Source organism: Methylobacterium sp. HMF5984 (genome assembly GCF_045033435.1).
Classification (GTDB): domain Bacteria; phylum Pseudomonadota; class Alphaproteobacteria; order Rhizobiales; family Beijerinckiaceae; genus Methylobacterium.
Genome location: NZ_JBJFLN010000001.1, coordinates 2,091,404 through 2,309,428 on the forward strand (window position 1 = coordinate 2,091,404; position 218,025 = coordinate 2,309,428).

231 protein-coding genes, 1 tRNA gene and 2 pseudogenes (2 of these 234 only partly in view) are annotated in these 218,025 nt (G+C 71.2%); 129 read left to right on the forward strand and 105 right to left on the reverse strand.

Annotation, left to right across the window (positions count from 1 at the left end; all coding sequences use genetic code 11):
* On the reverse strand, positions 1-250 hold the 5' portion of the coding sequence (recQ, locus tag ACFZ8E_RS09980) for a DNA helicase RecQ (RefSeq protein WP_147859671.1). 1,601 nt of this gene lie to the left of the window's left edge; only the first 250 of its 1,851 coding nucleotides appear in the window; the start codon lies at positions 248-250; its stop codon lies beyond the left edge, outside the window.
* A gap of 78 nt (positions 251-328) precedes the next feature.
* Here recQ and ACFZ8E_RS09985 point away from each other — a divergent pair, with 78 nt between their 5' ends.
* The gene (locus ACFZ8E_RS09985) at positions 329-565 is read left to right on the forward strand and encodes a type II toxin-antitoxin system VapB family antitoxin (RefSeq protein WP_147729277.1); all 237 of its coding nucleotides are present in this window, start codon (positions 329-331) and stop codon (positions 563-565) included.
* Positions 565-969: a type II toxin-antitoxin system VapC family toxin gene (locus ACFZ8E_RS09990; protein WP_147729276.1), complete on the forward strand. Its 405-nt coding sequence runs from the start codon at positions 565-567 to the stop codon at positions 967-969. Before ACFZ8E_RS09985 ends, ACFZ8E_RS09990 begins: the two co-directional genes overlap by 1 nt.
* A 3-nt stretch (positions 970-972) precedes the next feature.
* Here ACFZ8E_RS09990 and ACFZ8E_RS09995 read toward each other — a convergent pair whose 3' ends face one another.
* The 6 genes and pseudogenes from ACFZ8E_RS09995 to rpsT all read right to left on the reverse strand — a co-directional run bounded on the left by ACFZ8E_RS09995 (position 973) and on the right by rpsT (position 6,779).
* Positions 973-1,278 carry a LysE family translocator gene (locus ACFZ8E_RS09995; protein ID WP_279603504.1) on the reverse strand — a complete coding sequence of 102 codons (306 nt, stop codon included), beginning with the start codon at positions 1,276-1,278 and terminating at the stop codon, positions 973-975.
* A gap of 88 nt (positions 1,279-1,366) precedes the next feature.
* Positions 1,367-1,585, reverse strand: a pseudogene (locus ACFZ8E_RS10000) (LysE family translocator); the annotation flags it as partial.
* 20 nt (positions 1,586-1,605) lie between these two features.
* The gene (recF, locus tag ACFZ8E_RS10005) at positions 1,606-2,718 is read right to left on the reverse strand and encodes a DNA replication/repair protein RecF (RefSeq protein WP_243934661.1); all 1,113 of its coding nucleotides are present in this window, start codon (positions 2,716-2,718) and stop codon (positions 1,606-1,608) included.
* Between the two features lie 74 nt (positions 2,719-2,792).
* A complete protein-coding gene (dnaN, locus tag ACFZ8E_RS10010) occupies positions 2,793-3,911 on the reverse strand; it encodes a DNA polymerase III subunit beta (RefSeq protein WP_147844487.1) in 1,119 nt (372 codons plus the stop codon).
* A gap of 201 nt (positions 3,912-4,112) precedes the next feature.
* Positions 4,113-5,600 (reverse strand): chromosomal replication initiator protein DnaA, encoded by a 1,488-nt coding sequence (dnaA, locus tag ACFZ8E_RS10015; protein WP_147862941.1) that lies wholly within the window; start codon positions 5,598-5,600, stop codon positions 4,113-4,115.
* 906 nt (positions 5,601-6,506) lie between these two features.
* Complete coding sequence (rpsT, locus tag ACFZ8E_RS10020; protein WP_147728871.1) at positions 6,507-6,779, reverse strand: 30S ribosomal protein S20; 273 nt, start codon at positions 6,777-6,779, stop codon at positions 6,507-6,509.
* Between the two features lie 292 nt (positions 6,780-7,071).
* Here rpsT and speB point away from each other — a divergent pair, with 292 nt between their 5' ends.
* Positions 7,072-8,040 carry an agmatinase gene (speB, locus tag ACFZ8E_RS10025; protein WP_405044364.1) on the forward strand — a complete coding sequence of 323 codons (969 nt, stop codon included), beginning with the start codon at positions 7,072-7,074 and terminating at the stop codon, positions 8,038-8,040.
* On the opposite strand, the gene ACFZ8E_RS10030 is transcribed toward speB, so the two are convergent.
* The 3 genes from ACFZ8E_RS10030 to ACFZ8E_RS10040 form a co-directional block, all read right to left on the reverse strand.
* Complete coding sequence (locus tag ACFZ8E_RS10030) at positions 8,019-9,059, reverse strand: aldose epimerase family protein (protein ID WP_405042710.1); 1,041 nt, start codon at positions 9,057-9,059, stop codon at positions 8,019-8,021. The two genes, speB and ACFZ8E_RS10030, sit on opposite strands and share 22 nt — an antisense overlap.
* A 51-nt stretch (positions 9,060-9,110) precedes the next feature.
* A complete protein-coding gene (locus ACFZ8E_RS10035) occupies positions 9,111-10,880 on the reverse strand; it encodes an ABC transporter ATP-binding protein (protein WP_243945870.1) in 1,770 nt (589 codons plus the stop codon).
* Positions 10,881-10,987: 107 nt separating this feature from the next.
* The gene (locus ACFZ8E_RS10040; RefSeq protein WP_243934581.1) at positions 10,988-11,518 is read right to left on the reverse strand and encodes a Spy/CpxP family protein refolding chaperone; all 531 of its coding nucleotides are present in this window, start codon (positions 11,516-11,518) and stop codon (positions 10,988-10,990) included.
* Between the two features lie 196 nt (positions 11,519-11,714).
* Between ACFZ8E_RS10040 and ACFZ8E_RS10045 the strand changes: the two genes are divergently transcribed.
* Positions 11,715-12,659 (forward strand): metal ABC transporter substrate-binding protein, encoded by a 945-nt coding sequence (locus ACFZ8E_RS10045; RefSeq protein WP_405042711.1) that lies wholly within the window; start codon positions 11,715-11,717, stop codon positions 12,657-12,659.
* A 3-nt stretch (positions 12,660-12,662) separates the two neighbouring features.
* Here ACFZ8E_RS10045 and ACFZ8E_RS10050 read toward each other — a convergent pair whose 3' ends face one another.
* A complete protein-coding gene (locus tag ACFZ8E_RS10050) occupies positions 12,663-12,890 on the reverse strand; it encodes a hypothetical protein (RefSeq protein ID WP_147726402.1) in 228 nt (75 codons plus the stop codon).
* A gap of 296 nt (positions 12,891-13,186) precedes the next feature.
* Entirely contained in the window at positions 13,187-13,450 is a 264-nt protein-coding gene (locus ACFZ8E_RS10055) for an amino acid transporter protein (RefSeq protein ID WP_147726410.1), read from the reverse strand.
* 168 nt (positions 13,451-13,618) lie between these two features.
* Between ACFZ8E_RS10055 and ACFZ8E_RS10060 the strand changes: the two genes are divergently transcribed.
* The gene (locus tag ACFZ8E_RS10060) at positions 13,619-15,364 is read left to right on the forward strand and encodes a heparinase II/III family protein (protein WP_243945866.1); all 1,746 of its coding nucleotides are present in this window, start codon (positions 13,619-13,621) and stop codon (positions 15,362-15,364) included.
* Between the two features lie 72 nt (positions 15,365-15,436).
* On the forward strand, positions 15,437-17,035 hold the full coding sequence (gene purH / locus ACFZ8E_RS10065) for a bifunctional phosphoribosylaminoimidazolecarboxamide formyltransferase/IMP cyclohydrolase (protein WP_243937394.1): 1,599 nt from the start codon (positions 15,437-15,439) through the stop codon (positions 17,033-17,035).
* 96 nt (positions 17,036-17,131) lie between these two features.
* Here purH and ACFZ8E_RS10070 read toward each other — a convergent pair whose 3' ends face one another.
* The 5 genes from ACFZ8E_RS10070 to ACFZ8E_RS10090 all read right to left on the reverse strand — a co-directional run bounded on the left by ACFZ8E_RS10070 (position 17,132) and on the right by ACFZ8E_RS10090 (position 26,372).
* Entirely contained in the window at positions 17,132-18,838 is a 1,707-nt protein-coding gene (locus ACFZ8E_RS10070) for an MFS transporter (RefSeq protein WP_243937396.1), read from the reverse strand.
* A 290-nt stretch (positions 18,839-19,128) separates the two neighbouring features.
* Positions 19,129-20,808, reverse strand: a complete 1,680-nt coding sequence (locus ACFZ8E_RS10075; RefSeq protein WP_243937398.1) for a cation acetate symporter — start codon at positions 20,806-20,808, stop codon at positions 19,129-19,131.
* Complete coding sequence (locus ACFZ8E_RS10080) at positions 20,805-21,179, reverse strand: DUF485 domain-containing protein (RefSeq protein WP_405042712.1); 375 nt, start codon at positions 21,177-21,179, stop codon at positions 20,805-20,807. Before ACFZ8E_RS10080 ends, ACFZ8E_RS10075 begins: the two co-directional genes overlap by 4 nt.
* A gap of 145 nt (positions 21,180-21,324) precedes the next feature.
* The gene (acs, locus tag ACFZ8E_RS10085) at positions 21,325-23,274 is read right to left on the reverse strand and encodes an acetate--CoA ligase (protein ID WP_405042713.1); all 1,950 of its coding nucleotides are present in this window, start codon (positions 23,272-23,274) and stop codon (positions 21,325-21,327) included.
* 335 nt (positions 23,275-23,609) lie between these two features.
* On the reverse strand, positions 23,610-26,372 hold the full coding sequence (locus tag ACFZ8E_RS10090; protein ID WP_405042714.1) for a PAS domain-containing protein: 2,763 nt from the start codon (positions 26,370-26,372) through the stop codon (positions 23,610-23,612).
* A gap of 227 nt (positions 26,373-26,599) precedes the next feature.
* On the opposite strand from ACFZ8E_RS10090, the gene ACFZ8E_RS10095 reads away from it, so the two are divergent.
* Together ACFZ8E_RS10095 and ACFZ8E_RS10100 are read left to right on the forward strand one after the other, a co-directional pair.
* Entirely contained in the window at positions 26,600-27,088 is a 489-nt protein-coding gene (locus ACFZ8E_RS10095) for a phasin (RefSeq protein WP_405042715.1), read from the forward strand.
* A gap of 163 nt (positions 27,089-27,251) precedes the next feature.
* Positions 27,252-27,584, forward strand: coding sequence for a hypothetical protein (locus tag ACFZ8E_RS10100; RefSeq protein WP_405042716.1), 333 nt, complete (start codon positions 27,252-27,254; stop codon positions 27,582-27,584).
* 213 nt (positions 27,585-27,797) lie between these two features.
* Here the strand turns inward: ACFZ8E_RS10100 and ACFZ8E_RS10105 are convergent, their stop codons facing one another.
* The 5 genes from ACFZ8E_RS10105 to ACFZ8E_RS10125 all read right to left on the reverse strand — a co-directional run bounded on the left by ACFZ8E_RS10105 (position 27,798) and on the right by ACFZ8E_RS10125 (position 32,517).
* Complete coding sequence (locus tag ACFZ8E_RS10105; RefSeq protein ID WP_405042717.1) at positions 27,798-28,469, reverse strand: L,D-transpeptidase; 672 nt, start codon at positions 28,467-28,469, stop codon at positions 27,798-27,800.
* A 139-nt stretch (positions 28,470-28,608) separates the two neighbouring features.
* Positions 28,609-29,427 carry a transglutaminase family protein gene (locus ACFZ8E_RS10110; protein ID WP_147726835.1) on the reverse strand — a complete coding sequence of 273 codons (819 nt, stop codon included), beginning with the start codon at positions 29,425-29,427 and terminating at the stop codon, positions 28,609-28,611.
* A 68-nt stretch (positions 29,428-29,495) separates the two neighbouring features.
* Positions 29,496-30,395, reverse strand: coding sequence for a transglutaminase family protein (locus ACFZ8E_RS10115; protein WP_147726837.1), 900 nt, complete (start codon positions 30,393-30,395; stop codon positions 29,496-29,498).
* A 161-nt stretch (positions 30,396-30,556) separates the two neighbouring features.
* The gene (locus tag ACFZ8E_RS10120; RefSeq protein WP_405044365.1) at positions 30,557-31,090 is read right to left on the reverse strand and encodes a response regulator; all 534 of its coding nucleotides are present in this window, start codon (positions 31,088-31,090) and stop codon (positions 30,557-30,559) included.
* A 230-nt stretch (positions 31,091-31,320) separates the two neighbouring features.
* Entirely contained in the window at positions 31,321-32,517 is a 1,197-nt protein-coding gene (locus tag ACFZ8E_RS10125) for a transglycosylase SLT domain-containing protein (RefSeq protein ID WP_405042718.1), read from the reverse strand.
* Between the two features lie 279 nt (positions 32,518-32,796).
* Between ACFZ8E_RS10125 and alaS the strand changes: the two genes are divergently transcribed.
* Positions 32,797-35,475 (forward strand): alanine--tRNA ligase, encoded by a 2,679-nt coding sequence (gene alaS, locus ACFZ8E_RS10130; protein WP_405042719.1) that lies wholly within the window; start codon positions 32,797-32,799, stop codon positions 35,473-35,475.
* A 4-nt stretch (positions 35,476-35,479) separates the two neighbouring features.
* Here the strand turns inward: alaS and ACFZ8E_RS10135 are convergent, their stop codons facing one another.
* The 3 genes from ACFZ8E_RS10135 to aroQ form a co-directional block, all read right to left on the reverse strand.
* Positions 35,480-35,911 (reverse strand): DUF2147 domain-containing protein, encoded by a 432-nt coding sequence (locus ACFZ8E_RS10135; RefSeq protein WP_147726843.1) that lies wholly within the window; start codon positions 35,909-35,911, stop codon positions 35,480-35,482.
* Between the two features lie 88 nt (positions 35,912-35,999).
* Positions 36,000-36,554, reverse strand: a complete 555-nt coding sequence (locus ACFZ8E_RS10140; protein WP_243945848.1) for a hypothetical protein — start codon at positions 36,552-36,554, stop codon at positions 36,000-36,002.
* Between the two features lie 140 nt (positions 36,555-36,694).
* On the reverse strand, positions 36,695-37,150 hold the full coding sequence (gene aroQ, locus ACFZ8E_RS10145) for a type II 3-dehydroquinate dehydratase (RefSeq protein ID WP_147726847.1): 456 nt from the start codon (positions 37,148-37,150) through the stop codon (positions 36,695-36,697).
* A 177-nt stretch (positions 37,151-37,327) separates the two neighbouring features.
* On the opposite strand from aroQ, the gene ACFZ8E_RS10150 reads away from it, so the two are divergent.
* Positions 37,328-38,173 carry a 3-keto-5-aminohexanoate cleavage protein gene (locus ACFZ8E_RS10150; protein WP_147859419.1) on the forward strand — a complete coding sequence of 282 codons (846 nt, stop codon included), beginning with the start codon at positions 37,328-37,330 and terminating at the stop codon, positions 38,171-38,173.
* 1 nt (position 38,174) lies between these two features.
* A complete protein-coding gene (gene pcaD, locus ACFZ8E_RS10155; protein ID WP_243945846.1) occupies positions 38,175-38,948 on the forward strand; it encodes a 3-oxoadipate enol-lactonase in 774 nt (257 codons plus the stop codon).
* A gap of 39 nt (positions 38,949-38,987) precedes the next feature.
* Here the strand turns inward: pcaD and ACFZ8E_RS10160 are convergent, their stop codons facing one another.
* Positions 38,988-39,206 carry a hypothetical protein gene (locus ACFZ8E_RS10160; protein ID WP_405042720.1) on the reverse strand — a complete coding sequence of 73 codons (219 nt, stop codon included), beginning with the start codon at positions 39,204-39,206 and terminating at the stop codon, positions 38,988-38,990.
* Positions 39,207-39,577: 371 nt separating this feature from the next.
* Positions 39,578-39,653 (reverse strand) — tRNA-Ala (locus tag ACFZ8E_RS10165).
* A 342-nt stretch (positions 39,654-39,995) separates the two neighbouring features.
* On the opposite strand from ACFZ8E_RS10165, the gene aroA reads away from it, so the two are divergent.
* Together aroA and cmk are read left to right on the forward strand one after the other, a co-directional pair.
* Entirely contained in the window at positions 39,996-41,345 is a 1,350-nt protein-coding gene (aroA, locus tag ACFZ8E_RS10170; protein ID WP_405042721.1) for a 3-phosphoshikimate 1-carboxyvinyltransferase, read from the forward strand.
* A 5-nt stretch (positions 41,346-41,350) separates the two neighbouring features.
* On the forward strand, positions 41,351-41,998 hold the full coding sequence (gene cmk, locus ACFZ8E_RS10175; RefSeq protein ID WP_405042722.1) for a (d)CMP kinase: 648 nt from the start codon (positions 41,351-41,353) through the stop codon (positions 41,996-41,998).
* A 40-nt stretch (positions 41,999-42,038) separates the two neighbouring features.
* Here cmk and moaD read toward each other — a convergent pair whose 3' ends face one another.
* The 4 genes from moaD to ACFZ8E_RS10195 form a co-directional block, all read right to left on the reverse strand.
* Entirely contained in the window at positions 42,039-42,290 is a 252-nt protein-coding gene (gene moaD, locus ACFZ8E_RS10180) for a molybdopterin converting factor subunit 1 (protein ID WP_147844134.1), read from the reverse strand.
* A gap of 84 nt (positions 42,291-42,374) precedes the next feature.
* Positions 42,375-42,974 (reverse strand): CDP-diacylglycerol--glycerol-3-phosphate 3-phosphatidyltransferase, encoded by a 600-nt coding sequence (pgsA, locus tag ACFZ8E_RS10185; protein ID WP_147844136.1) that lies wholly within the window; start codon positions 42,972-42,974, stop codon positions 42,375-42,377.
* Between the two features lie 72 nt (positions 42,975-43,046).
* Entirely contained in the window at positions 43,047-45,116 is a 2,070-nt protein-coding gene (uvrC, locus tag ACFZ8E_RS10190; protein ID WP_147728239.1) for an excinuclease ABC subunit UvrC, read from the reverse strand.
* 75 nt (positions 45,117-45,191) lie between these two features.
* Positions 45,192-45,920, reverse strand: coding sequence for a chemotaxis protein (locus ACFZ8E_RS10195; protein ID WP_147844133.1), 729 nt, complete (start codon positions 45,918-45,920; stop codon positions 45,192-45,194).
* Positions 45,921-46,166: 246 nt separating this feature from the next.
* On the opposite strand from ACFZ8E_RS10195, the gene ACFZ8E_RS10200 reads away from it, so the two are divergent.
* Positions 46,167-46,928: a L,D-transpeptidase gene (locus ACFZ8E_RS10200; RefSeq protein WP_405042723.1), complete on the forward strand. Its 762-nt coding sequence runs from the start codon at positions 46,167-46,169 to the stop codon at positions 46,926-46,928.
* A 121-nt stretch (positions 46,929-47,049) separates the two neighbouring features.
* Here ACFZ8E_RS10200 and ACFZ8E_RS10205 read toward each other — a convergent pair whose 3' ends face one another.
* The 5 genes from ACFZ8E_RS10205 to lgt all read right to left on the reverse strand — a co-directional run bounded on the left by ACFZ8E_RS10205 (position 47,050) and on the right by lgt (position 52,029).
* Positions 47,050-47,796 (reverse strand): DUF2076 domain-containing protein, encoded by a 747-nt coding sequence (locus ACFZ8E_RS10205; protein ID WP_147728242.1) that lies wholly within the window; start codon positions 47,794-47,796, stop codon positions 47,050-47,052.
* Positions 47,797-48,010: 214 nt separating this feature from the next.
* A complete protein-coding gene (locus tag ACFZ8E_RS10210; protein ID WP_405042724.1) occupies positions 48,011-48,910 on the reverse strand; it encodes an outer membrane protein in 900 nt (299 codons plus the stop codon).
* Between the two features lie 270 nt (positions 48,911-49,180).
* A complete protein-coding gene (gene pgeF, locus ACFZ8E_RS10215; protein WP_405044366.1) occupies positions 49,181-49,951 on the reverse strand; it encodes a peptidoglycan editing factor PgeF in 771 nt (256 codons plus the stop codon).
* A 112-nt stretch (positions 49,952-50,063) separates the two neighbouring features.
* Positions 50,064-51,137 (reverse strand): class I SAM-dependent methyltransferase, encoded by a 1,074-nt coding sequence (locus ACFZ8E_RS10220; protein WP_405042725.1) that lies wholly within the window; start codon positions 51,135-51,137, stop codon positions 50,064-50,066.
* A 4-nt stretch (positions 51,138-51,141) separates the two neighbouring features.
* Positions 51,142-52,029, reverse strand: coding sequence for a prolipoprotein diacylglyceryl transferase (gene lgt / locus ACFZ8E_RS10225; RefSeq protein ID WP_244028036.1), 888 nt, complete (start codon positions 52,027-52,029; stop codon positions 51,142-51,144).
* Between the two features lie 172 nt (positions 52,030-52,201).
* Between lgt and ACFZ8E_RS10230 the strand changes: the two genes are divergently transcribed.
* Both ACFZ8E_RS10230 and ACFZ8E_RS10235 read left to right on the forward strand, forming a co-directional pair.
* Positions 52,202-52,435: a type II toxin-antitoxin system Phd/YefM family antitoxin gene (locus tag ACFZ8E_RS10230; RefSeq protein WP_405042726.1), complete on the forward strand. Its 234-nt coding sequence runs from the start codon at positions 52,202-52,204 to the stop codon at positions 52,433-52,435.
* The gene (locus tag ACFZ8E_RS10235) at positions 52,432-52,818 is read left to right on the forward strand and encodes a type II toxin-antitoxin system VapC family toxin (RefSeq protein ID WP_405042727.1); all 387 of its coding nucleotides are present in this window, start codon (positions 52,432-52,434) and stop codon (positions 52,816-52,818) included. Before ACFZ8E_RS10230 ends, ACFZ8E_RS10235 begins: the two co-directional genes overlap by 4 nt.
* A 21-nt stretch (positions 52,819-52,839) precedes the next feature.
* Here the strand turns inward: ACFZ8E_RS10235 and ACFZ8E_RS10240 are convergent, their stop codons facing one another.
* From ACFZ8E_RS10240 to ACFZ8E_RS10260, 5 genes are all read right to left on the reverse strand, one after another.
* Positions 52,840-53,835, reverse strand: a complete 996-nt coding sequence (locus tag ACFZ8E_RS10240) for a catalase family peroxidase (protein WP_243988329.1) — start codon at positions 53,833-53,835, stop codon at positions 52,840-52,842.
* Between the two features lie 123 nt (positions 53,836-53,958).
* On the reverse strand, positions 53,959-54,885 hold the full coding sequence (locus ACFZ8E_RS10245) for a VOC family protein (protein WP_405042728.1): 927 nt from the start codon (positions 54,883-54,885) through the stop codon (positions 53,959-53,961).
* A complete protein-coding gene (locus tag ACFZ8E_RS10250) occupies positions 54,882-55,784 on the reverse strand; it encodes an SMP-30/gluconolactonase/LRE family protein (protein WP_243948670.1) in 903 nt (300 codons plus the stop codon). The genes ACFZ8E_RS10245 and ACFZ8E_RS10250 overlap by 4 nt, the downstream gene beginning before the upstream one ends.
* A gap of 10 nt (positions 55,785-55,794) precedes the next feature.
* On the reverse strand, positions 55,795-56,256 hold the full coding sequence (locus ACFZ8E_RS10255) for a cupin domain-containing protein (RefSeq protein WP_243948672.1): 462 nt from the start codon (positions 56,254-56,256) through the stop codon (positions 55,795-55,797).
* A 26-nt stretch (positions 56,257-56,282) separates the two neighbouring features.
* Positions 56,283-56,759 carry a DoxX family protein gene (locus tag ACFZ8E_RS10260; RefSeq protein WP_243948673.1) on the reverse strand — a complete coding sequence of 159 codons (477 nt, stop codon included), beginning with the start codon at positions 56,757-56,759 and terminating at the stop codon, positions 56,283-56,285.
* 243 nt (positions 56,760-57,002) lie between these two features.
* Between ACFZ8E_RS10260 and ACFZ8E_RS10265 the strand changes: the two genes are divergently transcribed.
* Entirely contained in the window at positions 57,003-58,571 is a 1,569-nt protein-coding gene (locus ACFZ8E_RS10265; protein WP_243948675.1) for a GMC oxidoreductase, read from the forward strand.
* Between the two features lie 47 nt (positions 58,572-58,618).
* Here the strand turns inward: ACFZ8E_RS10265 and ACFZ8E_RS10270 are convergent, their stop codons facing one another.
* Both ACFZ8E_RS10270 and crtD read right to left on the reverse strand, forming a co-directional pair.
* On the reverse strand, positions 58,619-59,476 hold the full coding sequence (locus tag ACFZ8E_RS10270; RefSeq protein ID WP_405044367.1) for a carotenoid 1,2-hydratase: 858 nt from the start codon (positions 59,474-59,476) through the stop codon (positions 58,619-58,621).
* Positions 59,473-61,011 (reverse strand): 1-hydroxycarotenoid 3,4-desaturase CrtD, encoded by a 1,539-nt coding sequence (gene crtD / locus ACFZ8E_RS10275; protein WP_405044368.1) that lies wholly within the window; start codon positions 61,009-61,011, stop codon positions 59,473-59,475. The genes ACFZ8E_RS10270 and crtD overlap by 4 nt, the downstream gene beginning before the upstream one ends.
* Before the next feature lie 106 nt (positions 61,012-61,117).
* Between crtD and ACFZ8E_RS10280 the strand changes: the two genes are divergently transcribed.
* From ACFZ8E_RS10280 to ACFZ8E_RS10360, 17 genes are all read left to right on the forward strand, one after another.
* Positions 61,118-61,987, forward strand: coding sequence for a polyprenyl synthetase family protein (locus ACFZ8E_RS10280; protein ID WP_147859741.1), 870 nt, complete (start codon positions 61,118-61,120; stop codon positions 61,985-61,987).
* Positions 61,988-61,997: 10 nt separating this feature from the next.
* Entirely contained in the window at positions 61,998-63,212 is a 1,215-nt protein-coding gene (locus ACFZ8E_RS10285; protein WP_405042729.1) for a methyltransferase, read from the forward strand.
* A gap of 86 nt (positions 63,213-63,298) precedes the next feature.
* Positions 63,299-64,234, forward strand: a complete 936-nt coding sequence (gene bchC / locus ACFZ8E_RS10290) for a chlorophyll synthesis pathway protein BchC (RefSeq protein ID WP_405044369.1) — start codon at positions 63,299-63,301, stop codon at positions 64,232-64,234.
* Positions 64,231-65,217, forward strand: coding sequence for a chlorophyllide a reductase iron protein subunit X (locus ACFZ8E_RS10295; protein WP_405042730.1), 987 nt, complete (start codon positions 64,231-64,233; stop codon positions 65,215-65,217). Before bchC ends, ACFZ8E_RS10295 begins: the two co-directional genes overlap by 4 nt.
* Positions 65,218-65,222: 5 nt before the next feature.
* Positions 65,223-66,815 (forward strand): chlorophyllide a reductase subunit Y, encoded by a 1,593-nt coding sequence (gene bchY / locus ACFZ8E_RS10300; protein WP_405042731.1) that lies wholly within the window; start codon positions 65,223-65,225, stop codon positions 66,813-66,815.
* A complete protein-coding gene (gene bchZ, locus ACFZ8E_RS10305) occupies positions 66,815-68,281 on the forward strand; it encodes a chlorophyllide a reductase subunit Z (protein ID WP_405042732.1) in 1,467 nt (488 codons plus the stop codon). The genes bchY and bchZ overlap by 1 nt, the downstream gene beginning before the upstream one ends.
* Before the next feature lie 125 nt (positions 68,282-68,406).
* Entirely contained in the window at positions 68,407-68,622 is a 216-nt protein-coding gene (locus ACFZ8E_RS10310) for a hypothetical protein (protein WP_147730004.1), read from the forward strand.
* A 164-nt stretch (positions 68,623-68,786) separates the two neighbouring features.
* On the forward strand, positions 68,787-69,020 hold the full coding sequence (gene pufB, locus ACFZ8E_RS10315) for a light-harvesting antenna LH1, beta subunit (protein WP_147730005.1): 234 nt from the start codon (positions 68,787-68,789) through the stop codon (positions 69,018-69,020).
* Between the two features lie 11 nt (positions 69,021-69,031).
* Entirely contained in the window at positions 69,032-69,214 is a 183-nt protein-coding gene (gene pufA / locus ACFZ8E_RS10320; protein WP_243948681.1) for a light-harvesting antenna LH1, alpha subunit, read from the forward strand.
* 172 nt (positions 69,215-69,386) lie between these two features.
* On the forward strand, positions 69,387-70,211 hold the full coding sequence (gene pufL / locus ACFZ8E_RS10325; protein ID WP_405042733.1) for a photosynthetic reaction center subunit L: 825 nt from the start codon (positions 69,387-69,389) through the stop codon (positions 70,209-70,211).
* 99 nt (positions 70,212-70,310) lie between these two features.
* Positions 70,311-71,291 carry a photosynthetic reaction center subunit M gene (gene pufM / locus ACFZ8E_RS10330; RefSeq protein WP_147729316.1) on the forward strand — a complete coding sequence of 327 codons (981 nt, stop codon included), beginning with the start codon at positions 70,311-70,313 and terminating at the stop codon, positions 71,289-71,291.
* Complete coding sequence (gene pufC, locus ACFZ8E_RS10335) at positions 71,288-72,406, forward strand: photosynthetic reaction center cytochrome PufC (protein ID WP_243938562.1); 1,119 nt, start codon at positions 71,288-71,290, stop codon at positions 72,404-72,406. The genes pufM and pufC overlap by 4 nt, the downstream gene beginning before the upstream one ends.
* Positions 72,407-72,660: 254 nt before the next feature.
* Positions 72,661-74,415: a type I secretion system permease/ATPase gene (locus ACFZ8E_RS10340; protein WP_405042734.1), complete on the forward strand. Its 1,755-nt coding sequence runs from the start codon at positions 72,661-72,663 to the stop codon at positions 74,413-74,415.
* Between the two features lie 2 nt (positions 74,416-74,417).
* Positions 74,418-75,779, forward strand: coding sequence for an HlyD family type I secretion periplasmic adaptor subunit (locus ACFZ8E_RS10345; protein WP_147844513.1), 1,362 nt, complete (start codon positions 74,418-74,420; stop codon positions 75,777-75,779).
* A 183-nt stretch (positions 75,780-75,962) separates the two neighbouring features.
* A complete protein-coding gene (gene ykgO, locus ACFZ8E_RS10350; RefSeq protein WP_003601867.1) occupies positions 75,963-76,088 on the forward strand; it encodes a type B 50S ribosomal protein L36 in 126 nt (41 codons plus the stop codon).
* A gap of 110 nt (positions 76,089-76,198) precedes the next feature.
* A complete protein-coding gene (locus ACFZ8E_RS10355) occupies positions 76,199-76,813 on the forward strand; it encodes a tetratricopeptide repeat protein (protein ID WP_243950502.1) in 615 nt (204 codons plus the stop codon).
* Positions 76,814-76,818: 5 nt separating this feature from the next.
* Positions 76,819-77,826: an alpha/beta fold hydrolase gene (locus tag ACFZ8E_RS10360; RefSeq protein WP_243950504.1), complete on the forward strand. Its 1,008-nt coding sequence runs from the start codon at positions 76,819-76,821 to the stop codon at positions 77,824-77,826.
* A gap of 114 nt (positions 77,827-77,940) precedes the next feature.
* On the opposite strand, the gene ACFZ8E_RS10365 is transcribed toward ACFZ8E_RS10360, so the two are convergent.
* The 4 genes from ACFZ8E_RS10365 to ACFZ8E_RS10380 form a co-directional block, all read right to left on the reverse strand.
* Entirely contained in the window at positions 77,941-78,054 is a 114-nt protein-coding gene (locus ACFZ8E_RS10365; RefSeq protein WP_210246734.1) for a DUF1737 domain-containing protein, read from the reverse strand.
* Between the two features lie 78 nt (positions 78,055-78,132).
* The gene (gene pyk, locus ACFZ8E_RS10370; protein ID WP_405042735.1) at positions 78,133-79,569 is read right to left on the reverse strand and encodes a pyruvate kinase; all 1,437 of its coding nucleotides are present in this window, start codon (positions 79,567-79,569) and stop codon (positions 78,133-78,135) included.
* 122 nt (positions 79,570-79,691) lie between these two features.
* Positions 79,692-80,120, reverse strand: a complete 429-nt coding sequence (locus tag ACFZ8E_RS10375) for a DUF1036 domain-containing protein (protein WP_243950505.1) — start codon at positions 80,118-80,120, stop codon at positions 79,692-79,694.
* Positions 80,121-80,138: 18 nt separating this feature from the next.
* Positions 80,139-81,446 (reverse strand): glycerate kinase, encoded by a 1,308-nt coding sequence (locus ACFZ8E_RS10380; protein ID WP_147842562.1) that lies wholly within the window; start codon positions 81,444-81,446, stop codon positions 80,139-80,141.
* A gap of 211 nt (positions 81,447-81,657) precedes the next feature.
* Here ACFZ8E_RS10380 and ACFZ8E_RS10385 point away from each other — a divergent pair, with 211 nt between their 5' ends.
* The 3 genes from ACFZ8E_RS10385 (at position 81,658) to ACFZ8E_RS10395 (ending at position 83,212) form a co-directional block, all read left to right on the forward strand.
* The gene (locus tag ACFZ8E_RS10385; RefSeq protein WP_243950507.1) at positions 81,658-82,425 is read left to right on the forward strand and encodes an N-formylglutamate amidohydrolase; all 768 of its coding nucleotides are present in this window, start codon (positions 81,658-81,660) and stop codon (positions 82,423-82,425) included.
* A 73-nt stretch (positions 82,426-82,498) separates the two neighbouring features.
* Positions 82,499-82,807: a DUF1244 domain-containing protein gene (locus ACFZ8E_RS10390; RefSeq protein WP_147727301.1), complete on the forward strand. Its 309-nt coding sequence runs from the start codon at positions 82,499-82,501 to the stop codon at positions 82,805-82,807.
* 126 nt (positions 82,808-82,933) lie between these two features.
* Complete coding sequence (locus ACFZ8E_RS10395) at positions 82,934-83,212, forward strand: DUF2312 domain-containing protein (RefSeq protein WP_147727302.1); 279 nt, start codon at positions 82,934-82,936, stop codon at positions 83,210-83,212.
* A 58-nt stretch (positions 83,213-83,270) separates the two neighbouring features.
* Here the strand turns inward: ACFZ8E_RS10395 and ACFZ8E_RS10400 are convergent, their stop codons facing one another.
* The 5 genes from ACFZ8E_RS10400 to ACFZ8E_RS10420 form a co-directional block, all read right to left on the reverse strand.
* Positions 83,271-84,563, reverse strand: a complete 1,293-nt coding sequence (locus tag ACFZ8E_RS10400) for an O-acetylhomoserine aminocarboxypropyltransferase/cysteine synthase family protein (protein ID WP_147727303.1) — start codon at positions 84,561-84,563, stop codon at positions 83,271-83,273.
* Between the two features lie 89 nt (positions 84,564-84,652).
* Complete coding sequence (locus ACFZ8E_RS10405; protein WP_147727304.1) at positions 84,653-85,039, reverse strand: response regulator; 387 nt, start codon at positions 85,037-85,039, stop codon at positions 84,653-84,655.
* Positions 85,040-85,114: 75 nt separating this feature from the next.
* Positions 85,115-85,441 carry a YnfA family protein gene (locus ACFZ8E_RS10410; protein WP_147842565.1) on the reverse strand — a complete coding sequence of 109 codons (327 nt, stop codon included), beginning with the start codon at positions 85,439-85,441 and terminating at the stop codon, positions 85,115-85,117.
* A gap of 83 nt (positions 85,442-85,524) precedes the next feature.
* Complete coding sequence (locus tag ACFZ8E_RS10415) at positions 85,525-86,826, reverse strand: sensor histidine kinase (RefSeq protein ID WP_147727306.1); 1,302 nt, start codon at positions 86,824-86,826, stop codon at positions 85,525-85,527.
* Positions 86,827-87,106: 280 nt separating this feature from the next.
* Positions 87,107-88,738 (reverse strand): ABC1 kinase family protein, encoded by a 1,632-nt coding sequence (locus ACFZ8E_RS10420; RefSeq protein ID WP_405042736.1) that lies wholly within the window; start codon positions 88,736-88,738, stop codon positions 87,107-87,109.
* Between the two features lie 290 nt (positions 88,739-89,028).
* On the opposite strand from ACFZ8E_RS10420, the gene ACFZ8E_RS10425 reads away from it, so the two are divergent.
* A complete protein-coding gene (locus ACFZ8E_RS10425; RefSeq protein ID WP_147842567.1) occupies positions 89,029-90,312 on the forward strand; it encodes an O-acetylhomoserine aminocarboxypropyltransferase in 1,284 nt (427 codons plus the stop codon).
* A 332-nt stretch (positions 90,313-90,644) separates the two neighbouring features.
* Entirely contained in the window at positions 90,645-91,559 is a 915-nt protein-coding gene (locus tag ACFZ8E_RS10430; RefSeq protein ID WP_147728870.1) for a manganese catalase family protein, read from the forward strand.
* Positions 91,560-91,658: 99 nt separating this feature from the next.
* On the opposite strand, the gene ACFZ8E_RS10435 is transcribed toward ACFZ8E_RS10430, so the two are convergent.
* The 3 genes from ACFZ8E_RS10435 to ACFZ8E_RS10445 are packed head-to-tail and all read right to left on the reverse strand — an operon-like array spanning position 91,659 to position 94,689.
* Positions 91,659-92,462: an ABC transporter ATP-binding protein gene (locus ACFZ8E_RS10435; RefSeq protein ID WP_243933699.1), complete on the reverse strand. Its 804-nt coding sequence runs from the start codon at positions 92,460-92,462 to the stop codon at positions 91,659-91,661.
* A gap of 11 nt (positions 92,463-92,473) precedes the next feature.
* The gene (ntrB, locus tag ACFZ8E_RS10440) at positions 92,474-93,355 is read right to left on the reverse strand and encodes a nitrate ABC transporter permease (RefSeq protein WP_405042737.1); all 882 of its coding nucleotides are present in this window, start codon (positions 93,353-93,355) and stop codon (positions 92,474-92,476) included.
* Positions 93,355-94,689: a CmpA/NrtA family ABC transporter substrate-binding protein gene (locus tag ACFZ8E_RS10445; RefSeq protein WP_243933701.1), complete on the reverse strand. Its 1,335-nt coding sequence runs from the start codon at positions 94,687-94,689 to the stop codon at positions 93,355-93,357. Before ACFZ8E_RS10445 ends, ntrB begins: the two co-directional genes overlap by 1 nt.
* A 414-nt stretch (positions 94,690-95,103) precedes the next feature.
* Between ACFZ8E_RS10445 and ACFZ8E_RS10450 the strand changes: the two genes are divergently transcribed.
* Positions 95,104-96,384, forward strand: a complete 1,281-nt coding sequence (locus ACFZ8E_RS10450; protein WP_147842571.1) for an MFS transporter — start codon at positions 95,104-95,106, stop codon at positions 96,382-96,384.
* Between the two features lie 36 nt (positions 96,385-96,420).
* Here the strand turns inward: ACFZ8E_RS10450 and ACFZ8E_RS10455 are convergent, their stop codons facing one another.
* Positions 96,421-97,695, reverse strand: a complete 1,275-nt coding sequence (locus tag ACFZ8E_RS10455; protein ID WP_313899110.1) for a flagellar biosynthetic protein FliO — start codon at positions 97,693-97,695, stop codon at positions 96,421-96,423.
* A gap of 218 nt (positions 97,696-97,913) precedes the next feature.
* Here ACFZ8E_RS10455 and flgB point away from each other — a divergent pair, with 218 nt between their 5' ends.
* The 8 genes from flgB (at position 97,914) to recA (ending at position 105,619) form a co-directional block, all read left to right on the forward strand.
* On the forward strand, positions 97,914-98,318 hold the full coding sequence (gene flgB / locus ACFZ8E_RS10460) for a flagellar basal body rod protein FlgB (protein ID WP_147728154.1): 405 nt from the start codon (positions 97,914-97,916) through the stop codon (positions 98,316-98,318).
* Positions 98,319-98,353: 35 nt separating this feature from the next.
* On the forward strand, positions 98,354-98,761 hold the full coding sequence (flgC, locus tag ACFZ8E_RS10465; protein WP_147728153.1) for a flagellar basal body rod protein FlgC: 408 nt from the start codon (positions 98,354-98,356) through the stop codon (positions 98,759-98,761).
* Between the two features lie 19 nt (positions 98,762-98,780).
* Complete coding sequence (gene fliE, locus ACFZ8E_RS10470; RefSeq protein WP_147728152.1) at positions 98,781-99,095, forward strand: flagellar hook-basal body complex protein FliE; 315 nt, start codon at positions 98,781-98,783, stop codon at positions 99,093-99,095.
* Between the two features lie 284 nt (positions 99,096-99,379).
* Positions 99,380-99,646, forward strand: a complete 267-nt coding sequence (fliQ, locus tag ACFZ8E_RS10475; RefSeq protein ID WP_147728151.1) for a flagellar biosynthesis protein FliQ — start codon at positions 99,380-99,382, stop codon at positions 99,644-99,646.
* A 33-nt stretch (positions 99,647-99,679) separates the two neighbouring features.
* Positions 99,680-100,444, forward strand: coding sequence for a flagellar biosynthetic protein FliR (fliR, locus tag ACFZ8E_RS10480; protein WP_405042738.1), 765 nt, complete (start codon positions 99,680-99,682; stop codon positions 100,442-100,444).
* A gap of 53 nt (positions 100,445-100,497) precedes the next feature.
* Positions 100,498-101,565 carry a flagellar biosynthesis protein FlhB gene (gene flhB / locus ACFZ8E_RS10485; protein ID WP_405042739.1) on the forward strand — a complete coding sequence of 356 codons (1,068 nt, stop codon included), beginning with the start codon at positions 100,498-100,500 and terminating at the stop codon, positions 101,563-101,565.
* A gap of 126 nt (positions 101,566-101,691) precedes the next feature.
* The gene (gene cckA / locus ACFZ8E_RS10490) at positions 101,692-104,388 is read left to right on the forward strand and encodes a cell cycle histidine kinase CckA (protein ID WP_405042740.1); all 2,697 of its coding nucleotides are present in this window, start codon (positions 101,692-101,694) and stop codon (positions 104,386-104,388) included.
* Positions 104,389-104,524: 136 nt separating this feature from the next.
* Positions 104,525-105,619, forward strand: a complete 1,095-nt coding sequence (gene recA, locus ACFZ8E_RS10495) for a recombinase RecA (protein ID WP_405042741.1) — start codon at positions 104,525-104,527, stop codon at positions 105,617-105,619.
* 137 nt (positions 105,620-105,756) lie between these two features.
* On the opposite strand, the gene ACFZ8E_RS10500 is transcribed toward recA, so the two are convergent.
* Entirely contained in the window at positions 105,757-106,158 is a 402-nt protein-coding gene (locus ACFZ8E_RS10500) for a hypothetical protein (protein WP_147843170.1), read from the reverse strand.
* 820 nt (positions 106,159-106,978) lie between these two features.
* On the opposite strand from ACFZ8E_RS10500, the gene rpsL reads away from it, so the two are divergent.
* The 34 genes from rpsL (at position 106,979) to rplQ (ending at position 129,343) form a co-directional block, all read left to right on the forward strand.
* The gene (gene rpsL / locus ACFZ8E_RS10505) at positions 106,979-107,350 is read left to right on the forward strand and encodes a 30S ribosomal protein S12 (RefSeq protein ID WP_066927123.1); all 372 of its coding nucleotides are present in this window, start codon (positions 106,979-106,981) and stop codon (positions 107,348-107,350) included.
* Positions 107,351-107,490: 140 nt separating this feature from the next.
* Positions 107,491-107,961 carry a 30S ribosomal protein S7 gene (gene rpsG / locus ACFZ8E_RS10510; RefSeq protein WP_147728202.1) on the forward strand — a complete coding sequence of 157 codons (471 nt, stop codon included), beginning with the start codon at positions 107,491-107,493 and terminating at the stop codon, positions 107,959-107,961.
* A 31-nt stretch (positions 107,962-107,992) separates the two neighbouring features.
* Positions 107,993-110,068 (forward strand): elongation factor G, encoded by a 2,076-nt coding sequence (gene fusA, locus ACFZ8E_RS10515; RefSeq protein WP_147728201.1) that lies wholly within the window; start codon positions 107,993-107,995, stop codon positions 110,066-110,068.
* A gap of 79 nt (positions 110,069-110,147) precedes the next feature.
* Positions 110,148-111,338, forward strand: coding sequence for an elongation factor Tu (tuf, locus tag ACFZ8E_RS10520; RefSeq protein ID WP_147729937.1), 1,191 nt, complete (start codon positions 110,148-110,150; stop codon positions 111,336-111,338).
* A gap of 127 nt (positions 111,339-111,465) precedes the next feature.
* Entirely contained in the window at positions 111,466-111,774 is a 309-nt protein-coding gene (gene rpsJ, locus ACFZ8E_RS10525) for a 30S ribosomal protein S10 (RefSeq protein WP_018044230.1), read from the forward strand.
* 50 nt (positions 111,775-111,824) lie between these two features.
* Positions 111,825-112,559, forward strand: a complete 735-nt coding sequence (rplC, locus tag ACFZ8E_RS10530) for a 50S ribosomal protein L3 (protein ID WP_147725867.1) — start codon at positions 111,825-111,827, stop codon at positions 112,557-112,559.
* The gene (gene rplD / locus ACFZ8E_RS10535) at positions 112,559-113,179 is read left to right on the forward strand and encodes a 50S ribosomal protein L4 (protein ID WP_405042742.1); all 621 of its coding nucleotides are present in this window, start codon (positions 112,559-112,561) and stop codon (positions 113,177-113,179) included. Before rplC ends, rplD begins: the two co-directional genes overlap by 1 nt.
* The gene (locus ACFZ8E_RS10540; protein ID WP_147725865.1) at positions 113,176-113,472 is read left to right on the forward strand and encodes a 50S ribosomal protein L23; all 297 of its coding nucleotides are present in this window, start codon (positions 113,176-113,178) and stop codon (positions 113,470-113,472) included. Before rplD ends, ACFZ8E_RS10540 begins: the two co-directional genes overlap by 4 nt.
* Positions 113,473-113,498: 26 nt before the next feature.
* The gene (gene rplB, locus ACFZ8E_RS10545; protein ID WP_147842717.1) at positions 113,499-114,335 is read left to right on the forward strand and encodes a 50S ribosomal protein L2; all 837 of its coding nucleotides are present in this window, start codon (positions 113,499-113,501) and stop codon (positions 114,333-114,335) included.
* Between the two features lie 5 nt (positions 114,336-114,340).
* On the forward strand, positions 114,341-114,619 hold the full coding sequence (rpsS, locus tag ACFZ8E_RS10550; protein ID WP_147725863.1) for a 30S ribosomal protein S19: 279 nt from the start codon (positions 114,341-114,343) through the stop codon (positions 114,617-114,619).
* Between the two features lies 1 nt (position 114,620).
* On the forward strand, positions 114,621-115,007 hold the full coding sequence (gene rplV / locus ACFZ8E_RS10555) for a 50S ribosomal protein L22 (protein ID WP_147725862.1): 387 nt from the start codon (positions 114,621-114,623) through the stop codon (positions 115,005-115,007).
* 10 nt (positions 115,008-115,017) lie between these two features.
* Positions 115,018-115,758 (forward strand): 30S ribosomal protein S3, encoded by a 741-nt coding sequence (gene rpsC, locus ACFZ8E_RS10560; RefSeq protein WP_147725861.1) that lies wholly within the window; start codon positions 115,018-115,020, stop codon positions 115,756-115,758.
* 47 nt (positions 115,759-115,805) lie between these two features.
* Entirely contained in the window at positions 115,806-116,219 is a 414-nt protein-coding gene (rplP, locus tag ACFZ8E_RS10565) for a 50S ribosomal protein L16 (protein ID WP_147725860.1), read from the forward strand.
* A 13-nt stretch (positions 116,220-116,232) separates the two neighbouring features.
* Entirely contained in the window at positions 116,233-116,448 is a 216-nt protein-coding gene (gene rpmC, locus ACFZ8E_RS10570; RefSeq protein ID WP_147725859.1) for a 50S ribosomal protein L29, read from the forward strand.
* A gap of 11 nt (positions 116,449-116,459) precedes the next feature.
* A complete protein-coding gene (gene rpsQ, locus ACFZ8E_RS10575) occupies positions 116,460-116,723 on the forward strand; it encodes a 30S ribosomal protein S17 (RefSeq protein WP_147725858.1) in 264 nt (87 codons plus the stop codon).
* 261 nt (positions 116,724-116,984) lie between these two features.
* Positions 116,985-118,388: an ATP-binding protein gene (locus ACFZ8E_RS10580; RefSeq protein WP_243949406.1), complete on the forward strand. Its 1,404-nt coding sequence runs from the start codon at positions 116,985-116,987 to the stop codon at positions 118,386-118,388.
* 268 nt (positions 118,389-118,656) lie between these two features.
* The gene (gene rplN, locus ACFZ8E_RS10585; RefSeq protein ID WP_147725857.1) at positions 118,657-119,025 is read left to right on the forward strand and encodes a 50S ribosomal protein L14; all 369 of its coding nucleotides are present in this window, start codon (positions 118,657-118,659) and stop codon (positions 119,023-119,025) included.
* On the forward strand, positions 119,025-119,339 hold the full coding sequence (gene rplX, locus ACFZ8E_RS10590; protein ID WP_147842714.1) for a 50S ribosomal protein L24: 315 nt from the start codon (positions 119,025-119,027) through the stop codon (positions 119,337-119,339). Before rplN ends, rplX begins: the two co-directional genes overlap by 1 nt.
* Positions 119,332-119,898 (forward strand): 50S ribosomal protein L5, encoded by a 567-nt coding sequence (gene rplE / locus ACFZ8E_RS10595; RefSeq protein WP_405042743.1) that lies wholly within the window; start codon positions 119,332-119,334, stop codon positions 119,896-119,898. The genes rplX and rplE overlap by 8 nt, the downstream gene beginning before the upstream one ends.
* Before the next feature lie 43 nt (positions 119,899-119,941).
* Entirely contained in the window at positions 119,942-120,247 is a 306-nt protein-coding gene (gene rpsN / locus ACFZ8E_RS10600; RefSeq protein ID WP_147725854.1) for a 30S ribosomal protein S14, read from the forward strand.
* 10 nt (positions 120,248-120,257) lie between these two features.
* Positions 120,258-120,653, forward strand: a complete 396-nt coding sequence (gene rpsH, locus ACFZ8E_RS10605) for a 30S ribosomal protein S8 (RefSeq protein ID WP_147725853.1) — start codon at positions 120,258-120,260, stop codon at positions 120,651-120,653.
* Between the two features lie 23 nt (positions 120,654-120,676).
* Positions 120,677-121,210, forward strand: coding sequence for a 50S ribosomal protein L6 (gene rplF, locus ACFZ8E_RS10610; protein ID WP_147725852.1), 534 nt, complete (start codon positions 120,677-120,679; stop codon positions 121,208-121,210).
* 12 nt (positions 121,211-121,222) lie between these two features.
* On the forward strand, positions 121,223-121,585 hold the full coding sequence (rplR, locus tag ACFZ8E_RS10615; RefSeq protein WP_147842713.1) for a 50S ribosomal protein L18: 363 nt from the start codon (positions 121,223-121,225) through the stop codon (positions 121,583-121,585).
* Positions 121,586-121,681: 96 nt separating this feature from the next.
* Positions 121,682-122,269 (forward strand): 30S ribosomal protein S5, encoded by a 588-nt coding sequence (rpsE, locus tag ACFZ8E_RS10620; RefSeq protein WP_147725850.1) that lies wholly within the window; start codon positions 121,682-121,684, stop codon positions 122,267-122,269.
* Between the two features lie 12 nt (positions 122,270-122,281).
* Positions 122,282-122,473, forward strand: a complete 192-nt coding sequence (gene rpmD, locus ACFZ8E_RS10625) for a 50S ribosomal protein L30 (protein ID WP_147725849.1) — start codon at positions 122,282-122,284, stop codon at positions 122,471-122,473.
* A 10-nt stretch (positions 122,474-122,483) separates the two neighbouring features.
* Entirely contained in the window at positions 122,484-123,008 is a 525-nt protein-coding gene (gene rplO, locus ACFZ8E_RS10630) for a 50S ribosomal protein L15 (protein ID WP_405042744.1), read from the forward strand.
* Positions 123,009-123,145: 137 nt separating this feature from the next.
* The gene (gene secY / locus ACFZ8E_RS10635) at positions 123,146-124,489 is read left to right on the forward strand and encodes a preprotein translocase subunit SecY (protein WP_147725847.1); all 1,344 of its coding nucleotides are present in this window, start codon (positions 123,146-123,148) and stop codon (positions 124,487-124,489) included.
* A 179-nt stretch (positions 124,490-124,668) separates the two neighbouring features.
* Positions 124,669-125,271: an adenylate kinase gene (locus tag ACFZ8E_RS10640; RefSeq protein WP_405042745.1), complete on the forward strand. Its 603-nt coding sequence runs from the start codon at positions 124,669-124,671 to the stop codon at positions 125,269-125,271.
* 26 nt (positions 125,272-125,297) lie between these two features.
* Entirely contained in the window at positions 125,298-125,528 is a 231-nt protein-coding gene (locus tag ACFZ8E_RS10645) for a hypothetical protein (RefSeq protein ID WP_405042746.1), read from the forward strand.
* A 304-nt stretch (positions 125,529-125,832) separates the two neighbouring features.
* Positions 125,833-126,201 carry a 30S ribosomal protein S13 gene (rpsM, locus tag ACFZ8E_RS10650; RefSeq protein ID WP_147725844.1) on the forward strand — a complete coding sequence of 123 codons (369 nt, stop codon included), beginning with the start codon at positions 125,833-125,835 and terminating at the stop codon, positions 126,199-126,201.
* 172 nt (positions 126,202-126,373) lie between these two features.
* Positions 126,374-126,763 (forward strand): 30S ribosomal protein S11, encoded by a 390-nt coding sequence (rpsK, locus tag ACFZ8E_RS10655; protein ID WP_147725843.1) that lies wholly within the window; start codon positions 126,374-126,376, stop codon positions 126,761-126,763.
* 17 nt (positions 126,764-126,780) lie between these two features.
* A complete protein-coding gene (locus ACFZ8E_RS10660; protein ID WP_405042747.1) occupies positions 126,781-127,653 on the forward strand; it encodes an MBL fold metallo-hydrolase in 873 nt (290 codons plus the stop codon).
* A 104-nt stretch (positions 127,654-127,757) separates the two neighbouring features.
* Positions 127,758-128,777: a DNA-directed RNA polymerase subunit alpha gene (locus tag ACFZ8E_RS10665; protein ID WP_147725841.1), complete on the forward strand. Its 1,020-nt coding sequence runs from the start codon at positions 127,758-127,760 to the stop codon at positions 128,775-128,777.
* Between the two features lie 149 nt (positions 128,778-128,926).
* Positions 128,927-129,343: a 50S ribosomal protein L17 gene (gene rplQ, locus ACFZ8E_RS10670; protein ID WP_147725840.1), complete on the forward strand. Its 417-nt coding sequence runs from the start codon at positions 128,927-128,929 to the stop codon at positions 129,341-129,343.
* A 193-nt stretch (positions 129,344-129,536) separates the two neighbouring features.
* Here the strand turns inward: rplQ and ACFZ8E_RS10675 are convergent, their stop codons facing one another.
* The 8 genes from ACFZ8E_RS10675 to ACFZ8E_RS10710 are packed head-to-tail and all read right to left on the reverse strand — an operon-like array spanning position 129,537 to position 140,837.
* Complete coding sequence (locus ACFZ8E_RS10675; RefSeq protein ID WP_243949412.1) at positions 129,537-131,402, reverse strand: response regulator; 1,866 nt, start codon at positions 131,400-131,402, stop codon at positions 129,537-129,539.
* The gene (locus ACFZ8E_RS10680; protein ID WP_243949413.1) at positions 131,399-133,132 is read right to left on the reverse strand and encodes a response regulator; all 1,734 of its coding nucleotides are present in this window, start codon (positions 133,130-133,132) and stop codon (positions 131,399-131,401) included. The genes ACFZ8E_RS10675 and ACFZ8E_RS10680 overlap by 4 nt, the downstream gene beginning before the upstream one ends.
* Positions 133,129-134,205, reverse strand: coding sequence for a chemotaxis-specific protein-glutamate methyltransferase CheB (cheB, locus tag ACFZ8E_RS10685; protein WP_313898887.1), 1,077 nt, complete (start codon positions 134,203-134,205; stop codon positions 133,129-133,131). Before cheB ends, ACFZ8E_RS10680 begins: the two co-directional genes overlap by 4 nt.
* Positions 134,202-136,559 carry a response regulator gene (locus ACFZ8E_RS10690; RefSeq protein ID WP_243949414.1) on the reverse strand — a complete coding sequence of 786 codons (2,358 nt, stop codon included), beginning with the start codon at positions 136,557-136,559 and terminating at the stop codon, positions 134,202-134,204. The genes cheB and ACFZ8E_RS10690 overlap by 4 nt, the downstream gene beginning before the upstream one ends.
* A 16-nt stretch (positions 136,560-136,575) precedes the next feature.
* A complete protein-coding gene (locus tag ACFZ8E_RS10695; protein WP_405042748.1) occupies positions 136,576-138,249 on the reverse strand; it encodes a methyl-accepting chemotaxis protein in 1,674 nt (557 codons plus the stop codon).
* A gap of 53 nt (positions 138,250-138,302) precedes the next feature.
* Entirely contained in the window at positions 138,303-138,830 is a 528-nt protein-coding gene (locus tag ACFZ8E_RS10700) for a chemotaxis protein CheW (protein WP_243988116.1), read from the reverse strand.
* A gap of 17 nt (positions 138,831-138,847) precedes the next feature.
* Positions 138,848-140,317 carry a CheR family methyltransferase gene (locus tag ACFZ8E_RS10705; protein WP_405042749.1) on the reverse strand — a complete coding sequence of 490 codons (1,470 nt, stop codon included), beginning with the start codon at positions 140,315-140,317 and terminating at the stop codon, positions 138,848-138,850.
* Positions 140,318-140,336: 19 nt separating this feature from the next.
* Positions 140,337-140,837 (reverse strand): chemotaxis protein CheW, encoded by a 501-nt coding sequence (locus ACFZ8E_RS10710; protein ID WP_405042750.1) that lies wholly within the window; start codon positions 140,835-140,837, stop codon positions 140,337-140,339.
* A 429-nt stretch (positions 140,838-141,266) separates the two neighbouring features.
* On the opposite strand from ACFZ8E_RS10710, the gene ACFZ8E_RS10715 reads away from it, so the two are divergent.
* The 8 genes from ACFZ8E_RS10715 to ACFZ8E_RS10750 all read left to right on the forward strand — a co-directional run bounded on the left by ACFZ8E_RS10715 (position 141,267) and on the right by ACFZ8E_RS10750 (position 147,692).
* Positions 141,267-143,042 carry an acetolactate synthase 3 large subunit gene (locus tag ACFZ8E_RS10715; RefSeq protein WP_147843875.1) on the forward strand — a complete coding sequence of 592 codons (1,776 nt, stop codon included), beginning with the start codon at positions 141,267-141,269 and terminating at the stop codon, positions 143,040-143,042.
* A 135-nt stretch (positions 143,043-143,177) separates the two neighbouring features.
* The gene (gene ilvN, locus ACFZ8E_RS10720) at positions 143,178-143,720 is read left to right on the forward strand and encodes an acetolactate synthase small subunit (protein WP_147727992.1); all 543 of its coding nucleotides are present in this window, start codon (positions 143,178-143,180) and stop codon (positions 143,718-143,720) included.
* Positions 143,721-143,772: 52 nt separating this feature from the next.
* Positions 143,773-144,057: a MazF family transcriptional regulator gene (locus ACFZ8E_RS10725; protein WP_147727991.1), complete on the forward strand. Its 285-nt coding sequence runs from the start codon at positions 143,773-143,775 to the stop codon at positions 144,055-144,057.
* A complete protein-coding gene (locus ACFZ8E_RS10730) occupies positions 144,038-144,424 on the forward strand; it encodes a type II toxin-antitoxin system PemK/MazF family toxin (RefSeq protein WP_405042751.1) in 387 nt (128 codons plus the stop codon). The genes ACFZ8E_RS10725 and ACFZ8E_RS10730 overlap by 20 nt, the downstream gene beginning before the upstream one ends.
* Complete coding sequence (locus ACFZ8E_RS10735; protein ID WP_405042752.1) at positions 144,421-145,059, forward strand: glutathione S-transferase family protein; 639 nt, start codon at positions 144,421-144,423, stop codon at positions 145,057-145,059. Before ACFZ8E_RS10730 ends, ACFZ8E_RS10735 begins: the two co-directional genes overlap by 4 nt.
* An 85-nt stretch (positions 145,060-145,144) precedes the next feature.
* The gene (locus ACFZ8E_RS10740) at positions 145,145-145,780 is read left to right on the forward strand and encodes a TetR/AcrR family transcriptional regulator C-terminal domain-containing protein (protein WP_405042753.1); all 636 of its coding nucleotides are present in this window, start codon (positions 145,145-145,147) and stop codon (positions 145,778-145,780) included.
* Between the two features lie 32 nt (positions 145,781-145,812).
* Positions 145,813-146,832 (forward strand): ketol-acid reductoisomerase, encoded by a 1,020-nt coding sequence (ilvC, locus tag ACFZ8E_RS10745; RefSeq protein WP_147727987.1) that lies wholly within the window; start codon positions 145,813-145,815, stop codon positions 146,830-146,832.
* Between the two features lie 206 nt (positions 146,833-147,038).
* A complete protein-coding gene (locus tag ACFZ8E_RS10750) occupies positions 147,039-147,692 on the forward strand; it encodes a pyridoxamine 5'-phosphate oxidase family protein (RefSeq protein WP_405042754.1) in 654 nt (217 codons plus the stop codon).
* Positions 147,693-147,695: 3 nt separating this feature from the next.
* Here the strand turns inward: ACFZ8E_RS10750 and ACFZ8E_RS10755 are convergent, their stop codons facing one another.
* The 4 genes from ACFZ8E_RS10755 to ACFZ8E_RS10770 all read right to left on the reverse strand — a co-directional run bounded on the left by ACFZ8E_RS10755 (position 147,696) and on the right by ACFZ8E_RS10770 (position 151,197).
* Positions 147,696-148,397 (reverse strand): haloacid dehalogenase type II, encoded by a 702-nt coding sequence (locus ACFZ8E_RS10755; protein WP_244031460.1) that lies wholly within the window; start codon positions 148,395-148,397, stop codon positions 147,696-147,698.
* A complete protein-coding gene (trpS, locus tag ACFZ8E_RS10760) occupies positions 148,397-149,461 on the reverse strand; it encodes a tryptophan--tRNA ligase (RefSeq protein ID WP_405042755.1) in 1,065 nt (354 codons plus the stop codon). Before trpS ends, ACFZ8E_RS10755 begins: the two co-directional genes overlap by 1 nt.
* Positions 149,462-149,558: 97 nt before the next feature.
* On the reverse strand, positions 149,559-150,329 hold the full coding sequence (gene nth, locus ACFZ8E_RS10765) for an endonuclease III domain-containing protein (protein WP_405042756.1): 771 nt from the start codon (positions 150,327-150,329) through the stop codon (positions 149,559-149,561).
* Positions 150,330-150,405: 76 nt separating this feature from the next.
* Complete coding sequence (locus ACFZ8E_RS10770; protein ID WP_405042757.1) at positions 150,406-151,197, reverse strand: GyrI-like domain-containing protein; 792 nt, start codon at positions 151,195-151,197, stop codon at positions 150,406-150,408.
* A gap of 290 nt (positions 151,198-151,487) precedes the next feature.
* Between ACFZ8E_RS10770 and dapF the strand changes: the two genes are divergently transcribed.
* Positions 151,488-152,378 (forward strand): diaminopimelate epimerase, encoded by an 891-nt coding sequence (gene dapF / locus ACFZ8E_RS10775; protein WP_147860055.1) that lies wholly within the window; start codon positions 151,488-151,490, stop codon positions 152,376-152,378.
* Positions 152,378-153,616, forward strand: a complete 1,239-nt coding sequence (gene mtaB, locus ACFZ8E_RS10780) for a tRNA (N(6)-L-threonylcarbamoyladenosine(37)-C(2))-methylthiotransferase MtaB (RefSeq protein WP_147862866.1) — start codon at positions 152,378-152,380, stop codon at positions 153,614-153,616. The genes dapF and mtaB overlap by 1 nt, the downstream gene beginning before the upstream one ends.
* A 31-nt stretch (positions 153,617-153,647) precedes the next feature.
* On the opposite strand, the gene ACFZ8E_RS10785 is transcribed toward mtaB, so the two are convergent.
* Positions 153,648-154,346 carry an RluA family pseudouridine synthase gene (locus ACFZ8E_RS10785; RefSeq protein ID WP_147844766.1) on the reverse strand — a complete coding sequence of 233 codons (699 nt, stop codon included), beginning with the start codon at positions 154,344-154,346 and terminating at the stop codon, positions 153,648-153,650.
* A gap of 42 nt (positions 154,347-154,388) precedes the next feature.
* On the opposite strand from ACFZ8E_RS10785, the gene ftsY reads away from it, so the two are divergent.
* The gene (gene ftsY / locus ACFZ8E_RS10790; protein ID WP_405042758.1) at positions 154,389-155,771 is read left to right on the forward strand and encodes a signal recognition particle-docking protein FtsY; all 1,383 of its coding nucleotides are present in this window, start codon (positions 154,389-154,391) and stop codon (positions 155,769-155,771) included.
* A 107-nt stretch (positions 155,772-155,878) separates the two neighbouring features.
* Positions 155,879-156,487, forward strand: a complete 609-nt coding sequence (locus ACFZ8E_RS10795) for a septation protein A (protein WP_147842500.1) — start codon at positions 155,879-155,881, stop codon at positions 156,485-156,487.
* A gap of 72 nt (positions 156,488-156,559) precedes the next feature.
* Here the strand turns inward: ACFZ8E_RS10795 and ACFZ8E_RS10800 are convergent, their stop codons facing one another.
* The 9 genes from ACFZ8E_RS10800 to ACFZ8E_RS10840 form a co-directional block, all read right to left on the reverse strand.
* Positions 156,560-157,153: a DsbE family thiol:disulfide interchange protein gene (locus ACFZ8E_RS10800; protein ID WP_147728613.1), complete on the reverse strand. Its 594-nt coding sequence runs from the start codon at positions 157,151-157,153 to the stop codon at positions 156,560-156,562.
* On the reverse strand, positions 157,150-157,302 hold the full coding sequence (gene ccmD / locus ACFZ8E_RS10805; RefSeq protein WP_147728614.1) for a heme exporter protein CcmD: 153 nt from the start codon (positions 157,300-157,302) through the stop codon (positions 157,150-157,152). The genes ACFZ8E_RS10800 and ccmD overlap by 4 nt, the downstream gene beginning before the upstream one ends.
* Before the next feature lie 24 nt (positions 157,303-157,326).
* The gene (locus ACFZ8E_RS10810; protein WP_243947607.1) at positions 157,327-157,803 is read right to left on the reverse strand and encodes a VOC family protein; all 477 of its coding nucleotides are present in this window, start codon (positions 157,801-157,803) and stop codon (positions 157,327-157,329) included.
* A 55-nt stretch (positions 157,804-157,858) separates the two neighbouring features.
* Entirely contained in the window at positions 157,859-158,659 is an 801-nt protein-coding gene (locus tag ACFZ8E_RS10815; RefSeq protein ID WP_243937409.1) for a heme ABC transporter permease, read from the reverse strand.
* A gap of 210 nt (positions 158,660-158,869) precedes the next feature.
* Positions 158,870-159,217: a DUF4189 domain-containing protein gene (locus ACFZ8E_RS10820; RefSeq protein WP_243947616.1), complete on the reverse strand. Its 348-nt coding sequence runs from the start codon at positions 159,215-159,217 to the stop codon at positions 158,870-158,872.
* 131 nt (positions 159,218-159,348) lie between these two features.
* Positions 159,349-160,017 (reverse strand): heme exporter protein CcmB, encoded by a 669-nt coding sequence (gene ccmB / locus ACFZ8E_RS10825; protein ID WP_243947618.1) that lies wholly within the window; start codon positions 160,015-160,017, stop codon positions 159,349-159,351.
* On the reverse strand, positions 160,014-160,661 hold the full coding sequence (ccmA, locus tag ACFZ8E_RS10830; RefSeq protein ID WP_147842504.1) for a heme ABC exporter ATP-binding protein CcmA: 648 nt from the start codon (positions 160,659-160,661) through the stop codon (positions 160,014-160,016). Before ccmA ends, ccmB begins: the two co-directional genes overlap by 4 nt.
* A 35-nt stretch (positions 160,662-160,696) precedes the next feature.
* On the reverse strand, positions 160,697-160,966 hold the full coding sequence (locus ACFZ8E_RS10835; protein WP_147727319.1) for a type II toxin-antitoxin system RelE/ParE family toxin: 270 nt from the start codon (positions 160,964-160,966) through the stop codon (positions 160,697-160,699).
* The gene (locus ACFZ8E_RS10840) at positions 160,950-161,174 is read right to left on the reverse strand and encodes a TraY domain-containing protein (protein WP_147842505.1); all 225 of its coding nucleotides are present in this window, start codon (positions 161,172-161,174) and stop codon (positions 160,950-160,952) included. The genes ACFZ8E_RS10835 and ACFZ8E_RS10840 overlap by 17 nt, the downstream gene beginning before the upstream one ends.
* A 211-nt stretch (positions 161,175-161,385) precedes the next feature.
* On the opposite strand from ACFZ8E_RS10840, the gene ACFZ8E_RS10845 reads away from it, so the two are divergent.
* Positions 161,386-161,592 (forward strand): hypothetical protein, encoded by a 207-nt coding sequence (locus tag ACFZ8E_RS10845; RefSeq protein ID WP_147727329.1) that lies wholly within the window; start codon positions 161,386-161,388, stop codon positions 161,590-161,592.
* Positions 161,593-161,859: 267 nt separating this feature from the next.
* Positions 161,860-164,571, forward strand: a complete 2,712-nt coding sequence (gene acnA / locus ACFZ8E_RS10850; protein WP_405042759.1) for an aconitate hydratase AcnA — start codon at positions 161,860-161,862, stop codon at positions 164,569-164,571.
* A 106-nt stretch (positions 164,572-164,677) separates the two neighbouring features.
* Here acnA and ACFZ8E_RS10855 read toward each other — a convergent pair whose 3' ends face one another.
* Complete coding sequence (locus ACFZ8E_RS10855) at positions 164,678-165,280, reverse strand: glutathione S-transferase family protein (protein ID WP_244031813.1); 603 nt, start codon at positions 165,278-165,280, stop codon at positions 164,678-164,680.
* A 73-nt stretch (positions 165,281-165,353) separates the two neighbouring features.
* Here ACFZ8E_RS10855 and ACFZ8E_RS10860 point away from each other — a divergent pair, with 73 nt between their 5' ends.
* Complete coding sequence (locus ACFZ8E_RS10860) at positions 165,354-166,040, forward strand: YafY family protein (protein ID WP_243937424.1); 687 nt, start codon at positions 165,354-165,356, stop codon at positions 166,038-166,040.
* Positions 166,041-166,178: 138 nt separating this feature from the next.
* Positions 166,179-166,862, forward strand: a complete 684-nt coding sequence (locus ACFZ8E_RS10865) for a metal ABC transporter permease (RefSeq protein ID WP_405042760.1) — start codon at positions 166,179-166,181, stop codon at positions 166,860-166,862.
* Between the two features lie 95 nt (positions 166,863-166,957).
* Here the strand turns inward: ACFZ8E_RS10865 and ACFZ8E_RS10870 are convergent, their stop codons facing one another.
* On the reverse strand, positions 166,958-168,061 hold the full coding sequence (locus ACFZ8E_RS10870) for an AI-2E family transporter (protein ID WP_243934893.1): 1,104 nt from the start codon (positions 168,059-168,061) through the stop codon (positions 166,958-166,960).
* 241 nt (positions 168,062-168,302) lie between these two features.
* Here ACFZ8E_RS10870 and ACFZ8E_RS10875 point away from each other — a divergent pair, with 241 nt between their 5' ends.
* From ACFZ8E_RS10875 to ACFZ8E_RS10885, 3 genes are all read left to right on the forward strand, one after another.
* Positions 168,303-168,611 (forward strand): acyl carrier protein, encoded by a 309-nt coding sequence (locus ACFZ8E_RS10875; protein WP_147727326.1) that lies wholly within the window; start codon positions 168,303-168,305, stop codon positions 168,609-168,611.
* A gap of 94 nt (positions 168,612-168,705) precedes the next feature.
* Positions 168,706-169,197, forward strand: coding sequence for a 3-hydroxyacyl-ACP dehydratase FabZ family protein (locus tag ACFZ8E_RS10880; RefSeq protein WP_147727327.1), 492 nt, complete (start codon positions 168,706-168,708; stop codon positions 169,195-169,197).
* Positions 169,194-170,321 carry a beta-ketoacyl-ACP synthase gene (locus tag ACFZ8E_RS10885; protein ID WP_243937427.1) on the forward strand — a complete coding sequence of 376 codons (1,128 nt, stop codon included), beginning with the start codon at positions 169,194-169,196 and terminating at the stop codon, positions 170,319-170,321. Before ACFZ8E_RS10880 ends, ACFZ8E_RS10885 begins: the two co-directional genes overlap by 4 nt.
* 265 nt (positions 170,322-170,586) lie before the next feature.
* Here the strand turns inward: ACFZ8E_RS10885 and ACFZ8E_RS10890 are convergent, their stop codons facing one another.
* Entirely contained in the window at positions 170,587-171,807 is a 1,221-nt protein-coding gene (locus ACFZ8E_RS10890) for an ABC transporter substrate-binding protein (RefSeq protein ID WP_147728415.1), read from the reverse strand.
* 111 nt (positions 171,808-171,918) lie between these two features.
* Positions 171,919-172,851, reverse strand: coding sequence for an alpha/beta fold hydrolase (locus tag ACFZ8E_RS10895; protein ID WP_147728414.1), 933 nt, complete (start codon positions 172,849-172,851; stop codon positions 171,919-171,921).
* Positions 172,852-173,026: 175 nt separating this feature from the next.
* Between ACFZ8E_RS10895 and ACFZ8E_RS10900 the strand changes: the two genes are divergently transcribed.
* From ACFZ8E_RS10900 to ACFZ8E_RS10910, 3 genes are all read left to right on the forward strand, one after another.
* On the forward strand, positions 173,027-175,132 hold the full coding sequence (locus ACFZ8E_RS10900) for a putative bifunctional diguanylate cyclase/phosphodiesterase (RefSeq protein WP_405042761.1): 2,106 nt from the start codon (positions 173,027-173,029) through the stop codon (positions 175,130-175,132).
* Positions 175,133-175,239: 107 nt separating this feature from the next.
* Entirely contained in the window at positions 175,240-175,680 is a 441-nt protein-coding gene (locus ACFZ8E_RS10905) for a TadE/TadG family type IV pilus assembly protein (RefSeq protein ID WP_405042762.1), read from the forward strand.
* Positions 175,677-177,323 (forward strand): TadG family pilus assembly protein, encoded by a 1,647-nt coding sequence (locus tag ACFZ8E_RS10910; RefSeq protein ID WP_405042763.1) that lies wholly within the window; start codon positions 175,677-175,679, stop codon positions 177,321-177,323. Before ACFZ8E_RS10905 ends, ACFZ8E_RS10910 begins: the two co-directional genes overlap by 4 nt.
* Before the next feature lie 117 nt (positions 177,324-177,440).
* On the opposite strand, the gene ACFZ8E_RS10915 is transcribed toward ACFZ8E_RS10910, so the two are convergent.
* Positions 177,441-178,043 carry a PAS domain-containing protein gene (locus ACFZ8E_RS10915; RefSeq protein ID WP_147729382.1) on the reverse strand — a complete coding sequence of 201 codons (603 nt, stop codon included), beginning with the start codon at positions 178,041-178,043 and terminating at the stop codon, positions 177,441-177,443.
* A gap of 270 nt (positions 178,044-178,313) precedes the next feature.
* Positions 178,314-178,544 carry a hypothetical protein gene (locus ACFZ8E_RS10920; RefSeq protein WP_187275569.1) on the reverse strand — a complete coding sequence of 77 codons (231 nt, stop codon included), beginning with the start codon at positions 178,542-178,544 and terminating at the stop codon, positions 178,314-178,316.
* 93 nt (positions 178,545-178,637) lie between these two features.
* On the opposite strand from ACFZ8E_RS10920, the gene ACFZ8E_RS10925 reads away from it, so the two are divergent.
* Positions 178,638-178,862 (forward strand): hypothetical protein, encoded by a 225-nt coding sequence (locus ACFZ8E_RS10925; protein ID WP_405042764.1) that lies wholly within the window; start codon positions 178,638-178,640, stop codon positions 178,860-178,862.
* Here ACFZ8E_RS10925 and ureG read toward each other — a convergent pair.
* From ureG to ACFZ8E_RS10955, 6 genes are read right to left on the reverse strand one after another with little or no spacing between them, the layout of a single operon-like run.
* Positions 178,859-179,488 carry an urease accessory protein UreG gene (ureG, locus tag ACFZ8E_RS10930; protein ID WP_405042765.1) on the reverse strand — a complete coding sequence of 210 codons (630 nt, stop codon included), beginning with the start codon at positions 179,486-179,488 and terminating at the stop codon, positions 178,859-178,861. The two genes, ACFZ8E_RS10925 and ureG, sit on opposite strands and share 4 nt — an antisense overlap.
* Before the next feature lie 22 nt (positions 179,489-179,510).
* Positions 179,511-180,185, reverse strand: coding sequence for an urease accessory protein UreF (locus ACFZ8E_RS10935; protein ID WP_405042766.1), 675 nt, complete (start codon positions 180,183-180,185; stop codon positions 179,511-179,513).
* Positions 180,178-180,711 (reverse strand): urease accessory protein UreE, encoded by a 534-nt coding sequence (locus ACFZ8E_RS10940; protein ID WP_405042767.1) that lies wholly within the window; start codon positions 180,709-180,711, stop codon positions 180,178-180,180. Before ACFZ8E_RS10940 ends, ACFZ8E_RS10935 begins: the two co-directional genes overlap by 8 nt.
* Before the next feature lie 4 nt (positions 180,712-180,715).
* Positions 180,716-181,201, reverse strand: coding sequence for a DUF29 domain-containing protein (locus ACFZ8E_RS10945; RefSeq protein WP_147843752.1), 486 nt, complete (start codon positions 181,199-181,201; stop codon positions 180,716-180,718).
* Positions 181,202-181,232: 31 nt separating this feature from the next.
* Positions 181,233-182,960 carry an urease subunit alpha gene (gene ureC, locus ACFZ8E_RS10950; protein ID WP_405042768.1) on the reverse strand — a complete coding sequence of 576 codons (1,728 nt, stop codon included), beginning with the start codon at positions 182,958-182,960 and terminating at the stop codon, positions 181,233-181,235.
* 1 nt (position 182,961) lies between these two features.
* Positions 182,962-183,582 carry an urease subunit gamma gene (locus ACFZ8E_RS10955; RefSeq protein ID WP_147729308.1) on the reverse strand — a complete coding sequence of 207 codons (621 nt, stop codon included), beginning with the start codon at positions 183,580-183,582 and terminating at the stop codon, positions 182,962-182,964.
* A gap of 188 nt (positions 183,583-183,770) precedes the next feature.
* Between ACFZ8E_RS10955 and ACFZ8E_RS10960 the strand changes: the two genes are divergently transcribed.
* From ACFZ8E_RS10960 to ACFZ8E_RS10975, 4 genes are read left to right on the forward strand one after another with little or no spacing between them, the layout of a single operon-like run.
* Positions 183,771-184,922 (forward strand): acyl-CoA dehydrogenase family protein, encoded by a 1,152-nt coding sequence (locus ACFZ8E_RS10960; RefSeq protein WP_147858763.1) that lies wholly within the window; start codon positions 183,771-183,773, stop codon positions 184,920-184,922.
* Positions 184,923-184,978: 56 nt separating this feature from the next.
* A complete protein-coding gene (locus ACFZ8E_RS10965; RefSeq protein WP_147729492.1) occupies positions 184,979-185,713 on the forward strand; it encodes a PIG-L deacetylase family protein in 735 nt (244 codons plus the stop codon).
* A complete protein-coding gene (locus tag ACFZ8E_RS10970) occupies positions 185,710-186,321 on the forward strand; it encodes an SAM-dependent methyltransferase (protein WP_147844414.1) in 612 nt (203 codons plus the stop codon). The genes ACFZ8E_RS10965 and ACFZ8E_RS10970 overlap by 4 nt, the downstream gene beginning before the upstream one ends.
* Complete coding sequence (locus ACFZ8E_RS10975) at positions 186,318-187,166, forward strand: glycosyltransferase family 2 protein (RefSeq protein WP_405042769.1); 849 nt, start codon at positions 186,318-186,320, stop codon at positions 187,164-187,166. Before ACFZ8E_RS10970 ends, ACFZ8E_RS10975 begins: the two co-directional genes overlap by 4 nt.
* An 8-nt stretch (positions 187,167-187,174) precedes the next feature.
* Here the strand turns inward: ACFZ8E_RS10975 and ACFZ8E_RS10980 are convergent, their stop codons facing one another.
* From ACFZ8E_RS10980 to ACFZ8E_RS10990, 3 genes are read right to left on the reverse strand one after another with little or no spacing between them, the layout of a single operon-like run.
* Positions 187,175-188,245, reverse strand: a complete 1,071-nt coding sequence (locus ACFZ8E_RS10980; protein WP_405042770.1) for a glycosyltransferase — start codon at positions 188,243-188,245, stop codon at positions 187,175-187,177.
* Positions 188,242-189,327: a glycosyltransferase gene (locus ACFZ8E_RS10985; RefSeq protein ID WP_405042771.1), complete on the reverse strand. Its 1,086-nt coding sequence runs from the start codon at positions 189,325-189,327 to the stop codon at positions 188,242-188,244. Before ACFZ8E_RS10985 ends, ACFZ8E_RS10980 begins: the two co-directional genes overlap by 4 nt.
* Positions 189,328-189,329: 2 nt before the next feature.
* On the reverse strand, positions 189,330-190,433 hold the full coding sequence (locus ACFZ8E_RS10990) for a glycosyltransferase family 4 protein (protein ID WP_405042772.1): 1,104 nt from the start codon (positions 190,431-190,433) through the stop codon (positions 189,330-189,332).
* Positions 190,434-190,720: 287 nt separating this feature from the next.
* On the opposite strand from ACFZ8E_RS10990, the gene ACFZ8E_RS10995 reads away from it, so the two are divergent.
* The gene (locus ACFZ8E_RS10995) at positions 190,721-191,434 is read left to right on the forward strand and encodes a cytochrome b/b6 domain-containing protein (RefSeq protein ID WP_405042773.1); all 714 of its coding nucleotides are present in this window, start codon (positions 190,721-190,723) and stop codon (positions 191,432-191,434) included.
* The gene (locus tag ACFZ8E_RS11000) at positions 191,431-192,177 is read left to right on the forward strand and encodes a molybdopterin-dependent oxidoreductase (RefSeq protein WP_405042774.1); all 747 of its coding nucleotides are present in this window, start codon (positions 191,431-191,433) and stop codon (positions 192,175-192,177) included. The genes ACFZ8E_RS10995 and ACFZ8E_RS11000 overlap by 4 nt, the downstream gene beginning before the upstream one ends.
* A gap of 10 nt (positions 192,178-192,187) precedes the next feature.
* On the opposite strand, the gene ACFZ8E_RS11005 is transcribed toward ACFZ8E_RS11000, so the two are convergent.
* On the reverse strand, positions 192,188-193,534 hold the full coding sequence (locus ACFZ8E_RS11005; RefSeq protein WP_405042775.1) for a PQQ-dependent sugar dehydrogenase: 1,347 nt from the start codon (positions 193,532-193,534) through the stop codon (positions 192,188-192,190).
* Positions 193,535-193,764: 230 nt separating this feature from the next.
* Between ACFZ8E_RS11005 and ACFZ8E_RS11010 the strand changes: the two genes are divergently transcribed.
* From ACFZ8E_RS11010 to ACFZ8E_RS11020, 3 genes are all read left to right on the forward strand, one after another.
* A complete protein-coding gene (locus tag ACFZ8E_RS11010; RefSeq protein ID WP_405042776.1) occupies positions 193,765-194,739 on the forward strand; it encodes a threo-3-hydroxy-L-aspartate ammonia-lyase in 975 nt (324 codons plus the stop codon).
* 5 nt (positions 194,740-194,744) lie between these two features.
* Entirely contained in the window at positions 194,745-195,488 is a 744-nt protein-coding gene (locus tag ACFZ8E_RS11015; RefSeq protein ID WP_405042777.1) for a trypsin-like serine peptidase, read from the forward strand.
* Positions 195,489-195,620: 132 nt separating this feature from the next.
* Positions 195,621-196,289 carry a cell wall hydrolase gene (locus tag ACFZ8E_RS11020; RefSeq protein WP_405042778.1) on the forward strand — a complete coding sequence of 223 codons (669 nt, stop codon included), beginning with the start codon at positions 195,621-195,623 and terminating at the stop codon, positions 196,287-196,289.
* Between the two features lie 19 nt (positions 196,290-196,308).
* Here the strand turns inward: ACFZ8E_RS11020 and ACFZ8E_RS11025 are convergent, their stop codons facing one another.
* Complete coding sequence (locus tag ACFZ8E_RS11025) at positions 196,309-196,518, reverse strand: hypothetical protein (RefSeq protein ID WP_405042779.1); 210 nt, start codon at positions 196,516-196,518, stop codon at positions 196,309-196,311.
* Positions 196,519-196,665: 147 nt separating this feature from the next.
* Positions 196,666-197,175, reverse strand: a complete 510-nt coding sequence (locus ACFZ8E_RS11030) for a PRC-barrel domain-containing protein (RefSeq protein WP_405042780.1) — start codon at positions 197,173-197,175, stop codon at positions 196,666-196,668.
* 246 nt (positions 197,176-197,421) lie between these two features.
* Here ACFZ8E_RS11030 and lipA point away from each other — a divergent pair, with 246 nt between their 5' ends.
* Together lipA and ACFZ8E_RS11040 are read left to right on the forward strand one after the other, a co-directional pair.
* Positions 197,422-198,417, forward strand: coding sequence for a lipoyl synthase (gene lipA / locus ACFZ8E_RS11035; RefSeq protein WP_147843150.1), 996 nt, complete (start codon positions 197,422-197,424; stop codon positions 198,415-198,417).
* Positions 198,418-198,423: 6 nt separating this feature from the next.
* Positions 198,424-198,882, forward strand: a complete 459-nt coding sequence (locus ACFZ8E_RS11040; RefSeq protein ID WP_405042781.1) for a type II toxin-antitoxin system RatA family toxin — start codon at positions 198,424-198,426, stop codon at positions 198,880-198,882.
* 115 nt (positions 198,883-198,997) lie between these two features.
* On the opposite strand, the gene ACFZ8E_RS11045 is transcribed toward ACFZ8E_RS11040, so the two are convergent.
* The 3 genes from ACFZ8E_RS11045 to ACFZ8E_RS11055 form a co-directional block, all read right to left on the reverse strand.
* Positions 198,998-200,203: an FAD-dependent oxidoreductase gene (locus tag ACFZ8E_RS11045; protein ID WP_405042782.1), complete on the reverse strand. Its 1,206-nt coding sequence runs from the start codon at positions 200,201-200,203 to the stop codon at positions 198,998-199,000.
* Between the two features lie 69 nt (positions 200,204-200,272).
* The gene (locus ACFZ8E_RS11050) at positions 200,273-200,764 is read right to left on the reverse strand and encodes a CinA family protein (RefSeq protein ID WP_405042783.1); all 492 of its coding nucleotides are present in this window, start codon (positions 200,762-200,764) and stop codon (positions 200,273-200,275) included.
* A gap of 68 nt (positions 200,765-200,832) precedes the next feature.
* On the reverse strand, positions 200,833-202,140 hold the full coding sequence (locus tag ACFZ8E_RS11055; protein ID WP_244031954.1) for a bifunctional 2-C-methyl-D-erythritol 4-phosphate cytidylyltransferase/2-C-methyl-D-erythritol 2,4-cyclodiphosphate synthase: 1,308 nt from the start codon (positions 202,138-202,140) through the stop codon (positions 200,833-200,835).
* A gap of 177 nt (positions 202,141-202,317) precedes the next feature.
* Between ACFZ8E_RS11055 and dusB the strand changes: the two genes are divergently transcribed.
* Genes dusB through ntrC form a run of 3 tightly spaced genes read left to right on the forward strand, consistent with a single transcriptional unit; the run spans position 202,318 to position 205,975 of the window.
* A complete protein-coding gene (dusB, locus tag ACFZ8E_RS11060; protein ID WP_405042784.1) occupies positions 202,318-203,322 on the forward strand; it encodes a tRNA dihydrouridine synthase DusB in 1,005 nt (334 codons plus the stop codon).
* Positions 203,323-203,348: 26 nt separating this feature from the next.
* On the forward strand, positions 203,349-204,506 hold the full coding sequence (locus ACFZ8E_RS11065; RefSeq protein WP_243947781.1) for a nitrogen regulation protein NR(II): 1,158 nt from the start codon (positions 203,349-203,351) through the stop codon (positions 204,504-204,506).
* Between the two features lie 5 nt (positions 204,507-204,511).
* Positions 204,512-205,975 (forward strand): nitrogen regulation protein NR(I), encoded by a 1,464-nt coding sequence (gene ntrC / locus ACFZ8E_RS11070; protein WP_147728390.1) that lies wholly within the window; start codon positions 204,512-204,514, stop codon positions 205,973-205,975.
* A gap of 26 nt (positions 205,976-206,001) precedes the next feature.
* Here ntrC and ACFZ8E_RS11075 read toward each other — a convergent pair whose 3' ends face one another.
* A complete protein-coding gene (locus ACFZ8E_RS11075; RefSeq protein WP_405042785.1) occupies positions 206,002-206,796 on the reverse strand; it encodes a flagellar hook basal-body protein in 795 nt (264 codons plus the stop codon).
* Between the two features lie 266 nt (positions 206,797-207,062).
* Here ACFZ8E_RS11075 and ACFZ8E_RS11080 point away from each other — a divergent pair.
* From ACFZ8E_RS11080 to ACFZ8E_RS11095, 4 genes and pseudogenes are all read left to right on the forward strand, one after another.
* A pseudogene (locus ACFZ8E_RS11080) lies at positions 207,063-207,521 on the forward strand (alpha-hydroxy-acid oxidizing protein); the annotation flags it as partial.
* Between the two features lie 213 nt (positions 207,522-207,734).
* Positions 207,735-209,492, forward strand: a complete 1,758-nt coding sequence (locus tag ACFZ8E_RS11085) for an ArnT family glycosyltransferase (RefSeq protein ID WP_405044370.1) — start codon at positions 207,735-207,737, stop codon at positions 209,490-209,492.
* Positions 209,489-210,220: a glycosyltransferase family 2 protein gene (locus ACFZ8E_RS11090; RefSeq protein ID WP_147858776.1), complete on the forward strand. Its 732-nt coding sequence runs from the start codon at positions 209,489-209,491 to the stop codon at positions 210,218-210,220. Before ACFZ8E_RS11085 ends, ACFZ8E_RS11090 begins: the two co-directional genes overlap by 4 nt.
* 5 nt (positions 210,221-210,225) lie before the next feature.
* Positions 210,226-210,561, forward strand: coding sequence for a lipid-A-disaccharide synthase N-terminal domain-containing protein (locus ACFZ8E_RS11095; RefSeq protein WP_147727719.1), 336 nt, complete (start codon positions 210,226-210,228; stop codon positions 210,559-210,561).
* Positions 210,562-210,646: 85 nt separating this feature from the next.
* Here ACFZ8E_RS11095 and ACFZ8E_RS11100 read toward each other — a convergent pair whose 3' ends face one another.
* Positions 210,647-210,781, reverse strand: coding sequence for a hypothetical protein (locus ACFZ8E_RS11100; protein WP_279593313.1), 135 nt, complete (start codon positions 210,779-210,781; stop codon positions 210,647-210,649).
* Between the two features lie 222 nt (positions 210,782-211,003).
* Between ACFZ8E_RS11100 and ACFZ8E_RS11105 the strand changes: the two genes are divergently transcribed.
* Positions 211,004-211,618, forward strand: coding sequence for a pyridoxamine 5'-phosphate oxidase family protein (locus tag ACFZ8E_RS11105; RefSeq protein ID WP_147727720.1), 615 nt, complete (start codon positions 211,004-211,006; stop codon positions 211,616-211,618).
* 7 nt (positions 211,619-211,625) lie between these two features.
* On the opposite strand, the gene metC is transcribed toward ACFZ8E_RS11105, so the two are convergent.
* Positions 211,626-212,813 (reverse strand): cystathionine beta-lyase, encoded by a 1,188-nt coding sequence (metC, locus tag ACFZ8E_RS11110; RefSeq protein ID WP_147727721.1) that lies wholly within the window; start codon positions 212,811-212,813, stop codon positions 211,626-211,628.
* An 86-nt stretch (positions 212,814-212,899) separates the two neighbouring features.
* Positions 212,900-213,073, reverse strand: a complete 174-nt coding sequence (locus ACFZ8E_RS11115) for an Rmf/CrpP family protein (RefSeq protein WP_187273697.1) — start codon at positions 213,071-213,073, stop codon at positions 212,900-212,902.
* A gap of 85 nt (positions 213,074-213,158) precedes the next feature.
* On the opposite strand from ACFZ8E_RS11115, the gene ACFZ8E_RS11120 reads away from it, so the two are divergent.
* The 5 genes from ACFZ8E_RS11120 to ACFZ8E_RS11140 all read left to right on the forward strand — a co-directional run bounded on the left by ACFZ8E_RS11120 (position 213,159) and on the right by ACFZ8E_RS11140 (position 217,455).
* Positions 213,159-213,431, forward strand: coding sequence for a hypothetical protein (locus ACFZ8E_RS11120; RefSeq protein WP_147727722.1), 273 nt, complete (start codon positions 213,159-213,161; stop codon positions 213,429-213,431).
* Between the two features lie 121 nt (positions 213,432-213,552).
* A complete protein-coding gene (rarD, locus tag ACFZ8E_RS11125) occupies positions 213,553-214,446 on the forward strand; it encodes an EamA family transporter RarD (protein ID WP_405042786.1) in 894 nt (297 codons plus the stop codon).
* A gap of 50 nt (positions 214,447-214,496) precedes the next feature.
* Complete coding sequence (locus ACFZ8E_RS11130; RefSeq protein WP_244031979.1) at positions 214,497-216,863, forward strand: response regulator; 2,367 nt, start codon at positions 214,497-214,499, stop codon at positions 216,861-216,863.
* 93 nt (positions 216,864-216,956) lie between these two features.
* Positions 216,957-217,163, forward strand: a complete 207-nt coding sequence (locus ACFZ8E_RS11135) for a hypothetical protein (protein ID WP_147727724.1) — start codon at positions 216,957-216,959, stop codon at positions 217,161-217,163.
* A gap of 13 nt (positions 217,164-217,176) precedes the next feature.
* Positions 217,177-217,455, forward strand: a complete 279-nt coding sequence (locus tag ACFZ8E_RS11140; RefSeq protein WP_243934846.1) for a hypothetical protein — start codon at positions 217,177-217,179, stop codon at positions 217,453-217,455.
* Positions 217,456-217,465: 10 nt separating this feature from the next.
* On the opposite strand, the gene ACFZ8E_RS11145 is transcribed toward ACFZ8E_RS11140, so the two are convergent.
* Positions 217,466-218,025, reverse strand: the 3' portion of a protein-coding gene (locus ACFZ8E_RS11145; protein WP_405044371.1) for a P1 family peptidase. It continues 442 nt past the right edge of the window; only the last 560 of its 1,002 coding nucleotides appear in the window; the start codon falls outside the window, past its right edge; the stop codon is at positions 217,466-217,468.

Sequence of the window (218,025 nt, forward strand, 5' to 3'; positions counted from 1 at the left end):
CGAAGCCGCGCATCTGCTGCACCTGGTCGTGCATCAGCGCGATCAGCGGCGAGACCACGACGGTGAGCGAATCCTCGACCAGCGCCGGCAGCTGGTAGGTCATCGACTTGCCCGAGCCCGTCGGCATCACCGCGAACACGTCCGCGCCCGAGAGCACCGCCTCGATCACCTCGTCCTGGCCGGGTCGGAAATCGTCGTAGCCGAAGGTGGTCTTGAGGGCGCGCCGCGCATCGTCGAGTCGTGAGGTCATGCCTGTCCCAGGTGAAACCACGGCTTGCCGCCGGGGTGCGTATACACTAACAGCAGATTGTCTACACGGAGGCGCGCGATGCCGCTGAACATCCGAAGCGAGGAGGTGAACCGCCTCGCCGACAAACTGGCGGCCCTCGCCCGGGTCAGCAAGACCGAGGCGGTGAAGATCGCGCTGGCCAACGAACTGGAGCGGCGGGATCGCGCCCTACCGCTGGCCGAACGGTTGCGGCCCCTGCTCGATGAGATCGCCGCCGTACCGCGAACGGGTCTGGAGGCCGACAAGGCCTTCTACGACGGCCTGAACGACGAGTGATGTTCGTCGATGCCTCCGCCATGGTCGCGATCATGAGCGCAGAGCCGCCAGCGGCGGCGTTGATCCGGTGCCTCGACCAAGCCGAAGCACCGATCACCTCGGCGCTTGCCGTCTTCGAGACCGTCATGGCCCTCTCGCGAAAGTTGAGTCAGGACGTCGCGAACTCCGAATCGCAGATCGAACGGTTCCTCCTGGCCGCCGGCATCCGATTGGTGCCGATCGCCGCGGCGGAAAGCCACGAAGCCCTCGCCGCGCATGCACGCTACGGCAAGGGCCGCGGGCATCCGGCACAGCTCAATCTGGGCGACTGCTTCGCCTATGCCTGCGCCCAGGTCCACGACGTTCCCCTGCTCTTCGTCGGCGACGACTTTCCGCAGACCGACATTCGCTCGGCGATGGCTTGAGGGTCAGCGCGCGACGATGGCGACGGCGGCGCCGGCCATGACCGTTCCGGCCCCACGATTGATCGCGCGACGGGCGCGAGACGACGTGAAGACCCGGCGCGCGCGGGCCGCGGCGAGCACATAGGTTGCCAGCACCGCACTCAGCACGACGACGATCGTCGCCGCGATCTCCGCGATGCCCAGCGGCGTGAGATGATCGAGGTCGACGACAGTCGGCAGCAGGGCCAGGAAGAACAGGATCACCTTCGGGTTGCCCAAAGTGAGGGTCAGTCCGCCGAGAAACAGGCGAACGGCGCCGTGTCCGGCCATGGGCGCGGCTTCGACCGCGTCGGTGCGGGCGGTCTAGGCTCCCCAGGGCGAGATACGCGAGATAGATCGCGCCGGCGTATTTCAGGACGACGAATCCGATCGCGAAGGTCTGCGCCACCATGGCAAGGCCCGCCACCGTCAGCGAGAACCCGACGAGATCGCCCGCGACGAACCCCGCCGCGAAGCCGATGATCCCCGGCGTCCCCCGCGCCAGCACCCGCGCCACGAGCGCGGCGATGCCCGGGCCGGGCGAGGCGACGGCGATGGCATAGACGGCGGCGAAGAAGGCGAGGCTGGACAGCGGCATCGTGGTCACGACGGTCGAGATCAGGGCCGCGCGATGCGCCCGTCGGCGATGCCGATCACGTCGGCCCGCCCGCCGAGCTCGGCGAACATCGCCGCGTCGGCCCCGGTCATGAACACCTGCCCCGGCAACGCGTCGAGGGCCGCGAACAGGCCGGCGCGGCGGCGGGGGTCGAGGTGGGCGGCGACCTCGTCGAGGAGGATCAGCGGCGCGATCCCGCTCATCGCCCGCACCAGCTTGGCATGGGCGAGCACGAGGCCGATCAGCAGCGCCTTCTGCTCGCCGGTCGAGGCGGTGGCGGCCGGCACGTCCTTCGGGCCGTGGCGGACCACGAGGTCGCTGGTCTGGGGGCCCGACAGCGTGCGCCCGGCGGCGCGGTCGCGCGGGCGGCCCCGGGCGAGGGCGAGGCGGAAGCGGTCCTCCGCCTCGAGCGCCGGCCAGACCGCGACGAGGTCGTCGAGGTCGCCCTCCAGGCGCAGGGCCGCCCAGGGAAACGGCTGCGCGTCGTCGCGGGTCTCGTGGATCAGGCGATCCAGCCGCTCGGTGGTCTCGCGGCGGGCGAGCGCGACGGCGACGCCGAGCTCGGCGACCTCGCGCTCGATCGCGTCAAGCCAGCGGCCGTCGTTCGGGCGCTCCTCCAGTAGGCGGTTGCGCGAGCGCAGCGCCCGCTCCATCGCCGAGACGCGGGCGCCGTGGCCGGAATCGACCGCGAGCACGAGCCGGTCGAGGAAGCGGCGGCGGTCGCCGCCCGGCCCGCGGAACAGCCCGTCGAGGTCCGGCGTCAGCCAGACCACGCGCAGGAACTCCGAGAAGGCGACCGGGGAGGGCGCGCCGGCCCCGTCGATCCGGCAGAGCCGGCTGACGCGCCCGTCGAAGCCCGGCGGCTCGCATCCGGTCCCGAGGCGGTGCTCCGCCCCGTCGCGCGCCAGCGTCACCGAGACGGCGAACCCGCCGGGGCCGTCCTTGCGCGCCATCGCCGAGAACTCGGCCCGCCGCAGTCCGCGGCCGGGCGCGAACAGCGAGATCGCCTCCAGGATGTTGGTCTTGCCCGCCCCGTTCTCGCCGACGAGCGCGACGAAGCGGTCCGACAGCGGCAGGTCGAGATCGGCGTGGTTGCGGAAGTCGCGGGCGGTCAGGCGGGTGAGGCGCTGCGCATCCGCATCATCCGTCTCGTTCGATGGCCCACCCGAGTGCGAAACCGGTGCCTCGCTCACACCCGCATCGGCATCAGCACGTACAGCGCCGAGGCGCCCTCGCGATCCTGGATCAGGGTCGGGGAGCCCGGGTCGGCGAGCTTGAACAGGGCGGTGTCGCCCTCGAGCTGGCCGGTGATGTCGAGGAGGTAGCGGGCGTTGAAGCCGATATCGAGGCCGGCGGCCTCGTAGTCGACGTCGAGCTCCTCCGTCGCGCTGCCCGAATCCGGGTTGTTGACCGAGAGCGAGAGGCGGCCCTCCTGCAGGCCGAGCTTCACCGCGCGGCCGCGCTCGGACGAGATCGTCGAGACCCGGTCCACCGCCCGCGCGAAGGATTCGCGCTCGACGGTGAGGCGCTTGTCGTTTCCGGCCGGGATGACGCGCTGGTAGTCGGGGAAGGTGCCGTCGATCAGCTTGGAGATCAGCGTCACGCCGGAGGCGAAGCGCAGGCGGATCTTGGCGGGCGAGAGGTCGATGGCGACGCTGTCGCCGCCGTCGTCGACGAGCTTCTGGATCTCGGCGACCGCCTTGCGCGGCACGATGATGCCCGGCATGCCGGCGCTGCCCTCCGGCGCGTCGATCTCGACGCGGGCGAGCCGGTGACCGTCGGTGGCGACCGCGCGCAGCTTCAGCCCCTCCGCCTCGATGGTGTGGAGATAGATGCCGTTGAGGTAGTAGCGCGTCTCCTCGGTCGAGATCGCGAACTGGGTCTTCTCGATCAGGCGCTTGAGGTCGGCGGCCGCGATGCCGAAGCTGTGCGGCAGCTCGCCCGCGGCGAGGTCCGGGAAGTCGCCTTCCGGCAGGGCGCCGAGCGCGAAGCGCGAGCGGCCGGAGCGGATCGTCATCTGGCCGGACTCGCCGCCGGTCTCGAGCGAGACCTGCGCGCCCTCGGGGAGCTTGCGTACGATGTCGTAGATCACGTGGGCCGGCACGGTGGTGGCACCCGGATCCGAGACGTCGGCCGGCACGGTCTCGGTCACCTCGATGTCGAGGTCGGTCGCCCGCAGCTGGAGGCCGCCGTCGGTGGCACGCAGCAGCACGTTCGACAGGATCGGGATCGTGTTGCGCCGCTCCACGACGCGGTGCACGTGGCCGAGCGACCGTAGGAGGGCCGCACGCTCGACAGTGACTCTCATCGCAGTACTCTGAATGCTCGAAGGACCGTGCTCGAACGCCGCCGCGGCCGGCGGGTTCGGAGTTTGGCCGTTCAGCTTGGCGAAGCGGCGCCGCGAAGGCAAGGGCGCGATTCGTCCCTCGCACAGGGCGATCGGGGGCGGGACGGGCCGACGACCCGCCCCGCGCGTCCCGCCCCGCGAGAGGGGAGGGACGGAGCAGGATCAATCCTGCAGCATGCGCTTCAGGAGCTCGACCTCGTCGCCGAGCACCGCGTCCTCGCCGATCAGCTTCTCGATCTTGCGCACGGCGTGGAGCACCGTGGTGTGGTCGCGGCCCCCGAAGCGGCGGCCGATCTCGGGCAGCGAGCGCAGGGTCAGCACCTTCGACAGGTACATCGCGATCTGGCGCGGCTTCACCACCGCGGCGGTGCGGCGCTCGCTGAGGATGTCGGAGCGCGAGACGTTGTAGCGCGAGGCGACGAGCTTCTGGATGTCCTCGATCTTGATCCGCTTCGGCTCGCGGTTCTTCACGAGGTCGCGGATCGCGGTCTCGGCCGTCTCCATGGTCACGGCGGTGCCGGTGAGCGTGGCATGGGCCAGCAGGCGGTTCACGGCGCCCTCGAGGTCGCGGCCGTTGGCCGTGATCGCGCGGGCCACGTAGGTCGCCACCGCCGGCGAGACCTCGAAGCTCGGATGCGCCACCCGCACGGCGGCGAGCCGCGCGGAAAGGATCGAGGCGCGCAGCTGCTCGTCCAGCATCCCGATCTCGACCACGAGGCCGCCGGCCAGGCGCGAGCGGACGCGCTCGTCGAGCGCCTCGAGCTCCGTCGGCGGCCGGTCGGAGGCGACGACGACCTGGCGGCCGGCATCGATCAGCGCGTTGATGGTGTGGCCGAACTCGGCCTGGATCGACTTGCCCTGGATGAACTGCACGTCGTCGAGGATCAGCAGGTCGATGCCGCGCAGGCGCTCCTTGAAGGCGAGCGCGTTCTGGGTCTTCAGGGCGTTGACGAAGCCGTACATGAAGCGGTCGGCCGTGAGGTAGATCACCCGGCGGCCGGCCTCGCGGGCGGCGTGGCCGATGCCGTGCAGCAGGTGGGTCTTTCCCAGGCCGACGCCGGCATGGAAGTAGAGCGGGTTGTAGAGCGCACCCTCGCCGTCGTGGCGGGCGACGCGGTCGGCGGCGGCATGCGCCAGGGAGTTCGAGCGGCCGAGCAGGAAGTTCGCGAAGGTGAGCCGCGCGTCGAGGGGCGCGCCGTTGAGCTCGCCGGCGATCTCGGCGCGCATGTCGGGCGCCGGGGTCGTCGGCATCGGGGCGGGCGTGCCGGCGGCGTGGAGGCGGGCGAGCGGGCCGCTGGTCGGGCCGGGCTTCGGGGCGCCGGGCGCCACCGGGCGGACGGGGGCGGTGGTGCCGCGCACGCCGACCTCGATGCGGCCGACCTCCTCGACCTCGGCCTTGAAGGTGTTCAGCACCCGGTCGAGGTAGTGCGACTCGATCCAGCTCTTCAGGAACCGGGTCGGCACGGTGAGGCGGGCGGTGCCGCCGACGACGCAATCCAGCTCCAGGCGGGCGAACCAGCTCGCGAACACGTCCTCGCCGAGCTCGGCCCGCAGGCGGCGCTTCACCCGTCCCCAGGCTGCCGCGGCCTCCGTGGACCCGTTTCCTCCGCCGCTTCCGCCGCCGCCCGACACGCTCTCGTCGACATGCATCACTGACACTCTCCTCGCACCGAGGACGGGAGACCCGCCGACGGGGCGTACGCACGCACACTGGAACACCCCGTGAACACGGGCGGGGCGCAAAAATCGGAGGGAGTCAACCCGTCCGACGACGCTGCTGGTCGATTTGAAGAGCCTATCAACAATTGCCTACGGTAGTTTTAACAGTGGGACTTGCGGGGAAAGCCTTGACCGCCACTTCGGCGAGTCGAGCGGAGTCGAAGCGACACACGATACGGCTTTGATTCGACGCATGATTCGGCTTGGTGGCGGAGATGCTGTGGGTTTGCTGGGGCGTGGTGAGGTTTTGTTAAGCTACACCCGCCCCGAAGACTCCGCAACGAAATGGATTTTTGAAAATGGGTTAACGCTTCGTCACGCGCCAAGCGCGGACAAGGCGCGAACATCGACCGTGCCCTCAGGCGCTTCCGGAGCGCGTCTCGACGGCGGTGTCGCGGGCAACGATCGGTCCGCACACCCGGCCTGGCGCCCGGATCTCCGCGTTGCTCGACCCCGCGACGGCGACTGAACGGCGGCGTCGTGCCGGCGCGGCGCCGGGGCCCTCTCCCGTTCGGCAGGGGGACAGGGTCAAGGGGACAGGGTGAGGGGACAGTCCGGGCAGGTCGCACCCCGACCCACTTCCGGACGGGGGAGGGGGCCGCGCGGGCCTTCGAAGGCTCACCGGCTACCATCGTACGCAAGATGGGTTGATGCGGCAGCCCGATTCGGGGGAGGGCGATCGCGGAGGATGCGCGCCTCACGTCGAGCGCGGTCGCCGTCCCGACGAATGAGAGCATGGCCGCGATGGCTCGGGCACACGAAAAAGCCCGGCGCGAAGGCCGGGCTTTTTCGTGTCGGGACCTGATGGCGCGTCGGCGGTGCCGACGGCGACCGGGCTCAGGCGGCGGCGGCCAGGGCCTTCACGCGGGCGGCGAGGCGCGAAACCTTACGCGAGGCGTTGTTCTTGTGAACGATGCCGCTCTGGGCGGCCCGCATGATCTCCGGCTCGGCGGCGCGGAGCGCGCTGAGGGCGTCGGACTGCACGCCAGCGGCGATGGCCTCCTCGACCTTGCGGACGAAGGTACGCATCCGGGAGCGGCGCGAGCGGTTGATCGCCGTGCGCTTGGCGATCTTGCGGGTCATTTTCTTGGCCGACACGGTGTTGGCCATGGGCATCCTCGTATCAAAGGGCGGGGACCTTCGAGCTCGGGGAGCCTCGGATCGGTCTGCGCTGGGTGTGGCGAATGGCGAAGCCGACGACGCGCGCAACCGCACGGGCCCTCGGCAGAGCCGGCTCTATAGCCACGGGACGCCGCGTCGTCAACGCGGATCGGCGCATCCGGCTTGATCGCGCCGGGCTGGCCCGGGATGATACCGGTCGATCCGGGGAGGGACCAGCGTGGTGCACAGGGTGAGCGAGGCGGATGCGGCTCGCATCGCGGCGTTCCGTCCGGCCTCCGGCATGGAGACGCCGCGCTTTGCCGGCGTGGCGAGCTTCATGCGGCTGCCCTGCCGCGATCCGCGAAGCGCCGATGGCGTCGAGATCGGCCTCGTCGGCATCCCGTTCGACGGGGCGACCACGAACCGGCCGGGCACCCGCCTCGGCCCGCGCGGCGTGCGCGAGGCCTCGACCGGCACGCGGGCGATCAACCATGCCAGCGGGCTCGCGCCCTACGCGCTGGCGGCCTGCGCCGACCTCGGCGACGTGCCGGTGAACCCGATCGACGCCGGCGAGACCTGCCGGCGGATCGAGGCGTTCATGGGCGGCCTCAGAGCGGCCGGCATCGTGCCGCTCGGCGTCGGCGGCGACCACCTGATCAGCTATCCGATCCTCCGGGCGCTCGGGCGCGACCGGCCGCTCGGCCTCGTGCACATCGACGCCCACAGCGACACCGACGACGCGCAGTACGGCGGCACCCGGCTCACCCACGGAACCCCGTTCCGCCGCGCGGTGGAGGACGGCGTGCTCGATCCGCGGCGCTGCGTGCAAATCGGCATCCGCGGCAGCATGGATGCGGCGGACGAGCGCGACTGGGCCTGCGCCCGGGGCATCCGCGTCATCACCATGGAGGAGGCCGCCGGCCGCGGCATGCCGGAGGTCGCGGCCGAGGCCCGCGCCATCGCCGGCCGCGGCCCGACCTATCTCAGCTTCGACATAGACAGCCTCGACCCGGCCTATGCGCCCGGCACCGGCACGCCGGAGATCGGCGGGCTGACCACCCGCGAGGCGCTGGCCCTGCTGCGCAGCCTGCGCGGCCTCGACCTCGTCGGCGCCGACCTCGTGGAGGTGGCGCCGCCCCTCGACCCGTTGGGGCTCACCGCGCTCACCGGCGGCCAGCTCGCCTTCGAGATCCTGTGCCTGCTCGCCGACGCGGTCGCCGCACGCCGGGCGGCGCGGGCGGACGCCGATCAGGCGAGCGAGAACCGGTAGGTCGTCGTCGACGCGAAACGCTCGCCGGGCCGGAGCACCGCCGACGGGAAGCCGGGGTGGTTCGGGGCGTCGGGGAAGGCCTGCGTCTCGAAGCAGACCGCGTCGCCCGAGCGGTAGATCCGGCCGCTCGGGCCGATCAGCGTCCCGTCGAGGTTGTTGCCGGTGTAGAGCTGCAGGCCCGGCAGCGTCGTCGCCACGTCGAGGCGGCGCCCGCTCCCCGGCGCGATGCAGGTCGCCGCCGGCCGCAGCCGTCCGTCCGCATCGCGGAGGACGAAGCAGTGGTCGTAGCCCTTGGCGATCGCGAGCTGCGGATCGCCCTCGCGGATGCGCCGGCCGAGCGCCATGCCGGTGCGGAAGTCGAACGCCGTGCCGGCCACCGGCCGCAACGTGCCGGTGGGCACCTGCGTCGCGTCGGTCTCCAGCACCGCGTCGGCCGGGATCGTGACGACGTGACCCATGACGTCGCCGGCGCCTTCGCCCGCCAGGTTGAAGTAGCCGTGGTTCGTCAGGTTGAGTACGGTCGGGCGATCGGTATGCGCGCGGTAGTCGATCCGCAGCGTCCCGTCCTCGGGCAGGCCGTAGGTCACCGCGACGTCGAGGTTGCCCGGAAATCCCTCCTCGCCGTCGGGCGAGCGGCGCGCGAGCGTCAGGTGCGCGTCATCGACCGATTCGACGCGCCACATCCGCCGGTCGAAGCCGCGCGGCCCGCCATGCATCGCGTTCGGCGGCTCGTTGATCGGCAGGGCGTAGGCGTGGCCGTCGACCGTGAAGCGCCCCTTGGCGATGCGGTTGGCGAAGCGCCCGATCAGGCCGCCGAAATGCGGGCTCTTGGTCTCGTAGCCCACCACCGTATCGAGGCCGAGCACGACGCTGCCGACGCGCCCCCCGCGATCCGGCGTCTCGATCGCGGTGACGATCCCGCCGTAATCGAGCACCTGCACGCGCAGCGGCCCGCGCACCAGGGTGAAGCGCGTCACCGTCTCCCCGTCCGCCGTCCGTCCGAAGGTCTCGCCCGTCATCGCCCGTTCCCGTCCCGTGACGCGGGGATTACGCGCGAGACCCGATTCGGCTCACGACACCGGCGCCGGTGCCGGGTCGTCCGAGAGCTGCATCCGGTGCAGGCGGGCATAGGCGCCGCCCTGGGCGATCAGGGCTTCGTGCCGCCCGGTCTCGACGACGCGGCCGGCCTCCATCACCACGATCAGGTCGGCCTCGCGCACGGTCGAGAGCCGGTGGGCGATGACCAGGGTGGTGCGGCCCTTCATCAGCCGGGTCAGCGCGTCCTGCACCAGGCGCTCGGATTCCGAGTCGAGGGCCGAGGTCGCCTCGTCGAGGAGCAGGATCGGCGCGTCCTTGAGGAAGGCGCGGGCGAGCGAGATGCGCTGGCGCTCGCCGCCCGAGAGCCGCCCGCCGGCGGGCCCGACGCGGAAGTCGTAGCCCTCGGGCAGCCGCGCGACGAAGCCGTGGGCGGCGGCGGCCTCCGCGGCGGCGACGATTTCGGGCATCGTGGCGCCGGGCCGGCCGAAGCCGATATTGGCGGCGATGGTGTCGTCGAACAGCACCACCTCCTGCGACACCACCGCGACGGCCGCGCGCAGCGACGCCAGCGTCACCCCGCGCACGTCCTGCCCGTCGATGGCCACCGTTCCGGCGGTGGCGTCGTAGAGGCGGGGCACGAGGTTCAGCAGCGAGGACTTGCCCGAGCCCGAGCGGCCGACCAGCGCCGTGGTCGAGCCGGCCGGCACGACGAGGTCGATGCCCTCCAGCGCCGGCGCGTCCGGCCGGTAGCGGAAGTGCAGGTTCCGGTAGGCGATCTCGCCCGGTCCCCGCCTCAGCGCGACGGCGGCGGGCGCCTCCCGGATCGTCGGCGCCTCGTCCATCAGCGCGAAGTAGCGGGTCAGCGCGGCGGCCGCCTCCTGCAGGATCGCGTTGAGGGTGCCGAGCGCGCGGGCCGGCTGGGCGGCGAGCAGGAGCGCGGCGACGTAGCCGGTGAAGTCGCCCACCGTGCGCTCGCCCGCCATCACCCGCTGGCCGACCAGCATCAGCACCGCCGCCACGGCGAACCCGCCGCCGACCTCGAGCAGCGGGTCGAGGCGCCCGCGGGCGTTGGCGGCCTTCATCTTCAGTCGCCGGACCGAGTCGAGCGCGTCGGCCGCGCGGCCCTTGAGGTAGCCCTCCATCGCGTAGGTTTTTGCGATGCGCACCCCCTGGAGGCTCTCGGAAATCAGGCTGGCGGTGGCACCCATCTGCTCCTGGGTGGTGGTGGAGACGCGCCTGAGCTTCTTGCCGATCCGCCCGATCGGCCTGGCGACGAAGGGCACGGTGACCGCGGCCACCAGCGTCAGCACCGGATCCATCCAGATCAGCGCCGCGACGAGGCCGACGAGCATGGCGACGTCGCGCAGCAGCACGGTCGAGATCCGGGTCAGCGCCTCCTTGATGAAGGCGAAGTCGGTGGTGAAGCGCTGGGTGAAGGCGGCCGGGCTCTCGCGCCCGAGCTGCGCCAGGTCGGCGTCGATCAGGTGCCCGTAGAGCGCGGCCTGCATGTCGGCCTCGACCCGGGTCACGACACGGTTGGTCAGCACCGTCTGGCCGAACAGCGCGAAACCGCGCACCGAGGTGACGACGATGACGATCAGCGGGCCGTAGGCCAGCGCGCCGGCATCCTTGCGGTCGAAGGCGTCGAAAGCGCCCTTGATCAGCGCCGGGTACAGGCCGGTCGAGGCGCCGACCAGGGCGATGAGCACCAGCACCACGGCCAGCGTGCCCCGGTGCGGCGACAGCCACTCGCGCCAGAGCCGGCGGAGCAGGGGGATCGTGTCGCCCTTCAGGCGCGCCATCGCGGGTTCCGAGATCGTCCGGACGAAGGGCGCCGGCCCACCGTCGCCCGAGGCGGCGGTGGCGCGGGTGTGCCGCCCCGGCCGCCGCGGATCAAGCGCCGCCTGCGTCAGCGCCCGTCGCGGGGGCCTTGCTCGCCCTCGCCGCCGTCCTCGCCACGGCCGCCGTGGCGGTGCCGATGGCCGCCCATCGGCCCGGCCAGGATCATCGCCCGGCGCTTCTGGTCGGGGTCGAGGGTGGCGTAGAGCGGCCCCGAGGCGTCGGCGAGCTTGCCCAAAGCCGCGCCGCGGGCGGTGGCGGCATCCGCCATGGCGCGCAACGCCGCCGGCGCGTCCTCGTCCATGCGCTTGCGATCGCGCATCGCGGCCATGCGCTCGCGGCGCTGGCGGGCGAGGTCGCGCATCGCCGTCTCGACCGGCGGCCACAGCTTCTCCTGGTCGGCGTTGAGGCGCAGGCCTGCATGGAGCGCCGCGATGCGGGCGTCGGCGAAGGCCGCGCGGTCCTCGGGGGAGAGCCGGCTCCAATGGCCGCCCCAGCGGCGGGGCGGGCCGTCCTCGCCGTCGCGCGCCGCGACCGCGCCGGCCAGGGCAAGGCCGGCGAGGCCGGCGACGAGGGCACCCTTGATCACACGTCCGACCATCTCGGTCTCCCTTCCTTCCGCGGCGAGCCCGGATCGGGTGCCGCCGGATCCGCAGCGCGGCCGAGCCGACCGGCCGTCCCGCTGCCGCACCGATCACACCGCATCCGTGTTTCGGCGGTATGTCGCCGCGCGCGGCTTGGCGATGTAACACTATTACACTATCAGCACGCCGGACGGCTGCGAGGAGTGCTCGACGATGGCGACCCGGACCACGACGCGACTCGGCCTCCTCCGAGCGACGGCCCTGGCGCTGTGCCTGCACGCCGCATCACTTCCGGCCTTCGCGGCGGACCGCGTGCGGGCGGTGGCGACCTTCTCGATCCTCGGCGACCTCGTGCGGCAGGTCGGCGGCGACGTCGTCGCGGTGACCACCCTCGTCGGGCCCGATGCGGATGCCCACGGCTACAGCCCGGCGCCCGGTGATTCGCGGACGCTGGCCGCCGCCGACATCGTGTTCGTCAACGGCCTGGGCTTCGAGGGCTGGCTCGACCGGCTGGTCCGCGCCTCCGGCTCGAAGGCGCCCGTCGTCGTCGCCTCGGCCGGGGTCGCGACGATACCCGGCCGGCACGACCATCACCACGGCGGCGCGGGCGGCCACGACCCGGCGTCGAGCCCCGACCCGCATGCCTGGCAGAGCATCCCGAACGCCAAGGTCTACGTCGCCAACATCCGCGATGGCCTGGCGAGGGTCGATCCGGGCCATGCCGCCGACTACGCCCGCAACGCCGAGGCCTATCTCGCCCGGCTCGACGCGGTCGACGCCGAGATCCGCGCGACGCTCGCCAGGATTCCCCCCGAGCACCGCAAGGTCATCACCACGCACGACGCCTTCGGCTACTTCAGCGCCGCCTACGGCCTGACCTTCCTGGCGCCACAGGGGGTCTCGACCGACAGCGAGGCGAGCCCGCAGGACGTCGCCCGGATCATCCGGCAGGTCCGCCAGGACAAGGTGCCGGCGGTGTTCATCGAGACCATCGCCGACCCGCGCCTGATGCAGCAGGTCTCGCGCGAGAGCGGCGCGCGGATCGGCGACAAGGTCTATTCCGACGCGCTGTCCGGGTCGGCCGGCCCGGCATCGACCTATCTCGACATGATGCGGAGCAACCTACGCGCGTTCGGCGCGGCGCTGGGGCCGTCGTGACGCTCAGAGCAGGCCGAGCTGACCGCCGCCGTCACCGGAGTTGCGGCGCTTCGGGCCGCGCCCGACCAGCACGCCGGCGCCCGACACCATCGCCTTGAAGGCGGCGACGTCGGCATAGGCCTGGACCTGGGTCCGGAACCGGACGGGCGAGCACACCACCGGTCCGTTGCGGTCGTCGACCAGCGTCCACAGCCAAAGGCCGCTCGGATCCTCGGTGATATCGAACCGCATCGACGCTGCCCCCCGGCAGGTGCTGGATGCCGTCTTCGATACATCGGAAAAAAGCTCGGCGGGTAAACGGCTTAGGGCGTTCAAGACTTTGCCGGCAACGAACCGTCGAATCGGCCCGATCGTCCCCGCTTTCATCGGTTTCCACAGGGACGGCGGCCGGCGCCAAGCCGCGTCGTCCCGCGACCCGTCTCGTCGTGCAGTCTAGTCGTGCGCTCGCCGCGTCAGCCAAAACGCCCAGAGGCCGAGCATCAATCCGCAAATCGGAAAGGCGAACATCAACAGAACGTGCGGATCGCTCATCGGAGGGTCCTGAGAATTCTGCGTCCGAGCCAATGTAGGGCCGCACTCGTCATCGCGCAAAGGAGAAGGTTGGCGCCCAGGAGCGCAGCTCCGAAGTCGATGCCGGCGAGCCGCCCGGAGAAGACAGGTGCAAGGCCGCCCACGGCCAGGATCGCGATGGCGACGCCGTTCACGTAGGTCGCGGTGAGCTTGGCGCTCTCGTTGGCGACGAGCTTGGCACGATCGCCCGCGTCTTGCGGAGCCTTGGATTCAGAGACCATCAGGCAGCATGGCGGGCGACCCGGCACGGGGAAACGGTCGGCCGGCGCCGCGGCACCCGTCACCTCCAGCAATGACAGATCGTAAACCGATGGTTAAGACGCCCGCTCTAGCTTGATCGTGAGAGTGACCGGCGCCGATCTCCGCGCACCGGCCTTCAGGGGAACCGCGTGCGTTGGGGGGCTGATCGCTGGCGCTTGTATCGGCTGGTCGGACGCGAGGTCGCCCGGACCGCACGCGCCGCCTCGGCCCGCTTCACCGCGCCGCCGGACATCCTCGCCCGCGTCCGCGTCACCGGCCTCGTGATCGCGCCGCACGACCTGCGCACCTCCGACGCCACCTTCGCCGACGACATCTATGCCGGGCTCTTCGTCTTCGCCGGGCGCTCGCTTGCGGTGAGCGGCGGCTCGCCGTTCGACTACACGCCGCCCTCGCCGGAATGGGCCGACGTGCTCTACGGCTTCGGCTGGCTCAGGCACCTGCGCGCCGCCGATACGGCGCTTGCCCGCGCCAACGCCCGCGCCTTCGTGGCCGATTTCGTGGCCGGGCGCGGCGACCCGACGCTGGCGCGCCAGACGCCGGTGGCCGCCCGCCGGCTGATCTCGTTCCTGAGCCAGTCGCCGCTGGTGCTGGAAGGAGCCGACCACGCCTTCTACCAGACCTTCCTCAGGGCGCTGGCCCGCGGGGCGCAGCAGCTCGAGCGCGACCTGCGGCGCGGGGTGCCGCCGCAATGGCGGCTGAACGCGGCCGTCGCGCTCTGCTTCGCCGGGCTGTGCTGCGAGGGCATCCAGCCGATCCTGCGGCGCGCCACCCGCGTGCTGTCGCGCGAGCTCGACCGCCAGATCATGCCGGATGGCGGCCACCGCTCGCGCGATCCGCGCTTCGCGATGGAGCTGCTCCTCGACCTGCTGCCCCTGCGCCAGAGCTATCTCAGCCGTAGCGTCGAGCCGCCCGAGGCCCTGCTGCGCGCCATCGACCGGATGCTGCCGCTGCTGCGCCTGCTGCGCCACGCCGACGCCTCGCTGAGCCATTTCAACGGCATGGGCGCGACGGCCGCCGATCACCTCGCGACGCTGCTGATCTACGACGGCGCCCTGGCGCAGCCGATGATGCACGCGCCGAATTCCGGCTACGAGCGGCTGGAAGGCGGCCGCATCGTCGTCATCGCCGACGTCGGCGCCCCGCCGCCGCTGCCGTACTCGCTCAATGCCGGGGCCGGCTGCCTGTCGTTCGAGATGTCGAGCGGGCCGCAGCGGATCGTGATCAATTGCGGCCTGCCCGCGAGCGGCCCGGAGCTGCGCCGGCTCGCCCGCACCACGGCCGCCCACTCCACCGCCTGCGTCGCCGACGCATCGTCCTGCCGCTTCCTCGGGTCCGGCGGGTGGTGGGGCGAACGCGTCGCGGCGCGGTGGCTCGAACGCCGCGTCGGCCCCGTGGTCCTGCGCGGGCCGGCGGCGGTGAAGGCCGAGCGCAGCGACGAGGGCGCCTCCACCGTGCTCGCCGCCCGGCACGACGGCTACGCCCGCGACCACGGCATCGTCCACGAGCGACGCTGGCAGCTCGCCGGCGCCGAGGGGCGGCTCGACGGGCAGGACGCGTTCCTGCGCGCGTCCGCGAGGAAGGGCCGGCCGCGGACGCAGGACGTGGCGATCCGCTTCCACCTGCACCCGGCGATCGCGGTGCGCCTTCAGGAGGACGGGCTCGAGCTGTCCTCGCCGCTCGGCGAGGTCTGGACCTTCCACGCCACCGGCGCCGAGATCCGACTGGAGGAGAGCGTCTACTTCGCCGGCCTCACCGGCGCGCGCCGCACCGACCAGATCGTGCTGCACGTGGCCGTCCACGACGACGTGCGCGTCGACTGGACGTTCCAGCGCCTCGCCTCGGCACCCGGACGCACGCCGAGCGCGGCGGCCTGACCGGCCTTCTGGCCCGGCGGCGGCCATTCGTGCTACCGCGCCCGGAACACCCTCGAAACGACAAGACCCACGATGTCGCATGATCAGGTGCGGGTTGCCCGCGCGCTCCTTTCCGTCTCCGACAAGGCGGGGCTCGTCGACTTCGCCCGCGCCCTGAGCGCGCGCGGCATCGCCCTGGTCTCCACCGGCGGAACCCACAAGGCGCTGACCGAGGCCGGGCTGCCGGTCACCGAGGTCGCCGAGCTCACCGGCTTCCCCGAGATGATGGACGGCCGGGTGAAGACGCTTCATCCGGCGGTGCATGGCGGGTTGCTCGCCATCCGCGACAACCCCGAGCACCAGGCCGCGCTCGCCGCCCACGGCATCGGCGCGATCGACCTGCTGGTGGTCAACCTCTACCCGTTCGAGGCGACGATCGCGGCCGGACGCGACTACGACGACTGCGTCGAGAACATCGACATCGGCGGGCCGGCGATGATCCGCGCGGCGGCCAAGAACCATGGCGACGTCGCGGTGGTGACGGACGTCTCCGACTACGGCGCGGTTCTGGAGGCGCTGGCGCAGGGCGGCGGCACGCTCACCCGGCCCTTCTGCCGGCAGCTCGCCCAGAAGGCCTATGCCCGCACCGCGGCCTACGATGCGGCGATCGCCAACTGGATGTCCGCCCACGTGGAAGCCGCCGGCACGGCACCGTTCCGCAGCTTCGGCGGCCAGCTCGCGCAGGGCCTGCGCTACGGCGAGAACCCGCACCAGGCGGCCGCCTTCTACCGCGCGCCGGGGATCGCGCGGGCCGGGATCGCCACCGCACGGCAGGTGCAGGGCAAGGACCTGTCCTACAACAACCTCAACGACACCGACGCGGCCTACGAGTGCGTCGCCGAGTTCGATCCGGCCCGCGCGGCGGCGGTGGCGATCATCAAGCACGCCAATCCCTGCGGCGTCGCCGAGGGCGCGAGCCTGACCGAGGCCTATGCCCGTGCGCTCGCCTGCGACCCGACCTCGGCCTTCGGCGGCATCGTCGCCCTCAACCGGCTCCTCGACGCGGATGCCGCCCGCGAGATCGTCAAGATCTTCACCGAGGTCATCATCGCTCCCGAGGCGTCGGAGGAGGCGATCGCGATCGTCGCCGCCAAGAAGAACCTGCGCCTGCTGCTCGCCGGCGGCCTGCCGGATCCGCGAGCCGCGGGCGAGACCGTGCGCACGCTCGCCGGAGGCCTGCTGGTGCAGGGCCGCGACGCCATGGTCGTCGACGACATGGCGCTGAATGTGGTCACGCGGCGCGCGCCGACGGAAGCCGAGCTCGCCGACCTGCGCTTCGCCTACCGGGTCGCCAAGCACGTGAAGTCGAACGCCATCGTCTACGCCAAGGGCGGCGCCACCGTCGGCATCGGCGCCGGGCAGATGTCGCGGGTCGACTCCTCGCGCATCGCCGCCTGGAAGGCCGCCGAGGGTGCCCAGCGCCTCGGCCTCCCGGACAGCCTCGCGGTCGGCGCGGTGGTGGCCTCCGACGCGTTCTTCCCCTTCGCCGACGGCCTGATGGCGGCGGCCGAGGCCGGCGCCACCGCCGTGATCCAGCCCGGCGGCTCGATGCGGGACGACGACGTGATCCGCGCCGCCGACGCGGCCGGGCTGGCGATGGTGTTCACGGGGGTGCGCCACTTCCGGCACTGAGCGGCGTCGCAGCCCCCTCGAATGAGGGAAGGCCCCGCCGACCGGCAGGGCCTTCTCGTTGTCGTGCCGATCCGTGCGCGGCGACGATCTCGTCGCTCAGCGGCGCGGGGCCGGGGCGTCCGCGTCGGCGTAGATGTCGCGGTCCTTGGTCTCGGGCACCAGGAACAGGCCGATGATCACCGTCGCGACGGCGATGACGATCGGGTACCAGAGGCCGTAATAGATATCGCCGGTCTGGGCGACCATCGCAAAGGCGGTGGCCGGGAGCAGGCCGCCGAACCAGCCGTTGCCGATGTGGTAGGGCAGGGACATCGAGGTGTAGCGGATCTGGGTCGGGAACAGCTCGACCAGCATCGCCGCGATCGGCCCGTAGACCATCGTCACGAACAGGACGAGGACGAACAGCAGCCCGATCACGCTCGCCACCTGCGGCCGGAAGATGTCGAACGGATTCGACATCTTCACGATGCCGGCGTCGTTCGCCTTCGGGTAGCCCGCCGCCTGCAGGGCCGCGGTGGCGGCCTTGTTGAAGTCCGCGGCCGGGCTGCCGGCGGGGAACGGCACGGCGGTGTCGTTGACCTTGACCACGGTCGGCTGGCCGGCGGGGCCGGCTTCGGTGGCGTACTTCACCGACGACTTCGAGAGGAAGTCGCGGGCGAGGTCGCACGGCGCCGAGAACACGCGGGTGCCCACCGGGTTGAACAGGTTCCCGCACTCCTTCGGGTCGGCCACCACCGTGACCTTCACCTGGTCGATCGCCCGCTCAAGCGCCGGGTTCGCCACCGAGGTGAGCCCGTGGAACAGCGGAAAGAAGCTCGCGGCGGCGATCGCGCAGCCGGCCAGGATGATCGGCTTGCGGCCGATCTTGTCCGAGAGCCATCCGAAGAACACGAAGAAGCCGGTCCCGAGCAGGAGCGACCAGGCGATCAGCAGGTTCGCGGTGTAGCCGTCCACCTTCAGGATCGATTGCAGGAAGAACAGCGCGTAGAACTGGCCCGTGTACCAGACCACGCCCTGGCCCGCGACGAGGCCGAACAGGGCGATGAGCGCGATTCTGGCGTTCTTCCACTGGCCGAAGGCCTCCGTCAGCGGCGCCTTGGAGGTGGTGCCTTCCTCCTTCATCTTCTTGAAGGCCGGCGACTCGGAGAGCTGCAGGCGGATCCAGACCGAGATGCCGAGCAGCAGCACCGAGACCAGGAACGGGATGCGCCAGCCCCAAGCCTTGAACGCCTCCTCGCCGGTGAACGAGCGGGTCGCCAGGATCACCAGCAGCGACAGGAACAGGCCGAGCGTCGCGGTGGTCTGGATCCAGCTCGTGTAGAAGCCGCGCCGTCCGTTCGGGGCGTGTTCGGCGACGTAGGTCGCGGCACCGCCGTACTCGCCGCCGAGCGCGAGGCCCTGCGCGAGGCGCAGCACGATCAGGATGATCGGCGCCGCGATGCCGATGGTCTCGGCGTTGGGCAGGATGCCGACGATGAAGGTCGACAGGCCCATGATCAGGATGGTGACGAGGAAGGTGTACTTGCGGCCGACGAGGTCGCCGACGCGGCCGAACACCAGGGCGCCGAACGGGCGGACGATGAAGCCGGCGGCGAAGGCGAGCAACGCGAAGATGTCGCGCGTGGCCGGCGGGTAGGCCGAGAAGAACTGCGCCCCGATGATCGCGGCGAGCGAGCCGTAGAGGTAGAAGTCGTACCACTCGAACACGGTGCCGAGGGACGACGCGAAGATCACGCGCTTCTCGGCCGAGGTCATCGGCCGTGCCGCGTCTCCCGGCCGTGGGACTGCGGTTGCAGCAACCATCTTGAAATTCCTCCCGATCCGTCGTGTCCCGGTGCTCCTTTCGCGGAACCGGGCTTGGGACGACGCGCTCGCGTCGTCCGGCCGTTCGGCAAGAACCGAACACGCGATTGTTACCCGAGGCCTCGATTCTGCCAACAGGTCGGACGGGCGGAACGGAAGGAATGCAGACGTTGTAACAGGTTTGGTTCGGCTCGTGCGCGAAGCAGGCCTGTCGCGGAGCCGTGCCGCGACGAAGAAGGGGCGCGGCGGATGCCGCGCCCCCTCGAAAGGCGTCGCCGGTGTGGCGGGCGTCAGTGCGCGTGGGCGCCCTCCGCACCGATGCCGGTCTCCGAGCGCACGAACTGCGCTTCGAAGGCGGCGCGCTCGCGCTCGGCCCGCCGCGACTTGTCGAGCGTCGAGACGATCCAGATCGTCGCGAACGCCAGCGGCATCGAGAACAGCGCCGGGTTGTCGTAGGGGAAGATCGCCGCCGCATGGCCGAGCGTCGCGACCCACACGGCCTTCGAGAGCACCACCATCGTCACCGCCGAGATCAGCCCGACGAGGCCGCCGAGCAACGCGCCCCAGGTCGTGGTGCCGCGCCACAGGATCGACATGGCCAGGACCGGGAAGTTGCAGCTCGCCGCCACCGAGAAGGCGAGGCCGACCATGAACGCCACGTTCTGGTTCTCGAACACGTAGCCGAGGTAGATCGCCACGATGCCGATCACCACCGCCGCGATCTTCGAGAGGTTAACCTCGTGCTTCTCGGTGGTGCGCCCGCGGGCGATCACCTGGGCGTAGAGGTCGTGGCTGACGGCGGACGCACCGGCCAGCGTCAACCCGGCGACGACCGCGAGGATGGTCGCGAACGCCACCGCCGAGATGAAGCCGAGGAAGTACGGCCCGCCGACCGCGTTGGCGAGGTTGACGGCGACCATGTTGGTCCCGCCGAGCATGTCCTTCAGCTTGTCGAACGCGCCGGCCGGCCCGAGCTTGAAGTAGGACGGATCCGACATCAGCAGGGCGATGCCGCCGAAGCCGATGATGAAGGTGAGGATGTAGAAGTAGCCGATCAGGCCGGTGGCGTAGAACACCGACTTGCGGGCGGCCTGGGCGTCCGAGACGGTGAAGAAGCGCATCAGGATGTGCGGCAGGCCAGCGGTGCCGAACATCAGGCCGACGCCGAGCGAGATCGCCTCGACCGGGTTCGACACGAGGCCGCCGGGCGCCATGATCGCGTCGCCCTTCGGATGCGTGGCGACGGCCGAGGCGAACAGCGCCTCCGGGTTGAAGCCGTACTTGAGCAGCACGGCCCCGGCCATGAAGGTGGCGCCGCCGAGCAGCAGGCAGGCCTTGATCACCTGCACCCAGGTGGTGGCCTTCATGCCGCCGAAGGCGACGTAGACGATCATCAGCACGCCGACGATCACCACCGCGTAGAGGTAGGGCAGGCCGAACAGCAGCTGAATCAGCTTCCCCGCGCCGACCATCTGGGCGATCAGGTAGAACGCCACCACGACCAGCGTTCCGGTCGCGGAGATGATGCGGATCGAGGTCTGGTCGAGGCGGAAGCTCGCCACGTCGGCGAAGGTGAACTTGCCGAGGTTGCGCAGGCGCTCGGCGATCAGGAACAGCACGATCGGCCAGCCGACGAGGAAGCCGGTGGAGTAGATCAGCCCGTCGAAGCCCGAGGTGTAGACGAGGCCGGAGATCCCGAGGAACGAGGCCGCCGACATGTAGTCGCCGGCGATCGCCAGCGAGTTCGTGCCGGCCGAGATGCCGCCGCCGGCGGCGTAGAAGTCGGCCGCGGACTTGGTGCCCTTGGCCGCCTTGTAGGTGATGCCCAGCGTGAACAGCACGAAGAACAGGAACATGCCGATGGCCGGCCAGTTCGTCGCTTGCTGCTGCACGGCGCCCATGTCGGGGCCGGCCGCGAGCGCGGGGCCGGACAGCAGGGCGGCTCCCAGGAATGACAGGGTGCGGATCATCGTCCGAGGCTCCGCTTGAGTTCGGCGGCCAGGGCGTCGTAGCGGGTGTTGGCGCGCATGACGTAGAGGCCGGTGAGGAGGAAGGCGAAGAGGATCACGACGACCCCCATGAGAAGGCCGACCGACGCGGTGCCGCTGCCGAGCTTCACCGCGAGCAGGCTCTTGTCGAAGGCGATCAGGCCGATGAAGCCGAAATAGACGAGCAGCATCAGGCCGGTGAGGATCCAGCCGAAGCTCGTGCGCTCTTGGACGAGCTGGCGGAAGATCGGGCTCTTCGCGACTTCGTCGTAGGCGGGTCCGGACGCGGTGCTGCCGGGCCGCGGCCCCGCTGGGGCGGGGCGGCCGTCGAGGCCGCTTGTGGTGATGGACATGTGTGCTCCCTCCGATGAAGGGGTACCCGCGATCGGGCCCGCCTTCCGGTCGACGTGACTGCATTTTTTGCATGTTGGAGGCGGACGCCCTGGGGCATCCGCCTCGGTGAGCGGGTCGAGGCCCGCCCGTCGTCGCAGACCGGCCCTAGACGGCGCGGTTCTGTCGATTCTCGATCAGGTCGTCGACCACCGCGGGCTCGGCGAGCGTCGAGGTGTCGCCGAGCGAGGAGAAGTCGTCCTCGGCGATCTTGCGCAGAATGCGGCGCATGATCTTGCCCGAGCGGGTCTTGGGCAGGCCGGGAGCGAACTGGATCAGGTCCGGCGAGGCGATCGGCCCGATGTCCTTGCGGACCCAGGTCACGAGCTCCTTGCGCAGCGCGTCGTCGCCCTCCTCGCCCTCGTTGAGGGTGACGTAGGCGTAGATGCCCTGGCCCTTGAGGTTGTGCGGGTAGCCGACGACCGCCGCCTCGGCGACCTTCGCATGGGCGACCAGCGAGGACTCGACCTCGGCGGTGCCCATGCGGTGACCCGAGACGTTGATCACGTCGTCGACCCGGCCGGTGATCCAGTAATAGCCGTCCGCGTCGCGGCGGGCGCCGTCGCCGGTGAAGTACTTGCCCGGATAGGTCGAGAAGTAGGTCTGCTCGAAGCGCTCGTGGTCGCCGTAGACGGTGCGCATCTGGCCGGGCCAGGATTCGGTGATGCAGAGGTTGCCCTCGCACGGCCCGTCCAGGACCTTGCCCTCGGCATCGACCATCGCCGGCTGCACGCCGAAGAACGGGCGCGTGGCCGAGCCGGGCTTCAGCCGGGTCGCGCCGGGCAGCGGGGTGATCAGGATGCCGCCGGTCTCGGTCTGCCACCAGGTGTCGACGATGGCGCAGCGCGAGTCGCCGACGACCTTGTAGTACCAGTCCCAGGCCTCCGGGTTGATCGGCTCGCCGACCGACCCGAGCACGCGCAGGCTGGCCCGCGAGGTCTTCTTCACCGGCCCTTCGCCGCCGCCCATCAGCGAGCGGATCGCGGTCGGGGCGGTGTAGAAGATGTTGACCTTGTGCTTGTCGACCACGTCCCAGAACCGGGAATTCGACGGGTAGGTCGGAATGCCCTCGAACATCAGCGTCGTCGCGCCGTTGGCGAGCGGCCCGTAGACGATGTAGCTGTGGCCGGTGACCCAGCCGACGTCGGCGGTGCACCAGTACACCTCGCCCTCGCGGTAGTCGAAGACGTACTGGTGCGTCATCGACGCGTAGACGAGGTAGCCGCCGGTGGTGTGGACCACGCCCTTGGGCTGGCCGGTCGAGCCCGAGGTGTAGAGGATGAAGAGCGGGTGCTCGGCCTCCACGGCCTCGGCCGGGCACTCGTCGGTCACCTGCTCGGCGGCCTCGTGGTAGTACACGTCGCGGCCCGGCTCCATCGCCACGTCGCTGCCGGTGCGGCGCACCACGACGACGTGGTCGACGACGTCCTTGCCGAGGCGCGCGATCGCCGCGTCGACGTTCGCCTTCAGCGGCACCTTGCGCCCGCCGCGCAGGCCCTCGTCCGCGGTGATCACGATCTTCGAGGCGCAGCCCTCGATGCGCGAGGCCAGCGAATCGGGCGAGAAGCCGCCGAAGACGATGGAGTGCACGGCGCCGAGGCGCGCGCAGGCCAGCATGGCGTAGGCGGCCTCGGGGATCATCGGCATGTAGATCGTGACGCGATCACCCTTCTCGACCCCGCGGTTGCGCAGCACGTTCGCCATCCGGCAGACCTGCGCATGCAGCTCGCGGTAGGTGACGTGCTTCGACTCGTTCGGGTCGTCGCCTTCCCAGATGATCGCGGTCTGGTCGCCGCGGGTCTCGAGGTGCCGATCGACGCAATTGTAGGCGACGTTGGTCTTGCCGTCCTCGAACCACTTGATCGAGACCTGGCCCGGCTCGAAGCTGGCGTTCTTGACCTTGGAGAACGGCGTCATCCAGTCGATGCGCTTGCCGTGCTCGCCCCAGAACGCGTTCGGGTCGGCAACCGAGGCGGCGTACATCTCGCGATACTTGGCGTCGTCCACATGGGCGCCCTCGCGCCATGTGTCCCGAACCTCGACGACCTTCCCGTCCATCTCGCGTCTCCCTGATTGGTGCCCGATCGTATCGCAGTTGTCCGCGCAGCCGGGGCTTCCAAAGATTATCGTCGTCGTCGTCGTAACACCAATCGCCGCCCCCCGCCCGACCCGCATCCGGCCGGAGGCGACACAATTCCTGCTAGGGGCGCCCGGAGAGCGCTGTCAAGCCGGTTTTCCTGCCCCAAGGTCGGGGCCCGTTCGAGCCCGACCCTAAGTCCCGCCGTCGTCCCTCGGTGGGATGGTCTGCACGGCCCCGCTTGAAGAGTCTAACGGTGACGACGAATTTCGAACCGGTCCTCTGACAAAGGCCGGGGATTGTCTCGGCGTGCCACTCACCCCGTCCGGAATTCCGTTCCTGGGAGAAGAATCTCCACCAGGGTGCCGTCGTTGCCCCGGGTCGAGATGCGCAGCGAACCGTGATTGGCCTCGACCAGGGCCTTGGTCAGAGGCAATCCGAGCCCGGCGACGTGCGACTCGCTGCCGTTGCGGGAGTCGTGCCCGTCCTCGGGCTCGGCGGAGCGTGCGCCCGGGCCGGTGCCGCGCACCTTCAGCGCGATGCCGCCGCGCTCGCCCGGCGTCGTCGAGACGATCACCTGGCCGCCGGCCGCCGTCGCGCGGATCGCCTCGCCGATCACCGTCAGCGCCGCCTGCCGCAGGGAAGGCTCGTCCGCCTCCAGGGGTGCGAGATCCGGCGAGAAGCTGGTGCGCAGGACGATGCGGCCGCGCGCCGCCTCGGGCTGCAGCAGCTCGACGCAGCCGGAGACCAGCTCGTTCAGGGGCAGCGGCCGGACGGACAGCGCGAGGCCGCCGGATTCGATGGTGGCGATGTCGATCAGGTCGGAGACGAGGCCGCGCACGTGGTCGCCCGCCGCTCGGATCGCGCGCAGCGTCGTGCGGTAGCGTTCGTCGACCGGCCCGTGCGGCTCCGCGAGGATGCCGTCGGCGAGGCCGACGATCCCCTCGACCGGCGTGCGGATCTCGCGATCGAGGCGGTCGAGGAAGGCCGCGCGATCGAAGTCCGGCCGCGCCCGCGCGGCATCGTCGGGCGCAGGCCGCAGCAGGGCGACGCGGGCCCCGTCCCGGCCGGACACGCGCAGCGTCAGCGGACGGCCACCGGCGGCGGCGATGCGCGTCTCGGTGCCGAGCCCGGCGATGCCGGCACGCACCGCGTCGCGCTGCGCGGCCTCGAACAGGGTGTCGAAGCCGGTGCCGACCACCTCGCGGGGATCGCATCCGAACAGGCCGGCGGCGGCCCGGTTCATCGCGACGATGCGGGAGGCCGGGTCTAGGGTGACGACGCCGTCGTCGAGGGCGTCGAGGGTCGCACGCGCGTCCGCGGCGTGGCCGTCGCGAAACGACTGGGCGAGGCGTTCGGCCGCCCGCTCGCGGGCCGGATCGGCCTCGTCGACCACGCGCAGGATCATGCAGGTCGCCGGCTCTCCTCTCCAGGTCGTCGGCCCGCGCTCGATGGCGACCGGACGGCTGCCGCCCTGCGCGGTCTCGACGATGCGCGGGCCGGCGGAGGCGCCGGCACCGGCGGCGCGGTCGGCCGGGGCAAGCCCGGGGAACAGGCGATGGAGGCCCGCGGCCTGAAGGCTCGCGAGGTCGGCGTATCCGGTGAGATCGAGGAGGCGGCGGTTGGCCGCCAGCACCGCGTCGCCGCGGTGGATCAGCATCGAAAGGGGGAGGTCGTCCAGGGGCGGAGCGACGCCGTCCGGCTGCACCGGCGTCTCGGGCTCCGCGACTCTGGGCGTCGGGAACGGCATCACCGCTCCGCTCGCGCCGCGCGCGTCCGCGGCGTCGGCCGGGTCCCGGATCTCGTCGTCGCCGGCGTAGCGGGCACCGAGCGCGCGGGCGATCTCGCGGAAGGCCGCGTGCTCGGTCACCGACAGGGCGGCGTCGGCGCCCTCCTGCACCGCGACCGGGCTTTCGCTGGGCGGGCTCTGCTCGACGGGCGCCGGCTCGGAGTCCGGCAGGACCGCGATCGGCGCAGGGGCGGCGTTGATATCGGGCACCGGCGCCGGGCCGCGGGCACCGGACCAGGGATCGCGCGCGAATGGATCGCCGGCCCAATGGCTGCCGAAGCGGGCGGCGGTGATCGTCGCCGGCGGCCACGCGGCCTTGCGGATGTCGGGCAGCGTGCGATCGGCTCCTTCGGAGCCCGGGCCGCCCGCCTCCGCGTCGGGCGGGGAGACGGCGTCGGGCAGCTGGGGATCGGGAACGGGGACGACCTGATCCGGACCGGCTTGCGCCGCATCGGTCGGGGGTTCCAAGGCTGCCGACGGTGCAATCACCGCGCGCACCACGCCGTACCCGCCCAATCCTGAGAACGTGTCGCCGCTGCGGCCGAGGCAGGCGCCGGACAGGTCGAGGGCGAGCGCACCGATCGGGCCGGCGTCCAGCACGGCCGGCAGCGCCCGAAACGTGCGCCGGGATCCGACCGCGGCGAGGAACGCGTCTGCATCGCGCAAGCGGCCGGCCCCGGCGAGGTCGGCCCAGCTGTGCCCGACGAGGCGCGGCGCGAGCGGCCCGAACGATGCCCCGGAGATCGTCGCGAGGCGGTCCGCGGCATCGCTCCGCCAGACGAAGCGATCGCCGGCCATGGGCACGACCGCGTCGCCCGGATCGAGCGCGATCGGCGCCGCGGCCGCGACCGGAGCGGCCGGCATGACGTGATCGTCCGGCCGATCCGTGGTCGCGGGCGGAACCGGGCGCGGGCGGAAGGCGGGGAGGGGACCGACCGCGATCAGGAGCAGGGCGGGGGCGCCGTCGATCGTGCCGCCGGCGATCAGGCAGGCGGTCGGCGGCGCGATCCGCCGCGGATCGAGGCGCAGGCGCACCAGCCGCGGCCGCGCGGTGCCGCCGACGGCACGGATGTGGCCGGCGAGGGCCGGGTTCAGCGTCCCGGCTTCGTCCGAGACCGCGTCGCGGAACGGGACGGCCGCGGCGGAGGCGTGCAGGATCGCCGTCGCGGCCCCGTCGAGGACGAGGTAGGCCCGCGCCGAATCAGCCAGCGTCGCGGCGAGGACGGGATCGCCCGCCCAGGCCTCCAGAGCGGCCGTGAGGCCTGCACGCGTGCTGTCGCCAACGTTCAACGAAGTGTCCCCATCGGCCGCGTCCCGGCCCGTTCGGTTACGGAAATATGATTGTACCGTGCTTATTGTAGGCGGAGCGCCGAAGGGTGCTGGACCTTTCTCGCGCCCGTCACACGTTTACCTCGCATCAACGTTAATGCTGCCTCGCCGGGTGGCGTACGATGATACCTGTGTTATTGTGCAGCGCACAATGATGCATCAACCGGCAACGTGAGAGGAGACGAGCGATGAGCACCCCCCCGACCTACGAAGTCCCGACCGAGATGCGCGATTTCGCCGAAAAGAGCGTCGACCAAGCCCGCAAGGCCTTCGACAGCTTCATCGGCGCCGCACGCCGCACCGCGGAGACCGTGACCGGGTCCACCGAGGCGACCCGGACCAGCGTCAAGGACGTGTCCGCCCGCGGCTTCGAGTATGCCGAGCAGAACGTCAACGCCGCCTTCGACCTCGCCCAGAAGCTCGTCCGCTCGAAGGACGTGCAGGAGGCGATGCAGCATCAGGCCGAGTTCGTGCGCAGCCAGTTCGCCGCGATCCAGGCGCAAGCCAAGGATTTCGGCGGTCTCGCCCAGAGCGCGATGCAGCAGGGTGCCGAGCGCGCGAAGTCCGTGATGCAGGAAGGTGCCGACAACGCCCGCAAGGCGATGGAGCAGGGCACGGATGCCGCCAAGCAGGCGGCGCACGATGCACAGGACGCCACCAACAAGGCGACGCACTGAGCCCTTCAAACCATGCCCGCCCCTCCGGGGGACGGGGCACCGGCAATCGCTCACCGGCCCGCCTCCGATCGTCGGGGGCGGGCCGTCTCGTTTTCGCCGGGTTTCCGCGAGCATGCCTGCATCGGCCCGAACAGGGTTCCGACGTTCCGCCGATAGGGATGCCATGCGACAGATCACACGCCTCGGCCTCGCCGCCCTGCTCACGACCTTGGCCGTGCAGGCCGCCGACGCCCAGTATTACGACGCGCCGCCCCGCGGGTACGACGAGCGCCCGGCCTACGACGAGCGCCCGGCCTACCCCCGGCGGCGCGAGCGGCCGGCCCCGGCCCGCCCGGTGGGCCTGAACTGCGATGCGGTCCAGCAGGGCCTGACCGGCCCGCAACCCTATTCCTGCCCGCTTCCGGGCCCGCGGCCACTGGGCGCGCGCTGCTTCTGCGACATGCCGATCGCCTCGTTCAGCCAGCCGCAGACGGCGGTCGGCCGCGTCGTGCCCTGACGCGCGACCGCCTTCGCACCGCGAGGCGGAGGCCTCGAATGCGCGCCCGACGCCTTCCGCGTCTCCGTATCGGCGGCTGCGCCGGATCGCCGGCGCAGGGCTCGGCCCCGTTGAGCCGAGCGAAGCGGCGCCGAGGTGTTCAGACGAGACGGGCCGCGCCACCCTCTCGGATGACGCGGCCCTCATGATTTCGCAGACAGGTGCGCTGTCGGATCAGTTCAGGACCACGACCTTGGCGCCGACCTTCACGCGCTCGTAGAGGTCGGTGACGTCGTCGTTGGTCATCCGGATGCAACCCGAGGACACGGCCTGGCCGATCGTGTCCGGCTCGTTCGAGCCGTGGATGCGGTATTCGGTGTTGCCGATGTACATGGCGCGGGCGCCGAGCGGGTTCTCGATGCCACCGGCCATGTAGCGCGGCAGGTCGGGGCGGCGGGCGATCATCGCGGCCGGGGGCGTCCACGACGGCCACTCCTTCTTGGCGGTCACGGTCTTGGTGCCCGACCAGGTGAAGCCGGGACGGCCGACGCCGACGCCGTAGCGGATCGCCTCGCCGTTGGGCATCACGAAGTACAGGCGACGCTCGGCGGTCGAGACGACGACGGTGCCCGGAGCATAGTTGCCGTTGAACGCCACGATCTCGCGCTGGATCGGCTGGACCTGCGCCTGCGGCGCGGCCTGCACGCCCTGGCCGTAGCCCGGCTCGTAGACGGGACGCTGGCCGTAATAGTCACGGCTCTGCGTACCCTGGTAACCGTAGGACTGATCTTCCTCGTACCCGGCATCGGTGCCGAAGGGATCGTAGGTCGAGGCGGCCATGGCCGGCACGCTGGCAACAATCGAGAGTCCGACGAGGGCGGCGAGAGCGGTGGCTGAGGTCTTCATGATGTGGCCTACCTGTGCAGTAACCTTTGCTATTACAAGCGTGAGCATAGGCAGAGGGTTCCACGGGCCGGCGAAGATTTCAGGGGCGTGGGAATACGTAAGCCGCGAAGACGTCGTCGCGCCGATCGAGGGCGCGCGATCACGCCACCTCGTCGGTGTGCACGTCGAAGCGGGCGAGGGGCGCGTAGCCGAAGTTGGTGGTGATCGCGACGTCGGTGGCGTCGCGCCCGCGCGCCATCACGATCCGCCCGATGCGCGGCGTGTTGTGGCGGGCGTCGAAGGTGTACCAGCACCCGCCCTGCGGCCCTTCGAGGTAGACCTCGAACCAGGCGGAGAAGTCCATCGGCGCCGGATCCTTCGGAACGCCGATGTCGCCGAGATAGCCGGTGCAGTAACGCGCCGGGATGTTCATGCAGCGGCAGAAGGTGACGGCTAGGTGCGCGAAGTCGCGGCACACGCCCTCGCGCTGCATGAAGCCGTCATGAGCGCTGCGGGTGGCGTCGGCGCGCATGTAGTCGAAGCGGATGCGCTCGTGGGTGTAGTCGACGATCGCCTGGACGCGCGCCCAACCTTCCGGCGTGCTGCCGAACAACGACCACGCGGTCTGCGAAAGCTTGTCGGTGTCGCAGTAGCGCGAGCCCAGCAGGTAGACGAGGACCTCGTCGGGCAGGTCCTGCACCGGGATCTGCCGCGCATCCGGCACGAACGCGTCGGGCTGCCCGGAATCCTGCACCGTGAAGTCGGCCGAGATCGTCAGCAGCCCGGGCGGCGCGACGATGCGATGGCAGATGTTGCCGAAGCCGTCCTCGTACTGGTGGCAGGGGATCGGCGGATCGAAGGCGATCGCCTGCGGCGACAGCAGGTCCGGCAGCCGCGACGGGTGGACGCTGAGCATCAGGATCATCGGCATCGGCTGCGCCGAATCGAAGGCGATATCGAAACCGGTCCTGATCTTCATCGCGCCACCTGCCAACCTTCCTCAACGAAGCATACGTTCATGATGCCCGCACCGGCGTGTCGGTACCCCTATTGCGCGGGGGCGAGCTCCAGCGCCGGCTTCTCGGTCACGGCGACGTCGACGCGCATGCCGAGGTCGTCGCTCGCCAGACCGAAATACGACCCGTGCAACGGCACCGCCTGCCGCGGGTCGCGGGCGATGGCGACGCGGATCAGGTCGCGATTGCCGACGATGCCGTTGGTCGGGTCGAACTCGATCCAGCCGGCCCCCGGAAGATAGACGCCGACCCAGGCATGGGTCGAGCCGCCGCCGACGTGGCGGTCGCGGTCGTTGCGCGGATTGTAGAGGTAGCCGGAGACGAAGCGCGCCGCCATGCCGAGGGAGCGGACGCCCTCCATCATCAGCACCGCGAAGTCGCGGCACGATCCGCGCTTCAGGCGGAGCGTCGTCACCGGGTCCTGCACGCCCTTCTCGCTGCGGGCGAGGTAGGTGAAGTTGCGGCGGATGCCGCGGGTCATGTCGGCGAGCAGGTCCTGCGTCGGGATGCGGCCGTCGGCCGGGATGAAGCTGCGCGCCCAGGCGTCGACCACGTGGTGCGTGTCGGGCCATTGCCGCTCGATCGAGCGCGACAGGTCGGGCATGTCCTCGACGCCGTAGCCGAACGGGTAGTGGGTCGCGTGCGGCGCCAGCGGGAAGACCGGGGCGTGCTCGGGCGTATGGTCGAGGGTGATGCCGCAGGTGAAGCGCAGGGTGTCGCTGCGCGTGTCGAAGCTCGCGATCGCGACGCAGTTGCCGAACACGTCGAACATCCAGCGCACGCTGGCCGGCAGCGGGTCGATGTCGAGGGTCGCCTCGATCAGGCGCTGATCGTAGCTGTCCCGCGGGCGGAACATGATCCGGTGCTCGCCGAAGGAGACCGGGCGGCGGTAGCGGTACACGGTGAGGTGCCGGACGGATAGGATCGGCAAGGACGTAACACTCCGCGGATGCGCCGGTGCGACGTCCGTGCTGCAAATTTCACGCCCACATGCCCGCTTCGGTCCGGGACGGCGATCGAAGCGGCCGATGCCGCGTTCCATGCGGAGCTTCACGGTGCCGTCGACGCGAAGGGTCGCGCTCAGGGCCGGCGTCAGAGGATCGGCGGTGCCGGCTCGCCGACGGCCCGTTCCGCCTCCAGCAGCACGTCGAAGGCGCGCCACGGCTTCTGAATGAACACCGCCTCAGGCGGGATCTCGGGGCGGCCGACGCAGTGGCCCGACGTGATGACGAGCCGCGCCCGCGGCCACAGCGTCGCGACCGCATGGGCAAGCTGGAGGCCGTCCATCTCGCCGGCCAGACGCACGTCGGCGAAGACCAGGGCGACGTCGCCGCCCCGTGCCTGCAGCACCGCGAGCGCCGCTTCGGCGCTGTCGCAGCCGACGACCGAAAGCTCGGTCTCCTCGAGCAGCGCCTCGGCGAGGCCGCGAACCTGGGGATTGTCCTCGACGACGAGGGCGATCCGCTCGGCCCGCGGGGCAGGGGGCGCCGCAGGCTTCGCGACGTCGCCGTCGGATTCGGATTGCCGGACCTTGCGCACGAGCGCAGCCAGATGCTCCGGCACGCCCTCGGCGACGAGGCTGTCGTAGAACGACGCCAGCGTCTCCCCGATCCGGTCGAGGGGTATGTCGGGGCTCAGCGTGTCGATGGGCCGGTGTCGGAGCGGTTTGGTCAAGAACTTCCCCCGAAGTCTTCGCGTCGCGGGCCGCGGATGCGGAGTCGCTTGAAGAAAGAAGTCGGGAAAGCGCAGTCAGTTGCGCCGGCTTCACGATTCAGGCGGCCGTTTGATCCTTGCGGACGGCCGATCCCCGAGGCGCCCGATACCTGGAGCGCCCGAGATACCCGGGGCGGCCGATCCTAGCGGGCGGCCGCGTCGGCGTCGGCGTAGGCCATCACGCCCGACACGGCGCGGACGTCGCGGTAGCGCGCGCCGCGGGCGCTCATCATCGCCTCGAACTTCTCGTGGACCTGCGCGACCGACAGGCTCGCGGCCTTGCGGCGGCGGTTGCGCTCGGAAGCGAAGAAGATCGAGCGGTTGGCCCGCGCCGGGCCCGGCAGCAGCTTGGCCGCGGCGGCGCCGGGCTTGTCGACGACCTGGGCGAGGAACGATTCGGCATCGTCCGGCCCGAGGAAGTGGGCGAGGTAGACCTCGCCCAGAGACAGCTCGCGCCCGATCCGCAGGGCGATGCGGGCGGCGTCGCGCTTCAGCATCTCGCCCGCCAGAAGCGCCGAGAGGTAGGGATCGCGGCGCAGCTCGAGGATCCGAGTGCGCTCGGCGGCGTCCGTCACCGTCGGCCGGTCGTTTGAATCGGCGACGATCAGCGCCGCCTCCTTCTCCATCCCGTACTTGGCGCCGAAGTCGCGCACGCAGCCGAGCCAGGTCCGCTCGATGAACTGGTAAAGGCCGGTGGCCGAGGAGGTCTTGGCCTGCACGGCGGTGATGAAGCTCGACTCCTTGTCGGCCACCGCCATCAGCAGCACCGGGTCGGTCTGCACGGCCTGGGCGGCGCGGACGATGGTCTGGACGATGTGGCGGCGGATCTTCATCGGCCCGAACTCGAGCACGTCGTTCGGGTCGCCGCCGGCGCTCTCCGAGAGCAGGAAGTCGTAGGAGACCCGGTCGACCGCGTTGGACCCGAGCTCGGTGTCGAGATCGTGGACCGCGGCGAAGGCCGAGGAGGCGCGCAGCACCACCGGCGGCTCGGCGACGACGGGCGGCAGCGCGCTCACCTGGATGCGGGGGCGCGGCATCGGGATCTCGGTGGCGGCCTGGGCCGAGGACACCGCATTCTCGAGGCCGATCTTGCCGAGCTCGACGCCCGAGCCGATCAGCAGCGCGCTCAGCGCGCCGGCGAACAGCGACATCGACAGGACGGAGCGGGCGAGCGCCGGACGGCTGCCGTGGCCGCGGCCGACCGGGGCGGAAAGGGTGATGCAGTCGGTGGCGCCCGCCCCGATGCGGCCCGTGGACGCCGATTTGGACGCGCCCTTGCCGACGGCGGCGGAGCCGGACGCGATGGCCTTGCGAGACGTTCCGACGGTGCGGCCCTGCATGTGCGTCCCAAAATCCCGGTTTCGCGCCGATGGCGGCGCCACCCCCCGATCTGGCTTGACAGATGTGGCGACAACACGGCCGAGGCTGGACCATTCCGGTCCTGCCGGCGGTTTCCGGGGGCCGGCCGGCCATCACCCGTACCTCCGGCGATGGTGAGGCGCGATGTGAGCCCGTGACTTGGCGCCCGTCCCTCCGTATGAGGGCGCATCCGCGACGAACGGCCCGGGACGGCCGGGCGTCGCCGCGCGAAAAAGCCCGGCCCAGCACAGAGTTATCCGATGAGCGGCGTCAACGAGATCCGGTCGGCCTTCCTCGACTACTTCGCGGGTGCGGGGCACACGATCGTGCCGTCGTCCTCGCTGGTGCCGAAGAACGACCCGACGCTGATGTTCACCAACGCCGGCATGGTGCAGTTCAAGAACGTCTTCACCGGCGTCGAGAAGCGGCCCTACGTGCGGGCGACGACGGCGCAGAAATGCGTCCGCGCCGGCGGCAAGCACAACGACCTCGACAACGTCGGCTACACCGCGCGCCACCACACCTTCTTCGAGATGCTCGGCAACTTCTCCTTCGGCGACTACTTCAAGCCGCAGGCGATCGAGCTGGCCTGGACCCTGATCACCAAGGAGTTCGGCCTCAAGCCGGACCGGCTCCTCGTCACGGTCTATGCCGACGACGACGAGGCGGCGACGCTCTGGAAGAAGATCGCCGGCTTTTCCGACGACAAGATCATCCGCATCGGCACCTCGGACAACTTCTGGCAGATGGGCGACACCGGCCCCTGCGGGCCGTGCTCGGAGATCTTCATCGACCAGGGCCCGGGGCTCGCCGGCGGCCCGCCCGGCTCGCCCGACGAGGACGGCGACCGCTTCCTCGAGTTCTGGAACCTCGTGTTCATGCAGTACGAGCAGGTCGAGCCGGGCAACCGGCTGGTCCTGCCGCGGCCGTCGATCGACACCGGCATGGGCCTGGAGCGCATGGCCGCGATCCTCCAGGGCGTGACCTCGAACTACGAGACCGACCTGTTCCGGTCGCTGATCGATGCCGTGTCGCACGCGGTCGGCCGCCCGCCCGAGCCCGCGAACGTCGCCTCTTACCGGGTGATCGCCGACCACCTGCGCGCCGGTTCCTTCCTGATCGCCGACGGCGTGCTGCCGGGCAACGAGGGCCGCGGCTACGTGCTGCGCCGCATCCTGCGCCGCGCCATGCGCCACCTCGAGCTGCTCGGCTCGCGCGAGCCGGCGATGTTCCGCCTCGTGCCGACGCTGGTGCGGGAGATGGGCCAGGCCTACCCCGAGCTGGTGCGGGCCGAGAGCCTGATCTCCGAGACCCTGCGCCTCGAGGAGACACGCTTCCGCCGCACCCTGGAGCGCGGCCTCGCGATCCTCGACGCCGAGACCCGCGACCTCGCCGCCGGCCAGAACCTCGCCGGCGAGACCGCCTTCACCCTCTACGACACCTACGGCTTCCCCCTCGACCTGACGCAGGACGCCCTGAAGGCCCGGGGCATCGGCGTCGACACGGAGGCGTTCGGACTCGCGATGCAGCGCCAGAAGCAGGCGGCGCGCGCGGCGTGGTCGGGCTCGGGCGAGGCCGCCACCGAGACGGTGTGGTTCTCGGTGCGCGACCGGACCGGCGCCACCGAGTTCCTGGGCTACGAGGCCGAGAGCGCCGAGGGCGTCGTGACGGCGCTGCTGCGCGACGGCGCCGAGGTCCAGGCCCTGCAGGCCGGTGAGAGCGGGCTGCTCATCGCCAACCAGACGCCGTTCTACGCCGAATCCGGCGGACAGGTCGGCGACACCGGCACGCTCGCCGCGCCGGGGCTGAAGGCTCGCGTGACCAACACCGAGAAGAAGCTCGGCGACCTGTTCGTCCATCACGTCACCGTGGAGGCGGGCACCCTGAGCCTCGGCCAGGCCGTCGAGCTGAAGGTCGACCACGCCCGCCGGGCCGCGATCCGCGCCAACCATTCCGCCACCCATCTGCTGCACGAGGCCCTGCGGCAGGTGCTCGGCGACCACGTCGCGCAGAAGGGCTCGCTGGTCTCCCCCGAGCGCCTGCGCTTCGACATCAGCCACCCGAAGCCGATCGAGGCGGCCGAGCTCTCCCGCGTCGAGGACATCGCCAACGCGGTGCTGCTGCAGAACGTGCCGGTGGTGACCAAGCTGATGGCGGTGGACGAGGCAATCGAGTCCGGGGCGCGCGCGCTGTTCGGCGAGAAGTACGGCGACGAGGTCCGCGTCGTCTCCATGGGCCGGCCGGTGGACGATGCCGGCACGGAGATCGAGGGCGGCCGCCTGCCGAACTTCTCGATCGAGCTCTGCGGCGGCACGCACGCCGCGCGCACCGGCGACATCGGCACCATCACGATCCTCGCCGAGAGCGCGGTCGGCGCCGGGGTGCGCCGCATCGAGGCGATGACCGCCGACGCCGCCCGCCGCCACCGCGGCGAGGAGAGCCGCACCCTCGGGGCGCTGGCCTCCCAGCTCAAGGCGCCGGTGGCGGAGGTGTCCGACCGGCTCTCCGGGCTGCTGGAGGATCGCCGCCGGCTGGAGCGCGAGGTCTCGGACCTGCGCAAGAAGCTGGCGATGGGCGGCAGCGCCGGAGGCGGCGACGAGGCGACCGAGGTGGCCGGCGTCAAGCTGATGGCGCGGGCGATCGAGGGCGTCGAGATGCGCGACCTCAAGAGCCTGGCCGATGCCGGCAAGCAGAAGCTCGGCTCCGGCATCGTCGCCATCGTCGGCGTCGGCGCCGACGGCAAGGCCGGCCTCGTGGTCGGCGTCACCCCGGACCTCACCGAGCGCTACGACGCCGTCGCCCTGGTGCGGGCCGGCGCAGGCCATCTCGGCGGCAAGGGCGGCGGCGGCCGCCGCGACATGGCCCAGGCCGGCGGCCCGGAGGGCGCCGGCGCGAAGGCCGCCCTCGACGCGATCACCGCGGCGGTGGCGGCGGGCTGACGGCTCAGCCCACCCGCTTCCAGGTCTGGCGCTTGCAGAAGACGCTCATCACGCAGCCCGAGACCTCGATCGCGTTCGGGCCGGTCATCTTGAGCGAGCCGGAATAGGTCTTCCCGTCCTTCGGGTTGTAGAGGGTGCCGGAATAGCCGTCGCCCGACGGGCTCGTGGCGTTGACGATCTGGACGCCGACGACGCTGCGGGTGCGCAGGGCCGGGTCCGGGTTGTTGGCGTCGAGGCCCTTGCCCGCGGTGCTGACGATGGTGCCGCAGAAGCCGGCGCCGCACCGCGTCAGCCGCACCTTCGAGTCGCCGGTCTCTGTCAGCCAGATCCCGGCCGGGTCGGCGGCCTTTTGCGCCTGCGCGCCGCTACCGACGAGGCAGGACGCGACGAGGCAGGCGGCGAAGAGGGTGGGAGCGAACACAGTTGCCGGTCTCATGCGGATCCTCCGAGCGTGCCGCCCGTCCGGGCGATCGGCCCGGCAATAGCCGTGCGCACCGAAGTCCCGCAAGACGCAGCGGCGGCCGCTAAGGTCCGCGCCCGAGCACGGCCCCGAGATAGGTCTCGGCGACCTCGCAGAACGGCAGGCCGGCCCCGGTCGCGAGCACCGCGTCGACCTCGAACAGCGGGTCGTCCGGACTCGGGGCGGGGGCGCCGGGATCGCGGAGCGGGCGGAGCGCGACGTTGCGGCGGGTCGGCGCGAGCGGGCGCACCACCCGGCCGAACGGCGCGTCGGTCTCGTCCAGGGCCGCGTTCATGGCGGGCGTCAGCCGGCCCGGCACGTACCAGTTGTCGGCCTCGGACAGGACGTGGACGCCGCAGGCGAGCCGGACGCGCCGGTAGCGGACCGGCTCGTCCGGCGCGAGGCCGAGACGCTTGCGTTGCGCCGCGTCGAGGGGCTTCTCGGCCCCCGGGACCCGGCGGGCGACGAGGTGCGGCTCGGCCGACAGGCCGCGCTCGGCGCACCACGCCTCCAGCACCGCGGTCGCGCTGTGGCCGGACAGGATGCGGGCCTGGAGGGCCTCGATCAGTCCCGTCGTCGCCTCGGGCGGCGGAACCGGTTCGGCCGAGACGGGACGCATCGAACCGAACATCGCCATCGCAAGCAGGAGGAGCGCCCGGACCGACGGAGGCGGGCTCGCGCTACGCCATAGGCATCGGCGGCCGAACCGTCCATGCGCCGCGTGCGCGCTGCCCGCCCGGCCCACCGCCCCGTCCCGCATCAGCGCACCGCTTCAGCTTGGCCGATCAACGTCGCGACGCGGCGCAGCGCCAGGCCGTAACCCTCGGTGCCGAGCCCGGCGATCACGCCGTCGGCGCGCAGCGAGACGTAGGAGTGGTGCCGGAAGGCCTCGCGCTTGTGCACGTTCGAGATGTGAACCTCGATCACCGGGCCGTCGAAGGCGTTGAGCGCGTCGAGCAGCGCCACCGAGGTATGGGTGAAGGCGGCCGGGTTGATGACGATGCCGGCGGCCTCGTCCCGCGCCGCGTGGATCCAGTCGATCAACGCGCCCTCGTGATTCGACTGCCGGAACTGCAGCGCGAGCCCGAGCTCGCCGGCGAGCGCCCGGCAGGCGGCCTCGACGTCGGCCAGGGTCTCGTGGCCGTAGATCTCCGGCTGGCGCCGGCCGAGGAGGTTCAGGTTCGGGCCGTTCAGCACGGTGACGAGACGGCTCATGACATCCTCCTTCGCGCGGCCCGCGCACGGACGCTCGACCCATGAACCGCCGCGGCCGCGGCATCAAGCGGGCCGACAGAGCGGCGGCGCTGTCTCCGCCCCGGGCTTTGCGCGCGGGCGCGGCGGTCTACATCCCGCGAGAATCGCGCGAGGACGCGGCCGAGCCACGGAGGGACCATGAGCCAGATCGAGACCAGCGCGCCCGTGGTGATCGCGGTGGCGATCACCGGCTCGGTGCCGCGCAAGGCGGACAACCCGGCGCTTCCCGTGACGGTGGCCGAGCAGATCGAGTCGACGCACCAGGCCTTCGAGGCGGGGGCGACGCTGGCCCACATCCACGTGCGCAACGACGACGAGACCCCGTCCTCCGATCCCGACCGCTTCGCCGCCGTGCAGGAGGGCCTGCGCAAGCATTGCCCCGGCCTCGTGGTGCAGTTCTCCACCGGCGGGCGCGGGCGCGACCCGGCGAGCCGGGGTCTCTCGCTGCAGCACCGGCCGGACATGGCCTCGCTCTCGACCGGTTCGGTCAACTTCCCGACCATCGTCTACGAGAATCCGGCCGCCCTCGTCACCGACCTCGCCACGCAGATGACGCGCTTCGGCGTGCGGCCGGAGATCGAGATCTTCGACCTGTCGCACCTCCACGGCGCCCGCCGCCTCGTCGAGGCCGGCCTGATCGACGCGCGGCCGCACGTGCAGTTCGTGATGGGCGTCCAGAACGCGATGCCGGCCGACGAGCACCTGCTCGACATCCTGCTGGCCGAGACCCGGCGCATCCTGCCCGGGGCGACCTGGACGGCAGCCGGGATCGGCCGCAACCAGGCGGTGGTGATGGAGTGGGCGCTGGCGCGCGGCGCCGATGCGGTGCGCACCGGGCTCGAGGACAACATCCGCATCGCCAAGGACCGGCTCGCCGCGAGCAACGCCGAGCTCGTCGGGCTCGCCGCCGAGGCGGTGCGCCGCCACGGCCGCCGGCCGGCGACACCGGCCGAGGCCCGCGCCGCCCTCGGGCTGGCGGCTTGAAATGGCTCACCAGCCTCTGAACCACATCCTCACCGGCCCGGAGGACGCACCGGTGGTGGCGTTCTCCAACTCGCTCGGGACGACGCTCGCCATGTGGGACGCGGTGGTGCCGCACCTGGCCGACCGTTACCGCATCCTGCGCTACGACACCCGCGGCCATGGCGGCTCGGCGACGCGGGACGCGCCGGCCGAGATCGACGATCTCGCCGGCGACCTGCTCGCGCTGCTCGACGGGCTCGGCATCGACCGCATCCACGCCGTCGGCCTGTCGCTCGGCGGCATGACGATGCAGGCGCTGGCGAGCGCCGCGCCCGACCGCGTGGCGAGCCTGACCCTGATGGCGACGGCCGCCCACATGCCGAGCGAAGCGAGCTGGAACGCGCGCGCCGCGACGGTGCGCGAGGCGGGACCGCAGGCGATCGTCGCAGCGACCCTCGGCCGCTGGTTCACGCCGGGCTTCTCCGAACGGCATCCGGAGGTGGTCGCGCCGATCCGCACGGCGTTCACGGCCTGCGATGCGGCCGGCTACGCGGTCTGCTGCGGCGCGATCGGGCGCATGGACCTGCGCCCACGCCTCTCGGCGATCACCGCCCCGACGCTGGTCGTCGCCGGCCGCGAGGATCCCGCGACGCCGCCCGCGATGGCCGAGGAGATCTGCCGGGGCATCCCCCAGGCGGAACTGGTGACGCTGCCGCACGCCGCCCACCTCCTCGCCGTCGAGCGGCCGGACGCGGCCGGCGCCTACCTCGCGCAGTTCCTCGACCGGCACCGGTAGGCGCCAGCCGAAAGCGGCGTCGCGGTGCGAGCTGCGGCGTCAGCGGACGATGGTGGCGGGCCGCGCCATCGCAGGTCTCCGGCCGATCCGGTTCGGCGGGCGCCGATCGCGCGCCGCGGCGAGGCCGATCGCGGCCGCCATGCCCGCGGTGCTCCCGCCGAGGGGGATCGCCAGCAGCGCCATGAGGAGGCCGAACTTGGCCAGGAGCAGGATCGACAGTCCCGCGCCGAAGACCGCCGCCACCACGATCGCAACCATCACAGCCTCACACAACCAGTGATTGAAGATGTAAGGTCGCGATCGGCGGTTCGGTTCCGGCCTCCCTCGCGCGACGACCGTCGACGCGAGCCGTGAGGGTCGATGCGATCGGTCGACAATAAGCGCGCACGTCATCCGCGCGTGATGCAGTCACCAGCGTCGGCGAACCCGACGGCAGCCCGTAACGACAGATTCTTCTGAAAACCGCGCCGTTCGACGGCAGATAGAAACCGTACCTGGTCTCGGTCGCAGACGTGGCGGCGGCCTGCCTATCGTACGAGATAACGGTACAAGATCGTACGGGGCAGCGATGGAAGATCGTCCATGCCGACCCCCTCTCGGACAACCGCATCCGCGTCTGAGAGGGAGAGTGGTGGAGCCTAACGGGATCGAACCGATGACCTCTTCCATGCCATGGAAGCGCTCTCCCAGCTGAGCTAAGGCCCCACTCTCGTCCACCGCGGCTCTGGAGGTCCGCGCTGGTGTCTCGCTGGCCCGGCGATGCCGTCCGGCGAGGGCGGTTCTATAGGCGGGCCTCGGATCGGACTCAACCCCCTTTTTTCGGAAAAGCGATCGGCGATCGTTCGCCGGCGACATTCGATGCATCCAGGGCGGCGGCGGACCGTCGGATCGGCGCCGCAGCTCGGATGACGGATCGCGGCGCGCGTGATAACCGACCGCCCCATGTTCCCGCGCGGCGCCACGCGTCGCACCGGCTTTTCGGCGCCTCAGCGCCTCCTCCGGCGATCCCGCGGCCCCGGCCCGGATCCCTCGCGAAGTTGACCGCCCGTGTCGCACGATTCCGAGCCGACCCCGCTTTCCGCCGCGCCCGGCGCGCCCCTGCGCGGACGGCTGCGGCCGCCGGGCGACAAGTCGATCTCGCACCGCGCGATGATCCTCGGCCTGCTCTCCATCGGCGAGACGCGGGTGGAGGGCCTGCTGGAGGGCGACGACGTGCTGCGCACCGCGGCCGCGGCCCGCGCGCTCGGCGCCTCCATGGAGCGCCTGGGGGAGGGACGCTGGGTGGTGCGCGGCGTCGGCATCGGCGGCCTGTCCGATCCGGCCGAGACCCTCGACTTCGGCAATGCCGGCACCGGCTCGCGGCTGATGATGGGCGTCGTCGGCGGCCAGCCGGTCACGGCGACCTTCGACGGCGACGCTTCCCTGCGCAGCCGGCCGATGCGCCGCATCCTCGATCCGCTCCGGCTGATGGGCACCCAGGTGCTCGCGGAGGCCGAGGGCGGCCGCGTGCCGCTGACGCTGCGCGGCCCGCGCGAGGCGATCCCGATCCGCTACGAGACGCCGGCCGCCTCGGCGCAGATCAAGTCCGCGGTGCTCCTCGCCGGCCTCAACGCCCCGGGCACCACCACGGTGATCGAGGCCGCGGCCACCCGCGACCACACCGAGCGGATGCTGCGCCTGTTCGGCGCCGAGGTCTCCGTCACCCCGCACGGGCCGGACGGCCACGGCCGCGCGGTCGCGCTCACCGGCCAGCCGACGCTGCGCGGCACCGAGGTGGTGGTGCCGGCCGACCCGTCGTCGGCCGCCTTCCCGCTGGTGGCGGCGCTGATCGTGCCCGGCTCCGAGATCACGATCGAGGGCGTGATGATGAACCCGCTGCGCACCGGGCTGATCACGACGCTCATCGAGATGGGCGCCGACATCGAGCGCCTGCGCGAGCGCGAGGAGGGCGGCGAGACCGTCGCCGATCTGCGCGTGCGCGCGAGCCGCCTCAAGGGCGTCGACGTGCCGGCCGAGCGGGCGCCGGCGATGATCGACGAGTACCCGGTGCTCGCGGTCGCCGCCGCCTTCGCCCAGGGCACCACGCGGATGAACGGCCTGCACGAGTTGCGGGTCAAGGAATCGGATCGCCTCGCCGCGGTCGCCGCCGGGCTCAAGGCCAACGGCGTCGCCCACCTGATCGAGGGCGACGACCTCCTCGTCCACGGCGACGGCGCCGCGCCGCCCGGGGGCGGCACGGTCGCGACCCATCTCGACCACCGCATCGCCATGGCGTTCCTCGTGATGGGGCTGGCCACCGCCGAGCCGGTCACCGTCGACGACGGCGCGATGATCGCCACGAGCTTCCCGAGCTTCCTGCCGACGATGCAGGCGCTCGGCGCCGGGATCGGGGAATAGGCCCGATGCCCGACAACCCGACAGCCATGGTCATCGCCATCGACGGCCCGGCCGCCTCCGGCAAGGGCACGCTCGCCCAGCGCCTCGCCCGGCACTACGGCCTGCCCCACCTCGACACCGGCCTGCTCTATCGCGGCGTCGCGCTGACCCTGCTCGACGCCGGCGCTTCCCTCGACGACGAGGCCGCCGCGGCGCGGGCGGCCGAGGGCCTGATCGCCGACCGCCTCGCCGACCCGCGCCTGCGCGACCGGGCGATGGGGGAGGCGGCCTCGCGCATCTCGGCGGTGCCGGCGGTGCGCGCGGCCCTGCTCGCGTGGCAGCAGCGCTTCGCCGGCACCAGCGCCGGCGCGGTGCTCGACGGGCGCGACATCGGCACGGTGGTGTGCCCGGACGCGCGCGTGAAGCTGTTCATCACCGCCGACGCCACCGAGCGCGCCCGCCGCCGCCACCGCGAGCTCGAGAGCCGCGGCGAGACGACGACGCTGGCCGCCATCCTCGCCGACATCGAGGCGCGGGACGCCCGGGACGCGGCGCGGAGCACGGCGCCGCTCAGGGCGGCCGACGACGCGGTACGGCTCGACACCACCCATCTCGACGCCGACGAGGCCTTCGCCGCCGCCCGCGCGGTGGTCGACCGCGCCCGCGCGCAGTGACGATGACCGGGGCGGTGGTGGCGCTCGGCCAGCGTCGGTCCTAGCCGCCGGTCATCGGTGGGAAGAACGCGATCTCCCGCGCGCCCGCGATCGGTGCGTCGGGCTTGGCGTGGACCTTGTCGATCGCGGCGCGGACCACGCCGTCCTGCTCGAAGGCGTGGGCGTATTCCTCGCCCCGCCCCTTGAGCCAGCCGATCAGGTCGCCCACCGTCGCGACCTCGGCCGGCGGCGTCACAGTCTCCTCGGGGCGTCCGACGCGCTCGCGCACCCAGGCGAAATAGACGAGCTTCATGGTTCGGTTTCCTCGGGTCGCACCCGATGCACGAGGTCGCTTCTCCCTCTGCCGCAGCGGGCGAGGAAGCCTGGCGGGATCACCCTATCGCGGATCGTCGATCACGTGCTTGATGCCGGCGCGCATGTAGTCCCAGCCGGTCCACAGCGTCAGGGCGGCGGCGAGCCAGAGCAGGACGAGGCCGATCCGCTCGGTGCCGGGCAGGATCGTCTCGCCGGCCGGCCCCGCGACGAGGAAGCCCAGCGCCACGAGCTGCACCGTGGTCTTCCACTTGGCGACCTTGCTCACCGGCACGCCGACCTTCAGCTCGGCGAGGTACTCGCGCAGGCCCGAGACCAGCACCTCGCGGCACAGGATCACGATCGCCGCCCAGACGGAGGCGCCGACGATGGTGCGGTCGGCCACCAGCATCAGCAGGCAGGCGGCGACCAGCAGCTTGTCGGCGATCGGATCGAGCATCCGGCCGAGCGCCGAGCTCTGCGCGTAGGTGCGGGCGACGTAGCCGTCGAGGTAGTCGGTGATCGCGGCGAGCACGAACACCGCCAGCGCCGTGAAGCGCATGGTGATCGCGTCGGGCCAGAACAGCAGCGCGACCATCACCGGGACGGCGACGAGGCGGCCGTAGGTCAGGCAGTTCGCGAGCGTCCAGGCCTGCGACCGGCGTCGGGGGAGGACGGCGTTCATCGGGCCGGTGAAATCATGCGCCTGCCTGAGCGTCAACCGTTCCGATGCGTCGCCGATGCCGTCGCTCATGCGTCAGCCGCCCGCATGGAAGAAGTCGTAGACGGCGCGCGCGGTGGCGGCGTTCACGCCGGGCGTCTTGGCGAGGTCCTCGTAGGCCGCCCGCTCGATCGCCTTCACGGTGCCGAACTGGTGCAGGAGCGCGCGCTTGCGGCTCGGGCCGATGCCGGCGATCTCGTCGAGCGGGTTGCGCACCAGCTCGCGCTTGCGCTTGGCCCGGTGGGTGCCGATGGCGAAGCGGTGCGCCTCGTCGCGCAGGCGCTGCACGAAGTAGAGCGTGGGATCGCGCGGCGGCAGCTTGAACGCCGGCCGGCCGGGGATGAAGAAGGTCTCGCGGCCGGCGTCCCGGTCGCGCCCCTTGGCGATGCCGACCAGCGCCACGTCGGCGACGCCGATCTCCTCCAGCGCCTTGCGCGCGGCGTCGAGCTGGCCCTTGCCGCCGTCGATGAGCACGAGGTCGGGCCAGGCGGGGAACGCGTCGGCATCCTCGGGCGCCTCGGCCACCGGCTCCGCCGGACCGCCCTCGGTCGCGGCGAAGGCGGCTTCGGCGACGGTGCGCGGCGCCTCCTTCACCAGGCGCTTGAAGCGGCGCTGCAGCACCTCGCGCATCATCCCGTAATCGTCGCCGGGCGTCAGTTCCTCCGACTTGATGTTGAAGGTGCGGTAGTGCGTCTTCATGAAGCCGGACGGGCCGGCGACGACCATGCCGCCGACCGCGTTGGTGCCCATGATGTGGGAGTTGTCGTAGACCTCGATCCGTCGCGGCGTCTTCTCGAGGGCGAAGGCCTGGCCCAGCGCCACCAGCAGCTTGCCCTGCGACGCGGTGTCGGCGAGCCGGCGGCCGAGCGCCTCCTTGGCGTTGCGCTGGGCGTAGTCGACGAGCGCCTTGCGCTCGCCGCGCTGGGGCTGGTGCAGCTCGACCCGGTAGGCGACCTGGCTGGAGAGCGCGGCGGCGACCAGCTCCGCATCCTCGACCGCGTGGCTCGTCAGCACCAGCCGGGGCGCCGGCATCGTGTCGTAGAACTGGCCGATGAACGAGCCCAGCACCTCGTCCGGGGTCATCGAGCGGTCGGCCTTGGGGAAGTAGGCGCGGTTGCCCCAGTTCTGGAAGTTGCGGAAGAAGAACACCTCGATGCAGAACTGCCCGGCCTGCTCGTCGAGGGCGAACACGTCGGCCTCCTCGACCCCTTGCGTGTTGACGCCCTGCACGCCCTGGATCGCCGAGAGCGCGCTGATCCGATCGCGGAAGCGGGCCGCACGCTCGAACTCCATCGCGTCGGAGGCCGCCTGCATCTCGGTGCGCATCCGGTCCTTCACCGCGTTGGACTTCCCGGCGAGGAAGTTCTTGGCCGAGTCGGCCATGCCGGCATAATCCTCCAGCGCGATCTCGCCGGTGCAGGGGCCGGAGCAGCGCTTGATCTGGAACAGCAGGCAGGGCCGGGTGCGGTTCTCGTAGTAGCTGTCGGTGCAGGTGCGCAGCAGGAAGGCCCGCTGCAGGGCGTTCACGGTGCGGTTCACCGCCCAGACGCTGGCGAAGGGGCCGTAATAGCTGCCCTTGCGGCGGCGGGCGCCACGATGCTTGACGATCTGCGGTGCCGGGCCGTCGGCGGTGACGAGGATGTAGGGGAACGACTTGTCGTCCCGCATCAGCACGTTGAAGCGCGGCTTCAGCTGCTTGATCAGGTTCGCCTCGAGCAGCAGCGCCTCGGTCTCGGTGGCGGTGGTGACGAACTCCATCGCCGCCGTCTGCGAGATCATCCGCGCGATGCGGTTGGAATGCGCCTGCCCGCGGGCGTAGGAGCCGACCCGGGCCTTCAGGTTCTTCGCCTTGCCGACGTAGAGCACGTCGCCCTTGGCATCGAACATCCGGTAGACGCCGGGCCCGGAGGGCAGCGTCGTCCAGAACCGGCGGATCACCTCCGTGCCGGCCTCGACGGCGCCGGGCTCGAAATCGAAGTCGATCTCGGGCGCCTCGTCGGCCTGCGCCGGCTCGGCCTCGTCCCGCTCCTCGTCGAAAGCCTCGTCGTCGAAGGCCTCCTGGGGCAGATCCTCGGTGGCGCGACCTGACGGGACTCTCCGGCTCATCGCCGTGATCTAAGCCCGCGAAACTGGCGAGGGAAGGGGCGCGATGCGCAAAGGCGTACCGGCGGACCTCGGCCCTCAGCCGAACAGCGCGTCGATGTCCGACTGGTCGACGTGGCCCGGATCCTCGTCGAGCTTCGGGCCGTTCAGGAGCGAGCGCTCGTCGTCCGGATCGACGACGGCGGCGGGGCCGGCGGAGAACACGTCGCGGAACCCGTCGAGGCCGCTCCAGGCGGCGATCATGCGGTCGAGGTGGGATTCGACGAAGCTCAGGACGTTGACGATCTTGCTGATGCGCTGGCCGGTCAGGTCCTGGAAATTGCAGGCCTCGTAGGCGACGATGACGCGGTCGAGGATGACGTCGACCTTGTCCTGGCCGCCCTTGCCGAGGTTGCCGGCCCGCAGGATGTTGGCGCTCGCCTCGATCTCCTCCAGCGCGGTGAGCAGCGTCGACGTCGCGCGCTCGGTCGACCCGACCACGGCGCCCAGCTCGTCGGCGGCGCGGCGCATGCCCTTGCCGTTGGACTCGGAATGATACAGAGCCGCGATCTCGTCGCGGGTGTTGGTGATCGCCGCCTTCATCACGTCGAGCTCGGAGCGCATCGCCAAGGCTTCGGACAGCTCGCGGCGGCACGCCTCGATGGTCTCGCCGGCGCTCGACTGGGTGATGCGGCGCAGGTCCTGGATCGCCGAGAGGATCTCGTCGAGGCGCGCCCCGCCCTCCACGGGCCCGGCACTGGACATCGTCGTCCCCGCCGCGGGCGGGAGGCCGAGGCTGTCCTCGATGCGGTAGCGCTTGTGAGTCATCGGTTCGAACCGGCCGTCTTGGAAACCCGGATCCGATCTAGGACCAGGAACGGTTGCAGTTTGCTGAAGATCGAAAGCATTCGGTCGGATTTACAGTCGATTCACGTTGCTTCGTGACGACCGGGGCAGCGAAGCCCGTCCGCGACCGATTCACCACGTTCCTTCATCGAATGTCGCGCGTCCCGGTCCGACCCTCTCAACCATGACGGCCGGCATCGAGCCCGGCCGTGGTGCGGGAGTGCGGCGATGCGGACGAGTTGGTGCGTGGGGGCGGCGCTTGCCGCATCCGTCTGGTCGGGGGCGGTCCAGGCGCAGGCGCGCTATGCCGAGCCCGACGGATACGGCGGCGGCCTGATCGAATACCTCGTCACCGGCGGCGTCGCTCCGCGCGGCGGTGCCCGCCCCGTTGCGGCGGCCCGGCCGGGTTACGCAGGCGCGTCGGCACAATCCGGCGATCCGATCGAACCCTATGGCGTCGCATCGCGAGCCTACGCGGCGCTGCCTCAGGGCCTGCCCGCCCAGGCCGACCCACCTGCCGAGAGCGACCGCATCGCCCGCGCGCCGGATCCGCGCTACGCCCGGCAGGAGGTCGCGTTCTCCGGTCCCCAGCGCCCGGGCACGATCGTGATCGATACGCCGTCGAAGTATCTCTACCTCGTCCAACCCGGCGGCCGGGCGATGCGCTACGGCATCGGCGTCGGGCGGCCGGGCTTCGCCTGGTCGGGCCTCAAGACCGTCAGCCGCAAGGCCGAGTGGCCGGGCTGGACGCCGCCGCCGGAGATGCTGGCGCGCCGGCCGGACCTGCCGCGCCACATGGAAGGCGGCCCCGGCAATCCGCTCGGTGCGCGGGCGCTCTATCTCGGCTCGTCGCTCTATCGCATCCACGGCACCAACGAGCCGCACACGATCGGCCAGAACGTGTCGTCCGGCTGCATCCGGATGATGAACGACGACGTGGTCGACCTTTACGAACGCGTACCGGTGGGGACACGCGTCGAAGTGATGTGACCGCGGGATCGAACGCAGGAAGGCTCGGATCGCCGAGAGGAGCGACCCGAGCCTTCGACGTCGTCGGACGCATGTCATCCAGCTCAATCCAAGCAGGCCGCGCCCGGATCGGGCCGCGCGATCAGGCCCAGTCGCTGTCGTCGCCGCCACCCAGATCGCCGGCGAAGTCGTCGTTGCCGCCGTCGAAGGCGGTGTCGCTCCCGCCGCCGAGCGGCGCACCGAAATCCTGGGTGCCGCCGGCGTCCGAGCCGAAGTAGTTGTTCTCGACCGTCGTGCCGCCGCCGAGGCCGGCCGCCGCCGCGCTGCCGAGGCTCGAATGGCCGCCGGCGAAGGCGTTCGAGAGGGCGCTGCCGAGCAGCATGCCGCCGGCCGCGCCGGCCGCCATCGGCAAGGCCGTGGCCATGAAGCCGCCGCCGCGAGCCGGCGCCTGCTGCTGGCCGCCCCACGGGCCGCCCTGCTGCGGACCGCCCTGCGGATACCCCTGTTGCGGGTAGCCCTGCTGCGGATACCCTTGCTGCGGATAACCCTGCGGCGCGCCGCCCTGGTTGCCCCAGGCGCCGCCCGCCCGCTGCTGCGGCTGCGGATCCTGGCGCTGCGAACCGCCGCCGAAGATGCTCGACAGGAACCCGCCGCCACCCGAGGATTGCGGCTGCGCCTGTTGCTGGCGGGCCTGCTCGAGCTGCTGGTTGAGGCTCTTGATCGCCTCTTCCTGCACGTAGATCAGCTGCGCCATCGCGTAGGGCGCATAGGGCTGGGCCCTGAGCTTGTCGGCAATGAAGCGCTCGGCATCCGCGTCGCGGGGCTGGCTGGACGCCTGCTCGAGCCGCTGGAAGATGCCGGAGATGACGTCGCGTTCTTCGCTGTTCATGGAGTCGTCCTCCTCGAATCGAACCCGCGGCATCGTGCGCCGCATGGACCGGTTCCAAGATGGGGAGCACGCCCGAGGTTTGTCAGGGGCGGCGAAGAAATCTTCGCCGTAGGACGATGCGATCGTGCGACGAAAAAAGCCCGGCCTTTCGGCCGGGCTTCTCGGGTCGGGTCGAACCGCGGCTCTGGGCGAGCCGCGGCGGATCCGGCAGGTCCTAGTACGAGCCGAACTTGTAGTTCAGGCCGGCGCGCACGACAGCGAACTCGGTGCTGTTGTTGCGGTTCAGGCCGCTCTGCACGACGGTCACGCCCGGCGAGGTCAGGGTCACGGTGCCGGTCGAGTTGGAGGCGAAGGCGCCGTTGTTGCGGCCGCCCTGGTCGAGGTTCACGTACAGGCCTTCCACCTTCAGCGTCACGGCCGAAGAGCGGAAGAAGTTCAGGAACGAGTCGGTCGGCAGGGCGTACTCGACGCCGGCGCCGGCGGCCCAGCCGGTCTGGAAGTCGTTGCGGGACACGCCCGAACCGAAGTCACGGCCACCGCCGCTGCCGTAGGCGAAGCCGCCGGTGCCGTACACGAGGGTGCGGTCGAAGGCGTAGCCGAGGCGACCGCGCACGGTGCCGAAGTAGTCGAGGCTGGAGAGGCCCGACGGGTTGTAGATCAGGTTGCCGGGCAGGATGCCGCCGCCGACGACGCCGGGGGTGGCCGAGAAGCGGTTGCGGTTCTGGCCGAAGTCGACGTACTGCGCGTCGGCCTCGATGCCGATCACGACGCCCGAGCCCGGGGTGAACTGGTAGTTGTAGCCGACCTGGCCACCGCCGGTGAAGCCGTCGTTGCCGCGGCTGCCGCCGAAGGCGAGCACGCCGCCGGTGTTGCCGCCGGCCGGGCCGGCGAAGATCGCGTTGCCGGGCGAGACGCCGACGACGGTGGCGCCGCGGCGATCGCTGGCATCGAAGCCGTAGCCGGCGTTGATACCGAAGTAGGCGCCCGTCCAGGTGAACACCGGAACCGGGGTGAACACCGGCGGCGGGGCGCGACGCGGAAGGTCGGCGGCGAAGGCGGAGCCGGCGAGCGCGATGCCGGCGAGGGCGGTGACGCCCCGAAGCATGGATTTCATGGTCTGGTCCTCATTCCATCTGGTGCCGCCGGCCTTTTGGCCCGTCCGGCACCGATTGCCCGTCTTTAAGTCAATGGCTCCAAGGATGCTGTTGCATCGCGGTAACGCCGACCGTCCTGAAGACGGCCCCTTTGTGGCGCCCCGCCGTTGTTGCCTTGGTACCTGTCCCGATAAACACACGCGAATGGTCAAGGTTCACTTGCGGCCACGCTTTTTTCGCGTCCCGCCTCTGGACAGATTGTCGCATGCGGTTCCTTCGATGGAACCCGCCTACGGCGTCAGCGCGATCGCCGAGATCAGCCGGCCGTAATCCGCCTCGGCGCGGTGCGTGGTCCGGCGGTAGCTGTAGAAGCGATCCGGGTCGGAATAGGTGCACAGGCCGAGGATGGCGGCTTCTCCGATCTCCGCCTGCTCCAGGCGGGAGAGCACGAAGCCCGGCAGGTCGAACTGCGCATGGTCGGGCCGCGTGCCGGCCGCGAAGAACCGATCCGATCCCGGCGCCTCGTCCCGGAAGCGCGTCATGAAATCCGTGCCCACCTCGTAGGCGCCCTGCGCGATCGTCGGGCCGAGCACCGCGACGATCGCCGAGCGGCGGGCGCCGAGCCCTTCCATCGCGGCGACCGTGGCCTCGACCACGCCGGTCAGCGCACCCTTCCATCCCGCGTGGGCGGCGCCGACGACGCCGTTCTCGGGATCGGCGAACAGGATCGGGCCGCAATCGGCGGTGGCGATCCCGAGGGCGAGGCCCGGAACCCGCGTCACCATGGCGTCGGCCTTCGGGCGCTCCGACGAGACGAACGGCGCCTCGACCACGACGGCCTGCGCGGAATGCACCTGGTAGAGGCTGACCAGCCGATCCGCCGGCAGCCCGAGCTGCGCGCACATCCGCGCACGGTTCTCGGCGACGGCCTCGGGCCTGTCCTGCGAGCCGAGCCCGCCGTTGAGGGAGGCGTAGAGCCCGTCGGAAACGCCGCCCTGCCGGGTGAAGAAGGCGTGGCGGATGCCCGAATGCGAGCTGAGTTCCGGCGCTTCGACGAACATGGCGGCTCCTGGCATGGCGGCTCCTGGCGAGACTTCGCGCCCGCGATGCGGGATCACGTCCGCCCGTCGATAACCGAAGGCGCCGGCGGTGACGATGGCACCCGCGCCGCCCTCAGCCGTGCGCGAATCCCGGCGGCGGCGGAAGGGTCGGCTGGGTGATCGCCATCGCCTTGAACAGGCTTCCCATCCCGCCGGGGGCCGGATCGGTGAGCCGGAGCGACGCGGCCGCGATCGCCTCGGCCTGGGCAGGCGTCGCGCGCGCCTTCAGCCGGGCCGCGCGGGCGGGAAGACCCAGCGCATCGAGGAAGGCGCGCTGATCGACGGGGCCGTGGATCGCCGCCCCCGCCTCGGCGGCCGCGCGCGCCAGGGCCGGAAAGTCGACATGCACGGTGAGGTCGGCCTCGCCCGGCGCGTCGAGCGGCCCGACGAAGCGATGCCCGGCGATCGCCTGGAGGGTGTCGCCGAAGCCCGGCCGGACATGGCCGTAATCGACGACGAGCAAGGCTCCGCCCTGGTCGCGGACGCGTTGCGCCAGGGTTCGCGCCAGCTCGAGGGCGGGGGCGGGCAGGGTCATCAGCGCCCCCTCGGCCGCCGCGGCGGTGATCGCGACCGTCGGGTCGGGCGCGAGGCCGAAGGCGAGGGCGCCGTCCGCCAGGCCGACCAGGCGCTCGCACCAGCCGCGCGCCGTCCGCACGAACTGGCGCACGGGGAGGCAATCGAAGAATTCGTTGGCGACGACGATCGCCGGGCCGGGCGGCACCGAGGCGACGTCCGCGTGCCAGGTCGGCGTCGCCGCCCCGAGCGTCGCCTCCTGCGCCGCCCGCAGCACCGGGCTGGTCTCGACGAGGTGGAGGTCGATCGCCGCCGTCGGCGCCACGGTGCGCAGCGCCCGCAGCGCGTCGGCCATCAGCGTGCCGCGGCCGGGGCCGAGCTCCACCAGGCGCAGCGGGGCCGGCGCCGCCATCGCGGCCCAGACCGAGGCGATCCACACCCCGACGAGCTCGCCGAACATCTGGCTGATCTCGGGCGCGGTGGTGAAGTCGCCCCGCGGGCCGAGCGGGTCGCGGGTGCGGTAGTAGCCGTGCACCGGATGGCCGAGGCAGAGCGCCATGTAGCGGTCGATCCCGATCGGCCCGGTCTCGCGGATCAGGGCGGCGATCTCGGCGCCGAGGGGCGTGGGGCTCACGTCCTCACCGCGCCGTCTCCGTCTGCAGCGCGGCGGCCTCGACGGGATGGCGCGGCCGCGTGACGCCGCGGGCGGCGAGCACGATGAAGACCAGCCCGACCACGGCCATCGGCACGCAGAGCAGCATGCCCATGGTCACGCCGCCGCCGAGCGGCCCGAGATGGTCGCCGAACAGGTAGCCGAGCTGGCGGTCGGGCTCGCGGAACAGCTCGCAGACGGTCCGCGCGACGGCATAGCCGAGCACGAAGATGCCGCCGAGGAGGCCCGGCTTGCGGAAACCGAAGCGGTTCACCGCGAGCGCCATGACGATGAACAGCAGCAGCCCCTCGGTCGCGGCCTCGTAGAGCTGGCTCGGATGGCGGGGCAGCGGGCCGCCGGTGGGGAAGACGACGGCATAGGCGAAGTCGGGCGCGACCCGGCCCCACAGCTCGCCGTTCACGAAGTTGGCGATGCGGCCGAAGAACAGCCCGATCGGCACGACCACGGCGGCCAGATCGAGGAGCGTGTAGCCGCCGAGCTTTCGCGAGCGCGCGAACAGCAGCATCGCCAGGATCGCCCCGAGGAAGCCGCCGTGGAACGACATCCCACCGTTGCGGATCGCCAGGATCTCGATCGGGTCGTCGAGATACATCGGCAGATTGTAGAACAGCACGTAGCCGATGCGCCCGCCGAGGACGACGCCCAGCGCCACCCAGACGATCATGTCGTCGATGTCGGCGGTGGTCGGGCGCCGCACCACGCCCCAGTAGCGGTCGGCCATCACCAGGCGGCGGGCGTAGAACCAGCCGCCGATCAGCCCGGCAATGTAGGCCAGCGCGTACCACTTGATGGTGATCGGCCCGATCGCGACGGCGACCGGATCGATGGCCGGGAAGGGCAGGGCGAAGAGCATCGGGACCTCCCGTGGAAACGCCGGCATTGGACGTGGGCCCCGGGAGGCGTCAAGCCTGGGCATCGGTCCTTGCTCAGGCCTCGGGCCCGATGGCGAGGAGGCACTGCCTGCCTCCCTAGCGAACCTAGTCGACTTAGCTAAGATCGTGCCGTCTTATAGTTGGGAATGTGCGATGCAGATAACCGTCCATGCGGCCAAGACTCAGCTGTCCAAGCTGATCGAAGCAGCTCTGCGTGGCGAGGAGGTCATCATCGCCCGTGGAAGCGAGCCCGTCGTCCGATTGGTCGCCATCCCGAAGACCACGTTCAAGATCGGTCTTCTGGAAGGTCGCGTGACAGGTCCGGGTCCCGACTTCCTCGAACCGATGGACGCCGACACGCTCGACCTGTGGGAGGGTGGGCGTTGAGCGGAAGCCTTCTCCTGGACACGCATGCCTGGGCTTGGTCGCTCACCAACGATCGTCGCCTCTCCCTTGCGGCGCGGCAAAGCATATCTGCGGCCGCGACGGTTTATGTGAGCCCGATCACCTTCTTTGAAATCGGTCAGAAGGTGCGCCTCGGCAAATGGCCTGACATGGCCCCCTTCGCCGACAGCCTCGCCGACCTCCTCCTCCAGCAAGGCGGCAGAACTTCTGCGCTGACGGGTGAGATCTGCCTCATGGCCGGCACGATGGATTGGTCGCGTTGCGACCCGTTCGACCGTCTGCCGGCGGCAACGGCGCCGATCCGCGCGATGCCGCTGATCTCGGCCGATGCCGTCTTCGACGGGCGCGTCACCCGCATCTGGTGAGACGGGCGACGCGCCCGGCCGTCACTGCGAGCGCCGCCCGAACGAGACCGCGTAGGCCTGGACCCGCGCGTCGATCAGGGGATCGTCCGAGACCTCGATCCCGTCGGTGAGGGCGTTCGGCAGGAACAGCAGCGCCTTCTCGGCGCTCGCGCTGTCGGCGACGGGCTTGGTCAGCGTCAGGGTGCCCATCTCGACCAGGCGGCGCTCCTCCGGCCACGGCTGGGTCGCGTCGTCGGTCCGGTCGCCGGGCTCCGCGAGCTGGGCCAGCACCTTGTAGGAGACCGGCGCCTTGCCGAGCCGCGTGCGGATCTCGCTCATCAGGTGGTCCGGCGCCTGCTTGGCGGCCTCCTCGGACCCGAGCAGCTCCTCGCCCTCGACCGGCACGATGCGGTAGCGGAAGGCCTGCCGCTTGCCGTTCGCGTCGACGAGGATGAAGGCGTTGACGCCGTTGTAGGTCTGGCGCGCCAGGCTCGTCGGGGTCCGGGCGGTGGCGCCGGCCTTGCCCGCGGCCGGATGGCTCGCCACGAAGGTCTCGGCCGGCGTCGGCTTTCCGGCATCCTTCCCGCTCTTCGCGATCGCGACGAGCAGGTCGCGGAACTCCTCGCCGGTGGCGACGGGGAAGTACTTCAGGCTGTTGGTGACGACGTCCATCTCGCTGCCGTCGGCGAGCTTGAACTTGAGCGAGAGCCCGTGCGGGTTGGCGTTGGCCGCGCCGTCTGCGATCGTCGGGAGGCCGGTGGCGTCCGAGAAGCGGGCGGTGACCGGCACGGCGGCACCGGAGAAGACAGAGGCCTTGCTGAGCTTGGCCGCCTCGGCGCTCGGCGTGAAGCGTCCTTCCACGACGGTCCCCTTGGCGTGGTTCGCCCGCATGCCCGGATGCTGCCCCCAGAGCGTGTTCATCGCGTCGACGGTCTGCTCGGCGGTGGTGCCGTCCTCGGCCGAGACCGGCGTGCCGGCCAGACCGGCGAGCATGAGGCCGCCCGCCAGGGCGCGTCGGAGGAGTGGAATACGGGTCATGCAGGTCTCCGGATCGGGGCGGCCCTCCGGCACCCGAGGCGGCGACCGGCGGCGATGGATGGCTATTGCCACGATCTGGAGTTGCACAAAAGGATCGAGCCGCGCGCCGCGATGCAGGGTCGGCTATCGGCGCGCGCCGCCGTCTGGACCGACGAGCCGCAGCCCATGCCCGTCGGGTCCCTCGGCGTAGGCGGTGCTGCCGTCGGCCGAAAGCCGCACCGGGTGGCCGGCCTGCCGGATCGCCGCGACGGCTTTGACGACGTCGGCGGTCTCAAGGACGAGCCGCGTCGTCGCCCGGTTGCGCGGACCGAAGGGCGCCGGGGTCGGTTTCTCCGTCGCGGGCTGGCGGTAGTGCAGCAGCTCCAGATGCGGCGTCGCAGGGCCGCCGGGTTCCAGGGCGAGGACGTCGACGACGGGGTCGGGGACGCCGTCGAGGCGCGCCTGCGCCTCGCCCGCGTTCAGACCTCGCTGCGCCACCCGGAAGCCGAGCAGCGCCGCGTGGAAGGCGAGCGCGGCCTCGAGGCTCGTGACGGTGATCGCCGAGTGGTCGATGCCGAGGAACAGGCCGGGCGCGGCCTGCCAGCGCTCGGCGGCGGGGCCGCCGGGGAAGGCGATCAGCTCCAACGGGTGCCCGTCGGGATCGCGGAACTTGTAGGCCGTGACGCCGCCCGACGTCTTGGGCAGGTCCTGCGGGCCGCCGACGCTGACGGCGGTCGGCGACAGGCGCGAGAGCTGCCCGAACGCGGCCTCCATCGCGCGGACGGGGATCGCGAGATGCTGGAAGACCGGATCGGTGGCACGGGGCGCGTCCGGGTACGGCGCGCCCGGCGGATCGAAGGCCAGGAACGCCACGATCTGCCGGCCGAGCCGCATCGTCAGGCGCGAGCCTACCGCCCCGGGGGATCCGTAGGCGTCGCCGATCGCAGCCGGCAGCGGCTCGATCGGGCCGACCCGCGAGAACCCGAGGCCGTCGCGATAAAACGCCTCCGTCCGCGTCAGGTCCGCGACGGTGCGCTCGAACCCGGCGATCGATCGGACCAGGGCGCTCACAGGAGCCGCGCCCCACGCCGGTTGGTGTAGATCGCGTAGAGGGTGTGCGAGGCGCAGAGAAAGAGCCGGCTGCCGTTGCGGCCGCCGAAGGCGAGGTTCGAGACCGTCGCGGGCACCAGGATCTTGCCGACGCGCTCGCCGTGCGGATCGATGCAATGCACGCCGTCCCCGGCGCTCGACCAGAGATAGCCTTCGTCGTCGAGGCGGAAGCCGTCGGCGAAGCCCGGCTCGACGGTGTGGAAGACGTCGCCGCCCGAGAGCGATCCATTCTCGGCGACGTCGAAGACGCGGATGAACTTCTTCGGCGCCTCGGCGAATTGCAGCCCGCTCTCGGCGACGTAGAGCTTCGTCTCGTCCGGCGAGAAGGCGAGCCCGTTCGGCCCGTCGAAGTCGCCGGCCACGACCGCGAGCGAGCCGTCGCGCGGGTCGAAGCGGTAGACGTTGGCGGGCAGCTCGGAGGCCTGCTTGCCGCCCTCGTAGTCGGTCTGGATGCCGTAGGGCGGGTCGCTGAACCAGATCGTGCCGTCCGACTTGCAGACGACGTCGTTCGGGGAATTCAGGCGTCGGCCCTGGTAGCGCTCGACCAGCGCGGTGATCGTGCCGTCGAGCTCGGTCCGGGTGATCCGGCGGTCGCGGTGCGAGCAGGAGAGCAGGCGCCCCTGCCGGTCGCGGGCGTGCCCGTTCTCGAAGCCGGTGCCCGAGCGGTACACCGAGACGCCGCCGGACTCGCTCCAGCGCATCACGCGGTCGTTCGGCAGGTCCGAGAACAGGAGCTCGTCGCGGTCGCCGAACCAGACCGGGCCCTCGCACCATCGGAAGCCCTCGGCGAGCATCTCCAGCGGCGCGTTCGGCAGCACGAACGCCTCGAACCGCGGCTGCGTGATCTCGAAGCCATCCATTGGCGAGGGCCTACTCGAAGCGTCCGGGCTGGTTCACGGTCGGCGTCACGTCGAGGCCGGTGACGATCATCGTGCACGGCTCGTCGCCGACCGTGCCGGAGAGATGCCCCTTCCGTCCGTCGCGCTCCTTGGTGTTCTGGTCCTCGCCCATCATCAGATCGCCCGGTCCCATCTCGACGCGGGTGCCGTCCATGGTCTCGACGAACCAGCGGCCCGACAGGATGGCGATCCATTGCGGCCGCGGGTTCTCGTGCCATTGCCCGACCCAGCCGACCGGCAGCACCGTGAAGGTGACGCCGGCCTGCGACGGCGCCTGCTTGTCGTTCCATTGCGGCGCGGTCTGCGGGTCGATGCCCTCGAACTTGAACGCCGACAGCGCGAACCGTTCCTGCCGGCTCACGCCCTCGGCGTCGGTGTAGACGTGCCAGTACGGCATCCTGGGCGGCGGCCCGCCGTCGTGCTGATCGGCCATGTCGGGTTCCTTGCGAGAGAGGGTCGTCAACGGTTGTCGGGGGCGGACAGGGCCGGGGCGGCCTGCGGGCCGCTCGAGAGCGGGTGCCGAACGACCTCGGAGGCCGGGGCGTAGGCGCCGCCGATCACCACCAGCAGAAGCCCGCCGACGAGGCCGAAGTTCTTGAAGAAGTCCCAGAAATGGGCACGGCCCTCGCCGTTCTTCGACCAGAAGTCCGGGAACCGCCAGAACGGGTGGTACATCAGCGCGGTGACGGCGCAGAAGCCGGCGAGGAGGAAGGCCGCCGCGCGATCGAAGATGCCGGTCACGATCAGAACCGGCGTCACCGCCTCGACGAGGATGCCGAGCACGAGCAGCAGGGCCGGGAAAGGCAGCGGGCCGGAGCGCGCCTGCCCCATGGCCTCGTCCCAGTGCGCGACCTTGTCGTAGGCGCTCAGCGGAAACATGAAGACGAGGCAGAGCTTGGCCGCGAGCGGCACGGCGACGAGATCGAGCCACGTCATCGGGGGCCTGGGGTGACGGGCATCGCGAGATCCGGGGCGAGACGGGGGGAGGGGCGGCGTTCGTGCTCGAGGGCCCAACGCCGCTCACCCGCCGCAGTTGCCGGGCCGGGCGGCGGAAGCGGGTGCGTTTGCTGCATCGCAGCGCGCACGATGCCGTGACCGGCCAGCCTGGAACGCCTCCAGGCTTGTGCCGTTGGCCGGCGAACCCGTTTTCTCCAGCGTATTGCAGTGCGAGGCCGACCGATGCGAGAGGACCATTACGACGTCATCGTGATCGGTTCGGGCCCCGGCGGCGGCTCGCTGACGTCGCGGCTGGCGAAGACCGGCAAGCGCATCCTGCTGCTGGAGCGCGGCGACTACCTCCCGCGCTCGCAGGACAACTGGAATTCGAAGACCGTCTTCGTCGACGGCGCCTACCAGGCGAAGGAGACCTGGTACGGCGGCGACGGCCGCACGTTCAGCCCGGCGTTGCACTACTATGTCGGCGGCAACTCGAAGGTCTACGGCTCGGCGCTGCTGCGGATGCGCGAGCGCGATTTCGGCGAGGTCCGTCACGTGGACGGCCTCTCGCCGGCCTGGCCGGTCTCCTATGCCGAGTTCGAGCCGTATTACGGGCAGGCGGAGGCGCTGTTCGCCGTGCACGGGCAACGCGGCGAGGATCCGAACGAGCCGTGGGCGAGCGGCCCCTACGACCATCCCCCGGTCAGCCACGAGCCGCGCATCCAGAAGCTGTCGGACGACTGGGCAAAGGTCGGCCTCAACCCGTTCCACCTGCCGCTCGGCATCAAGCTCGACGAGCGCAACGGCAAGCCGACGCCGACCAGCATCTGCATCCGCTGCGACGCCTTCGACGGGTTCCCGTGCCTGCTCAACGGCAAGGCCGACGCGCAGGTGATGACCGTCGACCCGACGCTGGCCCGGCACGACAACGTCACGCTGCTTGTCAACGCCTACGTCTCGACGCTCGAGACCGACCCGTCGGGCCGCACCGTGACGGCGGTGAACGTCACCCGCGAGGGCCGGGCGGAACGCTACTCCGCCGACATCGTCGTCGTCGCGTGCGGCGCGCTGTCCTCGGCGCTGCTGCTCCTGCGCTCGGCCAACGCGGCCCACCCGAACGGGCTGGCCAACGGCTCCGACCAGGTCGGGCGCAACTACATGCGCCACACCATGTCGGTGCTGATGGCCCTGTCGAAGGAGGTCAACGACACCGTCTTCCAGAAGACGCTTGCGGTCTCGGACTTCTACTTCGAGTCAAAGGACTGGGAATTTCCCATGGGCCTGATCCAGATGTGCGCCAAGACGCATCCGGAGCAGATCCGCGGCGAGGAGTTTCCGAAATGGACCGGCTTCCTGCCGAATGCCCCGTTCGAGATGGTGGCGCGCCACTCGATGGACTTCTGGCTGCAGAGCGAGGACCTTCCGCATCCCGACAACCGGGTAATGCTCGGCCATGACGGCCGCGTGATCCTCGACGTGCGCGAGACCAACCGCGAGGCGCACGACCGCCTGCGCGGCAAGCTCGAGGACCTGCTCCGTCCGGGCGGGCTCTACACCTACCTGTTCGAGCGCTCGCTCTATCTCGGCAAGAACATCCCCCTGAGCGGGACCGCGCATCAGGCCGGCACGCTGCGCTTCGGCACCGATCCGAAGGCGTCCGTACTCGACCTGACCTGCAAGGCGCACGAGCTCGACAACCTCTACGTCACCGATGCGAGCTTCTTCCCCTCGATCGGCGCCGTGAACCCGACGCTGACGATCGTCGCCAACGCGTTGCGCGTCGCCGACCACATCGCCGAACGGCTGGGCTGACGGGCTCGATCGCGACCCGCTTCGGACGAGCGCGTGACACCTGGTCGTCACGCCCGCCGCGGCATCCGGAACGGCAGCATCAGCCGCACCAGCGGATTGCGGAAGCGGTCGAGCGACAGGCTCTCGTGGACCGGGCGCACCGTCTCGCCGGCGAGCCGGGCCGAGAGCAGCGAGCGGGAGTAGAATGGCGTGTCCTCGAAGGCCCGCACCACCTCCGCCCGCCCGTCGTCGCTGCGGGTCGCGCGCGGCACGCGCCAGATCCGCGTCGGCGGCAAGGCCGCGGCGAGGGGCGGGCGGAGATCGCGGCGGGCGCCGGTGCGGTCGAAGCGGAGCGAGAGGTTCTGGCCCGAGCCGTCGCGGCGGCACACGTCGTAGAGGATCGCCGCGCCGTCGCCGAGGTCCGCCCGGCACCAGGTCCAGCTCGTGAAGGCTTCGGCCAGCGGCTCGTCGCCGTGATTGGTGTCGAAGTAGGCGGTGCCGGACCAGCGCACGGACGGCGCGTCGAGCGCGACCTCGACGGGCGAGGACGGCGCCATCGGCCACCAGCGATGCGCGCCCCGCGCGTCCAGGGTGAAGGGCCCGGGCGTGATCCCGCCGGGATAAAGCTTCACCGTGCCGCGGACCCGCGACGGGACCGGCGCCGTGGTCTCGTCGAGGGTGATGGTGAGCGAGGTGCCGTCCCAGGCCATGCCGCTCGGCCCGATCCGGATCTGCGTCGCATCGCGCGACAGGGCGCGGCTGCCGCGCTCGGTCATGCAGAAGCGGTTTTCGCGCGCGCCGTAGAGGACGACGTTGACGGCGCAGTGCTCGAACGGGTTCCGCGTGGCGTCCCAGGCGTAGTAGGGCGAGAACACGCTGCCGATGAAGGCGATGATGGTCAGCCCCTGGGTGCCGTCCGCGCTCAGGGCGTCGACGTACCACCAGACATAGCCGTCGCGGCCGACCGGCGTGTCGAAGCGGGGCGCGCCGCCCGCCGATCCGCCAGCAGCGTGTCCGCCGCGATCCGCCCCGATTGCGCCGCCATCGGCACCCCCGGCCCCGGATGGACGCTGCCGCCCGCCAGGTACAGGCCCGGCAGCCGGGTCCGCGCGCCCATCCGCTTGAAGGTCGCGCTCCAGCCGTGCGAGGCCCGGCCGTAGAGCGCCCCCCCGGTCGCCGGGAACAGGGTGCCGAACCGGGCCGGCGTGGTGACCGCCGTCTCGGCGGCGGAGATCGTCAGGCCGCACGCCGTCAGCCGTGCCCGCATCGTCGTTTCGCATGCGTCGATCTCCGTATCGGTGAAGGGGCGCTCGCCCCGGGCCGGCGCGTTGACGAGGCAGAGCAGGCGCTCGGGCCCGTCCGGCATCGCGTCGCCGGCCCGATCCTGCGCGCAGACGTAGGTCGTGGGGTCGGGCGGCAGCCGCCCGCGGCGGATCGCGTCGAACTCGGCCCGGTAGTCGCGTCCGAAGAACACGGTGTGGTGCGCCAGCGGAAAGCCCGCGGTGCGGGCGTTTAGGCAGAAGGTGATCGCCGAGAGCGAGCGCTCGGCCGGCGCCACCGGATCGGCGGCGGCGACCACCGCGGGCCCGAGCAACCCGGCGGCGAGCGCCGAGACGTCGCCGTTCATCACCACCGCGTCGGCCGCGATCCGCTCGCCGTCGGCGAGGACCACGCCTGAGACCGCACCGCCCGAGACCAGGATGCGCGCGACGTGCGCGCCGGTGCGGATCGTCGCGCCGCGCTCGCGCGCCAGCGCGGCGACCGCCGCGGCGAGCCGGCTCAAGCCGCCCTCGATCGACCACACGCCCGCCTGCTCGACATGGGCGACGAGCATCAGCGTCGCCGGCGCCTGATACGGCGAGGAGCCGCAATAGGTGGCGTAGCGTGCAAACAGCTGCCGCAGGCGCGGGTCGCGGAAGTAGTCGCCAAGCGCCCCCCACAGGGTGGCGAAGGGCTGGATCCGCCACAGGTCGCCCAGCCCCGACAGGCCGGCGCGACGGGCGAGGTCGACGGGTCCGGGCCGGGCGCCGCGGATGAACGGCGCGTCGAGGGTGCGGAACACCTGCTCGGCCCGCGCGCAGAAGCGCCGGTAGCCCTCGGCCTCGCGCGCGCCGGCGAAGGCGGCGATCGCGTCGGCGGAGGCGTCGACGTCGGCGAGCAGGTCGAGCCGCTCGGACGCGCTCCAGGCGTGGCGGGCGAGAATGCAGGCGGGGCTCAGCGCGACCCACTCACCCAGATCCGCACCGGCCTCGGCGAAGATCTCGTCGAGGATCCAGCGCATGGTGAACACGGTCGGGCCGGCCTCGATCCGGGTGCCGCCGACCGGCACGCTGCGCATCTTGCCGCCGGGCACGCCGGCGGTCTCGAGCAGCGTCACCGCGCATCCGGCCACGGCGAGCCGGAGGGCGGCGACGAGCCCGCCGATGCCGCCCCCGATCACCACGACCCGCTGGATCACCATCGTTCCCCCGTGCCGCACGACGATCCGGCATTGATCTCACCCGCGACAAGTGTCAATCATAGATGACAATTCAAAAAGTCAAAGAAAATTGACACTGGAGGTCACGGTGGACGCAGGCCAGCGCATCGAACGGACCCTGGACAACGCGGTCGCCTACGCCGAGGCGCCGGGCGCCCCACCGCGGCTCGCCGAGGCGATCCGCTACGCCGTGTTCCCGGGCGGCCATCGCATTCGGCCCCGGCTCTGCCTGGCGGTGGCCGCCGCCTGCGGCGACGACGATCCGGCCGCCGCCGAGTCCGCCGCCGCCGCGATCGAGCTGCTGCACTGCGCCTCCCTCGTCCACGACGACCTGCCCTGCTTCGACGACGCCGAGACCCGCCGGCAGAAGCCCACCGTGCACGTCGCCTTCGGCGAGCCGCTGGCGGTGCTCACCGGCGACGCGCTGATCGTGCTCGCGTTCGAGACGTTGGCCCGGGGCGCGGCCAGGAACCCGCATCGGCTCGCGGCGCTCGTCGGGCTGGTCGCCCGCGCGGTCGGCTCGCCGGCCGGCATCGTCGCCGGCCAGGCCTGGGAGTCGGAGGAGCAGGTCGCGCTGTCGAACTACCAGCAGGCCAAGACCGGTGCGCTGTTCGCCGCCGCGACGGTGGCGGGTGCGGCGGCGGCGGGCGCGTCGCCGCTGCCGTGGCGGCTCCTCGGGGAATGCCTCGGCGAGGCCTATCAGGTCGCCGACGACCTGCGCGACGTCGCCTGCCGCCAGGAGGAGATCGGCAAGCCCGCCGGCCGCGACGCCACCCTCGGCCGGCCGAACGCCGCCCTGCTCCTCGGCATGGGCGGCGCCCTCGAGCGGCTGAAGCGCCTCTCGGCGGAGGCGATCGAGGTGATCCCGACCTGCCCGGGCGCCGACGCGCTGCGCGCCGAGATCGCCGCGCAGACCCGGCTCTTCCTGCCCGCGAGCCTCGCCCACGAATTCGCCTGAGGCGAGGGGCATGGCGGCGGAGACCAGCGTGGGCATCGTCTCCGGCGGGGAGAAGAACGACCTCCGCGCCGTCCCGCTCGCCTCGGCGGGGGGAGGGTGGCTCGCGTTTCGAAACCTTCGCGAGCGCTGGCGCGCCTTCCGCATCGCCCGCGTCGCGAGCCCCGCATTCCAGCGTTGGGCCGCCGGGTTTCCGCTGACGCGCCGCATCGCGCGGACGAACACCCGGGCGCTGTTCGACCTCTGCGCCGGGTTCACCTACTCCCAGGTGCTGCTCGCCTGCGTCCGGCTCGACCTGTTCCACACGCTGCAGCCCGGCCCGCTCGCGACGGCCGTGCTGGCCGAGCGCCTCCGTCTCGCACCGGAGCGGGCCGAGCGCCTGCTGAAGGCCGCCGCCTCCCTCGACCTGATCGGCCGCCTGCCCGACGCGCGCTGGGCGCTGGCCGACCTCGGCGCGGCGCTGATCGGCAACCCGTCGGTGGCAGCAATGATCGAGCATCACGCCATGCTCTACGCCGATCTCGCCGACCCGGTCGCGCTGCTGCGCGGCGAAGGACCCCCGACGCAACTCTCGGGTTACTGGCCCTACGCCAAGGCCGCCGAGCCGGACGCCGCGGAGGCCGGGGCGGTCGCCGGCTACAGCCGCCTGATGGCGGCCTCGCAGGCGCTGATCGCCGAGGACGTGCTCGACGCCTATCCGCTCGGATCGCACGCCTGCCTGATGGATGTCGGTGGCGGGGAGGGCGCCTTCGTCACCGCCGCCGCGGCCCGCCACCCCGGCCTGCACCTGATGCTGTTCGACCTGCCGGCGGTCGCCGCCCGGGCCGAGGCGCGCCTCGGTGCGGCGGGCCTGACGGTCGCCTGCCGCGGCGGAAGCTTCTTCTCCGATCCGCTGCCGCGCGGCGCCGACGCGATCTCGCTGGTGCGGATCGTCCACGATCACGATGACGCCCGCGCCGCGGTGCTGCTGCGTGCGGCGCACGACGCGCTGCCCCCCGGCGGCACGCTGCTCGTCGCCGAGCCGATGGCCGGGACGCGGGGGGCCGAGCCGATCGGCGACGCCTATTTCGGCTTCTACCTGCTCGCCATGGGCAGCGGCCGCGCCCGCACCGTCGAGGAGCTGACCGCGATGCTTCGCGATGCCGGATTCGACGCGATCCGCAGCGTGAAGACCCGTCGTCCCCTGCTGACGCGCCTCGTCGTCGCCCGCAAGCGCGGCGAAGTGTAAATTTGGCTTGACGCTTTCCGTTGTCATTCTAGGATGACTGATGGCCGACTGGGAGAGTCGGGCCGGGGATGGAAGAGGCACCGCACATGGACGCGCTCGCCGTCGTTCTCGAGAAACCGGAGGTGCTGGCGCTCAACCGCCTGCCGCTGACTCCGGCCGCAGAGGGCGACGCGGTGGTCGCCGTCACCTGGAGCGGGATCTCCACCGGCACCGAGCGCCTGCTCTGGACCGGGCGGATGCCGAGCTTCCCCGGCATGGGATACCCGCTGGTGCCGGGCTACGAGTCGGTCGGCACCGTCGAATCGGCGCCCGCGGGCTCGGACCTGAGCGTCGGCCAGGCGGTGTTCGTGCCGGGCGCGCGCTGCTTCGGCACGGTGCGCGGCCTGTTCGGCGGCGCCGCCTCGCACCTGATCGTGCCGGCGGAGAAGCTGGTGCCGGTCGACCCCGCCCTGGGCGAGAAGGCGATCCTGCTGGCGCTCGCCGCCACCGCCTACCACGCGATGGCGAGCAACGCCCCCGGCGAGCGCTCGCTGATCGTCGGCCACGGGGTGCTCGGGCGCCTGCTGGCCCGGCTCACCGCCCTGTCCGGCGCGATGCCGACGGTGTGGGAGACCAATCCGGTCCGGGCGCGGGGCGAATTCGGCTATCCCGTCATCCACCCCGATCAGGACGAGCGCCGCGACTACGCGACGATCACCGACGTCAGCGGCGATGCGAGCCTCCTCGACACGCTGATCGGGCTGCTGTGCTCCGGCGGCGAGATCGTGCTCGCCGGCTTCTACGAGGCGCCGCTCGCCTTCGCCTTCCCGCCGGCCTTCCTGCGCGAGGCCCGGATCCGGGTCGCGGCCGAGTTCCGGCCGCACGACCTCGCGGCGGTGAGCGCGCTCGTCGCACGCGGCGCTCTTTCCCTCGACGGCCTGATCACCCACCGGCGCCCGGCGTCGGAGGCGGAGCAGGCCTATCGCACGGCCTTCGGCGAGCCCGAGTGCCTGAAGATGATCCTCGACTGGAGGAACGCATGAACATGCACCTGACCAACGCCGCGCTCCGCGCCGAAGCGGCCATCGAGCCGGATCCGGTGGCGACCGCGCCGGCGAAGAAGGAAACGCAGATCATCGCGATCTACGGCAAGGGCGGCATCGGCAAGTCGTTCACCCTGGCCAACCTCAGCTACATGATGGCCCAGCAGGGCAAGAAGGTGCTTCTCATCGGCTGCGACCCGAAGAGCGACACCACCTCGCTGCTGTTCGGCGGCAAGGCCTGCCCGACCATCATCGAGACCTCGACCCGGAAGAAGCTCGCCGGCGAGCCGGTGGCGATCGGCGACGTCTGCTTCAAGCGCGACGGCGTCTACGCGATGGAGCTCGGCGGCCCCGAGGTCGGGCGCGGCTGCGGCGGCCGCGGCATCATCCACGGCTTCGAGCTTTTGGAGAAGCTCGGCTTCCACGAATGGGGCTTCGACTACGTCCTGCTCGACTTCCTCGGCGACGTGGTCTGCGGCGGCTTCGGCCTGCCGATCGCCCGCGACATGTGCCAGAAGGTCATCGTCGTCGGCTCGAACGACCTGCAGTCGCTCTACGTCGCCAACAACGTCTGCTCCGCGGTCGAATACTTCCGCAAGCTCGGCGGCAACGTCGGCGTCGGCGGCCTGGTGATCAACAAGGACGATCACACCGGCGAGGCCCAGGCCTTCGCCGCCGCCGTCGGCATCCCGGTGCTGGCCTCAATCCCGGCCGACGACGACATCCGCAGGAAGAGCGCGAACTACGAGATCATCGGCCGGCCCGACGGGCGCTGGGGCTCGCTGTTCGCCGATCTCGCCCGGAACGTCGCCGAGGCGAAGCCCAATCACCCGGCGCCGCTTTCGCAGGACGGCCTCCTCGGCCTGTTCTCCAGCGAGACCACCGGCCGCGACGTGGTGCTGGTGCCGGCGACCTTCGAGGACATGTGCGGCGTCGCCCACGTCGCCAAGCCGTCCCTCGAAGTCGTCTACGACGAGGTCTGAGGCGCATGGCCGTCACCCTCGACATCGCCGCGCTCCGCGCCCGCCGGGAAGTCCCGGCCTCGACGCTCGCCGCCGCGCAGGCGCCGGCCGTGAACCTCGCGGCGACGAAGGGCGACGGCCTGGGCTGCCATGCCGGCAAGGACGTGATGCGGGCCGCCGCCGCCGAGGCCGGCATGAGCGAGACCCTGGACCGGCTGGCCAAGGATTACCCCGTCGGGCCGCACGACCAGCCGCAGAGCATGTGCCCGGCCTTCGGCTCGCTCCGGGTCGGCCTGCGGATGCGGCGCACCGCGACGATCCTGTCCGGCTCCGCCTGCTGCGTCTACGGGCTGACCTTCACCTCGCACTTCTACGGGGCCAAGCGCTCGGTCGGCTACGTGCCGTTCAACTCGGAGACGCTGGTCACCGGCAAGCTGTTCGAGGACATCCGCGAGGCGGTGTTCCTCACGGCCAAGCCCGCCGATTACGACGCCGTCGTGGTGATCAACCTCTGCGTGCCGACGGCCTCGGGCGTGCCGCTGCGCCTGCTGCCGAAGGAGATCGACGGCGTCCGCATCATCGGCATCGACGTGCCGGGCTTCGGGGTGCCGACCCATGCCGAGGCCAAGGACGTGCTCGCCGGCGCGATGCTGCGGTTCGCGCGCACGGAAGCCGAGCAGGGCCCGGTCCAGGCGCCGCGCGCCGGCCGCTCCGAGCGCCCGACGGTGACGCTGCTCGGCGAGATGTTCCCCGCCGATCCCGTGGTGATCGGCGCGATGCTGGAGCCGCTCGGCCTCGCCGCCGGCCCCGTGGTCCCGACCCGCGAATGGCGCGAGCTCTACGCGGCGCTCGACGCCGCGGCGGTGGCGGCGATCCACCCGTTCTACACCGCGAGCATCCGCGAGTTCGAGGCGGCCGGCCGGCCGATCGTCGGCTCGGCGCCGGTCGGCGTCGACGGCACCGCGGACTGGCTCGACCGGATCGGCGAGGCCTGCGCCGTCCCGCGCGGCCTGGTCGAGGCCGCCAAGAACCGCCTGCTGCCGCCGATCCGCGGCGTGCTCGCCGCCGCCCCGATCCAGGGCCGCATCACCCTCTCCGGCTACGAGGGCTCGGAGCTGCTGGTCGGGCGCCTGCTGATCGAAAGCGGCGCCGACCTGCGCTACGTCGGCACCGCCTGCCCGAGGACGCCCTGGGCGGAGGCCGACCGCGACTGGCTCGAGGCCCGCGGCGTCCAGGTGAAGTTCCGGGCCTCGCTCGAGGACGACCTCGCCGCGATGCGCGAATACCGGCCCGACCTCGCCGTCGGCACCACGCCGGTGGTGCAGAAGGCCAAGGAGGCCGGCACGCCGGCCCTGTACTTCACCAACCTGATCTCGGCACGGCCGCTGATGGGCGTCGCCGGCGCCGGCTCGCTCGCCAAGGTGATCAACGCCGCGCTCGGCAACAAGGGCCGCTTCGACGCGATGCGCGGCTTCTTCGAGGGCGTCGGCACCGGCCACGCCGCCGGCGTCTGGGAGGCGGTGCCGCAGCTGCGCAAGAGCGTGGCGCGGGCGCCCGCGCCGAAGAAGCACGACCAAGGTCTCCTGCTGGACAACACGCCTATCGGGGAGATGGCCTGATGCTCGTCCTCGATCACGACCGCGCCGGCGGGTACTGGGGTGCCGTCTACGTCTTCACGGCGATCAAGGGCCTGCAGGTCATCATCGACGGCCCCGTCGGCTGCGAGAACCTGCCGGTCACCTCGGTGCTGCACTACACCGACGCGCTGCCGCCGCACGAGCTTCCGATCGTCGTCACGGGCCTCGGCGAGGAGGAGCTCGGCCGCCACGGCACCGAGGGCGCGATGAAGCGGGCGCATGCGGTGCTCGATCCCGGCCAGCCCAGCGTCGTCGTCACCGGCTCGATCGCCGAGATGATCGGCGGCGGGGTCACGCCGGAGGGCACCAACATCCAGCGCTTCCTGCCGCGCACCATCGACGAGGACCAGTGGCAGACCGCCGACCGGGCGATGCGCTGGCTCTGGCAGGAATACGGCGCCAAGCGCTTCGCCAAGAAGGGCATCCCGCCGCGTCCCGCGCGCAAGGAGGGCGAGCGCCCGCGGGTCAACCTCATCGGGCCGGCCTACGGCACCTTCAACATGCCCTCCGACCTCGCCGAGATCCGGCGCCTGGTCGAGGGGATCGGCGCCGAGATCAACCTGGTCTTCCCGCTGGGCTCGCATCTCGCCGACGTGCCCAAGCTCGTCAATGCCGACGCCAACGTCTGCCTCTACCGCGAGTTCGGGCGCCTGCTCTGCGAGGACCTGGAGCGGTCCTACCTGCAGGCGCCGATCGGCGTGCTCTCGACCACCAAGTTCCTGCGCTCGCTCGGCGAGATCCTCGGCCTCGATCCCGAGCCGTTCATCGAGCGCGAGAAGCACACCACGATCAAGTCGGTCTGGGACCTGTGGCGCTCGGTGACGCAGGACTTTTTCGGCACCGCGAGCTTCGGCATCGTCGCGACCGACACCTACGCGCGCGGCGTGCGCCACTTCCTCGAGGAGGAGATGGGGCTGCCCTGCACCTTCGCCTTCGCGCGAAAGCCCGGCGCCAAGCCCGACAACGCGGCCGTGCGCGCGGCCATCGCGAACAATCCGCCGCTGGTGCTGTTCGGCTCGTTCAACGAGCGGATGTACGCGGCCGAGAGCGGCTGCCGGGCGGTGTTCGTGCCGGCCTCGTTCCCCGGCGCGATCATCCGGCGGCACACCGGCACGCCGTTCATGGGCTATTCCGGCGCGACCTACCTCGTGCAGGAAGTCTGCAACGCGCTGTTCGACATGCTCTTCCACATCCTGCCGCTCGCCCGCGACATGGATGCGGTCGAGGCGACGCCGGCGCGGATGCATCGCGAATTGCCGTGGAACGAGGCCGCGCGGGCGCTCCTCGACGCGCATGTCGAGCGCCAGCCGGTCCTGGTCCGGATCTCGATGGCCAAGCGCCTGCGCGATGCCGCCGAGCGCGGCGCCCGCCGCGACGGCGCCGGCGAGGTCGCACCCGGGCACGTCGAGACCGCCCACGACGCCCTGAAGCTCGGGGTCGCCGCATGAGCGCGTCCGCGAGCCTGCTGAGCCCTGCCGCCCACACCCCTTCGCCCCGGCTCCGGCCGGACGAATCCGCCCGCACCCCGCCGAGCCCGCGCCCTGCGCCGGCCCCAGCGCCCAGGAGGACATCCATGGCCCGATCGATCGATGCGACGTCCCGGCTCCACCAGGAGGAGGTCCAGTTCAAGGTCATCCTCGGCGCGACCTACCCGTTCTTCCTCGCCGCCGCGATCGCCCAGCGCGTGATGCCCGCGCGCGAGCCGGGCCGCCCGGCCCAGCGCCGCTCGGTCTTCGGCGAGGCCAAGGCCATGGCGGTCTCGGCCATCCCCTACGCCTTCATGGGCTGACGCCTTCGAGCCGCGCCGGATCGCGCTTCGCGCCGGCCGAGCCCTTCGAGACGCTTCCGTCCGGGCAGAACGGGTGGAAGTCCGGTCGTGGCACCCAACGCCGCCACGGCGCTCACCCCCGCGCGACCCTGCCGCGCGGTCAGCCAAACGGAGGTACTTCAACCATGGCCAATCCCGGAACGCTCGAACGACCGAGCAGCCTCTCGGGGCTGACGGAACCCGAAGCCAAGGAGTTCCACGCGATCTTCCTGACGAGCTTCATCATCTTCACCGCGATCGCCGTGGTCGCGCACATCCTGGTCTGGATGTGGCGCCCGTGGCTGCCCGGGCCGAAGGGCTACGCCATGCTCGAAGGCGGGGCCCAAGCCGTCCACGGCCTCGTCTCGATGATCTCGTAAGGGAGGACACCATGCACAAGGTCTGGCTCCTGTTCGATCCCCGCCGCACGCTGGTGGCGCTGTTCACCTTCCTCTTCGTCCTCGCGCTGCTGATCCACTTCATCCTGCTCAGCACCAGCCGGTTCAACTGGCTGGAGGGCGCCAAGGACTCGAAGGCGGCCTCCCTCCGGATCGTCGCGCCGACCCCGGCGTGACCCGGCCCCGCGGCGTGCCGGCCGGGTTCCCGCCCGGCCGGCATGCCGCGCGAGACGCCGCGCACCGAAGGCAGCGGACCGGAGCCCCGATCCTCCCGCCCGCTGCGCCCGACACCCGAGCGCTGCCGCACGAGCGCCCGACGGCCGCAGACCCATCCGGAGGCTATTCGCCATGGCGATGCTGAGTTTCGAGAAGAAGTATCGCGTCCGCGGCGGCACCCTCGTCGGCGGCGACCTGTTCGATTTCTGGGTCGGGCCGTTCTACGTCGGCTTCTTCGGGGTCACGACGCTGTTCTTCAGCGCGCTCGGCACGGCGCTGATCATCTACGGTGCGGCGCTCGGGCCGACCTGGAACATCTGGCAGATCAACATCGCGCCGCCCGACATCAAGTACGGGCTGGCGCTCGCCCCCCTGAAGGAGGGCGGCCTCTGGCAGATCATCACGTTCTGCGCCATCGGCGCGTTCTCGTCCTGGGCGCTGCGCGAGGTCGAGATCTGCCGCAAGCTCGGCATCGGCTACCACGTGCCCTTCGCCTTCGCGGTCGCGATCTTCGCCTACGTCGTCCTGGTCGTGGTCCGCCCGTTCCTGATGGGCGCCTGGGGCTACGGCTTCCCGTACGGCATCCTCAGCCACCTCGATTGGGTGTCGAACACCGGCTACCAGTACCTGCACTTCCACTACAATCCGGCGCACATGCTCGCCGTGACCTTCTTCTTCACCACGACGCTCGCTCTGGCGATGCACGGCGGCCTGATCCTCTCGGCGACGAACCCGGCCAACGGCGAGACCGTGAAGAGCCCCGAGCACGAGGACACCTTCTTCCGCGACACGATCGGCTACTCGATCGGCACGCTCGGCATCCACCGCCTCGGCCTGTTCCTGGCCCTGTCGGCGGGATTCTGGAGCGCGGTCTGCATCGTGATCAGCGGCCCGTTCTGGACGCAGGGCTGGCCGGAATGGTGGGGCTGGTGGCTGAACCTGCCGGTCTGGCGCTGAGCCGCGAAGTCGCCCGGCCGCGATCGTCGCGCGGCCCGGGGGCGGGACGGATACGGCCACCACGTCGCTTGAAGAACGCTCCCGGAAAGGGCCCAGGCAATGGCGTACTACCAGAACATCCTCACCCAGGTGCAGATCCGGCCGATCGAGGCGGAGCACGGCGTCCCGGTCGCCGTTGATTCGCGCTGGGGCAAGCCGTTCCACAGCTACCTGATGGGGCTGATCGGCAACGCGCAGGTCGGGCCGATCTACATCGGCTACCTCGGGGCGCTGTCCTTCGCCTGCGGGCTGATCGCCTTCGAGATCATCGGCCTCAACATGTGGGCGTCGGTGAACTGGGACCCGATCCAGTTCGTGCGGCAGCTGCCCTGGCTCGCCCTCGAGCCGCCGCGCCCGCAATACGGCCTCCGGATCCTGCCGCCGCTCAACGAGGGAGGCTGGTGGCTGATCGCCGGCTTCTTCCTCACCGCCTCGATCCTGCTGTGGTGGCTCCGGCTCTACCGCCGCGCCGCGGCGCTCGGCCTGGGCAAGCACGTGCCGTGGGCGTTCGCCTCGGCGATCTGGCTCTACCTCGTGCTCGGCTTCATCCGCCCGATCATGATGGGCTCGTGGAGCGAGGCGGTGCCGTTCGGCATCTTCCCGCACCTCGATTGGACCGCCGCGTTCTCGCTGCGCTACGGCAACCTGTTCTACAACCCGTTCCACATGCTCTCGATCGTCTTCCTGTACGGGTCGACGCTGCTGTTCGCGATGCACGGGGGCACCATCCTGGCCTGCTCGCGCTACGGCGCCGAGCGCGAGATCGACCAGATCGTCGACCGCGGCACCGCCACCGAGCGCGCCGCCCTGTTCTGGCGCTGGACCATGGGCTTCAACGCCACGATGGAATCGGTCCACCGCTGGGCCTGGTGGTTCGCGGTGCTGACGACGCTGACCGGCGGCATCGGCATCCTGCTGACCGGCACCGTCGTCGACAACTGGTACCTCTGGGCGGTCAAGCACGGGGTCGCGCCGTCCTATCCCCAGGTCTACGGCCCGATCGTCGATCCCTCCAGCGTCGCCCCCTCGGTGCACCCATGAGAACCCTGCTCGCCGTCGCCGGCGCGGTCGCCGCGCTGTTCCTCACGATCGCCATGCTCGGCACCGCCGGCTGGACCCGCCCGCCGATGGCGCAGCAGCAGACCGGGTTCCGCGGCACTGCGATGGACGTCATCGAGACCCGGGCGAACAAGGCCGCCAAGATCGAGGCCAACCAGGCGCCCGCGCCGGCCGACCCGGCCGAGCCCGGGGGCGACAAGGCCTCGGCAGTCTACCAGAACGTCAAGGTCCTCGGCGATCTCTCGGCCGACAACTTCAACCGCCTGATGGCCTCGATGACCGAGTGGGTCGCCCCGGAGCAGGGCTGCACCTACTGCCACAACACCGAGAACATGGCCGACGACAGCCTGTACCAGAAGCGCGTCGCCAGGCGGATGCTGCAGATGGTCCAGCACATCAACTCGACCTGGAAGGAGAACCACGTCCACGAGGCCGGCGTCACCTGCTACACCTGCCACCGCGGCCAGCCGGTGCCGAAGAACATCTGGTTTGAGAATCCCGGCCCGAACGCGGGGCACGGCGTCATCCCGCGCAACAACGGGCAGAACGTCGCCAGCCCGCAGGTCGGCCTGACCTCGCTGCCCTACGGCGTCTACGCGGCGTTCTACGCGCACAAGAACACGCCCGAGGACGCGATCCGCGTCAACGCCACCTCGGCCCTGCCGGAGACCAAGGGCAAGCCGATCCAGGACGCGGAGAAGACCTTCGCGATCATGATCAGCATGGCGCAGTCGCTCGGCGTGAACTGCACCTTCTGCCACAACACCCGCTCGGTGGCGGATTGGAGCACGAGCACGCCCAACCGCGTCGCCGCCTGGCACGGCATCCGCATGGTCCGCGACCTGAACGAGGACTACATGCTGCCGCTCTCCGAGACGCTGCCGCCGAACCGCCACGGCCCGCTCGGCGACGTGCCGAAGATGAACTGCGCCACCTGCCACAACGGCGCCAACAAGCCGCTCAACGGCGCCCACGTGGTCGAGGCTTATCCCGAGCTCGCCGGGCCCGTCGCCTCGGCGGACATGCCGGCCGGCGTGCCGGCCCAGCCCGCGGCGACGCCGGATCCGGCGATGCCGGCGCCCGCGCCGAAACCCTGACGACCCCGGCCGGGCGAGCCCCGGTCGAACGTCCCGATCCCGAAACGGCCGCCGGACCCCCGTCCGGCGGCCGTTCTCGTTGCGGGAGGCGACGGGAGGCGCGGCGCGACCTTTGCACATCGGACGCGCATCTCGGTGAATACCGCCACTTTTCAGAAATCGCGCGCGCGTATACAGACAGGAAACACCATTCGCGTATTATATACGTACGGTTGCAAGCACACAGTGAACGAATGCATGCCGGGGGCAGGAACATGATGCGTGCGCGGGATCCCGGAGAGCTCGGCTCGGCCCTGGCGTCCTGCCGGACGGCGTTCGCCGGCGTCGCGGTGATGAGCGGCGTGGTGAACGTGCTGTACCTCACCGGCTCGTTCTTCATGCTGGAGGTCTACGACCGGGTGATCCCGAGCCGTTCGGTGCCGACGCTGATCGGGCTGATGGCGCTGGCGCTGACGCTGTACGCGTTCCAGGGGGCGCTCGAGGCGATCCGCTCGCGCATCCTCGCCCGCGTCGGGGCGGCGCTCGACGAGGCGCTGTCGGGCCGCGTGTTCGACCTCGTGGTGCGTGCGCCGCTCAAGGGGGCCGCCCCCGGCGACGGGCTGCTGCCGCTGCGCGACCTCGACCAGATCCGCGCGTTCCTGTCGGGCACCGGCCCGTCGGCGTTCTTCGACCTGCCGTGGCTGCCGATCTACCTGGCCGTCTGCTTCCTGTTCCACCCGCTGATCGGCGTCGCCGCGCTCTGCGGCGCCCTCTTCCTCGCGGCGGTGACGTGGCTGACCGACCGCGCCACCCGCAGGCCGGCCCAGGCCGCCACCGGGCACGGCCTGCGCCGCAACGGCCTGGCGGAGGCCGGGCGCCGCAACGCCGAGGTGCTCGCCGCGCTCGGCATGCAGGGCCGCTTCCAGGCGCGCTGGGCCGGGGCCAACCGCGACTACATGAACGCCCAGCAGCGCAACGCCGACGTGGCCGGGGGCCTCGGCGCCGTGTCGAAGGTGTTCCGCATGGCGCTGCAATCGGGCGTGCTGGCGCTCGGCGCCTGGCTGGTGATCCAGGGCCAGGCCACCGCCGGCATCATCATCGCGAGCTCGATCCTGGTGTCGCGGGCGCTGGCCCCGGCGGAACTCGCCATCGCCAACTGGAAGGGCTTCGTCCAGGCGCGCCAGAGCTGGGCCCGGCTCTCGGACCTGCTCGCGCGCATCCCGGCCGGGCAGCCGCGCCACGGCCTGCCGGCGCCGTCGCGGACGCTGACGGTGGAGGCGGTCACGATCGCCCCGCCCGGCTCGCAGCGCCCGGTGGTCGGCGAGGTCAGCTTCGCGCTGAAGGCCGGGCAGGGCCTCGGGGTGATCGGCCCCTCGGCCTCCGGCAAGTCGAGCCTGATCCGCGCGCTGATCGGCGTGTGGCCGCCCCTGCGCGGCAAGGTGCGCCTCGACGGGGCGGCCCTCGACCAGTGGGAACCGGCCGACCTCGGCCCCCATCTCGGCTACCTGCCGCAGGAGGCGGAGCTGTTCGCGGGCACCATCGGCGAGAACATCGCCCGCTTCGACCCGGCGGCCTCGGCCGAGGCGGTGATCGCGGCGGCGCAGGCGGCCGGCATCCACGAGATGGTGCTGCGGCTGACCGACGGCTACGACACCCGGATCGGCGAGGGCGGGGCGGGCCTGTCCTCCGGCCAGCGCCAGCGCATCGGCCTGGCGCGGGCGCTCTACGGCGACCCGTTCCTGGTGATCCTCGACGAGCCCAACGCCAACCTCGACGCCGAGGGCGAGAACGCGCTGACCCGGGCGATCCTCGGCGTGCGGGCGCGGGGCGGCATCTGCATCGTCGTGGCGCACCGCCCCTCGGCCCTGGCCGCGCTCGACCTCGTGCTGATGATGGCCGACGGCCGCGCCCAGGCCTTCGGCCCGAAGGACGAGGTGTTCAAGCGCGTGCTGCGCGCCGCCCCCGAACCGGCCCCGGCGGGGCTGCCCGCGCAAGGGCCCGCGAAGCCGACCCTGCAGGAAAGCGCCTGACCATGGCCGACCCCGTGATCCTCGCAGGCCCGATCGCCGCCGTCCCGGCCGCCCCCCTGCCGCCGCGCCCCCGCGCCCGGGCCTCGATCCGGCGCCACCTCGCGCTGAGCCTGGGGCTCGGCACCGTGCTGGTGGTCGGCGTCGGCGGCTGGGCCACCTTCACCGAGATCGCCGGCGCGGTGATCGCGCCGGGCCAGCTCGTGGTCGAGTCCGACGTCAAGAAGGTGCAGCACCCCACCGGCGGGGTGGTCGGGGAGCTGCGCGTGCGCGAGGGCGACCGGGTCAAGGCCGGCGACGTGCTGATCCGCCTCGACGAGACGCAGACCCGGGCCAACCTCGACATCGTGCTGCGGGCGCTGGACGAGCTCGACGCGCGCCATGCCCGCGACGAGGCCGAGCGCGACGACGCCCCGACGATCGCCTTCCCCGCCGAGCTGCTGGGCCGCCGGGACGCCGACCCCTCGGTCGCCCGCCTCGTCGACGGCGAGACCCGCCTGTTCGCCGCCCGCCGCGCCGGCCGCGCCGGGCAGAAGGCGCAGCTCTCCGAGCGCATCGAGCAGCTGCGCCAGGAGATCGGCGGCCTGACCCAGCAGGCCAACGCCAAGGAGCGCGAGATCGCGCTGATCCTCACCGAGCTGACGGGGGTGCGCGAGCTCTACGCCAAGAACCTGGTGCCGCTCTCGCGCGTCACGGCGCTCGAGCGCGAGACCGCCCGGCTCCAGGGCGAGCGCGGCCAGCTCGTCGCGCAGACCGCCTCGGCCAAGGGCAAGATCACCGAGACCGAGCTGCAGATCCTGCAGGTCGACGGCGACATGCGCACCGAGGTCGGCAAGGACCTCGCCGAGATCCGCGGCAAGCGCTCGGAGCTGCGCGAGAAGCGGGTCGCGGCCGAGGACCAGCTCAAGCGCATCGACCTGCGCAGCCCGCAGGACGGCACCGTCCACCAGATGACGGTCCACACCGTGGGCGGGCTGGTGACGCCGTCCGAGCCGGCGATGCTGATCGTGCCCACGGCCGACCAGCTCGCCGTCGAGGTCAAGATCCCGCCCCAGGACATCGACAGCGTGCGCCGCGAGCAGCGTGCGGTGCTGCGGTTCTCCGCCTTCAACAGCCGCACCACGCCCGAGATCGACGGCACGGTGAGCCGCGTCTCGGCCGACGTCTCGACCGATCCCAAGACCGGACAGAGCTACTACACCGCCCGCATCCGCGTGCCCGAGACCCAGCGCGAGCGCCTGGGCGAGGTCCAGCTCGTGCCCGGCATGCCGGTCGAGGCCTTCCTCCAGATCGGCGAGCGCTCCGTGATGAGCTACCTGATGAAGCCGCTCGCCGACCAGGTCGCCAAAGCCTGGCGCGAGAAGTAGGCACGCGGGCACGGCCCTGCGCGATGCTTCGCTGCGGTGCCTTGCCTCGTGCGGCCGAATCCTGATATGGGGCCCGCTCTTTCCGCGATGCGTCCGCCGCCATCGCCGTGCGCCCGCGAGGGCGTGCGATCCCGACACCCTTTCGATGGACGGCCGGTCCGACCCGCGCCGCGTGCAAGACCGATGAAGATTCGCAACTCCCTCAAGTCGCTCCGTGGCCGCCACCGCGACAACCAGCTCGTGCGCCGCAAGGGCCGGGTTTACGTCATCAACAAGACCCAGAAGCGCTTCAAGGCCCGCCAGGGCTGAGGCGTCGCGGCATCCGTCCCCGACGGATGCCCGACCGGGCGGCGCGACCGCCCCCGCCGCGCGGCATCCCGTGCGTTGACGCCGGCGGGCGGGGGGACCAAGCTCCCCGCATGGCGCCCATCGCTCGACCGCTCCTGTTCGTCCTGCTCGCGACCGTCTCGACGGCCGCCGCCGCGGCGCCGCCCGGCAATCCGGACCGCCATCCGCCGGCCGCCGCCGAGCCGAAGGCGCAGGACCGCAAGCTCGCCGCCAGCCTGAACGAGCTGTACGAGCGTCTCCGCAACGCCGAGGACGACGCCGAGGCGAAGGGCGTCGCGACCCTGATCGAGCGCCGTCTCGACCGGTCCGGCAGCGCCACCGTGGACCTCCTCACCGATCGCGCCCGCCAGGCGATGACCACACAGGACTTCGCCCTGGCCGCCGAGCTGATGGACCGCGCCACCGCGATCGAGCCGGCCTGGTCCGAGGGCTGGAACCGGCGCGCGACGGTGTTCTGGCTCCTGACCGACAGGGAATCGGCGATCGCCGACCTGCAGCGTGCGCTGGTGCTGGAGCCGCGCCACTTCGAGGCCTGGGCGGCCCTCGGCCGGATCTACCTGTCGATGGACGACAAGGCGCGGGCGATGAACGCCTATCGCCGGGCGATCGCCATCTACCCGCGCATGCCGAAGCTCAAGGACGCGATGGAGCGTCTGTCACCCGAGGTCGACGGTCGCGACCTGTGAAGGCCGTGATCCTCGCGCTCGCGAGCCTGCTCGGCCTCGTCGCGGCCCTGATCGGCGCCGTCCTCGGCGCGGGCGCGGTGGCGACGCTGATCATCACCGCCCGGGTCTCGGCGCAGCATCCCCCGGAAGGGCCGTTCGTCGATGTCGCCGGCGGCCGCCTCGCGACGATCCAGGCCGGCCCCGAGACCGGGGCCCGCGCCACGGTCGTGCTGCTGCACGGGGCCTCGGCCAACGCCTCCGACCCGATGGAGGGCGTCGGGCGGGCGCTCGCCGCGCAGGGTTTTCGCGTCGTCGCCTTCGACCGGCCGGGCTTCGGCTGGAGCGACCGGCTCTCGGGCGGGGACGCCGCCGCCCCCGCGGTCCAGGGGGCGGCCATCGCCGAGGCGCTGGAGCGCATGAACGTCGGCCCGGCGATCGTGCTCGGCCATTCCTGGGCGGGCGCCCTGGCGCTGAGCCTCGCCCTCGACCATCCCGAGCGCGTCTCCGGGCTGGTGCTGGTCGCGCCGGTGGCGCTGCCGTTCCGCGAGGCGCGGACCCCGGCCTGGTACTGGCGCCTCGCGCTCCAGCCGCCGGTGGCATGGCTGCTGAGCCGGACGCTCGGCCCGCCCATCGGCCTGCGCTTCCTCGAGACGGCGGCGCGCAACGTGTTCCAGCCGCAGCCGGTGGCGGAGGGCTACGTCGACCGCAGCCGGGCCGCCCTGGTCCTGCGCCCGGCCACCCTGCTCGCCAGCGTGCAGGACCTGGTCGCGCTCCCCGCAGCCCTCGCTGCGCAGGCGCCGCGCTACAAATCGCTGCGCGTGCCGACGACGATCGTCACCGGCGATGCCGACGGCGCCGTCGGCAACACGAGTCAGGCCGAACCCCTGAGCCGCACGATCCCGGGGGCCGACCTCGTCGAGCTGCCGGGGATCGGCCACATGGTGCCGTGGGTGTCGACGCAGGCGCTGGTCGACGCGGTGTCGAAGATGGCCGAGCGGGTCGCCGCGCCGGAGGCCGCCCCGGTCGCGCCCTGAGGCGCCGCGTGGACCGGTCGGCGGTCGGATCGGCCGTCAGCGCGACGCGGAAGGCCAGACGACGGCTCGGGCCACGACGACGTGGATGCCGTTGAAGGTCGCCGCCGACGATCCCTACGGGACTTGGCCGAGGGCGAGGGCGTCCGACACGCGACGACGGAACGCCGCGTCGTCCTTGCCGGTCGGCAGGCGATAGGCCGGGAGGCCGTCGGGTGGCTGCGACGTCATCGGGAAGCCTCGCTACGATCGCCGCCGGGGCGAGCGGCGGCCGCTCCGTCCCGCCGAAGAACGGGACGGAGCGGCCGATCACGCCTTCGCGGCGTGCTCGCGGGTGATGAAGGCGATGCGCACGAGGTTCGTCGCGCCCGGCGTCCCGAAGGGGACGCCGGCGACCACGATGACGCGGTCGCCGACCTCGGCGAAGCGCTCGCGCACCGCGAACTTCGCGGCCCGGAAGGCCATGTCATCCACGTCGCTGGCATCGTTGGTGACGATCGGGTGCGTGCCCCAGGCGATCGCCAAGCGGCGCGCGGTCTCGCGCTTGGGCGTCAGCGCGATCACCGTGGCGTTCGGGCGCTCGCGCGAGAGCCGGAGCGCCGTCGAGCCCGAATGGGTCCAGGCCATGATCGCCTCGAGGTCGAGCGCGTCGACCATCTGGTGGGCGGCCGCCGCGATGGCGTCGGCGGCGGTGTGGTCCGGCGTCGAGTTCTGCGCGCGGATGATCGACCAGTACAGGGCGTCGCGCTCGACCTCCTCGGCGATGCGGCTCATCATGCCGATCGCCTCGAGCGGGAAGGCGCCCGACGCGCTCTCGGCCGAGAGCATCACCGCATCCGCGCCCTCGTAGACCGCGGTCGCCACGTCGGACACCTCGGCGCGGGTCGGCACGGGGGCGGTGATCATCGATTCGAGCATCTGCGTCGCGACGACGACGGGCTTGCCCATCCGCCGGGCGCCGCGGGTGATGCGCTTCTGCACGCCGGGCACCTGCTCCAGCGGCATCTCCACGCCGAGGTCGCCGCGGGCCACCATCACGCCGTCGGAGATCTCCATGATCTCGTCGAGCCGGGTCAGCGCCTGCGGCTTCTCGATCTTGGCCATCACCAGGGCGCGGCCGGCGCAGACCTTCTTCACCTCGGCCACGTCCTCGGGGCGCTGCACGAAGGACACCGCGATCCAGTCGGCGCCGACGTTGAGGCCGGCCTCGAGGTCCGAGCGGTCCTTGTCGGTCATCGCAGGCAGCGGGATCACCGTGTGGGGCAGGGAGACGCCCTTGCGGTTCGAGATGCGGCCGCCGACCTCGACGTGGGTCACGGCGCGCGTCTCGCTCGCCTCGGTGACGGTGAGGCGCAGCTTGCCGTCGTCGATGATGACGGAGTGGCCCGGCTCCAGGGCGGAGAGGATCTCCGGATGGGGCAGGTAGCAGCGGTGGACGTCGCCCGGCGTCGGGTCGCCGTCGAGGACGAAGCTCGCGCCGTTCTCGATCATCGCGAACCCCTCGGCGAAGGCGCCGAGCCGGAGCTTCGGGCCCTGGAGGTCGACCAGGATGCCGATCGGGCGCTTGAACTCGCGCTCGACCGCGCGGATCGCCTCGACCTTCTCGGGCAGCTTCTCGCGCGGCAGGTGGCTCATGTTGAGCCGGAACACGTCCACGCCGGCGCGGAAGAGTTTCGCGATCATCTCCGGCGAGTCGGAAGCCGGACCGAGGGTGGCGACGATCTTCGTGCGGCGTGAACGTTTCATCGGGCCTCCTGGGGCACATCGCTGCCGCCGCGTGCCCCTTGGCGGAACATCATGAAGTCGTGACGACGGGCATGCGGCCAGAAGCACCGGTCATGCTGCCCCGTCAAGGCGGGGCGGGGGGATCAGGGCTGCGGTGCGGCCGGCTGGTTGGGGTCGGAGAGCTGGATCGTCCAGCTCTTCTGCTCGCCGGTGTCGACCTCGAAGAAGCCGTTGCGGTCGTAGCCGCGGGCGAGGCAGTCCTCGACGCCGCGGATGGTGAACTCGCTGTCGCGGGTGCACATCAGCGAGCGCCCGCTCCACTCGCCGCCGCGCGTGTAGTCGACGGCGAAGACGTAGTAGAACCGTGCGGCCAGGGCGCCCTTGAGCAGGGTCTCGCACGCCTTCGGCGTCAGGTCCCACCAGCCCTCCGTGACCCAGCCCTGCGGGTCGCGGTAGCCCAACGCGATGCCGACCTTGCTCGAGGTGAGGTTGCACAGGCGCAGGTCCGCGCGGGCCGGCGAGGCGCCGAGCAGCGCGAGCCCGAGCGCCGCGCCGATCACGAGAAGCCGCAACGCAAACTCCCAAAAAAGTCAGCCGACGAGGATGATGCGGCAGTCGTTGACATTGGTCTTCGTCGGGCCGGGCTGAACCAGGTCGCCGATCTCGGCGAAGAACCGGGTGGAATCGTTGTCGGCCAGCATCGCGGCCGGATCGAGGCCCGCGGCGCGGGCGCGAGCCAGCGTGGTCGGGTCGACGAGGCCGCCGGCCGGGTCCGTCGCCTCGCCGCGGCCGCCGTCGGTGCCGTCGGTGTCGGCTGCGATGCCGGCGATCCCGGTCTCGCCGTCGAGCGCAATGGCGAGCGCCAGCGCGTATTCCTGGTTCGGCCCGCCATGGCCCTCGCCGCGGATCGTCACGGTGAGCTCGCCGCCGGAGATCAGCGCGACCTTGCGGCCCGAGGCCTTGATCTCGCGGGCGATGCGGGCGTGCTCGGCCGCGACCTCGCGGGCCTCGCCCTCGAGGTCGGCGCCGAGCATCACCGGCTCGTAGCCGGCGGCCTTGGCGGCGGCGGCCGCCGCCTCCAGCGCGTCGATCGGCCGGGCGACGATGCGGTACTCGGCCCGCGCGAAGGCCGGGTCGCCGGCTTTCGGGGTCTCGTTCAGCGGGTCGTTCAGCAGGCGGATCGCGGTCTCGGGCAGCGGGATCCCGCGGCGCTCGCAGATCGCGCGGGCGTCGGCGAGCGTCGACGGATCGGGCACGGTCGGGCCGGAGGCGATCACCGCGGGATCGTCGAACGGCACGTCGGAGATCGCCAGCGTCAGGATCGAGCGGGCGTTGCGCGCAGCCACCGCGAGGCGGCCGCCCTTGATGCGCGAGAGGTGCTTGCGCACGGTGTTGATCTCGCCGATCGGCGCGCCCGAGCGCAGCATCGCGCGGGTGATCGCCTGCTTCTCGGGCAGCGTCAGGTCGCCGGCCGGCGCGATCCAGTTGGCCGAGCCGCCGCCCGAGAGCAGAACCAGCACCTCGTCGTCGGGGCCGGCGGCGGTGGCGAGCGCCAGCGCCTCCCGGGTCGCGGCGATGCCGGCCTCGTCCGGTACGGGATGGCCGGCCTCGACCATGCGGATGCCGGGCGCGTCCTGCCCGTAGCCGTGGCGGGCGACGGCCAGGCCGACGATGCGGTCGTCGCCGAGCCCGTGCTGCTCGCGGTAGAACCGGCTGGCGACCGCCGCCATACTTCCCCCCGCCTTGCCGGCGCCGAGGATGATCAGCCGGCCCGGGGTCGGCGGCGGCAGGTGCGCCGGCAGGCAGGTATCGGGGTGGGCGGCCTCGATCGCCGCGGCGAGGAAGCCGTCGAGCAGGGTCCGAAGGGCGCGCGTGGCGGGGTCGATCTCAGGCGTCATCGGTCAGGGTCTCGCGCGTCGTTTCCTCGTTCGTGCGGTCCTCGCCTCCGCGACCCGCGGGTGCGGGCAGGGGCGACGGGCTCTTTGGGCGACGGGCCTGTTTCTTGCCGTGGCCGTTTCTTGCCGTGAGCGCACGATCCTTGATACGTGCTCTGCCCGAGCCTTGCCGTGACGGCAAGACCTCCCAACCTCCGCGAACCGAACCGGACCCGTGCCCCTGTCCCACAGCCTCGCGCGACACCCGCCCCACCCGGTCGAGACGATCCCGGGCGATCCCGCCTGCGGGCTGATCCTGGCCTGCGACCACGCCTCGAACCACGTGCCCGACGACATCGAGCTCGGGCTGCCCGAGGGCGAGTTCCGGCGCCACATCGCCTACGACATCGGGGCGGCGGGCGTGACCCGGCGGCTCGCGGCGCTGCTCGGCGCGCCGGCGATCCTCACCGACTTCTCGCGGCTGATCATCGACCCGAACCGCGGCCGGGCCGACCCGACGCTGGTGATGCGGCTCTCGGACGGGGCGGTGGTGCCCGGCAACGCGCGGATCGACGAGGCCGGCAAGCAGGCGCGCATCGCCCGCTTCTACGATCCGTTCGACCGGGCGATCGATGCCGCGGTGGCGGCGGCCGACGCCGCGGCCGGCCCGCCGATGCTCCTGACGATGCACAGCTTCACCCCGTTCTGGCGCGGCGTCCCCCGGCCCTGGGAGGTCGGCATCCTCTACGACCGGGACGAGCGCCTCAGCGCGCCCTTGATCGCGGGCCTGCGCGCCGACCCCGCCGGGCTGACGGTGGGCGACAACGAGCCCTACGGCGGCGGCCTGCCCGGCGACACGATCGACCGGCACGCCACCGCGCGGGGGCTGGCCAATGCGCTGGTCGAGATCCGCCAGGACCTGATCGCCGCCGAGGCCGGGCAGGGCGAATGGGCCGCGCGCTTCGCTGGGCTTCTCCGCCCGCTGATGAAGGGTCGCGCTTGACGCGGGCACGCTTGACTCGGGCGCGGCCCGCGCCGACCTCCAGCGGATCATTTACGAACAGCGCGAGAGGCCGATGACCGAGATCGATCCGAAGACGCAGACCGAGCTCGAGGCGGCGGTCTACCGGCGCCTGGTGGCGCATCTCCAGGCGCGCACCGACGTCCAGAACATCGACATGATGAACCTCGCCGGCTTCTGCCGGAACTGCCTGTCGAACTGGATGAAGGACGCGGCCGACGCCGAAGGGCTCGGCCTGACCAAGGACGAGGCCCGCGAGCGGGTCTACGGGATGCCGTTCTCCGAATGGAAGGCGAAGTACCAGACCGAGGCCAGCCCCGAGCAGCAGGCCGCCTTCGCCAAATCCGCGGCGGAGCCGCACTGAACGTCCGCGACGGAGCCGTACCGAACGGCCGCGGCGACGCGTTCCACGGCGGGGCTGCGCGGGTCGCTCCGGCTAAGCTCCCGGTAAGTTTACTCCCCTACGAACCGGGCAGGACAGGAGAGAACCATGAACGCGCATGCCATGCCGACCCCCGGCGACGTGTCATCATCCGAGGGCGTGGCCGCCGACGAGCTTCGCGCGTTCATCGAGCGCATCGAGCGCCTCGAGGAGGAGAAGAGCGGCATCGCCGGCGACATCAAGGAAGTGATGGCCGAGCTGAAGGGCCGCGGCTTCGACGTGAAGGCGGTCCGCACCATCCTGCGCATGCGCAAGAAGGACCACAGCGAGCGCCAGGAGGAAGAGGCGATCCTCGAGCTCTACATGCAGGCGCTCGGCATGGTCTGACGGCTCGCGACGGCATGCTCGACCACTGTCGAGCATGCCGCAACGTCCGAGGCGACCTTCAGCCCACCTGGGCCAGGGCCTGCGCGATGTCCGCGATCAGATCCTCGACGTTCTCCAGGCCGATCGACAGGCGGACGGTGTCGGGGCCGACGCAGGCCGCCTCCTTCTCGTCCTTCGGCAACTGGCGGTGCGTCGTCGTCGCGGGATGGATCGCCAGCGACTTGATCTCGCCGATGTTCACGAGGTGCGAGATCAGCTCCAGGCTGGTGATGAACGTCAGCGCGGCCGGCTCGCCGCCCTTCAGGGCGAAGGTGAAGATCGAGCCCGGCCCCTGCGGCACGTAGCGCTGCGCCAGCGCCTCGCCGGGCTGGCCGGGCAGGCCCGGATAGCTCACCCAGGCGACGGCCGGATGGTCCTTGAGGTAGGCGGCGACCGTGCGCGCGTTGGCGCAGTGGCGCGCCATCCTGAGCGGCAGGGTCTCGATGCCGGTCAGCGTCAGGAACGCGTTCATCGGCGAGAGGCCGGGGCCGAGGTCGCGCAGGCCGAACAGGCGGCAGGCCACGGCGAACGGGTTGTCGGGGAAGCGCTCGGTGATGACGAGGCCGTCGTAGTCGGGCCATGCGCCGGTGATCAGGTTGTAGTGGTCGGTCCTCGTCCAGTCGAACCGGCCGGCGTCGCAGATCACGCCGCCGATGGTCTGGCCGGAGCCGCCGAGGAACTTCGAGGTCGAGTGCACGACGATGTCGGCGCCGTGCTCGATCGGTCGGATCAGGGCGGGCGAGGCGAGGGTGTTGTCGACGACGAGCGGCAGACCGTGGCGCCGGGCCACCTCGGCGATGCCGGCGATGTCCATCACCGTGGCGCACGGGTTGACGATCGACTCGCAGATGATCGCCCGGGTCTCCGGCGTGATCGCCGCCTCAAAATCGGCCGGCGTCAGGCCCTTGGCGAAGAGCGGCTTCAGGTCGTAGCGCCCGTCGAGCCGCCGCATCAGGCCGAGCGAGCCACCGAACAGGCGCGGCGAGGCGACGTAGGCGTCGCCGCTCTTCATCAGCGTCAGCATCACCAGCAGCAGCGCCGACTGCCCCGAGGACACGGCGATGGCAGCCTTCGCGCCCTCGAGCGCGGCCACGCGCCGCTCAAGGGCGGCGACGGTGGGGTTCGAGCCGCGCGAGTACGAGAACCCGGTGCGGCGCATGTTGAAGATGTCGGCGGCCTGCTCGGTGGAATCGAACACGAAGCCGTTGGTGAAGTAGATCGGCTGCGCCCGCGCGCCGGTGGCCGGGTCGGGGCTGGCACCGGCATGGATCGCCTGGGTGGCGAATCGGGGCGTCTTCGGCGTGTCTGTCATCGAACTCGGTCCACGGGACCATGCCCTATCACGGCGGACCGGGGGAGGGGCAACCGCGGGCAGGGCCCGTCGGGCCTGCGGGCGTGGGCTCAGGCCGCGCGGTGGATGAAGGAGCGCAGCGTCCGGACCAGGGTGTTGGGCTCGTAGGGCTTCGGGATGAAGCGGGCGCCGTCGGGCATGTCGTAGGGGCCGGGCGTGCCCATGCCGGACACGACGAGGACCGGGATCGCCGGCCAGCGGTCGGCCACGAGGCGGGCCAGCGCGAAACCGTCCATCGAGCCTTGCGGCATGTCGACATCGGTCATCAGAACTTGAACGTCGTCGCGATTCTCAAGAACCTTCAGCGCCTTGTCCGCATGGCTCGCTTCGAGAACCGTGAAACCCGCATCGGCGAGGGTGTCGGCGGCTTCCATCAGAAGAAGGCCGTCGTCTTCCACCAGGAGAACGACGGGTTGATCTGTCGGGCTGTCGGTCATCAGGCCTGCGGACACTGTGTTTGAACACCAGCACCGGGGCCTATTCCCCGGTGTCCGCCTCGTCAAGGCGCGCGCTCACGCCGGCCTCGGCCCCCACAGGATGAGGCCGGCGCCGGCGAGACAGATCATCGCGCCGGAGAGGTCCCAGCGGTCGGGCGGGCGATCCTCCACGAGCCAGAGCCAGGCGAGCGAGAGCGCGATGTAGATGCCGCCGTAGGCGGCGTAGGCGCGCCCGGCGGCCTCCGCCTCGACCCGGGTGAGCAGCAGCGCGAACCCGGCAAGCGCGAGGGCGCCGGGCAGGAGCCAGAGCGGCGAGTGCCCGAGCCTGAGCCAGGCCCAGGCGGCAAAGCAGCCGGCGATCTCGCAGAGGCCGGCCGCGACGTAGACGAGGAGCGTGGACACCCGCGACCTCTCTCACGCCCGGCGGCGATCGCCAATGGGCGGCGCCCGTCTGGGCGTCGCGCCGGATCCCCGGCGGGGGTGCCTCAGGCGGCGACGACCGAGGCGAGCGGCGCCTCCAGGGTCAGCACCGCCCCGGTCGGCGGAAACCGGAGCGCGACCGCGCCGCCGAAATCGTGGCTCAGGCACCGGGCGATCAGGCGCGTGCCGAACCCCGTCCGCGTCGGCGGCGCGACCGGCGGACCGCCGATCTCCTCCCAGCGGAAGCGGAGGCGCGCATCCGGCTCCGTCTCGTCGATCGCCCAGGAGATCGCCACCCGGCCGGCGCCGGTCGAGAGCGCGCCGTACTTGGCGGCGTTGGTGGCGAGCTCGTGCAGCATCAGCGCCAGGGTCAGGCCGTGGCCTGCGGCGAGCGTCAGGTCGGGACCGCTCACCGTGAAGCGGCCGGGCACCCCGTCGCCGTGCAGCGCCACCGCGCCGGCGACGAGGCCCGACAGCGAGGCGCTCGACCACGCGCCCTGAACCAGCACGTCGTGGGCCTGGGCCAGCGCCACGAGGCGGGCATCCAGCGCCCGGCCAGCCTCCTCCAGCGAGGGGGCGTTGCGCAGGGTCTGCGTCGCCACCGCCTGGACCAGGGCGAGGGTGTTCTTCACCCGGTGCGCAAGCTCCTGCATGAGCAGGGTCTGGCGCGCCTCGTTGCGCTTGAGGTCGGTGATGTCGCGCGACACCGCGAGGATGCGTTCGGGGCGGCCGTCGGCGCCGTCGATCGGCGTCACCGCGATGTCCCACCAGGTCGGCGCGGCGCCCGCGTTCAGCACCGCCTGGAACCGGCACGGCCGCCCGGCCCGCGCCGCATCGAGGGCGTCGCGGATGCCGGCACGGCTGTCGGGGGCGGACCAGAAGTCGATCCAGGCCCGGCCGACGAGCCCGGCGAACGTCTCGACGCCCAGGACCGCGGGCCCGTTCTCGCTCACGGTGATCAGGCGGCCGTCGAGGTCCAGCACCTTCACGAAGTCGGTGGTGGTCCAGAGGATGCGCCGGTTGAACTCCTCGCTGGCCCGGAGCTGCGCGTTCAGCTCCTCGGCGCCGGCGAGGCGGGCGGCACCGCGCGCCAGGTCGCGCCGGCAATGCTCCACGGTGCTCTCGGCCTCGGCGCGCATCCGCACCGCCTCGGCGACGATCCGACGTGCCTCGATGCGGCTGGCACCGCGTTCCGAGACGACGATCCGGCCGAGGCGCGCATTGCGTTCGGCTTCCGCGTCGGCCTGCCGGCTCGCCTCGCTCAGCAACGCCCGGAGATGGTGGTTCTCCGCCTCGAGGGCGGAGAGCCGCCGGTCGGCGACCGTGGCCTGAAAGGCGGAAATCTTGCAACTCGCGCCCGTGTCCATCGCACAAGCTCCCCTTCGACGACCGTCGCGCGGCGCCGGCGGGCGTGTCCGCGAGGCGTGCGACGGCGTATCGACCCGCGAAACGCGCGGCGTGGCGACGCGACGTCGAGACGCGGAGCGCGACCGGCGAATGAATCCGCTTCTGAGCCGCGCCCCACCCGCATCCTCACGATTCGGTGGGCGGAATTACGCTAGCATATCGGCCCGGGCCTGCAAGGCACGATTGTAGTCAAGCCGACCGGACCGGAACGGATACAAGTCTAGGCCGTCGCGCAGGACGTCACTTCTTCCGTCCAAGCAGCACGAGCCAGCCGACGCCGAGGGTGAACACGACCAGGCCGATCGTGACGAAGACCGGCGTCCCGAGGTCGATCAGGCGCGGCGCGAGCTGGGTGGCGAAGGCGGCGACCACCAGCGCCACCGCGACGCGGGCCGCCGCCCGCTCGATGCCGCGGGTGACCTTGTCGAGGCCCTTCACCTCGATCTCGACGGTGACGCGGCCTTGCTTCAGACGCACCAGCATCAGGTGGATCAGCGTCGGCAGCTCCGAGGCGGCGCCGTAGAGGCCGACGCCCAGCGCCTCGGCCTTGGATTTCAGCCCGGTCAGCGAGAACTGCGTATGCATGCTCGCCCGCACCGTCGGGCCGGCGGCGGCGAAAAGGTCGAAGTTCGGATCGAGGTGGCGCATCACGCCGTCGGCGGTGACGAGGCCCTTGAACAGGATCGCAAGGTCGGTCGGCATCGCGAGGTCGTTCTCGCGCGCCATGGTCATGAAGTCGGTGAGCACCAACCCGAGGTTGAGCGGGATCGAGGAATGGCTCTCGACGAAGGCCTGCGCCGAGCCTTCCAGCCGGGTCAGGTCCGGGCTGCTTGAGCCGGTCCAGTCGAGCAGCACCGCCATCAGCCCGTCGGCGTCCTGCTTCAGCATCGCGCCGATCAGCACGAGCAGCTGGTTGCGCCGCTTCTGCGACAGGCGCCCGATGATGCCGAAATCGATGAATCCGATCCGGTTACCCGACATCGCCAGCATGTTGCCCGGGTGCGGATCGGCGTGGAACACGCCCTCGATCAGAGCCATCTTCAGGAAGGCGTCGGTCCCCTTCTGGGCGAGCAGCTTCTTGTCGACGCCGGCGGCGGCGAGCCGCGCCTCGTCGTTCGGGGGGATGCCGTGGATGAATTCCTGCACCAGCACCCGCTCGGAGCACCACTCCCAGTGGATCTTCGGGAATACGATGTCGTCGCGGTCGGAGAACAGCGAAGCGAGCAACTCGCAGTTGCGCGCCTCGTTCATCAGGTCGAGCTCGCCGTTCAGGCCGGCGGCGAGGTGGCGCATCTGCTCGCCCGGTTGGTAGCGGGCCATGTCCGGCCATTCGGTCTCGACGATGCGGGCGCCGTGCGCCATCAGGCGCAGGTCCGCGTCGATGATCTTGCGCAGGCCCGGGCGCAGCACCTTGACGATGACGTCCTCGCCCGAATGCAGCTTGGCCCGGTAGACCTGGGCGATCGAGGCCGAGGCGATCGCGTTGGTGTCGAACTCGGCGAAGATCTCCTGCGGCGGCGCCCCGAGGTCGGCCTCCAGCTGCGGGCGGATCGTCTCCCAGGAGACCGGCGAGACCTGGCTGTGGAGCTTGGCCAGCTCCTCGGTCCACATCGGCGAGAGCAGGTCGGGACGGCTGGCGAGCACCTGGCCGAACTTGATGAAGGTCGGCCCCAGAGCCTCGATCGCGCGGCGCAGGCGCTCGGGCTCCGACAGGCGGGTGACGTCGATCTTCGGCTTGCGGCGCGGAAGGATCGGGATGTAGCGCAGCCCGAGCCGGTCCACGACCTTGTTGACGCCGAAGCCGATCAGGATCGAGGCGATCTCCGACAGCCGCTGACGGTCGCGCGCGGCAACGAAGGCGGTTTTCAGCATAGAGCGGATCGATCCGTGCGGGGCGACGAGGGAAGGTGCCCGGACAGCACGAGCATCGGGTCTTTTTTAGGGTCGGAGACCGCGCCGTCTCGGATCGGAGGGCTGCGGCGCTTCGGCCCGGACGGGCGCGCCTTCCCGCATCCGGCGGCTGCGCCTCCCCATCACAGGCGGCCGAGCCGTGCCGTGACGGAGGCCGGCGCCTTGCACCGCCGCGGCGGGGAAGCGTAAACCGCGTGCCAGCGCTGGCGCGAACGTGATCGTGCCCGAACGACCCGGCCGAGGAGAGACCCATGACGACCGACCGGCTGCCCGGCTTCAACACCCTCGCGATCCACGCGGGCGCGAGCCCCGATGCGGCCACGGGCGCACGGGCGACGCCGATTTACCAGACCACGAGCTTCGTGTTCGACGACGTCGACCACGCCGCCTCGCTGTTCGGGCTGCAGGCCTTCGGCAACATCTACTCGCGCATCACCAACCCGACCAACGCCGTGCTGGAGGAGCGCATCGCCGCCCTCGAAGGCGGCACCGCGGCGGTCGCGGTGTCGTCCGGCCACGCGGCCGAGTTCCTGACGATGCACGCGCTGATGCAGCCGGGCGACGAGTTCATCGCGGCCAACAAGCTCTACGGCGGCTCGATCAACCAGTTCAACCACAGCTACAAGAACTTCGGCTGGAGCGTGGTCTGGGCCGACACCGACGACCCGTCCTCGTTCGAGCGCGCGATCACGCCGCGCACCAAGGCGATCTTCTGCGAGTCCATCGCCAACCCGGGCGGCGTCATCACCGACATCGCCGCCCTGTCGGAGATCGCCAAGCGCCACAACATCCCGCTCATCGTCGACAACACCATGGCGACGCCGTATCTGATCCGCCCGTTCGAGCACGGCGCCGACATCGTCGTGCACTCGGCGACGAAGTTCCTCGGCGGCCACGGCAACTCGATCGGCGGTCTCGTGGTCGACGGCGGCACCTTCCCCTGGGCCGGCGACGCGCGCTACCCGATGATGAGCCAGCCGCGCCCGGAATATGCCGGCATGGTGCTGGCCGAGACCTTCGGCAATTTCGGCTTCGCCATCGCCATCCGGGTGCTCGGCCTGCGCGACCTCGGGCCGGCGCTGTCGCCGTTCAACGCCTTCCTGATCCTCAACGGCATCGAGACCCTGCCGCTGCGGATGCAGCGCCACTGCGACAACGCCATGGCCGTCGCGACGCACCTGGCGGGCCACCCCGCGGTGTCGTGGGTGAGCTATCCGGGGCTCGAGACCGACCGCTACCACCAGCTCGCCAAGCGCTACACGCCGAACGGCTTCGGCTCGGTCTTCACCATCGGCCTCAAGGACGGCTACGATGCCGGCGTGAAGCTCGTCGGCAACCTGCAGCTGTTCTCTCACGTGGCGAACATCGGTGACACGCGCTCGCTGGTGATCCACCCGGCCTCGACCACCCACCGCCAGCTCACCGACGCGCAGAAGACCGCGGCCGGCGCCGGGCCGGAGGTGGTCCGCCTCTCGATCGGCCTCGAGGATCCGGCCGACCTGATCGAGGACCTCGACGGCGCGCTCGGCGCTTAGCCGGCCCCGCGCCGGCCTCCCGCCCGCGTCGATGGCACGATGCGGCTGGAGGCTCGGCCGCCGTGACGCCGACGGGTCCGGCCCGGTCTGCGAGACGGCGATCCGCGAGCAGGATGGCGGCGCGCCGTGCCCGTCCGCGCGACCGCATCCGCCACGCTATGCAATCCATGGATGCAGGTCCGGACGCCGCCGAAAGTCCGGACGCCGGCGCGGGCCGGGCTCGCCGTCGCGCGGTTGCGATGCGCGGCTATCGGTCCGTCGCCAGGAACAAGGGCGCCGCTCGGCGGTAGCACCAACACGTCCCGGCGCTCCGGCGATAAGGATCCCAACCCATGTTCATGCGCATCGACAAGCTGCAGGCCGAGCTTCCGCAGCCGAAGCGACCCGATCCGAACGCCGCTGCGGCCCTGCAGGAGCTGCTCGGCGGCAAGTACGGCGAGATGTCCACCCTCGGGAACTACATGTTCCAGAGCTTCAATTTCCGCAACAAGTCCAAGCTGCGTCCGTTCTACAGCCTGGTCTCCAGCATCTTCGCCGAGGAGCTCGGCCACGTCGAGCTGGTCTCGACCGGCGTCTCGATGCTGAACAACGGCCCCGGCGACGACACCAAGGACGTCGACATCTCCAAGGCGCCCTTCGAGGACATGAAGGACATCCGGCTCGCCGGCAGCTTCCTATCGAACGGCGGCGGCGCGATGCCGATGAACTCGAACGCCGCGTCCTGGAACATGGACATGGTGACGACGACCGGTAACCTGATCATCGACCTGCTGCACAACTTCCACCTGGAATGCGGCGCCCGCCTGCACAAGCTGCGCGTCTACGAGACCCTGACGGACCCGACCGGTCGCGAGGTCTGCGGCTACCTGCTGGTGCGCGGCTCGGTCCACGCCCACGCCTACGCGCTGGCCCTGAAGAAGCTCACCGGCGTCGAGATCGAGAAGATGCTGCCGACGCCCAATATCGTGCTCGACAAGATCCCCGAGTGCCAGAAGTACCTGCAGGAGGGCAGCCACCGCCGCCTCTACACCTTCAGCCCGAACGACTATGCGGAAGCTGCCGGCGTCTGGTCGAACGACGAGGTCGCGCTGCCGGGTGATCCGCCCGGCCAGCTCGAGATCGTCGACGGCCACCCCGAGGGCGGCAAGATCCCGGAGCTCGACGGCAATTACGGTGCCTTCGCCCCCGACTACGCGCCCGAGGAAATCTTCGAGATCGCGAGCAAGCTCTACAAGAAGAGCCGCTGATCCGAGGTCGAACGACGAGGCCGGCGCTCCCGCGAGGGGCGCCGGCCTTTCTTTTTGCGGCCCTGGCAATGGATGCGCCGGCGCGCGCCCGGCGATCGCTCAGGCGGCCAAAGCCGGCTTGGCGTGGCGCGCGTAGAGGAATTCCAGCACCTCCGCCCGGCAATGGACGTAGTCCTTGTCCTCGACCAGCTCGAGGCGACGGCGCGGGCGCGGCATCGGCACGGTCAGCACCTCGCCGATGGTGGCCGACGGGCCGTTGGTCATCATCACGATGCGGTCGGACAGGAGCACCGCCTCGTCCACGTCGTGGGTGATCATGATCACCGTGTTCCGCAGGCGCACCTGGATCTCCATGAGCTGATCCTGGAGATGGGCGCGGGTCAGCGCGTCGAGGGCGCCGAACGGCTCGTCCATCAGCAGCACCGTCGGCTCCATGGCGAGCGCCCGGGCGATGCCGACGCGCTGCTTCATGCCGCCGGAGATCTCGGACGGCCGCTTGTCGGCGGCGTGCACCATGTTCACCAGGGCGAGGTTGTGCTCGATCCAGGCCTTGCGCTCCGCCTTCGACTTCGTCCTGGCGAGCACCTTGTCGACGGCGAGCGCCACGTTCTCGCGCACCGTGAGCCAAGGCAGCAGCGAATGGTTCTGGAACACCACCGCCCGCTCGGGCCCGGGCGACGACACCTCCTTGCCGTCGAGCAGGGTGACGCCGGTCGAGCTCTTCAGAAGCCCGGCGACGATGTTGAGCACCGTCGACTTGCCGCAGCCGGAATGGCCGATGATCGAGACGAACTCGCCCTTGGCGACCTTGAGGTTCACGTCGCGCAGCACCTCGGTGGTGGTGCCGCCGCGGGTGAAGCTGATGCCGACCTGCGAGAGGTCGAGATGGGATGGGTTGGCCATGGTCCCGGTCCTCAAGCTGCGCTGGTGCCGCGGGTGACGACCCGGCCGACCGCCGCCACCAGCCGGTCGAGGACGAAGCCGATGACGCCGACATAGACCAGCGCCACGATGATCTCGCTGATGTGTGAGGAGTTCCAGGCGTCCCAGATGAAGAAGCCGATGCCGACGCCGCCGATCAGCATCTCGGCGGCGACGATGGCGAGCCAGGACAGCCCGACGCCGATGCGAAGCCCGGTGAAGATGTACGGGGCCGCCGCCGGAAGCATGACCTTCATGAAGAACTCGATCGGGTTCAGGCGGATCACCGCGGCGACGTTGCGGTAATCCTGCGGGATGTTGCGGATGCCGACCGCGGTGTTGATGATGATCGGCCAGATCGAGGTGATGAAGATTACGAAGATCGCGCTGGGCTGCCCGTCGCGGAAGGCGGCGAGCGACAGCGGCAGCCAGGCCAGCGGCGGGATCGTGCGCAGCACCTGGAAGATCGGGTCGAGGCCGCGCATCGCCCAGTCGGACTGGCCGACCAGCGTGCCGGTCAGGATTCCGACAATCGCCGCCAGCGCGAAGCCGAAGGCGACGCGCTGGAGGCTGGCCGAGATGTGCCAGAACAGGCCCTTGTCGGTGCCGCCGTTGTCGTAGAACGGGTGGGCGATGATGTCCCAGGCCTCCGTCACCACCCGCGAGGGCGGCGGCAGGCCGGCGGTGGGCCGCGAGCACGCGACCTCCCAGAACAGCAGGAAGGCCGCGAGCACCACGAGCGGCGGGATCAGGTTGGCGGCCAGGCCCTTCGCCCGCTTGGCGGTGAGGAAGGGCGTGCGGCTCTTCACGGCGGCGGCATCGCGGGCGGCGGTGCCGAGGGCGGTCTTGTCGGCGATCGTCGAGGTGGCGGCCATCACGAGACCTTCTTGATGCCGAGGCTGGCGAGGTAGGCGGCGGGGTTCTCGGGATCGAAGACCTTCCCGTCGAACATCGTCTCCTTGCCGCGGGACGTGCTGGTCGGGATCGCGGAGACGCCGAGCGTCTTGGCCGCGTCGCGCCAGAGGTCCTCGCGGTTCACCTTGGCGATCAGCGCCTTGGTGTCGGTCTGCGCGTCGAACTTGCCCCAGCGGATGTCCTCGGTGAGGAACCAGGAATCGTGCGACTGGTACGGGTACGAGGCGTTGTCGGCCCAGAACTTCATGGTGTGGGGGCTGTTCTCGACGACGCGGCCGTCGCCGTAATCGAACTTGCCCTTCATCCGGTCGATCACGTCGGTGACCGCGATGTTGATCCACTGGCGCTTGGCGACGATGCCGGCGAGCTCGTCCCGGTTCTCGGGCTTGTCGCACCATTGCTGGGCTTCCAGCACCGCCATCAGGAGCGCCTTGGCGGCGATCGGGTGCTTGTCGACCCAGGCCGCGCGCATGGCGAAGGCCTTCTCCGGATGGTCCTTCCACAACTCGCCGGTGGTGAGCGCGGTGTAGCCGATCCCTTGCGTGATGAGCTGCGCGTTCCACGGCTCGCAGACGCAGAAGCAGTCCATCGTGCCGACCTTCATGTTCGCCACCATCTGGGGCGGCGGCACGACGATGGTCTCGATGTCCTTGTCGGGGTCGATGCCACCGGCGGCGAGCCAGTAGCGGATCCAGAGGTCGTGGGTGCCGCCCGGGAAGGTCATCGCCGCCTTGACCGGCTTGCCCGAGGCCTTCTTCCGCTCCAGGGCCGCCTTGAAGGGCTTGGCGTCGAGGGCGACCTTGTCGGGCATGTACTCCTTGCCGACGGAGATGCACTGCCCGTTCAGGTTGAGCCGGGCCATGATGTACATCGGCGTCGGCTGGTTGTTCTGCGTCACCCGGCCGGCCGTGATCAGGTAGGGCATCGGCGTCAGGATGTGGGCGCCGTCGATGCCGTTGCCCTCGGAGCCGAGCACGAGATTGTCGCGGGTGGTGCCCCACGACGCCTGCTTCATCACCTCGACGTCGGGCAGGCCGTACTTGGCGAAGATGCCCTTCTCCTTGGCGACGAAGAGCGGGGCGGCGTCGGTCAGCGCGATGAAGCCGAGCTTGGCCCCCTTGACCTCGGGGCCCGCGCCCTGCGCGAAGGCGCCCCCCGGCAGGGCGAGGCGCACGGCGGCGGCGAGCGACAGGGCGCCGGCCGCGCCCTTGAGCAGGCCGCGGCGGGTGCCGGTGCCGGACGCTTCGGCGAGGGGGGACCGGTCGAGGGTGGATTTCGGCTCGTCGTTACGCATCTGCGGCAGGATCCTGACCTTGAAAACTACGCCGGCGCCCGCCGATCCGCACACGAACGCGCCCCGCTGCCCGGAAGGATCTTCGGGGCGGAGCGGATCGCATCAGCGGCGTTGCTGGCGGAGGCGGTGCCGTCTCCATTGACGGACGGTGCAGCTCAGCAGGTTTCGTGCCAGGCTAGCGCAAGTGAAGACTGGCCGAGGCTCGGCGCAAACCTGCCGTCGCATTGAGCTTTTCGCCCCGGGACATCCCTTCGCAGCGCACAAAAAACGCGCGCCGGCGCCGGGATTACGGATCGTGTCGTAATCGTGCGCCGTTTCGCGAAACGCCGCGGTTTCGGCGGGCGGGATGCTGTGCAAACGCGGCGCGCTCGACTAACCGGGGCGCACGTCAACACCGCGCGGCCGCGAACGATCATGCTCCAGACCACGCCGTCCCCCCTGTCGGCCCGCCGGGTCCTCGCCGCGAGCTTCGTCGGCACGGCGATCGAGTTCTTCGATTTCTACATCTACGCCACCGCGACCGCGCTGGTGATCGGCCCGGTCTTCTTCCCGCCCGGCGAGCCCGGCGTGCAGCAGCTCAGCGCCTTCGCGACCTTCGCGATCGCCTTCCTGGCGCGGCCGGTGGGCGCGGCCCTGTTCGGGCATTTCGGCGACCGGGTCGGGCGCAAGGCGACGCTGGTCGCCTCGCTGCTGATCATGGGCGTCTCGACGGTGCTGATCGGCTGCCTGCCGACCTACGCCACCGCCGGCTGGTGGGCGCCGGCGATGCTGTGCCTGCTGCGCTGCGGCCAGGGCATCGGCTTCGGCGGCGAGTGGGGCGGCGCGGCCTTGCTCGCGGTCGAGAACGCGCCGGCGGGCCGGCGCGCCTGGTACGGCATCTTCCCGCAGCTCGGCGCGCCGGTCGGCTTCATCCTGGCCAACGTCAGCTTCCTGGCGCTCAGCTTCGGCCTGAGCGCGGACAGCTTCCAGGCCTGGGGCTGGCGGCTGCCGTTCCTGGCCTCGGCCGCGCTGGTCGGCGTCGGCCTCTACGTGCGGCTCAAGCTCAGCGAGACGCCGGCCTTCAAGGCGGCGCTCGCGCAGGCCAAGCCCGAGCGCGTGCCCTTCGCCGCGATGGTGACCGGGCACGGCCACGCGCTCGTCGTCGGCACCCTGGCGATGGTGGCGGTCTACGCCGTGTTCTACATCTCCACTGTCTTCGCCCTCGGCTACGGCACCGCGGCGCTCGGCTACGCGCGGCCGGCCTTCCTGCTGTTCGAGTGCATCGCCGTCTGCTTCATGGCGCTCGGCATCGCGCTCTCCGGCGCCAACGCCGACCGCTTCGGGCGCCGGCCGGTGCTGATGGCCGGCATGGTGGTGGCGTTCGGCCTCGGCGGGCTGCTCGGGCCGATGCTCGGCTCCGGGTCGGGCGCGGTCGTCCTCGCCTTCCTCTGCCTCAGCCTGTTCACGATGGGCTGGATCTTCGGGCCGATGGGCGCCCTGCTGCCGGAGCTGTTCCCGACCCGGGTGCGCTACACCGGCGCCTCGGTGACCTACAACCTCGCCGGCATCGTCGGGGCCTCCGGCGCCCCCTACATCGCCCAGCGCCTGGTCGACTGGGGCGGGATCGCCTGGGTCGGCGCCTACCTGGCGGTCACGGCGGTGATCAGCTTCCTCGCGGTGCTCGCGATGCCGGAGACGCTGCGCAAGGGCGTGTGAACGGCGACCGTCGGCCGGCCGGGCTCCTGCGCCCGGTCAATTCCGCTTGTCGAGGGGCCGCCCGAGGAGGCGCGCGAACTCGGCCTCGATCTCCTCGACCGAGAACGGGTTGGCGGCGGGCTTCGGAGGCGCCGAAGCGGGTGCCGGCGGGGTCTCGACCTTCGGCGGGGGAGGCGGCGCGGGCTCGACCCTGGGGGGCACCCGCGGCTCGACCGGTGCGGCCGGCGCCGGCGGAGGAACCGGCTCGGCCGGCGGCGGAGCGGGCAGGAACGGTTCGGGCTCGGGGACCGGTGCGGGCGCGGGTGCGGGTGCGGGCTTCTCCGCGGACGGTGCGGGCGCGGGCTCGCCGGCCGGGGCATCGACCGGCGCCGCCATGGCCGCGGCCATCGGATCGATCGTGGCCGGCGCCGCCGGAGCGGGTGCCGGGCTCGGAGCGGGCGCCGGCGCCGTCCAGGCGGGCGACGGCGACGGGGTCACGGCCGAGGCCGGCCGGGCGAGCGCGGCCTCGAGCTGGCGGGCCATGTCCGAGAGGATGGCGGGATCGACCGGGCGACGCTCGGCCGGCGGCAACGGAGGGATCGGCGGGATCGCGGCCGGCGCGAAGGCGGGCTCCTCGGGCGGCGGCTCGGAACGCGGGCGCTCGGAGGCGACGTCGGGGCGCGGGTTGATCAGCGGCGGCGCGGTCCGGCGCATCGGGCGCCGCGCCGGCGCGTCCGGCCGCGGCCCGGTGACGATCGCCTCGGACGGGCGCGCGTCGGGCGTGAGCGGCTCGGGAGCGCGATCCGGGCGGGGTTCGGCCTCGTCGAGGATCGCCGCGTCGAGGGGCGGGACGGAAGCGAGCGCGCCGCCCGGGCCGGACACGGTCGGCGCGAGCACGATTGGCATGGCGAAGTCGGGTCGGAACGCCGCCTGGGCCTGCGTCTCGAGGCCCGGGAAGGGGTCGAGCCCGGCCTCGGCGAGCGGCTCGGCCATCGCCTCGGGGCGCAGGGCCGGATCGCGCTGCTGCCCGCGCTGGATGTGGCGCTCGATCACCACGTCGTTCGGGCCGCCGACGAGCAGCAGATGCTCGACGTTGTCGCGCCGCAGCAGGATCAGCTGGCGCTGCCGGTCGAGCTCGTACACGTCGACGATCCCGAGGCGCGGCTGGCGCCCGCGCTGAGCGCCGCGCTTCGCGTCGGCGAGACCGCCGCCGCCGAGCCGGCGCACAACCAGCACGATCACCGTCAGCACCGCGAAGATCACGGCGAAGATGGTGACGTACTGCACGACCGGAGAGCCGTCAGACCCGAACACGGACTGCAACCATTGCACGGACGATACTCTCGTTCTTCACGGGCCCGGGAGGGCCCTACGCAAAACCGCCCCGTCAGTATCACGGCCGGCCCGCCGCCGGGCAATCATCGTTAAGTCTTCGTTAACAGCTTCGCTGCGGCCCGCGGCCGCGGAAACCTTAACCCGGCGTTAACCAAGCGGGCGGCAGATTTTGCCGGGCGGCCGGAGACCGGGCCGCGCGAATCCGGAGCCCCCTCGTGGCCGTCACCGACATGCCGCTCCTGGGAATGCTCCGGACCAAGATGCAGTGGCATCAGGCGCGCCAGAAGCTCCTGGCCGAGAACGTCGCCAACGCCGACATGCCCGGCTTCCGCCCGCGCGACCTGGCGCAGCCGAGCTTCGACCGGTCGACCGGCCTCGCCGCCTCGACCGGGAGCGCGATGACGCTGACCAGCGTCGGGCACATCGCCGCCTCGGGCGACACCGGCGTCGGCGCCGATCCGCGCCGCGTCACCGAGTTCGAGATCCGCCCGAGCGGCAACGGCGTCAACCTCGAGGACGAGATGATGAAGTCCGGCGACAACCAGTCGGACTACCAGCTCGCCGCGTCGATGTACCAGAAGAGCCTCGATGTCCTGAAGATCGCCATCGGCAAGAAGTGATCGCGAGCCGAGACATGATCGGGGAGGCTTGAGCCATGGATTTCACGAAGTCGCTCTCGATCGCCGCCGCCGGCCTGAAGGCCCAGTCCGGCCGGATGCGGATCATCGCCGAGAACATCGCCAACGCGGATTCGGCGCCGCAGACGCCGACCGGCGAGCCGTACCGGCGCAAGATCCCGACCTTCAAGAGCCATGTCGACCGCGAGACCGGCGCCAACCTCGTGGAGGCGGGACGCGTCCGCCGCGACATGACCGCGTTCCGGACCAAGTACGATCCCGGCAACCCGGCCGCCGACGCGAAGGGCGAGGTGCGGATGCCCAACGTCAACGGCCTGATCGAGAACATGGACATGCGCGAGGCCCAGCGCTCCTACGAGGCGAACCTCAACATGGTCACCACCACGCGCAGGATGATCTCCCGCACCCTCGAAATCCTGAAGTAGGCGAAGGCGGGACACGATCATGGCCAGCAGCAACTTCGCGGCCGGCGCCTACGCCGCCGTTCAGAACGTCGGCAGCTTCAAGGGGCCGCCGAAGATCCAGCCGACGCAAGGGGCGGGCAACGACTTCACCCAGCTGCTCGGCCAGGCGCTCGACGGCGTCGGCGATGCCGGCCGCAAGGCCGACGCGCAGGGCCTGGCGGTGGCCGCCGGCAAGGCCAACGTCGTCGACGTGGTCACGGCGGTGGCCGAGAGCGAGACCGCCCTGCAGACCATGGTGGCGGTGCGCGACCGGATGATCTCGGCCTACGAGGAGATCATGCGGATGCAGATCTAGCGCGTCTTCTCCCGCCCCCGGCAGGCCACCGGATTCACGCATCCGACGGTGCCGAAAGGCGCCCGACGACAACGCCCCCGTCATCCCGGGGCTGCGAAGCAGGGCCCGGGATCCGGAAGCCGCCGCGGCGGCAAGCTCGGGCACCGCCGGCGGCTCTGGATCCCGGGTTCGCCGAAGGCGCCCGGGAAAGGCGGCGGCCGAGTCTCGAGGTGCTTCGGAGATGCCTGAACCCGGTCGCCCGTCGCGGGGACTTGGAATTTCGTCAGCAATCGGACCTCGGACACATGACCGGCCTCGCCATCCTCGACGTCGCGCGCGACGGCATCTTCGTCTTCCTCAAGGTCGCCGGGCCGCTGATGCTCGTGGCGCTCGCCGTCGGGCTCGTGGTCTCGCTGGTCCAGGCGCTGACGCAGATCCAGGAGCAGACCCTGATCTACGTGCCCAAGATCGTCTCGGTCTTCGCCGCCCTCCTGCTGATGCTGCCGTTCATGGGCGACGCGCTCGCCGGCTACATGACCCGCATCGCCGCGCGCATCGCCGCCGGCCAGTGAGACGGGGCGGGCGGCCGGCTGCTATGACGCGCCATGAACCTGCTCCTGCCCGGGATCGCGGCGGCCTACCTGCTGACCTTCGCCCGCGTCGGCACGCTGATCATGCTGATGCCGGGCATCGGCGAGCAGTCGGTCTCGCCGCGCATCCGGCTGTCCTTCGCCCTGCTGGTCTCGCTGCTGCTGTTCCCGATGGTGAGGCCGCTGCTGGCGGTGGGCGCCGACGCGATCGGCGCGCCCCGGCTGATCGGCCTGCTGTTCTCGGAGACGCTGGTCGGGCTGGTGATCGGGCTGACCGTGCGGATGATCCTCGCCGCGCTCCAGACCGCGGGCCTGATCGTCTCGCAGCAGCTCGGCCTGTCCTACGCCATGACCGTCGACCCGGCGCAGGGCGGCCAGCAGCCGGCGCTCGGCAACTTCCTGTCGCTGCTCGGCATCACGCTGATCCTCGCGGCCGACCTGCACCACGTGGCGCTCGACGCGATCTCGCGGAGCTACGCGGTGCTGCCGCCGCAGGCGGTGCCGGCCTTCGGCGATGCGGCGACGCTGGCGCTGAAGGCGGTCGGCCGCGGGTTCACCCTCGGCGTCCAGATCGCCTCGCCGTTCATCGCCTTCGGTATCCTGTTCAACCTCGGCCTCGGGGTGCTGTCGCGGCTGATGCCGCAGCTGCAGGTGTTCTTCGTCGCGGTGCCGGCCTCGGTGCTGATCGGCATGCTGATCCTGTTCGGCTCGCTCGGCGTGATGATGACCGTGTTCCTGGACGACCTCGGCCGCTACCTGCTCGAGTTCGCCGGGCGGTGACCACGACGACGCACAGCCGCCGCGGCCCCGGCCCGGTCGGGAGCCGTTGACCCATGGCCGAGGGGACCGAGCAGGAAGACAAGACCGAGGAGCCGACCCAGCGCCGGCTCGATCAGGCAATCGAGCAGGGCAACGTCGCGACCAGCGCCGAGATCAACACCTTCGCGATCCTGGCCGCCTTCACCCTGGCGCTGATGATCGCCGGGCCGGGCATCGCCCGCGGCCTGCTCGCCGAGATGCGCGGCTTCCTGATGAACGCCCACGCGGTCCCCGACGATCCGCACGCCATGGCGGGGATCGCCGGCCGCACCCTGACGATCTGGTTCCAGGCGCTCGCGGTCCCGGTCGGGCTCGTCGCGGTGGCGGGGCTGGCCGCCGGCCTGCTGCAGCACCCCCTGGTCTTCACCACCGAGACGCTCGGGCCGAAGTTCGAGCGGATCTCGCCGATGGCCGGCGCCAAGCGCATCCTCGGGCTCGAGGCGCTGTTCCAGTTCGGCAAGGGGCTCGCCAAGATGGCGGTCGTCGGGGTGGTGGTCGGCACCGTGCTGTGGCGCGACCGCGACCGGCTCGAGGTGTTCGCCCGCCTCGATCCGGCGGCCTGCCTCAGCGCGATCCTCGGCATCAGCGTCAAGCTGCTCGGCGGCGTGCTCGCCATCCATCTCGTGATCACGATGGCCGACGCCCTGTACCAGCGCTACCGCTGGCGCCAGCGCCTGCGCATGTCGAAGGAGGAGATGAAGCAGGAGATGAAGGAATCGGACGGCAACCACGAGGTGAAGGGCCGGATGAAGCAGATCCGGATGCAGCGGGTGAAGAAGCGGATGATGGCCGCCGTGCCGACCGCCACGGTGATCATCACCAACCCGACCCACTACGCGGTGGCCCTGCGCTACGAGGCCGGCATGGGCGCGCCGGTCTGCGTCGCCAAGGGCGTCGACTCCCTGGCCTTCCGCATCCGCGAGCTGGCCAAGGCGCACGACGTGCCGGTGCTGGAGAACCCGCCGCTCGCCCGCGCGCTGCACGCCACTGTGGACATCGACGAGGCGATCCCGGCCGAGCACTACAAGGCGGTCGCCGAGGTGATCGGCTTCGTGATGCGCCTGCGCCGCCGGGCCGCCTGACGGGTCCGTACGCACGGTTTGTCCACCTTCCTCCGTCAGGCTTCGCCGCGACCGACCGGAAGACAGCCCTTGCCGATCGGCGGCGTGAAGGCATAACCGGTCCTTCGTTTCTGGATTCAAGGCCCGATGGCGGATCTGAGTGGACCCACGCCCGTGGTTTCGGGCTCGATCGACCGGTCGGAACGGCCCGGGCGGGTCGGATTGCTGCTCGTCCTCGCCGGGCTGCTGGTCGGGGCGGCGATCGGCCTGTCGTTCGTGGCCAACGAGCAGGCGCAGTCACTGATCATCTGGCTGCTGGCGCTGCTGGCCATGGCCGGCGTGTTCTTCCTGTTCGCGATGGCGATCGGCGCGATCCAGCTCAGCGGGCAGGGCGGACGCGACGACATCACCAAGGCGATCGTCGACGCCGCCCCCGAGGCGACCGTCGTGGTCGAGGAGGGCGGCCGGCTGATCTACGCCAACGAGGCCTATCTCCACGTCGCGGGCGGCGACAGCTTCTCGACGCTGCGCCCGGTCGAGCGGATCTTCGTCGGCTCGCCGGAGGTGTCGGAGGCGATCTACCGCCTGTCCCAGGGCGCCCGCGACGGGCGCAGCCACGCTGAGGAGGTGCGGATGTCGCCGCCGCCGGCGGCGAGCGCCAGGGGGCGCGACTTCGCCTGGTACCGCATCCAGGTCCGCCCGCTGCCGCGGCCGGGACGGGCCGCCTCGCTGTGGACGGTCAGCGACATCACCGCCGAGCGCGAGCGCCAGGAGAACGTCTTCCAGGAACTCCAGCACGCGATCGACTACCTCGACCACGCGCCCGCCGGCTTCCTCTCGATCGATCCGACCGGGGCGATCGTCTACATGAACGCGACGCTCGCCGCCTGGCTCGGCTACGACCTCGCGGTCGTCGGCCCCGGCGGCCCGCACCTCTCCGAGATCGCGCCCGCCGCCGACGCGCTGATCCAGAATGCCGGGCTCCCCGGCGAGGTCCGCACCGACCGGTTCGACCTCGACCTGCGCCGCCGCAACGGCCACCCGATGCCGGCGCGGCTGTATCACCGCGTCGCCTTCGGCAAGGACGGCAAGCCCGGCGCGTCGCGGACCTTCGTCATCAACCGCTCGGCCGGGGCCGAGAGCGACGAGCCGCAGCGCGCCGCCGAGGTGCGGCTCGCGCGCTTCCTCAACAACTCGCCGATCGCGATCGCGACGCTGGACCGCTCCGGCCGGATCGCGCGGGCGAACGCCTCGTTCGCGCGCCTGTTCGGCACCCTGCCGCGGCACGCGGTGGCCGATTCGGCCGCCGGCGCCGAGGAGCCGAACGTCGCCGAATCGGTGGTCGAGCGCGACCGCCCGGCGCTCGATGCAGCGCTCGCCAAGGCGGCCAGCGGACTCTCCGAGATCGAGCCGATCGAGGTGATGCTGATGGGCAATGCCAACCGCTCGGCGCGGGTCTGGCTCAGCCCCGCCGGCGGGGAGGGCGCTCCGGGCCAGGAGCCGGAGGAGGCCGATCGCGAGCCGCTGATCCTCTACGCCCTCGACACCACGGCCCAGCGCCAGCTCGAGCAGCAGATCGCCCAGACCCAGAAGATGGACACCGTCGGCCAGCTCGCCGGCGGCATCGCGCACGACTTCAACAACGTCCTCCAGGCGATCATCGGCTACTCGGACCTGCTGCTCGCGAGCCACAAGCCGACCGATCCGGCCTTCCAGGACATCATGCAGATCAAGCAGAACGCCAACCGGGCGGCGGGCCTCGTGCGCCAGCTCCTGGCGTTCTCCCGCCGCCAGACGCTGCGCCCGGAGGTGATGAACGTCGGGGAGGCGCTCTCGGAGCTGACGCTGCTGCTGAAGCGCCTGCTCGGCGAGCGGGTCGGGCTCGACCTCAAGCACGGGCGCGACATCTGGCCGGTGAAGGCCGACGTGAACCAGTTCGAGCAGGTGATCGTGAACCTCGCGGTCAACGCCCGCGACGCGATGCCCGGCGGCGGCCGCCTGCTGATCCGCACCGCCAACGTGCTCGACCCGGGCGCCGCGGCGAAGCCCGACGGGCGCGGCGGCGCGCCGGCCGGCGACCACGTGCTGATCGAGGTGCTCGACACCGGCGAGGGCATCCCGGCCGACCTGATGGAGAAGATCTTCGAGCCGTTCTTCACCACCAAGGAGATCGGCAAGGGGACCGGCCTCGGCCTCTCGACGGTGTTCGGCATCGTCAAGCAGTCGGGCGGCACCATCGACGTGCAGTCGACCGTGGGTGAGGGCACGAGCTTCCGGATCTACCTGCCGCGCCACGAGCCGGCAGCGCTGCCCGAGCCGGCGCCGACGCCGGCGCTGCCGAGCCCGACGGCCGACGCGTCCGCTCCCGCCACCGCAGCGCAGGCGCCGGGCGAAAGCTTCGTCCTCGTCGGCGATCCGCCCGCGCCGCCGGCTCCGAAAACGCCCCCGCGAAAACCCTCGGCCGATCATACCGGGCAGGGGGTGATCCTGCTCGTGGAGGACGAGGATCCCGTCCGCGCCGTCAACAGCCGCGCGCTGTCGGCCCGCGGCTACACCGTGCTCGAGGCCGCCTCCGGCATCGACGCGCTGCACATCGTGCGCGAGGGCGGCCACCAGATCGACCTCGTCGTCTCGGACGTGGTGATGCCGGAGATGGACGGCCCGACCCTGCTGCGCGAGATCCGCAAGCACCTGCCGGAGCTCAAGGTGATCTTCGTCTCCGGCTATGCCGAGGACGCCTTCCGCAAGAACCTGCCAGAAGGCGAGACCTTCAACTTCCTGCCCAAGCCCTTCAGCCTGAAGCAGCTCGTCGAGACGGTGAAGGCGACGATGGCCGAGCCGTGAGGCGGCGGGCAGGCGCGGAAAAGGCTCCTCGGCGAGCCGATTCCGCCCTTGCTCGATGAGAACAAAACGGGTACATCAAATGCAGGTTCCAGCGCATTGAGATGCGCGCCCAACCCCTGCATAAGGATGCCGCACGATGGCTCAGGCCGCACTGAAAGTGGTGGAAACCCCCGGCATGGTGGACAAGGACAAGGCGAAGGCGATCGACGCCGCGCTGTCCCAGATCGAGCGGGCCTTCGGCAAGGGCTCGATCATGCGGCTCGGCAAGAACGACAAGGTGGCGGAGGTCGAGACCGTCTCCACCGGGTCGCTCGGCCTCGACATCGCGCTCGGCGTCGGCGGCCTGCCGCGCGGCCGCGTCATCGAGATCTACGGGCCGGAATCGTCGGGCAAGACCACGCTCGCGCTCCACACCATCGCCGAGGCCCAGAAGAAGGGCGGCGTCTGCGCCTTCGTCGACGCCGAGCACGCCCTCGACCCGGTCTACGCGCGCAAGCTCGGCGTCCAGCTCGACGACCTGCTGATCTCGCAGCCCGACACCGGCGAGCAGGCGCTCGAGATCACCGATACGCTGGTGCGCTCCGGCGCGATCGACGTGCTGGTGGTCGATTCGGTGGCGGCGCTGACGCCGCGCGCCGAGATCGAGGGCGAGATGGGCGACAGCCAGCCCGGCCTCCAGGCCCGCCTGATGAGCCAGGCGCTGCGCAAGCTCACCGGCTCGATCTCGCGCTCGAAGTGCATGGTGATCTTCATCAACCAGATCCGGATGAAGATCGGCGTGATGTACGGCAGCCCGGAGACGACCACGGGCGGCAACGCGCTGAAGTTCTACGCCTCGGTCCGTCTCGACATCCGCCGCATCTCGACCCTCAAGGACCGGGACGAGGCGATCGGCAACCAGGTCCGCGTCAAGGTCGTGAAGAACAAGGTCGCGCCGCCGTTCAAGCAGGTCGAGTTCGACATCATGTTCGGCGAGGGCGTGTCGAAGGTCGGCGAGCTGATCGATCTCGGCGTCAAGGCCGGCATCGTCGAGAAGTCCGGCGCCTGGTTCTCCTACAACAGCCAGCGGCTCGGCCAGGGCCGCGAGAACTCCAAGGGGTTCCTGCGCGACAACCCCGAGATCGCGGGCAAGATCGAGGCGTCGATCCGGCAAAATTCCGGGCTCGTCGCCGAGAAGATCCTGGAGAACGCCAAGCCGACCGAGGACGAGCTCGACGAGGGCGAGGCGTAGTCCGCACCGCCCCTTCGAAGCGGCACACCGAAACGAAGAAGCGCGCCGGCCCGGGAGGGCGGCGCGCTTCTTCGTTATGAAGCCCCGAATGGGGAATGCCGGACGGGCCGACGCCTCGGCTCAGACGGCGCGAAGGCTCACGCCGAAAAGCCGGCCGGCTCGAACAGGAAGTCGTCGATCGTCGGGATGCTCACGGAGAGCCCGGCATAGGCCGGCTTCGACAGGCGCCACGGCCGCTCGGCCCGGGCGCGGATCGCCTCCGAGGGACGCAGGCGGCGCAGCGAGCCTTCCGGCTCGACCTCCTCGACGGTGAGGAAGCCGTAGACCTGCAGCCGGGACGCGATCAGCTTGGTCTCGCGGTCGCCCGCCGCCACCGTGAGCGTCCCCGTGGCATAGACCGCATCCATCAGCGCGCGCTGCTCGGACCGGCGCCGGGCCTGGCCCTCGCGGACGCCGCCCTCGTACGGCAGAGGCCGGCCCGCGGCGGCGATCCGCCGGAAGGGGACGACGTTCTCGGCCGCACTCGAAACGCTACCCATACGCATCACCCTGACCGTCGCCACATCGCATGGTCGGGTGCGCATCGCGCCGTCCCGACGAAGCGGACAATTCGACGAATCGCTTTAATCTTCTGTGAGCGCTGTCGAAGCGGGCTGTGCCCGACCTGCCCCGATCCGGCACGGTGCGCCGCGCTGACGAGGTCGCCCACCCGACGAGCAAGCTCCGGCCTCGCGCGGGCTATGGGAGGTCGACGTGATCGGGAAACGCGTCCCGATGGGCGCGGAGGTGATCGCCACCCGCCCGAGCGCCGGCTGGAATAGCCGCCGCTAAGGTAACGCCGCGACCGGTCTGCACGGGCCCGACGGCACGAGCCGCGGCCTCGCCGTACGCAGACCACGACATTCGAACGTTCGCCGGGCGCGTGAACCGGCACGGAGACCCGGAGGCGGATCGCGTCGGGCACCCGTCCCGCACAAAACCTTAACCTCTCGTCGGATGCGAGATAATCGGCCGGAAACCATTGACCCCTCGGGCGATGGAGGCTAGAAGCGCGCCACTTCGAACGGCCCGGGGGCTGCTGACGAGGCTGAGCATCACGCTCATCCGTTCGTCGACGACGCGCCGATCCACCGTCGAAGGCTCACATCGCCTGACGTTCTCGTCAGATCAGTAGGTACGAGCGCGCCTGCCTTAACAGGGGTGCTCCTCTGCCGACAGCGCGCCAAGGGTCCTCACCGACCCCTGGCGCATATTCGTTTTGCGGATCTCCTTCGGGAGGTTCGTGGGCGGCTCCGCAGGGAGCCACGTTACGTCGCACGGGATCGCGCTTCGTCGCGATCCGGAGGAAGAGGGCACAGGATGCCGACGATCAACCAGCTGATCGCGCAGCCGCGGAAGATCCAGCGGAGCCGCAACAAGGTGCCGGCGCTCAACGCCTGCCCGCAGAAGCGCGGCGTCTGCACCCGCGTCTACACGACGACCCCGAAGAAGCCGAACTCGGCGCTCCGCAAGGTCGCCAAGGTCCGCCTCACCAACGGCTTCGAGGTGATCGGCTACATCCCGGGTGAAGGCCACAACCTTCAGGAGCACTCGGTGGTGATGATCCGCGGCGGCCGCGTGAAGGACCTTCCGGGCGTGCGCTACCACATCCTCCGCGGCGTGCTCGACACGCAGGGCGTCAAGAACCGCAAGCAGCGCCGCTCCAAGTACGGCGCCAAGCGCCCGAAGTAAGATCTTCCCGTCCGGACGTTTTGCCCGGGCGGCCGACACGGCATTCCACTGCCTCGTAAGGATGTCGCCGGCGCTCTTCAGGAGTGGCTCAAGGCGGCCTGCGCGAGGTGCTTAGATCCTTATCCCTCGGAAGTTCCGCAATGTCCCGTCGCCATTCCGCCGAGAAGCGTGAGATCATCCCCGATCCGAAGTACGGGGATATCGTCCTCACCAAGTTCATGAATTCGATCATGTACGAGGGCAAGAAGTCCGTCGCCGAGCGGATCGTGTACGGCGCCTTCGAGATCGTCGAGAACCGCGCCCGCGCCAACCCGATCGAGGTGTTCCGCGCGGCCCTCGAGAACGTCGCCCCGATGATCGAGGTGCGCTCCCGGCGCGTCGGCGGCGCGACCTACCAGGTCCCCGTCGAGGTCCGCACCGAGCGCCGGCAGGCGCTGGCGATCCGGTGGCTGATCCAGGCCGCCCGCGGCCGCAACGACCGCACCATGGTCGAGCGCCTCTCGGCCGAGTTCCTCGATGCCGCGAACAATCGCGGCAACGCCGTCAAGAAGCGGGAAGACACGCACCGGATGGCGGAAGCCAACCGCGCCTTCTCGCACTACCGCTGGTAAGCGGCCCGACGCCCCTTTCGGAGAGATCCCGATGCCCCGCACCCACGCGATCGAGGACTACCGCAACTTCGGCATCATGGCCCACATTGATGCCGGCAAGACCACGACCACCGAGCGGATCCTCTACTACACCGGCAAGTCCCATAAGATCGGCGAGGTCCATGAGGGCGCCGCCACCATGGACTGGATGGAGCAGGAGCAGGAGCGCGGCATCACGATCACGTCCGCCGCGACGACGTGCTTCTGGCGCGAGAAGCGCCTGAACATCATCGACACGCCCGGCCACGTCGACTTCACCATCGAGGTGGAGCGCTCGCTCCGCGTGCTCGACGGCGCGGTGTGCGTGCTCGACGGCAACCAGGGCGTCGAGCCCCAGACCGAGACCGTCTGGCGCCAGGCCGACAAGTACGACGTCCCGCGTGTCGTGTTCGTCAACAAGATGGACAAGATCGGCGCCGACTTCTTCAAGTGCGTCGCCGACATCATCACCCGCGTCGCCGGCAAGCCGGTGTGCCTGCAGCTGCCGATCGGGGCCGAGAACACCTTCAAGGGCGTGATCGACCTGATCAAGATGAAGGCGATCGTCTGGTCGGGTGAGGCGCTCGGCGCCAACTACGACGAGGAAGAGATCCCGGCCGACCTCAAGGATCAGGCGGTCGAGTACCGCACCAAGATGATCGAGGCCTGCGTCGAGCTCGACGACGAAGCCATGACCGCCTACCTCGACGGCGTCGAGCCGAGCGAGGAGACCCTTCGCAAGCTCGTCCGCCGCGCCGTGCAGCTGCGCGCCTTCCACCCGGTGCTCTGCGGCTCGGCGTTCAAGAACAAGGGCGTTCAGCCGCTGCTCGACGCGGTCGTCGATTACCTGCCGTCTCCCGCCGACCGCGGCGAGATCAAGGGCCTCGACTTCAAGACCGAGGAAGAGATCGTCCGTCACCCGACGGACACCGATCCCTTCTCCATGCTCGCCTTCAAGATCATGGACGATCCCCACGTCGGCACGATCACCTTCTGCCGCGTGTACTCGGGCAAGATCGAGTCGGGCGCCAACGTGCTCAACTCCTCGCGCGACAAGAAGGAGCGCGTCGGCCGCATGCTCCTGATGCACGCCAACAACCGCGAGGACGTCAAGGAAGCCTTCGCCGGCGACATCGTCGCGCTGGCCGGCCTCAAGGACACCCGCACCGGCGACACGCTGTCGGACCCGGTCAAGGTCGTGATCCTCGAGAAGATGGAGTTCCCGGAGCCCGTCATCGAGATCGCGGTCGAGCCGAAGTCGAAGGCTGATCAGGAGAAGCTCGGCATCGCGCTCGCCAAGCTCGCGGCCGAGGATCCGTCCTTCCGCGTCTCCACCGATCAGGAGTCGGGCCAGACCATCCTGCGCGGGATGGGCGAGCTGCACCTCGACATCAAGGTCGACATCCTGCGCCGCACCTACAAGGTCGACGCCAACATCGGCCAGCCGCAGGTGGCGTACCGCGAGAAGCTGACCCGCCGGACCGAGATCGACTACACCCACAAGAAGCAGACCGGCGGCACGGGCCAGTTCGCGCGGGTGAAGTTCGTGGTCGAGCCGAACGAGCCGGGCAAGGGCTTCGAGTTCGCCTCGAAGGTGATCGGCGGCGCGGTGCCCAAGGAGTACATCCCGGGCGTCGAGAAGGGGCTCAACTCGGTCCTCGGCGCCGGCATCCTCGCCGGCTTCCCGGTGGTCGACATCAAGGTCGAGCTGATCGACGGCGCCTACCACGACGTCGACTCCTCGGCGCTGGCCTTCGAGATCGCGTCCCGGGCGGCGCTGCGCGAGGCCCTGCAAAAGGGCGGCTCCGTGCTGCTCGAGCCGGTGATGAAGGTCGAGGTCGTCTCGCCGGAGGAGTATACCGGCTCGGTGATCGGCGATCTCAACTCACGCCGCGGCCAGATCCAGGGCCAGGACATGCGCGGCAACGCGAACGTCATCAACGCCATGGTGCCGCTCGCCAACATGTTCGGCTACGTGAACCAGCTGCGCTCCTTCTCGCAGGGCCGCGCCAACTTCACGATGCAGTTCGACCACTACGAGGAAGTGCCGCGCGGCGAAGCCGACAAGGTCATCGCCAAGTACGCGTAAGTCTTTCCTCGACATCCCATCCGCGTCGCCGGCCTGACCGCAGGTCCGGCGCGCACCCCTCATCGAACCGGAGGCTACCATGGCCAAAGAGAAGTTTGCCCGCACGAAGCCGCACTGCAACATCGGCACGATCGGTCACGTTGACCACGGCAAGACGTCGCTGACGGCGGCGATCACGAAGGTCTTGGCGGAGTCCGGCGGGGCGACGTTCACGGCCTACGACCAGATCGACAAGGCTCCGGAGGAGAAGGCGCGCGGGATCACGATCTCGACGGCGCACGTGGAGTACGAGACGACGAACCGGCACTACGCGCACGTCGACTGCCCCGGTCACGCCGACTACGTGAAGAACATGATCACGGGCGCGGCGCAGATGGACGGCGCGATCCTGGTGGTGTCGGCGGCCGACGGCCCGATGCCGCAGACCCGCGAGCACATCCTGCTGGCGCGCCAGGTCGGCGTTCCGGCGCTGGTGGTGTTCCTCAACAAGGTCGACCTCGTCGACGACGCCGAGCTGCTCGAGCTCGTCGAGATGGAAGTGCGCGAGCTTCTGTCGAAGTACGACTTCCCCGGCGACGACATCCCGATCACCAAGGGCTCGGCCAAGGTGGCGCTCGACAACGGCGACAAGGCGGTCGGGCACGACGCGGTGCTGGCGCTGATGAAGACGGTGGACGACTACATCCCGCAGCCGGAGCGCCCGATCGACATGCCGTTCCTGATGCCGATCGAGGACGTGTTCTCGATCTCGGGCCGCGGCACGGTGGTGACGGGCCGGGTCGAGCGCGGCATCGTCAAGGTCGGCGAGACGGTGGAGATCGTCGGCATCCGCGACACCCAGACCACGACGGTCACGGGCGTCGAGATGTTCCGCAAGCTGCTCGACCAGGGCCAGGCGGGCGACAACGTCGGCGTGCTGCTGCGCGGCACCAAGCGCGAGGACGTCGAGCGCGGCCAGGTCGTGTGCAAGCCGGGCTCGGTCAAGCCGCACACCAAGTTCAAGGCCGAGGCCTACATCCTGACCAAGGAGGAGGGCGGGCGCCACACGCCGTTCTTCACCAACTATCGGCCGCAGTTCTACTTCCGCACCACCGACGTGACCGGCGTGTGCGTGCTGCCCGAGGGCACCGAGATGGTGATGCCGGGCGACAACGTGACCATGGACGTCACGCTGATCGTGCCGGTGGCCATGGAGGAGAAGCTGCGCTTCGCCATCCGCGAGGGCGGCCGAACCGTCGGCGCCGGCGTCGTCGCCGCCATCAACGCGTAGTCGTCAGACAGATCGGCCCTTCGTCTCCCGGGACGAAGTGCCGGTGCCCGGACACAGCATCCGTCAGGGGACGATTGAGGGAAGGGCCCTCGCGCCCGCCCAACACGTTTCCGTCGAGGTTTAGGTCATGAACGGTCAAAACATCCGCATCCGCCTGAAGGCGTTCGATCATCGCATCCTGGATGCGTCCACCCGCGAGATCGTCTCCACCGCCAAGCGGACCGGCGCGACCATCCGCGGCCCGATCCCGCTGCCGACCCATATCGAGAAGTTCACGGTCAACCGCTCGCCGCACATCGACAAGAAGTCGCGCGAGCAGTTCGAGATGCGCACCCACAAGCGCGTGCTCGATATCGTCGATCCGACCCCCCAGACCGTGGACGCGCTGATGAAGCTCGACCTCGCCGCTGGCGTGGACGTGGAGATCAAGCTCTAAGCCCTGCCGGGTTTAGAGCTTACCGTTTCATCGCGCGAGGGAGACACCTTATGCGCTCAGGCGTCATTGCACAGAAGGTCGGCATGACCCGGATCTTCACGGAAGCGGGGGAACACGTTCCCTGCACCGTGCTCAAGATCGAACAATGCCAGGTGGTCGCCCACCGCACCGTCGAGAAGAACGGCTACGTCGCCGTCCAGCTCGGCGTCGGCAAGGCGAAGGTCAAGAACGTCTCGGCCGCCGAGCGTGGCCGCTTCGCGGTCGCCAAGGTCGAGCCGAAGCAAAAGATCGCCGAGTTCCGCGTGTCCGAGGACGCGCTGATCCCGGTGGGCGCCGAGATCACGGCCGATCACTTCATCCCGGGCCAGTTCGTCGACGTGACGGGCACGACCACGGGTAAGGGGTTCGCCGGCGGCATCAAGCGCTGGAACTTCGGCGGTCTGCGCGCCACCCACGGCGTGTCGATCTCGCACCGCTCGATCGGTTCGACCGGCGGCCGTCAGGATCCGGGCAAGACCTTCAAGAACAAGAAGATGCCCGGTCACATGGGCGTCGACCGCGTCACCACGCAGAACCTGCGCGTCGTCCGCACGGACGTCGAGCGCGGCCTGATCCTGGTCGAGGGTGCGGTTCCCGGCGTCGCCGGCGGCTGGATCCAGATCCGGGACGCGGTGAAGCGCAAGCTTCCGGCCGAAGTCCCACAGCCCGGCAAGTTCCGTGAGAACGGCGCGTCGGCTGCCCCGCAATCCGCCCCCGAGGCGCCCGCTGCCGAGGAGAACGCGTGATGAAGCTCGATATCACCACCCTCGACGGCACCGGCGCCGGCTCGGTGGAGCTCGACGAGGCCATCTTCGGCCTCGAGCCCCGCGCCGACCTGCTCCAGCGCATGGTGCGCTGGCAGCTCGCCAAGCGTCGTGCCGGCACCCACGCCGTGCAGAACCGCTCGGACGTGAACCGGACCCGCAAGAAGCTGTACAAGCAGAAGGGCACCGGCAACGCGCGTCACGGCGCAGCCTCGGCTCCGCAGTTCCGCGGCGGCGGCCGTGCGTTCGGCCCGGTCGTCCGCGACCACGGCCACGACCTTCCCAAGAAGGTCCGTGCCCTGGCCCTGCGTCACGCCCTGTCGGCCAAGGCCAAGGCCTCGACCCTCATCGTCGTCGACGACATCAAGATCGAGGACCACAAGACCAAGGGTCTCGTCGAGCGCTTCGGCAAGATGGGTCTCTCGAGCGCGCTGATCATCGGCGGCGCCGAGGTCGACGAGAACTTCGGCCGCGCCGCCCGCAACATCCCGATGATCGACGTGCTGCCCGTGCAGGGCATCAACGTCTACGACATCCTGCGCCGCGACACGCTCGTGCTGACCCGCGCCGCGATCGACGCGCTGGAGGAGCGTTTCAAATGAGTGCCGATCCGCGCCACTACGACATCATCGTCTCCCCGGTCATCACCGAGAAGGCGACGAACCTCACCGAGCAGAACAAGGTCGTCTTCCGGGTCGCTCCGAAGGCCACCAAGCCGCAGATCAAGGAAGCGGTCGAGAAGCTGTTCGACGTCAAGGTCACGGCGGTGAACACCCTCGTGACCAAGGGCAAGAAGAAGATCTTCCGCGGCATGCGCGGACAGCGTTCGGACGTGAAGAAAGCGGTCGTGACCCTCGCCGAAGGTGACACGATCGACGTCACGACCGGCCTCTGACATAGACCGGGTAGGGATTTAAGCCGATGGCCTTGAAGACATTCAAACCGGTCACGCCGAGCCTGCGCCAGCTCGTGCTGGTCGACCGCCGTGAGCTCTACAAGGGCAAGCCGGTGAAGGCGCTGACCGAGGGCAAGTCGTCCTCGGGCGGCCGCAACAACCTCGGGCGGATCACCGTCCGCTTCCGCGGCGGCGGTCACAAGCGCTCGCTCCGTCTCGTCGACTTCAAGCGTCGGTCGCAGCCGGGCGTGTCGGCGACCGTCGAGCGGATCGAGTACGATCCGAACCGCACGGCGTTCATCGCGCTGATCAACTACCCGGACGGCAAGCAGAGCTACATCATCGCTCCGCAGCGCCTTCAGCCGGGCGACAAGGTGGTCTCGGGCGAGGGCGTCGACATCAAGCCAGGCAATGCCGGGCCGATCGGCGGCATGCCGGTGGGCACGATCGTGCACAACATCGAGCTGAAGATCGGCAAGGGCGGCGCCGTCGCCCGCTCCGCCGGCAACTACGCTCAGATCGTCGGGCGTGACCAGGGCTACGTGACGCTCCGCCTGAACTCCGGCGAGCAGCGCCTGGTCCACGGCCAGTGCTACGCGACGGTGGGTGCGGTCTCGAACCCGGACCACATGAACATCTCGCTCGGCAAGGCCGGGCGCAACCGGTGGCTCGGCAAGCGTCCGCACGTCCGCGGCGTGGCCATGAACCCGGTCGACCACCCGCACGGCGGCGGCGAGGGACGCACCTCGGGCGGCCGTAACCCGGTGACGCCCTGGGGCGTGCCGACCAAGGGGAAGAAGACCCGCTCGAACAAGCGGACCGACGTCTTCATCCTGTCCAGCCGCCACAACCGCAAGAAGTAACCATCATGGCACGCTCACTCTGGAAGGGGCCGTTCGTCGACGGCTACCTCTTCAAGAAGGCCGAGGCGGCTCGCGGGTCGAGCCGGAACGAGGTCATCAAGATCTGGAGCCGTCGCTCCACCATCCTGCCGCAGTTCATCGGGCTCACCTTCGGTGTGCACAATGGGCAGAAGCACATCCCGGTCTACGTCTCCGAGGAAATGGTCGGTCACAAGTTCGGCGAGTTCTCGCCGACCCGCACCTTCCACGGCCACGCGGCCGACAAGAAGGCGAAGAGGCGCTGACATGGGCAAGCAAGCCACCCCCCGCGCGCTGCCCGAGAACGAGGCCAAGGCCGTGGCACGGATGCTCCGTGTCTCGCCCCAGAAGCTCAACCTCGTCGCGCAGATGATCCGCGGCAAGAAGGTCGAGTCGGCGCTCGCCGACCTCGAGTTCTCCCGCAAGCGCATCTCGACCGAGGTCAAGAAGTGCCTCGAGAGCGCGATCGCCAACGCCGAGAACAACCACGATCTGGACGTCGACGACCTCGTCGTCACCCAGGCCTTCGTGGGCAAGGCGCTGGTCCTGAAGCGCTTCCACGCCCGCGCCCGCGGCCGCGGCGCGCGCATCCTGAAGCCTTTCTCGAACCTTACCATCGTGGTTCGCGAAGTCCGCACCGCCGAAGCGGCCTGAGGAGAATCTGATGGGTCAGAAAGTCAACCCGATCGGTCTCCGGCTCGGCATCAACCGGACCTGGGATTCCCGCTGGTTCGCCGGCAAGACCGAATACGTCAAGCTGATGCACGAGGACGTCGCGATCCGCGCCGCCCTCATGAAGCAGCTCAAGCAGGCGGCGGTCTCCAAGATCGTCATCGAGCGCCCGCACCGGAAGTGCCGCGTCACCATCCACTCGGGCCGTCCGGGCGTGGTGATCGGCAAGAAGGGCGCCGACATCGAGAAGCTGCGCAAGCTGGTCAACACGATGACCAAAGCCGACGTGACCATCAACATCGTCGAGGTCCGGAAGCCCGAGATCGACGCCGTGCTGGTGGCCGACTCGATCGCGCAGCAGCTCGAGCGCCGCGTCGCCTTCCGTCGCGCCATGAAGCGCGCCGTGCAGTCGGCGATGCGCCTCGGGGCCGAGGGCATCCGGATCAACTGCTCCGGTCGTCTCGGCGGCGCTGAGATCGCCCGCCAGGAATGGTACCGCGAGGGCCGCGTGCCCCTGCATACGCTGCGCGCCGACGTCGACTACGGCACGGCCACCGCGTTCACGACCTACGGAACGTGCGGCATCAAGGTCTGGGTGTTCAAGGGCGAGATCCTCGAGCACGACCCGATGGCGCAGGATAAGAAGGCGCAGGAAGAGGGCGGCCGTTCGGGCGGTCGTCGCGAGCGCGATGGCGAGGGTGACCGCGGTCGCGGTCGCCGCGATCACGCCTAAGCGCGATCGTCGGACCCCCGAGCCAAGGAAGGTGTTGAGAGGCTGCCATGTTGCAACCCAAGAAGACCCGGTTTCGTAAGCAGTTCAAAGGTCGCATCTCCGGTGCGGCCAAGGGCGGCTTCGACCTGAATTTCGGCCAGTTCGGCCTGAAGGCGGTGGAGCCCGAGCGCATCACCGCGCGCCAGATCGAGGCGGCCCGCCGCGCGATCACCCGTGAGATGAAGCGTCAGGGCCGGGTCTGGATCCGGATCTTCCCCGACGTTCCGGTCACGTCGAAGCCGACCGAAGTCCGCATGGGCTCCGGCAAGGGCGCGCCCGAGTACTGGGCCGCCCGCGTCCACCCGGGCCGCATCATGTTCGAGGTCGACGGTGTCGCCGAGGACATCGCGAAGGAGGCGCTCCGTCTGGGCGCCGCCAAGCTGCCCATCCGCACGCGCGTCGTGCAACGCATCGCCGACTAAAGGGAGGCAGATCATGAAGTCGTCACAGAGACAGTCGGATCTCGCCGCCCTGTCGCCGGACCAGCTGAGCGACGAGCTGCTGAACCTCAAGAAGGAGCAGTTCAACCTGCGCTTCCAGGGGGCCACCGGCCAGCTCGAGAACGTCGCCCGCGTCCGCGAAGTCCGTCGCGACATCGCCCGCGTCCGCACCCTGCAGCGTCAGAAGACGCTGCAGGCGACGTCGGCCTGAGGAGTTTCATCATGCCGAAGCGCGTATTGCAGGGCGTCGTCGTCAGCGACAAGGGCGAGAAGACCATCGTCGTGAAGGTGGAGCGCCGCTTCACCCACCCGGTGATGAAGAAGACCGTTCGCCGCTCGAAGAACTACCATGCCCACGACGAGGCGAACGCAGCCAAGGTCGGGGCCACGGTGTTCATTGAGGAGTGCCGGCCCTTCTCCAAGACCAAGACCTGGAAGCTCGTCGAGGGCGAAGCCGCATCGGCCGAGGCTCCCGCGGCCGCCTGATCGTCTTGGACGGACCGTGAGACGGGCGCAGGATTCTGCGCCCGTTTTTTCGTTTCTGATCCGAGAACGACGTCGGTGCCTAACCGTGTCGAGCGTTCGACGATTCGACCGCGGCTTGGGTTCGACCCATCAATCTCGATCTCCCCATGACCGGCGAGTCGGCCGGTGGCGCTTTTCGCGCCTCGTCGCACAATCCTCACGAGGAGCCTGCCGTCATGCGTCGCTGACGGGAGGAAGCTCCTCTGAACGAGGATGAGCCGCATGCTGAAAAACGCCAATCGCGCCTGGGAAGCCCTCCTCGGCTTCTTCGGCGCCGATGACGTGAACGGGATCGTTAGTTCGAGGCGTGTCTTCGGCATTCACCTGCTTCCGGACCTGCAGGCAGAGACGCTTGCACAGGTGAACCCGTACGCCCCGACCCTGTTGGGCGTCCACCAACCCTACGAACAGCGTCCGCTGACGATCTCCGGCCTGCTGGTCCGCGGCAATGATCAGGCCATCGCGATCACGCCGTTGCAGTATCGCGACGTTGACATCGGGGAGAGCGAACCGTTCCCGGCGTTGAACACCGGCCTTTGGTTGTTCCAGGTCGACGGCCAGCCGGTCGCGGTGCTCCTGTCGCAGTATTCCAACTTCAGGTCGGGCAAGTTCGCTCAGGTCGAGATCGCAACGCTGCCGGGATCCGAGGCTCAGGCGTTCGCGCGCACGTTTCTAAAACGTATTCAAGAGGCGGGCGCGAACTCGATCCTGTATCGCGGCAAGGTCCTCTCCTTCGAGGGTGGATCCGACTATTCCGGCATGAGTACGGAGATGTCCGTCCATAAGCTGTCGCCGGTGGCCCGAGAGGCGATCATCCTCGACGACGCCACGATGGCGCGCCTGGATCGCCACGTCTTCGCGTTCGACCGGCATCGCGCCGGTCTGCTCCGCCTCGGGCAGTCGATCCGGAAGGGTCTGCTCCTTTATGGGCCGCCCGGCACCGGGAAGACTCACGTGATCCGATACATCGCCTCGAATTTACCGGCCCGGACCACCATCCTGATCACGGCGGAGCAGGTCCAGGACCTGGCCCGATACATGCTGCTTGCGCGCACCCTGCAGCCGAGCATCGTCGTGCTGGAAGACGTGGATCTGGTCGGGCGCTCGCGGGAGGGCATGAACAGCCCGAAGACGGAGGTCCTGTTGAACCGTCTGCTCAACGAGATGGACGGTCTGGGCGACGATGCGGACATCCTTTTCCTCCTGACCACCAACCGGCCCGAGGAGATCGAGGAGGCCCTCGCGTCGCGTCCGGGACGCGTCGACGAGGCCATCGAGATCGCGAATCCCGACGCCGCCTGCCGCGCACGGCTGATCGCCCTCTACGGAGGCGCCTTGAGCTTCGAGGAGGGGGCCATCGACGACGCGGTCGCGCTGTCGGAGGGAGCGAGCGCCGCCTTCGTCAAGGAGATGGTTCGGCGTCTGTCTCAGGCTTCGCTCTCCTGCGGACATGACGATGCGGTGGACCGCGCCACCGTCGCAGACGTCCTGAGCGAAGCTGCGGAGAACGGAAACCGGATCGGCCGCCGAATCATCGGTCTCCCGAGCAGTCCCACGCGGGCCGGGCGTGCCGGCGCCCCACCCCTCGACGGCTGCGGCGAGGATCTGGAGCTCGGCACGGATTAGGCGGAGGCCCGCCCGGAACGTCTTCCACCCGAGGGCCGGCACGGAAAGTCTTGCGCCCCTGCGCCCCGTGGTGTAGTGGGCACCCCTTCGCGACATGTGAGAGGGGTGTTCGCGCCCTTCGTACGCGGTGACCGCGCCGGCGCTGGATAAGCGCCGATAGCGCGGTCTGTCATATGAGCCGGGGACATCAGATCCCCATCAGGCGTCGTCCGCCGGGCAATACCGCCCGTGTGCGGAAACCCGCCTGAAACAAGGAAAGGTCACTCCTGTGATCCAGATGCAGACGAATCTGGACGTCGCCGACAACTCGGGTGCGCGTCGCGTGATGTGCATCAAGGTGCTGGGCGGGTCGAAGCGGCGCTATGCCGGCGTGGGCGACATCATCGTCGTGTCCATCAAGGAGGCGATCCCGCGCGGCCGCGTCAAGAAGGGCGACGTCATGAAGGCGGTGGTCGTGCGGACCGCCAAGGAAGTGAAGCGTCCCGACGGTTCGGTGATCCGCTTCGACAAGAACGCGGCCGTGCTGATCAACAATCAGAAGGAGCCGATCGGGACCCGCATCTTCGGGCCGGTGCCGCGCGAGCTGCGCGCCCGCAACCACATGAAGATCATCTCGCTGGCTCCGGAGGTGCTGTGATGGCAGCCAAGATCAAGAAGGGCGACACCGTCGTCGTCCTCACCGGTCGCGATTCCGGTCGCTCCGGCGAGGTCATCCAGGTGATGCCGAAGGACGACAAGGCGCTCGTCCGCGGGATCAACCTGGTCAAGAAGCACCAGAAGCAGAGCCAGAACCAGGAAGGCGGCATCATCTCGAAGGAGGCCGCGATCCAGCTCTCGAACCTCGCGTTGCAGGACGCGAACGGCAAGCCGACCCGCGTGGGTTTCCGCATCCTTGAAGACGGCCGCAAGGTCCGCTTCGCCAAGACCACGGGGGATCAGATCGATGGCTGAAGCCAACAAGGACGCCTACGTCCCGCGCCTGCGCGCCCACTACGATGAGGTCATCCGCCAGAAGCTCATCGAGCAGTTCGGCTACAAGAACCCGATGCAGGTTCCGCGGATCGACAAGATCGTCATCAACATGGGCGTCGGCGAGTCCACCGCGGACTCGAAGAAGGCCACCGTCGCCGCCGGCGACCTTGCGCTGATCGCCGGCCAGAAGCCGGTCATCACCAAGGCCCGCAAGCCGATCGCGACCTTCAAGGTCCGTGAGGGCATGCCGATCGGCTGCAAGGTCACCCTGCGCCGCCAGAAGATGTACGAGTTCATGGATCGCCTCGTCACGATCGCGCTGCCGCGCGTCCGCGACTTCCGCGGCCTGAACCCGAAGTCGTTCGACGGCCGCGGTAACTACGCGCTCGGCCTCAAGGAGCACCTCGTGTTCCCGGAGATCTCGTACGACAAGGCCGAGCAGACCTGGGGCATGGACATCGTCGTCGCCACCACCGCCACCACCGACGAGGAAGCCCGCGCTCTCCTCGTCGCCTTCCAATTCCCGTTCCGGCAGTAGGCGTCCCTCGGGATACCTAGACGCGGACACCGGAGGATAGACAATGGCAAAGAAGAGTTCAGTCGAACAGAACAACCACCGGAAGGAGCTGGTCAAGCGCTTCGCTGCGAAGCGCCAGGCCCTGCTCGCGACCGCCAACGACGAGTCCCTCGAGATGGAGGAGCGCTTCGAGGCGCGCCTCAAGCTCGCGGAGCTTCCCCGCAACTCGTCGCCGACCCGCGTGCGCAACCGGTGCGAGATCACCGGCCGGCCGCGCGCCTATTACCGCAAGATGGGCGTCTCGCGTATCGCGCTGCGCGAGCTCGGGAACCGGGGCCTGATCCCGGGCCTCGTCAAGTCGAGCTGGTAAGGAGGCACCCATGGTCAACGATCCCGTGGGCGATATGCTCACCCGCATCCGCAACGGCCAGATGCGCCGTCGCAACGTCGTCTCGACGCCCGGCTCGCGCCTCCGCGCGAACGTCCTGAATGTGCTGAAGTCGGAAGGCTACATCCGCGACTTCGCGACCACCGAACTCGGCAACGGCCGGACGGAGTTCGCGATCGAGCTGAAGTACTACGACGGCCAGCCCGTCATCCGCTCGATCCAGCGCGTGTCGAAGCCCGGCCGCCGCGTCTACTCGGCCGTCGGCGATCTGCCGCGCGTCGCCGACGGTCTCGGCGTCACCATCGTGTCCACCCCGCAGGGCGTCATGGCCGACCACGAGGCGCGCGAGCGCAACGTCGGCGGCGAAGTGCTCTGCAAGGTGTTCTGATCCCCGGATAAGGAGAGAGGCAGATGTCTCGCGTAGGCAAGAAGCCCGTCCCCGTTCCGGCCGGCGTCACCGCGTCGGTCACGGGTCAGACGGTGAAGATGAAGGGCTCGAAGGGCGAGCTGCAGTTCGTGGTTCCCTCGCTGGTCGACGTGGCGCTCGAGGACGGCGCGATCACGGTGACCCCGAAGGACCAGTCCAAGGCGGCGCGTTCGCTCTGGGGCACCTCGCGGGCCCAGGTCGCGAACCTCGTCGAGGGCGTGTCCAAGGGCTTCGAGAAGAAGCTCGAGATCACCGGCGTCGGCTACCGTGCCGCGATGGCCGGCAAGGCGCTCAAGCTCTCGCTCGGGTACAGCCACGACATCGAGTACCAGATCCCGGCCGGCATCACGATCGTGACGCCGAAGCCGACGGAGATCACGATCTCCGGCATCGACCGCCAGGTCGTCGGCCAGGTCGCCGCGGAGATCCGCGACTACCGCGGTCCCGAGCCCTACAAGGGCAAGGGCGTGAAGTACGCCGGCGAGTTCATCTTCCGCAAGGAAGGCAAGAAGAAGTAAGGGGGCTGAGACATGTCACGCAAACTCGAAGCCCTCGATCGCCGCAAGGCGCGGGTGCGCCGGGCGCTCCGCGCCTCCGCCAACGGCCGGCCGCGCCTGTCGGTGTTCCGCTCGTCGAAGCAGATCTACGTCCAGGTCATCGATGATGCGGCGGGCGTCACGCTCGCCGCCGCCTCGTCGATCGACAAGGGCCTGCGCGCCGACCTGAAGACCGGCGCCGACGTCGCCGCCGCCTCGGCGGTGGGCAAGCTCGTCGCCGAGCGCGCCAAGGCCGCCGGCGTCTCGAAGGTCGTGTTCGACCGCTCGGGCTACCAGTACCACGGCCGGATCAAGGCTCTGGCCGAAGCCGCTCGCGAGGGTGGCCTCGACTTCTAAATCTCGGCGGTGCGGAGGCGGCGCGTCCGCCTCCGGCGATGACGATTCAAGCGAGCGGGCCCGCCGCCCGCGCCAGTGAGATGAAACGGAAGCAACATGGCACGTGAACGTGAAGGCGGTGGCCGCGGCCGCCGCGACGACCGCGAGGAGCGCGACAGCGAGTTCGTGGACAAGCTCGTCCACATCAACCGCGTCGCCAAGGTGGTGAAGGGCGGCCGTCGCTTCGGCTTCGCCGCGCTCGTCGTCGTCGGCGACCAGAAGGGCCGCGTCGGCTTCGGCCACGGCAAGGCCCGCGAAGTCCCGGAGGCGATCCGCAAGGCGACCGAAGCCGCCAAGCGCGGCCTCGTCCGCATCTCGCTCCGCGAGGGCCGGACGCTGCACCACGACGTGCAGGGCCGTCACGGCGCCGGCAAGGTGATCCTCCGCGCGGCTCCGCAGGGCACCGGCATCATCGCCGGCGGCCCGATGCGCGCCGTGTTCGAGACGCTCGGCATGCAGGACGTCGTGGCCAAGAGCCTCGGCTCCTCGAACCCCTACAACCTCGTGCGCGCCACCTTCGAGGCGCTGAAGAACGAGGACAGCCCGCGCTCGGTCGCCGGTCGTCGCGGTCTCAAGGTGTCCACGCTCCAGGCGCGGCGCACCGATTCGGACCCGTCCGACCAGTCCGAAGCCGCAGTCGCGTAAGGGGAGGGCAGCATGGCTAGCAAGACTGTCCGCGTGGAGCAGATCGGTTCCCCGATCCGCCGCGAGGCCTCCCAGCGCCAGACGCTGGTGGGCCTGAAGCTGAACAAGCTTCACCGTGTCTCCGAGCTCGAGGACACCCCCGCCGTTCGCGGCATGATCCGAAAGGTCGCGCACCTCGTGCGCGTCCTCGACGACGCGGCTTGAGGAGGGCGCGATGAAGCTCAACGAGATCCGCGACAACGAAGGCGCAACCAAGAACCGGATGCGCGTCGGCCGAGGCATCGGCTCCGGCAAGGGCAAGACCGCAGGGCGCGGCGTGAAGGGTCAGAAGGCCCGGACCGGCGTGGCCATCAAGGGCTTCGAGGGCGGCCAGATGCCGCTTCACCGTCGCCTGCCGAAGCGCGGCTTCAACAACCTCTACTCGACCGACCTCAACGAGGTGAATCTCGGCCGGGTGCAGCAGGCGATCGACGCCGGCAAGCTCGACAAGGCCGCGACCGTGACGGTCGAGGCTCTCGTGCGGGCCGGGATCATCGCCCGTCCCCGCGACGGCGTGAAGCTGCTCGGCGTCGGCGAGCTGACCGCGAAGGTCGCCTTCGAGGTGACCCGGGCGTCGAAGTCGGCGGTCGAGGCGGTCGAGAAGGCCGGCGGCAGCGTCGTCGTCGCCTACGGCGCCGGCGTCTCGGTCCGCGGCAAGGGTGGCAAGGACTTGGGCGGCAAGGGCGAAGCGACCGCCTGAGCGCGGTTGCCTCGCCGGGAGCGACCCCTTAAGTCGAAGCTTCGAGCGGCGGCCCGTGCGACCTCGCATGCGGCCGCCGCTCCCGTTTTCAGGGATGCCCCGCGGCTCCCTCGTGACCCATCATCAGGACACAGGCCATGGCCTCAGCCGCCGAGCAGCTCGCCGCGAACCTCAATTTCGGTGCCATCGCGAAGGCGGATGAGCTCAAGAAGCGCATCTGGTTCACCCTCGGCGCGCTCGTGGTGTTCCGGCTCGGGACCTACATCCCGATCCCCGGCATCGACCCGGAGCAGTTCGCGCGCAACTTCCAGCAGCAGGCCGGCGGCGTGCTCGGGCTGTTCAACATGTTCTCCGGCGGTGCCGTCGAGCGCATGGCGATCTTCGCGCTCAACATCATGCCGTACATCTCGGCCTCGATCATCATCCAGCTGCTCACCTCGGTGATCCCGAGCCTCGAGACGCTGAAGAAGGAGGGCGAGTCCGGCCGCAAGGTCATCAACCAGTACACCCGCTACCTCACGGTGGTGCTGGCACTGGTCCAGTCCTGGGGCATCGCCGTCGGCCTCCAGGGGTCGAGCGCCGCGATCGATCCCGGCCCGTTCTTCCTCGCCTCGACCGTGATCACGCTCACCGGCGGCACGCTGTTCCTGATGTGGATCGGCGAGCAGATCACCTCGCGCGGCATCGGCAACGGCTCGTCACTGATCATCTTCGCCGGCATCGTCGCCCACCTGCCGACCGCCATCATCGGTGCGCTCGAGCTGTCGCGCACCGGCGCGCTGTCCTCGGCGGTAATCCTCGGCGTCGGCGTCGCCGCGATCGGCCTCGTCTACTTCATCGTGTTCATGGAGCGCGCCCAGCGCCGGCTGCTGATTAACTATCCTAAGCGCCAGGTCGGCAACCGGATGTACGAGGGCCAGACGTCGTTCCTGCCCTTGAAGCTCAACACCTCGGGCGTGATCCCGCCGATCTTCGCCTCGTCACTCCTGCTGCTGCCGGCCACCGTGGCGAGCTTCTCGGCCAACCAGGGCACCGGCGTGCTGGCGACGGTCACGACCTATCTCGGCCACGGCCGTCCGCTCTACATGGCGCTCTACGCCGCGCTGATCATCTTCTTCGCGTTCTTCTACACCGCGGTGGTCTTCAACCCGCAGGAGACCGCCGACAATCTGAAGAAGCATGGCGGCTTCATCCCCGGCATCCGGCCCGGCGAGCGCACCGCGGCGTTCATCGACAAGGTGCTGACGCGCATCACCCTGATCGGCGCGCTCTACCTGACCTTCGTCTGCCTGGTGCCGGAGATCATCGCCTCCTACGCCTCCGCCAGCCTCGGATTCGGCGGCACGTCGCTGCTCATCGTCGTCTCGGTGACGATGGACACCGTGGCGCAGATCCACGGGCACCTGATGGCGCACCAGTACGAGGGCCTCGTCAAGAAGGCCAAGCTGCGCGGCGCATCGACGACCCAGCGGCGGCGCTGAGCGATCCGGCTCGGCGACACGAGAGACACAATCGCCGGAATGACGAGTGGACAGCGATTTGCCCGCTCGCCCGTCCGGCGGAAGCCGCTACAAGCAACGCCGACGCGGGAACGACGCCGACACGGCGTCGCCGCGCGCCAAGAAGCCCTGAGAGACGGGCACGGACGAGGATAACGCCCATGCGGATCATTCTGCTCGGACCACCCGGCGCGGGGAAGGGGACGCAGTCCGAGCGGATCGTCGCGCGATTCGGCATCCCGCAGCTCTCCACCGGCGACATGCTGCGCGCGGCCGTCGCTGCCGGAACACCGGTCGGACTCCAGGCGAAGGCGGTGATGGAGAGCGGCGGCCTCGTGTCCGACGCGATCGTCGTCGGCATCGTCGCCGACCGGATCGAGGAGGCGGATGCGCGCGGCGGGTTCATCCTCGACGGCTTTCCCCGCACCGTCGAGCAGGCCAAGGCCCTCGACGTGATGCTGGACGAGAAGGGCCTGCATCTCTCGACCGTGATCGAGTTCAAGGTCGATGAGAAGGTCCTGGTCGGCCGCATCGCCAAGCGGGCGGAGGAGACCGCCACCCGCGGACAGCCGGTGCGGAAGGACGACACCCCCGAGGTGTTCGCCTCGCGTCTCAAGGCCTACCGGATCCAGACCGCCCCGCTCTCGGCCTATTACGAGCGCGCCGGGATGCTGCAGACCGTGGACGGCATGGCACCGATCGACGCGGTGACGGATTCGCTGATGGCGATCCTCGAGTCGCATCGCGAAGGCGTGGCGTCCTGAAGCCATCCTTCCGGGGACCCATGATCATGTCGACGCATGCGGCTCGGGCGATCCTCGTGGCGCTGACCCTGACGGTCGGCGCGATGCCGATGGCGGCGTGGGCCGGCCCGGCGCAATCGTATCAGTACGAGCGGCGGACGACCGGCCGCCTGTGCAGGCCGCCGCTGAAGTTCGCGGCTGGCGCGTGCATGCGGCGCTGCCCGGCCGGCTTTCGCGACAACGGCGGGTATTGCCGCCAGCTGAACCAGCGCTTCTGACGTCGACCCGAAGAGACCCACGCTCCTGCGGTTCGCCAGGTGACGCGATGAGGACGATGCAGCGCGCCGGGCGCGCCCGCCGGGCCCGGCGCGGCGTCTTATCGTGCCGAACCGTTGACATCACCGCCGGCCCGCGCTAGCAGGCCGGTCTTCGTCTGCACAGCCGTTGGTCCGAGGTGCCCTCCAAGGGGCGGCCGCGGGCCGATTTGTCGTTGACGGGCGTGCAGGGGCCGGCCTCCACCGGACGCACGCTTTCCCACAGGACGGCCCGGGCGATCGCCCGTACGCCACATGGAGCATGACCTTGGCCCGTATCGCCGGCGTTAACATCCCGACCAACAAGCGCGTCGTCATCGCGCTCCAGTACATCCACGGCATCGGCGCGAAGAAGGCCGAGGAGATCACGGAGAAGGTCGGCATCCCGGCCGAGCGCCGCGTGAACCAGCTCACCGACGCCGAGGTGCTGCAGATCCGCGAGACGATCGATCGCGACTACCTCGTCGAGGGCGACCTTCGCCGCGACGTCTCGATGAACATCAAGCGCCTGATGGACCTCGGCTGCTACCGCGGCCTGCGCCATCGCCGCAACCTGCCGGTCCGCGGCCAGCGCACGCACACCAACGCGCGCACCCGCAAGGGCAAGTCCAAGCCGATCGCCGGCAAGAAAAAGTAAGCTTACGAATTCGGAGGCTGCGCGCGGCGCGGCCTCCCATGCATCGTGCCGGATCTCCCTCGACGGGAGCCGGCGTGACGGGGCGGCACTCCGCAAATGTGCCGACCGAACCCATACGAGAATCCCGAGCACCTGGAATTACGGGTGCGCTTGAAGGACAGGTATCGAAAAGATGGCCAAGGAACCGACCCGCGTCCGCCGGCGCGAACGCAAGAACATCGTCTCGGGCGTGGCGCACGTCGCCGCCTCGTTCAACAACACGATGATCACCATCACCGACGCGCAGGGCAACACGATCTCGTGGTCCTCCTCGGGCGCCATGGGCTTCAAGGGCTCGCGGAAGTCGACCCCCTACGCCGCGCAGGTCGCCGCCGAGGACGCAGCCCGCAAGGCCGCCGAGCACGGCATGCGCACCCTCGAGGTCGAGGTCTCCGGGCCCGGCTCGGGCCGCGAGTCGGCGCTCCGCGCCCTCCAGGCCGCGGGCTTCACCGTGACCTCGATCCGCGACGTCACCTCGATCCCGCACAACGGCTGCCGCCCGCGCAAGCGTCGGCGCGTCTGAGGCGGACGGAGACACACGTGGCGGATACGAAGATCCTTCCCGGCGTCAAGCGCTGGAGCGTCGGTGACATCACGCTCACCGTGCTCAACGACGGCTGGTTTCAGGGCTCCCTCGATCTCGTCACGGGCATCTCGAAGGACGAAGCCGGCGCGCTGCAGCGCGCCGGCTTCCGTACGCAGGAGCCGCGGGTGATGCTCAACGCATTCCTGCTGACGGGCCCCGGCCGCAAGCCGGTGCTGATCGATTCCGGCTACGGGTCGTTCGGTCCGCCGACCATGGGTCGCGTGCCCGCAGCGCTCGCCGTCGCGGGCGTGGCGCCCGAGGCGATCGAGACCGTTTTCGTCACGCACTGCCATCCCGACCATATCGGTGGGCTGGTGGTCGACGGGAAGGCCGCCTACCCGAACGCGGAGATCGTGCTGCATTCGGACGAGGCGGCGTACTGGCTCCCCGATGCGGCGCTCGCCGCCGCACCGGACGGGGCAAAGCCGTATTTCGAGAACGCCCGCAAGGCGCTGGCACCCTATGCCGGCCGGGTGCGCGAGCAGTCCGGCGGGGAAGTCCTGCCGGGCATCACCGCGGTGCACCTGCCCGGCCATACGCCGGGCCATTGCGGTTTCCGGATCGTTTCGGGGGACAAGTCGCTCCTGGTGTTCACCGATGTGGTGCACCTGCCGGCGATCCAGTTCAAGCAACCCGAGGCGGGCGTCGGCTTCGATGTCGACGGCGAACAGGCGCGAGCGACCCGCAAGGCGATCCTCGCGGATCTGGCGGCCGACGGGACCCGCATCGCCGGCTCGCATCTCGAATTCCCGGCCGTCGGCACCGTGACGCGGGATGGGGACGGATACCGGTTCGTGCCGGATCTCTGGGTCGCCGACGAGGCGTAGGCCCGGAGCAGTCTTTTAGGGACCGATCGACGCTGGGGGCAGCGTCGATCGGCCGAAGCGCGGACCCGGACGTCGCGGGTTCGTGCGTCAGGAGAGGTAGGATCGTGGTCATTCAGAAGAACTGGCAAGAGCTGATCAAGCCCAACAAGCTGCAGGTCTCGACCGGCGACGACCCGAAGCGGGTCGCCACCGTCGTGGCCGAGCCGTTGGAGCGCGGCTTCGGCACGACGCTCGGCAACTCGCTGCGCCGGGTGCTGCTGTCCTCCCTCCAGGGCGCGGCCGTGACCTCGGTCCAGATCGACGGCGTCCTGCATGAATTCTCCTCGATCCCGGGCGTCCGCGAGGACGTCACCGACATCGTCCTGAACATCAAGACGATCGCCATCCGCTCGCAGACCGACGCCCCGAAGCGCATGACCCTGCGCAAGACCGGCCCGGGCCTCGTCACCGCCGGCGACATCGGCACGGTCGGCGACATCCAGATCCTGAACCCCGACCTCGTGATCTGCACGCTGGACGACGGCGCCGAGATCCGGATGGAGTTCACGGTCGCCACCGGCAAGGGCTACGTGCCGGCCGAGCGCAACCGCCCCGAGGACGCGCCGATCGGCCTGATCCCGGTGGACGCGCTGTTCTCGCCGGTGACCAAGGTCAGCTACCGCATCGAGACCACCCGCGAGGGCCAGGATCTCGACAAGGACAAGCTGACGATGACCGTCGAGACCAACGGTGCGGTGTCGCCGGAGGATGCGCTGGCCTACGCGGCGCGCATCATCCAGGACCAGCTCCAGGTGTTCGTGAACTTCGAGGATCCGCGCAAGGAGGAGGCCGCCCCGCTCGCGCCGCAGCTGCCCTTCAACCCGGCGCTGCTCAAGAAGGTCGACGAGCTCGAGCTTTCTGTGCGTTCGGCGAACTGCCTGAAGAACGACAACATCGTCTACATCGGCGACCTCATCCAGAAGTCCGAGGGCGAGATGCTGCGCACCCCGAACTTCGGCCGCAAGTCGCTCAACGAGATCAAGGAAGTGCTGGCCGGGATGGGTCTGCACCTCGGGATGGACATCCCCGGCTGGCCGCCGGAGAACATCGAGGATCTCGCCAAGCGCTTCGAGGAGCACTACTGAGGGCGAATGGCGAGTAGGAGTAGCGAATAGGGGTGTCCGTAGGGCGCCCCGGTTCCGCTGCACTCTATTCGCTACTCGCTACTCCGTATTCGCCTTCAAGATGACGGTCGTACCGTGGCACGGCGACCGCAAAAACCAGGAGAGCCAACATGCGTCACGGATTCCGCGGTCGTCGTTTCAACCGCACCACCGAGCACCGCAAGGCGATGTTCGCCAACATGTCCGCCGCGCTGATCAAGCACGAGCAGATCATCACCACGCTGCCGAAGGCCAAGGACCTGCGCCCGGTCATCGAGAAGCTGATCTCGCTCGGCCGCATCGACAGCGTCCACACCCGCCGTCTCGCCATGTCGCAGATCCGCGACCACGACATGGTCAAGAAGCTCTTCACGGTGCTCGGCCCGCGCTACACGGCCCGTCCGGGCGGCTACTGCCGCATCATGAAGGCCGGCTTCCGCAAGGGCGACAACGCCCCGCTCGCCGTGATCGAGTTCGTCGACCGCGACGTCAGCGCCCGCGGTAAGGATTCGGGCCCGGTGCTCGGCGGCGAGAGCGAAGCGGCCTGATCGGCGCCTCGACAGCACGAGTTCGAAGAAAGGCGGCCGAGAGGCCGCCTTTTTCGTTGGCCCGAGGCCGTTGCGCGATGCTCGTTCCGGGACGACCGCGATGCGGCGAGCGCATACGGTCGAGGCCGGCGTTTCTCGGGGACGGACGCGCTTCGAACGCGTTTCCGTCGGGACGGACGGCCGGGCCGACGCGTCAGGCGCCGGGCGGGTCGCCCAGCAGCAAGGAGACGCGGCGGGCGAGCTCGGCCGACTGGAACGGCTTCGTCAGCACCGGCAGGTCGTGCGGGATCTCCACCGCCTCCGCGTGCCCCGTCAGGATCAGCACAGGGACCTCGGACCAGCGGCTCCGCACCTCGGCCGCCAGCTCGACGCCGGTCATGCCGGGCATCGCGAGGTCGGCGACCACGAGGTCGAAGCGGCGCTGCTCCATCAGCGCGAGCGCGGCCGCGCCGTCCGAGGCCTCGATCTCGTCGTAACCGAACCCGTTGAGGAACGAGGCGGTGACGTGCCGGACCTCGGCGTCGTCGTCCACCACCAGGATGGCCGCCGCGCGTGCCGCCGCCGGCGCGACCGCGACGTCTGCCTCGTCCGCCACGACGGCCGCGGAGGCCCGCGGCAGGGCGAGGTCGACGCGGGTGCCGTGCCCGACCCGGCTGTCGATCCGCAGGCGGCCGTGGGATTGCTGGGCGAGGCCGAACACCATCGCGAGGCCGAGGCCGGTGCCCTGGCCGACGGCCTTGGTGGTGAAGAACGGCTCGCAGACCCGCGCCAGGATCTCCGGCGGGATGCCTTCGCCGGCATCACTCACAGACACGGCGACGTAGGCGCCGCTCCGCACGTCCGGATCGTCCTCGATCGTCAGCGCCGCCGTCTCGATGACGATCATGCCGCCCTCGCGCATGGCGTCGCGGGCGTTGATGCAGAGGTTGAGGATGGCAAGCTCGAGCTGGTCGGGGTCGACCTGAACCGGGCCGAGATCGCTGCCGAGCCTGGTCTCGACGGTGACGAGCCCGCCGAGGCTGCGCCCGAGCAGCGCCGACATGCCCTCGACGAGGGCGTTCACGTCGGTCGGCCGGGCACGCAGGTCGTTGGCGCGGCTGAAGCTCAGCAGGCGCTTGGTCAGCGAAGCGCCGCGCTCGGCCGCGCCCCGCGCGTTCTCGATCAGCCGAAGCACGCGGGGCTGCTCATGAACCTTCGGCGCGGCGAGCTCGAGGCTGCCGAGGATCGCGGTCAGCAGGTTGTTGAAGTCGTGCGCGATGCCGCCGGCGAGGGTGCCGAGCGCCTGCATCTTGTCGGACTGGCGCAGGCGGGCCTCGAAGCCCTTCTGCTCGGTGACGTCGCGCTCGATCGTGGCGAGATGCGCGATCGCGCCGGAGGGGCCGCGGATCGGGACCCGGACCACGTGGCTCCAGCGCTCGGCGCCGATCGGCCCTTCCGCGGAGACGACGTCGCCGATCTCGCCCGAGCGGATCGCGGCGGCGTCGGCCTCGGCGCTCTCGGCGGCGCGCGTCCCGGGCAGCTCGGCTTCGCTGCGGCCGAGGCAGCCCGCGACGTCGAGGCCGAGCAGCGCCGCCTTTCGGGCGTTGAGGCGCAGGAAGCGCCCGGCCGCGTCCTTGAACGAGATCGCGTCCTCGGAATGGTCGAGCAGGCCGCGCAGCAGGGCCCGCTCGGTGGCGAGTTCCCGTCCGAGCGCATGGCGCTCGAAGGCGTTGCGCACGGTGCCGCGCAGAAGGTCCGCGTCCCAGGGCTTGGCGACGTAGCCGCTGATCCCGCCGCGGTTCAGCGCGCCGATCACGGCGGTGATGTCGGCGTACCCGGTGAGCAGGATCGCCTGGGCTTCGTGGAACCCGCGCATCTCGGCCAGCAGCGCGTCGCCGGTCATGCCGGGCATGCGCTGGTCGGACAGGACGACGGCGATGTCGGGATCGTCGCGCAGGATGGCGAGGGCGTCCGCCGGCTTCGTCGTCGTGACGATGCGGTAGGTGTCCTCGAACAGGTCCTCGAGGGCGATCAGGATGTCCGGCTCGTCGTCGACGGCCAGGATCGTGCCTCTGGTCATACGGTCGCCGTCTGCCTCGGAATCCCGATCACGAAGCAGGCCCCGCCGCCGGGAGCCGTCTCCACCGTGAGCGAGCCGCTATGCGCCTGAACCACGCTGTAGGCAATCGCGAGGCCGAGCCCGGTTCCGGCCCCGACCGGCTTGGTGGTGAAGAACGGCTCGAAGATCTTCTCGCGCAGGTCCTCGGGGATGCCGGGGCCGGTGTCGCTGATCCGGATCAGGTCGGTCTCGGGCGTGGTCTCGGTGACGACGCGGATCCGCCCGCCCTCGGGCATCGCGTCGGCGGCGTTGCCGAGGATGTTCATCACCACCTGGTTGAGCAGCGCCGGGGTGCAATGGATCTCGGGGCGCCCCGCGAAGTCGCGCTCGACGGCGATGCGCGAGCCGAGCTTGTGCTGGATCAGCGCCAGCACCGTCTCGATCGCCTCCGGCACGTTGACCAGGGAGCGCTCGCCCTCGTCGAGCCGCGAGAACTTGCGCAGGTTCAGGACCAGGTCCTGGATGCGGGTCAGGCCCATGCGCATCGCACCGACGCGGTCGCGCGCCTTGGCCAGGCCCTTCTGCGCCGCGGGGTCGGATTCGGGCATCGGCAGCTCGCCGAGCACGCGCTCGACGGTGCCCTGATGCGCGAGGATGAAGGCCAGCGGGTTGTTGATCTCGTGGGCGATGCCGGCGACCAGCTCGCCGAGCGAGGCCATCTTGGCGGCCTGGACAAGCTTGGCCTGCGCGTCGGTGAGCTTGCGGTTGGCGAGCGCGAGGTCGTCGTTGGCGCGCTCAAGGGCGTCGGCCAGCCGTGCGCGCGCCTCCGCGGCCTCGGCCTCGGCGCGCGCGCGCTCGACCGCCTGCTGCCGGGCGCCGAACTCGCCGGCGATGCGGCGGTCGTCCTCCTCCAGGAAGCGGCGCCGCACGAGGCCGCGCACCCGCAGCGCCAGCACCTCGGCATCGGACTTCGAGACCACGTCGTCGGCGCCCGCGGCGTAGGCCTGGACGAGGAAATCCTTGGGGGGGTTGCTGCCGGCGACCCCGACGAGGTGGAACCCGGCGCCGGCCACCCGGACGCCGCGGCGCTGGTCGATGGCCCGGCACAGGGCGAGGCCGTCGAAGGCCGGGCCGAGCAGGTCGACGGTGACGCAGTCGAAGGCCGTCGCCTCGCCCTCGGCGTCGAGGACGGCGAGCGCCTCGTCCGGCCCGGCGCTGGCGGTGACGGCGTGGCCGTCCTGGCCGAGCAGGCCGGCGAGGAAGGTGCGGTAGGTGGCGCTGCCGTCGATCACCAGCACGCGCCCGCGCCGGAAGGCGGCGGCCGACGGGGTCTCGGCGCTGCCGGGCGCCACGCTGCCCAAGCGCTCGCGCAGGAGCGCGCGGATGCGCAGGATCAGCAGGTCGCGGTCGCCGGACTTGGCGACGTAGGCGTCGGCGCCGCTCTCGAGGCCCTGGCGCTCGCCGTCGCGGGCGCCGGTGAGCATCAGCAGGGGGAGGGCGCGGGTGCGCAGCGAGAGGCGCAGCTGGCGCGTCAGCTCGTCGCCGTTCATGCCCGGCAGGTGGTAGTCGGCGACGACGAGGTCGGGCAGGCCGTGGTTGAGGTGGTCGAGCGCGGCTTCCGCGGTCGGGCAGCGCTCGACCTGGAAGCCGTGGCTCTCCAGCAGCAAGCGAAGCTCCAGCGCCTGCGTCTCCGAATCCTCGACCAGGAGGATGCGGGCGGCCTCCGTCGCCGTGCCGGCGGTGCCGTTCATGCCGGCCGGTCCTGCGAGCCGGCCCCGGGCATGGCGAGCTTGAGGACATGGGCCGAGACGCGGTCGAGGGGCAGGACGGCGCGGGCGGCCTTCAGGCGCACGGCCGCCGCCGGCATGCCGTAGACGACTGCCGTGCTCTCGTGCTCGGCCACCGTCTGTGCGCCGGCGGCATGCATGTCGAGCAGGCCGAGCGCCCCGTCCTCGCCCATGCCGGTGAGCAGAACGCCGAGCCCCGTCGCGCCCGCCTGCCGCGCGACCGAGCGGAACAGCACGGTCGCCGCCGGTCGCTGGCCGGAGACCGGCAGGCTGTCGAGGATGCGCAGGATCCGGCCCGGCCCCAGCTCCAGGTGGCGGTCGCCCGGGGCGACGTAGACCCGGCCGGGCTCGGCCCGCTCGCCGTCGCGGGCGACCGTGACGGGCATCGGCACCACGCCGTCGAGCCAGGCCGCGAACCCGTCCATGAAGGCCGCGCCCATATGCTGGACCACCAGCACCGGCAGCGGGAACGTCTCGGGCAGCGCCCCGATCACGCGGGCGAGCGCCGGCGGGCCGCCGGTGGAGGCGGCGATCGCCAGGACGGTCGGCGGCAGGTTCGCCGCGGGTGCGGACGCGGCCGCCGCGGTGCGCCCGAGCCACTCGGTGCCGATCGGGCGGCGGCGGATCACCGGGACCTGCGCCATGATGCGCAGCTGGGTGCAGATCTCGCCGGCGACCGCGTCGTAGCCGGCATGGGTCGTCGCCACCGGCTTCTCGACCACGGACAGCGCGCCGGCCCGCAGGGCGTTCATCGAGATGCGCAGCGAGGAATCCTCGACCGAATCGGCGATCACCACGATCGGCGTCGGGTGCTCGGACATGATGCGGCGGGTGGTCTCGAGCCCGTCGATGCCGGGCAGGCGGATGTCCATCGAGATCACGTCGGGCCGCACGCTGTCGATCGCCGACAGGGCCTCCTCGCCCGACGCGACGGCGGCGACGCAGGCGAGGCGGGGATCGCGGGAGAGGATGTGGCGCAGCAGCTCGCGCACCACCAGGCTGTCCTCGACCAGCATGACGCGGACCGGCTCGCTCACAACAGCTGCCCGATGGTGTCGAGGAGCTGGCGCTGGTCGAACTTCTGCTTGGTGAGGTAGGCGTCGGCGCCGAGGTCGAGGCCGCGGGCGACGTCGGCCGCGTCGCCCCGCGAGGTCATCAGCACCACCGGCAGGCGCGCGAACCGCGTCTCGGCGCGGATCGCGGCGAGCAGGCCGAAGCCGTCGAGCCGCGGCATCTCCACGTCGGCGAGCACGAGGTCGAACACCTCGATGTCGGCGTGCAGGCGATCGAGGGCGTCCTGGCCGTCGACGCACACGACCACGCGATAGCCGGCGGCTTCCAAGATGCCCTTCTCCAGGGTGCGGGTGGTGATCGAATCGTCGACGACGAGAATCGTCGCGCGGTGTTTCGAACGTGGCGCCTCCGCCAACGTTCCGCCAGCATCTGCGACCCCGTCGCCCGGCCTCGCCGCCGCGCCGGCGGCACCCGCCCGCGCGGCGAGCCCGTCGGGATCGAGCACCAGGGCGGGCACGTCGCCGGGCAGGATGACGGTGCCGGCGACGAGCCCGGACTCGGCGCCGACGGACGGCGCCGGCAGCACGAGGAGGGTGCGCACGTCGTGGAGCGCGTCGACGGCCAGCGCGAAGCGGCGGCCGCCGGCCCGCACCAGGATCGCGGTCAGGTGCGGGCTCGCGGAGGCAGGGCCGCCGAGGATCTCGGCCAGCGCGACGATTGGGAAGGTCTCCTCGGCGCCGCCCGCGCCGGGCACGCGCAGCACCGGGCGGCCCATCGCCTGCGGCAGGCCGGCCCGATCGAGGCGCAGCAGGCGCTCGACCGCGGCGCCGGGCAGCGCGTAGGTCGCTCCACCCGCCTCGACGAGGAGCATCGCGCGTCGTGCCGCCGAGAGCGGCGCCGAGATGGTGAGGATGCTGCCCCAGGGCTCACGCGGCTCCAGCCGGGCGCTACCCTGGAGCGCGCGGGCGGCATCGGCGACCACCGAGAGGCCGAAGCCGCGCCCGGACAGGGCGTCGACCGCCGCGGCGGTCGAGAAGCCCGGCTCGAAGACCAGGGCGAGCAGGGCCTGCGGATCGGTCGGATCCCCCGGGCGGAGCAGCAAGCGGCGCAGGGCCGTCGCCTCGATCGCCGCGAGGTCGGGGCCGGGGCCATCGTCCGCCACCGACACGACGAGGCGGCCGCCGCGGATCGCGACCTCGAACAGGATCGCCGCCGCGTCGGGCTTTCCCGCCGCCCGGCGGATGTCGAGCGGTTCCGCGCCGTGGCTGAGCGCGTTGCGCAGGGCGTGCAGCACCGGGTCCTTCAGCGCCTGCAGCATCGCGCGGTCGACCGGCAGGTCGAGGCCGCGGACGGCGAGATCGATCTCGCGGCCCTGCTCGCGCGCGGTCTCGCGGAGCGAGCGCGGGAAGCTTCCGAACACGGTCTCGGCCGGCACCAGGGCGAGGCGCTCGGCCTGAAGGCCGACGCGGGCCGCCGCCCCCTCGACGGCACCGGCCGCCGCGACCTGACGGCGCGACAGGTCGGCCGCCTCCCGTGCCAGGCCGGCGAGGCTCGCCTCGACGCCGCGCATCTCGGTGCGGACGGCCTCCACCGCGAGGCCGACCGCTTCGTCCCTGTCCGACCCGGCATCGCGTCCGGCCTCCTGCCGCAGGAGCCGGGCGAGGTTGGACACCGCACCGCGCGCGAACGACGCCTCGGCCTGCCGCCGCAGGTCTTCGGACAGGCGCGCGAGCCGGGCGAGCCCGTCGGAGATCGCGGATCCGACGCCGAGCGTGCTCGCGAGCTCGTGGCTCGCCCGGGTCAGCGCCTCGACCGCGTCGGCGGGCACGCGCAGAAAGGCCGGGCCGGCCTCGGCGGGCGGCTCGACGCCGGACGGCGGCGCAGCGGGCGAGGAGGGCGCGGCGGATTTCGGCTCGGCGGGCGGTCTTGCCGAGACCGGCGGTTCGGCCTCGACCGGCGGCTCGATCTCCGCCGGCGAGGGTGTCGTCGCGTCCGGTGCCCGGGCGCCCGCGAGGCAGCGGTCGAGCGCCGCGATGGCGTCGGCCGGCATCGCGACGTCCGGGTCGGCCTTCATCCCGGCGACGTAGGCTTCGATGCGATCGAGGGCGAGATGGGTCGCGTTCCTGGCCTCGCGATCGAGGGCGGCGCCGGCCGAGACCTTTTCGAACAGGCTCTCCAGGCGATGCGCCACCGCCTCGACCGGCGGCAGGTCGACGGCCCGGGAGGCGCCCTTGAGGCTGTGGGCCCGTCGGAAGATGTCGTTCCAGTCGGGCGCGCGGCCGGTGCCGTCGGCGCCCAGAGCCGCGCGGATCGCATCGATGTGCTCGCGGTGCTCGACCTCAAAGGCCGCGAGCAGCAGCTGGCGGATGTCGGTCACGGCGTCCGCCCGCCGGTCAATGCCGGTAGCGTTCGGCGAGGGCCATGAGGGCTCCTGCGAGCTCGGTGAGGTTGGCCGAGGCCGCCTCGACCTCGCGGGTGCCGGCGGCGGTCTGCTGGCTCGCCTGGCGGATGTTCTGCAGGGCGCCCATCACCTGCTCGATGCCGAGCTGCTGCTGGTTGGTCGACGCCACGATCTGCTGGAAGGTCTGCACGTTCTCCTCCACCCGCCCGGTGATCTCCTCGATCGTGCGCTGGGTCGTGTCGGAGCGCGCCTTGCCGGTGGCCGCCCGCTTGACCGCCTCCTCCGTCAGCATCACCGAGGTGTTGATGCCGCGCTGGATCTCCGAAAGGATGCCGCGCACCTGCAGGGTGGCCGCCTTGGCCTGGTCGGCCAGAAGCTTCATCTCCGAGGCCACCACCGCGAAGCTGCGCCCGCTCTCCCCGGCCGCCGCCGCCTCGATCGCGGCGTTGAGCGCCAGCAGGTGCGTGCGCTCCGAGATGTCGTTGACCGTCTCGATGATGTCGCCGATCGTCTGGGTCTTCTCCGACAGCGTCACGATGTTGCCGGCCACCGCCTCCGCCTGCTCGCGGATCGCGTCCATCGCCCGCGCCGTGTCGGCCACCGCGCGCAGGCCCTGGCGCGAGGTCTGGGCCGTGGCCTGGGCGGTGGCGATCACCTCGCCGGCCCGCTTCGTGATCTGCGCGCCCGAATGGGTGATCTCGTCCACCGTCGCCGCCGTCTCCTGCACCGCCGCGAACTGCTCCTCCACCGAGGCCGCCTGCTCCTGCGCCGAGGCGCGGATCTCGGCCGCCGCCGCGTTCAGGTCCGACGTCGCCGCACGGTTCGTCCGGGCCAAGTCCGCAAGCCCAGAGACCATCCCGTTCAGCGCACGGGACAGCCGGCCGATCTCGTCGCCGCCGCGAACCTGCAGCGTCCGGGACAGATCGCCGCCGCCGACCGTCTCGGCGAACGCCATCACGCTCTCCAGCGGCCGCACCACCGCGCGGCTGATCAGGATCGTGACGAGGATCGCCAGGAGGACGCTGGCGAGCAGCGTCAGCAGGATCGAGAGCCGCGAGCGCTCGTGGATCGCGCCGATCCCGCGCTGACCCACGGCGATGCTCTCGTCGAGGGCGACGCGGGTGCGCTCGACGGCGGCGATGGTGGCCTCGTAGGCGCGGCCGATCTCGGCGTTGCGGGCCTCGACGCCGGTGACGTCGCCGCCGACCGCGGCCACGAGCTGCGCCTCGCTCGCATCCCGGTACGGGCGATAGATCGCGACGGCCTCCCTCAAGACGCCGTGCAGGCGGTCCCAGGCGGTCGTCCGATCCACCGAGAGGGCGCGGGCGCGGTAGGCGTCGGCCTCGCGGATCAGGTCGTCGAAGAGCGCGTCGGTCGATGCGGCCGTGCGACGCCAGGTGGTGAGGACGTCCTCGTCGCGCATGGGCTGCCCTTGCGCCTTCATCAGCGTGGCGATCACCGCGTTGCGGCGCAGGATGCCGAGGTCGCGCGTCTGGTTGCCGAGGATGTCGAGCTGGCGCAGCACCGCGAGGTCGCGGGCGACGATGGTGTCGGTGGCGTCGCGGACCGAGCCGATCTGGCCGATCGCGTAGAGGCCGAGGGCGATCAGCACCACCGTCACGGCCGTGAAGCCGAGGAGGATCCGTTTTCCGATCGAGATCGACAAGGCGGCTGATGCTCCGGGTCGGGCGGCTTCGTGGATCGCGCGCGTCTCGCGCCTCAAGGCAGGGTGCGCCGCAGCAGCTGCGGCAGGTCGATGACGACGAAGTCGCCGAGGCCGGACGGGCCGGGATCGGCCGCGGCATAGCGCGAAACCGCTTCGCCGCCGAATCCGCCCTCCGCCGCGGCGGCCTCGGCGAGGTGAGCGAGCCCCAGCACGCGGTCGACGGCGAGCGCGGTCGGCGTCGCGGCCGTGCGAAGGACGACGAGGTGGCCGCCTTCGACGCGGTCCGCGCCCGGGCGGCCGAGCGCGCGGGCGAGGCCGACGACGCTGACGATCCGTCCGGACAGGGCGACGAGGCCGAGGATCGCGGGCGGCGCGCCCGGCACGGGCGTGCATGATCGCATGGGCACCACCCGCGCGACGTCGGCGAGGGGCAGGCCGAAGCGCTCCGGGCCGCAGGCGCAGACGAGATGGGCCTCGACCGGCGCGGCTTCGCGCGCCGTCGCCCCGCGCCGGGCGAGGGCGGCCGTGCGGTCCGCGCGCAGCGCCGCCTCGCGCCCGTGCCGGCCGTCGCCCCGTTCCATCTGGCGATCCGCCGCGTTCACGCCGCCCCCGTTCCGATGCCGTCGCGGATCGCGGCCGCGCTCAGGGCGATCTCCCCGGCACGCGCCCCGTCGCCCTCGGGCAACGCCGCATCCGGCGGCAGCGCTTGGCTCAAGGCGACCGCATTGTCCAGCGCCCGGCGGGCGTCGGCGGTCCGTCCGAGGGCTCCGAGCAGCAGGCCGAGATGGTAATGGGCCATCACGTAGCCGCGATCGAGGTAGAGCGCGCCGCGGAAGGCCCGCTCGGCTTCGGCCTCGCGGCCGAACCCGAGCGCGAGCAGGCCCTCGTAGAGCCGAAGGGACGCATCGGTCGGCCGCGCGGCGAGCGCGTTCCGCAGGAGGCGCCACGCCGCGCCGGTGTCGCCGGAATCGGCCAGCATGCGGATCGTGCGCGCCACGTCCTCCGCCGTCTCGTCGATGACGGCCGGAGCGCTCGCCGCCGGCACCGGACGGATCGCTTCGGCGACGGCGTCTCCGGCAGGCACCGCGAGCAGCGCCTCGAGAGCCGGACCGGGTTGGATGGGAGTGGCGGCGGGCGGACGCTCGAGCCCGGCCGGCTCGGCAGGCTCGGGAACCGCCGGCGGGGACGCCGATTCGAGCGGGCGGCGATAGGCGACCGTGCCGGGGAGGTTCACCGCATCGAGCCAGCCCGCGAAGGCCGGATGGGGCTCCGCATGGCCGATCAGCAGCCAGCCGCCGGGCCGCAGGCGGCGGCCCAGCGCCCGCACGATCGCGGCGACGGTCTCGGCGCTGAAGTAGATCAGCACGTTGCGGCAGAGAATGAGATCGAACCCGTCGAAACCCTCGGCCGCCGTCCCGTCGACGAGGCTCATCAGGTTCTGGCGCTCGAAGCGCACCATGCGGCGAAACTCCGGCCGCAGGGCGTAGCCGCCCTCGCGGGCCGCCCCGGGGCTCGCCGGGATGCGATGGAAGTGGCGCAGGCGCTCCTCGACCGGCAGCGTCCGCAGCGCCCAGCGGCCGTACTCGGCCGCCCGGGCGGTGGCGAGGGCGGCGACGCTGATGTCGGTGCCGACGATCGCGACGCGCCAGTCCGCCAGCGCCGGGCCGAGCAGCTGGTGCAGCAGGATCGCCACCGAGTAGGGCTCGGCCCCCGTCGAGCAGCCGGCGCTCCAGACCCGGAGGCTGCACTCGGCCGCGCGCCCGGCGATCAGGCCGGGTAGGATGGTCTCGCGCAACGCGGTGAACTGCTCGGCGTAGCGGAAGAAGAAGGTCTCGCCGATGGTGATCTCGGCCTCGAGCGCGGCCCATTCGCCGGCGCCCGCGTTCAGGCGCGCGTCGTAGGCCGCGGCATCGGCGACGTTGCAGGCCTTGAACCGCCGCCGCAGGCGGTCGAACAGCAGGTCGTCCTTGTCGGCGTAGTAGTGATGGCCGGTGCGCGCGATGATCCGCGCCTTGAGGGCCGCGTAGCCCGGATCGTCGTGGGGGCTCGGACCGGGCGGCCGACGCATGGGGTCCCGCGCCTTCCGCTCAGGCGGCCGGCAGCGCGGCGAGGCGCGCCTTCGCCGCCCGCGTCAGGTCGCCGACCCGGGCGCGCTCCTCGGCGCTGAGCAGGCGCGCCGGGTCGAGGGCGTGGATCAGCCGGTCGCCCCGGGCGATCTCGGCGGAGACGCAGCCGTTGAGGCTCGCGCCCGCGGCGACGGGCCGGATCGCGGCGGCCTCGACGGCGACGAGGTCGGTCACCCGGTCGACGAGCCAGGCCGCGGCGGCGTCCGGCGTCAGGACCAGGTGGGCGTAGGGGCCCGGGTCGTGCGCGCCCTCGCGCAGGCCGAGAAGGCGCGCGAGGTCAACCACCGGAACCGGCTCTCCGCCGAGGTTGAGGAACCCCGCGAGCCAGCCGCCGCAGGCCGGCGGCCGGAACAGGTCCGGCAGCGGCAGCACCTCGCCGGCCGCGGATCGCGGCAGCGCGCATGGGGTGCCCGCGACGTCGAGGAGCAGGTAGCTGAGCGAGGCCGTCTCGGGCTGGGCCACCGGCGTTCCGTGCTCTCGCGCTCGTTGGGAGGGGGGACGAGGATCGGTGATAGGCCGGGCGCCGATGCGGGGCAATCGCGCCGCGCGCCGTCGGGGCGGGCTGCGGCAAATGCTTCGCGGAGGCCGGATCCTTCGCGGCGGCCCGGCTCTCCGCCGGAATGCCGTTGACCATCGCCGAGGCCTTCGTTAAGATACCGGTCACTTTTCACGCGGAGCGCCATGCGGGCGGCCCGCGTTGGGCGAGAGATCGATCCCGATGACGACGATCCTTATCGTAGCGGAAGCGCCACCGACGGGGCGGCCCTGATCTCAGGGCCGCGATCCGGGCGGTGGCGCATGCAGGGTCCCTCGCGGGGCCCTTTTTTGTTGCCCGCGCCGATCGACGACATCGAGACGACGAAGACCAGCAAGGCGAGCAGGAGGAAGACGATGGGCGGCGAGGTCATGACCGGGGCCGAGATGGTCATCCGGGCGTTCCAGGATCAGGGTGTCGACACGCTGTTCGGGTATCCGGGCGGCGCGGTGCTGCCGATCTACGATGCGCTCTTTCACCAGGACGCGGTCAAGCACGTGCTGGTCCGCCACGAGCAGGGCGCCGTGCACGCCGCCGAGGGCTATGCCCGCTCGTCGGGCAAGGTCGGCTGCGTGCTCGTCACCTCGGGTCCCGGCGCCACCAACATCGTCACCGGGCTGACCGACGCGCTGCTCGACTCGATCCCGCTCGTCTGCATCACGGGCCAAGTCCCGACGCACCTGATCGGCACCGACGCGTTCCAGGAATGCGACACGGTCGGCATCACGCGCCACTGCACCAAGCACAACTACCTGGTCAAATCGATCGACGACCTGCCGCGCATCCTGCACGAGGCCTTCTACGTCGCCTCTCACGGCCGCCCCGGCCCCGTCGTCGTCGACCTGCCCAAGGACATCCAGTTCGCGAGCGGGCTCTACGAGCGTCCCTCGGTCGACGGGCACAAGACCTACAAGCCGGCGGTGAAGGGCGATGCGGACAAGATCCGCGCCGCCGTCGAGCTGATGGCGCAGGCGCGCCGCCCGGTCTTCTACACCGGCGGCGGCGTGATCAATTCCGGCCCCGAGGCCTCGCGCCTGCTGCGCGAGCTTGTCGCCGAGACGGGCTATCCGGTCACCTCGACCCTGATGGGCCTGGGCGCCTTCCCGGCCTCCGACGACAGGTTCCTCGGGATGCTGGGGATGCACGGCACCTACGAGGCCAACCTCGCGATGCACGAGTGCGACGTGATGATCTGCGTCGGCGCGCGGTTCGACGACCGCATCACCGGCCGGCTCGACGCGTTCTCGCCGTTCTCGAAGAAAATCCACATCGACGTCGACGCCTCCTCGATCAACAAGGTGGTCAAGGTCGACGTCGGCATCGTCGGCGATTGCGGATCCGTGCTCGCCGACATGCTGGAGGCATGGCGCGCCCTCCCGGCTCAGCCCGAGAAGTCCAACCTCGACGGGTGGTTTGCCAAGATCCGCACCTGGCGGGCGCGCGAGTGCCTCGCCTACTGGCCCTCGGGCACGATCATCAAGCCGCAGCACGCGGTGCAGCGCCTCTACGAGGCGTGCAAGGACCGCGAGACCTACATCACCACCGAGGTCGGCCAGCACCAGATGTGGGCGGCGCAGTACTTCAAGTTCGAGGAGCCGAACCGCTGGATGACGTCGGGCGGCCTCGGCACCATGGGCTACGGCCTGCCCGCGGCCATCGGCACGCAGCTGGCCCATCCCAAGGGCCTGGTCATCGATATCGCGGGCGAAGCCTCGATCCTGATGAACATGCAGGAGCTCTCGACCGCGGTGCAGTACCGCCTGCCGGTCAAGATCTTCATCCTGAACAACGAGTACATGGGCATGGTGCGCCAGTGGCAGGAGCTGCTGCACGGCTCGCGCTACTCGCAGAGCTACTCGGAGAGCCTGCCGGACTTCGTCAAGCTGGCGGAGGCCTACGGCGCCAAGGGCATCCGCTGCGACAAGCCGGGCGACCTCGACGCGTCGATCGCCGCGATGCTCGACTACGACGGGCCGGTCGTGTTCGACTGCATCGTCGACAAGAAGGAGAACTGCTTCCCGATGATCCCGTCGGGCAAGGCGCACAACGAGATGCTGCTCTCCGACTATCTCGGCGAGACCGGCATGGAGATCGGCGACGTGATCTCCGAGGAAGGCAAGATGCTGGTGTAGCCTCTTGGTGGCAGCCCGACCCTGGGGTCGGGCTGCGGTCCGCCGCCTCGGCGGCGACGCGCAGCCGCGCTTGCCTCGCGCCAGGGGTGCGAGACCGCGGATCGAACGAACTGGACGACGAGGACGCGCCCCGCGATGAACGCCATGAACACCCACTACCCCGATGCCGGCCGGATCGAGGCCGTCAACCGGCACACCCTCGCCGTGATCGTCGACAACGAGCCGGGCGTGCTCGCGCGCATCTCCGGGATGTTCTCGGGACGCGGCTACAACATCGAGAGCCTGACGGTGTCGGAGACGGAGGAGGCGCGCCATCTCTCGCGCATCACCATCGTCACCGCCGGCACCAACGCGGTGATCGACCAGATCAAGGCGCAGCTCGACCGTCTCGTGCCGGTGCACCGGGTCGTCGACCTGACCCTCCAGGGCAGCGCGCTTGAGCGCGAGCTCTGCCTGGTGAAGGTGGCGGGGCAGGGCGAGCATCGCGGCGAGGCGCTCCGGCTCGCCGCCGCCTTCGGCGCCAAGACGCTCGACGCGACGCTGACCTCCTTCGTGTTCGAGCTGACCGGCGCGACCGAGGAGATCGACCGCTTCATCCGCCTGATGACCGTGCTCGGCCTCGTCGAGATCTCCCGCACCGGCATCGCCGCGATGGGCCGCGGCGCCGACCCGATGTGACGGATTTCCGCCGACGGTGCTAAGGTGCCGTCGCGATGCCGGAGGGCTGGGGATGCGGGCACGGCTCGAACGAAAAGGGGACGACCTCGTCCTCGCGGTGTCGGAAGACGACGTGCGCGAACTCGGGTTGGTGGTCGGCCAGGACGTCGAGATCCATCCTGTCCGGGTCGCATCCGCTTCCGAGCCCGCGCGGCGCTTCGTGAACGGTTTCCCGATCTACACGATGGCCGAGATGGCCGCGGAGATGCGGCGGCTCGGACCCGACTTCGAGCCTCCGACCGTCGATTGGGGGCCGGATGTCGGCTCCGAGATCATCGATGACGACGATCCCCGCTGAACGCATCCTCCGCCCCGGCTACTTGATCCTCGTCGACCTCGATCCTGTCCTTGGGACCGAGCAGCGCGGGCGACGTCCGGCCCTGATCGTTTCGACCCTCGAGATGAACACGCTGACCCGACGGATCATCATCTGCCCGATCACACGGAACCTCGATCCCTGGCCGACGAAAGTTCTCCTGCCCGACGGCGTCGGCGCGGCGGGGGCGATCCTCGTCGATCATTCTCGCTCGATCGATCGAAAGGCCCGAACGCTCCGGTCTCTCGGAGCCGTTCCCGCCCCCATCCTGCAGGAAGTCCGCTCGAAGCTGGCCGCTCTCATCGGCGTGCGCATCGGCGATGCGGCGGAGACAAGCGCGCGCCCATGACCACCCTCTACTACGCCCCCGGCGCCTGCTCGCTCGCCGCGCACATCGCGCTGGAGGAGGCGGGCGCGCCCTACGACACCGTGCGCCTCGACCTCGCCGCCGGCGACCAGCGCGCGCCGGAATACCTCGCGATCAACGAGCGCGGCCGGGTGCCGGCCCTGGTCGCGGGCGACTGGGTCCTCACCGAGAATTCGGCGATCCTGCGCCACGTCGCCCGCGCGCACCCGGAGGCGAGGCTCTGGCCCGAGGACCTGCAGGCGCAGGCGGTGGCCGACGAGTGGCTGTGCTGGCTCTCGATCAACCATCACCCGGCCTACGCCCATATCCGCCGGCCGGAGCGCTACAGCGACGACGAGGCGGCGCTGCCCGGCATCCGAGCCAAGGCGGCCGACACGTTCGGCGACCTCTGCACGATGACCGAGGTCCGGCTCTCGAACGGCGGCTGGGCTGTGCAGGATCGCTACAGCGTGGTCGACGCCTACCTGATGGTGTTCTGGGTCTGGGCCCGCGGCCCGACGCTGCGGTTCGACATGTCGGCCCGCTTCCCGTCCTGGACCGCCCACGCCCGCACGATGGCCGAGCGGCCGGCCGTGCAGGCCGTCTTCGCCCGCGAGGGCCTGCCGCTTCCCGCCTGACGCGCGCCTGCGACTGGACACCTTGCGGCCGCCACCGAATCGCCCTATCAGGCGAACCGTACGGTACGGTACGGCTCGGCACCCGATGGCAGCAGGCTCGGCGATCCACGACGCGACCCCCTCGGTCCGCCAGCAGGCCGTGCTCGATGCGGTCCTGGACCTGATGGTGGAGGAGGGCGACCAGCTCACCATGGATGCGGTCGCGCGCCGGGCGAGCTGCTCGAAGGAGACGCTGTACAAGTGGTTCCGGGACCGCGACGGCCTGCTGACCGCGACGGTGCAATGGCAGGCCTCGCGCGTGCGTGCCGGGCAGTACGAGGCCCGCGCGCTCGACGTCGCCGCCCTGAGCGAGAGCCTTCGCGATTTCGCGACGACCTGGCTCGGCGTGATCTCGAGCCGGGCCTCGATCGCCCTGAACCGCATCGCCATCGGCGACGCGGCGTCTCGGAAGAGCAACCTCGGCAGCATCGTGCTCGCCAACGGGCGCTTCGCGATCGGCGACCGCCTGAAGCCGGTGCTGGAGGCCGGCCGCGCGGCGGGGCTTCTCGCCTTCGACGACAGCGAGAGCGCCTTCCGGACCTTCTTCGGCCTCGTCGGCCGCGACGTGCAGATCAGACTTCTGCTCGGCGATGCGATCGTCTTCGACGCCGCCGAGATCAGACGCGACGCCGCCCGGGCGGTGGAGCAGTTCCTGGCCCTCTACGGCCAGCCCAAGCGCTAACCACAACCCCTTCACGAGAGAGGACACACATCATGCGGGTCTACTACGATCGCGACGCCGACCTGAACCTGATCAAGGGCAAGAAGGTCGTCATCGTCGGCTACGGCAGCCAGGGCCATGCCCACGCGCTCAACCTACGCGATTCCGGCGTGAAGGACATCGCCATCGCGCTGCGCGAGGGCTCGGCCACCGCCAAGAAGGCGGAAGGCCAGGGCTTCAAGGTGATGTCGGTCGCCGAGGCCGCCAAGTGGGCCGACGTCGTGATGATGCTCACCCCCGACGAGCTGCAGGGCGACATCTACAAGGAGTCGCTGGAGCCGAACATGAAGCAGGGCGCCGCCCTCCTGTTCGCCCACGGCCTCAACGTGCACTTCAACCTGATCGAGCCGCGTCCCGACCTCGACGTGCTGATGGTCGCCCCGAAGGGCCCCGGCCACACGGTCCGCGGCGAGTACCTCAAGGGCGGCGGCGTGCCGACCCTGATCGCCATCGCCCAGGACGCCTCGGGCAACGCCCACGACCTCGGCCTGTCCTACGCCTCGGCCAACGGCGGAGGACGTGCCGGCATCATCGAGACCACCTTCAAGGAAGAGTGCGAGACCGATCTCTTCGGCGAGCAGGCCGTGCTGTGCGGCGGCCTCGTCGAGCTGATCAAGGCCGGCTTCGAGACCCTGGTCGAGGCGGGCTACGCCCCCGAGATGGCCTATTTCGAGTGCCTGCACGAGGTGAAGCTCATCGTCGACCTCATCTACGAGGGCGGCATCGCCAACATGAACTACTCGATCTCGAACACCGCCGAGTACGGCGAGTACGTCACCGGCCCGCGCATCGTCACGTCCGAGACCAAGGCCGAGATGAAGCGCGTCCTGGACGACATCCAGTCGGGCATCTTCACCCGCAACTGGATGCTGGAGAACAAGGTCGGCCAGACCTCGTTCAAGGCCACCCGCGCCAAGCTCGCCCGTCACCCGATCGAGGAGGTCGGCGCCAAGCTCCGCGGGATGATGCCGTGGATCTCCGAGAAGGCGCTGGTCGACAAGACCAAGAACTGATTCTCTTCGGACCTTCGGTCGCGCCGTCCCCGACGACCGTCGACGAGGAAGGCCGGCCCCGTGGAAGCGGGGCCGGCCTTTTTCATGCGCCGGCCAAACGCGGCAATTGCCCGCGCGGACGTTTGAGGGGACAGTGCCGCCGCGAAATTCCGGGACAACTCGGCGACGCAAGGATCGCGGAGGCTCGGCCGGCTCAGGAGGAAACCATGGCCTCGCTCTATTCGGACGCGCACCGCGCGCTCCAGCAGGAATTCAAGACCACCAAGCTCGCCGACCGCCTCGACATCCAATGGGTGCACGAGACGATCCAGGACGACGAGGCGGCCTTCATCAGCTCGCGCGACATGTTCTTCCTGTCGACCGTCGATCCCGACGGCATGCCGACCGTCTCGTACAAGGGCGGCAGCCCCGGCTTCGTGAAGGTGCTGGACGACCACACCCTGGTGTTCCCCGGCTTCGACGGCAACGGGATGTTCTATTCGATGGGCAACATCGAGGGGCAGGCCAAGGTCGGGCTGCTGTTCATCGACTTCGAGACGCCGCACCGCATCCGCGTTCAGGGCACCGCCACGCTGCTGCGCGACGACCCGCTGATGGCGCGCTACACCGAGGCCAAGTACCTCGTGCGCGTCGACGTGGTGAAGATCTGGGTCAACTGCCCGCGCTACATCCACAAGTACGAGAAGGTCGCGCAGAACAAGTACGTCCCCACCCCCGGCAGGGAGACGCCGCTGGCCGCGTGGAAGCGCCTCGATCTCGCCGGCGACGTGATCTCCGACGCGGACAAGGCCCGCGTCGCCAAGGAAGGCCGCCTGGAGGTTCCGGAATACCAGGCGCTGGTCGCCCGCGGCGAGGCTTAGGCCTCAGGCGCCGAGCTGGCGCGCGAGGTCGGCGAGGTCGGCGGCCGCGAAGGTCACCGGCACGCTCGGCGCCGTCTCGCCGCCGGCCGGCCCGTGCTCGCGCGGACGGGCGACGTGGGCGGTCGCCAGCCCGTGCTGCGCGGCCGCCGCGAGATCGCTCGAATGCGCCGCGACCATCAGGGTCTCGGAGGCCGCGAAGCCGAAAGCCGCGACGGCGTCGCGATAAAGGGTCGGCTTCGGCTTGTAGTCGCGGGAATAGCCTGCGCCGAGGATCGCATCGAACCCCAGCCTGTTGCGCCGCGCCAGGTCGACCATCAGCCGGACAGGCCCGTTCGAGACCGGCGCGAGCAGGTGGCCGATCCGCAGGCGCGCCAGCGCCTCCGGCACCTCCGGCCAGGCGTCGAGCCGATGCCAGGCCTGGACGAGCTCGGCCCGGACGGCCTCGGGAACCCCGGCGATCCCGAAGGCGGCGAGCACCTCCGGCAGCGACTCGCCCTGCAGCGCGTCGAGGTCGACGTAGGCGCGGGCGCCCGACCGCACCGTCTCCATCGACGGCCCGTAGCGCGCCCGCCACGCATCGGCGAAGGCGCCGCCGTCGAGCGCCGCCGCGTAGGGCGCGAGCAGCCGCTCCGCCTCCCGCGCGACGCCCGAGCGCCAATCCACGAGCGTGCCGAAGACGTCGAAGACCAGCGCCCGGATCGCCATCACACGCTCCGCAGCCGGGTGCGGCGGACGAAGCCGACGATGTCCTTGACCGCGTCGAGGGTCGGCGCGGCGATCGCCTCGGCGCGCTCGGCGCCGTCGGCCAGCACCGCGTCGATGTGGGCGGTGTCGGCGGTCAGGCGCTTCATCTCGGTGGCGATCGGCGCCAGCGTCTCGACGGCGAGCTCGACCAGCGCGCCCTTGAAGGCGGAGAACTGCGCGCCGCCGTGATCGGCCAGCACCGCGTCGCGCGTCGTGCCGTTGAGCCCGGCGAAGATGCCGACGAGGTTGTCGGCCTCCGGCCGGCCGGCGAGGCCCGCGACCTCCGAGGGGAGGGCGTCCGGGTCGGTCTTGGCCCGGCGCACCTTGCTGGCGATCGCGTCGGCATCGTCGGTGAGGTTGATGCGCGAATTGTCCGAGGCATCGGACTTCGACATCTTCTTGGTGCCGTCGCGCAGGCTCATCACGCGGGCGGCAGGTCCCCCGATCAGCGGCTCGGTGATCGGGAAGAACCCGGCGCCCGCATCGTGCCCGTGCGCGGCGATCGAGCCGGCGAAGTCGGTGTTGAACTTCTGCGCGATGTCGCGGGTCAATTCGAGGTGCTGCTTCTGGTCCTCGCCCACCGGCACGTGCGTCGCGCGGTAGGCCAGGATGTCAGCCGCCATCAGCACAGGATAGTCGTACAGGCCGATCGAGGCCGCCTCGCGGTCCTTGCCGGCCTTGTCCTTGAACTGGGTCATCCGGTTGAGCCAGCCGAGCCGCGCGACGCAGTTGAAAACCCAGGCGAGCTCGGCGTGCTGCGGCACCTGGCTCTGGTTGAACACGATCGAGCGCTTCGGATCGATGCCGGCGGCCAGGAAGGCGGCCGTGACCTCGCGGATCTGGCCTTTGAGCGCCTCCGGGTCCTGCCACAGGGTGATCGCGTGCAGGTCGACGACGCAGTACAGACACTGCGCCTCGCGCGCCTGCATCTCGACGAAGCGCTTGATCGCGCCGAGGTAGTTGCCGAGATGCAGGTTGCCCGTCGGCTGCACGCCCGAGAACACCAGTTCCTTGAACGCGGCCATCGGCGCGGTCCCTCGAATGCCGGGCCGAGGCGATCTCGCGTCCCTGGAAGGCCGGGTTTCTGGCACCCGGGGGACGAACCGGTCAAGGCGAGGGCTGCTAGGGCTCGCGATAGGCGCCTTGCGCGCTCGGGCAGAGGTCGAGCAGCACGCAGCGGCCGCAGGCGGGCTTGCGGTGGTGGCAGACCTGCTGGCCGTGCAGCATCAGGATCTCGTGGTTGTCGTAGAGGTCCTGCGCCGACCAGTCGGCCGGAAGCTGCGCCCGCAGGATCGGGTGCGAGGGGCCGACATCCACCTTCGCGCCGATCAGCCCGAGGCGCTGGGCGACGCGGTGGTGGTGGCTGTCCACCGGCAGCGCCGCCATGCGCAGCACCGAGAACGACAGCACCGCCGCGCTGGTCTTCGGCCCGACCCCGGGGATCGCCTCGAGCCAGGTGCGCGCCGCCTCGATCGGCATGTCGGCCAGGAAGGCGAGGGACAGGCTGCCGCGGCGCGCCTCGACCGCCCGGAGCACGGCCTGGATGCGCGGCGCCTTCAGCTCCGGCCAGGTCACGCCGCGGATGGTGTCCTCGATCGCCTCCACCGGCGCGACGAGCATGTCCGCCCAGTCGGGATAGCGGGCGCGCAGCGCCTTGAACGCGCGGCCCGAATCGGCGTTGCGGGTGCGGTGCGAGAGCAGCGACGACACCAGCTCCGAAAGCGGGTCGAGGCTGTGGAAATACGGGATCGGGCAGCCGTAGACCGGGCACAGCCTGCGGTGGATCTCGAGCGCCTTCGCCGCGAGGTCGGCGGGCGCGTCCTCTGGGACCGCGGCGGTGGGGCGCGGCGGACGTTCGGCGGCGAAGAGGTCGTGGCGGTTCGCGCTGGGCATGAGGGCGGAATCCGCGAGGATTCCCGCCGGTTCCGCCCGTGCGACGTCGCAGGTCCCCCGCGTCGGCGCGTCGACGTTACCGCGTCAGCGCGTAGATGTTCACGTCGAGCTTGTCGTCGGCCTTGTCGTTGAGGTCGGTGACGTACTCCTCGATGAAGCGGTCCTGGACGACGATGTCCTTGGCGTCGAGGTAGGTCGTCAGGGTCTCGTAGGTGCCGTCGATGTCGTCGTAGGAGCCCTTGTGTGGGAAGCGCAGGGCCTTGCCGGAGGGCGTCGTGCCGAAGTGCAGGCCGTCGGCGGCGCTCGGCGCGGGCTCGGGGGCGGAGGCCACCGGGATCATCGCCTCGTAGACGAAGCCGTCGTCGTCGGTGCGGGTGAAGACCGCGAGCGGGCGCCCGGTCGCGGCGATGCCAGCCTTGGCGAGGTCCGCCTCGATCTTGGCGAAGGCCTCCTTCAGGCTCGGCACAGCCTCCTCCCACTTCGCCTTGCCGGACAGGATCGCGGCGGGCTTGGCCGGCAGCGTCACCGCGTCGACGTCGTCGGCGTTGGCCGGGGTCTCCACCAGGGTCTTCCGCCCGGAGGCCGGAGCCGGGGACGGTGCCTGCGCCTGAGGCGGTGCCGGCGCGGGAGCGGGCGCCGACGGCAGGGTCGGCGACGTGATCGCCTTCTCGGGCGCGGGCGCGGACGACTTGTTCGGATCGGCGGGCGGGTTCGGCGCGGTCGTGGTCGGGAGCGGGTCCGTCACCGCGGGCGAGGGCGCCGTCGAGGCCGGCGGCGGGGGCTGCTCGGCCAGGACCGGCAAGGCCAGGACGGGAAGGACGGCGGCGCCGAGAAGGCCGGCGGCGAGCGTGAGGCGAGGGCGGGTCAAGGCAGCGCTCCGGCAAAGGCATCGAGGCGACGACCGAAGGCCGCCGCGGACCGAATCGGCACGGTCCCGTCACGCCCGAACGTAGTGACGAACACCGGTCTTCGCGAGGCCGTCGATGCAGGTTCCCGAAGCGCGGCGTGCGGGCGCGGCGGATCTGCCACGCTCCAACACGCGCGGAGCCGCCCCTCGCGTCGGATGCCGGCCTTGCCATATACGGGGCCTCGACGACGGGCCGTTCGGAGGTCTGACCCCGCATCCCGCGACGACGCAGCTCGAACCACCATGGCCGCATGAGCGCACTCGCCCACAGACGCTTCCTGAAGATGCACGGCGCCGGCAACGCGATCGTGGTGCTGGACCTGCGCGGCAGCGGCGTCCGCGTCGCCGCCGCCGAGGCGCGCGCCATCGCGGCCGACCCGTCCTCGAGCTTCGACCAGCTGATGGTGCTGCACGATCCGCGAAGCCGCGGCACCGACGCGTTCATGCGGATCTACAACACCGACGGCTCGGAATCGGGCGCCTGCGGCAACGGCACCCGCTGCGTCGCCTACGCGATGCTCGACGACCCGGCCATGGCGCGCCCCGTCGAGACCGGGCGGCTGGTCCTGGAGACCGATGCCGGCCGCGTCGAGGTGAAGCGCGTCGCCGAGCGCTCCTTCACCGTCGACATGGGCCGCCCCCGGCTCGCCTGGAACGAGATCCCGCTGCGCGACCCCTTTCCCGACACGCGGCGGATCGAGCTGCAGATCGGGCCGATCGACGACCCGATCCTGCATTCGCCGGGCGCGGTGAACATGGGCAACCCGCACGCGGTGTTCTTCACCGACCGCGACCCGGACACGTTCGACCTCGGGCAGATCGGCCCGATGCTGGAGAACCACCCGATCTTCCCTGAGCGCGCCAACATCTCGATCGCGCAGGTCCGGGGGCGGGAAGCGATCAAGCTCCGGGTCTGGGAGCGCGGCGCCGGGCTGACGCTCGCCTGCGGGACGGCCGCCTGCGCCGCCGTGGTCGCCGCCTCGCGCCTGCGGATGATCGGCCGGCAGGCCACCGTGAGCCTGCCCGGCGGCGAGCTGTTCGTGGAGTGGCGCGCCGACGACCACGTGCTGATGACCGGCCCGGTCTGCCTCGTCGCCGAAGGCCGCTTCGCCCCCGAATTGTTCACGCAGGACGCCGCCTGATGGCGGTCGAGACGCTGACCTTCGGCTGCCGGCTGAACACCGTCGAAGCCGAGGTGATGCGCGGCCATGCCGAGGCGGCATCGCGCGACCGCGACCTCGTCGTGGTCAACACCTGCGCCGTCACGACGGAAGCCGGGCGGCAGGCGCGCAAGGCGATCCGCCGCCTGCACCGCGAGCGGCCGGGCGCCGAGATCGTCGTCACCGGCTGCGGCGCGCAGATCGAGACCGCGGCCTACGCCGCGATGCCCGAGGTCGCCCGCCTCGTCGGCAACGGCGACAAGCTCTCCCCCGCCGCATGGGGGCCGGACCCCGACCGTCCGCGCGATGCCGTGGGCGACGTGTTCGCCGCCCGCCACGCCGCGCCGACGCGGATCGCGGGCGTGGCCGGGCACACCCGCGCCTTCGTCCCCGTGCAGAACGGCTGCGACCACCGCTGCACCTTCTGCGTCATCCCGTTCGGGCGCGGGCACTCGCGCTCGGTGGCGCCCGCGGCGGTGATCGATCAGGTGGCGCGCATCGTCGCCCATGGCGGCCGCGAGGTCGTGCTCACCGGCGTCGACCTCACCGCCTACGGCCGCGACCTCGCCGGCGCGTCCGAAAGCCTCGGCACGCTGGTGCTGGCGATCCTCGCCGCGGTGCCGGACCTCGCGCGCCTGCGCCTGTCCTCGATCGACTCGATCGAGGCCGACGACGCCCTGATGCGCGCGCTCGCCGACGAGCCCCGGCTGATGCCGCACCTGCACCTGTCGCTGCAGGCCGGCGACGACCTCGTGCTGAAGCGGATGAAGCGGCGCCATGCGCGGTCCGACGCGATCCGCTTCTGCCGGGAGGTGCGGCGGTTGCGGCCGGACGCGGTGTTCGGCGCCGACCTGATCGCCGGCTTCCCGACCGAGACCGAGGACCAGTTCGCCCGCTCCCTCGACCTCGTCGCGGAATGCGGCCTGACGCATCTCCACGTCTTCCCGTATTCGCCCCGGCCGGGCACCCCGGCCGCGCGGATGCCGCCCGTGGCCCCCGAGATCGTCCGGGGGCGCGCCGCCCGCCTGCGCGCGGCGGGCGCGGCAGCCCTCGTCCGCCACCTCGACGGCGAGGTCGGGCGCTCGCACCGGGTGCTGGCCGAGCGCGGCGGCATCGGCCGCACGGAAGGCTTCACGCCGGTGCGGCTCACGGCGGAGCCGGGCACGATCCGGACGGTAGCGATCCTGGGCCACGACGGCCGGGCGCTGCTCGCCGCCTGATCGCAGGCCGTCGGCTGCGCACCCCGCCCGCTCAGGCGGTCCAGCCGCAGGCGAGGAGCCCGCTCCGCATGTGCTCCGGCGCCGGCGCCTCGGCGACGACCGGCGGCTTCTTCGGGTAGAGCGGCAGGGCGAGCTGCCGGGCATGGAGCTGCAGGCCGGGTCCGCCGTGGCGCGGCGCGGTGCCGTAGATCGGGTCCCCGACGATCGGAAACCCCGATGCGGCGCAGTGGACGCGAAGCTGATGGGTGCGGCCGGTGACCGGCACGAGCTCGAGCCAGGCCTGGCTCCCGGACCGGCCGAGCACGCGCCAATGCGTCAGCGACGGATCGCCGGCGGGATCCGCCTTCATCCACCACGAGCGCGGATCGCTCGAGCGCCGGGCGAGCGGCAGGTCGACGCTTCCGGTCTCCTCCGTCGGGCCGCCCTCGACCAGGGCCCAGTACGCCTTCCGGGCCCGCCCGTCGGCGAACAGCTTGTTCAGGCGGGCGAGCGCCTGCGCGTGGCGCCCGAGCGCGAGGCAGCCGGAGGTGTCGCGGTCGAGCCGGTGCGCGGCCTCCGGGCGCCGCGGCAGGCCGAAGCGCAGCCCGTCGAGGTGGTCGGTCAGGGTCTCGCCGCCCTTCGGGCCCGGATGCACCGGCAAACCCGCAGGCTTGTCGATGACGAGGACCAGGGCATCGCGGTAGAGCAGGCGCGCGCCTATGTCAGGGTGGATAGCGGCGGGCGACGACATGCCTCCCGGCTAACGGTGCCGGGGCGCGGGAGCAAGGACGACATGAGTCAAGACGAGAAGCCGGGCTGGTTCGGCCGCCTGTTCGGGCGCAAGGGCGCGACCGAAGCCCCCGAGCCGCCGGCGGACTCGCCCGCCTCGCCGGCGGAGGGCCAGCCGGACTTCGCCACCGGCGCCGACGACGTGGCGCACGTGCCGCTGCCGCCGGCCGAGCCGTCGCCGGTCGACCCCAACCGCAACGCGGTGCCCGACGCGACCGAGGGCGCAGACCTGCAACCGATCGAGGGCGAGCCCGAGACGCCGCCGGCGGGCACCGCGGGCGACGACTCCGCCCACGGCGCGGGGCCGGCCGACGCCACCACCGTCGCCCGGGAACCGGCGACCGGGACCGAGACCGAGACCGGTGCGGCGGCCAGCGCGCCCGACATCCAGCCGGTCGACGTCGCCGCCTCCCTCGCCCACGACGCCGTCAACGACGCGGCGCCGGCCGAGGCGGAGCCGGAGAAGCGCGGCTGGTGGACCCGGCTGACCTCGGGCATGAAGCGGACCTCCTCGGCCCTGTCCGACCGCGTCACCGGGTTGTTCACCAAGCGCAAGCTCGACGCCAACACCCTGGAGGACCTGGAGGACGCGCTGATCCAGGCGGATTTCGGCGTCGAGACCGCGACGCGGATCTCGGAGGCCGTCGGCAAGGGCCGCTACGAGAAGGGCATCTCCCCCGACGAGGTCCGGGCGATCCTGGCGACCGAGGTCGAGCGCGCGCTGGAGCCGGTGGCCAAGCCCCTAGTGATCGACGCCGCCAAGAAGCCGTTCGTGGTCCTGATGATCGGCGTGAACGGCGCCGGCAAGACCACGACGCTGGGCAAGCTTTCCCTCAGCCTCAAGGCGGAAGGGCGCTCGGTGATGCTGGCGGCGGGCGACACCTTCCGCGCGGCCGCGATCGAGCAGCTCAAGGTCTGGGGTGCGCGCACCGGCACGCCGGTGGTGAGCGGGGCGCAGGGCGCGGACGCGGCGGGCCTGGCCTTCGACGCCCTGAAGCGCGCCAAGGCCGAGGGCACCGACGTGCTCCTGATCGACACCGCCGGCCGGCTCCAGAACAAGGCCGGCCTGATGGCGGAGCTCGAGAAGATCATCCGCGTGCTGCGCAAGAGCGACCCGGAAGCGCCGCACGCCACGCTGCTGGTGCTCGACGCCACCGTCGGCCAGAACGCGCTGTCGCAGGTCGAGCTGTTCTCCAAGGCCGCGCCGGTCTCGGGCCTGGTGATGACCAAGCTCGACGGCACCGCGCGCGGCGGCATCCTGATCGCGCTCGCCGCGAAGTTCGGCCTTCCGATCCACTTCATCGGCGTCGGCGAGGGCGTCGACGACCTGGAGCCGTTCGCGGCACGGGACTTCGCGCGGGCGATCGCGGGGTTGGAGAAGGGCTGAGGCCGATCGCCTCCGGTAGACCTCACCATTCCCCGTCGATAGAGACGCCCTCACGTGACGGACCGTTCGGGGACGTGACGGACCGCTCGGATTCCCTGGCCAGACGCATGCAGATCGAATCCGTCCCCCCGCACCGCCACCTGCCGCCGGCCCTGAAGCTCGCCCTGGAGATGGGGCCGCTGGTGATCTTCTTCCTCGGCAACGCCTATGCCGAGCGCTTCGGCGTCGCCGCCGATCAGAAGCTGTTCGTGGCGACCGGGGTGTTCATCGCGGCGACGGTGCTGGCGCTCGCCGTGCACTTCGCCCTGGTGCGCCGGCTGCCGATCATGCCGATGGTCTCGGGCGTGGTGGTGGTCGTGTTCGGCGGGTTGACCCTCTATCTGCAGGACAAGACCTTCATCATGGTGAAGCCCACCATCGTGAACACCCTGTTCGGCCTGGTGCTGCTCGGCGGGCTCGCCTTCGGCAAGTCCCTGCTCTCGGTGGTGCTCGACTCGGTGTTCTCGCTCACCGAGGAGGGATGGCGGAAGCTGACCTTCCGCTGGGGCCTGTTCTTCCTCGCGCTGGCACTGATCAACGAGGTGGTGTGGCGGACCCAGAGCGAGGATTTCTGGGTGAACTTCAAGGTCTTCGGCATCATGCCGCTGACCGTGGTGTTCGCGCTGGCCCAGACGCCCCTGCTCACGCGCTACGAGCGCAAGAAGACCGACGCTTGAATCGGGCGCAAGCCGAACCGGCGCCGCCGGCTCGGCGGACGGCCCGCCCGGGCCGGTGAGGACCGTCCCTTCCTACTTCGCGGCCACCTTCCCGGCCGCCCGGATCTTGGCGATCACGTCCGCGAGGTTCTCCGGCGTGACGATGCCGACGAGCTTGTCGCGGATCACGCCGTCCGGGCCGATGATGAAGGTCTCGGGCACGCCGTAGACCCCGAAATCGATGCCGACGCGGCCGGTTTCGTCGTGGCCCACCGCCTGGAACGGGACGCCGTTCTTGGCGAGGAAGCGGCGCCCGTTCTCGGCCGCGTCCTTGTAGTCGATCCCGACGAGCCGGATGCCGGGCTCGCGCGCCAGCCGCATCAGCATCGGATGCTCGACCTGGCACGGCGCGCACCACGAGGCCCAGACGTTGAGCACCGTGACGCCGCCCTTCAGGTCGGCGCTCGACAGGCCCGGCACCGGCTTGCCGTCCGCGGTCAGGCCGGGCACCGCCGGGAGCGCGAAGCTCGGCACCGGCTTGCCGATCAGCGCGGAGGGGAGGGCGGCCGGATCGACGCCGGAGCGCAGGCGCAGGAAGAACACGCCGGCCAGCACCGCGAAGGCCAGCACCGGGACGACGACGAGGAGCGAGCGGCGGACCGGCTCCGGAGGGGCCTCGACGCTCACCGGCGATCCTCCGGCTGGAGCTGGGCCAGCGCCCGCCTCTGGGCCCGCCGGTCGCGGATCGCGTTGAGGACGAGGGCCGCCATCACCAGGGCGGTGAACGCGTAGGAGGCGAGGATGAAGCCGCCGTGGCTGCCGAGGTCGAAGGTCATGGGTTCAGGCGATCCGGATCGGTTTCATGCGTGGGCCGCCCGCTCGAGGGCGGCGACGTCCAGCTTGATCATGCCCTGCATGGCCGAGAAGACCCTGGCGGACACGGCGGGGTCCGGGTCGGCCAGGAGGCGGGGAAGCACCTCCGGCACAACCTGCCAGGGAATGCCCCAGCGGTCGCGGAGCCAGCCGCACATGATCGCGGTGCCGCCGTCGGCGGTCAGGCCCGCCCAGAGCCGGTCGACCTCGGCCTGATCGGCGCAGGAGACGGAGATCGACGCCGCCGTGCCGTACTCGACCGGCGTGCCGCCGTTCAGCGCCTGGAAGCTCTGGCCGCCGAGGGTGAACGCGACGAGGATCACGTCGCCCGCGGCGCCGCCCGGCCACGCGCTCGGCGCGCGCTGGATGTGATCGATGCGGGAATCGGGCACGAGCCCGACATAGCGGCGCACCGCCGCCTCCGCATCGGTGCCGAACCAGAGGCAGGTTCTCACCGTCTTCATGGGCCGCGTCTCCTTCCGGGATGCGGGGCGCGCCGCACGCGGGCGCGTCTCGCGATCAGACGGCCTGGCCGAGCGGCAGGTCGCGCCCGGCGTCCGAGGTCGTCACGGTCGACCCGGCATCGAGGCGCTCGGCCTCGCGGATCGTCAGGGTCCGCACGCGCCGGCGCATGATCTCGGTCCGCATGGCATAGAGGTGCAGGGTGGTGCCGCCGAGGGTGGCGGCGCCGATCATCACCAGCAGCGGGTAGAGCATCGACGGGTCGATGGTCGAGCCGCCCATGCGCAGGATCGAGGCCGGCTGGTGCAGGGTCGACCACCAGTTCACCGAGAACTTGATGATCGGCAGGTTGATCGCGCCGACGAGCGTCAGGATCGCGACGGAGCGGGCGGCCCGGTTCGGGTCCTCCATCGTCCGCCACAGGGCGATGATGCCGCAGTAGATCAGGAACAGGATCAGCATCGAGGTGAGCCGCGCGTCCCAGACCCAGTAGGTGCCCCACATCGGCTTGCCCCAGAGCGAGCCGGTGACGAGGCAGATCAGGGTGAAGGCCGCCCCGATCGGCGCGGCGGCGCGCTGCGCCACGTCGGCGAGCGGATGGCGCCAGACCAGGGTGCCGATCGCCGACAGGCTCATCGACGCGTAGAAGAACACCCCGAGCCAGGCCGCCGGCACGTGGATGAACATGATCCGCACGGTCTCGCCCTGCTGGTAGTCGGGCGGGGCGACGAACCAGGACAGGTAGAGCCCGAGCGCGAGGATCGCGGTCGAGATCGCGGCGAGCCACGGCACCAGCGTGCCGGACCAGCGCATGAAGTGACTCGGGTTGGACAGGCGCGTCCACAGGGGCGTCGACATGGGCGATGTCTTAGCCCGGGGTGCGGTGCAGCGGCAATGCGCACGTCTGGCGCAGCCTCGCTCGGCGCGGGCACCGGCGGCATGAGCCCTCGACGCGCGCAGGCGTCGATGTCGCCGCATGCGCCGTCCGGTGAGCCCGGTCGGCCGACGCGGCGATCGATCACCTCGGCAAGCCGCCGATCCGTCGTGCGGCGTCGCAGGGTGGAACGGTCATTCGCACTCGGAGAGGACGAGCTTGCAGCTGGGGCACTTGTCGAAGGCCATCTCCTTGGCGGCGGCCTCGGTCCGGCCCCAGCCCACGCCGTAGGTGGTGCGATTGGAGACGTAGGCGCCGCAGGCGTCGAAGCGGGCGACGACCTTGCAGTTGTCGTTGCCCATCTTGGCGCATTGGCGCATCGCGGCGGCGCCCGCGGCCTCGCGCGAATCGCCCCAGCCGATGCCGTAGCCCTCGTCGCCGGCCTTCTGGCCCTCCTCGGTGTCCACGGCGAAGGCGCCGGCCGCGGCGGCGGGAGCGGTCGCGAGGAGCGTCAGGAGCAGCGCGGACATCAGGGTCTTCATCGTTACGTCCCCATCGAGCTTGACAGGGCGGCCGAACCCGTCGCGCCGCCGCTGCCAGCCGTCTGATAAGGCAGTGCGGCGCAAAGGAAATTGCACGACCGTTCCGATCTCTTGTGCGAGCGTCCCGCCCTCTATTCCGACCAGCGCAGGGCCGCCGCCGCCGCGAAGGTGCCGACCAGCGCGGCGATCAGGCTGAGGCCGGACAGGATCATCAGCGGGGTGGCGAAGGGGACGGTGCCGCCGAGGGCCGACTGCGCGGCCGAGACGCCGAAGATCAGCGTCGGGATCATCAAGGGCAGCACCAGCACGGCGAGGATCAGGCCGCCCCGGCGGATCGAGGCGGTGAGCGCCGCGCCGACCGCGCCGACGAAGGTCAGCGCCGGCGTGCCGACGAGCAGCGTCAGGGCGGTCGCGGCCATGGCGGTCCCGTCGAGCGCGACGAGCAGGCCGAACAGCGGCGAGGCCAGCGCCAGGGGCAGCCCGGTGGTGATCCAGTGCGCGATCACCTTGGCCAGCACCACGATCTCGAGCGGCACCGGCGCGGCGGTCATCAGGTCCAGCGAGCCGTCCTCCTCGTCGGCCTGAAACAGCCGGTCGAGGCCGATCAGCGTCGCCAGCACCGCCGAGAGCCAGAGGATGGCCGGGCCGATCCGCGAAAGCAGGTTGAGGTCCGGCCCGAGGGCGAACGGCACCAGCGCCACGATCATCAGGAAGAAGACCAGCGACAGCATGCCCGACCCGCCGACGCGGGAGGCCAGCGTCAGGTCGCGGGCGACGAGGGCTGCGAGGATGCGGATCACGCCCACGCCTCCTCCGCGTCGTCCGCCGGCTCGGGCGCCCGCGGGGCGGCCTGCGCGATGTGGAGGTTGCGCGCGTCCTCGAGCCCGAGGGCCTGGTGGGTGGCGGCGATGACGAGGCCGCCGGCCGCCCGGTGCTCGGCCATCAGCCCGGCGAGCACGCCCTGCGAGGCGGTGTCGAGGGCGGCCGTCGGCTCGTCGAGGAGCCAGAGCGGGCGCGCGCAGACGAGGAGCCGCGCCAGCGCCACCCGCCGCCGCTGCCCGGCGGACAGGTAGGCGACCGGCAGGTCGAGCGCGTGGGCGAGGCCGAGCCGGTCGAGCGCCGCCCGCGGGCTCAGCCGCTTCGTCCCGAGAAGGCTTTGCGCGAAGGCGAGGTTCTCGGCCGCCGTCAGGCTGCTCTTCAGCCCGTCGCGATGGCCGACGGCGTGCAGGCACTCGGGCAGGGCCGCCTCGCCCATGTCGTGGACGGTGAGCCGGCCCGAATCCGGCCGCAGCCGCCCGGACAGGATCGCGAGCAGGCTCGACTTGCCCGCGCCGTTGCGGCCGGTGACGGTGATCGCCTCGCCCGGGCCGATGGCGAAGGTCAGCCCGGAGAAGATTTTTCGCCCCGAGCGGCGGCAGCAGAGGGCATCGACGGTCAGCCGCACGAAGGTTGCCTGTTCAGAGAATGAAACGCTTCGATCTACCGGTAGATCGCGCGCCGGTGGCCGATCCGTACCACGACGACCCTGACGGTCGCGTCGTCGATCGCAGCGATGATCCGGTAATCGCCGACCCGATATTTCCAGAGGCCGCCCAGCCGCGAACCTTTGAGCGCCTCACCGAGGCTTCTCGGATCGTCCAGGGGCGACAGGCGATCCCGCAGGAAACGGAGAATCCGCGCGGCGGCCTCACGATCGAGCCTATCGAGTTCGCGTTCCGCGGACCGTTCGAACTCAATCCGACAAGCCATGCCGATCCATCACCGCCTGCAGCGTGACGGTCCGGCTCTCGCCGCTTTTCAGAGCTGCGACCCGGCTCTCCGCGAGCTCGACGTCCTCGATCTCGTCGAGGTGGTCCTGGATCGCCTCACGCACGTGATCGTCCGCGCTGCGGCCGGTGCGTCGGGCCAGGGCGTCGAGGCGGCGTTCGATCTCCGGCGGCAGGTCGAGGGCGAGCATGGAAGTCTCCGAGGCGCGTCAGGCTTACGATGGCGGCGCGCATCCGTCCATTCTCGGCACCAAGCCCTCTTGCACGACGAGCCCACGGCACCCGCGCCGCCTTGCCCGATTGCGCAAGACGAAGGAGCCGCGCAACCTCACCGTCATCGGGCAAGCGGCGTTCCGCGATCGTGGGACGCCGGGACGCACCGCCGACACGGAGGATGTCGCCATGACCAAGCCGTCGCAATCCGCGAAGCTGCGCGTGAACGACCCGCGGGTCCGCACCGAAGCCGAGATGGCCCGGGATCCCGACGCGCTCGCCGGCCGCGCGATGGTGGAGGCGCGGGTCGCGCGCTGCACCGCGGACGAGCAGGCCGCGTTCTGGGCGGCGGTGCGGCGCTGCTTCGGCGGCCCGGCGCCGGAAGCCGCCGCCTGAGCCGGACGGGACCGAGGACGCGGGCGGACAGCCTCGCGGCACTGTCACCCGCGACCCGGTAGCGGGCAGATTCGAATCGTTCTATACGGTCCCCAGGCTGCGCCGCGCGACCTTCGAGCGTCCAATTCGCTCCTCGCGCACCCTCCTGCCCGGGCACCCCCGGGGCGGCGCGCGCTCCCTGCGAGCGCAGTCAGGCCGAACACCGGTTTCGTGGCGCGGGTTATGCCTGCGCGTGTTCGACAAACGCCAGCGAGGATCAGACCAGCCGTGGCTTCCATCGACAGCTTCAAGTCCCGACAGACGCTTCAGGCGGCGGGCAAGACCTACACCTACTACTCGATCCCCGAGGCCGAGAAGAACGGGCTCGCCAACTCCACGGCCCTGCCGTTCTCGATGAAGGTGATCCTCGAGAACCTCCTGCGCTACGAGGACGACCGTTCGGTCAGGAAGGGCGACATCGAGGCGACGGTCGCCTGGGTCGACAACCGCGGCAAGACCGAGACCGAGATCGCCTTCCGCCCCTCCCGCGTGCTGATGCAGGACTTCACCGGCGTGCCCGCCGTCGTCGACCTCGCCGCGATGCGCGACGCGATGGTGGCCCTCGGCGGCGACCCGCAGAAGATCAACCCGCTGGTGCCGGTCGACCTCGTGATCGACCATTCGGTGATCGTCGACGAGTTCGGCACGCCGAAGGCGCTGGCCGACAACGTCGCGCTGGAATACGAGCGCAACGGCGAGCGCTACACCTTCCTCAAGTGGGGCCAGTCGGCGTTCGACAACTTCTCCGTGGTCCCGCCCGGCACCGGCATCTGCCACCAGGTCAACCTCGAGTACCTGTCGCAGACCGTGTGGACGAAGCGGGACCCCGACGCCTCGGACGGCTCCGAGATCGCCTATCCCGACTCGCTCGTCGGCACCGATTCGCACACCACCATGGTCAACGGCATGGCCGTGCTCGGCTGGGGCGTCGGCGGCATCGAGGCGGAAGCCGCGATGCTCGGCCAGCCGCTGTCCATGCTGATCCCCGAGGTCGTCGGCTTCAAGCTCTCCGGCAAGCTGCCCGAGGGCACCACCGCCACCGACCTCGTGCTCACCGTCACGCAGATGCTGCGCAAGAAGGGCGTGGTCGGCAAGTTCGTGGAGTTCTACGGCCCCGGCCTCGACGAGATGGCGGTGGCCGACCGCGCCACGATCTCGAACATGGCGCCCGAATACGGCGCGACCTGCGGCTTCTTCCCGATCGACCGCAAGACCATCGACTTCCTGAAGGTCACCGGCCGCACCGACGAGCGCATCGCGCTGGTCGAGGCCTACGCCAAGGCGCAGGGCATGTGGCGCGACGCCCAGACCCCCGACCCGGTCTTCACCGACACGCTCGCGCTCGACATGGGCGACGTGCGGCCCTCGCTCGCCGGCCCCAAGCGCCCGCAGGACCGGGTGCTGCTCGACGCCGCCAAGCCCGGCTTCGCCGGCTCGATGGAGACCGAGTTCCGCAAGGCGGCCGACATCGCCAAGCGCTACCCGGTGGAGGGCGCGAACTACGACATCGGCCACGGCGACATAGTGATCGCGGCGATCACGAGCTGCACCAACACCTCGAACCCGTCGGTGATGATCGGCGCCGGGCTGCTGGCCCGCAACGCGGTGGCCAAGGGCCTGCGCTCGAAGCCCTGGGTGAAGACCTCGCTGGCGCCGGGCTCGCAGGTCGTCGCCGAGTACCTCGAGAAGGCCGGGCTGCAGCAGCCGCTCGATGCGCTGGGCTTCAACCTCGTCGGCTTCGGCTGCACCACCTGCATCGGCAATTCCGGCCCGCTGCCGGCCGCGATCTCGAAGGCGATCAACGACAACGACGTCGTGGCCGCGGCGGTGCTCTCGGGCAACCGCAACTTCGAGGGCCGCGTGAACCCCGACGTGCGGGCGAACTACCTCGCCTCGCCGCCGCTCGTCGTCGCCTACGCCCTCGCCGGCTCGATGCAGATCGACATCACCACCGAGCCGCTCGGCACCGGCTCGGACGGCCAGCCGGTCTACCTCAAGGACATCTGGCCGACGACGGCCGAGGTGGCGCAGTTCATCGAGGCGAACATCACCTCGGCGCTGTTCAAGTCGCGCTACGCCGACGTCTTCACCGGCGACGCGAACTGGCAGGGGGTCGAGGTCACCGAGGCCGAGACCTTCGCCTGGAACGGCGGCTCCACCTACGTGCAGAACCCGCCCTACTTCGAGGGGATGCAGAAGGAGCCGGCGCCGATCACCGACATCCAGGACGCCCGCATCCTCGGCCTGTTCCTCGACTCGATCACCACCGATCACATCTCGCCGGCCGGCAACATCCGCGCGGCCTCGCCCGCCGGCGCCTACCTGCAGGAGCATCAGGTCCGGGTGCAGGACTTCAACCAGTACGGCACCCGCCGCGGCAACCATCAGGTGATGATGCGCGGCACCTTCGCCAACATCCGCATCAAGAACCAGATGGTACGCGATCCCGCCGGCCAGGTGGTCGAGGGCGGCTGGACCCTGTTCCAGCCCTCGGGCGAGCAGATGTACATCTACGACGCGGCGCAGAGATACGCCGAAGCCGGCACCCCGCTCGTGGTCTTCGCGGGCAAGGAGTACGGCACCGGCTCGTCGCGCGACTGGGCGGCCAAGGGCACGAAGCTGCTCGGCGTGCGCGCGGTCGTGGCCGAGAGCTTCGAGCGCATCCACCGCTCGAACCTCGTCGGCATGGGCGTGGTGCCGCTGGTGTTCCAGGGCGAGACCTCGTGGGCCTCGCTCGGGCTCAAGGGCGACGAGACCGTCACGATCAAGGGCCTCGCCGGCGAGTTGAAGCCGCGCCAGACCCTGACGGCCGAGATCACCGCGGCCGACGGCACCAAGCAGGAGGTGCCGCTGACCTGCCGCATCGATACGCTGGACGAGCTGGAATACTTCCGCAACGGCGGGATCCTGCCCTACGTGCTGCGCTCGCTCGCAGCCTGAAGCTCGGTTCGGGCGGCCCTCGGGTCGCCCGGCCTCACGACACGTCGTCGAGCCGCCGCGGGTCCGTCCCGCGGCGGCTCTTTTCATGCGGTGCGTGCCGGTCGGATCAGGCGGCCGCCTGCGCCGCGTCGAACGCCGCCGCGAAGGCGGCGCCGGGCCGCGCGGTGCAACGATCGACCCAGGCATCGATGGCCGGCACGCCGGGCTTGCCGAACCACGCGAAGGGCGAGTGCAGCAGCAGGTCGACCGCGGTGAAGCGGTCCCCGAGCAGAAACGGGCCGCCGGCGAGTGCGGAGGCCAGGCGTGCCCTGGCCTCCGCGCCGTCCCGGAACGTCTGCGTCAGGAACGGGTGATCCAGCCCGGCGGCCTCGACGACCAGAACCGGCTCCAGCACGCCCGCGTACCAGGCGAGCCACCCGAGATAGGCGCCGCGCTGCCTGTGCCCGTGGGGGACGGCGAGCCCGGCCTTCGGGAACAGCTCGGCGAGGTACTGCACGATGGCGCTCGATTCGCGGACCAGCGTGCCGTCGTGGTCGAGCATAGGCACCTTGCCCTCGGGATGCGGGTTGCCGGGATCGCGGATCCCCGACCCGTCCCTGCGCGGGATGGTCACCCGCTCGATCCGGACGTCGTCGAGGGCGTCGAGCTCCTTGAGCAGGGCGACGATGCGGGTCGAGCGGCTGTTGGGGGAATGGTAGAGCGTGATCACGGCGATCTCCTGCTGGCGGGTCGGCAGGGGATGGTCTAGCCAAGGTCTCCTGCCAGTTTCCGTCAGTTGCACGATGGCCCGAGCCGACCGGCTTCTCCGACTGCTCCACGCGATGCGCGTCCTGCCGGCGCCGGTGACGGCGGCCCGGCTGGCCGAGGAGACCGGGGTGTCGCTGCGATCGATCTATCGCGACATCGACAGCCTGCGCACAGCCGGCGCCGGGATCGAGGGCGAGCGCGGCTACGGCTATCGCCTCGTCGAGGACGTCGCGCTGCCGCCGCAGACCTTCGACCGGATTGAGATCGAGGCCCTGGTGCTGGGTCTCGGCGAGGTCCGCCACATGGGCGACCCGGCGCTCGCGGAGGCCGCCGCCTCGGTGCTGGCGAAGGTCGCGGCGACGCTGTCCGACCGGCGCGAGCAGCACCTGCTCCACGCGGTGTCGCAGGTCCGCCGCTTCGGGACGCGCTACCCGGCGACCTTCGACATGACGACGATCCGCACCGGGTGCTGGCGCGAGGAGGCGGTGACCATCCGCTATGCCGACAAGGACGGAGCGACGACCGTGCGGACGATCCTGCCGCTCTCCATCGTCTACCTCGACGACAAGATGACGGTGCTGGCCTGGTGCTGCCTGCGCGCGGCGTTCCGCATGTTCCGCGCCGACCGCATCGCGGCGGCGGAACCGGCCGGCACCAGCTTCCGCCCGCGACGGGTGGCGTTGCTGCGCAGCTACGTCGCCGAGCTCGGCCGCCGCGGATGATGCGGGCCGGGCGCGCCGGCCGGGCGATGCGCGTCTGAGCCACAAATAAGAGCCGGCGACCGCGAATAGATTGTGCGCAAGGGTGTTTTGCGGCCGCCGCCGCCCCATAACCTCCCGACCACAACCGGGAGATGCCCCATGAAGACCCTGAATGTCCTCGCCCTTGCCGGCCTGATGACCCTGTCCGGCGCCGCCCTCTCGGCCCAGGCGCTGGAGCGCGTCCGCGGCACGATCGAGAAGGCCGACGGCGGCATGGTGACGATCAAGACCGTCGACGGCGCGAACGAGACCATCGACGTCGGCGGCGCCAAGTTCGCCTGGGTGGTGAAGTCGAGCCTCGACCAGATCAAGGACGGCGTCTTCATCGGCACCGCGACCAAGGGCGAGAACCCGATGACGGCGCTCGAGGTGGTGCTGTTCCCCGAGTCGATGCGCGGCACCGGCGAGGGCCATTACGGCTGGGATTCGATCACCGACCACACCGCCGCGGGCGGCACGGCGGTGAAGAGCTCGATGACCAACGGCACCGTCAAGGCCGAGTCGGGCACGCCGCGCGTCAAGAGCGCGATGACCAACGGCACGGTGAAGGCCGACACGGCCGGCGCCTCCGGCACCAAGACGCTGACCGTCGGCTACGGCAAGGACGGTGCGGCCAAGACCATCGAGGTGCCGCCGACCGCGCCGATCGTCGCCTTCGAGCCGGCCGACAAGGCGATCCTGATGCCCGGATCGAAGATCTTCGCCGTGGTCGACAAGGCCGGATCGAAGATCGAGGGCAAGCTGATCGCCGTCGGCAAGGACGGCCTCACCCCGCCGATGTGATCCCGGGCGCCGGCGGCACGCGGGTCCGTGCCGCCGCGCCTGACTGGTCATGTCCGAACGGCCGCGGGATCTCGGATCCCGCGGCCGTTCGCATGTCAGGGGGCCTTCGCGTCCGCGCCGACCGTGAACTCGCGCCACAGCAGCATCAGCGCCGCCATCACCGCCGGGCCGAGGAACAGGCCGAGCAGGTGGAAGGTCTCTACCCCGCCGAGGATGCCGAGCAGCACCCACAGGAACGGCAGCTTGGTGGTGCCGCCGATGAGCGCCGGGCGCACGAAGTGGTCGGCCACGAACGTCACGACGAAGCCGGCCACGGCCACGATCACCGCCGCCTTCACCGAGCCGGCGGCCACCAGCAGCAGCGCCGCGATGGCGATGGCGAGCGCGGCGCCGAACGGGATCATCGCGGCGACCGCGGTGAACGCGCCGAGCAGCACCGGGTGCGGCACGCCGGCGAAGTAGTAGACGATGCCGAGCACGACGCCCTCGCCGAGGCCGACGAGGACGAGGCCGTCGACCGTGCCATGCACCGAGGCGACCATCTGCCGGCCGACCCGCTCGCCGCGCGGCCCGAACAGGCGGTTGCAGGCGACGAGGACCTGATCGCGGATGGTGCGGCCGTCGCGGAACAGGAAGAACAGCGCGACCAGGCTGAAGCCGAACAACACGACGCGGTGCACGACCTCCTTGCCGACGTTGCGCGACACCCCGATCACCGAATCGTTGTCGAGCCTGCGCAGCATGTCGGAGCCGGCATCCGGATGGCTGAGGTTGGCGCTCCACCACGCCGAGGCCTGCGCCGCGCCGTAGGGCAGGTGGTTGACGACGTCCGGCACGGGAATGCCGTCCTTCTCGGCCGCGCGCACGAAGTCGAGGACGTCGTGGGCCTCGCGCGCCGCCTGGATGCCGAGGACAACGAGCGGCGCGAGGAAGACGAGGGCGACAAGGAGCGTCGCGACAAGCGGGAGCACGACGTTGTGTCCGCCCGGCGGGAAGCGCCGCTCGACGCGCACGTAGAGCGGCCACAGCGCGATCGCGAGCACCACCGCCCAGGCCAGCGCCGGCAGGAAGCCGGACAGGATCCAGAGCCCGAGGGCGGCGAGCGCCAGCACCAGCACGACGCGGGCGACGCCCTGGCCCCTGGCCTTCTCCACCGGCGGAAGCGGCGGCGCGTGTTCGGTGCGAAGCGTCTGGTCCATCAGGCGGGTCCTCCGGCGCGATCCGCCGCGCGCTCATGTAGGCCGCCGCGGGACCTTTGCCATACGCGGAATCCGGGCCCCGGGGGCGGCACGGTTGCCGGGCCGGACCCCCTCGTGTAGAGGTCGCGGCCACATGACGGGGCGGCGCGCGGCGCCCTCCGCCACTGGGCCGTGCGGATGGGGGCGCCGCGTCGAGCACCGGCGGCGGCCCGTCGCACCAATCCCGATTCGGCGAGAACGCATGTCAGACCAGCCCAGCACCGGCACCGCCACCTTCGAGCGCGTTGCCGACATCATCGCCGACACCGCCGACATCCCGCGCGAGAAGATCACGCCCGAGAGCCACGCGATCGACGATCTCGGCATCGACAGCCTCGCCTTCCTCGACATCGCGTTCGCCGTCGACAAGGCCTTCGGGATCAAGCTGCCGCTCGAGCGCTGGACCCAGGAAGTCAACGAGGGCAAGGTCCCGGCCGAGGAGTACTTCGTGCTGAAGAACCTCTGCGCCCGCATCGACGCGCTGGTCGCGGAGAAGGCCGCCAAGGTCTGATCCCGGGGTCTCGGCACCGAGACCGGCACCGGCAAGACCCGGGCGGCGACGCCCGGACCGAACGACCCTCCGAAAGCCTGCGGATCGGCAGCCCATGCGCCTCGAATATTTCGAGATGATCGATTCCGTGGTGAGCCTCGACCGCGCCGCCGGCCGGATCGAGGCCCTGGCCCAGGTGCCGATGGAGAGCCCGGTCTTCGAAGGGCACTTCCCCGGCCATCCGCTGGTTCCTGGCGTGCTGCTCACCGAGACGATGGCGCAGGCCTCGGGCTACCTCGTGCTCGCGCACCTGAACTTCGCGCAGATGCCGTTCCTGATGGCGGTGGACAAGGCGCGCTTCCGCTCCTTCGTCGGCCCCGGGGCGACGCTCAGCGTCACCGCGAGCCTGGAGCATGACGGCTCGGGCTACGCCGTGACCAAGGCCGCGATCCGCCACGACGGCAAGCTCCTGGCCGATGCCGAGCTCCGCTTCCGCACCATGCCGTTCCCGGACGGGCTCGACGCGCTGATGCGCGCGCGCACCGCGAAGATCGGCCTGGTGATGGACGGGGATCCGGCGGAGGCCCCGGCAGGAGAACCCGCATGAGCCGCGCCGTCGTCGTCACCGGGATCGGCCTCGTCTCCTGTGCCGGCGAGGGCCTGGCCGCCCATCTCGACGCGCTCGCGGCCGGCACGCCGCCGCGGACCGACGCGACGACGTTCGCGCCCTATCCCGTCCACCCGGCGCCGGCGCTCGCCTGGGACGGTCAGATCCCGAAGAAGTCCGACCAGCGGCAGATGGAGGCGTGGCAGCGCCTCGGCGTCTACGCCGCCGGGCTCGCCCTCGACTCGGCCGGCGTGAAGGACGACGCCGCCTTCAAGCAGGCGCTCCACCTCGTGGTCGCGGCCGGCGGCGGCGAGCGCGACTACGCGGTCGACGGGGCGATCCTCACCGGCCTGCGCGATGCCGCCGATCCCGGCGCCTATCTCAACGAACGGTTGCAGAACGACCTGCGGCCGACGCTGTTCCTGGCGCAGCTCTCGAACCTGCTCGCCGGCAACATCGCCATCGTCCACGGCGTCAGCGGCGCGTCGCGCACCTTCATGGGCGAGGAGGCGGCCGGCGTCGACGCGCTGCGCATCGGCCAGGCGCGGATCGCCTCCGGCCAGATCGACGCGATGCTGGTCGGCGGGTCCTACAGCGCCGAGCGGCCGGACGTGATGGTCGTCCACGAGATGGGCGGCTTCCTGCGCAAGCCCGACTACGCGGCGGTCTTCGCCCGCGACGACGCACCCGGGTTCATCCTGGGCAGCTGCGCGGCCTTCCTGATGCTCGAAGCCGCCGAGACCGCCGCGGCCCGTGGGGCGCGGGCGCTCGCCCGCCTCGGACCGGTCGCGAGCGACCGCACCCGGCGCGCGCCCGGCAGCGTCTCGACCAGCCTCGACGCCCTGTGGCGGCAGGCCGGGATCGGGCAGGCGCAAGCGGTCGTCTCCGGCGCCACCGGCGTCGCGGCGATCACCGGCGAGGAGCACGCGCGCCTGTCCGCCCTGGCGCCCGACCGGCCGGTCCATGCGCTGGGCGACCTGATCGGCCACGGCCTCGAGGTGACGGCGCCGTTCGGGGCCGCCCTGGCCGCCGGGCTCGTGGCCGATCGCCGCCTGTCGGAGGTCGCGGTCACCGCCGTGGGCCACCGCCGCGGCGAGGGCGTTCTGCGCCTGATGGCCGTCTGAGCGGCGGCCGTCGCGACAGTCTCCCCGATGCGCCTTCGGCAAGGGTCACTCCCACCCGCCGCCTCATCCTGAGGCGCCCGCCTCGGCGGCCCTCGAAGGAGGCCTCCCGCCGACGCGCGATCCCTCAAGGTCTCCTTCGAGGTCTCCTTCGCGGCGGCTCGCGCCGCACCTCAGGATCAGGGGGGGGGATGGGAGTCGGCCGCCACGGGTCGGCCGCCACGGGTCGGCCGCCACGGGCCGGCCGCTTCGTCCCTGCTTTCCGGTCCTACTTCGCCGCCGTCGTCAGCGGGCAGCCGCTGGCCTCGGCGGTGGCGAAGGCCTCCGGTCCGGGCACGGTGGCGAGCTTCCTGTAGAGGTCCCACTCGCCCTTGGATTCGGCGGGCTTCTTGACCTCGAACAGGTACATGTCGTGGACCATGCGCCCGTTCGGCAGCACCTTGCCGCCCTTGGCGAAGACGTCGTCGACCGGCATCGTGTGCAGCAGCGTGTTGACCGCCTCGGTCTCGTCGGTCCCGGCGGCCTTCACCGCCTTGAGGTATTGCAGCACCGCAGAATAGGTGCCGACGTGGATCATGTTGGGCATCTTGCCGGTGCGCTTCATGAAGCGCTGCCCGAAGGCGCGGGTCTCGTCGGTGAGGTCCCAGTACCAGCCCTCGGTGAGCGTCAGGCCCTGCGCGACCTTGAGGCCGAGACCCTTTACCTCCGCCAGGGTGAACAGCAGCGCCGCGAGCCGCTGCCCGCCCTCGACGATGCCGAACTCGGCGGCCTGCTTGATGCTGTTGGAGGTGTCGAGGCCGGCATTGGCCAGCCCGATCACCTTGGCGCCGGAGCCCTGCGCCTGGAGCAGGAACGAGGAGAAGTCCTGCGCCGAGAGCGGATGGCGGACGTTGCCCAGCACCTTGCCGCCCTTCGAGGTGACGTAGCGGGCGATCTCGGCTTCCAGCGAGTAGCCGAAGGCGTAGTCGGCGGTCAGCATGAACCAGGTGTCGCCGCCCTGCTGCACCAGGGCGCCGCCGGTGCCGACCGCGAGCGCGTGGGTGTCGTAGGCCCAGTGATAGCCGTAGGGCGTGCAGGCCTTGCCGGTGAGGTCGGCGGTGGCCGCGCCGGTGGTGATGGTGATCTTGCGCTTGTCCTTCGACAGGCCCTGAACCGCGAGCGCCACCGACGAGGTCGTCAGCTCCATGATCGCGTCGACGTTGTCGCGGTCGTACCATTGCCGCGCGATGCCCGACGCGATGTCGGGCTTGTTCTGGTGGTCGGCGGAGACGAGCTCGATCGGCGTCCCGTTCATCGAGCCGCCGAAATCCTCGACCGCCATCCGCGCCGCCTCGATCGAGGAGCGGCCGCCGAACTCGGCGTAGGTGCCGGACTGGTCGTTGAGGATACCGATCTTCACGACGCCGTCCGAGAAGCCCTGCGCGGCGGCGGGTGCGGCGAGCGCGGCGAGCGCGACCGCCAGCGCGAGACGGACCTGTCCCTTGGTCATGCGTATCCTCCCGGAAGACGTGATCTTGTCGATCGGCCGCCGTTCGGGCGGTCCGGGGCGCATGCTAGGCGAAGGGCGGCCGCGCAACCACGGCGGGCGTCGCCCTCCGTGTTACGCTTTGCGCGGAGCTTCATTCTCGAGGAAGGGGCGGAGCGCCGCGAGGGTCGCGGCCGGGTTCTCCTCGGCCAGGAAGTGGCCGGACTCGATCTCGGCGCCGACCGCGTTCGGGGCCAGCGTCCGCCGCCACGCCGCGAGCGCCGTCTCCGGCTTGTCGCGATCCAGGTAGCGGCTGCTGGCGAGAACGAGGACCGGCATCGCCAAGGTCCGCCCGGCGGCGATGTCGGCCCGGTCGGCCGCGCGGTCGGGGCCGGCGCCCGCGCGGTAATCCTCGCACATCGCATGGATGCGCTCGGGCACGGACCAGGCCTGGGCATAGAGGTCGAGCGCGCGCGGGTCGAACGCCGAGAGGTCCTTGGCCGACGTCCAGCCGGCGATCAGCGTCCGGAAATAGCCGTCGGGATCCCTGCCGATCGCGGTCTCCGGGTTCGGGGCCGGCTCGGCGAGGAACGGCCAGTGCGGGTTGGCGCCCGGCGCGGCCTCGATCCGCTCCCACTGGACCGCCGTCGGCACGACGTCGAGCAGCGCGAGCGTCGAGACGCGGGCGGGCTGGTCCAGGGCGAGGCGGTAGGCCACCCGCGCGCCGCGATCGTGCCCGGCGAGCGCGAAGCGGACATGGCCGATCCGCTCCATCAGCGCGACGATGGCCCCGCCGATCCGGCGCTTGGAGTAGCCGTCGTGGGCCGGATCGCCCTCTGGAGCGGCCGACCAGCCGTAGCCCGGCAGGTCGAGGCAGATCACGCGGTGGTCGCGGGCGAGGTCGGGGGCGATGCGGTGCCAGAGCGCGTGGCTCTGCGGGAAGCCGTGGAGCAGCAGGAGCGGCGGCGCATCCGCCGGGCCGCCGACGCGGGCGAAGGCCTTGCCCCAGGCGGCCTCGGTCCACAGCGCCTCGAACCCGGGAAACAGATCGTCGCCACCGCTCGACATGGGCCTTGCTCCAACCTTCGCCGATCGCGACCCGCGGGTGGCGGCGTCGCGCGCCAGCGTCAAACGCGCTCAGGGGCGTCGGGCTCCGGCGGCGATGCGCCCACGCGCGGCAGGGAATGCGAATAAAATCTTAATCCCTGTCGTGGAGGGTCGCATCACGACTGATGGTGCCCGAATGCCCGTTCAAACCCTGGAAGAGCTCGCGAGGATCGACTCCGACTGGGTCTGGCAGACCGATGCCGCGCAGAACTTCACCTATCTGTCTCCCGAGGTGGAACGCTTCCTCGGCCGAACCGCCGGCGCGCTGACCGGCACGTCGCGGATGACGATCGCCGCGAACGGCGGCGACGGCAGCTTCTGGGAGCCCTACTTCACGGCGCTCGACCGGCGGCAGGCCTTCACCGGCTTCATCTATCCCTACGCCCATCCCGACGGCCACGTGCGCTGGTTCCGCATCAGCGGCGAGCCCGTCGTCGCGCCGGACGGGACCTTTTGCGGCTATCGCGGCACCGGCACCGACATCAGCTCCGAGGGCCAGGCGCGCAGTGCCCTCGCCGACGCGCTCGCGGAGCTGCGCACCTCGCACGCCAGCCTGGTGGAGCAGAACAAGCGCTTCGAGGCGGCGCTGAGCAACATGACCCAGGGCCTGTGCCTGTTCGACGAGGCGGCACGCCTCGTCGTCTACAACCAGCGCTATTGCGAGATCTTCGGCCTGGCACCGGAGGCCCTGCGGATCGGGATGTCCCAGCGCGAGATCTGCGCGATGCTGGTGGGGGCCGGCTGCTATCGCGGAGGCACCACCGTCGACGCCCTGTGCGAGGGCACGCGCCAGGCCCTGCTCGACCCGGACCCGAAGCCGATCCAGCGCGAGCTCGCCGACGGCCGGATCCTCGCCGTGTGCTATCGGACGATCGAGGACGGCGGCTGGGTCTCGACCTTCGAGGACATCACCGAGCGCCGCCGCAACGAAGCGCGGATCGCGCACATGGCGCGCCACGACGCGCTCACCGACCTGCCCAACCGCACGGCGTTGCGCGAGCACGGCCTCAGCATGCTCGGCAAGCCGCGGCGTGCGGGCGAGACCACGCGGCTCGCGATCCTCTGCCTCGACCTCGACCGGTTCAAGGCGGTCAACGACACGCACGGGCACGGCGCGGGCGACGCGCTCCTGCGCGCGGTGTCCGAACGGCTCTGCGCGCGGGTCCGCACCGGCGACCTGGTGGCGCGCCTCGGCGGGGACGAGTTCGCGGTGCTGCACCGCGTCGCCGACGCGGCCGGCGCGCTGGCCCTGGCCGAGCGGATGATCGAGCTGGTGAGCACGCCCTACGATCTCGACGGCTACACCGTCGAGATCGGCATGAGTGTCGGCATCGCCATCGCCGACGAGGCGGCCGACGACATCGACCGCCTGCTCAAGAACGCCGACACGGCGCTCTACCACGCCAAGGGCAAGGGCCGCGGCACCGCCTGCCTGTTCGAGGCGGCGATGGACGAGACCGCCGAGGTCCGCCGCGCGATCGAGCGCGACCTCGCCGACGCCCTGAAGCACGGGATGTTCGAGGTGCATTACCAGCCGCTGGTCAACCTCGACAGCAACCGGGTCACCGGCCTGGAGGCCCTGGTCCGCTGGCGCCATCCGGAGCGCGGGCTGATCCCGCCGGCCACCTTCATCCCGGTGGCCGAGGAGACCGGGCTGATCGTCGCCCTCGGGGAATGGGTGCTGAACCGGGCCTGCCGCGACGCCGTCGCCTGGCCGGCCGGGATCAGCGTCGCCGTCAACGTCTCGGCCGTGCAGCTGCGCCACCGCACCTTCGCGCAGACGGTGCTGCTCGCCCTGGCAGCGAGCGGGTTGCGGTCCGACCGGCTGGAGCTCGAGATCACCGAGAGCGTCCTGCTCGACGACACCGAGGCCAACCTCGAGACCCTTCATCTGCTGCGCCGGACCGGCATCCGCATCTCGATGGACGATTTCGGGACCGGCTACTCGAGCCTGACCTACCTGCGCCGCTTCCCCTTCGACAAGATCAAGATCGACCGGTCCTTCGTCCAGGATGCCGGGAAGGCGACCGAGGCCGGGGCGATCATCCGCGCCCTGGTGAGCCTCGGCACCAGCCTCGGCATCACCACGCTGGTCGAGGGCATCGAGACCGAGGAACAGCTCGCCGCCGTCCGGGCCGAGGGCTGCCAGGAGATGCAGGGCTTCCTGTTCAGCCGGCCGCGCACGGCCGACGAGATCACGGCGATGCTGACGGCCGCGCGCGACGAAGCCGCCGCAGCCTGAGACCGGCATATACAACTCCGGATTGTATTTACACCTTTCCTTAAGCCGAAACCCATACGGTAGGTTGCATAGCCGGTTTGCGATGCAAGCTCATGGGATCGCGTGCGATGGGAATGAGGGCGGGACGCGGGGGTGGAAGGCTGGCGGCCTGCCGCGGCGGAAACGCGGCGGTCGAGTTCGCGCTGGTCACGCCGCTCCTGCTGCTGCTGTTCGCCGGCATCTCCGCCTTCGGCATCTATCTCGGCGCCACGCACACCCTGCGCGAGATCGCGGCGGAGGCGGCACGCGCCTCGGTCGCCGGCGTCAGCGACGGCGAGCGCGCCTCCCTCGCCCAGGCGGTGGTGCAGCGCAGCCTCGCCGCCAGCGCGATGTTCAAGGCCGGCAGCGTCGGGGTCTCGGTCGGCACCAGCCCGAGCGACGCCACCGTCTACACGGTCACGCTCACCTACGATTCCTCCGGGCTCGGGCTGAAGTCCCTCGGCAAGCTGGTCCCGCTGCCGCCGGACATCTTCACCAGCACGGTCAGCGTGCGCCGGGGCGGGCTGTGAGCCGCCGGGCGCGCGACCTGCGATCGGCCCGGGGCGGCTCGGTCGCGGTTCTGGTGGCGCTCGGGGCCACCGCGCTGATGGGCGCGGCCGCGGTCGGGATCGATCTCGGCATGGTGGTGCAGGCCAAGCGCAAGGCGCAGGGTGCCGTCGACATCGCCGCGATGCTGGCCGCCGCCGGCGGCGGCGGGGCCGACGCGCTCGCCCGCCGCTCGCTGGCCGACAACGGCTACGCCGCCGCCACGGTGACGGTCTCGCCCGGGAGCTACGCCGGCAACGCCAGGATCGCGCCCGCCAGCCGGTTCCAGGCCGGCGCCAGCCCCGCCAATGCCGTCCGCGTCGGGCTGCGGACGGGGGTGCCGGTGCATTTCGCCCAGGTGCTCGGCCTGCCCAAGACCGTGCCGATCCAGGTGACGGGCACGGCCGCGAGCGCGCAGTTCGCCGCCATCTCGATCGGCTCCGGCGTGGCCGCGCTCGATGGCGGCATCGCCAACGCCCTGCTCGGGGCGATGCTGGGGACGAAGCTCTCGCTCTCCGTCCTCGACTACAACGCGCTGCTGTCGATGCAGGTCGACGCCTTCCGCTTCCTCGACGCGCTGGCGACCAACCTGAACCTCCAGGCGGCGGACTACACCGACCTCGTCGCCGCCAACGCCAGCGTCGGGCAGCTCACCGCCGCCCTCAAGGTCGCGGCACAGGGCACGTCGGGGGCGGGCGCCGCGGTGACGGCGCTGACGAAGCTGATGGGCGCGCTGCCCAACGCCGGCGCGCTGATCCCCGTGGCGCAGGTCGTCGACCTCGGGGATGCGGCCGCCCTGTCCCCGGCGCGGGGCGCGGCCGGCCCCCTCGTCGGCCTGATGGACGTGATCTCCGACATCGCCGCCAACGCCAACGGCCAGAACCAGATCGCGCTCGACCTCGGCGCGACGGTCCCGGGCCTGCTCAACACGCGGCTGACGCTGGCGATCGGCGAGCGGCGCCAGGATTCCGGCTACGTCCAGCCGGGCACGCCGAACGCGACGGTCCACACCGCGCAGGTGCGGATGCTGCTCGAGACGACGCTGACCGCGCCGCTCGGCCTCGGAACCGTGACCCTGCCGATCTATCTCGAGGCGGCGCAAGCCTCGGCGACCCTGCGCGGGGTCGCCTGCCCCTGGACCGCCTCGACCCGGCGGCAGGCGACGGTGGATGCGCAGCCCGGCCTCGCGACCCTCGCCGTCGCCAACGTCCCGCGCAGCAGCATCGCGGTCGGCGCCGGCACGCCCGACCTGAGCCGGTTCGCGAACCTCATCGCGCTGCCGCTGCTGACGGTGCAGGGAACGGCGCGAACGACCATCGCCAGCCCGGCGCCGCAGACCCTAACCTTCTCCGACGACGAGATCACGCGGCAGGTCACTAAGACCGTGTCCACCACCGGCCTGACGCAATCGCTGACCGGAAGCCTGGTCCAGGGCCTGTCGCTCTCGATCAACGGGTTGATCGTGCCGCCCCTGCTCGGGCCGCTGCTGTCGACCGCGCTGATGGCGGTGACCCCGGCCCTCGACATGGTGCTCGACACGACGCTGCGCATCCTGGGGCTGCGCCTCGGCTACGCCGACGTCACCGTCGACGGCACAATGTGCAACCAGGCCGTGCTGGTACAGTAGCACGTCGCCGCTTCGGCCCGGCGCCTGCCGGACGCCCGGCCCGGCACGATCGATGTGCCGAAGCCCGGCCTCGCCGGCGGCGCGGCGGCACGCGCGCCGCACCGGCCGGTTCGACGATCAGTGCCCGCGCCCCGGCCCGCGCGACAGGGCGGCGATCTGCTGGCCGAGGCTGAGGAGCAGCACGTCGACGAGAAGACGCAACTCCGAGTTGTCGAGCTGATCGATCGTCTCGCGGCAGGCCAAGGCGTGGGCGGCGGCGGTGTCGAGGATCGCCGAGGGGTCCTTCCGCTCGATCTCGGCGAAGGCGCCGAGGTCGAGATCGCCCTCGGTGACGTCGATGATGATCCCGTGGCCGTGCAGCACGGTCCCCGACTCGTTGCGGACGAGCCGGCCGCGATCGAGGATCCGGCGGACGCGGCCGGCGGTCGAGACGGTGCGGTATTCCGCGACGAACAGGCCCCCGCTGCGGCGCAGGCGCTTGAAGTGGCGCGACAGCTTCGGCAAGTCGTCGGGATGGACGCGGGCCTTGGCCCGCTCGAACGGCACGGGCAGCCCGGCGATCGCATGGTCTCCCGCCAGAACGTCGGCGGCCCCGGCATCCAGAATGCAGCGGTCGGGTTGGGCCGACCAGGCCCAGGTTCCGACCACGCCGGAGGCCGACAGGGCCGCCGTCAGGTCGACGGGCCGCGAGCGGGACCGGTCGATCGTTTCTGAGCGCATGGAGGACCTCCACGGTTCGGTTGCAGTTTCGCTTGGGAACCGCCGATATACAACCCAAGATGGAATTAACAACGCGTTAATTCAACACTCGGATCAGGCTCGACACCGCTGCATTCTACCGATTCCTGGGGGATGCAGGGCTATCCGATGCTGGGAATGCTGTTCGAGCCCAGTGCAGGCGCGCAGGCCCGGCCGACGAGGCCGAGACGTCGCCCCGTTCGTTTCCCGACATCGCTCGGGCGAGGCTCGAGACCGGACGAGGGGGGACGATCAGCCGATCTGGCTGAACAGGGTCACGGCCCCGAAGATCAGAACGGATACGACCACGACGGCGATCAGGATCAGGGCCGCACGCGATTCCTGCAATTCCGGCGACATGCCCGCTCCATCACAGCCGGCGGACACGATGCCTCCGGCCGGCGCTATCCCGAACGAAACCTTGCATCGATCGATCCGGCTGTCGAGATGCGCGCGGTCGCCGGCCGCGGTGCGACAGCGCACAGCTTGGCCGCACGTTCACCCCTACGTTGAAGTCCTGCCGAAGGCCGACCCGTGCTCGCGCGTGAACGGCCGAGCCGGCATGGAGTGATGATCATGACATCGTCCCTGCGCATCGCCGCCCTCGTCCTCGCCGCCCTGCCGATCGCCTCGGCTCACGCCGGCGACACCCGGTCGAAGCCGCTGAGCCCGCGTGACCGCGCCGCCCTCGAGACCGACCAGAAGTTCTCCGCCCGCATGAGCCGCCTCGATGCGCTGATGGTCGGCGTCCCGCAGAGCCCGGGGACGGCCCGCTCCCGCTCGGCCAACGCCGAGCACTAACGCGACGGCATCCCACCGAGGCCGCCGGCCTCGACGACGAAGCGCGCGACCGCGTCGGCTCCCGCGCCCTCCCGCAGGGATGCGAACACGTAGGGCCGCGGCCCGCGCATGCGCCGGGTGTCCGCCTCCATCACCCCGAGATCGGCGCCGACCAGCGGCGCGAGGTCGGTCTTGTTGACGATGAGCAGGTCCGAGCGGGTGATGCCGGGGCCGCCCTTGCGCGGGATCTTCTCGCCGCCCGCCACGTCGATGACGTAGAGGGTGATGTCGGCGAGCTCCGGCGAGAAGGTCGCCGCGAGGTTGTCGCCGCCCGACTCGATCAGGATCAGGTCGAGCTTCGGGAAGCGCCGGCGCATCTCGGCCACCGCCGCCAGGTTGATCGAGGCGTCCTCGCGGATCGCCGTATGCGGGCAGCCCCCGGTCTCGACCCCCATAATCCGCTCCTCGGGGAGCGCGCCGGCCACCGTGAGGATGCGGGCATCCTCCTTGGTGTAGATGTCGTTGGTGATCGCACAGATCTCGTAGGCGTCGCGGAAGCGCTTGCACAGCTGCTCCATCAGCGCGGTCTTGCCCGAGCCGACGGGCCCGCCGATGCCGACGCGCAAGGGTCCGTTGTTCGATGCCATGGGGGCAAGCTCCGTCAGAGGATCACGAGCGGAAGATCCGCGAATACTGGGTCTCGTGCCGGAACGAGCCGAGATCGAGGCGAAGCGTCGCCGAGCCGAGGTCGTCGAGGCTGCAGGCCTCCGCCTGCTGGGCGAGCGCGGCGATGCGCGGGCTCAGGCCGGCGATGATCCGCGTGCCCGCGGCCTGCCCGATCGGCGCGGCGCGCAACGCGGCCGAGACGAGGTTCTGGACGAAGGCGAGTCCGTAGGCGGCCAGCATCCCCGGCCGGTCCATGCCGTGCGCGCCCGCGGCGGCCCCGACCGCGACCGGGTAGGCGACCGCCCCCGGCAGCGCCCCGGCGACCCCGTCGAGGGGTGGGCACGGCCAAGCCGCCAGGGTCGCGTCGAGGAAGCTGCGGCCCTGCTGGCTCGTCTCGAGGTGAAGCTCGCGCGACGGCGCCAGCGCCAGGGCGAGATCGTTGATCCCGGCGAGGTCCGGCAGAGCCGCCGCCGCCGCGGCGCGGTGGGCGTGGGCCGCCAGGATCAGGTCGTTGCGGCCGGCCCCGTGCTCCATCACGTCGCCGAGCCAGCCGGAGATGCCCGCCTCGTCGGCGACGTCGCCCGCCTCCACCGCCCATTCGAGCCCGTGCGAGTAGGCGTAGGCGCCGACCGGGTAGGTCGGCGACAGCCACGCCATCAGCCGGATGCGCTCAATCATGGGTGTGGTAGCGCCCGTCGCCGTGATGATGGGCGCGGCCGCCCGCGGGCTCGCCAGGGTCGCCGACATCATGGCCATGCGCCTGGGCGTGGCCGCCGGCATAGGCGCCCCCTTCCGGTCGGAACGGGCGCTCGACCGGCTCGGCGCTGCCGCCGAGGCCCCGCACCATCTCGGCCAGCACATGGTCGAAGGCGATGAACACCGCGTCCGCGGTGATCTCGGCCGGGATGTGCCGGTTGCCGATATGCCAGATCAGCCGCTTCAGGGCGAGGTCCGACCCGGCCCGGACCTCCAGCAGGCGCTCGGGCGCGGCCTCGACCCAGACGAGCCGCCCATCCTCCAGCGCCAGCGCGTCGCCGTCGTCGAGCACCATGGGCTCGGGCAGATCGAGCAGGAAGGCGAGCCCGCCGACGCCGCGCATCGCCATGCGGCGGCGATGCCGGTCGCCGTGGTCGAGCACAATGCGGTCGACGATCTCGGCTCCGGCGAGAACGTCGGCGCGGATGACGCGGGTGGCGCGGATCATGGGGTCAGGACTGATCCAGCAGGTCGGGCTCCTTGGGCAGGTAGTCGAGGTCGAGCGCCTGAACGACCGTGAACGGCGGCACCTCGGGAAACAGCGTGAAGTCGATGCCGGTCTCCTTCGACGCCAGCAGGCGGCCGGACAGGTAACACGCGTCGAAGACATCCGCCGGGTAGCGCTTGAGGCTGGGGCTGGCGCGCAGAACACGGCCGATCCGGGTCCGCTGCTCGAAGATCGTGGCCGTCCAGCTGTTGTTGCGCAATCCCGGCTGGTACTTCCACTTGAGGAGATGGCCGAGAAGAACGTCCAGGCGGCTTTCGATCTGGTGCTTCTCGCTGCCGCCCACGCTCCTCACCTCGTCGATCAGGTTCCTCAGGTCGAGCTCGTCGAACCGGCGTGCCCGCAGCAGCTCGGCCTGGGCCTGCGTCCAGAGATAGAAGTCCGTCTCATAGGGATCGGCCGCCGGAGGCGGTCTCAGCGCGGCGTTCGACATCGTGGCTCTCCTCGAACGTGCCGATCCTACCTCAAAACAAAAAGTACCGCTGCGCCATCGGCAGCACGTCGGCCGGTTCGCAGACCAGCAGCTCGCCGTCGGCGCGCACGTCGTAGGTCTCGGGGTCGACCTCGATCTCGGGCGTCGCGTCGTTGAGGATCATGCTCTTCTTCGAGATGCCGCCGCGCACGTTCTCCACCGCGACGAGCTGCTTCTGGACACCCAGGCGCTCGCGCAGGCCGTCCGCGATCGCGGCCTTCGAGACGAAGGTCAGCGCGGTCGCGAACGGCGCGCGGCCGTAGGCGCCGAACATCGGACGGTAATGCACCGGCTGCGGCGTCGGAATCGAGGCGTTGGGATCGCCCATCGGCGCCACCGCGATCATGCCGCCCTTGATCACGAGGTCGGGCTTCACCCCGAAGAAGGCCGGCGACCACAGCACGAGGTCGGCGAGCTTGCCCGGCTCGACCGAGCCGATATGGGCCGACACGCCGTGCGCGATCGCCGGGTTGATCGTGTATTTCGCGATGTAGCGCCGCGCCCGCAGGTTGTCGTTGCCCGAGGCGTCGCCGGGGAGGGCGCCGCGCTGACGCTTCATCTTGTCCGCCGTCTGCCAGGTGCGGATCGCGACCTCGCCGACCCGGCCCATGGCCTGGCTGTCCGACGACATCATCGAGAGCGCGCCGATGTCGTGCAGGATGTCCTCGGCCGCGATCGTCTCCTTGCGGATGCGGCTCTCGGCGAAGGCGAGATCCTCCGGGATCGACGGGTCGAGGTGGTGGCACACCATCAGCATGTCGAGATGCTCGTCGATAGTGTTTTTCGTGTAGGGCCGCGTCGGGTTGGTGGACGAGGGCAGCACGTGCGCAAGCCCCGCCACCTTGATGATGTCGGGCGCGTGCCCGCCGCCGGCGCCCTCGGTGTGGAAGGCGTGGATGGTGCGGCCGGCGAACGCCGCGATCGTGTCCTCGACGAAGCCCGACTCGTTCAGCGTGTCGGTGTGGATCATCACCTGCACGTCGTGCTGGTCGGCGACCGTCAGGCAGGTGTCGATCGCCTTCGGCGTGGTGCCCCAATCCTCGTGCAGCTTGAGCGCGCAGGCGCCGGCCCGCACCATCTCGACGAGAGCCTCGGGGCGCGAGGCGTTGCCCTTGCCGGCAAACGCCAGGTTCATCGGAAAGCTGTCGGCCGCCTCGATCATCCGGGCGATGTGCCAGGGGCCCGGCGTGCAGGTGGTGGCGAAGGTGCCGTGCGCCGGCCCGGTGCCGCCGCCGAGCATGGTGGTGATCCCCGAGCACAAGGCCTCGTCGATCTGCTGCGGGCAGATGAAGTGGATGTGGCTGTCGAAGCCGCCGGCGGTGAGGATCTTGCCCTCCCCGGCGATCACCTCGGTGCCCGGGCCGACGACGATGTCGACGCCCGGCTGGATGTCCGGGTTGCCGGCCTTGCCGAGCCGGACGATCCGCCCCTTCACGATCCCGACGTCGCACTTCACCACGCCCCAATGGTCGAGCACGACTGCGTTGGTGATCACCGTGTCCACCGCGCCGTCGGCGTTGGTGACCTGGCTCTGCCCCATCCCGTCGCGGATCACCTTGCCGCCGCCGAACTTCACCTCCTCGCCGTAGGTGGTGAAGTCGCGCTCGACCTCGATCTCCAGGCAGGTGTCGGCGAGCCGGATGCGGTCGCCGGTCGTGGGCCCGAACATGTCGGCATAGGCGGCGCGGGGGAGGGCGGCGCGGGGGGGCGTGTTGGCCATGCTAGAGCGCCCCCATCACGTCGCCGCGGAAGCCGTACACCGTCCGCCCGCCGGACAGCGGCACCAGGGCCACCTCCCGCGTCGAGCCGGGCTCGAACCGCACCGCCGTGCCCGGCGCGATGTCGAGGCGCCGGCCGCGGGCCTTCTCCCGGTCGAAGCGCAACCCCGGGTTGACCTCGAAGAAATGGTAATGCGAGCCGACCTGGATCGGCCGGTCGCCGACATTGGCGACCTCGACCACGGTGCGCTCGCAGCCTTCGTTGAACACGATCTCGCCCGGCAGCGTGGTGACGGCGCCCGGCACGTCGGGGGAGGGCGCGCCGCGCACCGGATGGTGCACGGTGACGAGCTTGGTGCCGTCGGGGAAGGTCGCCTCGACCTGGATGTCGTGGATCATCTCGGCGATGCCCGGCATCACCTGGTCCGTGGTGAGCACGTTGGCGCCCGCCTGCATCAGCTCGGCGACCGAGCGCCCGTCGCGGGCGCCCTCGACCACGACGTCGGTGATCAGCGCGATCGCCTCCGGGTGGTTGAGCTTGACGCCGCGGGCGAGGCGGTTCCGCGCGACCTGCGCGGCCATGGCCACGAGGAGCTTGTCTTTTTCGCGAGGCGTCAGCAGCACGAGGAGCCCTCTCGGATTTCGGCCGGTCCGGACTCGTTTCGGCCGGTTCGGACCTGGAGCAAGGATCATGCTGGTGCGACGGTCAAGCCTTCCGGGCGACCGGAACGTGCCGCGCCTACCGCTGATTGAACCTTCGCGCGTCCGTACATGGCGCGTTCACGCGCACGCGTCATTCTGCGGATCCGAACATGACGATTCCCCTCCCCATCGCGCTCGTGAACGCGCGCCCCGTCGGCATCGCCGAGCTCGCCGCCTCCGCGGTGGCGCGCGCGCCGGCGCCCGATCGGCACGGCAGCTTCCCCGTCGAGGCGATCGCGGCGCTGCGCGGCGCCGGGCTGCTCGTCGCGCCGCTGCCCGAGGCGTTGGGCGGAGCGGGCTTGTGCACGCCCGGCGGCGCCGACCGCCTGCGCGACGTGCTGCGCGGGATCGGGCGCGGCAACCTCGCGGTCGGGCGGATCTACGAGGGCCACGTCAACGCGCTGGCGCTGGTGCTGCGCTACGGCAGCGATCCGGTGCGCGCGCGCTTCGCGGCCGATGCCCGTGCCGGGCACCTGTTCGGCGTGTGGAACACCGAGCCGGCGGAGCCGGGCGGTCTCGCGCTCGGCACGGAGGCGGATCCGGCGGTGCTGACCGGCGCGAAGTCCTACGCCTCGGGGGCCGGGCACGTCACGCGCCCGCTGGTGACCGCGCGGCTGCCGGACGGGCGCCGCCAGATGCTCGTGGTGCCGCTCGATCCGGAAGCCCGCGCCGAGCTCGCCGACTGGCGCGCCCACGGGATGCGCGCCTCCGCCACCGGCACCGTCGACTTCTCCGGCCTGCGGGTCGAGCCCCTGGACCGCATCGGCGCCCCCGACGACTATTATCGCCAGCCGTTCTTCGCCGCCGGGGCGTGGCGCTTCCTGGCGGTCCAGTGCGGCGGCATCGAAGCGGTGCTGGAGGCGCATCGCGGCCACCTGACCGCGACCGGCCGCGGCGGCGATCCGCACCAGCGCGCCCGCCTCGGGCAGGCGGCCACGGCCGCCGAGACCGCGCGCCTGTTCGTGGAGCATGCCGCCCGGCTGGCGACGACGGAGCCCGTCGAGGGCGACCGGGCGGTCGCCTACGTCGCCCTCGCCCGCGGCGCGGTCGAGCGGGCGGGCCTCGACGCGATCGAGCTGGCCCAGCGCTCGGTCGGCCTCTCCGGCTTCCTCGAAGCCCACCCGCTCGAGCGGCTGGTGCGCGACCTCGCGACCTACCTGCGCCAGCCGGCCCCCGACGGCGCCCTCGTCAGCGCGGCGGCCTACGTCGCCGGGGCCGACGCCCCGGTCCACGCACTCTGGCACGACCCCGAACCGACCTGACAGCCGCATCGACGCACGACCCCGTCGCGCCGAGCCCTGCGAACCGCCGAGACCCGATGCGCGCCGACGCCTTCCTGCCCCTCCTCGACACCCTGCCCGTCGCCGATCTCTCGGCGATGGCGACGCGCGGCCTCGTCGTGGTCGCCCCCCATCCCGACGACGAGAGCCTCGGCTGCGGCGGCCTGATCGCCGAGGCGCGGGCGCGCGGCCTGCCCGTCCGGCTCGTCGTCGTCAGCGACGGCTGCGGCTCGCATCCGAATTCCCGCCTGTACCCGCCCGAGCGGCTGCGCGACTTGCGCGAGGACGAGACCCGCCGGGCGGTCGGCGAGCTCGGGATGGCGCCCGAGCACGTCGCCTTCCTGCGCCTGCCCGACGCGCACGTGCCGAGCACCGGCGCGACGGCGCAGGCCGCGGCCGAGGTAATCGCGGACGCCGTGCGCGAGAGCGGGGCCGATGCGGTCTTCGTCACCTGGCGCCACGACCCGCATTGCGATCACACCGCGGCGGCCGACATCGTCGGGCTCGCCCGCCCGCTGATCCCCGGCATCCGCGCCTACGCCTACCCGGTCTGGGGCTGGACCCTGCCGCCGGAGCGCGAGGTCGGGCCGGCGCCGACCGGCTTCCGGCTCGACGTCGAGGCGCACCGCCCCGCCAAGCGCCGGGCGGTCGCGGCGCACGCCTCGCAGACGACGCGGCTGATCGCCGACGATCCGGACGGCTTCCGCCTATCGGAGGCGATGGTCGAGCGCCTGTGCGGCCCCTACGAACGCTTCGTGGAGCTGCCGCGATGAGCCGCCGCGCCGACTCGCTGACGCCGGATTACTTCGCCGGGCTCTACGGCGCCGACCCCGATCCCGATCCGTGGGGCTTCACCACCAGCGCCTACGAGGCCGCCAAGTACGCCGCGACGCTCGAAGCCCTGCCGCGCGAGCGCTACGCCTCGGGCCTCGAGATCGGCTGCTCGATCGGCGTCCTCACCCACCGGCTCGCGCCGCGCTGCGCGGCGCTGCTCGGCATCGACGTGGTCGAGACCGCGCTCGCCGCCGCCCGCGCCCGCAACGCCGCGACGCCATGGGTGCGCTTCGAGGCCTGCGCGATCCCGGATGCCTGGCCGGCGGGCCGGTTCGACCTGATCGTGCTGTCGGAGGTGGCGTACTTCTTCTCGCGCGCGGACGTCGCGCGGATCGCGGCGCGGATCGGGTCGTCGATCCTGCCCGGCGGCGACATCGTGCTGGTGCACTGGCTCGGCGAGACCGACTATCCGCTCTCGGGCGACGCCGCGGCCGAGGCCCTGATCGCGGATGCGCGCTTCGCACGGCCGGTGCATCGGATCCGCGCCGCCGAGTACCGCCTCGACGTGCTGCACGTGGACGGGGTCGCGGCCGAGGTCTCGGCGTGAGCGTCAGCGTCGTCACCCTGAACAAGGGCCGCGGGCACCATCTCGCGCGCCTGCTCGAAGGCCTCGGGCGCGGCGCGCCGCCGGCGGAGGCCGTGATCGTCGAGATGGGCGGCGACGACGGCCCGCTGCCGGATCTCGGCTTCCCGGTGCGGCGCACGCATCTGCGGCGCGACGGCCTGCCCCTCGCCGCGGCCCGCAACGCCGGACGCCGCGCGGCGTCCGGCGACGTCCTGGTCTACCTCGACGTCGATTGCATCCCGTCGGCGACCCTGGTGTCCGGGCTCGCCGCATCCGTCGCCGAGCACGACGGGCTGATCTGCTGCGAGATCCGCTACCTTCCGGGCGCTGCGGTCTCCGACGGCTGGACCGAAGCCGGCCTCGACCGGGTCGGCCACCGTCATCCGGCGCGCCGCTTCCCGGAGGCCGGCGTGATCCCGGCGCCGCAACCGGGCCTGTTCTGGTCGCTCGCCTTCGCGGTGCGGGCCGCCACCTACGACCGCATCGGCGGCTTCGACGAGGGCTTCACGGGCTACGGCGCCGAGGACACCGACCTCGCCTTCCGCGCGGCGCAGGCCGGGGTGCCGGTGCTGTTCGCCGGCGGGATGCACGCCTTCCACCAGCACCACCTGTCCTGCGACCCGCCGCTGCAGCACTTCACCGACATCGTCGCCAACGCCCGGCGCTTCCACCGACGCCATGGGATCTGGCCGATGGACGGCTGGCTCGACGCCTTCGCCGGGCTCGGGCTGGTGGCGGCCGACCGCGCCAGCGGCCTCGCCGTGCTGCGTTCCCCGACCGAGGCCGAGATCGCCGCGGCGCAGGTCCCCGCCGACCGGCCGTTCTGAGCGCGGGCTCAGCGTACGTCGAGGCCGGCGGCGATCCGCTCGATCGTCGCGGCCAGCCGCGGCACGGCGTCGGGATCGTGCAGGGCGGACATCGCCGCGGGGTCGAGGGCGAGGCCGGCCGCAACGATGGCGGGCCAGGCGGACGCCTCCGGCCAGGACGGGCGCACCACGGCGGCGCCGAGGCGCCCGAGCGCCGCCGCCTTCTCGGTCTGCTCGCCGAAGGCCCGCGGTTCGGGCAGGCAGACGAAGCGGCGTCCCGCAGCCGCCACCGCCGCGACCACGCCGTCGCCGCCGCCCCCGACGACCAGGGCGGCGCGGGCGAGATGCGGGCCGATCTCGGCGACCCATCCGTGCAGGTGCAGGTTCGGGGGCGGATCGGCGACCATGCCCGCGACCGGACCGAGGACGTGCCAGGCGCGATCCGGCACCGCGCGCGCCGCGGCGGCAAGCTCGGCGGCATCGCCGCCCGCGCCGCCGCGGCCGAACACCACGACGATCGGGCCGTCGGGGTCCGGGGCGGGGCCGGGGCGGGCGGTCGCGCCGAGGAAGCCGGCGTAATGGGTCCTGTCGCGCACCCAGGCCGGGACGGACGCGCCGTCGAGGGCGCGCGGGAACGGTGCGATCAGGCGCTCGGCGCTGCGGAAGGCCTCGAGATGGGGCGGATCGGTCCGGGTGCCGGCGAGCCGCACCATCAGCACCGGCACCGACATCAGGCGCGCGAACAGCGCGACCTCGACCGAGACGTCGACCACGATCAGGGCGGGGTCTTCCCGCGCGATCCAGGCCGCGATCGCCGCCATGCGGTCGCGCAGGCCCGCCAGCCCGAGGGGCGCGTAGTGGAAGGCCTCGGGGCGCGTCGCCGCCCCGTCACGGCCGTCGAAAGCGGCCTCGGGCGAACGGGCCTCGGGCAAGCGGTCGTCGGGCAGGTCGAGCACGCTGCCCGGCGCCGCGTCGCGATCGAGGCCGGCCAGCGTGCCGATCAGGGTGCAGGGCCGGTCGAGGTGCCGGGCGATCGCGCAGGCGCGCTGCCAATGGCCGGCGCCCTGATGGTGGACGTAGTAGCCGACCGGCCGCTTCACGCGGCCGCGCTCGGGCGGAGGATCGTGTCGAAGGCGGCGAGCGCTGCGTCGAGCTCCATCTCCGGAGTCGGTCCGTCGGCGGCCTCGCACAGCGGGCCCGCCCGCTCGACGAAGGCGATGTCGTTGACGCAGGCATCCGGGCTGATGGATGCGAGGTCCGCCTCGGTGAGGCCGAACGCCGCGAGGGCGGCAAGGCGCCCGGGTCCGGCCGTGCCGCGGAAGACGCTGCGCAGCGCCGCGCGCCGCGCGATCACGGCTTCCCAGTGGCTCGGTGCGGGCAGGCGGTAGGGGAGGCCGGCGCGGGCGGTGACGGCGCGCCGGACCATCTCGGTGGCCATGCCGCCCTGCGCCCGGCCGGCGGCGCGGTCGGAGACCATCACCGACACCTCGGGACAGTGGCGCAGGCGTCCGCCGCCCTCGCGGACGCGGGCGACGAGGGCGTTGTCCTCGCCGCGCGGCAGGGCCGGCAGGCCGCCGACGCTGCGATACAGCGCGGCGCGCAGCGCGAGGCTCGCGCCGGTATGGTCGCCGTGACGGGGGGCGGGATCGTGCGGCGGCGGATCGAGCGCGTCCTCGATCCGGCGGACGGCGGCCCAGTAGCGCTCGATCCGGTCATGCAGGTCGGCGAGCGCCGGATCGGTCTCTTGTTCCGGGTCGATCACGAGACGGCCGCCGACGATCTCGGCGCCCTCCAGCGCCCGGAGGTTGGCGGCGAGCCAGGTCCGCGGCACCCGCGCGTCGGCGTCGGTGGTGAGCAGGATGCCGTCGGGATGCCCGTCGGCGTCGAGCCAGGCGGCGCCGGCATCGAGCGCCATCCGCCGCGCGGTGCCGACATGGGCCTCCGCCGGCTCGAGATGCGCCTCGATCACCCGGATCGCGAGCGCGGGCGCCTCCCCCGCCGCCTCCATCGCGCGCACGGCGGCGACCGTGCCGTCGGTGCAGTTGTTGGCCACGATCAGGACGCGCAGGGGCGTCCCGGCCGAGAGGCCGTCCTGTGCGGCCAGCGAGCGGAGGAGGCGCGGCAGGCAGCGCACCTCGTCGCGGGCGGGCACGCAGACGACCGCCTGTTCGGACGGGCGCATGGTCAGGCCTGCGCGCCGGCGACGCGGCGCAGGCGCGGCACCGGCAGCAGCGAGAGGTCGTGCGCGGCGAGCGCCGCGTCGTAGAGCGCCTCGTAGCCGGCGGTCATCGCGTCGGCGTCGAACAGGTCCTCGGCACGCTGCCGGCAGGCGCGGCGGTCGAGGGCGACGGCGCGGACGATCGCGTCCGACAGGCTCGCGACGTCGTCGGGCGCCGCCAGCGCGCCGCAGGTGGCGTCGAGGATGTCGGGGAGCGCGCCGCGGCGGAAGCCGGCGACCGGCGTGCCGCAGGCCAGCGCCTCGGCGACCACCAGCCCGAACGGCTCCTCCCAGCGCGGGGTGACCAGGGCCGCCCGCGCCCCGCCGAGGTGACGCGCGAGCTCGGCATGGCCGAGATGGCCGAGATCGACGAGGTCGTCCCCGAGGCGCGGGGCGATCCACTCCGCCCAGTAGGCGGGATTGGGCCGCGGGCCGGCGAAGTGCAGCGGGAGGCCGGCGGCGCGCGCGGCGTCGATCGCCAGGTGCAGCCCCTTCTCCGGCACGATCCGGCCGGACCAGACCACGTAGGGCACCGGGTCCGGCGCCGGGCGGTAGACGAAGACCGTGAGCTCGACGCCGTTGCCGATGACGACCGGCTCGGCGACGATCTCGCGCCACGCGTCGGCCGTGTGGTTCGAGACGGCGGCGAACGGCATGCCGGCGGGAGCAGCGCGCACGCCCGCCTCAAGCGAGTCGAACGGGGGCGTGTGAAGCGCCGTCACCATCGGCACCGCGAGGTCCCGGCTCCGGCGCAGCGGCAGGTCGTGAAGACTGTTGTTGTGCACGATGTCGAAGTCGCCGGCCCGCACCATCTCCATGATCCGCGCATAGGCCGCGTTCTCGGCGCGATCGATGGACGCATGACGCAGTGGATCGCCGAGCCCGTCACCGGTCGGCGGGCAGACGCAGACCGGCGCAAGTGTCGGATCCGAACCCTCCGAGGCGAACAACGTCACGTCGTGCCCGCTTCGCATCAGGGCGCCGGCGAGGAGATGCGTGTGCATCTCCAGACCGCCCGGATACGGCTGCGCGATGGGGAACTTCAGGTGGGCGATGAGAGCGATCTTCACGGAAGCTCGTTTTCCAGCGACGGAGGCCGTGGTCGCACATCGCATATCCTGTCTGTGTGCAGGATGAACGGATGCAACATTGCTGATTCACCGACCATCCCGGAAGCCGAGGATGACCGCAACGGTTCCCGCGTCGACGCAAGGTGCTGGGGACAGCGGGCCGCCATCGTATACGCCCGGGCGGCACGGGTCTCGCGGCGCCGGGGCCGCGGCGGACTTTCACATTGGATCGATCGAGGGGCCGTGCGATCCTGCCCCATGATGCAGGACCATCCGATCGGCGCACGATGACGGGACGCGAGGACGGCCGGATCCGCCATCCCGCCTGGGTGCGGGCGACGCACTGGATCAACGCCGCCGCGTTCGTCGCGCTCGCGATCAGCGGCACGGCGATCCTGCTGGCGCTGCCGCGGCTGTTCTGGGGCGAGACGGGCGCGCTCGATGCCCCGGCATGGATCGCCCTGCCGCTGCCGGTGAACCTCGAGCAGACCGGCTGGGGCCGCAACATCCACTTCCTCGCCGCCTGGATCTTCGTCCTCAACGGGCTGCTCTATCTTGCCTGGAGCCTCGCGACGCGCCACCTGTCCCGCCGGCTGCTGCCGGATGCGGACCAGGTCCGCCCGGCGCACATCGCCGGCACGGTGCGCGAGCACCTGCACCTGCGCGGCCCGGGGCCGACGCAGACCCGCTACAACGTTCTGCAGAAGCTCGCCTACCTGGCGGTCGTCCTGGTGCTGTCGCCGCTGATGCTGCTCACCGGCCTGACGATGTCGCCCGGGGTCACGACGGCGATCCCCGAGCTGTTCGACCTGTTCGGCGGACGGCAGTCGGCCCGGACCCTGCACTTCCTGTGCGCGTCCCTGCTGGTGGCGTTCCTCGCCGTGCACGTCTGGCAGGTCCTGGCCAACGGCCCGGCGGCGCTGATGCGCGGGATGACCATCGGGCGCCGGGCGCCGGCCGCGGAACCCGCGCGGCGGCACGAGCGCGAGGCGAAGCGATGAGCGACATCTCCCGGCGCAAGCTGATCCTCGGCGCCTCGGCCCTCGGCGGCACCGGGCTGCTTCCCGGCTGCGAGAGGATCGGGGAGGGCGGCCCGAGCCGCGGCGGCCTCTACGGGATCAGCGAGCGCCTGAGCTTCACGGTGCAGCGCTTCCTGCTGCGCCATCAGCCGCTGGTGCGCGAGTTCTCCCCGGACGCGATCTCGGCGGTCTTCCCGACGATCAACACCACCGACCCCGACGACGTTGCCTACCGCCGCTCGAAGGAGATCGGCTTCTCGGACTGGCGCCTGCCGGTGCGCGGGCTGGTGGCGAACCCGGCCGCATTCTCGCTCGCCGACCTGAAGGCGATGCCCGCCCGCACCCAGATCACGCTGCATTCCTGCGAGCAGGGCTGGTCGGCGATCGGCGGATGGACCGGGGTTCCGCTGGCCCACGTCCTGGCCGTCGCCGGCCTGAAGCCGGAAGCGCGCTTCATCGTGATCCGCACCGTCGACGGCTGGTGGGACACCTACGACCTGTTCGACGCGCTCCACCCGCAGACGATCCTCGCCTACGGCATGAACGGCGGCACGCTGCCGATCGCGCACGGCGCGCCGGTGCGGCTCCGGGTCGAGCGGCAGCTCGGCTACAAGTCGCTGAAGTACCTCGCCTCGATCGAGGCCGTCGATCGCGTGGACGGCCTCGGCCAGGGCCGCGGCAGCATGGTCTCCGAACTCGGCTTCAGCTGGTACGCGGGGATCTGAGGCGTCCGCCTCACTGCGAGGCGGCCGCCCCCGTCACCCGCCAGACCGCGTTGCCGACGTCGTCCGAGACGAGCAGCGCCCCGGTCTTGTCGAAGGCCACGTCCACGGGGCGCCCCTGCGCCTTCTCGTCGACGTCGAGGAAGCCGGCCAGCACGTCCACCGGCTTGCCCGCGGGCCGGCCGTCAGCGAACGGCACGTAGATCACCTTGTAGCCGCTCTTCGGACGCCGGTTCCACGAGCCGTGCTGGGCGACGAACAGGCCGCTGGTCCAGGCCGGGGGCAGGTGCGCGCCCCGCGAGAACGCGATGCCGAGCGAGGCCGTGTGGGGACCGAGGGCGTAGTCCGGCACGATCGCCTTGGCGACGAGGTCCGGGCGCTGCGGGGTGACGCGCTCGTCGACGTGCGGGCCGTAATAGCTGTAGGGCCAGCCGTAGAACCCGCCCTCCTTCACCGCGGTGACGTAGTCCGGCACGAGGTCGCTGCCGATCTCGTCGCGCTCGTTGACCGCGGCCCAGAGCGCGCCGGTCTCGGGCTCGAAGCCCAACCCGTTCGGGTTGCGCAGGCCGGTGGCGTATTCGCGGAAGGTCTTTGTCGCGATCGTGTATTCCCAGATCGCGGCGCGGCCCTTCTCGGCCTCGAGCCCGTTCTCGGCCACGTTGCTGTTCGAGCCGACGGTGATGAACAGCTTGGCGCCGTCGGGGCTCGCGACCACGTTCTTGGTCCAATGGTGGTTGTTCCCGGCCGGCAGGTCGACGACCTTCTCGGGCGTCGCGCCGTTCTCGGTCCCGCCGGCCTCGTAGGGCACCCGCACCAGCGCGTCGGCGTTGGCGACGTAGAGGTCGCTGCCGACCAGCGCCATGCCGAACGGCGAGGTCAGGCCCTTCAGATAGACCGTCTTCACCTCGGCGACGCCGTCCCCGTCGCCGTCGCGGAGCAGCACGATCCGGTCCGGGCTCTTCACGCCGGCGCCGGCCCGATCCATGATCTTGCCCGCGATCCAGGCCTTCACGCCGGGAAACGTGCCGTCGGAGGGCGGGGTGTTGCTCTCGGCGACGAGCACGTCGCCGTTCGGCAGGGTGTAGAGCCAGCGCGGATGGTCGAGCCCCTCGGCGAAGGCTGCGACCGAGAGGCCGGCGGCCGGCGCGGGCTTGGCGCCCTTCGCCCAGCCGGTGGCGGGCGCGATGTTGACGGTGGGCAGCGGCGTCGCGTTCGGGGCGGGCAGCGTCGGGCTCGCCCCCTGGCCGTCGGCGAGCGGGAGCGACGCGCTCTCGGGATAGACCGCGAAGCGCACGAAGGCCGCGCCGCCGAGGAGGACCACGGCCAGCGCCGCGAGCCCGAGTTTTGCCGATGTCCGCATGTCGTTCCGTGAATCCGTCGTTCGTCCGGCGGCCTGCCCCGCCGATCGGACGGGACCGGCCCTGCCGGATGATGATCTTGTCCGAGGATAAGAACCGAGCGGGCAATTGGCTCCGTTCGCACGCCGAGGGTGCCGGCGGCGCCCGGGGACGCGTATAGGACGGTGCGTGGGTCCCTCGCCGAAGGGTCGCGCTCCGGGCGCGAGCGGCGCGGGCGCCGAGCGAGCCCTCGATGACCGATGCGACCCCAGGCCAGCCGACCTTCGCCGACGTGGCGCGCGCCGCCGAGCGCATCGCCGGCGTGGCCCACCGCACCCCGGTGCTCACGTCGCGCACCGCCGACGAACGCGCCGGGGCGAGCCTGTTCTTCAAGGCGGAGAACCTGCAGCGCGCCGGCGCCTTCAAGTTCCGCGGCGCCTACAACGCGATCGCCGCGCTCGCCGACGACGCGCGGGCGCGCGGCGTCATCGCCTACTCCTCGGGCAACCACGCCCAGGCGATCGCCCTCGCGAGCCGGCTGCTGAACGTGCCGGCCACCATCGTGATGCCGCAGGACGCGCCGGCGATGAAGGTCGCGGCGACGCAAGGCTACGGCGCCGAGGTGGTGCGCTACGACCGCTACACCCAGGACCGCGTCGCCCTCGGCCGCGAACTCGCGGAGGCGCGCGGCCTCACCCTGATCCCGCCCTACGACCATCCGGACGTGATCGCCGGCCAGGGAACGCTCGCCCTCGAGCTGATCGCCGAGACCGGGCCGCTCGACATGCTCGTCGTCTGCCTCGGCGGCGGCGGCATGCTGTCGGGCTGCGCCCTCGTCGCCGCCGAGCGCTCGCCCGGCTGCGCCGTGATCGGCGTCGAGCCGGAGGCCGGCAACGACGGGCAACGCTCGCTCCGCGAGGGGCGGATCGTCACGATCCCGGTGCCGCGCACCATCGCCGACGGCGCGCAGACGACGTTCCTCGGATCGCTGACCTTCCCGATCATCCAGGAGCGGGTCGCCGACATCGTGACGGTGACGGACGCCGAGCTCGTCGCCACGATGCGCTTCTTCGCCGAGCGGATGAAGCTCGTGGTCGAGCCGACCGGCTGCCTCGCGGCGGCGGCGGTGATGCACGGCCGCCTCGACGTGCGGGGCAGGCGCGTCGGCGTGGTGATCAGCGGCGGCAACATCGACCTCGCATCGTTCGCCCGGCACGTCGCGGGCTGAGGAAGGTGCGCGCCCTGGTCCTCGTCGGCGCATGCCTGTGGGCCGGCGCGGCGCGTGCGGAGGACATGGCCTTCGATGCCGAGGCATGGCCCTACAGCGCGATCGGCAAGCTCAACGTGGTGCTCGGCACCAACCGCCTCCAATCCTGCACCGCGACCTTGATCGGTCCGCGGCTCGCGCTCACCGCCGCGCACTGCCTGTGGGACGAGCCGCGCAAGCGCTGGGTCAACCCGGGCGTCGTCCACTTCGTGGCCGGGTACCGCCAGGGCGCGTATCGCGCGCACAGCTTGGCCGCCGCCTACCGCAAGCCGGACGACTATGCCTTCGCCTACGGCACCGCGCGGCCGAACATGCAGGGCGACTGGGCCCTGATCGAGCTCGCCGACCCGATCCCCGGCACGCCGCTGACGCTGGAGGATCCCGGTGCCGAAGCCGACCCGGCCGCGATCCGCCGCGAGATCCGGCGGGCGGGCTACAGCCGGCTCAAGCCCCAGCTGATGACCGCGCAGGGCGGTTGCAGCGCGTGGCGGGACCCCGGCCCGGCGACCCTGCTGCTGCACGATTGCCGGGCGGTGCCCGGAGAATCGGGCTCGGCGCTGCTGCAGGTCGAGGCGGGCAGCCCCGTGGTGATCGGCGTGCTGGTGGCGGGCAGCCGGGAGGAGGGGCGGGCTCCGTCCGTCGCCGTGCCGACCGCCGCATTCCGCGAGACCGCAGCGGCGATGCTGAAAGCGCAGGCGACGACGCGCTGACGCAACCGTCGGTTCACCATGATGCCACAAAATCCGCACCTTTCGGGTCGAGCTTGGCCGGAACGCATCGCATCGGCGAGGCAATGGGCTGGGAGGCCGGGCGGCATGCAGGGTATCGGGACGAGATTGACGGTGCCGGCCCTGTCGGTCCTCCTGCTCGGACCAAGTCTCGGCGCCTGCAACACCAGCGCGAACACCGCTCTCAGCACCGGCTCGACGCGCGGCAAGCCGATGGTGGTGTCGGATACCGAGCGCGATTGCCTCGGCCGCGCGATGTACTTCGAATCGAACCGCAGCGATTCCGAAGGCCTGCTCGCGGTCGGGACCGTGGTGATGAACCGCCTGGAGAACGCCGCCTTCCCGAACGGCGGCATCTGCTCGGTGGTCGGCCAGCCGCGGCAGTTCGCGACCGGCGTGCTGACCAAGCCGATGGCCGAGAAGGACCTGCAGAAGGTCGCCGACGCCGCCGACGCAATCCTTGCCGGCGAGCGCCATCCCAAGGTCGGCCGGGCGATGTACTTCCACACCGCCGGCCGGAAATACCCGTACGACAACATGCACTACGTGGCGGTGGCCGGCGGCAACGCCTTCTACGAGAAGCGCAAGGCCGGGAGCCAGGCCCAGACCCCGCCGCCCGCCTCGACCGCGATGGCCTACGCTGAGGCGATCCCGCCGGCAGCGACCATCGCCCCGGCCGGCCCGGCGCAGACCGAGGTCGCGGCCGCGCAGACGGTGCTGGCCGAACCCGCCCGCGACATCTGCCAGGTGGCGGGCCTCGGCGCGCTTCCGGGCGGCGGCTGAGGCGGCTCAGCCCTCCCGCTCAGCCCTCCGGCTCTTCCCTGCCGCGCGCCCGACGCGCGGCCTGCGCCATCGCGATCAGCTCGCGGGCGGTGAGGCGGTGCGCCGTGGCCGTGCCGCGGTCGGCGGTGCCGACCGGCGGCATGCGGGCGCAGCCGCTGGTTCCAATCCGCAGGTCGCGCGAGCGCCGCGTCGCCCGCAACCGGATCGCCTTCCGCAAGGCCTCGACCATCACCGTTCCCACCGAAAATCCCGTGGACATCGCCATAGCCAAGCTTGACCGTAAGCGACATTCTTGAAGGCGGATTTCCCTGCCCTAGCGCGGCCGGGATCGGCGTGGCCGACGACGCATCGCCGCCTGCCACACGCTGATGCCGCGTCAGTTCTGCCGCTTGTACTTGCTGTACTTGAAGTCCGGCGCGGCCCCGAGCTGCTCCTTGCTCATGTCGAGCGTGGCGGCGTAGCGCTCGCCGCCCGGGGACAGGATCAGCGCGGCCGGCTGCACCGCGACGTAGCGCGTGCCGACGCCGAGGAACCCGCCGATGTCGAGCACCACGGCCGTCAGGGTGCGCCCGTCCTCCATCACGAGGTCGACCACCGTGCCGAGCGCGTTGCCGGCATTGTCCGAGACCTTGATCCCGATCACGTCGGTGGTGAGGAAGCCGGCGGGGCTGAGCTTGTTGCGGCCCTCGGCATCCGCCTTCGATCCGGCGCGCTTGATCCCGACATCGGACGGGCTGCCACCCGCGCTGGTGCCCGGGCCGGTGCCCTGCACCACCATGCCGTCGCTCTGCGCCGGCTTGTCCTCCGGGCCGACGCCGGCGAGCGCCGGGAACACGAGCGCGAGCATCACGGGTGCGGCGAGCGCGCGGCGCAGGATCCGGGTCAAGCGATCTTCCTTCCGGTGAGGGCCGTGCGGCGGCCGTTGACCCCAAGGAACCGGATCCGTCACGCCGGGTTCCGGGCGGGCGTTGCGGCGGATCGCGCGGGCCCGCCGGCCATGACGAATCCGCGCACCCTGTCTCGGGATCGTGGGCGACCTGCGGTCGCGCCGGTTTGCGGCGCGGGGCCGGACGTCTTAAGTCGCAGGTGCTCCCCGATACCCGCACCGCGGGTGCCTCGCACGCGGTGTGTCATGGCGACCGTCCTCGATCTCCTGAAGAACGATCCGCGGCCACCGCTTCCGGCCCGCATCCGCCACCCGGAGAAGGCGCACCGGCCGGACCAGCCGGTGCAGCTGCGCAAGCCCGACTGGATCCGCGTGAAGGCGCCGGGCTCCCCGGCCTGGGCCGAGACCCGGGCGATCGTGCGCGAGCACGGCCTCGTCACGGTCTGCGAGGAGGCCGGGTGCCCAAACATCGGCGAGTGCTGGGAGAAGCGCCACGCCACCTTCATGATCATGGGCGACACCTGCACGCGGGCCTGCGCCTTCTGCAACGTGCGCACCGGCCTGCCCAACGCCCTGGATCAGCACGAGCCCGACAAGATCGCGGACTCGGTGGCCAAGCTCGGCCTGCACCACGTCGTCATCACCTCCGTGGACCGCGACGACCTCGCCGACGGCGGTGCCGAGCATTTCGCCCGCACCATCGCGGCGATCCGGCGGCTCAGCCCCGGCACCACCATCGAGATCCTGACGCCGGACTTCTTGCGCAAGGACGGCGCGCTCGAGGCGGTCGTGGCCGCCAAGCCCGACGTGTTCAACCACAACCTCGAGACGGTGCCCGGCAACTACCTCACGGTCCGCCCCGGCGCCCGCTACTTCCACTCGGTGCGCCTGCTGCAGCGGGTCAAGGAGCTCGACCCCACGATCTTCACCAAGTCCGGCATCATGGTCGGCCTCGGCGAGGAGCGGAACGAGGTCGTGCAGCTGATGGACGACCTGCGCTCGGCCGACGTCGACTTCCTCACCATCGGCCAGTACCTGCAGCCGACCAAGAAGCACCACGAGGTCGTCCGCTTCGTGCCGCCGGACGAGTTCAAGGCGTTCGAGACCACCGCCTACGCCAAGGGCTTCCTGCTGGTCTCGGCGACGCCGCTGACCCGCTCGTCTCACCACGCCGGCGAGGATTTCTCGCGGCTCCAGGCCGCCCGCAACGCGCGGCTCGCCCCCGACACCCTCTCAGCCTGAGTCGTCATGCCATCCTTCCGGATCACCCGCTGGGTGCGTCACTCGCCCCAGCAGATGTACGACCTCGTCGCCGACGTGGAGCACTATCCCGAGTTCCTGCCGCTGTGCGAATCGCTGCGCGTGCTGCGCCGCCAGCCCGGCACCGGGGAGGGGACCGAGGTGCTCGTGGCCGAGATGGGCGTCGGCTACAAGGCGCTCCGCGAGCGCTTCACCACCCGGGTCGGCCTCGACCGCCCGAACCTCAAGATCACGGCCGAGTACATCGACGGCCCGTTCCGGCATCTCGAGAACCGCTGGGCGTTCAAGCCCGGCCGCGACGGCGGCTGCGACGTCGACTTCTTCATCACCTACGAGTTCAAGAGCTTCGCCCTCGGCCTGCTGATGGGCAAGATGTTCGATCGCGCCTTCCGCAAGTTCACCGACGCGTTCGAAAGCCGGGCGGACCGGGTCTACGGCAGGGCCTGAGGCCGGCCGCGCCGGCGATATCCGGTTGGGCATACCCGAGAGAAGGCCTGCTCGGCCGTCGGGCTGCGGAGCCGGGCGCGACCGCAGACGAAGAGGACGCCCTGGATCGTGCGCCTCACCGCGGATGCTCCGGGCGGAAGCCGAGGCCGACGATCCGGGCCGGGATGCGCTGAAGCCACGGCAGGCGGTCGAGCAGCCGGAGCGCGAGCGGCGGGCTGAGGCGCGCGTCCCCGTGGTCGAGCACCGGGGCGATGATCCGATCCTGGATCAGGCGCTGGACCCGTTGCGTCAGCCGCGTCGGAAGGCTTCGGCGGGCCTGGACCCGCGCGAGGTCGGCCTCGGCGAGGCGTCCGGCCCGCAACGGCCCGGCGAGCAGGTTGGCGGCGGCGACCGCATCCTGGATCGCGAGGTTGATGCCGACGCCGCCGACCGGCGACATCGCATGCGCCGCGTCGCCGATGCAGAGCAACCCCGGACGGTACCAGCGCTCCAGCCGGTCCACGGTCACCGTCAGCGTCCTCACCGCGTCGAAGGTCCCGATCTCGCCGGTGCGGTCGGCCAGGAACGGCGCGAGGTCGGCGATGCCGGCGCGGAACGCCACGAGTCCGCGCGTGCGGATCGCCTCGTCGCCGCCCTTCGGCACGATTGCGGCGCATTGCCAGTAATCGCCGCGATCGATCGTGATCAGGATGCGGCCCGCCCCGAAGCGACCGGCCGCGGCCTCCGGGTCTCCGGGGCGGCGCGACAGGCGGAACCACAGCACGTCGATCGGCGCCGCGAAGTCGCGCGGCACGAAGCCGGCCCGACGTCGCATCGCGGAATGCCGGCCGTCGGCGCACAGGACGAGGTCGGCGGCGATCGCGATCGCACCGTCGGGGCCGGCGGCACGAACCCCGGCGATCCGGCCATCCGTCTCGATCAGCGACTGCCCCTCGGTCGCCATCAGCAGCCGGAAGCCGGGCAGCTTCCTCGCCTCGCGGCCGAGGAAGTCGAGGAAATCCCATTGCGGCATCAGCGCGATGAAGCGGTTCCGCGTCGCGAGCCGGCGGAAATCGGCGACGCGGAACGTCCGGCCGCCCATCACCGCCGATAACGTCTCGACCCGGCGCTGCGGTAGGGCGCGGAAGGCGTCGCCGAGGCCGAGATCGTCCATCACGGCCAGGGTCGAGGGATGGATGGTGTCGCCGCGGAAATCGCGCAGGAAGTCGTTGTGCTTCTCGAGCACCACGACCGAGACGCCCGCGCGGGCGAACAGCAGGCCCGCCATCATCCCCGCCGGTCCACCGCCGACGATGCAGATTTGTGCCGACAGGCTGTCCATGGAACCGCGCCTCCGGTTCGGCGGCGTTCGCCGCAGGACCGCTCCGATCAGGAGAACCGAGCGCCCCGATCAGGAAACGAGCGCCGCCTCCAACAGGTCCAACGCATCGACCACGGCGCGACGTCGGATCTCGGCACGGCCGAGATCGCCGTAGCGCCGCTCCAGGTGGCGGACGCCGCCGCCGGTCGCCAGACCGAAATGCACGAGGCCGACGGGCTTGCCCGGGCTGCCGCCGCCGGGGCCGGCGATCCCCGTGATCGCCACCGCCACGTCGGCCCGCGACGCCGCCAGCGCGCCGCCCGCCATCGCGCGGGCGACCGCCTCGCTGACCGCGCCGTGCGCGCCGATGAGTGCGGCGGGCACCCCGATCGCTTCGGACTTGGCCTCGTTCGAGTAGGTGACGAAGCCGCGCTCGACGACCGCAGACGAGCCGGGCACCGCCGTCAGCAACCCGGCGACGAGCCCTCCGGTGCAGGATTCGGCCGTCGCGATCCGGGTGCCGGCCTCGGCGTAGGCCCCGACCAGGGCGGTGGCGCGGGCGAGGAGGGCGTCGTCGAACATCGCGCGAATCCCTTTTTCGTTCGAAGCGGCCTTCGGATGATTGCAGCGGATGCGCGTCTGCCCAACCGTCAGCCCTGGCGCATGGCCGTCTCGGCCTGGGCGTCCACCGGGCTCGTCTCCACCTCCTCCGGCAGGCGGATGGTCGCGGCGGCCTGGGCCGCGAGGCCTTCCGCGCGGCCGACGAAGCCGAGCTTCTCCGTGGTCGTCGCCTTGATCGACACCGCGGTCAGCGGCACGGCGCAGATCTCGGCGATGCGGGCGCGGATCGTCTCGCGGTGGGCGCCGATGCGGGGCGCTTCCGCCAGCACCGTGATGTCGAGATGGTCGATGCGGCCGCCGCGGTCGCGCACCAGCTTGCAGGCATGGGCCAGGAACCGGTCCGACGACGCCCCGCGCCACTGCTCGTCTGAGGGCGGGAAATGGGTGCCGATGTCGCCGTCGGCGATGGCGCCGAGCAGCGCGTCGGTGAGGGCATGCAGCGCGACGTCGCCGTCGGAATGGGCGAGCACCCCGCGGTCGGCCGGGATCTTCACCCCGCCGAGCCAGACATGGTCGCCGTCGGTGAAAGCGTGCACGTCGAATCCGGTGCCGAGGCGGGTCACGTAGGTCGTCATGGCGATGTCCTTCGCACTGTCCTTCGCCGTCTCCTCGCCCGAGCCGGAAAAGGCCCGGTCGGCCTCGATCAGGTCGGAGGGTTGGGTGATCTTGCGGTTCTTCGGATCGCCGGCGAACACCACCACGGCGAGGCCGGCCCATTCGGCGAGGGCGCCGTCGTCGGTGAAGCCGTGCAGGCCCTCGGCGGCGGCGGCGCGGTGCGCGTCGCGCAAGGTCCCGAAGACGAAGGCCTGCGGCGTCTGCACCGCGCGCAGGTGCTCGCGGGCCGGCGTCTCGCGCACGCGGCCGATGCCGCCCTGCTCGTCCACGAGCTTGATCGTGTCGGCGACGGCCACGCCCGGCACCGCCGCGCCGTGGTCGCGCCCGGCGGCGACGGCGCGGGCGATCAGCCCGGCATCGACGAAGGGCCGGGCCGCGTCGTGGACGAGGACCACGTCCGGCGCGCCCGCCGCCGCGAGCGCTTCGAGCCCGGCTCGGACCGAGTCCTGGCGCGTCGCCCCGCCCTCGACCGGCGGCAGCAGCTTGTCGGCGATGGCGGGCGCGAGTTCGGTGCGGCAGGTGTCGTAGAACGCGGCCGCGTCGGCGGCGATCACCACCTGGATCCGGCCGATCACGGGGTCGCGGCCGAGGGCGTCGAGGGTGCGGGTGAGGACCGCCTGCCCGCCGACGCGACGGTACTGCTTGGGCATCCCGCCGCCGATGCGGATGCCGCGACCGGCCGCCACGACGACGGCGGCGACGCTCGATCCGGGTTCGGACATGCCTGGGGGTTTCCGTCGTGCCGGGGCCGAGACCGCCTGCCATGCGGCCGGTTCGGGTCCTCAAAAATCTGCCTGTCGTTTATGCGGGGGATGGAGCGAAATCAAATCGCGCGGTTCCCCGCCCAACCCTCGCCCGGGGGCTTGCGCCGCGCTGGTTTTGTCTATTTGTTGTGCAGAATGATGGCTGATCATTATTTGAGCGTCCTGCGAGGGGAGCGCTCGGTCGATCCGGTGGTGCTGCTGGCGCCGCTGTCGGGCGTCACCGACCTGCACATGCGCCGCATCGCGCAGGGTGCCGGCGCGAGCGCGGTGGTGTCGGAGATGGTGGCGGCGGCCGAGTTCGCGCGCGGTTCGGAGGAGGCGCGGCTCAGGGCGGAAGGGTCGGGCATCGCGCCGCACATCGTCCAGCTCGCCGGCTGCGCCCCCGAGCCGATGGCCGAGGCCGCCCGGATCGCCGCCGCGAACGGCGCCGACGTGATCGACGTCAACATGGGCTGCCCGGCCAAGATCGTCACCGGCATCGCCTCGGGCTCCGCGCTGATGCGCGACCTCGACCATGCGGCCCGCCTCCTCGGCGCCGTGCGCGAGGCGGTGTCGATCCCGGTGACGGTGAAGATGCGCCTCGGCTGGGACCACCACGGCCTGAACGCCGCGGAGCTCGCCCGCCGGGCCCAGGCACTGGGGCTGAACGCGGTCACCGTCCACGGCCGCACCCGGCAGCAATTCTACAAGGGCAGCGCCGACTGGGCCGCGATCCGGCCGGTCGTCGCGGCGGTGTCGATCCCCGTCATCGCCAACGGCGACGTGACGGACCTTTCCAGCGCCCGGGCGTGCCTGGCGGCCTCGGGTGCTGCCGGCATCATGGTCGGCCGCGCGGCGGTCGGGCGGCCCTGGCTCGTCGGCGCCCTCGCCGCGGGGCTGGCCGGGCGCCCGGTGCCGACGCTGTCGCGGTCGGCCCGGGCGGGGCTGGCGGCGGCGCATTATGCCGGGCTGATCGCGCTTTACGGCGCAGCGATGGGCGTGCGTCATGCCCGCAAGCATCTGGCGGCCTATGCCGACGCGGCGGGCGGCCTCGATGCGGCCGAGCGCACGCGGCTCCTGACCACCACCGACCCGGAGGTGGCGGACCGGCTCCTGCGCGCCGCCTTCGAGGCCGCCCCGGCGATCGCGGAGGCCGCATGAGCGACGGGGAACCCAGGGACGAGGCGATGCCGATCGGTCTCGACCCCGCCGCCAAGGAGCCCGCGGCGAAACCCCGCGGCATGCCGAGCGCCGAGGCGGTGATCAACGCCCTGCCGTTGCCGGTGCTGACCATCGACGCGGACGACCGCATCATGCACTGCAACCACGCGGCCGAGACGTTCTTCGACTATTCCGCCCGGCTGATGCAGCGGCGCCGGCTTCGCGACATCATCCCCTTCGCCTCGCCGATCATCGCGCTGGTGGCGGAGGTGCGCCGGCGCGGGTCCAGCGTCAGCGAGTACCGGGTCGAGCTGACACAGCCGCGCTCGGGCGCGGAGCGCAGCGTCGACGTGTTCGCCACCGCGCTCGGCGACGACGGCGAGGCGGTGGTGCTGATGCTCCAGGAGCGCACCATCGCCGACAAGATGAACCGCCAGCTGACGCATCGCGGCGCGGCGCGCTCGATGGTGGCGCTCGGCGCGATGCTCGCCCACGAGATCAAGAACCCGCTCGCCGGCATCCGCGGCGCGGCCCAGCTGCTCGAGCAGTCGGGGCCGGAAGAGGACCGGGTGCTGACCAGCCTGATCTGCGAGGAGACCGACCGGATCGTGCGGATCGTCGAGCGGATGGAGCTGTTCGGCGACGAGCGCCCGGTCGAGCGCGGCCCGGTCAACGTGCACGGCGTGCTCGATCAGGTGAAGCGCTCGGCGCAATCCGGGTTCGGGCGCCACATCCGCTTCGTCGAGACCTACGATCCGTCGCTGCCGCCGGTGCTCGGCAACCGCGATCAGCTCGTGCAGGTGATCCTGAACCTGGTGAAGAACGCGGCGGAAGCGATCGGCGCCGACGCGGTCGACGGCGAGATCACCCTGTCGACCGCCTTCCGCACCGGCCTGCGGCTTCAGGTCCCGGGCTCGCGCGAGCGCGTCAGCCTGCCGATCGAGGTGGCGGTGCGCGACAACGGCCCGGGCATCTCGGCCGAGCTACTGCCGGATCTGTTCGACCCGTTCGTGACGACGAAGGCGCAAGGCTCCGGCCTCGGTCTTGCATTGGTCGCGAAGATCGTCGGCGATCATGGCGGCATCGTCGAGTGCGATCCCGCGCCCCGCCGCACCGCCTTCCGAATCCTCCTGCCCATGTCGAGCGCCCGCGACGGGCGCGAAGCGGTCGCGGAGCCCGAGTAAGAGTCATGCCCAACGGCCACATCATCGTCGCGGACGACGACGCCGCCATCCGCACCGTCCTGAACCAGGCGCTGTCGCGGGCCGGCTACGAGGTCCGCTCCACCGGCAACTGCGCGACCCTGTGGCGCTGGGTGGCGCAAGGGGAGGGCGACCTCGTCATCACCGACGTGGTGATGCCCGACGAGAACGTGTTCGACCTGCTGCCGCGCATCAAGCGGGTGCGGCCGGAGCTGCCGGTCATCGTCATGAGCGCGCAGAACACCTTCATGACCGCGATCCGCGCCTCCGAGCGCGGCGCCTACGAGTACCTGCCCAAGCCCTTCGACCTAAAGGAGCTGATCGCCATCGTCGGCCGGGCGCTGTCGCGCCCGCGCGGCACGGCCGCCGCCGCCGCGCCGCCCGACAACGAGGACATCCCGCTGGTCGGGCGCTCGCCGGCGATGCAGGAGATCTACCGGGCGCTCGCCCGGCTGATGCCGACCGACCTGACCGTGATGATCACCGGCGAGTCCGGCACCGGCAAGGAGCTGGTGGCCCGCGCGCTCCACGATTACGGCCGCCGGCGCACCGGCCCGTTCGTGCCCGTCAACATGGCCGCGATCCCGCGCGACCTGATCGAATCGGAGCTGTTCGGCCACGAGAAGGGGGCCTTCACCGGGGCGCTGCAGCGCTCGGCCGGCCGCTTCGAGCAGGCGGAGGGCGGCACGCTGTTCCTCGACGAGATCGGCGACATGCCGATGGAGGCGCAGACCCGGCTGCTGCGCGTGCTGCAGCAGGGCGAGTACACCACCGTCGGCGGCCGGGTGCCGATCAAGACCAACGTCCGCATCATCGCGGCGACCAACAAGGACCTGCGGATCTCGATCCAGCAGGGCATCTTCCGCGAGGACCTGTTCTTCCGCCTGAACGTCGTGCCGCTGCGGCTGCCGGCCCTGCGCGAGCGGTCCGAGGACGTGCCCGACCTCGTCCGCCACTTCTTCATCCAGGTCGAGCGCGAGGGCCTCACGCGAAAAATGCTCGACGGCGAGGCGATGGAGCGCCTGAAGCGCTACCGCTGGCCCGGCAACGTCCGCGAGCTGGAAAACCTCGTCCGGCGGCTCGCCGCCCTCTACCCGCAGGAGACCATCACCGGCCCGGTGATCGAGGCGGAGCTCGACACGCTGCCGCTCAGCCCCCCGGCCTCGGCCGGGAACGGCACCGCGCGCAAGGCCGGCGCCGACAACGAGACCTTGTCCGGCGCGGTCGAGCGCCACCTCTCGGACTACTTCTCCGGATACCGCGACACGCTGCCCCCGCCCGGCCTGTATCACCGGATCCTGCGCGAGATCGAAGGCCCGCTGATCGGCGCGGCGCTCGCCGCCACCCGCGGCAACCAGATCCGCGCGGCGGAGCTTCTGGGCGTCAACCGCAACACCCTGCGCAAGAAGGTGCGCGACCTCGACCTGCAGGTGTTCCGAACGGCGCGCTAGGCGGACGGGTAGCGGCGCGCGCCGCGTCAGACGTACATCGCGATGGCCGATTGCAGCATCTCGTTGACGGTGCTGATCACCTTCGTGTTGGAGGAATAGGCCTGCTGCGTCTCGATCATCTTGGAGAACTGGTCCGAGATGCTCGCATTCGACTGCTCGACCGAGCCGCCGGTCACGGTCGCGCCGTTCAGGCCGAAGCTCGGCGCACCGGTGCTCGCGGTCGCGACGAAGGCGCCGCCATAGAGCGAGGCGAGCGTGTCCCGCGCGCCGAACTGGGCCAGGGCCAGGGTGCCGAGCGCCTGGGTGCTGCCGTCCGACAGGGTGCCGGTGAGGGCGCCGGCGGGCGAGACCGACAGGCTGGAGAGCGCGCTCGTGGCGGTGGTCGGCACCTGGACCGGCGCGCCCGTCGAGGCCCCGGCGAACAGGTAGTACCCGGCCCCGTTGACGAGGTACCCGCTGGCATCCGGCGCGAAGTCGCCGCGCCGGGTGTAGGCCAGCGCCGAGCCGAAGCTCGGCGCCGACGCGGTCCCGAGATTCTGCCGGACCACGAAGTAGCCGTCGCCGCCGATCGCGAGGTTCGTCGCGATGCCGGTCGACGCCACCGTGCCCTGGAGCCCCAGGTTCGACCGCGTATTGATCGCGACGCCGCCGGCGGGCTGCGTCCCGGCCTCGGTCTGCGCCAGCATGTCGGCGAAGCTCGTATCCGTGCTCTTGAAGCCAGCCGTGGTGCTGTTGGCGATGTTCCCCGAGATGTTGTTCAGCGCGAAGGATTGGGCCGAGGTCCCGGTGATGGCGTTCGAGAGCGCATCCATCAGGCTCATCGCGGATCTCCATCAAGAACGGCCCGGTGCAACCGGGCCCGACCAGAACGTCGGCCGACCATTCCCCGGCCACCCTGATTTGAGGATTTCATCGTTAATACGCGGTGTGTAACGATTTATGTCTTGAGCTGGCATGATCTCGCCCTGGAAGCGAAGCTCGACATCTTGGAAACATTTGGAAACGACTGAACTAGCGGCGCTCGGACACCCGCACCTGCACCGACTGCCATACGCCCGGCTTCAAGAACGAGGTCAGCCGCAAGCCGATGTTCGACGGGATCGACGTCGACCGGGTGACCAACCTCTACGGCACCGGCATGACCTGGGACTACGTGCGGCGCCTGCGCGGCCTCGTGAAGGGCAAGCTCGTGCTCCAGGGCATCGTCACGAGGGAGGACGCGAAGAGCGCGCTCGACCACGGCGTCGATGCGCTGATCATGTCGAACCACGGCGGCCGGGCCGAGGCGAGCCTGCAAGCCATGATCGGCGTGCCGCCGGAGATCGTGACGGCGGTGAACGGCCGCGTGCCCGTGCTGATCGACGGCGGCTTCCGCCGCGGCACCGACGTGCTCAAGGCCCTGGCGCTCGGCGCCACCGCCGTGTGCATCGGCCGCCCCTCCGTCTGGGGGCTGGCCGCCCTCGGCGAGCCCGGGGTCGCCGCCGTGCTCGCCATCATGCAGCGCGAGTTCGAGACGATCATGCGCCAGGTCGTCGCCACCACGACCGCCGGGATCGGCGCCGCGGCGTCGACCGGGCCTGACACGCGCCGCGCCGCCGGCCCCGTCCCTCGGGCGGCGGGGCCGGCATTTGACAATCCCGGCCGCATCATCGACACCGCCGGCCGTCTGGGCATCGACCGAACGACGAGGCCGGTTGCCGGTTCCGGAGCCGCGCATGACCGCCTTCTCGGCCCCCTCCTTCCGTTCCGCACCGCGCTCATGATCCCCAGCCAAGCCGCGCGGCGACCCGTCCCGGCCACGCGGCCCGTCCCGGCCACCGGGCCCGGCTTCGCGTTCGGCGACTTCCTCCTGAACACCGTGTCGGCGAGCCACGCGCGGGCCTGCGCCTGGCTGGTGGCGCTCTGCCTCGTCTGCTTCCTGCCCGGCCAGATCTCGCTCCAGCCGATGGACCGGGACGAGCCGCGATTCGCCCAGGCCTCGAAGCAGATGCTCGAGACCGGCGACGGCGTCGACATCCGCTTCCAGGGCGAGGCCCGGCACAAGAAGCCGGTGGGCATCTACTGGGCCCAGGCCGCGGCGGTGGCGGCCGGCGAGGCGCTCGGGGTGCCCCAGGCGCGAACCGAGATCGCGCTCTACCGCATCCCCTCGCTCGTCGGCGCGACCGCCGCCGTGCTGCTGGCCTACTGGGCGGCGCTCGCCTTCCTGCCGCGGCGCGGCGCCTTCCTCGCGGCCGCCCTGTTCGGCGCCTGCCTGATGCTCGCGGCGGAGGCGCATCTCGCCAAGACCGACGCGCTGCTGACCGCGTGCGCGATCGCGTCGCTCGGCGCGCTCGCCCGCGCCTGGCTCGGGCGATCCGGCCCCGGCCCCTCGACCGCGGGCCGGCTCGCGTTCTGGCTCGGCCTGGCGATCGGCATCCTGGTGAAGGGGCCGATGGTGCCGCTCGTCGTCGGCCTGCCGATGCTGGCCCTGTCGTGGAAGGCGCGCTCCGGCCGCTGGATCTTGGCGCTGCGGCCGTGGTCCGGCCTCGCGATCGTCGTCGCGGTCGTCGCCCCGTGGTTCCTGGCGATCGCCTGGCGCAGCGGCAGCGCCTTCTTCACCGAGGCGGTCGGCCACGACATGCTGGCCAAGGTCGGCAGCGCCAAGGAGAAGCACTGGGCGCCGCCCGGCACCTACGCGCTGGTGTTCTTCGCGACCTTCTGGCCCGGTGCCGCCTTCGCGGCTCTGGCGATCCCGTTCGCGTGGCGCCGTCGCCGGGACGATGCGGTCGCGTTCCTGGTCGCGTCGATCGTGCCGGCGTGGCTGATGTTCGAGGCCGTGCCGACCAAGCTGCCGCACTACGTCCTGCCGCTGATGCCGATGGTGGCGATCCTCACCGTGCTGGCGCTCCGGGCCGGCGCCCTCGATCCGACGCGGCGCGGCGCGCGGGCGATGGCGCTGCTGGTCCCGGCGATCCCGATCGGGCTGACGATCGGCCTCGCCGTGGTCGCGTGGCGCCTGGACCGGGTGCTGCCCGTGCTGTCGCTGCCGCTGCTCGGGGCCGCCTGCGCGCTCGCGCTGGCCGCCTGGATGGCCTATGCGCGGAACGGCGCCGAGCGGGCGATGGTGTTCGCGATCCTCTCCGCCTGCGTGCTCTCGCCCGCGGTGCTCGGGCTGGCGCAGACCGAGATCCCGGCGCTGAAGGTCTCGAACCGGCTCGCCGCGATCCGCGACGCGCTGCCGTGCCGGCCGCAGGTCGCGAGCCTCGGCTACCGCGAGCCGAGCCTGGTGTTCCTGATCGGCACCGAGCTCGCCACCCCGAACACCGGCGCCGACGCGCTGGCCTTCCTCCATGCGGGCGGCTGCCGCCTCGTCTTCGTCGAGCAGCGCTCGGCCGCCGATTTCGCCGATGCCTGGCCCGTCGGCGGCGTCGGCCCGAAGGCGGTGGGGCAGGTGTCGGGCTTCAACATCAACGCCGGCCGCCGGGTCGACCTCACCGCCTACGCGGTGACGCCCACGGCTCAGACGGTGACCCCATGAACGCGACGTCTCCCCGCCTCAGCATCGTGGTGCCGGTGAAGAACGAGGCCGGCAACATCGCGGGGCTCGTCGCCGAGATCGAAGCCGCCTGCGGGGCGCTGGCGCCCTTCGAGGTGATCTACGTCGACGACGGCTCCACCGATGCGACGCCGGCCGCGCTCGACGCCGCACGTCAGGGCCGGCCCTGGCTGCGGGTGCTGCGCCACGCCCGCAGCGGCGGGCAGTCGGCGGCGGTGCGCAGCGGGGTCGCGGCGGCCGCCGGCCCGATCGTCGCGACGCTCGACGGCGACGGCCAGAACGACCCGGCCTTCATCCCCGTCCTGGTGGCGGCGCTGGAGCAGGCGGGCGAGGGGACGGGCCTCGCCCAGGGGCAGCGCAAGGGCCGCAAGGACGGGCGCTTCAAGATGATCCAGTCCCGCATCGCCAACGGCGTGCGCGGGCGGATCCTCAACGATTCCACCCGCGACACCGGCTGCGGCCTCAAGGTCTTCCGCCGCGCGGTCTACCTGCGCCTGCCGTACTTCGACGCCCTCCATCGCTTCATGCCGGCGCTCGTGGTGCGCGAGGGCTTCGCGATCGTGCACCGCGACGTGGTCGACCGCCCGCGCTTCACCGGCGTCTCGAACTACGGGCTGTTCGACCGCCTCTGGGTCGGCCTGCTCGACTTGGCCGGCGTGTGGTGGCTGATCCGCCGCAAGCGTCCGACGCCCGCCGTCACCGAGGTCTAATTCCGATGCTGATCCAGTTGGCGCGAGACCTGCCGGACTACTTCTACGACGTGTTCGTGACGCGGTTCGACTTCTGGCTGGTCTTCGGCATCGTCGCGCAGCTGGTCTTCGGCTCGCGCTTCATCCTGCAATGGATCGCCAGCGAGCGGGCGGGCCGGAGCGTGATCCCGCTGTCGTTCTGGTTCCTGTCGATCGCCGGCGGAATCATGACCCTGGTCTACGGCTTCGTGCGCCGCGAGCCGGTGATCATCATCGGCCAGGGCCTCTCGACCGGGATCTACCTGCGCAACCTCGCCCTAATCTTCCGCAACCGGCGCGGAACCGAAACCAAGGCGGGCTGAACCGGCATTCCCGCGCCCGAGCCGACCGGCCCGAGGCCGGTGCCGGACCGAGCCCTGCCGCGTCGCAGCCGGGTCCGCTCGGGGATCAGCGCCGCAGCGAAGACGGCCGCGGCAGCTGCCAAAGGTCGTCGTGGGACTCGGAGAACCGGGCGAGATGCCGATCGGCGTAGAGGCAGAGGAAACCGAGGGCGCAGGGCAGCCCGAACAGCAGAACCATCATCCACGGCATAGCGTCGACGTCTCATCTGAGAGCGGAAGCCGCGCGGCTCTCGTCGACGCGGTGCACAATGGGTAATGCATGTTAGGAACGCGTCAAGGCATCCTAGGACACGACGCCTAGTTTTGGCACCACAGCGTTAAGCGCGCGACACCGTGATGCCGCGCTTGATCCCCCGTCGCGCCCGTGCTCGTCTCGCCCCACCCACGCGCCGTTCGGAGCCCGATGCCACAGGACGATGCCCGCCACCCGCTCCCGCCGTTCCACGACGACCTCGACGCGGCCTTCGCCGAAGCGTGGCGGCTGCTGGCGGACGGGGTCGCGCAGGGACGGAGCGCGTTCCACGCTCCGAGCTTCGCGACGCTGGACCAGGCGGGCCGCCCGCGCAGCCGCACGGTGGTGCTGCGGGAGGCCGATGCCGCGACCGGCACTCTACGCTTCCACTGCGACCGCCGCTCGGACAAGGCGGCCGAGGTCGCGGCCAACCCGGCCTGTGCGCTCCACGCCTACGACCGCGCGGCGAAGATTCAGATCCGGATCGAGGGCAGCGCGGGTCTCCACGTCGACGATGCCGTGGCGGACGCGGCCTGGGACGGCTCGCGGGCGATGAGCCGGGTCTGCTACGGCATCGCGCCCGCGCCCGGCACCGCGCTCGATGCCGGCGGCGGCTACGCGGTGCCCGACGAGGCGGCGGCGCTGACCGTCGGCCGCCCGAACTTCGCCGCCGTCCTCGTCCGCGCCGACGCCCTCGACTTCCTCTACCTCGACCGTCGCGGCCATCGCCGCGCCGGCTGGCGCCGCGACGGGGAAGGGTGGCGGGGCGAATGGCGGGTGCCGTGAGGGCGCCTCAGGCCGCCGCCCGCAACCGCGCGAACCCGGCGTCGAGATCGGCCTTCAGGTCCGCGACGTCCTCGAGCCCGATGTGGAAGCGCAGGGCGGGACCGCCGGGGGCCCACTGCGTCGCCGTGCGGTAGGGCCTGCAGTCGAAGGGAATGACGAGGCTTTCGAAGCCGCCCCAGGAGAAGCCCATCCCGAACAGCTCCAGGCCGTCGAGCATCGCGGCGAGGGCGGTCTCCGAGACGGGCTCGAGGACCACGCCGAACAGGCCCGATGCGCCGGAGAAGTCGCGCTTCCAGATCGCGTGGCCGGGATCCTCGGGCAGGCCGGGATGGAGGACGCGCAGCACCTCCGGCCGCTCCTGCAGCCAGCGCGCCATCTCGAGGCCGGCGCGGCCGTGCTCGCGCAACCGCAGGTTCATGGTGCGCAGGCCGCGGAGCGCCAGGAACAGGTCCTCGGGGCCGGCGCAGGGGGCGATCTGGTCGAAGGTCCGCCGCACCGCCGGGAAATGCGCGGCGTTGGCCGAGGTCAGGCCGAGGAGCAGGTCGGATCCGCCGCTGAGATACTTGGTCCCGGCCTCGACGGCGATGTCGACGCCGCGCGCGTGCGGCGGGAACAGCAGCGGCGTCGCCCAGGTGTTGTCCATGATCACGGTGCCGCCGCGGGCGTGGACCGCGTCGGCGATCGCCGGCACGTCCTGCATCTCGAAGCTCTGCGAGCCCGGCGCCTCGACCAGCACGGCCTTGGTGTTGTCACGCATCAACCCGGCGATGCCGGCGCCGACCAGCGGGTCGTAATAGGTCGTCTCGACGCCGAAGCGGGCGAGCAGCCCGTCGCAGAAGATCCGGGTCGGGCGGTAGGCGGAATCGGTGACGAGCAGGTGGTCGCCGGCCGAGACCGAGGCCATCAGCGCGACGGTGAGCGCGCACAGGCCCGAGGGCGTCGCCACCGTGCCGGCAGCGCCCGCCACCTCGCTCCAGGCATCGGTCAGCGCGTCCATCGTCGGCGTGCCGCTGGTGCCGTAATTGTAGCGGCCGCGCCGGTGCACGATGTCGTCGTAGGTCGGGTACAGCACGGTGGAGCCGCGATAGATCGGCGTGTTGACGAACCCGTGCTGCGCCGACGGATCGCGCCCCGCATGGACGAGGCGCGTCGCGACCCCGAACGACTCGGCGGTCTTGGACGAAGGCTTGGACATGGGCGCTTTGGCTCTCGGGCTGCGATCGGACGACGAAGCCCGGCAACCCGGCGGAGGTCAAGCGTGCGCCCGGGCCGCCCTTTCGGTCAGCCGGCGTCCGTGACGGTGGCCTCCTCGTAGGCCTGCAGCCAGGCGGTGCGCTCCTCCGAGCCCTCCGCGTAGGGGCAATCGTCGATCGGCTTGCCGTAGAGGCGGGCGTTGCGGCCCTGGATGAACGGGCTGTCGCTGGCGGTGGCCTGGGCGTTCGCTTCGGGTTTCATGGGATCTCCCTGTGAGGTGTCCCTTCGTTAACGGCCTTGGGCCATCCTCGGCTCCGTCGTCGTTCGCGTTGCCGGAACCCGTCGCTTGCGTATCCTGCGTCTCCTCGCCGCCGGCGTCTCGGCCGGCGCCTCGATCCTCGTGATCGGGTTCGTCTGCGCCGACCGGCTGGCCCACACGGTGCCGAGCCCGGTCGCCCGCATCGTCCTGCCCGAACCTTCGGCGACCGGATCGATCCCGGCGCCGGAGAAGCCGGTCGCGGCCGTGAAGCCGGCGCCGGCGAAGATCCCGAACGGGTTCGACACCGAGCGCCTGAACGCGCTGATGCGCGGCGACCCGATCCTGCCGACGAAGCGCTGACGGCGCGGGCGGGGCGGATGCCTGACCTGCGCCGCCGGGCCTGACCGAAGCGGCCGGCGCGGGCTAGATCGCCAGGACTTCTCCGTGCCGGATGCCGGCGGACGCGATCGGGACGGACACCGTGGGCCTCGTCTACGCGCTCGGCGCCTATCTGAGCTGGGGCCTCGTCGTCCCGGTGCATTTCCGGCTGCTCTCGGGCTTCTCCCCGAGCCACATCCTGGCGGTGCGCATCCTGTGGTCGTGCCTGTTCGCGGTCGCGCTGGTGCTGCTGTGGCGCAACCGGGTGCGCACCCCGTTCCCGTTGCGGCCCCGGCACGCGCTGCTCTTCGTCTCGGCCGGGCTGATCGGCGTGAACTGGCTGCTGTACCTGCAGGCGGTGAACAGCGGCCACCTGCTCGATGCGAGCCTCGGCTACTACATCAACCCGCTGGTCAGCGTGGCGCTCGGCGCCGTGGTCCTGCGCCCGCTGCAGCGGGTCGCCGTCGGCATCGCCGCGGCCGGGGTCGCCATCGCCGTTGTGCTGGCCGGCACGTTGCCGCTGGTGGCGCTCGAGCTCGCGATGAGCTTCGCCCTCTACGGCCTGGTGCGGAAGGTGGTCGGGGTCGACCCGGCGGTCGGGTTCCTCGCCGAGACGCTGATCCTGACGCCGGCGGCCTTCGTCTGGGTGCTGCTGTCGCCCGAGCCGGCCCTGCCGCCCGATCCGCGGGACTTCGCCCTGCTGGCGCTGACGGGGGTGACGACGGCCCTGCCGCTGATCTGGTTCGCGGCGGCCGCAGACCGCCTGCGCCTCGCGACGCTCGGCCTGATGCAGTACATCGCCCCGACCTGCCTGCTGGCCTTGAGCGTCCTCGCCTATGGCGAGCACGTGGCGCCGCACGCGATCCCGATGTTCGGGCTGATCTGGCTGGCGCTGGCGCTCTACGCCTTCGACCTTCTCCGCGCCGGCCGGGCGGCGCGGGCGCATGGCGTGCCGGGCGAAACCGCCGCGCCGAACCCGGGCGCGATGCGTGTATAAGGCCGCTTCGTGCCCGGCATCCGCCGCGGGAAGCCAGTCCGAGTGTTGCGATGAGTGATCCCAGCGAGCCTGCCACGGTCACGCAGGCCGACTACGAGAACCTCGCCGAGGCGCTGCCGCAGCTCGCCTGGATCGCCACCGCGACCGGCGACATCATCTGGTACAACCGCCGCTGGTACGACTACACCGGCACGACCCTCGCGACGATGCGCGGCTGGGGCTGGCGCGACGTCCACCATCCCGACCACGTCGAGGCGGTGACGGAGCGCTTCAAGGCGGCGATCGCCGGCGGCGACGCCTGGGAGGACACCTTCCCGCTGCGGGGCAAGGACGGCACCTTCCGCTGGTTCCTGTCGCAGGCGATGCCGCATCGGGACGCGGCGGGCCGGATCCTGCGCTGGTACGGCACCAACACCGACATCACCCACAAGCAGGAGGCCGAGGACCGGCTGCTGCAATCCGAGGAGCGGTTCCGGGCGCTCGTCGACGCCTCCACGGCCGTGATCTGGAACACCGATGCCGCCGGCGCCCTGCTGCCGCCGCAGCCGCGCTGGAGCGCCTATACCGGCCAGTCCGAGGAGGCCTTCCAGGGCTGGGGCTGGATCGACGCGGTCCATCCCGACGACCGGGCGCATGCCGCCGAGGTCTGGGCCGGCTGCATCGAGGCGCGCACGCCCTACGCCGTCGACTACCGCCTGCGCCGGCACGACGGGCAGTGGCGCGACATGGAGGTGCGCGGCGTGCCGGTGCTCGCCGCCGACGGCTCCTTGCGCGAATGGGTCGGCTCCAACACCGACATCACCGACCGGAAGGAGGCGGAGGCCGAGGTCGAGCGGGCGCGGCAGGCCGCGGAGGCCGCCAACCTCGCCAAGAGCCAGTTCATCGCCAACATGAGCCACGAGCTGCGCACGCCGCTCTCGGCGGTGATCGGCTACTCGGAGATGCTCGGGGAGGAGCTCGAGGATATCGGGCAGGCCGCCCTGCTGCCCGACCTGCGCAAGATCGAGGCGGCGGCCCGCCACCTGCTCTCGCTCATCAACGACGTGCTCGACATTTCCAAGATCGAGGCCGGGCGCATGACCGCCTCGGCCGAGCACTTCACCGTCGCCGACCTGATCTCGGACGTCTCCGACGCCACCGGCTCGCTCGTCGAGAAGAAGGGCAACCGCTTCGTCCTCGACCTCGCCGACGACCTCGGCGCGATGCACCAGGACCAGACCAAGATCCGCCAGTGCCTGCTCAACCTGATCGGCAACGCGGCCAAGTTCACCGAGAACGGCACGATCACCCTGAAGGTCGAGCGCCAGCGCGAGGCCGGCGCCGACTGGTTCGGCTTCTCGGTGGCCGATACCGGGATCGGGCTCACCGAGGAGCAGATCGGCCGGCTGTTCGAGCGCTTCGCCCAGGCCGACGAATCGACCACGCGGCAGTTCGGCGGCACCGGCCTCGGCCTCGCCATCACCCGCGCCTTCTGCCGCACCATGGGCGGCGACATCGGCGTGACCAGCGTGCCCGGGCAGGGCTCGACCTTCACCCTGCGGCTGCCGGCGATCCTGGCGGTCGAGGACGAGGGGCAGGTCGCGGCCGAGCTCGCCGTGCCCGCGCCGGTGCACGCGCACGAGGAGCACGACGCGGTGCTGCTCGTCGACGACGACCCGGCCGCGCGCGAGCTGCTGCAGCGCTTCCTCGAACGCGAGGGCTTCCGCGTCCGCACCGCCAACGACGGCCGGGCCGGGCTGACGCTGGCGCGGGCCTTGAAGCCGCGCGCGATCCTGCTCGACGTCGAGATGCCGCGCATGGACGGCTGGGCGGTGCTGCACGCCGTGCGCAACGACCCGGAGCTCGCCGGCATCCCGGTGATCATGACCTCGGTCGTGGCTGAGCAGGGCCTCGGCCAGGCGCTCGGCGCCACTGACTACTTCGTCAAGCCGATCGACTGGGACCGGCTCAAGGGCCTGATGGACCGTTACCGGCCGGAGGGCGTCGAGGCCCGCGTCCTCGTCGTCGACGACGACGCGGACGCCCGCGAGCGCCTGCGCCGGACGCTCGCGCGCGACGGCTGGAGCGTCGACGAGGCCGAGAACGGCCGGGCGGCGCTGGAGCATTTCGAGGCGCAGCGCCCGAACCTGATCCTGCTCGACCTGATGATGCCGGAGATGGACGGGTTCGGGTTCCTGCGCGCGCTGCGGGCGCGGCCCGACGGCGACGTGCCGGTGGTGGTGCTGACCGCCAAGGAGATCACCGACGCCGAGCGCAGGAGCCTCCAGGCCCAGGCGGACCGGGTGATCGAGAAGGGGTCCTTGAGCCTCGCCGAGATCGGCCGGCAGTTGCGCGTGCTCTACGCGCGCGAGGTCTCCGCGCCGGTGCCGAAGAGCATGCAGGGGCTCCTCGACGCGCTCGCCGCGCGGGAGCGCTAGCGCGCGGATCGGCGCACCGGCGGAACCTTCCGCCGGCCCGCCCCTTTGCACTCCCGGCACGCGCCCGTCGCGGCGGGGCCTTGGAGCGCGCCCATGAATCCCATCGTCGTCGTCGCCCTGATCTGCGCCTCGTCGGTCCAGGTCCAGGATTGCAGCCGGGACAACGCCCTCGACGTGGTGACGGGCCCGGCCCACACCCTGCAGGAATGCCTGATCCAGGGCCCGGTGCTGGCCGCCAATGCCGGCCTCGGCAACGGCAAGGACAGCTACGTGAAGACCCGCTGCGAGCCGCGCCGCTGAGGATCCCGCCCCGATGAGCGACGACGTCGATCCCGAGCGTGCGGTGATGATCCGGCTGCGGGCCCGCCTCGCGGTGGTCGAGCGTGCGGCCTGGTTCGGGATGGTCCACGCGATGCGGACCCGCCCGGCCGAGGTCGAAGCCTACATCGCCGCCGAGCGCGACAAGTGCGCGACCGGGTTCGCCGGCCCGAAATGGGCGCGCGACCTCACCGATGCCGAGCGCGCGATGCTCGGAGCGGAGGTGGATGCCGGCCTCGCGCAGTTGCTGCAGGACGCCCGCGACGAGGCCTAAGCCCGCCGCCCTACGCGCCCGATCCGAACCGGTCGCGCCAAGCCGGCGGAAGGCCGTGCGTTCCGGGCAAGGACGCCGCCGCGTACACCCCGATCGCGACGGCACGGGCCAGCACCTGGGCCGCCATGTCGCCGAGGCGCGCCAGGTCGCCGATCGGGTCCGCCGGCGCCACCGCCCCCGTCGCGACGGAGAACACCACGTCGCCGTCGAGGGGCGTGTGCACCGGCTGGATCGCCCGCGCGAGGCCGACCTGCGCCGCCACCGCGAGGCGCCGGCACTGCGCCTTGGTCAGCGCCGCGTCGGTGGCGACCACCGCCAGCGTCGTCGCGGCGCCGGGCAGGCCGCGGACGGGAAAGGCGAGGGCGTCGTCCGGCATCGCGCCGGGCCAGCCGAGGCCGCCGAACTCCGCCGCCCGCTCGAACGGCGCCGCCCAGAAATGCGGGCCGTCGCCGACCGTCACCCGGCCGAAGGCATTGACCGCCGCGAGCGCGCCGACCCGGAAGCCGGTGCCCGGAACGTCGGCCGAGGCCGAGCCGATCCCGCCCTTGAGGTTGGCCGTGCGCGCGCCGG

Excerpts from the sequence above, each read along its gene's own strand:
- ACFZ8E_RS09985 (WP_147729277.1), top strand. The coding sequence starts at position 329 with ATGCCGCTGAACATCCGAAGCGAGGAGGTGAACCGCCTCGCCGACAAA.
- ACFZ8E_RS09990 (WP_147729276.1), top strand. The coding sequence starts at position 565 with ATGTTCGTCGATGCCTCCGCCATGGTCGCGATCATGAGCGCAGAGCCG.
- ACFZ8E_RS09995 (WP_279603504.1), bottom strand. The coding sequence starts at position 1,278 with ATGGCCGGACACGGCGCCGTTCGCCTGTTTCTCGGCGGACTGACCCTC.
- dnaN (WP_147844487.1), bottom strand. The coding sequence starts at position 3,911 with ATGAGAGTCACTGTCGAGCGTGCGGCCCTCCTACGGTCGCTCGGCCAC.
- dnaA (WP_147862941.1), bottom strand. The coding sequence starts at position 5,600 with ATGCATGTCGACGAGAGCGTGTCGGGCGGCGGCGGAAGCGGCGGAGGA.
- rpsT (WP_147728871.1), bottom strand. The coding sequence starts at position 6,779 with ATGGCCAACACCGTGTCGGCCAAGAAAATGACCCGCAAGATCGCCAAG.
- speB (WP_405044364.1), top strand. The coding sequence starts at position 7,072 with ATGGAGACGCCGCGCTTTGCCGGCGTGGCGAGCTTCATGCGGCTGCCC.
- ACFZ8E_RS10030 (WP_405042710.1), bottom strand. The coding sequence starts at position 9,059 with ATGACGGGCGAGACCTTCGGACGGACGGCGGACGGGGAGACGGTGACG.
- ACFZ8E_RS10035 (WP_243945870.1), bottom strand. The coding sequence starts at position 10,880 with ATGGCGCGCCTGAAGGGCGACACGATCCCCCTGCTCCGCCGGCTCTGG.
- ACFZ8E_RS10040 (WP_243934581.1), bottom strand. The coding sequence starts at position 11,518 with ATGGTCGGACGTGTGATCAAGGGTGCCCTCGTCGCCGGCCTCGCCGGC.
- ACFZ8E_RS10045 (WP_405042711.1), top strand. The coding sequence starts at position 11,715 with ATGGCGACCCGGACCACGACGCGACTCGGCCTCCTCCGAGCGACGGCC.
- ACFZ8E_RS10050 (WP_147726402.1), bottom strand. The coding sequence starts at position 12,890 with ATGCGGTTCGATATCACCGAGGATCCGAGCGGCCTTTGGCTGTGGACG.
- ACFZ8E_RS10055 (WP_147726410.1), bottom strand. The coding sequence starts at position 13,450 with ATGGTCTCTGAATCCAAGGCTCCGCAAGACGCGGGCGATCGTGCCAAG.
- purH (WP_243937394.1), top strand. The coding sequence starts at position 15,437 with ATGTCGCATGATCAGGTGCGGGTTGCCCGCGCGCTCCTTTCCGTCTCC.
- ACFZ8E_RS10070 (WP_243937396.1), bottom strand. The coding sequence starts at position 18,838 with ATGGTTGCTGCAACCGCAGTCCCACGGCCGGGAGACGCGGCACGGCCG.
- ACFZ8E_RS10075 (WP_243937398.1), bottom strand. The coding sequence starts at position 20,808 with ATGATCCGCACCCTGTCATTCCTGGGAGCCGCCCTGCTGTCCGGCCCC.
- ACFZ8E_RS10080 (WP_405042712.1), bottom strand. The coding sequence starts at position 21,179 with ATGTCCATCACCACAAGCGGCCTCGACGGCCGCCCCGCCCCAGCGGGG.
- acs (WP_405042713.1), bottom strand. The coding sequence starts at position 23,274 with ATGGACGGGAAGGTCGTCGAGGTTCGGGACACATGGCGCGAGGGCGCC.
- ACFZ8E_RS10095 (WP_405042715.1), top strand. The coding sequence starts at position 26,600 with ATGAGCACCCCCCCGACCTACGAAGTCCCGACCGAGATGCGCGATTTC.
- ACFZ8E_RS10100 (WP_405042716.1), top strand. The coding sequence starts at position 27,252 with ATGCGACAGATCACACGCCTCGGCCTCGCCGCCCTGCTCACGACCTTG.
- ACFZ8E_RS10105 (WP_405042717.1), bottom strand. The coding sequence starts at position 28,469 with ATGAAGACCTCAGCCACCGCTCTCGCCGCCCTCGTCGGACTCTCGATT.
- ACFZ8E_RS10110 (WP_147726835.1), bottom strand. The coding sequence starts at position 29,427 with ATGAAGATCAGGACCGGTTTCGATATCGCCTTCGATTCGGCGCAGCCG.
- ACFZ8E_RS10125 (WP_405042718.1), bottom strand. The coding sequence starts at position 32,517 with ATGCAGGGCCGCACCGTCGGAACGTCTCGCAAGGCCATCGCGTCCGGC.
- alaS (WP_405042719.1), top strand. The coding sequence starts at position 32,797 with ATGAGCGGCGTCAACGAGATCCGGTCGGCCTTCCTCGACTACTTCGCG.
- ACFZ8E_RS10135 (WP_147726843.1), bottom strand. The coding sequence starts at position 35,911 with ATGAGACCGGCAACTGTGTTCGCTCCCACCCTCTTCGCCGCCTGCCTC.
- ACFZ8E_RS10140 (WP_243945848.1), bottom strand. The coding sequence starts at position 36,554 with ATGCGTCCCGTCTCGGCCGAACCGGTTCCGCCGCCCGAGGCGACGACG.
- aroQ (WP_147726847.1), bottom strand. The coding sequence starts at position 37,150 with ATGAGCCGTCTCGTCACCGTGCTGAACGGCCCGAACCTGAACCTCCTC.
- ACFZ8E_RS10150 (WP_147859419.1), top strand. The coding sequence starts at position 37,328 with ATGAGCCAGATCGAGACCAGCGCGCCCGTGGTGATCGCGGTGGCGATC.
- pcaD (WP_243945846.1), top strand. The coding sequence starts at position 38,175 with ATGGCTCACCAGCCTCTGAACCACATCCTCACCGGCCCGGAGGACGCA.
- ACFZ8E_RS10160 (WP_405042720.1), bottom strand. The coding sequence starts at position 39,206 with ATGGTTGCGATCGTGGTGGCGGCGGTCTTCGGCGCGGGACTGTCGATC.
- cmk (WP_405042722.1), top strand. The coding sequence starts at position 41,351 with ATGCCCGACAACCCGACAGCCATGGTCATCGCCATCGACGGCCCGGCC.
- moaD (WP_147844134.1), bottom strand. The coding sequence starts at position 42,290 with ATGAAGCTCGTCTATTTCGCCTGGGTGCGCGAGCGCGTCGGACGCCCC.
- pgsA (WP_147844136.1), bottom strand. The coding sequence starts at position 42,974 with ATGAACGCCGTCCTCCCCCGACGCCGGTCGCAGGCCTGGACGCTCGCG.
- uvrC (WP_147728239.1), bottom strand. The coding sequence starts at position 45,116 with ATGAGCCGGAGAGTCCCGTCAGGTCGCGCCACCGAGGATCTGCCCCAG.
- ACFZ8E_RS10195 (WP_147844133.1), bottom strand. The coding sequence starts at position 45,920 with ATGACTCACAAGCGCTACCGCATCGAGGACAGCCTCGGCCTCCCGCCC.
- ACFZ8E_RS10200 (WP_405042723.1), top strand. The coding sequence starts at position 46,167 with ATGCGGACGAGTTGGTGCGTGGGGGCGGCGCTTGCCGCATCCGTCTGG.
- ACFZ8E_RS10205 (WP_147728242.1), bottom strand. The coding sequence starts at position 47,796 with ATGAACAGCGAAGAACGCGACGTCATCTCCGGCATCTTCCAGCGGCTC.
- ACFZ8E_RS10210 (WP_405042724.1), bottom strand. The coding sequence starts at position 48,910 with ATGAAATCCATGCTTCGGGGCGTCACCGCCCTCGCCGGCATCGCGCTC.
- pgeF (WP_405044366.1), bottom strand. The coding sequence starts at position 49,951 with ATGTTCGTCGAAGCGCCGGAACTCAGCTCGCATTCGGGCATCCGCCAC.
- lgt (WP_244028036.1), bottom strand. The coding sequence starts at position 52,029 with ATGCTCTTCGCCCTGCCCTTCCCGGCCATCGATCCGGTCGCCGTCGCG.
- ACFZ8E_RS10230 (WP_405042726.1), top strand. The coding sequence starts at position 52,202 with ATGCAGATAACCGTCCATGCGGCCAAGACTCAGCTGTCCAAGCTGATC.
- ACFZ8E_RS10240 (WP_243988329.1), bottom strand. The coding sequence starts at position 53,835 with ATGACCCGTATTCCACTCCTCCGACGCGCCCTGGCGGGCGGCCTCATG.
- ACFZ8E_RS10250 (WP_243948670.1), bottom strand. The coding sequence starts at position 55,784 with ATGGATGGCTTCGAGATCACGCAGCCGCGGTTCGAGGCGTTCGTGCTG.
- ACFZ8E_RS10255 (WP_243948672.1), bottom strand. The coding sequence starts at position 56,256 with ATGGCCGATCAGCACGACGGCGGGCCGCCGCCCAGGATGCCGTACTGG.
- ACFZ8E_RS10260 (WP_243948673.1), bottom strand. The coding sequence starts at position 56,759 with ATGACGTGGCTCGATCTCGTCGCCGTGCCGCTCGCGGCCAAGCTCTGC.
- ACFZ8E_RS10265 (WP_243948675.1), top strand. The coding sequence starts at position 57,003 with ATGCGAGAGGACCATTACGACGTCATCGTGATCGGTTCGGGCCCCGGC.
- crtD (WP_405044368.1), bottom strand. The coding sequence starts at position 61,011 with ATGGTGATCCAGCGGGTCGTGGTGATCGGGGGCGGCATCGGCGGGCTC.
- ACFZ8E_RS10285 (WP_405042729.1), top strand. The coding sequence starts at position 61,998 with ATGGCGGCGGAGACCAGCGTGGGCATCGTCTCCGGCGGGGAGAAGAAC.
- bchC (WP_405044369.1), top strand. The coding sequence starts at position 63,299 with ATGGACGCGCTCGCCGTCGTTCTCGAGAAACCGGAGGTGCTGGCGCTC.
- ACFZ8E_RS10295 (WP_405042730.1), top strand. The coding sequence starts at position 64,231 with ATGAACATGCACCTGACCAACGCCGCGCTCCGCGCCGAAGCGGCCATC.
- bchY (WP_405042731.1), top strand. The coding sequence starts at position 65,223 with ATGGCCGTCACCCTCGACATCGCCGCGCTCCGCGCCCGCCGGGAAGTC.
- bchZ (WP_405042732.1), top strand. The coding sequence starts at position 66,815 with ATGCTCGTCCTCGATCACGACCGCGCCGGCGGGTACTGGGGTGCCGTC.
- ACFZ8E_RS10310 (WP_147730004.1), top strand. The coding sequence starts at position 68,407 with ATGGCCCGATCGATCGATGCGACGTCCCGGCTCCACCAGGAGGAGGTC.
- pufB (WP_147730005.1), top strand. The coding sequence starts at position 68,787 with ATGGCCAATCCCGGAACGCTCGAACGACCGAGCAGCCTCTCGGGGCTG.
- pufA (WP_243948681.1), top strand. The coding sequence starts at position 69,032 with ATGCACAAGGTCTGGCTCCTGTTCGATCCCCGCCGCACGCTGGTGGCG.
- pufL (WP_405042733.1), top strand. The coding sequence starts at position 69,387 with ATGGCGATGCTGAGTTTCGAGAAGAAGTATCGCGTCCGCGGCGGCACC.
- pufM (WP_147729316.1), top strand. The coding sequence starts at position 70,311 with ATGGCGTACTACCAGAACATCCTCACCCAGGTGCAGATCCGGCCGATC.
- pufC (WP_243938562.1), top strand. The coding sequence starts at position 71,288 with ATGAGAACCCTGCTCGCCGTCGCCGGCGCGGTCGCCGCGCTGTTCCTC.
- ACFZ8E_RS10340 (WP_405042734.1), top strand. The coding sequence starts at position 72,661 with ATGATGCGTGCGCGGGATCCCGGAGAGCTCGGCTCGGCCCTGGCGTCC.
- ACFZ8E_RS10345 (WP_147844513.1), top strand. The coding sequence starts at position 74,418 with ATGGCCGACCCCGTGATCCTCGCAGGCCCGATCGCCGCCGTCCCGGCC.
- ykgO (WP_003601867.1), top strand. The coding sequence starts at position 75,963 with ATGAAGATTCGCAACTCCCTCAAGTCGCTCCGTGGCCGCCACCGCGAC.
- ACFZ8E_RS10355 (WP_243950502.1), top strand. The coding sequence starts at position 76,199 with ATGGCGCCCATCGCTCGACCGCTCCTGTTCGTCCTGCTCGCGACCGTC.
- ACFZ8E_RS10365 (WP_210246734.1), bottom strand. The coding sequence starts at position 78,054 with ATGACGTCGCAGCCACCCGACGGCCTCCCGGCCTATCGCCTGCCGACC.
- pyk (WP_405042735.1), bottom strand. The coding sequence starts at position 79,569 with ATGAAACGTTCACGCCGCACGAAGATCGTCGCCACCCTCGGTCCGGCT.
- ACFZ8E_RS10380 (WP_147842562.1), bottom strand. The coding sequence starts at position 81,446 with ATGACGCCTGAGATCGACCCCGCCACGCGCGCCCTTCGGACCCTGCTC.
- ACFZ8E_RS10390 (WP_147727301.1), top strand. The coding sequence starts at position 82,499 with ATGACCGAGATCGATCCGAAGACGCAGACCGAGCTCGAGGCGGCGGTC.
- ACFZ8E_RS10395 (WP_147727302.1), top strand. The coding sequence starts at position 82,934 with ATGAACGCGCATGCCATGCCGACCCCCGGCGACGTGTCATCATCCGAG.
- ACFZ8E_RS10400 (WP_147727303.1), bottom strand. The coding sequence starts at position 84,563 with ATGACAGACACGCCGAAGACGCCCCGATTCGCCACCCAGGCGATCCAT.
- ACFZ8E_RS10405 (WP_147727304.1), bottom strand. The coding sequence starts at position 85,039 with ATGACCGACAGCCCGACAGATCAACCCGTCGTTCTCCTGGTGGAAGAC.
- ACFZ8E_RS10415 (WP_147727306.1), bottom strand. The coding sequence starts at position 86,826 with ATGGACACGGGCGCGAGTTGCAAGATTTCCGCCTTTCAGGCCACGGTC.
- ACFZ8E_RS10420 (WP_405042736.1), bottom strand. The coding sequence starts at position 88,738 with ATGCTGAAAACCGCCTTCGTTGCCGCGCGCGACCGTCAGCGGCTGTCG.
- ACFZ8E_RS10425 (WP_147842567.1), top strand. The coding sequence starts at position 89,029 with ATGACGACCGACCGGCTGCCCGGCTTCAACACCCTCGCGATCCACGCG.
- ACFZ8E_RS10430 (WP_147728870.1), top strand. The coding sequence starts at position 90,645 with ATGTTCATGCGCATCGACAAGCTGCAGGCCGAGCTTCCGCAGCCGAAG.
- ACFZ8E_RS10435 (WP_243933699.1), bottom strand. The coding sequence starts at position 92,462 with ATGGCCAACCCATCCCATCTCGACCTCTCGCAGGTCGGCATCAGCTTC.
- ntrB (WP_405042737.1), bottom strand. The coding sequence starts at position 93,355 with ATGGCCGCCACCTCGACGATCGCCGACAAGACCGCCCTCGGCACCGCC.
- ACFZ8E_RS10445 (WP_243933701.1), bottom strand. The coding sequence starts at position 94,689 with ATGCGTAACGACGAGCCGAAATCCACCCTCGACCGGTCCCCCCTCGCC.
- ACFZ8E_RS10450 (WP_147842571.1), top strand. The coding sequence starts at position 95,104 with ATGCTCCAGACCACGCCGTCCCCCCTGTCGGCCCGCCGGGTCCTCGCC.
- flgC (WP_147728153.1), top strand. The coding sequence starts at position 98,354 with ATGGATTTCACGAAGTCGCTCTCGATCGCCGCCGCCGGCCTGAAGGCC.
- fliE (WP_147728152.1), top strand. The coding sequence starts at position 98,781 with ATGGCCAGCAGCAACTTCGCGGCCGGCGCCTACGCCGCCGTTCAGAAC.
- fliQ (WP_147728151.1), top strand. The coding sequence starts at position 99,380 with ATGACCGGCCTCGCCATCCTCGACGTCGCGCGCGACGGCATCTTCGTC.
- fliR (WP_405042738.1), top strand. The coding sequence starts at position 99,680 with ATGAACCTGCTCCTGCCCGGGATCGCGGCGGCCTACCTGCTGACCTTC.
- flhB (WP_405042739.1), top strand. The coding sequence starts at position 100,498 with ATGGCCGAGGGGACCGAGCAGGAAGACAAGACCGAGGAGCCGACCCAG.
- cckA (WP_405042740.1), top strand. The coding sequence starts at position 101,692 with ATGGCGGATCTGAGTGGACCCACGCCCGTGGTTTCGGGCTCGATCGAC.
- recA (WP_405042741.1), top strand. The coding sequence starts at position 104,525 with ATGGCTCAGGCCGCACTGAAAGTGGTGGAAACCCCCGGCATGGTGGAC.
- ACFZ8E_RS10500 (WP_147843170.1), bottom strand. The coding sequence starts at position 106,158 with ATGGGTAGCGTTTCGAGTGCGGCCGAGAACGTCGTCCCCTTCCGGCGG.
- rpsL (WP_066927123.1), top strand. The coding sequence starts at position 106,979 with ATGCCGACGATCAACCAGCTGATCGCGCAGCCGCGGAAGATCCAGCGG.
- rpsG (WP_147728202.1), top strand. The coding sequence starts at position 107,491 with ATGTCCCGTCGCCATTCCGCCGAGAAGCGTGAGATCATCCCCGATCCG.
- fusA (WP_147728201.1), top strand. The coding sequence starts at position 107,993 with ATGCCCCGCACCCACGCGATCGAGGACTACCGCAACTTCGGCATCATG.
- tuf (WP_147729937.1), top strand. The coding sequence starts at position 110,148 with ATGGCCAAAGAGAAGTTTGCCCGCACGAAGCCGCACTGCAACATCGGC.
- rpsJ (WP_018044230.1), top strand. The coding sequence starts at position 111,466 with ATGAACGGTCAAAACATCCGCATCCGCCTGAAGGCGTTCGATCATCGC.
- rplC (WP_147725867.1), top strand. The coding sequence starts at position 111,825 with ATGCGCTCAGGCGTCATTGCACAGAAGGTCGGCATGACCCGGATCTTC.
- rplD (WP_405042742.1), top strand. The coding sequence starts at position 112,559 with ATGAAGCTCGATATCACCACCCTCGACGGCACCGGCGCCGGCTCGGTG.
- ACFZ8E_RS10540 (WP_147725865.1), top strand. The coding sequence starts at position 113,176 with ATGAGTGCCGATCCGCGCCACTACGACATCATCGTCTCCCCGGTCATC.
- rplB (WP_147842717.1), top strand. The coding sequence starts at position 113,499 with ATGGCCTTGAAGACATTCAAACCGGTCACGCCGAGCCTGCGCCAGCTC.
- rpsS (WP_147725863.1), top strand. The coding sequence starts at position 114,341 with ATGGCACGCTCACTCTGGAAGGGGCCGTTCGTCGACGGCTACCTCTTC.
- rplV (WP_147725862.1), top strand. The coding sequence starts at position 114,621 with ATGGGCAAGCAAGCCACCCCCCGCGCGCTGCCCGAGAACGAGGCCAAG.
- rpsC (WP_147725861.1), top strand. The coding sequence starts at position 115,018 with ATGGGTCAGAAAGTCAACCCGATCGGTCTCCGGCTCGGCATCAACCGG.
- rplP (WP_147725860.1), top strand. The coding sequence starts at position 115,806 with ATGTTGCAACCCAAGAAGACCCGGTTTCGTAAGCAGTTCAAAGGTCGC.
- rpmC (WP_147725859.1), top strand. The coding sequence starts at position 116,233 with ATGAAGTCGTCACAGAGACAGTCGGATCTCGCCGCCCTGTCGCCGGAC.
- rpsQ (WP_147725858.1), top strand. The coding sequence starts at position 116,460 with ATGCCGAAGCGCGTATTGCAGGGCGTCGTCGTCAGCGACAAGGGCGAG.
- ACFZ8E_RS10580 (WP_243949406.1), top strand. The coding sequence starts at position 116,985 with ATGCTGAAAAACGCCAATCGCGCCTGGGAAGCCCTCCTCGGCTTCTTC.
- rplX (WP_147842714.1), top strand. The coding sequence starts at position 119,025 with ATGGCAGCCAAGATCAAGAAGGGCGACACCGTCGTCGTCCTCACCGGT.
- rplE (WP_405042743.1), top strand. The coding sequence starts at position 119,332 with ATGGCTGAAGCCAACAAGGACGCCTACGTCCCGCGCCTGCGCGCCCAC.
- rpsN (WP_147725854.1), top strand. The coding sequence starts at position 119,942 with ATGGCAAAGAAGAGTTCAGTCGAACAGAACAACCACCGGAAGGAGCTG.
- rpsH (WP_147725853.1), top strand. The coding sequence starts at position 120,258 with ATGGTCAACGATCCCGTGGGCGATATGCTCACCCGCATCCGCAACGGC.
- rplF (WP_147725852.1), top strand. The coding sequence starts at position 120,677 with ATGTCTCGCGTAGGCAAGAAGCCCGTCCCCGTTCCGGCCGGCGTCACC.
- rplR (WP_147842713.1), top strand. The coding sequence starts at position 121,223 with ATGTCACGCAAACTCGAAGCCCTCGATCGCCGCAAGGCGCGGGTGCGC.
- rpsE (WP_147725850.1), top strand. The coding sequence starts at position 121,682 with ATGGCACGTGAACGTGAAGGCGGTGGCCGCGGCCGCCGCGACGACCGC.
- rpmD (WP_147725849.1), top strand. The coding sequence starts at position 122,282 with ATGGCTAGCAAGACTGTCCGCGTGGAGCAGATCGGTTCCCCGATCCGC.
- rplO (WP_405042744.1), top strand. The coding sequence starts at position 122,484 with ATGAAGCTCAACGAGATCCGCGACAACGAAGGCGCAACCAAGAACCGG.
- secY (WP_147725847.1), top strand. The coding sequence starts at position 123,146 with ATGGCCTCAGCCGCCGAGCAGCTCGCCGCGAACCTCAATTTCGGTGCC.
- ACFZ8E_RS10640 (WP_405042745.1), top strand. The coding sequence starts at position 124,669 with ATGCGGATCATTCTGCTCGGACCACCCGGCGCGGGGAAGGGGACGCAG.
- ACFZ8E_RS10645 (WP_405042746.1), top strand. The coding sequence starts at position 125,298 with ATGTCGACGCATGCGGCTCGGGCGATCCTCGTGGCGCTGACCCTGACG.
- rpsK (WP_147725843.1), top strand. The coding sequence starts at position 126,374 with ATGGCCAAGGAACCGACCCGCGTCCGCCGGCGCGAACGCAAGAACATC.
- rplQ (WP_147725840.1), top strand. The coding sequence starts at position 128,927 with ATGCGTCACGGATTCCGCGGTCGTCGTTTCAACCGCACCACCGAGCAC.
- ACFZ8E_RS10675 (WP_243949412.1), bottom strand. The coding sequence starts at position 131,402 with ATGACCAGAGGCACGATCCTGGCCGTCGACGACGAGCCGGACATCCTG.
- ACFZ8E_RS10680 (WP_243949413.1), bottom strand. The coding sequence starts at position 133,132 with ATGAACGGCACCGCCGGCACGGCGACGGAGGCCGCCCGCATCCTCCTG.
- ACFZ8E_RS10700 (WP_243988116.1), bottom strand. The coding sequence starts at position 138,830 with ATGGAACGGGGCGACGGCCGGCACGGGCGCGAGGCGGCGCTGCGCGCG.
- ACFZ8E_RS10705 (WP_405042749.1), bottom strand. The coding sequence starts at position 140,317 with ATGCGTCGGCCGCCCGGTCCGAGCCCCCACGACGATCCGGGCTACGCG.
- ACFZ8E_RS10715 (WP_147843875.1), top strand. The coding sequence starts at position 141,267 with ATGGGCGGCGAGGTCATGACCGGGGCCGAGATGGTCATCCGGGCGTTC.
- ilvN (WP_147727992.1), top strand. The coding sequence starts at position 143,178 with ATGAACGCCATGAACACCCACTACCCCGATGCCGGCCGGATCGAGGCC.
- ACFZ8E_RS10725 (WP_147727991.1), top strand. The coding sequence starts at position 143,773 with ATGCGGGCACGGCTCGAACGAAAAGGGGACGACCTCGTCCTCGCGGTG.
- ACFZ8E_RS10730 (WP_405042751.1), top strand. The coding sequence starts at position 144,038 with ATGACGACGATCCCCGCTGAACGCATCCTCCGCCCCGGCTACTTGATC.
- ACFZ8E_RS10735 (WP_405042752.1), top strand. The coding sequence starts at position 144,421 with ATGACCACCCTCTACTACGCCCCCGGCGCCTGCTCGCTCGCCGCGCAC.
- ACFZ8E_RS10740 (WP_405042753.1), top strand. The coding sequence starts at position 145,145 with ATGGCAGCAGGCTCGGCGATCCACGACGCGACCCCCTCGGTCCGCCAG.
- ilvC (WP_147727987.1), top strand. The coding sequence starts at position 145,813 with ATGCGGGTCTACTACGATCGCGACGCCGACCTGAACCTGATCAAGGGC.
- ACFZ8E_RS10750 (WP_405042754.1), top strand. The coding sequence starts at position 147,039 with ATGGCCTCGCTCTATTCGGACGCGCACCGCGCGCTCCAGCAGGAATTC.
- ACFZ8E_RS10755 (WP_244031460.1), bottom strand. The coding sequence starts at position 148,397 with ATGGCGATCCGGGCGCTGGTCTTCGACGTCTTCGGCACGCTCGTGGAT.
- trpS (WP_405042755.1), bottom strand. The coding sequence starts at position 149,461 with ATGGCCGCGTTCAAGGAACTGGTGTTCTCGGGCGTGCAGCCGACGGGC.
- nth (WP_405042756.1), bottom strand. The coding sequence starts at position 150,329 with ATGCCCAGCGCGAACCGCCACGACCTCTTCGCCGCCGAACGTCCGCCG.
- dapF (WP_147860055.1), top strand. The coding sequence starts at position 151,488 with ATGAGCGCACTCGCCCACAGACGCTTCCTGAAGATGCACGGCGCCGGC.
- mtaB (WP_147862866.1), top strand. The coding sequence starts at position 152,378 with ATGGCGGTCGAGACGCTGACCTTCGGCTGCCGGCTGAACACCGTCGAA.
- ACFZ8E_RS10785 (WP_147844766.1), bottom strand. The coding sequence starts at position 154,346 with ATGTCGTCGCCCGCCGCTATCCACCCTGACATAGGCGCGCGCCTGCTC.
- ftsY (WP_405042758.1), top strand. The coding sequence starts at position 154,389 with ATGAGTCAAGACGAGAAGCCGGGCTGGTTCGGCCGCCTGTTCGGGCGC.
- ACFZ8E_RS10795 (WP_147842500.1), top strand. The coding sequence starts at position 155,879 with ATGCAGATCGAATCCGTCCCCCCGCACCGCCACCTGCCGCCGGCCCTG.
- ccmD (WP_147728614.1), bottom strand. The coding sequence starts at position 157,302 with ATGACCTTCGACCTCGGCAGCCACGGCGGCTTCATCCTCGCCTCCTAC.
- ACFZ8E_RS10810 (WP_243947607.1), bottom strand. The coding sequence starts at position 157,803 with ATGAAGACGGTGAGAACCTGCCTCTGGTTCGGCACCGATGCGGAGGCG.
- ACFZ8E_RS10815 (WP_243937409.1), bottom strand. The coding sequence starts at position 158,659 with ATGTCGACGCCCCTGTGGACGCGCCTGTCCAACCCGAGTCACTTCATG.
- ACFZ8E_RS10820 (WP_243947616.1), bottom strand. The coding sequence starts at position 159,217 with ATGAAGACCCTGATGTCCGCGCTGCTCCTGACGCTCCTCGCGACCGCT.
- ACFZ8E_RS10835 (WP_147727319.1), bottom strand. The coding sequence starts at position 160,966 with ATGGCTTGTCGGATTGAGTTCGAACGGTCCGCGGAACGCGAACTCGAT.
- ACFZ8E_RS10840 (WP_147842505.1), bottom strand. The coding sequence starts at position 161,174 with ATGCTCGCCCTCGACCTGCCGCCGGAGATCGAACGCCGCCTCGACGCC.
- ACFZ8E_RS10845 (WP_147727329.1), top strand. The coding sequence starts at position 161,386 with ATGACCAAGCCGTCGCAATCCGCGAAGCTGCGCGTGAACGACCCGCGG.
- ACFZ8E_RS10860 (WP_243937424.1), top strand. The coding sequence starts at position 165,354 with ATGGCCCGAGCCGACCGGCTTCTCCGACTGCTCCACGCGATGCGCGTC.
- ACFZ8E_RS10865 (WP_405042760.1), top strand. The coding sequence starts at position 166,179 with ATGAAGACCCTGAATGTCCTCGCCCTTGCCGGCCTGATGACCCTGTCC.
- ACFZ8E_RS10870 (WP_243934893.1), bottom strand. The coding sequence starts at position 168,061 with ATGGACCAGACGCTTCGCACCGAACACGCGCCGCCGCTTCCGCCGGTG.
- ACFZ8E_RS10875 (WP_147727326.1), top strand. The coding sequence starts at position 168,303 with ATGTCAGACCAGCCCAGCACCGGCACCGCCACCTTCGAGCGCGTTGCC.
- ACFZ8E_RS10880 (WP_147727327.1), top strand. The coding sequence starts at position 168,706 with ATGCGCCTCGAATATTTCGAGATGATCGATTCCGTGGTGAGCCTCGAC.
- ACFZ8E_RS10885 (WP_243937427.1), top strand. The coding sequence starts at position 169,194 with ATGAGCCGCGCCGTCGTCGTCACCGGGATCGGCCTCGTCTCCTGTGCC.
- ACFZ8E_RS10890 (WP_147728415.1), bottom strand. The coding sequence starts at position 171,807 with ATGACCAAGGGACAGGTCCGTCTCGCGCTGGCGGTCGCGCTCGCCGCG.
- ACFZ8E_RS10895 (WP_147728414.1), bottom strand. The coding sequence starts at position 172,851 with ATGTCGAGCGGTGGCGACGATCTGTTTCCCGGGTTCGAGGCGCTGTGG.
- ACFZ8E_RS10900 (WP_405042761.1), top strand. The coding sequence starts at position 173,027 with ATGCCCGTTCAAACCCTGGAAGAGCTCGCGAGGATCGACTCCGACTGG.
- ACFZ8E_RS10905 (WP_405042762.1), top strand. The coding sequence starts at position 175,240 with ATGGGAATGAGGGCGGGACGCGGGGGTGGAAGGCTGGCGGCCTGCCGC.
- ACFZ8E_RS10915 (WP_147729382.1), bottom strand. The coding sequence starts at position 178,043 with ATGCGCTCAGAAACGATCGACCGGTCCCGCTCGCGGCCCGTCGACCTG.
- ACFZ8E_RS10925 (WP_405042764.1), top strand. The coding sequence starts at position 178,638 with ATGACATCGTCCCTGCGCATCGCCGCCCTCGTCCTCGCCGCCCTGCCG.
- ureG (WP_405042765.1), bottom strand. The coding sequence starts at position 179,488 with ATGGCATCGAACAACGGACCCTTGCGCGTCGGCATCGGCGGGCCCGTC.
- ACFZ8E_RS10935 (WP_405042766.1), bottom strand. The coding sequence starts at position 180,185 with ATGATTGAGCGCATCCGGCTGATGGCGTGGCTGTCGCCGACCTACCCG.
- ACFZ8E_RS10940 (WP_405042767.1), bottom strand. The coding sequence starts at position 180,711 with ATGATCCGCGCCACCCGCGTCATCCGCGCCGACGTTCTCGCCGGAGCC.
- ACFZ8E_RS10945 (WP_147843752.1), bottom strand. The coding sequence starts at position 181,201 with ATGTCGAACGCCGCGCTGAGACCGCCTCCGGCGGCCGATCCCTATGAG.
- ureC (WP_405042768.1), bottom strand. The coding sequence starts at position 182,960 with ATGGCCAACACGCCCCCCCGCGCCGCCCTCCCCCGCGCCGCCTATGCC.
- ACFZ8E_RS10960 (WP_147858763.1), top strand. The coding sequence starts at position 183,771 with ATGACGATTCCCCTCCCCATCGCGCTCGTGAACGCGCGCCCCGTCGGC.
- ACFZ8E_RS10965 (WP_147729492.1), top strand. The coding sequence starts at position 184,979 with ATGCGCGCCGACGCCTTCCTGCCCCTCCTCGACACCCTGCCCGTCGCC.
- ACFZ8E_RS10970 (WP_147844414.1), top strand. The coding sequence starts at position 185,710 with ATGAGCCGCCGCGCCGACTCGCTGACGCCGGATTACTTCGCCGGGCTC.
- ACFZ8E_RS10985 (WP_405042771.1), bottom strand. The coding sequence starts at position 189,327 with ATGCGCCCGTCCGAACAGGCGGTCGTCTGCGTGCCCGCCCGCGACGAG.
- ACFZ8E_RS10995 (WP_405042773.1), top strand. The coding sequence starts at position 190,721 with ATGACGGGACGCGAGGACGGCCGGATCCGCCATCCCGCCTGGGTGCGG.
- ACFZ8E_RS11000 (WP_405042774.1), top strand. The coding sequence starts at position 191,431 with ATGAGCGACATCTCCCGGCGCAAGCTGATCCTCGGCGCCTCGGCCCTC.
- ACFZ8E_RS11005 (WP_405042775.1), bottom strand. The coding sequence starts at position 193,534 with ATGCGGACATCGGCAAAACTCGGGCTCGCGGCGCTGGCCGTGGTCCTC.
- ACFZ8E_RS11010 (WP_405042776.1), top strand. The coding sequence starts at position 193,765 with ATGACCGATGCGACCCCAGGCCAGCCGACCTTCGCCGACGTGGCGCGC.
- ACFZ8E_RS11025 (WP_405042779.1), bottom strand. The coding sequence starts at position 196,518 with ATGGTCGAGGCCTTGCGGAAGGCGATCCGGTTGCGGGCGACGCGGCGC.
- lipA (WP_147843150.1), top strand. The coding sequence starts at position 197,422 with ATGGCGACCGTCCTCGATCTCCTGAAGAACGATCCGCGGCCACCGCTT.
- ACFZ8E_RS11040 (WP_405042781.1), top strand. The coding sequence starts at position 198,424 with ATGCCATCCTTCCGGATCACCCGCTGGGTGCGTCACTCGCCCCAGCAG.
- ACFZ8E_RS11045 (WP_405042782.1), bottom strand. The coding sequence starts at position 200,203 with ATGGACAGCCTGTCGGCACAAATCTGCATCGTCGGCGGTGGACCGGCG.
- ACFZ8E_RS11050 (WP_405042783.1), bottom strand. The coding sequence starts at position 200,764 with ATGTTCGACGACGCCCTCCTCGCCCGCGCCACCGCCCTGGTCGGGGCC.
- ACFZ8E_RS11055 (WP_244031954.1), bottom strand. The coding sequence starts at position 202,140 with ATGTCCGAACCCGGATCGAGCGTCGCCGCCGTCGTCGTGGCGGCCGGT.
- dusB (WP_405042784.1), top strand. The coding sequence starts at position 202,318 with ATGATGGCTGATCATTATTTGAGCGTCCTGCGAGGGGAGCGCTCGGTC.
- ACFZ8E_RS11065 (WP_243947781.1), top strand. The coding sequence starts at position 203,349 with ATGCCGATCGGTCTCGACCCCGCCGCCAAGGAGCCCGCGGCGAAACCC.
- ntrC (WP_147728390.1), top strand. The coding sequence starts at position 204,512 with ATGCCCAACGGCCACATCATCGTCGCGGACGACGACGCCGCCATCCGC.
- ACFZ8E_RS11075 (WP_405042785.1), bottom strand. The coding sequence starts at position 206,796 with ATGAGCCTGATGGATGCGCTCTCGAACGCCATCACCGGGACCTCGGCC.
- ACFZ8E_RS11085 (WP_405044370.1), top strand. The coding sequence starts at position 207,735 with ATGATCCCCAGCCAAGCCGCGCGGCGACCCGTCCCGGCCACGCGGCCC.
- ACFZ8E_RS11090 (WP_147858776.1), top strand. The coding sequence starts at position 209,489 with ATGAACGCGACGTCTCCCCGCCTCAGCATCGTGGTGCCGGTGAAGAAC.
- ACFZ8E_RS11095 (WP_147727719.1), top strand. The coding sequence starts at position 210,226 with ATGCTGATCCAGTTGGCGCGAGACCTGCCGGACTACTTCTACGACGTG.
- ACFZ8E_RS11100 (WP_279593313.1), bottom strand. The coding sequence starts at position 210,781 with ATGATGGTTCTGCTGTTCGGGCTGCCCTGCGCCCTCGGTTTCCTCTGC.
- ACFZ8E_RS11105 (WP_147727720.1), top strand. The coding sequence starts at position 211,004 with ATGCCACAGGACGATGCCCGCCACCCGCTCCCGCCGTTCCACGACGAC.
- metC (WP_147727721.1), bottom strand. The coding sequence starts at position 212,813 with ATGTCCAAGCCTTCGTCCAAGACCGCCGAGTCGTTCGGGGTCGCGACG.
- ACFZ8E_RS11115 (WP_187273697.1), bottom strand. The coding sequence starts at position 213,073 with ATGAAACCCGAAGCGAACGCCCAGGCCACCGCCAGCGACAGCCCGTTC.
- ACFZ8E_RS11130 (WP_244031979.1), top strand. The coding sequence starts at position 214,497 with ATGAGTGATCCCAGCGAGCCTGCCACGGTCACGCAGGCCGACTACGAG.
- ACFZ8E_RS11135 (WP_147727724.1), top strand. The coding sequence starts at position 216,957 with ATGAATCCCATCGTCGTCGTCGCCCTGATCTGCGCCTCGTCGGTCCAG.
- ACFZ8E_RS11140 (WP_243934846.1), top strand. The coding sequence starts at position 217,177 with ATGAGCGACGACGTCGATCCCGAGCGTGCGGTGATGATCCGGCTGCGG.